The organism is Nonomuraea candida (assembly GCF_000725485.1).
In the GTDB taxonomy this organism is placed as follows: Bacteria; Actinomycetota; Actinomycetes; order Streptosporangiales; family Streptosporangiaceae; genus Nonomuraea; species Nonomuraea candida.
In genome coordinates this window covers 55,667-280,160 of record NZ_KL647031.1, presented here as the reverse complement: position 1 = coordinate 280,160, position 224,494 = coordinate 55,667, and the positions used below count along the sequence as shown (strand labels likewise).

Below are 224,494 nucleotides of genomic sequence, written 5' to 3'. Positions count from 1 at the left end.
CGCGGCGACGGGCTCGCGCTCGACCACCTGGATCTTGAGCGTGCCCGGCCAGACCCGGTCGACCTTGGCGGAGGCGAGCTGTCTGATGCCCAGCACGCGGGTCTCGACGTCGGCGAGGTTGACGGTGGCCAGGGGGTGCAGGTCGGCCACGCCGGCCTGCTGCTTGATGCGCTCGCTCGGCACTGTGAGATTTCCCACGATCTCGATCGAACGCACCCCCAGCACGGGCGAGAAGAACACCAGCCACGCGGCCGAGCCCACCACCCCCGCGGTCAGCAGCACCAGGAACGCCCTGCGCGCTTTCATCGCCCTCCCACCACTGGCTCACGGGGATCACGCCGGCCCCGTGTCGGCACCGAACCTACGCCGCCGCAGGGCGCGACGCCGCGCGCCACGCCCATACGGCGGTCCTCCCCCGACGGGGGTCTCAGGACAGCCTGGCGACGATCTGCGGCCCCAGCTCGGTGATGTCGCCCGCGCCCATCGTGAGCACGATGTCGCCGGGCCGGGCGCGCTCGGCGACCAGCGCCGGCACCGCCGCGCGGTCGGGCGCGTAGGCCACCCGCTCCGGCGGCAGCGGCACCCGCCCGGCCACCATGGCCCCGGACACGCCGGGCTCGGGGTCCTCGCGGGCGCCGTAGACGTCGAGCACGATCGCCTCGTCGGCGAGCCCGAGCGCCGCGCCGAACTCGTCGGCGAAGAAGCGGGTGCGCGAGTAGAGGTGCGGCTGGAAGACGGCGATGACCCGCCCGGTGCCGGAGTAGGAGGCCACGACGTCGCGGGCGGCCCGCAGGTCGGCGGCCAGCTCGGTCGGATGGTGGGCGTAGCTGTCGAACACCGCGATGCCGCCGGCCTCGCCCTTGGCCTCGAAGCGCCGCTTGGCCCCGGTGAAGGCCCCCAGGCCCTCTCTGATCTCCTCGAACGGAAGCCCCAGCTCGTCGGCCACGGCGATCACCGCGGTGGCGTTGAGCGCGTTGTGGGCCCCGGGAACGGCCAGCCGCACCTCGCCCCTGCCCTCGATGGAGAACACCGTGCCGAACCCGTCGGGCCTGACGCCGGTCACGCGGTAGTCGGCGCCCTCCAGGCCGTAGGTCCTGACCCGCAGCCCGCGCTCCGCGGCGCGCCGCGCCAGCTCCGCCGAGCCGGGGTCGTCGGCGCAGGCGATGAGCAGCGAGCCGACGCGGTCGGCGAACCTGGCGAAGCTGTCGTGCACCGCCCGCGGGTCGCCGTAGTTGTCGAGGTGGTCGGCCTCGACGTTGGTCACCACGGCGATGTCGGGGGCGAGCATGAGGAAGGAGCCGTCGCTCTCGTCGGCCTCGGCCACGAACACGCCGCCCTGCCCGTCGTCGGCGCCGAGCCCGGTGGTGACGAGCTGCCCGCCGACGCAGTAGGACGGGTCGGCGCCGCACTTCTGCAGCGCCACGGTGAGCATGGAGGTCGTGGTGGTCTTGCCGTGGGTGCCGGCGATGGCGACCGCGGTGCGCCCGGCCATGACGGAGGCCAGCGCGGCGGCCCGCGGGATGATCCGCAGGCCCCGCTTGAGCGCCTCGCCCAGCTCGGGGTTGGAGTCGCGGATGGCGGTGGAGACGACCACGGTGTCGACGTCTCTGATGTGGGAGGCGGCGTGGCCGATGTGCACGGTGGCGCCCAGCTCGCGCAGCTCGGTGATCTGCTCGGAGCTGCGCGCGTCGCTGCCCGTCACCCGCACGCCGCGCTTGAGCAGGATGCGGGCGATGCCCGACATCCCGGCGCCGCCTATGCCGATGAAGTGCACCCGCCCCAGCTCTTCTACGGTGACGGGATCGACCAGCTTGACGAGACTCATCGGGCTATCTCCAACACTTTCCTGGCAAGCATGATATCGGCGTCCTTCCTCCCCAGCCGCGAGGCGGCCTCCGACATGACGGCGACCCGTTCGGGGTCGTGGAGGATGGGCAGCACGTTGTGAATGATCCACTCGGCGGTCAGCTCGGCGTCGTCGGCCAGCAGGCCGCCGCCGCCGCGCACGATGCGCTCGGCGTTGAGCCGCTGCTCGCCGTTGCCGTGCGGCAGCGGCACGTAGGCCGCGGGCAGGCCGACCGCGGTCAGCTCGGCGCAGGTCAGCGCGCCGCTCCGGCACAGGGCCACGTCGGCGGCGGCGTAGGCGAGGTCCATGCGGTCGACGTAGGGCAGCAGGACGTATTGCGGGTCGCCGGGCGGGGGCTCGTGCTCGACGGTGTTGGTGGGGCCCAGCACGTGCAGCACCTGCACGCCGGCCCGGCGCAGCACCGGGGCGGCGGCCAGCGCGGCCTCGTTGATCGACCTGGCGCCCTGCGAGCCGCCGAACACCAGCAGGGTCGGCCGGTCGTTCTCCAGCCCGAACCACGAGCGCGCCTTGTCGCCCGTGGACAGCCGGTCGAGCGTGACGATCTCGCGGCGCAGCGGGGTGCCGATGAACTCGGCCTTGGGCAGCGCGGCGTCGGGGAAGCCGCTGAAGACGTGGTCGGTCAGCCGCGCGCCCAGCCGGTTGGCCAGGCCGGGGCGGGGGTTGGCCTCGTGCACCACGATGGGCACGCCGCGCCGCTTGGCCGCCAGGTAGGCGGGCGTGGCGACGTAGCCGCCGAAGCCGACCAGGATGTCGGCCTTGACCCGGTCGAGGATGGCCACGGTGGCGTTGATCGCCCCGGCCAGCCTGCCGGGCACGGTCAGCAGGCTCGGAGTGATCGACCTGGGCAGCGGCACGGCCGGCACCAGCTCCAGCTCGTAGCCCCTGGCGGGCACGAGCCGCGACTCCAAGCCGCGCTCCGTGCCCACGCAGGTGATGCCGACGCCCGCGTCAAGACGGCGCAGCGCGTCCGCGAGGGCCAGCGCGGGCTCGATGTGCCCGGCTGTCCCCCCACCGGCGAGGACCACCCTCATCTCGGTCACTCCCTAACGTGTCACTCGGCCTTTGGTCCTACCCCCCAGGCCAAGCCAGCTTAGGGCCCGGGCGGCCGGTCCGGGGCCACGAGCGGCCAAGGCCTCACGCGCGCCCGGCTCGCGCTTGGCGAACGACAGCAGCATGCCGAGCGCGGCGAGGGTGGGCAGCAGGGCGGATCCGCCGTACGAGACCAGCGGCAGCGGGATGCCCGTGATCGGCAGCACGCTGAGCACGGCGCCCATGTTGACGGTCGCCTGCCCCACGATCCAGGCCACCATGGCGGCGGCCGAGAGCCTGATGAAGGGGTCGTTGACCCGGACGGCGACGCGCAGCCCGGCATAGCCGAGCAGCCCGAACAGCGCCACCACCATCAGCGTGCCCATCAGCCCCAGCTCCTCGCCCACGATGGCGAAGATGAAGTCGCTCTCGCCGTGCGGCAGCCAGCTCCACTTCTGCCGGCTGCTGCCCAGCCCGAGCCCGAACCAGCCGCCCGAGCCCATCGCGATCTGCCCCTGGACGGCCTGGTAGCCGGCGCCCTGCGCGTCGGCCCACGGGTCGAGGAAGGCGCCGATGCGCGCCATCCGGTACGGCTCCACCCTGATCATGATGATCGCCGCCAGCACGGCCAGCGCCAGGATGCCGCCGAACAGCTTGATCGGCGCGCCCACCACCCACAGCAGCGACAGGAAGATCATGAAGAGCACCAGCGTGGTGCCCAGGTCGCGGCCGAGCATGACCATGACGGCCAGGATCGCCGTGCCGGGCATGAGCGGGATGAGCAGCTGCCGCCACTCGATGCGGCCCTGCCGCGCCCGCCTGGCCAGCAGGTCGGCCCCCCACAGCACGAGCCCGAGCTTGGCCGGCTCTGACGGCTGCACGGTCAGCGGGCCGATGTAGATCCACCGCTGCGCGCCCAGCTCGGAGGAGCCGATGAACAGCACCATGACCAGCGCGATGATCGACAACGCCATCAGCGGGTAGCCGGCCCAGCGGAAGAACTTGACCGGCAGCCGCGAGCACGCGTACATCACGGGCACGCCGAGCGCCGCCGACAGCGACTGCTTGATGAACCACGAGAACGGGCTGCCGGTCTTCTGCAGCGCCTCGATGCTGGAGGCCGACAGCACCATCATCAGTCCGAGCGCGAGCAGCAGCGCGCTGCACATGATGATCAGGTAGTAGGTGGTCAGCGGCCTGTCGAGCAGCTCCTTGAGCGTGCCGAGCTGCTCGCGGGCCCAGCTCGCCGGCCCCTCCTGACGCGCCGCGGCCCGCGGCGGCACCCGCTCGCGCTCCCGCTCCTCAGCGCTCGTGCTCACGTCGCGCTTCCGCCCGTGCCCGCAGCCCGCGCACGGCGCGCGCGAAGGCCTCCCCCCGCGCCGGGTAGTTGGCGAACATGTCCAGCGAGGCCCCCGCCGGGGAGAGCAGCACGGTGTCCCCGGGCGAGGCCAGCCGGGCGGCTTCGGTGACGACTCTTTCCATCGCACCAGTGTCCCGATCCGGGATGTCCACGAGCGGGACATTCGGCGCGTGTCGCGCGATGGCTTCGGCGATCCTGGCCCGATCGGCGCCGAGCAGCACCGCCGCACGCAGCCGGGGCGCGGCCTGACGCACCAGCTCGTCGACGTCGGCGCCCTTGAGCTGCCCGCCCGCCACCCACACCACCGACGGGTACGACATCAGCGCCGCGGCGGCGGCGTGCGGGTTGGTGGCCTTGGAGTCGTCGACGTAGTCGACCTCGCCGATCCGGTCGACGTGGGCCAGCCGGTGCGGGTCGGGCACGAAGTCGCGCAGCCCCTGGCGCACGGCCTCGGACGGCACGCCGAGCGAGCGGGCCAGCGCGGCGGCGGCCAGCGCGTTGGCCACGTTGTGCGGGGCGAAGGGGCGCACGTCGGCCAGCGTTGCCAGCTCCTCGGCCGCCTCGACCGGGTCGGCCACGAACGCCCGGTCGACCAGCAGGTCCTCCACCAGGCCGAGCTGCCCGCTCCTGGGCACGCGCAGGGTGAACCCGACGGCGCCGGGGTAGGGCTCGGCCAGCCTGGTGGCCTCGGGGTCGTCGGCGTTGAAGATCACGGTGCCGGCGCGCTCGTAGATGCGGCCCTTGGCGGCGGCGTACTCCTCCATGGAGCCGTGCCAGTCGAGGTGGTCGGGCGCCACGTTGAGGATGGCCGCGGCGTGCGGGGCCAGCGTGCCCGACCAGTGGAGCTGGAAGCTGGACAGCTCGACCGCCAGCGCGTCGTACGGCTCCGCGACGGCCCGCACCACGGGCACCCCCACGTTGCCCACGGCCAGGGCCTTGCGCCCGGCCGCGGTCAGCATCGAGGTGAGCATGCGCACGGCGGTGGTCTTGCCGTTGGTGCCGGTCAGCGCCAGCCAGGGGGCGGCCTGCGGCGGCCGCAGCCGCCAGGCCAGCTCCACCTCGCCGACGACCTCGACGCCGGCCCGCAGCGCGGCGGCGATCAGCGGGTGGTGCGGCGGCCACCCGGTGGTGACCACGCGCGCCACCCCCTCGGGCAGGACCATCTCGCCGAAGCGGGTCTCCACGCCGAGCCGGGCCAGCTCGGCCGCGGCGGCGAGCTGGCGCTCGCCCTCCACGGCCTCGACGACCACGACTCGCTCGCCGCGCCCGGCCAGCACCTTGGCCACGGCGGTGCCGGACACGCCGAGCCCGGCCACACAGGTGTACGTCATTACTTGGGCATCCACTCCACGTAGAACAGCCCCAGCCCGAGCGCCGCGCACAGGATCGCGATCAGCCAGAAACGGACCACGATCGTGGTCTCGGCCCAGCCCTTGAGCTCGAAGTGATGCTGCAGGGGGGCCATTCTGAACACACGTTTGCCGGTCATCTTGAACGAGCCGACCTGGATGATGACCGACAGCGTGATGACCACGCACAGGCCGGCGAGGATGATCAGCAGCAGCTGGGTGCGGGTGGCGATGGCCAGCCCGGCCAGCACGCCGCCCAGGGCCAGCGAGCCGGTGTCACCCATGAAGATCTTGGCGGGCGGCGCGTTCCACCACAGGAACCCGATCAGCGCCCCCAGCACCGCCGAGGCCACCACGGCCAGGTCGAGCGGATCTCGCACCCAGTAGCAGTTGGGGCCGAGCTGGTCGATGCAGTTGTTGCGCAGCTGCCAGTTGCCGATCAGCACGTACGCGGCCAGCACCGCGCCCGTGGCGCCGCTGGCCAGGCCGTCGAGACCGTCGGTGAGGTTCACCGCGTTGGAGAACCCGACGATCATGATGAGCACCCAGATCGTGAACCCGACGATGCCGATCGAGGGGCCGATGTCGCGCAGGAACGACACGCGGGTCTCGGCGGGGGTGATGCCGTAGACGTTGGGCTGGCGCGTCACCAGGACCGCGAAGACCGCGCCGACGACGAGCTGGCCGAGCGCCTTGGCGCCGCTGCGCAGGCCGAGGCTGCGCTGCTTGTAGATCTTGATGAAGTCGTCGAGGAAGCCGACCGCGCCCAGCCCCGTCATGAGGAACAGCACCAGCATGCCCGACACGGTCGGGGGCTCCAGCATGGCCAGGTGGGAGGCGCCGTAGGCGAGCAGGGCGGCGAGCACGAACACGATGCCGCCCATCGTGGGGGTGCCCTTCTTGCCGAGATGGGCCTGCACACCCTCCTCCCGGACGTTCTGGCCGATGCCGCGCCGTGAGAACAGCCTGATCGCCAGGGGGGTGCCGAGCATCGACAGGATCAGTCCCACCGCGCCGGCAATGACGATGTTGATCACTGGGTGGCACCCCCGAGCACGAGCTCGGCCGTCCGCTCCAGGCCCATGGCCCTCGGTCCCTTGATCAGCACGGCGTCGCCCGGCCGCAGCCACGCGGCCAGCTCGGCCGCCGCGGCCTCGGCGTCGGGCACGTGCACGATGCGCGTCGGCTCTCCGTACCCGGGCGGCCCGCCCTGAGCCTGCCCGCCCTGAGCCTGCCCGCCCTGAGCCTGCCCGCCCTGAGCCTGCCCGCCCTGAGCCTGCCCGCCCGGCCGCGGCGCGCCCTGTGCTGCGTGCTGGGCGGCCTGCTGGGCGGCCTGCTGGGCCGCCTGCTGGGCGGCCTCGTGGGCGCCCCGCAGCACCGGCTCCGCGTTGGGCCCGGCCACGATCAGCCCGGCCAGCCCGGACCCGCCCGCCAGCCGGCCCAGCTCGGCGTTGAGCGCGGGCGAGTCGTCGCCCAGCTCGCGCAGCGCCGCGATGACCGCGAAGCGCCGCCGCCCCTTGCCCAGCACGCCGAACGTCCCGAAGGCGGCCCGCATGGAGTCGGGGTTGGCGTTGTAGGCGTCGTTGACCACGGTCACTCCGTCGGCCCGCTCGGTGACCTCCATCCGCCAGCGGCTGCGGGGCGTGGCCTCCGACAGTTCCTCGGCGATGGTGGCGACCGGCAGGCCCAGCTCGTATCCGGCGGCGGCGGCGGCCAGCGCGTTCTCGACCGCGTGCTCGCCGTACAGCTTCAGGGACACGTGCGCGGCCCCCGAGGGGGTGCGCAGCGTGAAGGAGGCGCGCCCGGTGGCGTCCATCACGACGCCCTCGGCCCTGATGGCCGCGGACTCGGCGCGCCCGTAGAAGGTGACGCGCGCGTCGGTGCGCGTGGCCATCCCGCGCACCAGCGGGTCGTCGGCGTTGAGCACGGCCACGCCCGAGCGCGGCAGCGACTCCACCAGCTCGCCCTTGGCCTTGGCGATGGCCTCCTTGCCGCCGAACACGCCGAGGTGCGCGGTGCCGACGTTGAGCACCACGCCGATCTGCGGCGGCGCGATGCGGGTCAGCTCCTTGATGTGGCCGATGTTGCGGGCGGCCAGCTCCAGCACCATGTAGCGGGTGTCGAGGTCGGCGCGCAGCACGGTCAGCGGGTGGCCGAGCTCGTTGTTGAAGCTGCCCACGGGCGCGATGGTGGCGCCGATCCGCCCGGTGAGCCGGGCCAGCAGGTCTTTGGTGGTGGTCTTGCCCGCCGAGCCGGTCACGCCGATGACGGTGGCCTTGGGCAGGGCGCGGACCTGGGCCGCGGCCAGCTCGGCGAGCGCGGCGGCGGTGTCGGGCACGATCACCGCGGGCCCCTCGACCGGCCTGGTGGCCAGCACGGCGACGGCTCCGGCCCGGATGGCCTGCGCGGCGTAGTCGTGACCGTCGACCCGCGCGCCCTTGATGGCGACGAACAGGGATCCCGGTTCTACGGCCCGCGAGTCGATCACGACGGGCCCGCGCACCACCGCGCGGGGATCGGCCATGCCCGACAGGGCGCCCGAGGTTATCTCGGCGATCCTGGCCAGAGGCAACGGGATCATTAGTGCTTCCTGCTTTCCTTGCGTGCGTCGATCGCTTCGGCGACCACTTCGCGGTCGTCGAAGGGGATCACCTCGCCTGAAACGTACTGGCCCTGCTCGTGACCCTTGCCCGCGACGACGATCACGTCGCCGCGCCCGGCACGGGCGATCGCCAGGCCGATGGCGGCAGCGCGGTCGGGCTCAATGATCACATGAGCGCGGTCGTGCTGGGGAACGCGGAGCGCTCCCTCCATCATCGCCGCGAGGATGGCCAGCGGATCCTCCGAGCGGGGATTGTCGCTCGTGAAAATGGCCACATCGGCGAGCTGGGCGGAGATTTCCCCCATGATGGGCCGTTTGCCCTTGTCGCGGTCGCCGCCGCAGCCGAGCACGATCGTCAGCGTGCCGTCCGTGACCGTGCGCAGCGAGCGCAGCACCGACTCCACGGCGCCCGGCTTGTGGGAGTAGTCCACGACGGCCTGGAAGTCGTCCTGGGCGCCCGTGACCCGCTGCATCCGCCCCGGGACCCCGGCCAGGGAGCCCACGCCGTGCACGGCCGTGTGCAGCGGCACCCCGGCCTCGACGAGCGTGACGATGGCGCCGAGCGCGTTGGCCACGTTGAACGGGCCGGGCAGCGCGACCTGCGCGTCGGCCTCGACGCCGCCGGGGCCCACCACGCGGAAGACGCTGCCGTCGGACCCGAGCCTGGCGTCCACCGCCCGCCACTCGGCCTCCGGGTCGCCCAGCGCCGAGAACGTGGTCATCGGCACCTTCGCCAGGCCGAGCAGCTCGCGCCCGTGGCGGTCGTCGATGTTGGTCACGCCCAGGCGGCTCAGCTCCGGCTGGAACAGCTTCGCCTTGGTGGCGAAGTAGTCCTCGAAGTCCTTGTGGAAGTCGAGGTGGTCCTGCGACAGGTTGGTGAACAGGGCGACGTCGTAGTAGATGCCGTCGACCCTGCCGAGCGCGAGCGCGTGGCTGGAGACCTCCATGGCCGCCGCCGTCACGCCCTCCTCGCGCATCAGGGCGAACAGCCCGTGCAGGTCGGACGCCTCGGGCGTGGTCAGCGTGGGCTGGAAGGCCAGCTCGCCCACGTGGATCTCGACCCCGCCCACCAGGCCGGCCCGGTGCCCGGCGGCCCGCAGGCCCGCCTCCAGCATGAACGTGGTCGTGGACTTGCCGCTGGTGCCCGTGACGCCGAGGATCTGCAGGTCGTGGGCCGGCTGCCCGTAGACCCAGGAGGCGATCTGCCCCAGCAGGGCGCGCGGATCGGACACGATGAGCACGGGCAGCCCGGTGGCCACCGCCGCGTCGCGCCCGGCGCGGTCGGTGAGCACGGCCACCGCCCCCCGGGCCATCGCGTCGGCGGCGAACGTGGCGCCGTGGACCCGGCTGCCGGGCAGGGCCACGTAGAGATCGCCGCGTCTGACGCTGCGGGAGTCGATGGTGACGCCGGTCAGGGCGGCATGGGGCGACCGCGACGTGCCGGAATCGGCGTCGAGCATGGTCGCGAGCCCGGTCAGCGGGCGAGGCGGGCTGGTCCTGGGACGCATAGACGACGGGGGACGCACGGCGAGAGCGTACCTTCCCTGGTCACTGTCCGGCGCGCGTACGCACCGTCGGCGCGGCGGAGCCTGTGGGAGGAATCTTCTTGCTCTTGATGGCGAACGTCATCACATCCTTGAAGACGGGGGCCGCCAACTGCCCGCCGAAATGGCCCTTCTTCGGGTTCTGCAGCACCGAGAGCACCACCAGCCGCGGCCGGTCGGCCGGCGCGAACCCGACGAACGAGGCCGTGTAGCCCTCGTAACGGCCGAGCTCGGCATCGTAGCGGTTGGCCGTGCCCGTCTTGCCCGCCACCCGGTAACCGTCGATGGCGGCGAGCTGGCCCGTGCCCTCGGCACCCACCGCGCTCTCCAGCATCGTCGTGATCTCCTTGGCCGTCGTTTCGCTCACCACTCTGCTCTGCTTACCTGCGGGAGCCGGAACGAACCTGCCCGTCGCGTCCGTCGTGCCCGCCACGATCTGCGGCTCGATCTTGACGCCCCCGTTGGCGATCGTCTGGTAGACGCTGGCCATCTGCAGCGCGGTCACCGACACGCCCTGCCCGTAGGCGACCGTGCACTGCTGGCTGCCCGACCACTTGCGGTAGTCGGGCAGCAGCCCCGCCTCGGCGCTGGGGATCCCGCCGCCCGGCCTGCTGCCGAACCCGAACGCCCTGAGCATCTCATACAGCTTCTGGCTGCCGACCTCGCGCGCCGCCATGATGGTGGCCACGTTGCTCGACTGCGCCATGGCCTGCCGGAAGGTCATCGCCTCCGTCTTGTGCGCGTGCGCGTCGCGCAGCACCTGGTCGGCGCACCTGATCCGGTCGGGCACCTGGTAGACCGTGTCGGGCGTGACGGCCTTGGCCTCCAGCGCGGCGGCGGCGGTGATCACCTTGTTCGTGCTGCCCGGCTCGAACACGTCGGCGGCGGCCTTGTTGATGTAGCTCGTCGCCGGGGCCTTGCGCCAGTTGTTCAGGTCGAGCTCGGGCGCGTTGGCCATGGCGACGATCTGCGCCGTCTGCACGTCCATGACGATCACGGTGCCGCTGTCGGCCCCCGACTTCTCCACCTGCTCGCCGATCGACTTCTGCGCGGCCCACTGGATGTCGCGGTCGATGGTCAGCCGCACGTCCTTGCCGTCCACGGGCGCGGTGCGCTGGTGGCTGGTCATCGGGATGCGCTGGCCGTCGCGGCCCGTCTCGACCCGCTGCTCGCCGTCGCGGCCGGCCAGCAGCGAGTTCTTCGCCTGCTCCATGCCGCCCAGGCCGCTGCCCTCGTCGCCGACGAACCCGATGAGGCTGCCCGCGAGGTCGCCCGCCGGGTAGAGCCGGCGGTAGGTCTCCTTGGCCGACAGCGCGGGCACGCGGGCCTGCAGCAGGCGCGTGGCCACGACGGGATCGACGTCTCTGGCCAGGAGCTGGTAGTGGGTGCCCGTTCTGGCCAGCTTCGTGGCGATCTCCTGCTCGTCCTTGCCGAGCTGCTGGGCCAGGATCCTGGCCACCTTCGGGCGCACGTCGGCCGGCACCTTGGTCGGGTCGATCGACACCTCGCGGGCCTCGACGGTGACGGCCAGGTCGTGGCCGTTGACGTCGGTGATGGAGCCGCGCTTGGCCGGGATGACCTCGGTGTGCTGGCGCTGGTCGGCGGCGGCCTCCTCGTAGACCTTGGAGTCGAGCCCCTGCATCTGGATGAGCCGCCCGGCGAAGATCGACAGCACGAACGTCATGCCGATCAGGCCGAAGTTGATGCGCCTGCGCGGGCTGCCCAGCCGCAGCACCAGCGGCGGCCTGGGCGGGCGCGGTGGCGGCCGTCTCGGGCCCCGGGGCGGCGGCACGTCGCCGCCGCGCCGCGCCGGCCGCTCGGTCTCCTGCGGGCGGGCGGCGCCGCCCGGCGGGCGCCGCGAGGGGCCGTCCTGGGCGCGGCGGGCCGGCGGGTCCTCCTGGCGGCTCCGCCTGCGGGCGTCCTCGCCCCCCGGCCGCCCGGCGTCGCCGCGCGGGCCCGTGCCCCGCGCCGCGTCGCCCCGGCCGCCGGCGGCCCGCTCGTCACGCCCTTGTACGCGCGCCCTGAGCCGCTCGGCCTCCTCACGCCCCTGGGCGCCCCGGCTCCTCGACCGCCCGGCGTCGTCGCGGGACCGCCCGCGCCCGTCGTCGCCGGCCTCGGCGCGCGACCGGGCGCCGGTCCGCTCGTCCCTGGGCCGCGCGCGCGGGCCCTCCTCGCGGGAACGCCCGCGAGGGGCGTCGTCACGCGACCTGCCCCGGTCACCGTCACCCCGGGCGCCGTCCCCCCGGGCCGGGCGCGACCGGCCCCGGGCCTCGTCGCCCTGCTCCTGGCGGGAGCGGCCGCGTCCCTCGCCGTCGCGGCCCGGACGGGGGCGGCCCCGCCCCTCGTCGTCACGATCCTGGCGGGAACGACCACGCCCGTCGGCGTCACGATCCTGGCGGGAGCGGCCCCGGGCCTCGTCCCCCCGGTCCTGGCGCGAGCGGCCGTCGGCGGCGCGGTCCTGGCGCGGGCGGCCGCGCTGCTCGTCCCCCGCCTCCTGCCCGGGGCGCGCGCGGTCGTCGTCGCGGCCGAAGGTCTCGCGGCCGAAGGGCAGGTCGAGGGGGTCGTTCCGGTCACGGGGCCGCCGGGGCGGGTTCTCCGGCGAGGCCGGACGGCCCGTCCCGTCGGAACGGGCAGGGCCCCCTTGCCGCCCCGCCCGCCCGGGTCCGCCCGGCGTACGACGAGCGGCGCCTGGCCCTCCCTGAGAGCCGGCGCCGCCAGCGCCGCGGCCGGGACCCTGTCCCCTGCCGCCTGATTCCCTCACCGTTCCGTGTCCACCCGGCTCGCCTGGTCGCCCGCGCTGCTCCAGCTGTTGACCTTGTCCCAGTCGGACCCGTAGCCCTGCTTCTCGGCCAGCTCGGCGATGTTCTCCGGCTGCGTCTTGAGCAGGTAGCGCTGGTCGAGCTGCTCGTTCTCGAGCTGCGCCTCGGCGATCTGCTTGCGCAGCGTGGCGTCGGTGCTGGCGTCCTGGGCGAGCATGACGTTGAGCAGCAGCAGGCTCACCAGGCCGCCGCAGAGCAGCCCGACGACGAGCAGCACGAACGGCGCCCGCTGCCGGCGCGCGGGACCGCGCCGCGGCGTGGCCCGGCCCGGACCGGCCCCGGCTCGCGTGCGCCCGCCCACCGGCCGCTTGCCCGTGGCCGTCCCGCGCGCCCGCTCGGCGGCCGGCGTCCCGCGGCCGCGCACGCGCTCGACGGCCGGCGCCTCCTGCCCGCCGGCCGCGCCGCGCGCCCGTGTGCCCGCACCACGCTCGCCGGAACCACGCACCTCGGCGCCGCGCACGCCGGAGCCGCGCACGCGTTCGCCGGCGGACTCGGCGCGCGCCCGCTCGGCGGCCGCACGCTTGGCCTCGGCCTCGCGCCGCGCCTCCGGACGGGGACGCGGCTTGGACTGGGGCTGGGCCGCCGACCGGCGCGTGCCCGTCTTGGGCACGGCACGGCGGCCGGGCGCGCCCCCGCCGGTCTCCTGCTCAGTCGTCAACACGGATCCTCTCTGCCGCCCGTAGCCGGGCCGAGGCCGCCCGCGGGTTGCGGGCGAGCTCTTCGTCGCTTGGGAGCTCCGCTCCCCTCGTCAGCAGGCGGAACCTCGGCTGGTGAGCCGGTAGCGGGACGGGCAGCCCCGGGGGGCTGGTGTCCCTGGTTCGCGCCGTGAGGGCCTGCTTGGTGAGCCGGTCCTCCAGTGAGTGGTAGGAGAGCACGACGACTCGCCCACCGAGCGTCAACGCGTCGAGCGCCGCGGGCAGCGCCGCCTCCAGGGCGGACAGCTCCGCGTTCACCTCGATGCGCAACGCCTGAAAAGTCCGTTTTGCAGGGTTTCCCCCGGTACGCCGGGTCGCGGCGGGGATGGCCGCGCGTACGATGTCGGCCAGCCGCTTGGTCGACGTGATGGGGTCCTTGGCACGCTCCTTGACGATCAGCCCCGCCACCCGGGCGGCGAAGCGCTCCTCGCCGTAGTCACGCAGGATGCGGGTCAGCTCCGCGGCCGGGTAGTCGTTGACGACGCGTTCGGCGGTCAGCTCCTGCGAGGTGTCCATGCGCATGTCGAGCGGCGCGTCATAGGAATAGGCGAACCCGCGCTCGGCCTCGTCGAGCTGCGGTGAGGAGACCCCGAGGTCGAACAGCGCTCCGTCGACCGAGGCGCGGCCCGTACGGGCGAGCACGCCGGCCAGGTCGGCGGAGGAGGCGTGGACCAGGGTGATCCTTTCCGCGTAGGGGGCGAGCCTGCGGGTGGAGAAGTCGACGGCGAAAGGGTCGCGGTCGATGCCGATCAGGTGCAGCCCGGGGTGGGCGGCGAGCAGGGCCTCCGAGTGGCCGCCGAGGCCGAGGTTGGCGTCGACGACGACCGGGGCCGGCCGGGCCAGCGCGGGGCCGAGCAGCTCCAGAACGCGCTCGAGCATCACCGGTACGTGACCGCCCATGCCGGCGTCGTCGTCCATCTCCAACCCCCCTCTTCGCGCCCTTGCTCGCGGATGACGCGTTGTCCGATCGATCGCCGGTCATTCTGCTGGGTCCCCACCCGGTGCCGCCCGGCCAGGTCCCCATCCGCACCCTCTTCGTGGACGCCCGCCATCTGACACCGGGGAAGGTGCATCAGCTGGCGGACAGTGGTTGCGGGTGGAGACCTCGCCGAACGACATCACCGACGGATCGACCGTGGTCACTACAAGATCCCTGGCAGCACCTCCTCCGACAGCTCGGCGAACGCCTGCTCCTGCGCGCTGAGATAGGTGTCCCAGGCCTGTGCGTCCCAGATCTCCAGCCGGGTGTTGGCCCCGATGACGACGCAGTCACGTTCCAGACCCGCGTATTGCCGCAGGGCCTGTGGGATCGTGATGCGCCCTTGCTTGTCTGGTTTCTCGTCGGACGCGCTGGCGAAGAAGACGCGGCTGTAGTCACGCACCGCCTTGGCGGTGACCGGGGCGGTGCTGAGAGCCTCGGTAATGCGCTGGAACTCCTCCACGGGAAAGACGTAGAGGCATCGCTCCTGGCCTTTGGTGATCACAAGACCCTCCGCCAGCTCCTCACGGTACTTAGCCGGCAGGAACAGCCGTCCCTTGTCGTCCAGACGCGGTTGATGGGTGCCGAGGAACACCGGCCCCACCTCCCGTGCCTCAGTGAAGCGCTCAGCGCTGGTGCACCGGGCCCTCCACTGCGCACCACCATACTCCACTTCTCCCCACCGTCAACTGATTCGAACCGTCTTCATCATCGGTTTCCGTTGCGTTACCGCAGGTCAGAGCGATGGGGCGGCGTGGAGGGGGGTGGGCGGGCGGCCAACCCTCATGGGCGTGTCGAGGGTTTGAAAGTCCGTGGAAATAGGGGGCGCGGGGGTTCGGGGGGCTCCGGGTGGAGGAAAGTGGGGCGCCCCACGGGCCCCGCGTGTCACCGGATTCGCACCCCTATGGGACAAGAACCGGAAGTTCAGCGGTGTTCGCTGGAATATCCACAAATGTCGCTCAAGAACCCACAGCGTCGTAGGGTCGTACAGACAATGGAAAAGGAATGGCATGGCTCCCGCAAAGGCACCGTACCGGGACGGCCGTCGCACTTCTCATGGAGGCCTGGTGGCAGTAACCCATGACGTCCCTCCCCAGCTCGACGAGCTGGTCTCCACAGCCCACCGGATTCGGCAGGCCATCGAATCGGTGATCGAGGGCAAGGGGGACGCCGTCCGCCTCACGCTGACCGTCCTGCTCGCGGAGGGCCACCTCCTGATCGAGGACGTGCCGGGCGTCGGCAAGACCATGCTGGCCAAGGCGCTCGCCCGCTCCATCGACTGCCCCGTCCGGCGGGTGCAGTTCACCCCGGACCTGCTGCCCAGCGACATCACCGGGGTCAGCGCCTACAACCAGCAGACGCGGGAGTTCGAGTTCAAGCCCGGGCCCGTGTTCGCCAACATCGTGGTGGGCGACGAGATCAACCGTGCCTCCCCCAAGACGCAGTCCGCGCTGCTGGAGTGCATGGAGGAGCACCAGGTGACGGTGGACGGGCGGACGTACCCGCTCGAGACGCCGTTCATGGTGATCGCGACCCAGAACCCGATCGAGATGGAGGGCACCTATCCCCTGCCCGAGGCGCAGCGCGACCGCTTCACCGCGCGCGTGGCGATGGGCTACCCCGAGCCGACCGCCGAGCTGGAGATGCTCGACGTGCACGGGGGCACCTCGCCGCTCGACAAGCTGGAGCCGGTGGCGACCACGGCGGAGGTGCGCGCCCTCATCGAGGCCGTACGCGGCATCTACGTCTCGCAGGCGGTCAAGAAATACGCCATCGACCTCGTGGTGGCCACCCGCCACTCCCCCGACCTGCGGCTGGGCGCCTCCCCGAGGTCCACGCTGCAGCTCGTACGGGCGGCCAGGGCGCACGCGGCGCTGGCCGGACGCGACTACGTCATCCCCGACGACCTCCAGGACCTGGCCATCCCCGTGCTGGCGCACCGGCTGCTGCCCAGCGTCGAGGCGCAGGGGCAGCGCCGCCTGCCCGAGCAGGTGGTGACGGATCTGGTCAGGCGCGTGCCGGTGCCGGAGACGCGGGGCAACTGATGGGCCGGCGAGGTCACGCGTTGAGTGGGACACGGTGAGGGCCGGACTGCGGGCGCTGACGTCCAGGGGCAGGTCGTTCCTCGCCTCCGGGATCGCGGCGCTGGTCATGGCCGTGCTCCTCGGGGAGAACGACCTGTTCAGGATCGGCGTCCTGGTGACGGCGCTGCCGTTGCTGGCCGCGATGGTGGTGGCGCGCACACGCTACCGGCTGAGCTGCGCCCGGCGGCTCGACCCGCCCAGGGCCGAGGTGGGGGGCGAGGCCACCGTGACCCTGCGGCTGGAGAACGTCACCAGGCTGCCCACCGGCCTGCTGCTCATCGAGGACACGGTCCCGTACGCGCTGGGGGTGCGCCCCCGGTTCGTGCTGGACCGGGTCGAGCCGCGCGGCGTGCGGGAGATCGACTACCGGGTGCGCTCGGACCTGCGCGGCCGCTACACGATCGGGCCGCTGTCGATCCGCATCGCCGACCCGTTCGGGCTGGTCGAGCTGACCCGCTCGTTCACGATCAGCGACACGCTCGTGGTGACGCCGCAGGTGGTGGCGCTGCCGCACGTACGGCTGTCGGGCGAGTGGACGGGCGGCGGCGACAGCCGCACGCGGAGCGTGGCGGCGGCCGGCGACGACGACGTGGCGCCGCGCGAGTACCGCCAGGGCGACGACCTGCGGCGGGTGCACTGGCGCTCGACGGCCCGCTACGGCGAGCTGATGGTGCGCCGTGAGGAGCAGCAGTGGCAGAGCCGCGGCGCGCTGCTGCTGGACACCCGCCGGCACGCCCACCGCGGCGAGGGGCCACGCTCGTCGTTCGAGGTCGCGGTCTCGGCCGCGGCCTCGATCGGCGTGCACCTCGCCCACGAGGGGCTGGGCCTGCGGCTGGTGACCGACCAGGGGGCCGAGCACCTGACCGACACCGGACTGAGCTACTCCCTGCTCGACACGCTGGCCGTGGTGCGCCACAGCCCGGCCCGCTCCCTGGAGATGGGCATCTCGGCCCTGCGCCAGGGCGGCGGCGACGGCCTGATCGTGGCGGTGCTCGGCGCGCTGGACGCCGAGGAGGCCAGGGAGCTGGCCAGGCTGCGGCACAGCGGCATCACGGGCGTGGCCGTCCTGCTGGACGTGGGCTCGTGGGAGGGCGGCGACCGGGCCGCCGAGGAGAACTATCAGGCCGTGCAGACCGTGCTGGCCGGGTACGGCTGGCGCATCGTACGGCTGCCCGCGGGCACCTCGATCGCCTCCGTCTGGCAGGGCGCGGCCAACCGCGGCAGGTACACGGTCAGCGGCCCCGCGGGAGGAGCGGCATGAGACTGACGATCGCCTCGGGCGTGGCCACGTTCAGCGCGGCCGTCCTGCTCCATCCGCTCTTCCAGACCGGGACCTGGTTCTGGAGCGCGCTCGGCGCCGTGCTGGCCGTGGTGGCGGCCGGGCTGCTGAGCAGCCGGCTGTCCCTGCCGGCGTGGGCGGCGCCGCTGGTCGGCCTGGTCGCGACGTGGATCTATCTGACCCTGTCCTTCGCCGCCGACGAGGCGTGGGCGCTGGTGGTGCCGACCAAGGACTCGGTGCTGGAGCTGGCCAGGCTGCTGGGCGTCGGCTGGGCCGACATCCAGCGCTTCGCCGCGCCGGTGCCGGAGACGGACGGCATCGTGCTGCTGACCTCCGGCGGCGTGGCGCTCATCGCGATCGCGGTGGACCTGCTCGCCGCGCGGGCGCGGCGGGCGGCGCTGGCCGGGCTGCCGCTGCTGGCGCTGGCCACGGTGCCGGCCACGATCCTGGCCGACCCGATCAGCTGGTGGGCGTTCATCCTGGCCGCGCTCGGGTTCGTCGGCCTGCTCATCGCCGACGGGCGCGAGCGGGTGGGCCACTGGGGCAGGGCGGTGCTGGTGCGCCGCACCCGCATGGCGGCCACGGTCCGGGCGGGCGGGCAGCGGAGCGCTCCGGGCGGCTCCGCCGACACGAGCGGGCTGCGGTTGTCGGGCAAGCGCATCGGGTTCGCCGCGATCGCGCTGGCCGTGCTGGTGCCGGCGGCGCTGCCGGCGATGGAGCCGGTGTCGTTCTTCACCTTCGGGGTGGGCGGGCGCGGCTCCGGGCCGGGCAACTCGATCAGCATCCCGAACCCGATCGCCAACCTGAAGGGCCAGCTCGAACTGCCGGAGCGGCGGGTCGTCCTCACCTACACCAACAACGACGACAGCCCCCGCTACCTGCGCATCTACGCGCTGGACACCTTCGACGGCCAGCAGTTCGGCATGACGCAGCCCAAGGGCGCGCCGCAGAACAGGACGGAGAACGGGCCGCTGCCCGGCCCGCCCGGCCTCGGCCCGCAGCCGAAGGTCACCAACGTCCTGACGAACGTGCAGATCAGCGACGAGATCGCCAAGCTGCAGTTCCTGCCGCTGCCGTACCCGCCCAGGGAGATCCGGGTGGACGGCGACTGGCGGGCGGACGTGGACACGCTGATGGTCTTCTCCACCCGGGAGGAGGCCGCGGGCATCGAGTACGAGGTGTCCTCCAGCGAGCCGCAGCCGACCCACGACCTGCTCGACTCCCTCGACGGCATCCGCCCCGAGGTGGACGAGCGCTTCCTGGCCCTGCCGGAGAGCCTGCCCCCCGACATCAGGGAGCTGGCCGACACCGTCACCAGCGGCGCGCGGACCAGCTTCGAGGCGGCGATGAAGCTGCAGCAGTTCTTCACCAAGGACGGCGGCTTCACCTACAACCTGCGCACCCAGGGGCACGGCAACTCCGCGCTGCGGGACTTCCTGCTGCGCGACCGGGCCGGCTACTGCGAGCAGTTCGCCGCCTCGATGGCGGTGCTGGCCAGGCTGGTGGGCATCCCGTCGCGGGTGGCGATCGGCTACACGGGCGGCACGCGCACCGCCGACGGCTGGCAGGTGGGCACGAACGACTCCCACTCCTGGCCGGAGCTGTACTTCGAGGGCGTGGGCTGGCTGCCGTTCGAGCCGACCCCCTCGGGCGCGGCCGGGCAGGGCACCGCGCGGGTGCCCGAGTACGCGCAGCCGCGGCCGACCCCGACGGCGACGTCCTCGACGCCGACGCCGGGCGCGAGCAGCTCGGCCGCCGACGAGCCGCAGGACCCGTCGACCCGGCGCAACCCGCGCGAGCTGGACCGTGAGGGCACGGTCGCGACCGGCGCGCTGCCGCCGGACGACTCGATGCCGCTGATCGGCCAGATCGGCATCGGGCTGGGGGCGCTGCTCCTCGTCCTGCTGGTCCCGGCCGCCGTCCGGCTGATCACCAGGAACCGGCGCGTGCGCACGCTGGGCTGGAAGGTGTCGCAGCCCTCCGACGAGCTGACGGCCAGGATGGTGTCGGGCAAGGACCGGGCGACGGCCGCGAGCACCGCGGCGGCCGCGTGGGCGGAGCTCGACGACCTGCTGTACGACTACGGCATGGCCCGCCTGCCCAGCGAGACCCCGCGGGCGCTGGCCCGGCGGCTGAGCCAGCAGTACGAGTTCGACGCCGGCTCCGCGGCGGCCGTCACGGCCATCGCCTCGTCGGTCGAGCGGGTGCTGTTCGCCAGGGACCCCGGGCGGATCGAGCCGATGCGCAGGCAACTGCGCCAGGTGCGGCAGGCCCTGGCCGCCACGGTCTCACGCGGGCGGCGGGTGCGGGCGGTGCTGCTGCCTCCCTCGACGCTGCGCCGGCTGCGGCTGCTGGGCGAGCGCCTGCTGGACGGGTTCGACCTGCTGGAGACCGTCAGGCTGCGGCGGACGGCGGCCCAGAAGGGCGGCTGAAAAGACCGAGTCGCCCGCGCCGGCACACCCTGGGTGCGCCGGCGCGGGCGACTCGCGTCGATCTGATCTGATCTGATCCGATCCGTGCGTGCGGCACACCCCTGAATCGACCGCGCGTGCGACTCGGCTCTGACGTCGGTCCGGACGGCCGGCGCGCTCACGCGCCGACCGGGCACCGGGCTCGCTGTGGTGCGAACCGTACGTGCGGCCGGCCCTCAGAGGGCGGCCGCACGCCGTTCGGTCTTCGGCTCAGCGCTCGTCGTGACGACGGCGCCAGCGCTCTTCCATGCGCTCCATGAAACTGCCCCGGTTGCTCCGGCGGGCCTGCTTGCCCGGAGGAACGGCCGTGCCCGAGGCTGGGGCGGAGTCACCGAACCCATTCATCTTCTTCCAGCTTGACAGGCCCCACAGACACGCGGCGAGCATGACCACGAAACCGCCGACGCCGAGCGGGATCAGCGCACTGCCACTCAACACCACGCCGACCATCATGATGACGACGCCGAGGGCAAAGCCGATGGAGGCCTTGACCAGGCGACGCTTGTAATGGCTGCGTGGGTCGCTGATCCTTACGGTGTTGGCCCACTTCGGGTCCTCGGCGTAGAGGGCCTGCTCGATCTGGTCGAGCAAGCGCTGCTCGTGCTCAGAGAGCGGCACGGCGCCTCCCAAGGACAGCCCCAGGACGGGGAAGACGGCAACGGACGACACGGGGTGTCCGAACCTCGCGGTCGGTTATCCCCAGAATACGAGGCTGTAGACGTAGGCGAAAGCAAACGTCCAACGCAGACCAAACCGGAGGTGACGTCATGGCTCTATTGTGGCCCATCTCGCCCCCCTTACCCCAAAATCCCGACACGGATGCCCCCAGCATGTCCGGACATCGACGTCATGTCTCTATTTCATCAAGCTTGCCACGTACTAGCGACGCCGGGAGCACCGCATCGGGCCCGAATCTTCGGATCGCCTTGTCCATGGCCTGCTCCGCCTCGCGCCACCCGGTCTCCTTCTCGCCGAGGCTGAGCTGACGGGTGGCCTCGCCGGCCGGCCGCAGGTTCTCCATCCTGACCCCCACCAGGCGCAACCGCACCCGCTGGAGGCCGGCCGCCTCGAACAGCTCGCAGGCGGTGGCGTAGATCACCTGGGCCACGTCGGTCGGCTCACGCAGCGTGCGCGAGCGGTTGATCGTGGTGAAATCGGCTCGGCGTAGCTTCACACTTACAGTTCTTCCCACGTGACCGGCCTTACGCATCCGGGCCGCCACCCGCTCCGACAGGCGCAGCAGCTCCCGCCTGATGGTGTCGGGGTCGTCGACGTCGGTCGCGAAGGTCTCCTCGTTGCCGATGCTCTTGTCGGGCACGTGAGCGCTCACGGGCCGCTCGTCGCGCCCCCAGGCCAGCGCCGCCAGGTGGCCGCCCACGGCCTGCCCCAGCTCGCGCTGGAGCGTGCTGGGCGGCACTCTGGCCAGGTCTCCGACCGTGCGGATGCCCAGGCGCACCAGCGCCTGCTCGGTGCGCTCACCGACGCCCCACAGGGCCGACACGGGCAGCGGGTGGAGGAAGTCGACGACCTGGTCGGCGGGCACCACCAGCAGCCCGTCCGGCTTGCACTGCTTGGAGGCCAGTTTTGCGACGAATTTGCTGCTGGCCACGCCCACGGAGCACGTGATGCCGTAGCGCTCGAGGACCTGCTCCCTGACCATGGCGGCCACCGTGGCGGGCGGCCCGAGCCGGCGCCTGGCCCCGCCGACGTCGAGGAACGCCTCGTCGGAGGCGATGGGCTCCACCAGCGGGGTGATCGAGTGGAAGATCTCCATCACGCCCTTGGAGACCTCGGAGTATTTGCCGTGGGAAGGCGGGATGATGACGGCCTGCGGGCAGAGCCTGCGCGCCCTGCTCATGGGCATCGCCGAGTGCACGCCGTAGGCCCGGGCCTCGTAGGTGGCGCTGAGCACGACGCCGCGCCCGGCGGGCGAGCCCACGATCACCGGGCGCCCCCGCAGCTCGGGCCGTTCGAGCAGCTCGACGCTGGCGAAGAACGCGTCCATGTCGACGTGGAGGATCGGGCAGCCGCTGTCATCGACCCCGGTCCGCGGAGCGGGGCCGATGCCGGTGATCTGCTTACGGGACACGCCTTCGAGTCTATCCGAACAGGCGTTCTACACCGAGGTGGACGGCCATGCGATTCGATTCCTTCCCGGGCGGCTCAGTTGCGGTGCCCGAGCACGTGGAGCTGCGTCGCGATGTCGCGCAGCACGGGATGGGTCGCCGCGGCCTGCTCCAGCGCCGCCAGCGCCTCCACCGCGCCGGGCTCGCCGTCCACGAGCCTGCTGGGCACCAGGTCGGCGAAGACCCGCACGCCGTGGATCGCACCCACCGCGAACCCGGTGGCGGTCAGCAGCTCGACGAGCGTGCCCGCGGCGAAGCGCCTGGGCGTGGGGTCGCGGTCGCCCCAGGTGCCGCGCGGGTCGTCCAGCACCGCCCGGGCCTCGTCGAACTGCCCGGCCAGCGCCCGGTGGATCGCGCCGGCGACGGGGTTGGCGGCCAGGACGCTGACCGCGCCGCCCCTGCGCAGCAGGCCCGCGACCGCGGTCAGCGCGCTGATCGGGTCTTCGACGTATTCGAGCACGCTGTGGCACAGGACCAGGTCGGCGGCGTCGCGGCTGAGCAGCTCGCCCAGGTCGGCCGCGTCGCCCTGCAGGCCGCGCACCCCCACGCCCTGCTCCTTGGCGCGCCGCTCCAGCGCGGCCAGCGAGTCGGGGCTGGGGTCGACGACGGTGACGGAGTGGCCGAGCGCGGCCAGCGGCACGGCGAACCCGCCGGTGCCGCCGCCGGCGTCGACGATGTCGAGCGACTCCCTGCCGGTGGCCGCCGTGCGCTCGGCCAGCATGGAGCGCAACGCGTCCCAGACGACGGCGGTCCGCACCGCCGGGGTCCTCGTGGTGACGCCTTCAGCACGCAACGTCGGCTCGCCTCCCTCTCCGCCGCGACGGGGGTCCGCGCGCGACCTCGCCGCGCGAACGTGCACGTCGCGAACGGCCCTTTCGTGAACGGGCCCAGCCTACGCGCTACCCGGCGGCTCCCGCTCCCCACCGGCCGGACCCGCCCGCCCGATCGCCCAAGGCGCAAACCCGCGGCACGGTGACGGCAGGGGACCGGCGGGCGCAGGGCATGGAAAAGGGCGCGTCGCGGCTGGTGACGCGCCCTTTGTCCGTACGGTCGCCGCCCCGGATCACAACGGCCGGGCCCACACGCCCCGGGCGGACGCCTGACCGCGCGGCGGGACGGGCATCCCTCGCCTCGCGTGCCGTGCGGACCGGCGTGGTTGGAACGTACCCCGAACACGCGCTCCCGGCCCGCCGGAAAGGGTGTCTAAAGGGTGAGGCTTGGCTTGAGTTGCTTGAAGCGGGCCAGCAGGCCGTTGACGAACTGCGGGGACTCGTCGGTGGACAGCTCCCCCGCCAGGTGCACCCACTCGCTGATGACCACGCCCTCGGGCACCCCGGGCATCCACAACAGCTCGTACGTGCCGCCGCGCAGCAGATTGCGGTCCACCGCCGGCATCCGGTCGAGCGTCCAGCCCTCGGCGTAGGTGGTGATCAGCTCGTCGATGCGCGAGTGGTGCCTGGCCACGCCCTCGACGATCGCCGAGGTGTATTCGTTGACCGGCGGCTCCTGCCGCTCCACGCGCTCAGCGAGGATCTTCAGCGGATCCTCGCTGCGCAGCTCCGCCTCGAAGAGGATGTCGAGCGCCCGCCGGCGAGCTTTGCCTCGTGCCGACACCTCAGGCCCGGCCGAGGTATTCGCCGCTGCGGGTGTCGACCTTGACCTTCTCGCCGGTGGTGATGAACAGCGGGACCTTGATCTCGGCCCCGGTCTCCAGCGTGGCGGGCTTGGTGCCGCCGGTGGAGCGGTCGCCCTGCAGGCCCGGCTCGGTGTTGGCGATGGTCAGCTCGACGGCGGCCGGCAGGTCGACGTAGAGCGCGGAGCCCTCGTTGAAGGCCACGGTGGCCGTGGTGTTCTCCAGCATGTAGTTGGCGGCGGTGCCGACCGTGGCGCTGGGCACGTTGACCATGTCGTAGGTCTCGGTGTCCATGAACACGAAGTCGTCGCCGTCCTTGTAGGAGAACTGCATCTCGCGCTTGTCGACGTTGGCCACCTCGACCTTGACGCCGGCGTTGAAGGTCTTGTCGACGACCTTGCCCGAGAGCACGTTCTTGAGCTTGGTGCGCACGAACGCGCCGCCCTTGCCCGGCTTGACGTGCTGGAACTCCACAACGGCCCACAGCTCACCGCCGTCGAGCTTCAGCACCATGCCGTTCTTGAGGTCGTTGGTCGTCGCCACTCGTTCTTCTCCCGCGTGTGGCCGCTCTAAAGGACGAGCAGCTCCTTGGTCGTCTTGGTGAAAAGTTCCGGCCCGCCCTCACGTGTCACCAGGGTGTCCTCGATGCGAACGCCGCCCCGGCCCGGGAGGTAGACCCCGGGCTCGACGGTGATCGGAACTCGATCCTCTAGTCTACCGGTCCGAGAGGGGCCCAGGAACGGCTCCTCGTGGATCTCCAGTCCCACTCCGTGACCGAGGCCGTGTCTGAAGTGCCCGGCGTGGCCCGCCTCGGCGATGACGGACCGGGCGGCGGCGTCCACGTCCCCTGCCCCGGCCCCGGGGGTCACGGCGTGCCTGCCCGCCCGCTGGGCGGCGGCGACCAGGTCGTACAGCTCGCGCTGCCAGGCGGCGGGCGGGCCGAGGCTGACCGTCCGGGTCATGTCGGCGTGGTAGCCCTGGTAGCGGGCGCCGAAGTCCATCGTGATCAGGTCTCCCACGCGCAGTTCCCGCTCGGTGGGCGCGTGGTGCGGGACCGCGCCGTTCTCGCCGGCGGCCACGATCGTGTCGAACGCGGGCTTGTCGGCGCCCAGCTCGCCCATGCGCCGGTCGAGCAGGCCGGCCAGCTCGCGCTCGGTCATCCCCGGCGCGATCGTGGCGGAGACGTCGGCGAAGGCCTGGTCGGTGATGGCGCAGGCGGTGCGGACCCGGTCCAGCTCGTCCTCGTCCTTCACGGCGCGCAGCAGCTCGACCACCGGGTCCAGCGGCACGAGCCCGGCCCCGAGCCGCTGGTAGGCGGCCACGCTCATGCTCGCCGCCTCGATCCCGACGCCCGGCTCGGCCAGCCGGCCCGCCACGTCGGACGCCTCGACCGAGGGCACGTCCAGGGTGCGGGCCACCTCGATGTAGCGGTTGTCCGTGGCCAGCAGCGCCGTCCCGTCGGCCCTGACCAGCACGGCGGCGTTCGAGCTGGCCAGGCCCGTGAGGTAGCGGACGTTGACGGGAGAGGTGACCAGCAGGGCGTGCACCTCACGGGCGGGCAGCAGCTCGGCCAGCCGCGCCCGGCGCGCCGGATAGTCGAACATCATCGGCCCAATGTACGGCTCACACCTATTGCGCCACTACCGCCCATCTGGTCCCCGCCCAAGACCACCGCGCTCCCCGACCGAACCCCCGCCCCGGCACCTCCCGCATCGAACGGAACCGCCCGAAACCCGGCACTCCCCCGTCGCGGCTGGGTCGCCTGACCGGAACTGCCGCTCCCCGTCGGGAGCCGAACCGCCTCCGAGGCCCGCCACTCACCGTCGCGGACGGGCTATCCGTTCGGAACCTGCCATTCCCTCATGAACTGCGAGGCCGGTCCCTGGGGTTCCATCTCGCCCTTCTGCTGGGCTCTCAACAGGTCCCGGTAGACGCCCGCGATGTGGTTGAGGGTGGGGTCGATCTGTCCCTTGGAGTACTTGTCCGCCGCCTTCCCGAGCTTCTCGCGGGCCTTGTCGGCGACCCGGGGATCGATGCCGCCCATGGACTGCTGGGCCTTCAGCGACTCGTCGAACTCCCGCAGCCACTTGGCGTACCCGCCGGGCGGGATCGCCTCGCCCAGCGTGGCCCTGGGGGGCGGCTCCGTGCCCACCAGGGAGGTCGGATCCGCGTCGGGGCCGAGGGTGCTCACGAGGCCGGGGGTGGAGTCGTCGGTCGGGGAGGGCGGCAGGCTGGGGAAGCTGTAGGTCTCGCTCGGGATGACGGAGGGCGTGGCGACCGGGGTCGGCGCCGCGACCGGCTCCTCCTCCCGCGCCCCCGCCCACATCACCATGGCGACCGTCACGGCCGCGATGACGGCGACGGCGATGCCGAGCTGGAGGATCAGCTTGCGGCTCGGCGGCTGGTCCCGTCCGGGCTCCAGGTCGGCGGCCTGGAAGACCGCGGTGTCACCGGCCCTGGGCGCGGCGCCCGGACCCGCGCCCGGCGCCGTCCCCGCGCCCACGGGGAAGACCTCGGTGGCCCCCGAGCCCGGCCGCACGCCGAAGCCCGGCTGAGCACCGGAACCCGGCTGCGGACCCGGACCCGGCTGCGCGCCGAAGCCCGGCTGCGGGCCGGAACCCGGCTGCGCCGCGAAGCCCTGCGAGCCGGAGCCGGGCTGCCCGCCGGGACCCGGCTGGGCGCCGGGGTCGCGCAGGGAGGCGCCGGTCACCGGGATGGCGCCGGGGGCGGGCTTCGGCCTGGCGATGGCCGCCAGCGCGCGCCTGATCGACTCGCCGCTGGCGGGCCGCTGCGCGGGGTCCTCCGCGATCATGGCCAGCACCAGCCGGTCCAGCTCGGGGGACACCTCGGCCCTGATCGCGCTCGGCGGCACGGGCCCGCCAGCGGCCCCGCCCTGTCCCTGCGCGGCCCCGCCCTGTCCCTGCGCGGCCCCGCCCTGTCCCTGCGCGGCCCCGCCCTGTCCCTGCGCGGCCCCGCCCTGGTCCGGTGTGGCCCCGCCCAGTCCCGGCGCGGCCTCGGCGCCGCCGGGCGGGCGTCCGCACAGCAGCTCGTACGCGACGCAACCGAGCGCGTACACGTCCCCGGGGGCCGACGCCGCCTGCCCGCCGGTCCGCTCGGGCGCCACGTACGGGCCGCCCTCCCGCGCCGGCGCCCGCTCGTCCACCCCGAACCCGACCACCTTGAGCACCCCGCTGGCGGCCAGGCGGAAGCTGTCGGGGTCGACCCGCCCGTGCACCACCCCGGCCCGGTGCGCGGCGTCGAGGCCGGCCGCCGCCTGCCCGACCAGGTCGCACGCCTCGACGATCGGCAGGGGCCCGCGCGCGGCCAGCTCCTCGCCCAGGCTGAGCCCGGTGAGGAACTCCATCACCAGGAACGGGGCCCCCTGGTGGTCGCCGACGTCCAGCACCATGGCCACGTTCGGGTGGATCACCCTGGCCGCCGCCTGGGCGTGCTGCCTGAACACCTCCCGCGTGGCGGCCCCCGCCGCCCTGGCGCCGAGCACCTTCACGGCCACGACCCAGTCGGCCCGCGTGTCGTACCCCCGCCACACCTCACCCATCGGCCCGCTGCCGATGCGCTCGTCAAGCCGGTACCGGTCAGCGACCAAAGACGGCGTCGCGTCGGACATATCTCCGCCAAATACTCGAAAAATCAGGATTTCCGACCCACCATAGGGCCCCACAACCCCCCTCCGCCCCACGCACGCGCAACCCGCCCCTCGACATAACGAATTTCGTTATTTACGATTATCGTTATGCCAACGCGATGGATCACCCGGCTGGAGACCCTCCTGAGCATCGGCCTGGCCCTCGGCTGCCTGGGCGTCCTGGCCGGGCTCGCCACGAACGTCCTGATCGCGTTCTTCGGCGCGCCGGCCGGGACGGGCGTCCCGCTGCGCGTGCCCGCCGTGCCGGTCCCCGGCGCGGTGGCCCCGGGCGCCTCCGCGGGCGCCGTCACGGCCGAGGTGATGGTGCGCCCCGAGGGCGCCGCGCCGCTGGAGAGCCTGCTCTACCTGCTGATGTGGCTGCCGGCGACGGTGACGGGCCTGCTGGCGCTGTTCACGCTGGTGCGCGCGCTGCGCCGGGCGCGCTCCGGCGACCGGGCGCTGTTCTCCGCGGTCACGGCCGGGCACCTGCGCCGGCTCGGCTGGATCCTGATCTGCGGTTCGATCGGGTCGGCCGTGCTGGGCTGGGCGGCGGAGGCCATACTCTCCTCCATGCTGCTGACCGATGACCGTCTGTTCTTCCCGCCGCCGGCCGCGCTGCCCGGGGCGATCGTGGCGGGGGTCGCCGCGCTGGGCGTGTCGGAGATCGTACGCCGCGGCCTGGCCCTGCTCGAAGAGGTCGAGGCCACGATCTGATGACCGGACCCGTCATCAGGGTGCGGCTCGACGAGCTGCTCAAGGAGCGCGGCATGACGCTCACCGAGCTGTCGCGGCGCGTGGAGATCACCGTCGTCAACCTGTCGATCCTGAAGAACGGCCACGCCAAGGCCATCCGCTTCTCCACCCTGGAGCGCCTGTGCGCGGCACTCGGCTGCCAGCCCGGCGACCTGCTGACCTACGACTGAGAGCGCGCCACCCGCACGACCCCCGTACACGAAGAAAGGGCGGCCCGAAGGCCGCCCTTCCCGCTTCAGCTCACGCCGCCGCCGGCTCCGGCACCCGCGGCGCGGGCGATCCGGCGTCCAGCGGCTGCGGCGGCGCGTTGAAGACCGCCGTGTCCAGGCGCCCCTCCGACCGCGCCACCAGCACCGGCACGACCATCTGCCCGGTCACGTTGGTGGCGGTACGGATCATGTCCAGGATCGGGTCGATGGCCAGCAGCAGGCCGACGCCCTCCAGCGGCAGCCCCAGCGTGCTGAGGGTCAGCGTCAGCATCACGGTGGCGCCGGTCAGGCCCGCCGTGGCGGCCGAGCCGACCACCGAGACGAACACGATCAGCAGGTAGTCGCCCAGCCCGAGCGGCACGCCGAACACCTGGGCCACGAAGATCGCGGCCAGCGCCGGATACACCGAGGCGCAGCCGTCCATCTTGGTGGTGGCGCCGAACGGCACCGCGAAGGAGGCGTAGTCGCGGTCCACGCCGTTGCGCTCGATCGTGACCCGCTGCGTCAGCGGCAGCGTGCCGACCGAGGAGCGCGAGACGAAGGCCAGCTCGATCGCGGGCCAGGCGTTGCGGAAGAACCGCACGGGGCTGACCTTGCCCCACACGGCCAGCAGCGTCGGGTACACGGCCAGCAGCACCAGCAGCGAGCCCACGTAGACCCCGGCGCTGAACTTGGCCAGCGGCGCCAGCAGGTCCCAGCCGTACGTGGCCACGGCCTTGCCGATCAGCCCGGCGGTGCCGATGGGCGCCAGCCGGATGACCCACCACAGCGCCTTCTGCACCAGCTCAAGCACCGAGCGGGCGAGGCCGAGGAAGGGCTCGGCCCGCTCGCCCACGGCCATCGCCGCCGCCCCGAGCACGACGCCCAGGAAGACGATCTGCAGCACGTTGACCTCGGTGAAGGCGGTCACGACGTTGGTCGGCACGATGCCGGTGACGAAGTCCAGCCAGCTGCCCCTGGTCTCCGACGGCTTGGCCGCGGCGGTGTCGAGGGTGACGCCCTGGCCGGGGTTGATGAGCAGGCCCAGCCCGATCGCGAGGGCCACGGAGACGAACGCGGTGATGAGGAACCACATCAGCGTCTTGGTGGCCAGCCGGGCCGCGCCGTTGACGTTGCGCAGGTTGGCCACGCTCACCAGCACGGCGGTGAAGACCAGCGGCGGCACGGCGAGCTTGAGGAGCTGGACGAAGATCTTGCCGACCTGCGTGAGCGTCTCGGCCAGCCAGGTCACATCCCAGACCTTGGCGGCGAACCCGAGCGCCACGCCGACGGCGAGGCCCAGCAGCAACTGCAGGGAGAAGGAGAATCTCTTCACGAGAACAGAACTTTCGAAGCGCGGGCATGCCGAGGGCACACCACGTGAGGGGTAGGGATGGCGAAGGCTCGGTCGTCAGCGACACGACGATCCGTGCACCCGGCACAGATCGATGTGCAGCCGCTCGACGAGCCACACGACCACCACGGAAAACCTCACGAGATGCGACAACACCCGGGACGAGCGCCGCATTCCACCCGGAAGAGTGATTCAGCTCACTACTGGGCGATCTCCTTGATCTTTTCGATGAGCCGCATCCGCTCCTCGTGCGTCCTGCCGAGCGGCGTGACGTTCAGGGTGGTCACGCCCGACTCCTTCATCGCCTGCACGCGGTCGCGCACGAAGCCCTCGCTGCCGACCAGCGACATGCGCTCCAGCAGCTCGCCCGGCACCAGCGCGGCGGCCTCGTCCTTCTTGCCCTCCAGATAGAGGTCCTGGATCCTCTCGGCCTCCTTCTCGTAGCCGTAGCGCCTGGCCAGGTCGTTGTAGAAGTTTCTGCCCTTGGCTCCCATGCCGCCGATGTAGAGGGCCGCCATCGGCCGGCCGAACTCCAGCAGCCCGGCCACGTCGTCGCCGATCGCCAGCGTGGCCTGGGCGATCACGTCGAGCTCGCCCAGCTCGGGGTCGCGCCTGGCCTTCCCGGCGGCCAGCGCGGGGCCCCAGACGTCGGCGGCCTTCTCGGGCACGTAGAAGATCGGCTCCCAGCCCTCGGCCAGCTCGGCGGTCAGCTCGACGTTCTTGGGGCCGATGGCGGCCACCACGATGGGGATGCGGGGGCGTACCGGGCGGTTGATGATCTTCAGGGGCTTGCCCAGGCCGGTGCCCTCGCCGGGCGGGAGCGGCACGGTGTAGTGGCGGCCGTCGTACTGCACGCGCTCGCGCCGCCACACCTGGCGGCAGATCTCGATGACCTCCCGCGTACGCCCCAGCGGCGCGGTGTACGGCACCCCGTGGAAGCCCTCGATCACCTGCGGCCCCGAGGCGCCGATCCCGAGCGTGAAGCGCCCGTCGGAGACGTAATCGAGGCCCGCGGCCGTCATGGCGGTCAGCGTCGGCGTGCGCGAGTAGATGGGCAGGATGCCCGAGGCGATCTGCAGCCGCTCGGTCTTCGCCGCGATGTAGCCCATCTGGCTGACGGCGTCGAACGAGTACGCCTCCGCCACGAACACGATGTCGAGGCCGGCTTTCTCGTAGTCGGCCAGCTCGGCCACCGTCTCCTTGAAGCCACCCGAATAGTTGAGTGCCATACCGATGCGCATGCGGGCTCCCACCGACCGAATGATGTTCTGTTAGTTCGCGACCATCGTATCGCGCCGGTACGAGGGCCGTGAGCCGCTAGCCTGGTTCGGGTGCTGAGCCGGCTCGTCATCGTCTTGTCCGCCGTGGTGGCCCTGGCCCTGGCGGGGCATGGGTTGATCCCGGCGCTCGGCGGGTTCACGCCCGTGTTCGAGAGCCTGTTGCCCTGGATGGGCCTGATCGTGCCCGTCCTGCTCGCCGCCGCCGCGGTGGCACGTTCCACCCCGGCCGTCGCGGCCGCGCTGGCGCCGGGGCTGGTGTGGGGCGTCATGTTCGGCTCCACGCTGTTCCGCACCCCGCCGGGCGGCCCCAGCGACCTGGCCGTCGGCACCGTCAACGTGGGGGTGCGCAACAGCGCCTCGGGCGAGGCCGTGCGCGCGATCGCCAAAGACCTCGACGTGCTGGCCGCCCAGGAGCTCACCAAGGGCGGGCCCGCGGCCAAGCAGCTCAACAAGATGTTCAAATACCACTACCCGGTCAGCACGGTCGGCCTGTGGAGCCGCTACCCGATCAGCCAGACCCAGCCGCTCGACGTCGGCATGGGCTGGCCCCGCGCCCTGCGCGCGGTGATCACCACCCCCAAGGGCAAGGTGACCGTCTACGTGATGCACCTGGCCTCGGCCAGGCCCGGCGAGACCACCTCGCGCGACGCGTCGCTGGCGCAGGCGCGCAAGCTCATCGACGCCGACCCCAGCAAGCGCATCCTGCTGCTCGGCGACCTCAACACCGCCACCACCGACCGCGGCATGCGCGGCCTGACCCCGCCGCTGATCGACGCCCAGACGGCCGCCGGCGACGGGTTCGGCTTCACCTGGCCGGCCGAGTTCCCGATCACCCGGCCCGACCACATCCTCTACAAGGGCATGACGGCGACCAAGGCGGGCGTCGCCCCGGCGACCGGCAGCGACCACCGGGCCGCGATCGCCTCACTGCGCCTGTAGCCGGGCCAGCTCCTCGGGGGTGTCGATGTCGGCGGGGTCGCCGTGCTCGTCGCACGGCACCTCCACGACCAGCTCGGGATGCGCCTTCAGGTAGGGTCGCGCCCCCACGTCGCCCACGGCCAGCTCGGCCACCCCGGCGAAGTGCGCCCGGGAGATCAGCACCGGGTTCCTGCGCCGCCCGCCGTAGGTCGCCACCGCCAGCCCGGCGCGCGCGGCGATCAGCGCCCGCACCGCGCCCGGCCCGATCAGCGGCTGGTCGGCCAGCGCCACCACCACCGACTCGGCCTCCTCGGGCAGCGCGGCCAGCCCGGCCCGCAGGGAGGAGCCCATGCCGGCGGCCCAGTCGGGGTTGCGCACGGTCACCGCCCCGCGCACCTGCACGGTGGCCGCGCCGAGCACCACCACGACCGGGTGGCAGCCGCCCTCGGCCAGCAGCCGCACGCCGCGGTCCACCAGCCGCTCACCGGCGTACTCGACCAGCGCCTTGGGCCGGCCCAGCCGCGATCCCGCGCCCGCCGCCAGCAGCAGGCCCGCCACCTTCGGGCCGCCTCTCATGGCGCCTCGTGCGGGGTCTGGTGCGGGGTCTGGTGCGGGGTCTCGTGCGGGGTCTCGTGGTGGATGCGGCCCTCGGTCGTCGTCAGCGGGCGCCCCGAGCCGCCCCAGCGCAGCTGGATCAGCTCCGCGGCGATCGACACGGCCGTCTCCTCGGGGGTGCGCGCGCCCAGGTCGAGGCCGATGGGCGACCTCAGCCGGGCCAGCTCCTCCTCCGTCAGGCCCGCCTCGCGCAGCCGGGCCAGGCGGTCGTCGTGGGTGCGCCGCGAGCCCATGGCGCCCACGTAGCCGGCGTCGGTGCGCAGCGCCACCTCCAGCAGCGGCACGTCGAACTTCGGGTCGTGGGTCAGCACGCAGATCACCGTGCGCTCGTCCACCTGCACGGTGGACAGGTAGTCGTGGGGCCACTTGACCACGACCTCGTCGGCCTCGGGGAACCGCTTGGCGGTGGCGAAGATCGGCCGCGCGTCGCACACCGTGACGTGGTAGCCGAGGAACTTGCCCACCCGGGCCACCGCGGCGGCGAAGTCGATCGCCCCGAACACCAGCATCCGCGGCGGCGGCGCGAACGAGTGCACGAACACCGCCAGGTCGTCCAGCCGCCGCTCCCCCTGCCCGCCGTAGTGCCGGATGCCGGTCAGGCCCTGGGCGAGCATGCCGCGGGCGTCGTCGTCCACGGCGTCGTCGAGGCGCTCCAGGCCCAGCGTGCCCGAGGCGCGGTCCGGCCAGATGACCCGGCGGGCGCCGATCGTGCCGGGGCCGGAGAGGATCGTGGCCACGGCGACCGGCTCGTGCGCCTCCACCGAGGCGGCGATCTCGCCCAGCTCGGGGAAGGTCTCGATGGAGATCGGCTCCACCAGGATGTCGATGATGCCGCCGCAGGTCAGGCCGACGGAGAAGGCGTCGTCGTCGCTCACGCCGTAGCGCTGCAGGACGGGCCGGTCGATCTCGGCGGCCAGCTCGAACACCGCGCCCTCGACGCATCCGCCGGAGACGCTGCCGACCACCTCGTCACCGCGCACGGCCATGGCCGCGCCCGGCGGCCTGGGCGCGCTGCTCCACGTGCCGACCACCGTGGCCAGCCCGAACCTGAGCCCCGACCGCCACCACTTCATGATCTCCGGCAGCACGTCACGCATGGGCCAGCCTTTCGCTGAGTCGTTCGAAGGCGGCCAGGCTGTGCCCGGCCACCAGGTCGTCGAGGTAGGGCAGGGCGGCCCGCATGCCGCCCGTCAGCGGCCGGTAGTCCTCGTATCCCTTGTGCGGATTGACCCAGATCACCCGGTGCGCCTGGCGTGCCAGCCTGGCCATCTGCGTGCCCAGCAGCTCTGGATCACCTCGCTCCCACCCGTCGGAGGCGATCAGCACGATCGCGCCTCTGGCGCTGTAACGCGCGAGGAACTCCCGCAGTTCCTCACCCAGGCGGGTGCCCCCGCTCCAGTCGGGGATGGTCCTGGACACCTCGTCCAGCGCGGTGCCCGGGTCGCGGTGGCGCAGCTCGGCGGTGACCGGGGTGAGCCGGGTGCCGACGGAGTACACCCTGGTGGCCCTGGGCTCGCTCCTGACCAGGGCGTGGGCGAAGCGCAGCAGGGTCTCGGCGTACGGGGCCATCGAGCCGCTGACGTCCACGAACATCACCACCGTGCGCGGCCTGGTGGTGTGCCTGCGGTGGCGCAGCACGGCCACCTCGCCCTTCCTGAGCGCGTCGCGGACCGTGCGCCGCCGGTCCAGCCGCCCCCGGTGGGCGCGCTCGAACCTGCGGGAGCGCCGCCTGGCCCGCACGCCCTTCAGCAGGGCCAGCATGCGGTGCACCTCGGCCCGCTCGGCCTCGGTGAGGCCGGCGACGTCGCGGTGCCGCAGCACCTCGATCCGGCTGGCGGTGGCGGGCGCCGCCGTCCCGTCGTCGTCGCCGCTCTCCCCGCCGTCGCCGTCGTGCCCGGCCAGGTGGCGGGTGACGCTCGTGACCGCCGTACGCGTGCGCGCCGCCCTCAGGCCGCCGAAGTAGGCGGCGAAGCACCGGTCGTAGCGGGGCAGGTCGTCGGGCGTGGCGCAGAGCGTCAGCCGGCCGGCCCAGTACACCTCGCCCGGGTCGGTCACGTCGAGGTGGGCCAGGGCCTCCAGCAGGTTGCCCGTGCGCTCGTGGTCGGCGGCGACGCCCGCCGCGCGCAGCGTCCTGGCGAACCCCGTCATGGTCGCCGCCAGCTCGCCCGCCGATCCACCCGGCACGCCCTGCCCCTCATCCGCACAGCGGCCCTGCCCCTCATCCGCACAGCGGCCCTGCCGCTCATCCGGGCGGCCGCCCCGCCGGTCATCCACCAGGCCACCTCCGCCGGTCATCCGTGCGCCAGCAGGCCGTTGCCGAGGACCGCCGCGACGTCCTCCCGGTACTTCAGGGCCGCGCCCAGCGTGGCGGCGGCCCGGTCCGGGTCGAGCTCCTTGGCGCCCAGCGTCAGCAGCGCCTCGGTCCAGTCCAGCGTCTCCGCCACGCCCGGCGGCTTGACCAGGTCCGCCCGGCGCAGCCGCCCGGCCGCCCGGGCCACCTGCGTGGCCAGCGCCTCGGTGCAGCCGGGCAGGCGCCGCAGCAGGATCGCCACCTCCCGGTCGAAGCCGGGGTGCTCCAGCCAGTGGTACAGGCAGCGCCGCTTGAGCGCGTCGTGCACCTCCCGCGTCCTGTTGGAGGTCACCACGACCACCGGCGGCGTCCTGGCCCGGATCGTGCCCAGCTCGGGGATGGAGATCGTGAAGTCCGACAGCACCTCCAGCAGGAACGCCTCGAACTCGTCGTCGGCCCGGTCGATCTCGTCCACCAGCAGCACGCTGGGCTGCGTCTCGATCGCCTTCAGCAGCGGCCTGGCGATCAGGAAGCGCCGGTCGTAGATCTCCCCCTCCAGCCGGCCCACGTCGGTGACCCCGGCGGCCTCGGCGGCCTTGAGATGGAGGAGCTGGCGGGCGAAGTCCCAGTCGTACAGGGCCTGGGCCGCGTCCAGCCCCTCGTAGCACTGGAGCCTGATGAGGGGGGCCTTCAGCAGCGTGGCCAGCGTCTTGGCCAGCTCCGTCTTCCCGACCCCCGCCTCGCCTTCGAGAAAGAGGGGCCGCCCCATCCGCAGCGCCAGGAAGGCTGCCGTGGCGAGCCCTTCGTCGGCCAGGTAGGCGTGCCGGTCGAGCAGCTCGATGAGCTGGTCCGGCGACTCGATGTCCATTGCCCTGATTGTCCGCCGCAGCACCCCTTCAGGCTACGTCGACACCCGCTTCGGCGATATTCACGCGGCGCGGCCGTCACACCATGTAAGCTCTTGCTCACCGAGCGAAAGGACGTCACGGTGCCCCCGAGCCTTTCACACGGTCCGGCCCTCACCCGGGGCCGACGTGCCGTCACCGCCGCCACCGCGGCCGAGATCTCCGTCGAGGACTGATGGCCCTTCCCCCAGGCATGGCGCATTCCTGGGACGACCACCGCTCGTCCCCCGAGGCCAGACACCAGTGCAAGCTCACCGCCGCCCGCCGGGCGATCGACGTCGCCCTGCAGTCGCGTTTCCTGTGGATCAGCCGCGAGAAACGCGAGGCCCTCTCCACCTGCGACGACCTTGAGACCCTGCAGAAATGGCTGCTGCGCATCCTCACGGTCGACACCGTGGACGAGCTCTTCATCGAGCAGGTCTGACCTCGCCCGCCCGTCCGCGGATCGGGCCCGCCACGTCGAGCGGGCCCGGCGCCCGCGTGATCGAGCGGGCCCGGTGCCCGCGCGTGATCGAGCGGGCCTGGTGCTCGCGTGAGCGCGACTCGCCGGCCCCGCCTAGCCTTCGCGCGCCTCCCCGCGCTCGCGGATCAGCGCCTCCAGCTCGGCCGTGGCCCGGCGGGCGCGCTCCTTCTCCGAGCCCTGGATGCCCATGGCCCCGACCGTACGCCCGTCGGACAGGTCGATCTTCGGCCACGGATCGCCCACCAGCAGCGTCACGTCGAGGACCTCGGGCCAGGTGGCCCGGTGGGTGCGCACGGCGTTGACGATCGTGATGCCCTGCTCGTCGGCCTCCACGCGCACCCGGCCGAGCAGGTGCAGCACCCAGGCCACGGCGCCGCCGAACGCCACGATCGCCACCCGGTCGGGCAGCTTGAAGGGCTGGGCGATGAAGACCGCCATCAGCACCGCCCCCAGCACGATCACCACGGCGGACCCGTAGGCGACGTATCTGCCCCGGCGCGGACGCCAGGTGACGGGCAGGGGCGGTGCGGACGGCGAAGACGGCGGAGGGGTCACGGGCTCTGGCACGAGGGAAACCTACCGCAGGTCAGTGGAGGTCCCTCAGGAGGAGTGCGGTCTCGAGCGCGGCGATGGTCGATTCGTAACCCTTGTCCTCCTTGCTGCCCGGCAGCCCGGAACGATCAACGGCCTGGTCCATCGTCTCGCAGGTCAGCACGCCGTTGCCGACGGGGGTGCTCTCGTCCAGCGAGATCCGGGTCAGGCCCGCGGTCACCGAGTCGCAGACATAGTCGAAATGGGCGGTCTCGCCGCGGATGACCGCGCCCAGGGCCACCACGGCGTCGCAGCGGCGGGCCAGGGCCTGGGCGACCACGGGGATCTCCAGCGAGCCCGGCACGCGGACGACGGTCGCGGTGGCGCCGCTGTCGTCGCAGGCCTGCACCGCGCGTGACACGAGCTGGTCGGTGATCTTGGCGTGCCAGCTCGCCGCCACCACGCCCACCGTCAGCCCCGAGGCGTCCGGCGCCACGGCGCCCGGCCGTCCTTCCCCGCTCATGCGGCCCCCCTCTCCGGCCGCGCCTCCGGCGGCCCGTCGTGTCCGATCGCCGGCCTGTGCCCGATCGATCGCCTATGTCCGGCCGATGGCCTATGCCCGGCCGGTCGTCCGTGCCCGGCCGGTCGTCGCTTGTTCACGAAGCCTCCGAGATGTCATGGCCCAGGCGCTCGCGCTTGGCCGCGAGGTAGCGCTCGTTGTACGGGTTGACGGCCACGGGCATGGGCTCGCGGCCGAGGACCTTGATGCCGTAGCCGTCCATGCCCTTGAGCTTGGCCGGGTTGTTGGTGAGCAGCCGGATCGACCTGACTCCCAGGTCGGCCAGGATCTGGCCGGCGTTGGAGAACTCCCGCGCGTCCACCGGCAGGCCCAGCTCCAGGTTGGCGTCGACGGTGTCGCTGCCGTTGTCCTGGAGGCTGTACGCCTTGAGCTTGGCCAGCAGGCCGATCCCCCTGCCTTCGTGCCCGCGCAGGTAGACGATCACACCGCGGCCCTCCTGCGCGACCGCCGACATGGCGTTGTCGAGCTGCACCCCGCAGTCGCAGCGCAGCGAGCCGAACACGTCGCCGGTCAGGCACTCGGAGTGGGCTCTGACCAGGATGTTCTCGCCGTCGTCGAGGTCGCCGTAGACGAGCGCGACGTGCTCGCCGCCGTCGAGCGCGCTGGCGTAGCCGAAGGCCCGCCACATGCCGTAGACGTTGGGCAGCCGCGTCTCGGCGACCCGGGTCACCATGCTCTCGGCCCGCCGCCGGTAGTCGACGAGCTGCTCGATCGACACCAGCGCCAGGTCGTGCTCGTCGGCGAAGCGGCGCAGCTGGGGCAGCCTGGCCATGGTGCCGTCGTCGTTGACCACCTCGGCCAGCGCGCCGGCCGCCGACAGCCCCGCGATCCTGGCCAGGTCGACGGCCGCCTCGGTGTGGCCGCGCCGGGCCAGCACGCCGCCCTCGTGGTAGCGCAGCGGGAAGATGTGCCCGGGGCGCACCAGCTCGTTGGGCTCGGTGGCGGAGTCGGCGAGCGTGCGGATCGTCTTGGCCCGGTCGGCCGCGGAGATGCCCGTGGTGACGCCGTCGCGGGCGTCCACGGTGATCGTGTACGCCGTGCGCATGCGCTCCTTGTTGTTGAAGACCATGAGCGGCAGGCCGAGCCGGTCGAGCTCCTTGCCCTCCATGGCCACGCAGATCATGCCGCTGGTGTGCCTGATCGTGAACGTGCACAGCTCCGGCGTGGCCTTGGCCGCGGCGAAGATGAGGTCGCCTTCGTTCTCCCTGTTCTCGTCGTCCACGACCACCACGGGCCGGCCGCTGCGGATGTCCTCGATGGCCCGCTCGATCGGGTCCAGCTTGATGTCGTTCACTGTGCCACCGCCACCTTCGGAGCCATCGCGCGGTACTCGCGCAGCCATTTCATGAACCCGATGACGACCAGCACGAAGAACACGCCGTACACGGCGCCGGAGACCACCAGCCCCGAGCTGAACGCCAACGGCACGCCGACCAGGTCGACGGCCACCCACACGATCCAGAAGTCCACCAGCGCCCTGCCCTGCGCCCAGGTGGCCAGCGCGCTGCCGACGAAGATGTAGGCGTCGGCGGCCACCAGGGCCACGCCCTTGACGCCCGGCACCTGCGCGCCCCACGACAGGCCGGTCACGTAGAACAGCACCCCGATCACCACGGTGCCCAGCATCATGAGACCGATCAGCATCAGCCGCTCCCACGGCTGGGCCGGGCGGACGGCCAGCTGCCTGCCGTCCTGGGTGCCGCGCCGCCAGGCCCACCAGCCGTAGATCGCCAGGCCCGCGAACATCGCCTGCTTGAGCGCGTTGCCGGTGATGTGCGCGTTGATCGAGGCGATGAACAGCAGCACCGCGCCGGTGAACTGCACCGGCCACGTCCACATCGACTTGCGCATGGCCAGCAGGACCGTGGCGAGAGCGGCGATGTTGCCCACCAGGTCGGTCCAGAGCACATGCGTGCCGAATATCTCGAATCCGGCGTCAGCCCAGTTCACTTTCTGGCCACCAACCTCTCCACATACTTCGCGATCACGTCGACCTCGATGTTGACCACGTCGCCCACCCGGCGATCGCCCATCGTGGTGAGCTTCAGCGTGGTCGGGATGAGGCTCACGCCGAAGCTTTCGTCGTCAACCGTCGTCACCGTCAGGCTGATTCCGTCGATCGCGATCGAGCCCTTCTCCGCGACGTACGGGGCCAGCGCGCCCGGCAGCGAGAAGCGCAGGTCGTCCCAGCTCTCCCCGGGGTCGCGCGACAGCAGCACGGAGGTGCCGTCGACGTGGCCCTGCACGATGTGCCCGCCAAGGCGCTGGTCGGCGCGTACGGCCCGCTCCAGGTTCACCGCCGACCCCTCGGCCAGGCCGCCCAGCGAGCTGCGGTCCAGCGACTCCTTGATCACGTCGACGGTGAACACGTCGTCCTTGACCTCCACCACCGTCAGGCACACCCCGTTGACCGCGATGGAGTCGCCGTGCTTGGCGTCGGAGGTGACGATCGGGCCGCGCACCGCCAGCAGGGCGCCGCCGCCCGACCGCTCGATGGCCACCACGTCGCCCTTTTCCTCAATGATTCCGGTGAACATCACTTCTCCCTGCCTGATGGGGTGGCGGGCCGGGCGATCAGCCGGACATCCGGCCCGATTGGGGAAATCTCGTCAAAAGTCAGGTGATGGAGCTCGCCGATCGTGCGCACCCCGGCCGCGCCGAGCGCGGCGGGCCCGGAGCCGAGCAGCGCCGGGGCCAGGTACGCCACCACGCGATCGACCAGGCCCTGCCGGACGAACGCGCCGGCCAGCGTGGGCCCGCCCTCCAGGAACACGCTGACGATCTCGCGCGCGGCCAGCTCGCGGAGCAGGGCGTGCAGGTCGAGGCCGCCGCCGTGGCGGGGCAGACCGCCGTGGCCGGGCAGACCGCCGTGGCCGGGCAGACCGCCGTGGCCGGGCAGACCGCCGTGGCGGGGCAGACCGCCGTGGCGGGGCAGGCCGCCGTGGCGGGGCAGGCGCAGCAGGTCGGCCTTGAGCGCGGTGTCCGCGTCGTCGGCGACGGCCACGAGGGTGGGGGCCGCGTCGTCGAGGACCCGGGCCTCCTGGGGCGTCCTGCCGCCGGAGTCGACCACGACCCGCACCGGCACCCGTCCGGCCCGCCCCTCAACGTCGGAGGGTCCGCCCTTGGGACGGGCGCCGGGGACGGGGCGGGCGGTGAGGTGGGGGTCGTCGGCCAGCACCGTGCCGATGCCGGCCACGATCGCGTCGGAGGCAGCCCGCAGCCGGTGCACGTCGGCCCTGGCCTCCGGCGAGGTGATCCACTTGCTGGTGCCGTCTTCCGCGGCCGACCTGCCGTCGAGCGTCGCGGCGAACTTCCAGGTCACGTGGGAGCGCCCGAGGCGCGCGTAGGTCAGCCACTCCTCGTTGACCCGCTCCGCCTCGGCGGCGAGCACCCCGGAGACGACCTCGACGCCGTGGGCCCGCAGCCGCCGCGCGCCGCCGGCCGCCTTCGGGCTGGGGTCGGGCACGGCGACGACCACGCGCGCCACCCCCGCCTCCAGCAGGGCGAGGCTGCACGGCCCCGTCCGGCCGGTGTGGTCGCAGGGTTCGAGCGTGACGTAGGCGGTGCCGCCCCTGGCCCGCTCACCCGCCCGGGCCAGCGCGACGACCTCGGCGTGCGGCCCTCCGGCGTACGCGTGGAAGCCCTCGCCGGCCACCTGCCCGGCCGCGTCGAGCACGACGCAGCCCACGACGGGGTTGGGGCTGGTGGTGCCGTGGCCGTGCCCGGCCAGCGCGACGGCGCGCGCCATGTGGGCGGCGTCCAGCGGGGATGTCTCCACCCGGGTCTCCTACTCGCCAGTAGCTCCAAGCCACGGCGGGCCCCGGGGGACTTTCGCCACGGTGCACGGCACAGCCGCACCATGGCAGGCGCCCGGCTGGGACACCGGACACCTCGCGCGCTTCCTCCCATCCGGACTTTAACCGTCGGTCTCGGAATTTCACCGAGTCAACCGGCCGATGGCATCGGCCGGGTCGCGGACTGTCACCGCCGGTTCGGACTTTCACCGACCCCGGAGCACGCTAGCTCTCTTGCCCTATCAGTGTGCCATGCCCGCGGGCGAGGACGCGACCACCCCCCGCGAAGAGAGCAAGCGCTAGGTTATGCGGCCATGAGCCGGTGCGCCCGGCGGGCCGCCGGGCTGTAGCGGACGTGGCCGGGGACCAGCCCGATCCCGGTGTGCAGGGTGCGCAGCGTGGCCGTGGCCCACAGGTCGCCGACGGGCGTGGCGGGCAGGCCGTACAGGCGCCTGGCCCAGCGCGGCAGCGTGGCGAAGGACAGCAGCGTCAGCGCGGGCATCGCCGGCTTGAGCGGCGTCAGCAGGCGCGGGAGCGGCGCGTTCAGCGACAGGCGCAACGGGTGGGCCGCCTCGGGCACGAAGCGCAGGCCGGGACGCTCGGCCTCGATGTAGTCGCGCAGCTCGGCCACCGAGCCGGGCACGTCCTGCGGCGCCAGGCCCACGACCTCGGCGGCGCGCCGCCATTCGGCGACGAAGGCGTCGGCCTCGGCGTCCGTCAGCCGCACCCCGGCGCGCCGGGCGACCGACAGGTAGGAGTCGACCTCGCCCACGTGCACCCAGCGCAGCGCGTCGGGCTCGTCGAGCCGGAAGGTCTCGCCGGTGTCGGGGTCGTGGCCGGTCAGCCTGGCATGGATCTTGCGCACCCGCCGGCCCGCGCGCTCGACCTCGGCGCGGGTGCCGTAGGTGCGCACGCGGACGAACTCGGTGGTGCGTACGAACCGCGACCAGGCCTCCTGCGGATCCATCAGCGCGGAGTTCTGCAGCACGCCGCGCATCGCGCGAGGATGCAGCCCCTGCATCAGCAGCGCCCGGATCCCGCCCACGAGCAGGATCGGCTCGCCCATCACCCGCCACGTCACCGAGCGGGGCCCGAAGATGCCATGGTCGCTCATAAGTGGAGGCTTACCCCGCGGCGGGGCCCTTCATGTCACGAGAGCGCGCGCTCGGCGGCGGCCCGCAGCCCGTCGATCGCGGCCACCGGGTCGGAGGCGCCGTAGACCGCGCTGCCCGCCACGAACACGTCGGCCCCCGCCTCGGCGCAGCGCCCGATCGTGTCGAGGTCCACGCCGCCGTCCACCTGCAGCCAGACGCGCCCGCCGTGCCGCCCGACGAGGTCGCGGGCGCGCCGGACCTTCGGCAGCACGACGTCGAGGAACTTCTGCCCGCCGAACCCCGGCTCGACGGTCATCAGCAGCAGCATGTCGATCTCGCCGAGCAGGTCTTCGTACGGCTCCACGGGCGTGGCCGGGCTGAGCGCGAGGCCCGCCCGGGCGCCGAGCGAGCGGACCTCGCGCAGCGTGCGGATGGGCGCCTTGGCCGCCTCGGCGTGGATGGTCACGCTGCCCGCGCCCGCCTCCGCGTACTGCGGCGCCCAGCGGTCGGGCTCAGCGATCATCAGGTGGCAGTCGAGCGGCGTGTCGGTCGCCTTGCGCAACGCCTCGACCACGGGCAGGCCCAGGGTCAGGTTGGGCACGAAGTGGTAGTCCATGACGTCGACGTGCAGCCAGTCGGCGTTGGGCACGGCGGCGGCCTCGTCGGCGAGCCTGGCGAAGTCGGCGGCGAGGATGCTGGGCGAGATCTGTACGGCCATGATTTCCGAGTCTAGTGAAGCCCTCACGGCCCCTTCACCCCGCACGCCCGGCGACCCTCGTGACGCCGTGCCGCCCGCCCCGGTGAGCGGTCGCCCGCGACGACCCGGCGGGTCAGCGCCCCTGGTGGACGGGCTGTGGCTCACGCGCCCTGTTCATCAGCCCGAGCCTGATGAACAGCATCGGCGCGCCGGCCTGCACCCAGAGCGTGAGCAGCGCGAAACCCGCGTACGTCCCGGCGGGGGTCTGGGGCAGCACTTCGCGCTCGGCGTACCAGATCAGCAGCGCCACCCCCGTGCCGATCACCCAGCGCAGGGCCCGCACCCCGAGCCGGCCGCCCGCGTCGAACCAGCCCAGCCGGTACATGACCGAGGTGCCCGCCAGCGTCCCGAGCAGCATCCCGGCCATGGTGACGACGGTGTCCAGGCTCTCGGGGTCGATCGCCCCGGCCCAGCTCCAGCTCCGCGGCGGCGCCCAGCCGGCGTACGGGGCGTTGGCCAGCGCGGCGGCGCCGATCAGCGCGCCGGAGAGCACGGCGGAGGCGGCGAGCTGCGCCCACAGCGCCTGCCCGCGCCACCAGTCCGTCGCCGGCCGTTCGAACCGGTGCACGACCAGCAGCACCGCCAGCCCGAGCAGCACCCCGGCCACCACGTCGGAGATGAAGTGCACGCCCAGGTACACCCGGCTCAGGCACACCAGCCCGACCACCGTCCCCGCCGCCCACCACGCCCACGGCCGGCCCGCCATCCCGGCGATCCGGCCCACGCCGGCCGTGCCGATCTGGGCGTGCCCGGACGGCAGCCCGAAGGCCGTCTCGACGGACAGCGGCCGGATCCTGGAGTCGATCCAGTACGGCCTGGGCTGGTGCGCGATGAGCTTGCCGATCGCGTTCGTGGCGGCGGCCAGCAGCACGGTCAGGCCGAGCCGCAGCGCGAGCGCCGGGTTGACGCACCAGTAGAGCACGGGCAGGCAGAGCAGGAAGAACGTGTCCGTCCCGAGCACCGACACCAGCTCCAGCACCGGGCGGACGGCATCGGGCCAGCTCTGCAGCCAGATGATCGGCCCAAGTTCCGCTATGTGAAGGTCATCCAGGAAGTCCACGTCGTCGATCGGATCACACGCACCCTCCCGAATGCCACCTCATCCACCCCATAAGCACCACCAAGCCGCGAACCTCAACGGCGAGCCGGCCGAAGCCCGAACCGGCCTGAGGACCCCGGCGGTGCGGGCTCAGGGCAGTTTGCGCAGCAGGGCCAGGAACATGGCGTCGGTGCCGTGGCGGTGGGGCCAGAACTGGGCGTGCGGCCCGTCGCCGAGCCCCTCCACCTCGGGCAGGTAGTCGCGCGCGTCGAGCTGCTCGACGTCCTTCCTGCGGCCCGCGACGTCGCCGATCACCACGCGGGTCTCGGCCAGGTGCGGCGAGCAGGTGACGTAGGCCACGACGCCTCCCGGGCGCACGGCGTCGAGCGCCGTTTCGAGCAGCCGCCGCTGCAACCGGCCCAGCTCGGCGATGCCGGACGGGTCGCGCCGCCAGCGCGCCTCGGGCCGCCGCCGCAACGCGCCCAGCCCGGTGCAGGGGGCGTCGAGCATGGCCCGGTCGAACACGCCGGGCCGCCACACGGGCTCCGTGCCGTCGGCGGTCACCACGGACGCGTCTCTGGTGGTCTCCCAGACCAGCCGCGCCCGGTGGTACTGAACGTCGGCGGCCAGCAGCCGCGCCCCGCCGGGGAAGGCCGCGAAAGCCCGCGCGCCGGGGTCAGCGGCGCGGCGGGTGTCCTCGGCGAGCCCGGCGAGGTCGCCGTGGGTGGCGATGGCGTCCAGCAGGCCGGCCTTGCCGCCGGGCCCCGCGCACATGTCGAGCCACCGCTCCTCCCCGTCGCCGTCGATCGGCACCCGGGTCAGGGCCAGCGCGACGAGCTGGCTGGCCTCGTCCTGGACGGCCGCGCGGGTCTCGGCCACGGCGTCGATCTGGCCGGGATCGCCCTCGCGCAGGTAGGCGGCGTACGGCGAGTAGCGGCCCGGCATCGCGCCCAGCTCTTCGAGCTCATCCGCCGAGCTGCGGCCCGGCCGCGCCACCAGCGTCACCAGGGGCCGGGCGTTGTCGGCCTCGAGCAGGTCGGCCATCTCGCCGGACGAGCCCAGGGCGTCGCGGAAGGCGGAGACGATCCAGCGGGGATGCCCGTAGGCGACGGCGAGGTGCCCGACCGGGTCGTGGGCCGGGTCGGGCGCGACGATGGGCACCCACTCCTCGATGGTCCTGGAGCCGATCTTGCGCAGCACCGCGTTGACGAACTTGGCCGCGCCGGCGCCGATGCGCAGCCGCACCAGGTCGACGGTGGTGCCGACGGCCGCGTGCGGGGGCACGCGCATGCGCAGGAGCTGGTGGGCGCCCAGCCGCAACGCGTCGCGCACGTCGGGGTCGGGCGCGCGGTCGCTGCACGTCTCGATGATGGCGTCGTAGGTGCCGAGCCCGCGCAGCGTCCCGTACGCGAGCTCGGTGGCCAGCGCGGCGTCTCTTCCCTTGATGCCGCGCTCGCGCAGCAGGCGCGGCAGAAGCAGGTTGGCGTACGCGTCGCGCTCGTCCACCGCGCGCACGACGTCGAAGGCCGCGTTGCGGGCCTGGTCGCGCGTGGGTCTGCGTGGCCTGCGGCCGCGGGCGTCGCCGCCCCTGCCGCCGGCCCCCTGGTGCCCCCTGGTCTTCATCCCCTCGAACTCTCACTCACGCCGTGGGCGGCCTGTCGAGCGCGTCGCCGGGCGGCGCCTCGGCTCCGGCCCCGCCGGTCTTGGGGCCCGGTCACTTGAAGACCTCTCCGCCCTCGGGGCGCACTCCCCTGGCCCACTCCACGGCCGCCATCAGCCGCTTGCCCTGCGGCTGCACCTCGCCCAGCTCGACGGCTCCGGTGGCCGTGCCGACCAGCACCGAGGTCTTGCCGGCCGCGATCTCCCCGGGGGCGAGCCGCTCCCCCGGCACCACGCGCACGGGCCCCACCTTGACCCGCTGCCCCCTGAACTCGCTCCACGCCCCCGGGTTGGGGGTGCAGGCGCGGATCAGGCGGTCGACGTGCATGGCGGGCTTGCCCCAGTCGATCCGCGCGTCGGCGACGGTGATCTTGGGGGCGATGGTGATGCCGTCGGCCGACTGCGGGCGGGCCTCCAGGGTGCCGTCCTCGACGCCGTCGAGGGTGGCGGCGAGCAGGCCCGCGCCCGCGACCGACAGCCGCTCCAGCAGCGAGCCGCTCGTGTCGGAGGTGCGGATCTCCTCGGTCACCACGCCGTAGACGGGCCCGGCGTCGAGCTCCTTGACGATCCGGAACGTGCTCGCCCCGCCGATCTCGTCACCGTGCAGGATCGCGTGCTGGACGGGCGCGGCGCCGCGCCAGGCGGGCAGGATCGAGAAGTGGAGGTTGATCCAGCCGTGCCGGGGCACGTCGAGCGCCGACTGCGGCAGCAGCGCGCCGTATGCCACCACCGGGCAGCAGTCGGGCTCCAGCGCCCGCAACTGGTCGAGGAAGGCCGGGTCGCCGGCCTTCTGCGGGCGCAGCACCTCGATGCCCGCCTCCTCGGCGAGCACCGCCACCGGGGAGGGGTGGACCTTGCGGCCGCGCCCCGACTGGGCGTCGGGACGGGTGATGACCGCCACCACCTCGTGCCGGGGCGAGTCGATCAGGGTGCGCAGCGACGGCAGTGCCGTCTCGGGCGTGCCCGCGAAGACCAGACGCATGCTCTCAGAGCGCCTTTCCGCCGGTGGCGTGGGGCGAGACCTTGATCACGGGGGCGGACAGGCCGCTCCACTCCGCCTCGCGCACGGCCTTCATGGCCAGCTTGCGCTGCTTGGGGTCCATCCGGTCGATGAACAGGATGCCGTCGAGGTGGTCGGTCTCGTGCTGGAAGCACCGGGCCATGAGGTCGGTGCCCTCCAGGGTGACGGGCTCGCCGTGCATGTTGAAGCCCTTGGCGACGGCGCGGATCGCGCGCGGCGTCGGGAACGACAGGCCGGGGAAGGACAGGCAGCCCTCCTCGCCCTCCTCGTCGAGCTCGGAGGACAGGTCGAGGTCGGGGTTGATGAGGTGGCCGAGCTGGTCGTCCACGTAGTAGGTGAACACCCGCAGCCCGACGCCGATCTGCGGGGCCGCCAGGCCCGCGCCGGGGGCGTCCATCATCGTGTCGGTGAGGTCTTTGACCAGCTTGCGCAGCTCCTTGTCGAAGTCGACGACCGGGGCCGCCGGGGTGCGCAGCACCGGGTCTCCGAACAGCCGGATCGACTGGATCGCCAAGGGGGTCACTCCGTTTCTCAAGCGTGGATCAGGCCAGTTTAGTGTAGGTGGGGGCCCGCTACCGGGCGTCGCCCGCCGGCCACGGCCTCCGTCACGTCCGGGCGGTCCCAGGCGGCCCACCCGACCGCCGCGCCGCGTTTCGGGCCAGGCGCGTTCCGGGCCAGGCGCGTTCCGGGCCAGGCGCGTTCCGGGCCAGGCGCGTTCCGGGCCAGGCGCGTTCCGGGCCAGGCGCGTTCCGGGCCAGGTCCTGCGCGGCTCGTCCGCCGTCGTGCCCCCGCACCGGGCCCGCGACCAACCGGCCCGGCCCCGTCATGGGCCGGGCGGGTCCGGCGTGGCGCGGGCGGCTACCGGCCGCTGCCCGCCGTGCGGGCGTGCTGCAGCGAACGGGCCTTCATCGCCGCCTTGCGCGCGGCCTTGACCACGGCCTTGTCGTCGTGGGCGGCGGCGAGCATGTCGAGCACGGCGATCGTGTCGGGGTGGCCCACCGCGGGCATCTCGCCGACCAGCTTGATCAGGTCTTCCCCGGGCTCCGGGGGGTCGAGCCGGCCCGCGGCGGGGCCGGACAGGTGCATGAGCGCCGCCAGGTGGTCGACGGCGATCCAGGTGTGGTCCTCGGGGCTGAGCGTGGGCGCCTCGAGGTCGCGGATGTGCAGCCAGGAGGCGGCGTAGCGGCGCATCAGCGGATGGCCGAGCGCCTCACGGACCGGGGCCTCGGCCTCCGGGCCGAGCTCCTCCAGGATCGCCCCGACGGCGCCGCGCTGGCCGGCGGTGCCGGAGGCGGCGATCTCGATCAGGTCGCGGGCGGCCGACTCGGGCGAGCGGCGCTCCAGCCAGCCGGCCACCGCGCTCTGCGTGGCGCTGCCCTTGACCAGCGCCTCCACCAGCTCGGCCGCCGACAGGTCGGCGAACACCTCCACCTCGGCGGTGGTCGGCGCGTCGTGCCCCTCGCGCAGCAGGTCGCGGCGGACGGCCCAGACCCCGAGCGGGGTGAGCGCCGTGCGGCCGGCGGCGGTCTGCTCGACCAGCCCGCAGTAGGCCAGCAGGTCCAGCGCCTCCAGCAGCTCGGCGGGCAGCGCGGCGGCGATCCTGCGCATCTCGGCGGGGCCCGGCGCGCAGGCGACCTCGTGGGACTGCAGGATGCCGCGGGCGAGGTTGGCGGTGGCCACGCCCGAGCGTACGGAGTAGATCGTGGCCAGCATCTCGGCCAGGTGGCCGTCCACCACGGCGGAGCCGGTCAGGCCCTCCTCGGCGCGGTCGAGCACGTCCATCACCACGCCGTCCCAGAACTCCAGCGTGGCCTCGACCGTGAGCCGCATCGACAGCGGCCCGCGCGAGGCCCGGCCGCCCATGATCTGCAGCAGCCCGGTGTTGACCGCGACGATCCAGATGAGCCGCAGCCTCGCCGCGGACACCCCCAGCTCGGCGGCGGCGGCCGCGGCGTCGGCCTCGGCCAGGTGCCCCTCCTGCGTCACCTGGCGGGTGCCCGTCCAGGTGGTGAGCCTGATCGCGTCGGCCACGAGCGGCACCGTGGGCACCGCCCTGGCCAGCTCGGCGTCGGGCGCCGGCAGGACCGGCGGGAACGTCAGCGCCTCATGCTCCACGGGAGTCTCCTCAGGGGGCCGTGGAGGCACGGCGGCCTGCTCATCGATCAGCTTGCGCAGCTCGGCGAGGTCGAAGACATTGTTTGCCACCCACGAAACTTACTGCACAGCGGTCACAGGGGCGTACTCAACGAATGGCCCGGGAGCGGGCTTTGAAGGCCGCCTTGCGCGCCGCCTTGGCCACCGTGCCGTCCTGGATGGAACGTCCCAGCAGTTCGAGCACCTCGACGACGTCGGGGTGGTCGACCCGCCACATCTCCTCGATCAGGTGGGCGGGCGGGCCGGAGGCCGCCATGTTCTCGGCGAAGTTGTCCGGGTCCTCCTCGGCGGCGGGCATGGCGAGGGCGAGCATGTCGACGCTGACCCACAGCAGCTCCTCCTGGGTCAGCGGCGGCGCGGGCAGTCGCCTGGCGGCCAGCCAGTGGATGACGTGCGGCCGCAGCTCCTGGTCGTCGAGGTGGTCGCGCAGCGCGGGCTCGGCCTCGGCGCCGAGCCGGTCGACGATGGTGATCGCGATGCCGCGGGCCACGGCGGGCGCGCCCGAGGCGGCGGCCAGCAGCTCGGCGGCGGCCGCGGCGGGCTCCCGGCCCGACAGCCAGCGGCTGATGTCGTCTTCCGCCAGCTCGGTCGGCACGCCTTCGAGCAGCCCTTCGATGAGCCCGCGCGCGTCGGCCTCGGCCAGGTCGGGGGCCTCGGGGGCGTCGATGCCGAGCGCGAGGTAGTGCTCGCGCAGCGCCCAGACGGCCGGCGGGGTCAGCTCGGCGGTGTCGCCGGTGACGCGGAGCAGGCCGGTGTGCTCCAGCCGGCCGAGCACGGCGTCGAGGTCGAGCCCGCCGTCGCCGGCGATCTCGTCGAGGTAGTCGCCGATCACGCTGACGGGGACGCGGACCTGGAGCCGGTAGAGCATGTCGAACAGGTCGTACAGGCCCTCGTCGAGCTCGGCGGAGCCGGTGACGGCGCCGCCGGTGTCCTGCTCCAGCAGCCGGGAGACGCGCTGCGCCCAGGCGGCCAGCGGGTCGGCCCCGGCGGGCAGCGGCTCCTCGGCCAGCATCGGCACGCTCTCCAGCGCGGCGCGCAGGTCGTCCTCGGCGGCCAGCCGCACGGCGGGCAGCGGGGTGCAGCCCGGGCAGTCGCAGGGCGCCTCGCCCAGGTCGGGCAGCTCGCCGGAGGGGATGGCGATGGACTGCTCGAGCGACTCGGGGCCGATGGAGCTGAACAGGCTCTTGGCCATGCCGAAGTTGGCCGGGTCGGCGAGGGCCTCCGGCATGCGGAGCGCGATGTCGTCGAGCCTTTCGCGCATCCGCGCGGCCGTGCCGGCGCTCACCTGGCCGGCCTGGTCGAGGTAGGCGACGAGCGTGCGGGCGGCGGCGACGGTCTCCGCCGCGCTCTCCGGCGGGGCGATGACCTTGCGGGGATAGATGGACAGCAGCAGCTCGTCGAAGGTCTCCGGAGTGAAATCGCGCAGTTCGTTGACGTTGAGATAGTCGCTGGCGTAGTCGCAGAGCAGGCGGACCTCGTCCGCGTCCACTTCGACTTCCTGCGCGCGCCCCCATGCGCGCAGGTCGTCGATGGCCTGGTTCACCCATTCGATCGACACAGGGGCACGCTAACGGCTGGCCATCGGATGAGCGAATCGGGGAAACAGGCTAAATCAGGTCGAGCGGGTCGACACTCACCCTCACGACATCCGGCGTCTTACGCGCCGCACGCACCCCGCTGGCCCCTTTGAGCGCGGCGGCGAGCGCGGCGCCGCCGCCCCTGCGCACCCGGATCATGGCGCGTTCCTGCCCCGACTCGTCCAGGGGCACGGGGCCGAGCACCTGGGCGTCGGGCGGCAGGCGTACCTCGTCGAGCATCTGCCTGACGGCACTGGCCGCGCCGGTGAGCGTGGCCATCCGGACCGCGGGCGGGAACCCCAGCTCGGCGCGGTCGCCCAGCTCCCGCTCGGCGTGGGTGACGGGATCCCACCTGAGCAGAGCCTGTACGGCGGGCAGCCCGGCGTCCCCGAGCACCACCAGCTCGGCGGCGGGACGCAGGAGGGCGGCGGCGTTCATCCACCGGCGCACCGTCTCCTCGCCCGCCCGCAGGTCGGCCCGGCCCAGCAGCGCCCACCCGTCGAGCAGCACGGCCGCCGCGTAGCCGCCCTCCGCCACGGGCTCGGCCCCCGGCGTGGCGACGACCAGCGCGCGGGTGGCGGGCACGGTGGCCAGCACGCCGTCACGGCCGGAGGTGCGCACCTGCACGGACGGGAAGGCCCGCCCGAGCTCCTCCGCCGTGCGCCTGGCGCCCGTCACCACCGCGCGCAGCCGGGGGCTGCCGCAGGACGGGCACCGCCAGTCCGCGTCCACCCGGCCGCACCAGCGGCAGTACGGGGCCGCGTGGCCGCCCCTGAGCGCGAGGGGGCCGTGGCACAGCGGGCCGCCCCCCTGCGCCTCACCGTCCGGCTCCGGGACCGGCGGCGCGCCGCCTGGCCACGTGGCCTGGGTTTGCGCGGCGCGCTCTTCGGGGATCCGGGTCTGCCCGGTCAGCGGGGCCCGCCCGGCGGCCGGCTGCCTGCCGATCGGCGGCTCGGGGGGCCGCGGCCCCGTCCTGGTGGGCGGCAGGACGCAGCGGGCCGGGGCGCGGCAGTGCCGGCAGGCCAGCGCGGGCAGGTAGCCGCGCCTGGGCACCTGCACCAGCACCGGGCCGCTGTCGAGCCCGTGCCGCAGCGCGCGCCAGGCGATGCTGGGCAGGCGGGCCTGCCGGGCGGCCTGGTCCTTGGCCAGCTCGGCGTCCTCGCCCGCCGGGCGCACCCGCGGGGCCAGGCTCCTGATCGTCGTGCGGGCCGCCACGATGGGCCTGGCCCAGCCGGCGGCGACGAGCTGGGTGGCCTCGGCCGTGCGGGCGTACCCGCCGATGAGCATCCCCGCGCCGCTCCTGTGGGCGCGCAGGCCGAGCACCTCGCGGGCGTGCGGGTACGGCGCCAGCCGCTCGGCGTGCAGGTCGTCACCGTCGTCCCAGATGGCCACCAGGCCGAGATCGGCGACGGGGGCGAACATGGCGGCCCTGGTGCCCACGACGGCCCGCACCTGGCCTCTGAGCACCTTCAGCCACCGCCGGTACCGCTCGGCCGGGCCCAGGTCCGCGGTGAGCGCCACGTGCCTGCCGGGGCCGAGCAGCCGCTCGAACTCGGCGTCGGCCAGCGCCACGTCCTTGCCGTCGGGGACCACGACGACCGCTCCCCTGCCGCCGTCGAGCGTGGCGCGCACGGCCTCGGCCACGGGCCCGGCCCAGCCCCTCGCGCCGGGCAGCGCCGACCAGACGGCGCGGGGCGCGCGGCCGTTGCGCAGGGCGTCGAGGAACGACGGCCCGGCCGGATAGGCGTCCCAGGCGCCCGCGTCCTCTGCGGAGGGGCCGGCCTTCACCGGCTCAGGCTGCGCGGGCCGGGGCTGGGGAGAATCGGGATCGCGGGGCTCGGACTCGGCCTTGGCGTGGCGCGGTGGCACGGCCAGGCGCAGGACGTCGGCCAGGGTGCCCGCGTAGCGGTCGGCCACGGCCCTGGCCAGGCCCGCGATCTCCGGGGTGAGCACCCGTTCGGGCGAGACGACGCGTTCGAGCGGGGTGAGCCTGCCCTCGTGCTCGCTCTCCGGGACCCGCTCCAGCAGGAACCCGTCGACGAGCTTGCCCGCGAACCGCACCCGCACCCGCACCCCGGGCTGGGCGCTCTCGTGCATGGGGGCGGGGACGAGGTAGTCGAAGGAGCGGTCGAGGTGGGGCAGCGGGCTGTCCACGGCCACCCGGGCCACGGGGTTGCCGGGGGCGGGGACCACGGCCCCTTTGGTGTCCTTCGACGAGGCCGCGGGCCGCACGGCGTCGAGCGGCAGGAGGGCGTCGTCGGAGGAGTGGGTCACGCATAACGTCTACCAGACCCCCGCCGCCGCCCACGCCCGCTGCCACGCTGCCGCCACGGCCGGCGGGCCCCCGGCGCACCCGGCGGACACGCCGAGGACCGGCGCCGCCCTCACGTCAGCGGCGGCACCGGTCACCAGGCAGGAGCCGTCAGAGGCCCGCGGCGGTCCTCAGCGAGCCGGCGCGGTCGGTGGACTCCCAGGAGAAGCCCTCACGGCCGAAGTGGCCGTAGGCGGCGGTCTCCGAGTAGATCGGGCGCAGCAGGTCGAGATCGCGGATGATCGCGGCCGGGCGCAGGTCGAACACCTGCAGCACGGCCTCCTGGATCTTCTCGACCGGCAGCTTCTCGGTGCCGAAGCACTCGACGAACAGGCCGACCGGCTGAGCCTTGCCGATCGCGTACGCCACCTGCACCTCGCACCGGTCGGCGAGCCCGGCGGCCACGACGTTCTTGGCGACCCAGCGCATCGCGTAGGCGGCCGAACGGTCGACCTTGGACGGGTCCTTGCCGGAGAAGGCGCCGCCGCCGTGGCGGGCCATGCCGCCGTAGGTGTCGATGATGATCTTGCGACCGGTGAGGCCGGCGTCGCCCATCGGGCCGCCGATCTCGAAGCGGCCGGTCGGGTTGACCAGCAGGCGGTAGCCCTCGGTGTCGATGTCGAGGCCCTCGAGCACGCGGTCGACCACGTGCTCCTTGATGTCGGGCGTCAGCATCTCCTTGAGGTCGATCTCGGCGGCGTGCTGCGTGGAGACCACGACCGTGTCGAGGCGGACCGGCTTGTCACCGTCGTATTCGATGGTGACCTGGGTCTTGCCGTCGGGACGCAGGTAGGGCACCGTGCCGCTCTTGCGGACCTCGGACAGGCGCTGGGCCAGCCGATGGGCGAGCATGATCGGCAGCGGCATCAGCTCGGGGGTCTCCCGGCAGGCGTAGCCGAACATGAGGCCCTGGTCGCCGGCGCCCTGGCGGTCGAGCTCGTCGGCGTCGCCGCCGACGCGGTGCTCGTAGGCGTCGTCGACGCCCTGCGCGATGTCGGGCGACTGCGCGCCGATGGACACCGACACGCCGCACGAGGCGCCGTCGAAGCCCTTGTGGGAGGCGTCGTAGCCGATCTCCAGGATCTTCTCCCGGATGACGCCGGGGATGTCGACGTAGGTCTCGGTCGTGACCTCGCCTGCGACGTGAACCTGGCCGGTAGTGATCATCGTCTCGACGGCGACCCGGCTCTTGGGGTCGTCCTTGAGCATGGTGTCGAGAATCGCGTCACTGATCTGGTCGGCGATCTTGTCCGGGTGGCCCTCGGTGACCGACTCGGATGTGAACAGGCGACGTGACAACTCAGTGGCTCCTCATGCAGCGGCTGCTGACGGATGTAAGGCCCTGACCCCATGGGCATGGGCGGGCCTCGCCGAAGTCTAGCCGTACCGGGCGCCGGGTCGCGAAACTGTCCACCATGTGACTCCCATCAGAGGTCGGGCAGGGGATCGGGTGGCAGGGACTCCGGCGCGAAGATCTCCGCGTCGGCGGCCGACACCACCGCGGCGTACTCCTCATCGAACTCGAACACCATCGAGCCCAGCTCAAGGACGTTTCCCGGAAGGATGGGGCCGAGCCGGGTGTGCCGCGGGAACTCCGCGAACACCGAGACCGGCCTGTCCGTCCTGAGCGTTCTCGTGGCCAGCACCGATATCGCCGTGTCAGTGACCACGATCAAGAAGTTGCCCGTCCCGGCCGGACCTTCGGAGAAGGCGGGGAAGACATAGTGGATCTCCCCCTGGTCGCAGAGCAATGTTCTACAACGGTCTCGGACAGCAGAACCCACCGGCATTCCATCCCCCTTTGCCCCAAGTATCCGTAGACATGGAGGGATGTTGCAACAGGTGAAAGAGTAATGAGATCTGCACGCTTTGTACGGTTCTGCGGGGTGTGTCACATGGCTCAGGAGAGGCGTACGGCCACCAGGTCCCACACCACGTCGGCGAGGTCCTCCTTGGGCCCGAACGGCACCTCGACCGGCTCGCCGCCCGCCACCAGCACGGTCGCGGCGTTGTCGGGCGAGCCGAAGGCCAGCCCCTCCCCCACCTGGTTGACCACCAGCAGGTCGCACTTCTTGCGCGCGAGCTTGGCCTGCCCGTTGGCGAGCACGTCGTGCGTCTCGGCCGCGAAGCCCACGATCACCCGGGGACCCGCGCCGGAATCGTGCCCGCGGCGCTCGCCCAGCTCGGCGAGGATGTCGGGGTTCTTGACCAGCCGGATGGACGCGGGCTCGCCGTCGGTCTTCTTGATCTTGGCGTCGTGGCGCGTCTCGGGCCGGAAGTCGGCCACGGCGGCGGCCATCACGACCGCGTCGGCGCCGGCCGAGGCGGCCAGCACGGCCTCGCGCAGCTCGGCCGTGGACTCGACCCGCACCACCTTGGCCCCCGCGGGGTCGGGGAGCGCGGTGTTGGCCGCCACGAGCGTCACCTCGGCGCCCCGCGCGGCGGCGGTGCGGGCCAGGGCGTAGCCCTGCAGGCCGGAGGAGCGGTTGCCGATGAAGCGGACCGGGTCGATGGCCTCGCGGGTGCCGCCGGCGGAGACGACGACCCTGCGCCCGGCCAGGTCGCGCGGCCTGCCGCGCAGCACGCGCAGGCAGACCTGGAAGATCTCGGCGGGGTCGGGCAGCCGCCCGGGGCCGGTGTCGGCTCCGGTGAGCCGGCCCACCGCCGGGTCGATCACGATCGCCCCCCGCTCGCGCAGCGTCGCGACGTTGGCGCGGGTGGCGGGATGCTGCCACATCTCGGTGTGCATCGCGGGCGCGAACACGACCGGGCACGTGGCCGTCAGCAGCGTGTTGGTGAGCAGGTCGCCCGCCAGGCCGTGCGCGGCCTTGGCCAGCACGTCGGCGGTCGCCGGCGCCACCACGACGAGGTCGGCCCGCTTGCCGATGCGCACGTGGGGCACCTCGTGCACGTCGTCCCACACCTCGGCCGACACGGGGTTGCCCGACAGGGCGGCCCAGGTGGGCGCGCCGACGAAGTTGAGCGCCTCGCGGGTCGGGACGACCCGCACCCCGTGCCCGGACTCGGTGAACAGCCGCAGCAGCTCACACGCCTTGTACGCGGCGATACCGCCGCTGACTCCCAGGACGACCTGCATCGAAGGGGTCAGACCGCGCCTTCGATGGGCTCCGCGTTGAGCAGGCCCTCGGAGACCTCGCGCAGCGCGATGGACAGCGGCTTCTCCTGGGCGTGCGTCTCGACCAGCGGCCCGACGTATTCCAGCAGGCCCTCGCCGAGCTGCGAGTAGTAGGCGTTGATCTGGCGAGCGCGCTTGGCGCCCATGATCACCAGGGAGTATTTGCTGTCGACGATGTCGAGCAGCGCGTCGATCGGCGGGTTGGTGATGCCCTCCGCGGCCGGGGTGGTGCCTGCCACGATGTCAGACCTCTCGGTTGGTGGTTGTCGTGACCCCCTGAGGGTCAGTCATCAAGGCTATCAGCCGGTGGCACACGTCTTGGACACTCGTGTTGACCAGGCTCAGGTCGAACTCCGACTCGGCCGCCATCTCGACCCGCCCGGCCGCCAGCCGGCGCGCGATGACGTCTTCCGGCTCGGTGCCGCGACCGCGCAGCCGCTTCTCCAGCTCCTCCCAGGTGGGCGGGGCCAGGAACACCAGCAGCGCCTCCGGCATGCTCCTGCGGACCTGCCTGGCGCCCTCGAGGTCGATCTCGAGCAGGGTGGGCACGCCCTCGGCCAGCTTCTTCAGCACCGGCTCGCGCGGCGTGCCGTAGCGGTTGCCCGCGAACTCCGCCCATTCGAGCAGCTCCCCGGCCTCGACGAGCCGGTCGAACTCCTCGCCGTCGACGAAGAAGTAGTGGACCCCGTTGACCTCGCCGGGCCGGGGCCTCCTGGTGGTCACCGAGACCGACAGCCACACCTCGGGGTGTGCCCGCCGGAGCTCGGCGACGACCGTGGACTTACCGACGCCCGACGGCCCGGACAGGACCGTCAGCCGCCTTTCACTCAGGGGCGGGAAGTCGACCTCCGCTCCCGGTCCGACCGCCTCGTGGGCATTGACTCCGCCGGACCAGGACCTGTCGGTCACTTCCTACCCCCCGTTGAACCTGCGACTTCGTGTGGAACAGAGATTAGCTCTCGTTGCCACCGAACTCGCGCTCGAGGGATGCCCTCTGGTTCGCGCCGAGACCCCGCACGCGGCGGGACTCGGCGATGGCGAGCCGCTCCATGAGCTGCTTGGCGCGGACCTTGCCCACGCCGGGGAGCGATTCCAACAGAGCCGACACCTTCATCTTGCCGATGACGTCGTCGGTCTGCCCATCCTTGAGCACCTCAGCCAGAGAAACCGCGCCATGCTTGAGCCGGTTCTTGACCTCGGCACGCTCTTTACGGGCCTTGGCAGCCTTCTCCAGGGCTGCGGCGCGCTGCTCAGGGGTCAGGGGAGGAAGAGCCACGCCGGGTCACCTCGAATTTCTGTCGATGTACTCGGACGGGAAGGGAAACTAGCTGGTCATCGCCCCCTAAGCAACGTCAAGAGCGGTTTCTCTCGCCACAAAATCCACTTCATCACTCTCCGTGTTCGTAAAATCACATTGTGCTGATCAAATCGCCCTCACTTCTGCCTTCGCGCGTCGGGTCGCGCCGGTGTCGCGAAACGCAAGGATGATCGCATTCCCATCAGGAGCCGATGTCCGAAACCCCGCCCGCACCTGGGCCGAAACCCTCGGGACGATCATGTGCGCGGCTCCGCGCGGATGCCTTATGATCTTGGGAGCGGGGTCCGGCGGGCGTGTCGCGCACGCCGTCCTCGCGACCGTTCCGCGACCGTTCCGCGACCGTCCGTACGGCCGCCTTCGCGACGGTCCGCGCGCCGGGGTTCGCCGCCCGGCGCCGGCACCCGCCGCGAGGCCGTCCGTCCGCGACGCCCTCGCGCCCGATCGGCCGCCCGCCCGCGACCGGCCGGGACAGAACGAGCCCGCACCGGCTTCGGCGGGCCCGGCGCAGGAAGCCCCCGCGCGGGTTCAGGAGATCCGGTGCGGGAAGCCCCCGCGCGGGTTCAGGAGGATCGGCGCAGGGAGGCGGCGATGGCCGCGGCCGTCGCGCCCGGGTCCGGGGAGCCCGTGATGGGCCGTCCGATGACGAGCAGGTCGGCGCCGTCGGCCAGCGCCCGCTCGGGCGTGGCCACCCGCATCTGGTCCTGCGTGTCGGCCCCCGTGGGCCGCACTCCCGGGGTGATGAGGGTGATCCCCTCCCCCACCTCCGCCCGGACCGCGGAGACCTCGTTGGGCGAGCACACCAGCGCCGTGGCGCCCGCCTCGACCGACAGCGCCGCCAGGCGGCGTACGGCGTCGTCGGCGGGCCCGGCCAGGCCGATGCGCTCCAGGTCCTCCTCCGCCAGCGAGGTCAGGACGGTCACGGCGGCGATCTGGGTGTGCGGGGCGGCCGCCACGGCCGCCCTGATCATGGCGGGCCCGCCGGCCGCGTGCACGGTGAGGATCGAGGGCCGCAGCCGCGCCACGGCCCGCGCGGCGCCCGCGACGGTGTTGGGGATGTCGTGCAGCTTGAGGTCGAGGAAGACGCGCACGCCGCTGGCCCCGCGCACGGAGGCGATCACGTCGGGCCCGTAGCGCAGGTAGAGCTCCAGGCCCACCTTGACCGTGCTGACATGGGGGGTGACCAGGGCGGCCCATCGGGCGGCGGTCTCCAGGTCGGGGGCGTCGAGAGCGACGGCGATCGGTGCGGGGGTCAAGACGTGCTCTCCAGGTGCTCGGAAGTCAAGATGTGCTCTTCAGGTGCTCGAAGGTCAAGATGTGGCGCTCTGAAGTCAGGACGTGCTCTTCAGGCGATCGGGAGCCGAGCGGGCTCCTCAGGCGCCCGGAGCCAGGACGTGCTCCTCAGGTGCCCGGAGCCAGGACGTGCTCCTCAGGTGCTCGGGAGTCAAGGCGTGCTCTCCTCGGTGTCTACCAGCAGGTGCCGGGGCGCGCTCCCCGGCGGTCGGTGCGCCAGCCCGACGGCGTCGGCCAGCCGCTGGAAGCCGCGGGCTCGCAGCAGCTCCTCAAGCTCCCGCTCGATGCGCAGGCAGGCGTAGGGGTCGTGGAACAGCGCCGTGCCCACTCCGACCGCGCAGGCGCCCGCCAGGACGAGCTGGAAGGCGTCCCTGCCGGTCATCACGCCGCCCACGCCGATCAGGGGCACCCCGGGCAGGGCCGCGTGCACCTGCCAGACGCACCGTACGGCCAGCGGCAGGATGGCCGGCCCGGACAGCCCGCCGGTGACGGCGGCGAGCGAGGGGCGCAGCGCCTCGGTGTCGATGGCCATGCCCAGCGGGTTGTTGATCATGGACAGCGCGTCGGCCCCGGCGTCCACGCAGGCGCGGGCGACCGAGACGATGTCGGCCACGTCGGGGGCGAGCTTGGCGACCACGGGCACGTCGTAGCGCATGATGGAGCGCACGGAGGCGATCACCTCGGCGGCGGCGCTGCCCTCGCGGGCGAAGACGCGCCCGCGATCCTCCATGTTGGGGCAGGAGAGGTTGACCTCCAGCGCGGTCACCCCGGGCGCGTCGGCGAGCCTGCGGGCCAGCTCGGAGTATTCGGCGACGGTGCCGCCGCCGATCGAGACGATGGTCTTGATGCCGCGCTGGGCCAGCCAGGGCAGCTCGCGCTCCAGGAACGCCTCGATGCCGGGCCCCTGCAGCCCGACGGCGTTGAGCATGCCGGAGGGCGTCTCGGCCATGCGCGGCGTGGGCCGGCCCGCGCGCGGCGCCATGGTGATCGAGCGGGTGGTCAGCGCGCCGAGCCGGTGCAGGTCGAAGAACTGCGCCAGCTCCCGGCCCGAGGAGGCGCACCCGGCGGCGGTGGTGATGGGGTTGGCCAGCTCCACGTGCGCCAGGAATGTACGCATATCAACTGACATGTCGTGCACCGCCTCCGGGGGCGCCGAGCGCGTCGAACGGGATCGTTCCCACGTCCTCGAACCGCACCCGCTCCCCCCGGAACACCGGCCCCTCGGCGCACGCCCTGACCATCCTGGTCGCCCCGTCGTCGCCGATGACGGGCAGCACGCACGTCATGCACACCCCGATCCCGCACGCCATCGACTCCTCGACGGCGACCTGCACCGGGATGTCGAACTCCATCGCCACCGCCGTCACCGCCCGCAGCGTCTCCATGGGCGCGCAGGCGTAGACGGCGTCGGCCCGGGTGTCGGCGATCACCGACGGCAGCGCGTCGGTGACCTTGCCGCGCAGCCCGAGCGAGCCGTCCTCGGTGGTCAGCGTGGTCGTCTCGGCCATCCTGCGGGCCCGCATGGCGCCGAAGACCCGCTCGGCCCCGGCGCCGCCGAGCACGAAGTCGACCCGGCAGCCGCGCGCCAGCAGCGCGTCGGCCAGCGGGAACAGCACGGCGGAGCCGTACTCGGAGCCGACCAGCACGCAGTGGACGGGGTCGCGCGGCAGCGGGAACGGCCGCCCGAGCGGCCCGACCAGGTCGAGCGTGTCACGGGCGCGCCGCTCCGCCAGCCAGGCGGTGCCGGCGCCGCGCACGGTGAAGACCAGCTCGACCGTGCCGCCGTAGTCGGACTTCACGTCGTGGATGGACAGCGCCCGGCGCGTCACCATCGACGTGTAGGGCCCGCCCACCGCCACGGAGACGAAGTGACCGGGGCGGTAACGCTCGGCGATGCCGGGCGCCACCACCGTCAGCGCATGGTAGGCGTCGACCCGGCGCGTCGTGAGCACCGTGCCCGTCACCTGCACCGGTGTGCCGGCCAGTCGTCTTCACCTCCCGTGCCGGGTCAGCCCCGGAGTGCCTGTGCGTGCTCCTGGAGAGACCGTACGCCGACGTCGCCGCGTACGATCGCCTGGATGCCCGCCGCCGCGGCCGCCAGGCCCGAGACCGTGGTGATGCACGGGATGCCGCGCAGCACGGCGGCCGTGCGGATCTCGTAGCCGTCGAGCCGCGGCCCCGACTGCCCCGGGCTGCCGAAGGGCGTGTTGACGATCAGGTCGACCTCGCCGTCGAGAATGGCCTGCACGCTCGTGGGCTCACCTCCGGGACCCGTCCCCTCGCTGTGCTTTCGCACGATCTTGGCATGGACGCCGTTGCGGCGCAGCACCTCGGCGGTCCCCTCGGTGGCCAGGATCTCGAAGCCGAGATCCGCGAGCGCCTTCACAGGGAAGATCATCGCACGCTTGTCCCTGTTGGCCACGGATACGAACGCGCGTCCCTTGGTCGGAAGCCGGCCGTAGGCGCCCGCCTGGGACTTGGCGTAGGCGATGCCGAAGAACTTGTCGATGCCCATCACCTCGCCGGTGGAGCGCATCTCCGGCCCCAGGACGATGTCCACGCCGCGGAAGCGGTTGAACGGCAGCACCGCCTCCTTGACCGCGATCGAGGCGTCGAGCGGCAGCGTGCCGCCGTCGCCCTCGGCGGGCAGCATGCCCTCCTCGCGCAGCGAGGCGATCGACGCGCCGAGCATCACCCGGGCCGCCGCCTTGGCCAGCGGCGTGCCGGTGGCCTTGGACACGAACGGCACCGTGCGGCTGGCGCGCGGGTTGGCCTCCAGGACGTACAGGATGCCGGCCGACATGGCGTACTGGACGTTCAGCAGGCCGCGCACGCCCACCCCGGCGGCGATCGCCCGCGTGGCGGCGCGGATGGCCTTGATGTCGGCGCTGCCGAGCGTGATCGGCGGCAGCGCGCACGCCGAGTCGCCGGAGTGGATGCCGGCCTCCTCGATGTGCTCCATGACGCCGCCCAGGAACAGCTCCTCGCCGTCGTAGAGGGCGTCCACGTCGATCTCGATGGCCTCGTCGAGGAACTTGTCGATGAGCACCGGGTGGCCGCCCTCCTGGGCCGCCATGTACGTGGTCAGCGTCTGGTCGTCGTACACGATGGCCATGCCGGCCCCGCCCAGCACGTAGGAGGGGCGCACGAGCACCGGGTAGCCGATCTCCCCGGCGATCTCCAGCGCCTCCGACACGCTCAGCGCGGTGCCGTGCTTGGGCGCGGGCAGGCCCGCCTCGGCCAGCACCCGCCCGAACGCGCCGCGCTCCTCGGCCAGGTGGATGGACTCGGGCGAGGTGCCGACCACGGGCACGCCCGCGTCCTTGAGCGCCTGCGCGAGCCCGAGCGGCGTCTGCCCGCCGAGCTGCACGATCACGCCCGCGACCGGGCCCGTCTGCTGCTCGGCGTGCACGACCTCCAGGACGTCCTCCAGGGTGAGCGGCTCGAAGTAGAGCCGGTCGGAGGTGTCGTAGTCGGTCGAGACGGTCTCGGGGTTGCAGTTGACCATGACGGTCTCGAACCCGGCCCGCGACAGCTCGAACGAGGCGTGCACGCACGCGTAGTCGAACTCGATGCCCTGCCCGATGCGGTTGGGGCCGGAGCCGAGGATGATGACCTTCTGCCGCTCCCCGGTGGGGACCTCGGTCTCCTCGTCGTAGGTCGAGTAGAGGTAGGGCGTCTTGGCGGCGAACTCGGCGGCGCAGGTGTCGACCGTGTTGTAGACCGGCCGCAGGCCCAGCGCGTGGCGCAGGTCGCGCACCCTGGCCTCGTCGATGCCGCGCAGCTCGCCAATCTGCACGTCGCTGAAACCGAGGTGCTTGGCCCGCTGCAGGACCTCGGCGGTCAGGTCGTCGGCGGCGGCGACCGCCTCGGCCTCCTCGTGCAGCAGGAAGAGCTGGTCGATGAACCACGGGTCGACGCTGGTGGCCTCGTACAGCTCCGCGGGCGTGGCGCCGGCCCTGATGGCCTGCTGCATCGTGCGCAGCCGACCGTCGTGGGGGGTGCGGCACGCCTCCAGCAGTTCCTCCTTCGCCCGCACGGGGCCCGCCCAGGTGAAGGAGGAGTCCTTCTTCTCCAGCGAGCGCAGCGCCTTCTGCAGCGCCTCGGGGAACGAGCGGCCGATCGCCATGGCCTCGCCCACCGACTTCATGTGGGTGGTGAGGGTCTGGTCGGCGCCCCGGAACTTCTCGAAGGCGAAGCGCGGCACCTTGACCACGATGTAGTCGAGCGTCGGCTCGAAGGAGGCCGGGGTCTCCTTGGTGATGTCGTTGGGGATCTCGTCGAGCGTGTAGCCGATGGCCAGCTTGGCCGCGATCTTGGCGATCGGGAAGCCGGTCGCCTTGGAGGCCAGCGCCGACGAGCGCGACACGCGCGGGTTCATCTCGATGACGATCATGCGGCCGGTGCGCGGGTCGACCGCGAACTGGATGTTGCAGCCGCCGGTGTCGACGCCGACCTCGCGGATGACCGCGATGGCGACGTCGCGCATGTTCTGGTATTCGCGGTCGGTCAGGGTCAGCGCGGGCGCGACGGTGACGCTGTCGCCGGTGTGCACGCCCATCGGGTCGATGTTCTCGATGGAGCAGACGATGACGACGTTGTCGGCCTTGTCGCGCATGACCTCCAGCTCGTACTCCTTCCAGCCGAGGATCGACTCCTCCAGGAGCACCTCGGTGGTCGGGGAGGCGTCGAGGCCGGCGCCGGCGATGCGGCGCAGGTCGTCCTCGGTGTAGGCGAACCCGGAGCCGGCCCCGCCCATGGTGAACGAGGGCCGCACGACGAGCGGGTAGCCCAGCTCGCCGGCGGCGGCCAGGCACTCGTCCATGGTGTGGCAGATGACCGACTTCGCCGACTCGGCGTTGAGGCCGCGCTCGCGCGCCACCTTGGCGACGATCTCCTTGAACCGCTCGCGGTTCTCGCCGGCCTGGATCGCGTCGAAGTCGGCGCCGATCAGCTCGACCTCGTATTTGTCGAGCACGCCCGACTCGTGCAGCGCCACGGCCGTGTTGAGCGCGGTCTGGCCGCCCAGCGTGGGCAGCAGCGCGTCGGGGCGCTCCTTGGCGATGATCTTCTCGACGAACTCGGGGGTGATCGGCTCGACGTAGGTGGCGTCGGCGAACTCCGGGTCCGTCATGATCGTCGCGGGGTTGCTGTTGACGAGGATGACGCGGAACCCCTCGGCCCGCAGCACGCGGCACGCCTGGGTGCCGGAGTAGTCGAACTCGCACGCCTGGCCGATCACGATCGGCCCCGAGCCGATCACCAGGACCGACTGGATGTCCTCACGCTTGGGCACGGGTCATGACCTCGCAGAACTCGTCGAAAAGGTACGCGGCGTCGTGGGGCCCCGCGGCGGCCTCAGGGTGGTACTGGACGCTGAACGCCCGCCCGTCGAGCAGGCGCAGCCCCTCCACGCACCGGTCGTTGAGATTGACGTGGCTGACCTCGGCCTGCCCGTACGGGGTCTCGAACGGCCCGTCGAGCGGCGCCTGGACCGCGAACCCGTGGTTGTGGGCGGAGATCTCGACCTTCCCGGTGCGCACGTCCTGGACCGGCTGGTTGACCCCCCGGTGCCCGTAGCGCAGCTTGTAGGTGGACAGCCCGAGCGCCCGGCCGAAGAGCTGGTTGCCGAAGCAGATGCCGAAGAAGGGCACCTTGGCCTCCAGCACCCCCCGCAGCGCCGACACGTCGGCGGTGGCGGGGTCGCCGGGGCCGTTGGAGAAGAACACGCCGTCGGGCTCGACGGCCATGATCTGCTCGTAGGTGGCGTCGGCGGGCAGCACGTGGACCTCGCAGCCGCGCTCGGCCATCCGCTGCGGGGTCATGCCCTTGATGCCCAGGTCGACGGCCGCGACCGTGAAGCGCTTGGCGCCGACGGCGGGCACGACGTAGGTCTCCCCCGTGGCCACCTCGCGGGCCAGGTCGGCGCCCTCCATCCGGGGCGAGCGCCGCACGCGCCCGACCAGCTCCTCGACCGGCGCCCCGGGCGCGCTGAAGATGCCGGCGCGCATGGCGCCGCGCTCGCGCAGGTGGCGGGTCAGGGCACGGGTGCCGGGGATGGCGATCCCGACGACGCCCTGCTCCTTGAGGTAGTCGTCCAGCGAGCGGTTGGCCCGCCAGTTGGAGACCACCCTGGACGGCTCGCGCACGACGTAGCCGGCCACCCAGACGCGGCCCGACTCGGGGTCCTCGTCGTTGACGCCGGTGTTGCCGATGTGCGGGGCCGTCATGGCGACGATCTGGCGGTGGTAGGAGGGGTCGGTCAGGGTCTCCTGGTATCCGGTCATGCCGGTGTTGAAGACCATCTCCCCGAAGGTCTCGCCTTCGGCGCCGTACGGGGTGCCGTGGAAGACGCGGCCGTCCTCCAGGACGAGCACCGCCCCCTGAGAGGCGAGGCCCCCCGAGGAGCCGCCACGCGGCACGGTCTTGACGACGTCAGCAGAGCTGTCGTTCACACCAGCTTCCCTTCGAGAACGGTCGGCCTGCCCCGCAGGAACGTGGCCACCACCCTGCCGGGCAGCGTCATTCCCTCGTAAGGGGTGTTCCGGCTCTTGGAGGCGAAGGCGGAGGGGTCGACCTTCGTGCGTACGGTCGGGTCGTAGAGGGTGATGTTGGCCGGGGCGCCGGCCTCCAGAGGCCGGCCCTGGCCGGGCAGGCGGCCGATGCGGGCGGGCGTGACGGACATGCGCTGGGCGACGCCGGCCCAGTCGAGCAGCCCCGTCTCGACCATGGCCTCCTGCACCACGCTGAGCGCGGTCTCCAGGCCGACCATGCCCATGGCCGCGGCCGACCACTCGGTCTCCTTGTCCTCGACCGGGTGGGGCGCGTGGTCGGTGGCCACGATGTCGATCGTGCCGTCGGCCAGCGCGGCGCGCAGGGCCTCGACGTCGGCGCGGGTGCGCAGCGGCGGGTTGACCTTGTAGATGGGGTTGTAGGCGCCCACGGGCGACTCCTCGACGAGGTCGTCGGTGAGCAGCAGGTGGTGCGGGGTCACCTCGGCGGTGATGTTCCAGCCCTTGGACTTGGCCCAGCGGATGATCTCGACCGAGCCCGCCGTGGAGACGTGGCAGACGTGCAGCCGGGAGCCGACGTGGGCGGCCAGCAGGCAGTCGCGGGCGATGATGGCCTCTTCGGCGACGGCGGGCCAGCCGGTCAGGCCGAGCCTGCCGGAGATGACGCCTTCGTTCATCTGGGCGCCGGCGGTGAGCCTGGGCTCCTGGGCGTGCTGGGCGACGACGCCGTCGAACGCCTTGACGTATTCCAGGGCGCGGCGCATCAGCACCGCGTCGTCCACGCACTTGCCGTCGTCGGAGAAGACGCGCACGCGGGCGGCCGAGTCGGCCATCGCGCCCAGCTCGGCGAGCTGCTTGCCCTCCAGGCCGACGGTGACGGCGCCGACCGGGTGCACGTCGCAGTGGGCGAACTCGCGGCCGAGCCGCCACACCTGCTCGACCACGCCGGCGGTGTCGGCGACGGGCGAGGTGTTGGCCATGGCGTGCACGGCGGTGTAGCCGCCGCGGGCGGCCGACTGGGTGCCGGTCTGGACGGTCTCGGCGTCCTCGCGGCCGGGCTCGCGCAGGTGGGTGTGCAGGTCGACCAGGCCGGGCAGCGCGATGGCGCCCTCGCCGTCGACGGCGTCGGGACCGGCCACGCCCGGCCCGATCTCGGCGATCACGCCGCCGGCGATCCGGATGTCGACGGGCTCGCCGCCGAGGACCCTGACGTTGCGGATGTTCATGCGATCTCTCCCCCGAGGAGCAGGTACAGGACGGCCATGCGGATGGTCACCCCGTTGGCGACCTGCTCGACGATCGTGGACCGCGCGGAGTCGGCCACCTCGGCGGCGATCTCCATGCCCCGGTTCATCGGCCCGGGGTGCATGACGATGGCCTCGTCGGGCATCTTCGCGAAGCGCTCCCTGTCGAGGCCGTACCGGCGGGAGTATTCGCGCTCGCTGGGGAAGTAGGCGGCGTTCATCCGCTCCTTCTGCACGCGCAGCATCATCACCACGTCGGACTTCGGCAGCACCGAGTCGAGGTCGTAGGAGACCTCGCACGGCCAGGTGCCGACCGAGACGGGCAGCAGCGTGGGCGGGGCGACCAGGGTGACCTCGGCGCCCAGCGTGGCCAGCAGCAGCACGTTGGAGCGGGCGACGCGGCTGTGCAGCACGTCGCCGACGATGGTGACCTTGCGGCCCTCCAGGTTGCCCAGGCGGCGGCGCATGGAGAAGGCGTCGAGCAGCGCCTGGGTGGGGTGCTCGTGGGTGCCGTCGCCGGCGTTGACGACGCTGCCGCGCACCCAGTTGGCCAGGCGGTGCGGCGCGCCGGAGGAGCCGTGGCGGATGACGACCGCGTCGGCGCCCATGGCCTCCAGGGTGAGCGCGGTGTCCTTGAGCGACTCGCCCTTGGAGACGCTCGACCCCTTGGCCGAGAAGTTGATCACGTCGGCGGACAGCCGCTTGGCCGCCGCCTCGAAGGAGATCCTGGTCCGGGTGGAGTCCTCGAAGAACAGGTTGACGACCGTGCGCCCGCGCAGCGTGGGCAGCTTCTTGATGGAACGTTCCGAGACCCTCGCCAGCTCCTCGGCGGTGTCGAGGATGAGCAGCGCGTCGTCCTTGGCCAGGTCTCCGGCCGAGATCAGGTGCCTGTTCACTGGGTGCCCCCCTTCATGAGCAGCACGGCGTCGCGGCCGTCGATCTCGTCGAGGTAGACCTTGACCTTCTCGCTCTTGGCGGTGGGCAGGTTCTTGCCGACGTAGTCGGCGCGGATGGGCAGCTCGCGGTGGCCGCGGTCGACCAGCGTGGCCAGCTGCACCGCGGTGGGGCGGCCGAGGTCGTTGAGCGCGTCGAGGGCGGCGCGCACGGTGCGGCCGGAGTAGAGGACGTCGTCGACGAGCACGACCACCTTGCCGTCGATGCCGTCGGCGGGCAGCTCGGTGGGGCCGAGCGGGCGCACGGGGCCGCGGCGCAGGTCGTCGCGGTACATCGTGATGTCGATCGTCCCGACGGGGATCTTGACGCCTTCGAACCGCTCGATGCGGTCGCCGAGCCGGCGGGCCAGCGTCGCGCCGCGGGTGGGGATGCCGAGGAGGACGACGTCGTCGGCGCCCTTGGTTCGCTCGAGGATCTCGTGTGCGATCCGGGTCAGCGCCCGGTGGATGTCCGGGCCTTCCAGGACGGCCCTGGAGTCGGCCCCCGCAGGTTTGGACATGGCGAAGCTCACCACCTTTCCCGCCTCACGGGACGGGTCTTAAAAGGGTGTTGGTCGGGACACACAGTACCAGGGGCTACCAGGTACAACGGGAGTGCCCTCGCGTGGCGCGCGCACGCGGCGCGACCGGCCGGTCGCGCGTTTCCGCGACCTCCCGGATCAGGTAATTTCCCCCGCCGCCCCGTGTCGGGGCGGCCCCGGCGGGGCAGGTCTACCCGGCGCGCGGGGCGGCGGCCGGGCGTGACTTCCGCACCGGGGAGGGGGATACAGCAAGGATGACCTTTCATGTCGATTCCGAGGTCGGGCGGCTGCGTCAGGTCCTGCTGCACCGGCCGGACCTGGCGCTGAAACGGCTGACCCCGACGAGCAAGGACGCCTTCCTCTTCGACGACGTGCTCTGGGTGCAGCGGGCGATCGAGGAGCACGAGGAGTTCCAGCGGGTGCTGACCGATCGCGGCATCCGCGTCCACCTGCTGGCCGACCTGCTCAGGGAGACGGTCGAGATCCCCGAGGCGCGCAAGCACATCCTCGACGCGGTGGTCGACGAGCGCTGGCTGGGCCCGGTCGCGATCGACGACATCCGCAACACCCTCGACGGGCTGGACTCCGCGACCCTCCAGGTCTACCTGACCGGCGGCATCACCAAGCGCGAGCTGGTCGAGCTGGGCTGCGAGCCCAAGGCGGTGACCTTCCACGCCATCCCCGACGACGGCTTCATCCTGCCGCCGCTGCCCAACCACCTGTTCACCCGCGACACCTCGTGCTGGATCTACGACGGCGTGTCGGTCAACGCGATGCGGAAGAAGGCCCGCATGCGCGAGACGGTCAACATGGAGGCCGTCTACCGCTTCCACCCGACGTTCGCGGGCGGCTTCGGCCGGCCGGAGGAGGGCGGCTACCACTGCTGGATGCCCGGCAGGGCGGCGGCCCCCGCCACGATGGAGGGCGGCGACGTGCTGGTCATCGGCCGGGGCGCGGTGCTGGTCGGGATGAGCGAGCGCACCCAGCCGCAGGCGGTCGAGATGCTGGCGCAGCGGTTGTTCGCGGCCGGGTCCGCCAGCAGGATCGTGGCGCTCGACCTGCCGAAGGCGCGGGCGTTCATGCATCTCGACACGGTGATGACGATGCTGGACGTGGGGGTGTTCACCAAGTACGCGGGCCTGGGCATGCTGCCGTCGTACACGATCGAGCCCGGCGGGACCTCCAAGGAGCTCAAGGTCACCGACCATCCGCCGGAGGACATGCACCGGGCCATCGCCCATGCCCTCGACCTGCCCTCCATCACGGTGCTGACGCCCACCCAGGACGTGTACGCCGCCGAGCGCGAGCAGTGGGACGACGGCTGCAACGGGCTGGCGCTGGAGCCCGGCGTGGTGGTGGCCTACGAGCGCAACGCCACGACCAACAACCACCTGCGCGACAACGGCATCGAGGTGATCACCATCAGGGGCAGCGAGCTGGGCAGGGGGCGCGGCGGGCCGCGCTGCATGAGCTGTCCCCTGGAGCGTGACGCCGTCTAGGAGCCTGTCATGGGCGCTCACGGTGGTGGGTGCCGGCGTACGAGAACGGAGAGGCGGGGGATCAGGATGCGGGTCATCGTGGCGCTGGGCGGCAACGCGGTGCTGCGGCGCGGGCAGCGGCCGGACGCCGACGTGCAGCTCGCCAACGTGCGCACGGCCGCGGTGACGCTGGCCGCGCTCGCGGCCGAGCACGAGCTGGTCATCACCCACGGCAACGGCCCGCAGGTCGGCCTGCTGGCCGCCGAGAGCGCCGCCGACCCCGGCCTGACCAGGCCGTACCCGTTCGACGCGCTCGGCGCGCAGACGCAGGGCCTGATCGGCTACTGGCTCCAGCAGGCCCTGCAGAACGCGCTGCCGGGCCGGCAGGTCCTGGCCGTGGTCACCCAGACGCTGGTGACGGCGGTCGATCCGGCCTTCGAGCGGCCGGCGAAGTTCGTCGGGCAGGTCTACGGGCGCGAGGAGGCCGAGAAGCTGGCCGCCGAGCGCGGCTGGCAGGTGCGGCCCGACGGTCCCCACTGGCGCCGCGTGGTGCCCTCCCCCGCGCCGCAGCGGGTGGTCGAGACGCGGCTGATCCGGCGCATGATGGGCGAGGGCGTGATCGTGGTGTGCGCGGGCGGCGGCGGCGTCCCCGTCATCCGCGACGAGCGCGGCCGGCTCGCCGGCGTGGAGGCCGTGGTGGACAAGGACCTCACCACGGCGATGCTGGCCGAGGCGCTGGAGTGCGACGCGTTCCTGAGCCTGACCGACGTGCCGCACGTCATGCGCGACTTCGGCACTCCCCGGCAGAGCGGCATCGGCCACACCACGCCGCACGAGCTGCGCGCCCTCGACTTCCCCGCCGGGTCGATGGGGCCGAAGGTCGAGGCGGTCTGCCGGTTCGTGGAGACGACCGGCGACATGGCGGCCATCGGCAGGCTGGAGGAGGCCGGGCGCATACTCGCCGGCACCTCGGGAACGATCGTCACGCCCGGCGGCCGGTGGCCGCTGACGAGCACGTTGTAGGGGGCGTCCGATGACACTGGCCCGGCGGCTCCTGCGCACCAAGCCCACCGAGCGCCTCGTGGCCGAGGGCGGCCGGGGCGAGGGCGGCGAGCTGCGGCGCACGATGTCGTTGTGGCAGCTCACGCTCTTCAGCGTGGGCGCGACGCTGGGCACCGGGATCTTCGTCATCCTCGGGCAGGCGGTGCCCAAGGCGGGGCCGGCGGTGGTGCTGGCGTTCGCGCTGGCGGCGGTCACGGCGTTGTTCTCGGCGCTGTCGTACGCCGAGCTGGCCGGGACGATCCCGGTGTCCGGCTCGTCCTACTCCTACGCGTACGCGACGCTGGGCGAGCTGGTCGCCTGGGTCTGCGGCTGGTGCCTGATGCTGGAGTACGCCGTCTCCGTGGCGGCGGTGGCCGTGGGCTGGGGCGAATACCTCAACGCGTTCCTGCGCTCCCTGTTCGGCGTGGCGCTGCCCGAGGCGATCACCCGCTCCCCCGGCCAGGGCGGCGGCGTGGTCAACGTCACCGCGATCGTCATCGTGCTGCTGGCCACCTGGCTGCTGCTGTACGGCGCCTCCGAGAGCGCCAGGGCGAACGCGTTCTTCGTGCTCATCAAGATCGCGGTGCTGGTGTTCTTCTGCGTCGTGACGTTCACCGCGTTCCGGTCGGGGAACCTCGCGCCCTTCGCCCCCATGGGGGTGGCCGGCATCACGGCCGCGGCCTCGCAGGTGTTCTTCTCCTACATCGGCTTCGACGCCGCCTCCACGGCCGGCGAGGAGGCCAGGAACCCCAGGCGCGACCTGCCGCTGGCGATCATCCTGTCCCTGGCCATCGTGACGGCCGTCTACGTGCTCGTGGCCCTCGCGGCGGTCGGGGCGATGCCGTGGACCGAGTTCGACCCCGGCAGCACCGAGGCGAGCCTGTCATATCTCGCCGACCTGGCCGTGGGCGCCACCTGGCCGGGCCTGATCGTCTCGTTCGGGGCCGTGATCGCCATCGCCAGCGTCGTGCTGACCGTCATCTACGGCCAGACCCGCATCCTGTTCGCGATGTCACGCGACGGGCTCATCCCGCGCGTCTTCCAGCGGGTCCATCCGCGCCGCCAGGTGCCCGTGGCCAACACCCTGATCGTGGCCGCGTTCATCTCCGTGCTGGCCGGGCTGGTGCCGCTCGGGCAGCTCGCCGAGGCCACCAGCATCGGCACGCTGTTCGCCTTCGCCATCGTCAACGTCGGCGTGCTCGTGCTGCGCTACCGCAGCCCCGAGCTGCCGCGCGGGTTCCGCACGCCGCTCTTCCCGGTCACGCCGGCGCTCGGCGCGGTCATGTGCGTCGTGGTCATGGCGGGGCTGGCCGGGGTCACCTGGCTGGCGTTCGGGCTGTGGATGCTGGCCGGCCTGATCTGCTACTTCCTGTACGGCTATGGCCATTCGCGGCTGAACTCCGAGGTGCGCTGAATGAAGCTCGACGACGTGCTGGCCGGGTATGTGCCGGGGGCCGGGGGCCGGGACGGGCTGGCTCTGGCCGTGCTGCTGCGGGAGCGGGCGAAGGCGCGCCTGACGGTGGCGACCGTGCAGCCGCCCGCCCGCGCCACGCCCGGGCCCGCCAGGGCCGAGGAGAGCGCCTGGCGCGCCTATCTCGCCGAGCAGGCCGCCGCCACCCTCGCCCAGGCCCGCGAGCTGGCCGGCGACCGGGCCGAGTACATCACGCACACCCACAGGGGCAGCGGGCGCGGGCTGGTGGAGCTGGCGCGCAAGCGGGGCGCCGACGTGGTGGTGATCGGCCCCGCCCCGGGCGGCGGCAGGGGGCGCATCGCGGTGGGCAGCACCGCCGACCAGCTTCTGCACTCCTCCTCCGTCCCCGTCCTGCTCGCGCCGCACGGCTACGGCGACGCGCCGCCGGCGGCCTTCGACCGGCTCACCGTCGCCTACCGCCGCGGCCCCGGCTGCGACGCGGCGGTCAAGGACGCGACCAGCACGGCCGCGCTCCTCGACGTGCCGCTGCGCCTGGTCACGCTGGTGATCAGCAGCGGCAGGCGGGCGAGGATCGAGGAAGAGATGCTCGTACGCCTGCGCGACCAGGCCGCGGCCGACCTGCGCGCGATGGCGCGGGGACGGCGGCGGCACGTGGAGGTCGAGGTGCTGGAGGGCCGCAACGTGGCCCAGGCGCTCGCCACGACCTCGTGGCTGCCCGGCGAGATGATCATATGCGCTTCCAGCGACACCGGGCCACTCAGGCGGGTCTTCCTCGGGGACACCTCGATCAAGATCGTCAAGGCCGCGACCTGCCCGGTCATGATTCTGACGCGTCAGCCCTGAACGGCGAAAATCCCTCGTCAAACTCTGACGAAGTAGTGTTATCAGCGGGACATGAGGGGCGTTTGTGGCGTTCCCTACCGGACCGGATTCGGCATCTTTTTTCCAATCAGCTTGACCTTAGGCTTCCACCCCTTTACCGTCACTGTGCGTAACCACACCGCGCGGCGTTCTGGGGTAAACCCAGGGCCATGGCTACCGATGGTGCCGAGCCTGGCACCAGACCCCCCGGTGGCCCGGGCATACGCCGCAAGGGAGCACAATCTACTGAGAGCGATACATTACGAGAGCCGGGGGGCCACACGATGCCGTCTGAGTACGCAAAGTCGCTGGGTGCACGACTCCGCGCCATCCGCACCCAGCAGGGCCTGTCCCTGCATGGAGTCGAAGAGAAGTCGCGTGGCAGGTGGAAAGCCGTGGTCGTGGGCTCCTATGAGCGCGGCGACCGAGCGGTGACCGTGCAGAAGCTTGCCGAGCTTGCCGACTTCTACGGGGTGCCCGTCTCCGAGCTGCTGCCGGGCGGCGCCGCCCCCAGCCCGCTCGGGCCGACGCCCAAGCTTGTGATCGACCTCGAGCGCCTCGCGACGCTGCCCAAGGAGAAGGCCGGCGCCCTCGCCAGGTACGCCGCCACGATCCAGAGCCAGCGTGGCGACTACAACGGCAAGGTCCTGTCGATCCGCCAGGAGGACCTGCGCTCCCTGGCGGTGATCTACGACAAGTCGCCCAGCGAGCTGACCGAGGAGCTCATCAGCTGGGGCGTCCTCGACGCCGAGGCCCGCAGGGCCGTCGAGTCGTTCTGAGGCCGTCCTGAGGCCGTTCCGGCCGTCCTGAGGTCACATGGACCTCGGGCCGGCGCGCGGCACACGGCTCACGGCCCCCGTGGTCGCCGCCGTTCCGCCGTACCGCCTGCCTGAGGTCGCCGGTTTGAGACCGTCACTATGAGGTCACCCGCTCGTCCCGATGGGCCCGCCGCATACCGGCGGGCCCATCGGCATTTCACATGCCCCTCGCCCTGCGCCCGCGCCGCCGCCCGCTTCCGGGCTCGTGCCGGGGTCGCTAGAGCGGGTCGGCCGGGGCGGCGGCCGGTGAGGCGCGGGCGACGAGCTGCCGCAGCGCCTCCACGTGGCCGTCGAACGCCCTGCGGCCCTGCGGGGTCAGCATGACCAGGGTGCGGCGCCGGCGGCCGGCGCCTTCCTTGCGGACCTCCGCGTACCCCGCCTCGGCCAGCGTCGAGACCTGCTTGGAGAGCGCGGAGTCGGAGAGCCCGAGGCTCTCCTTGAGAAAGCCGAACTCGGCCCACTCCGTCGCCGCGAGGAGCGCCACCAGCCCCAGCCGGGTCGGCGGATGGATCAGCTCGTCGAAGCCGGCCGGAGTGCTCACGCCGTCGCCCGGCGCGTCAGCTTCCGGAACAGCGGCCCGCTCACGGCGATGAGGACGACCAGCACCACGCCGATGGCGGTGTGCCGCAGCGGCAGGTCGGTCCTGGTCGCCAGCCACATCCCGGCGTAGGCGAGCACGGCGGCGGCCAGCGCGAAGCCGCCGAGCACGGCCCAGAACCGGCCGGTGAGCTGGGACTGGTGCATGACCGCCCGGCCCTGGCGGCCGGCCCTGGTGAAGCAGACCAGGGCGGCGAGCAGGGCGACGCCGAGCATGCCGTTCCGCAGGCCCGCGGACGCGGAGAGGTCCAGCGCCGCGAACCCGGCGATCATCGCGACCGAGCCGGCCGCGTCACAGCCGCGATGCCTGCCGCGCAACGCGCCGTCGATGGCCTGCTCGCGGCGCTTGGCGATCTCGGCGAGCCCTGCCTGAGCGTCATCGGTACGACTCACTTGGTCCCTCCAAAGTTTGACTTGCCTAGTAGGAAAGCTAACACTCGACTTTCCCATTAGGCAAGTCAAAGTCCAGCCATCTCGCCCACCCCCCGATCGCCCACCACCGGCCGCCCACCACCGGCCGCCCACCACCGGCAGGCGGACCAACGCACAGGCACCAGCCACAGCACCTCCGGCACCACCTCACCGACCCCGCGCGCTCAGGGGCCCGCCTCCTGCGCGGAGTGCCAACTCTGGATCTCGCGCCGATCGAGCATTTTCGGCGATGATTCTCGCCATGGGCCCGTCCCGATGGCGGTCATCGGGGAACATCTGGCCCGCCCGGTTGGTTACACCAGTCGTGACCGGTGTGCCCAGTGTCCCCGGGCCTCACCTTTCGCCTTCGCGGACTACCGTTCGGCTGGAGCCGCGTTGTGCCTTTCGCCGAGAGGCGACACGCACACCGGTTCGCATACTTCCACCGTGGGCCCGCCGGACGTGACCGGCGGGCCCACGGTGCTGCCGGCACGATGCCGGGCGAATGCGAATGTGCTTCCGGCGCGATGGCGGCGGAACTTCCGGCGCGATGCCGGCGGATGGGAATTGTCGGTGCGGGCTGACATCGTTTCCGGTGTGGGTGAGCTGGTCGAGCGGGTCGACGATCTGGACCGCGTGGTGGGAGTGGTCGATCGGGGCGAGGCGGTGCGCCGGGGGTGGCTGCATCGCATCGCCACGACGATCTGCCGTGACGAGGCGGGCCGGTTCCTGGTGTCGCGCCGTTCCGACGCCCACTCCCGCTTTCCCGGCCACTACGACGTGCTGGTCGGCGGCGCCACGGACGTGGGCGAGTCGTACGAGGAGGCGGCGGCCCGGGAGCTGGCCGAGGAGCTGGGCGTCGGGGCCCCGGTGCGTTTCCTGTTCACGTTCATGTGCAGGCGGGGGATCAGCCCCATCTGGGTCGGCGTGCACGAGGCCGTCGTCACCGAGCCACTGTCCCCGGACCCGTCCGAGATCGCCTGGTGGAGCTGGATGACCGAGACCGAGCTGGCCAAGGCCATCGACCGGTGGCCTTTCGTCCCAGCCGGCCAGGAGGCCCTGCGCCGCTACCGGTACCCCGGACCCCACGCCGCCGGTCCCCAGCCGCCGCCGTAGATGAGCCGCCGCCCTGCGGCATCCGTGTGCCCATGTAGCGCTTGTGCGCCGCGAACCGCCGTCCTGGTGCCCGTGACAGTGCCCGGACGCCTGGAACGGCGCCCATGTGCCGTACAGCGCCTGTGTGCCCATGTGGAGCGCCGTCGGCCGAGGCGGCGCCAGCCGGGGCAGCATGCACCCACGCCGCACCCTTGCGCGGCATCACCGGCTGGGGCGGCGTGTGTGGGCAGCGTGTAGCCGCGCCGCGCCCGTGCGGGCGGTGGCGCCCTTGGAGGGCCCGCCAAGGGCGGCCGGGGTGTGATCCCGGCGAGAGTGGCCGGGATATCAGCCGACCAGGTGGCGGGGGTGTCAGCCCGCCGTGAACGGCCCGGGTGTCAGGCCGCCAGGGGTGGCCGGGGTGTCAGCCTGCCAGTTGGACGTTCACCGGTAGTTGTGGCTGGGCGGGAAGGCCCAGGAGGTCTTCGATGGTCGAGACGAACGTCTCCGCCTCGGCCAGGATCTCGTCGGCGTCGGCCGCGCTGATCCGGCGCACCACGCCCGCTTCCGCGGCCTTCCGCTTGGCGGCGGTCGTGGCGAAATAGGCGGCCCATTCCGCCAGCTGCGGCTCCGCTTCGGGCAGCAGCTCCCAGGCGCTGCGCAGGCGGCGCCTGCGGCCCTCCATGGGACGGGGACGAGCGGCCAGGAGCGCCGCCGCCGCCCGTAGAGCCGCCAGGTGGGCGGCCACATATCGGGATGCCGGGGTGCGAGCGCCGGTCGCATCCGCCAGGCAGGAACGTGAATCGGTCAGGTGTGCCCGAACCGCAGGCGACAGCCGGGGCCCGGGCGTTTCTCTAGGCCGTGGTGCCATCTTGCGCGCCTCCTTTGGAGTCGTGGGCGGCGGCCGGCGTCGTTGCCAGTGGTGCCAACGATTGCAGACGCCACCGACATTTCCGCCGGGCCGGCCGGACGAGGAGCTTCCCCTCTCCCCGTCCGGCCAGAGCGCGCCCACTCGTCTCCGCCGACGACGAGGACGCACCCTTCGCCCGAGGAGCCTGGTCGCGGGTATCGCTTGGGGAAGCGAACGGCCCGCGACCAGGTCCTGGTGACGCTGAGCCGCGAGCCTCACCGTCACTAGGTCGAACATAATTTCGATCACGCCCCGTTGTCAACCGATCCACGAACACAGGTTCGATGACCATGAAGTGAACGGACCGGCACACGGCCGAAGCAACGAGGTTCGGAGCCCCACGGACACAAAGGGCATCCTCCCCGGATCGGGATACGGTGCCGGTGGAAGGCCCTGTCAGGAGACTGTCAAGACCCCGCCGACGCCCGGCGGCGGCCATGACCCCTTGAAGCGTGGCGCACCGCCAAGCGACCTCGGCGTGCGCGATCCACCCGGACGGGACAAGGCCGAGCGGGCCAGACAGGGCCGGACAAGGCCGAGCGAGGCGGACAAGGCCGAGCGAGACAAAGCCGACCGGGCCAGACGGGACCGGAGAGGGCCGAGCGGGCCGGACAGGGCCGGAGGGGGCCGAGCGGGCCGGACAGGGCCGGAGGGGGCCGAGCGGGCCGGACAGGGCCGGAGGGGCGAGTGGGGCGGGAATCGCGCCAGGGGGGACGTCATGTGTGAAGCGCGGGAGCGCCCCCCGCGAGTGTCCCCTACGGTGCGCCGCGTACGGCGATGTCGCCCGGCGGGGCGCCGCGCTCGCCGCACCGCGCCATGGCCGCACACCGGGGAGCCCTTCCCGGGGCAGGTCCCCAAGGGCCAAGCCGGTGGACGGGATCGGGGCGGGCGAGCCGGAAGTGGCCCGCATCGCGTGGATGCGGGCCCCCGTCGTACGCGGCCGCGGGCGGCCGTTCGCCCCCCGGGGTGAGGACCGTGGTCACCCGGGCCGCGGCAGGGTCAGGAGATCGAGATGGCCCCGGACGGGCACAGGGTCACGGCGCGCCGCACGGCCTCCTCCAGCTCCTGCGGCGGCTCGTCCTGGAGGAGCACGACGATGCCTTCGTCCTCGCTCTGGTCGAACACCTTCGGCACCGTCAGGACGCACATGCCCGCCCCGATGCACACCATTGTATCTGCCTTGATTTCCAAGATGACCTACCAAGTGACAGGGAGGCGGTGCACACCGTAGATGCTCATGTCCGAGCGCATCGGCACCTCCTCCGGTGTTACCGCCAAGCGTAGGCCAGGCAGGCGGCGGAGCAGCGCAGCGTAGGCGATGCGCATCTCGGCGCGGGCGAGCTGCTGGCCCAGGCACTGGTGGATGCCGTGCCCGAAGCCCAGGTGGCCGGTGACGGGCCGGGTGACGTCGAGCCGATCGCCGTCGGCGTAACGGGAGGGGTCGCGGTTGGCGGCGGGCAGGTGGAGGGCGACCGTCTCGCCGGCCTTGATCAGGGTGCCCTCGATCTCGACGTCCTCCACCGCCGTACGGACCGGGCCGAGGTGGATGATCGTGAGGTAGCGCATCAGCTCCTCGACCCCGTTGTCCACCACCGACGGGTCGTCGCGCATGGCGGCGAGCTGGTCGGGGTTGGTGAGCAGCGCGTACGTCCCCAGCCCCAGCATGTTGGCCGTCGTCTCGTGCCCGGCCACCAGCAGCAGGAACGCGACCCCGGTGAGCTCATCGTCGCTCAGCTCCCCGCCCTCCAGGAGCCCGCTCAGCAGGTCGTCGCCCGGCTTGGCGCGCTTGCGCTGGATGAGCCCGTACAGGTACGCCGAGATCCGCCCCAGCGCCCCCCACGCCTCTTCGACGCCGCTCTCCAGGCTGGCCAGCACCTTGGTGTCGACCTGGAACTGGTCGCGGTCCTCGTACGGCACCCCGAGCAGCTCGCAGATCACCAGGGACGGGATCGGCAGCGCGAACTCCTGCACGAGGTCCACCGGCGGCCCCGCGGCCTCCATGGCGTCGAGGCGGGCGGCCGTGATCTCCTCGATGCGCGGTTCGAGCATCTTCATCCGCCGCACCGTGAACTGGCCGGTCAGCAGCCGCCGGTACCGCGTGTGCTCGGGCGCGTCCATGCGCAGGAAGAACCCGGGCGGCACCTTGAACTCCTCACGCAGCTCCCGCGACATCAACCGGGACCCGAGCGGCGGGTGGGAGATCTCCGGCCGGTTGCTGAAGTGCGGGTGCGCCAGCACGGCACGGGCCGCCGCGTGACCGGTGACGAGCCAGCCCAGATGGCCGTCGGCGAACGTCATGCGGTGGATCTCCGCCCCCTGCCGCAACCGCGTGACCTCCTCCGGCGGGTCGAGCGGGCGCTGCCTGGTCATGGGCATGGTCAGTTCGGACATGTTCCGGCTCCTTCCGGCGTTTCCTCTCCAGAAAACATCACCGACTGCAAAACTTCAATGAATGATAAAAACTGAGATGTGCACTATAGTTCCGGACATGGTGGTATCTGGAAGCGTGGGGCTGCGGGAGCGCAAGAAGCAGCGCACGCGCCAGGCGCTGATCGAGGGCGCGCTCCGGCTGTTCAGCGAGAAGGGGTTCGAGGAGACGACGCTCGCGGAGATCGCGGCCGAGGCCGACGTGTCGACGCGCACCTTCTTCAGCTACTTCGCCAGCAAGGAGGAGGTGGTCTTCTACGACACCGGGAGCCGCCTCGACCTGGCCGTCGAGACCCTGGCCGGCAGACGGCCCGGAGAGCCGGTGACCGGCCTGCTGATGCGGCTCGTCGAGGAGAGCCTGCGGCAGGCGGCGTCGTACCAGAACCTCACGTTCGAGCACGCCGAGCTGCGGATGCGGCTCGTCCTGACCGAGCCCGCGCTGCAGGCCAGGGCGCTGCTCCTGCTGTTCGACAGCCAGCTCAAGCTGTCCAAGGCGCTGCACGAGGCGTATGCCGGCGAGCTGAGCCCGGTGGAGGCGTCCGCGGCGGTGGGAGCGCTGGTGGGGGCGATCAAGGTGTCGGTGATCGCGAACCTGGAGCGCGACCGGTCGCTGGACGAGATCCTGACCACGGCCCGGCGGGCGGCGGAAGTGGCCATCGCGGGCCTGCGTTCCCTCGACTGATCCTGAATTCCATGCTCCCCGGCCGGCTCGGGGTGGTGTCGCCGTGGCTCGCCCGGATCGGCGGCTTTTGAGAAGCTGTCTCCCGGAAAGTCGTGGCGGAGAGGAGAGCTGATGTCGGGGAGCGGCCGGGGGCGGCCGGTCGAGCTCGTCCTGCTGGCCCTGGGGCCGGTCCTGGTGGCGGCGTACGCGGGCGCCGGCCATCTGGCCGTCCGCGCGGCGGTGCGGGCGCAGATCGCCGGTCCCTCGTGGGAGGGCGGCCGGATCGACGCCTCGCAGATGACCTCGCTGGGCGTGGACACCTGGCGGCTGACCTGGTGGACGGCCCTGCTCGTCGGCGTGGTGGCGCTGGCCTACGCGGTCATCGGGGCGCTGCTGCGCCGGGGCGGCCGGGGGCGCACGTTGCTGCTGGTGGTCTCGGGCGTGCTCGTCGCCCCGTACGCGCTGGGGTTCCTCGTGGCGCTGGTCAACCCCGTCCGGCTGCTGGCGGGCCTGTACGACTCCCCCGACTTCGCCGGCGGGCTGCCCGGGTGGCAGCCGTACACCGCCTTCCTGCTGGCGGCGGCCGGGCTGGTGCAGGCCGTCGGGCTGGCGATGGCCGCCGCCCGGGGCAAGCGCGCCGCCGCGACGGCCGCCCTCCCCCAGAAGGCCGGGCCACCCCAGACCGCCGACCAGCCCTGACCCCGGGCTCCAGTCCCGGCCCCAGGCCCCGACCCCAGCCCCCAGACCGCCGGTGCAGGCCCGGGCCACCGGAAAGCGCGGCTCGGGCTATCCCGGACGGCAGGCCGGGCCGGTCCACGAGGTCCAGCCCTGCCGGTCCCCGCCGTGCCCGGTGGCGGCCCAGCCGGGCGGCGGCGGCGTGCCGGGCGGCACGATCGCGGTGCAGACGCCCGGCGGGGGCGTGCCGCGGAAGCGCTCCAGCTCGGTCCACCACACCCGGTACGCCAGCGGCACCCACACGTTCCACCTGACCCTCTCGTCCACGGCCACCCGCCCGGGCCCCGGCGCGGGCAGCCAGTCGGGACCCGGCGCCGGCGGGGCCGCGGGCGCCAGGTGCGCGGCGAACGCCAGGTGGATCAGCCCCAGCCCGCCCACGACCAGCGCCGGGGTGCGGCGGGTGGCGAGCAGCGCCGTGCCCGCCAGGCAGGCCAGCAGGACCAGGGCGGTCAGGGAGGCGGTGACCAGGTCGAGCGAGTCGCGCACCCCGCTGAGGAAGATCACCTCGGGGAAGTCGAACGCGATGAAGGCGTAGCGGTGCAGCCGGTCCCCCGCGTACCAGGCGGCCGTGCCGCCGCTGACGGCGAGCAGCCCGGCGGCGGCGAGCGCGTGCCACGCCACCGCCCGGCGGCCGCCGCGCAGCAGCACCAGCAGCCCGGCCAGCGTCCAGGCCACCGCGACGCAGGCCAGGTAGCGCCCGTAGGCGTAGTTGCCGACGCGGTGCTCGTCCGGCAGGGCGGCCGAGGAGGCGTACGCGATGCCGAGCGTGGCCGCCAGCAGCGCCCCGGCCAGGACCCGGTGCGGGAGCGGCGCCGAGCGCCGGGCCAGCACGGCCGCCGCGCCGGCCAGCCCGACGCCCGCCAGCCCCCAGGTGCCGGCGATGAGGTACCAGAGCTGCCCGGCCGCCCCCGACAGCGCCCACGCCTGCCCCTCCAGGCTCGTCAGCCGGGTCAGCAGCAGCCCGGACAGGTCACGCGGCCCGCCGGCGTACAGGGCGGCCCGCAGCGCCCCGTTGAGCGCCTCGCCGGCCACCGCGCCCGCCACGGCGCTCGCCGCCGTCGCGATCACGGTCGCACGCGGCAGCCGCCGGAACAGGACCGCCACGACCAGCAGGCACACCGCGACGATCACCGTCCCGCGCAGGTGCGTGGCCATCGCGTACGCCGCCACCCCGCCCGCCACCGCGCCCGCCACCGCGCCTGCCACTCCGCCCGCCGCTCCGCCCGCCACCCCGCCTGCCGCTGTCCCCGCCCGGGCCGAGCCGCGGGCGGCCAGGTCGTGCAGCGCGACCAGCCAGCCCAGGACGAGCACCGGCAGGATCGCGTCGGCCAGCGCGTACCCGGAGAAGACCAGCAGCGAGGGCGACAACCCGGCCGCGAACGCCACCGGCAGCGCCGTGCGGGGCCGCAGGCGCAGCCGCCGCAGCAGCAGGTACGCCATCGGGTACGCCCCGCTCACCGCCACCGCCCCCACCACGACCGCCAGGCGGTAGGCGGTCGCCGGGTCGGAGGTCAGCCAGAAGATCGGCGTGAGCAGCAGCGCGTATCCGGCCTGGTAGAAGGTCGAGCCGGACAGGTCGGCCCCGGCCCCGCCGGCCAGCCACCGGGCGGCGAGGAGGTAGCCGGTCTCGTCCGGGTTCGCCACGGGCCCGAGGTGGTAGCGGTTCAGCCACAGGCGCAGCGCCACCTGCGCCACGAAGCCGGCGGCGAGCAGCCACCACAGCCAGGCCCCGCTCCGGGCCGGCGCATCGGCCGGAGCGGGCCTGCGGACCATCGTTGCCGTCGTCATGAGATTCCCCCAGAAAGATCTGGAGGAAGCCCACCAAAAACCGGATAACCCGCCCGTCACCGCATCCGGTTATGCGCGCGTTATACGTCCAGCCCGGTCAGACGCCGGCGAACCTGCCCTTCACGTGCACGGGCACGCCCTTGCCCAGCTTCCCGGGCAGTTCCTCGGCCACGTTCATGGGCATGCGCACGCACCCGTGCGAGGCCGGGTGGAGCGGCACCGACAGCGCGCCGTGGAAGGCGATGCCGCCGTTGAAGAAGATCGGGTTGTACAGCTCGCCCAGGTATGACTTGTGCCACCCGCTCACCCGCCACGTCGTGCGGTAGTTGCCCGTCGGGGTGGTGGCCGAGCCGCAGAAGCGCTGCTTCTTGCCCTGCCAGGTGGTGGTCTCGCAGTAGGGGACGCCGCTGCCGGAGGAGATGTGGGTGATCAGCTCGGGCCGGCCGCCGACGTACAGGACCATGATCTGCTTGGTGAGGTTGACCTCGGCGCGGGTCGGCCTGCCGCCGGGCGCCAGGATCTTGGGCGCGCGCGGCGTCTCCAGGGCCTGCCAGGTGCGCTTGGCGATGGTGCTGGTCGGCGCGATGCCGTTGACCTTCTGGAAGGCCCAGACCGCGGCCAGCGTGGTGCCGCCGTACTGGCCGTCGATCTTGCCCGGCCGGTAGCCGAGCTCGGTCAGCCGCCGCTGCATCCAGGTGACGTGGCGGCCCTTGGCGCCCAGCCTGAGCGTCTTGCGCGGCGCCGTCACGGGGTCGGGCGCGACGTTCCTGCCCGCGGCGGCGGGGGGCGCGGGCGTGGCGGTGGCCGGAGCGACCGCCTTCGTCGCGGGAGAAGCGGCGGGAGACGCGTCCGTACGCCACTCCGCTCCCGCCCCGCAGCCCGAGACGACGACCGCGCCGGCCGTCAGGAGAGCAGCCACCCCGGGCAGCCGTCGAACCCGCACGCGTACCACCTCTCACCTTCTTCACGAACAGATCAGAGGACCCTATACCACTCACCACGAATGGGTAATCGATGCGTCAATCTGTTTAGAGTGTCCCCATGTCTGAGAAGTTGCCTGCGAACGCCCTCGTCGTGGAGTCCGCGCTGCGTGCGCTCGGAGCCACCGGCGAGATCGTGGTCCTGCCCGAGAAGGCCCCCACGGCCGCGACGGCGGCGGCCCAGCTCGGGTGCGAGGTCGGCGCCATCGCCAACAGCCTGATCTTCGACGCCGACGGCGCCCCGCTGCTGGTGCTGACGAGCGGCGCGCACCGCGTGGACGTCGAGCTGATCGCCCGCACGGCGGGCGTCGAGCGGGTACGCCGGGCCACCCCCGAGTTCGTCAGGCAGGCCACCGGCCAGCCGATCGGCGGCGTGGCCCCGGTCGGCCACCCGGCCCCCGTGCGCACCCTGGTGGACACCTGGCTGAGCAAGCACGAGGTGGTGTGGGCCGCGGGCGGCCATCCGCACACCGTGTTCCCGACGACGTTCGACGAGCTCGTGCGCATCACCGGGGGCACGCCGGTGGACGTCGAGTAATGTGCGACGGGTGATCGAGTTTCGCGGGGCCGGGCCGGCCGAGTTCACCGAACAGCTGGAGACGGTGATCGACATCTACACGGCGGCCATGGACCCCCCTGAGGAGCAGATCACCGGCCGCAAGACCATCATGCGCAATCACGCGACATATCCCTATTTTCAGTGCTATTTCGCGGAATTGCGCGATTCATCCCCAGATTTCGCTGCCCCGGAACCCCGGATCGTCGGCTTCGCGTACGGCTTCCGGGGCGCGCCCGGCCAGTGGTGGCACGACGTCGTCCTGCGCGGGCTGGTGGACGAGCTGGGCCAGGAGGCCGCCCACGCCTGGCTGGGGCACGCGTTCGAGCTGGCCGAGATCCACGTGCACCCCGCCTACCAGGGCAAGGGCATCGGCCGCGCCATGATCAAGACGCTGTGCGCGGGCCGCCGCGAGCGCTCGGCCGTGCTGTCCACCCACGACCGGCCCACGGCCGCGCGCCACCTCTACGCCAGCATGGGCTTCACCGACCTGCTGACGAGGTTCGTCTTCCCCGGCGGCCACGAGGAGTACGCCATCGCGGGCCGCCCGCTCCCCCTGACCTGAAGGGCGCCGGCAGGCCCGCTCCCGGCCGAACGCAAAGTCACCCATGGTAAAGCCGTGACCTGTGGGTTTGCCACGCCTGACGCCGGGCAGGAAACATGACAGAAAGTAACTGACCCTTTACCCGTCGGCTGCTTGCCCCTGCCCGTCACCCGCCCGGTCCCCCTGCGGACGGGTGGCGGGCACCCCATCGGGAAAGCCCGGCACCCCGCACGGCAAGCTTCGCTCTCCTCGGGGCGGCGGGCCCGCACGGCAAGGCCCGCCCTCGCGGGGCGCGGGCCCGCGCGGGATGCCCGCCCGCCGGGTCAGGCCGACAGCGGCACCCGCTCCAGCCGCTGGAACACCTCGCGAGACGCGCTCGACCGGTTGAACGTGATGAAGTGGATGCCCGGCGCGCCCTCGTCGAGCAGCCGCTGGCACAGCTCGGCGCCGTGGTCGATGCCCAGCCGCCGCACCGCCGCCGGGTCGTCCTTGACCGCCTCGAACCTGGCCGCCAGCTCGGGCGGGAACGGCGCCCCCGACAGCTGCTCCGACCTGGCGATCGTGCTCATCTGGGTGACCGGCATGATGCACGGGATGATCGGCGTGTCGCAGCCCTGGGCCGCCACCCGGTCCCGCAGCCGCAGGTAGTCGTCGGCCTGGAAGAACATCTGGGTGATCGCGTAGTCGGCCCCCGCCCGGCACTTCTGCACGAAGTATTCGGTGTCGGACTCGATGGACGGCGAACGCGGATGCTTGAAGGGGAAGGCCGCCACGCCGACGCAGAAGTCGCCGGACTGCCGGATCAGCCGCACCAGCTCCTCGGCGTAGAGGACGCCCTCGGGGTGTCGCACCCACTCGGCCATCGGGTCGCCGGGCGGGTCGCCGCGCACGGCCAGGATGTTGCGCACGCCGGCGTCGGCGAAGCGCCCCACGAGGTGGCGCAGCTCGCGGATCGAGTGGTTGACCGCGGTGAAGTGGGCCACCGGCGTGAGCGTGGTGTCGTGGGCGATCCGCTCGACGATGTCGACCGTGCGGTCGCGGGTGGAGCCGCCGGCGCCGTACGTCACCGACACGAAGGTCGGCCGCAACGACTCCAGCTCCCTGATCGCCCGCCAGAGCTGCCGCTCGCCCTCGTCGGTCTTCGGCGGGAAGAACTCGAACGAGAACGACCGGCCACCGGAGGCGAGCATCTCGCGGACGGTGGGAACACGATCGGGCCGGATGGAGGATCGACCAAGCGCCATGGCCCAAGGGTACCGCCCCGGCCATCGGCGCCTCCCTTCCAGAGAGCCCACCTGGAGATCCGGGCCTCCGGTGGCGGCCACTAGTCTCATGGCATGACCACTCACGCCGCCGCCATGGACACCCTGCGCGCGCAGGTGGAGCGTGCCCTCTCCGAGTTCGTCGAACGACAGCTGCCCGAGGGCGGCGACCCCGAGTTCGCGCCGCTGCGCGCGGCCGCCGACGACCTGCTGTCGGGCGGCAAACGGCTGCGCCCGGCGTTCTGCTACTGGGGCTGGCGCGGCGCCGGCGGCGCCGACGTGCCCGGCATCTTCACCGCCGCGGCCTCGCTGGAGCTGCTGCAGGCCAGCGCGCTGGTGCACGACGACGTGATGGACAAGAGCGACCTGCGCCGCGGCATGCCGTCGGCGCACCGCCGCTTCCAGACGATGCACGAGAAGTCCGGCTGGTACGGCTCGGCGGAGCAGTTCGGCGAGGGCGCGGCGATCCTGCTGGGCAACCTGCTGCTGATCTGGTCGGGCGAGATGTGGCGGGCCAGCGGGCTGCCGGGCGAGGCGATCGAGGCCGCCCAGCCCGTCCACGACCACATGCGCACCGAGCTGATGTGCGGCCAGTACCTCGACCTGCTGGAGCAGGCGCACGGGGAGAACACGTTCGAGTCGGCGCTGCGGGTGGCCCTCTACAAGAGCGGCAAATACTCGGTGGAGCAGCCGCTGCGGCTCGGCCTGGTGCTCGCCGCCCGCGGCCTGGCGCCGTGGATGGACGAGCTGTGCACCGCGTACGGCCGCCGCGTCGGCATCGCCTTCCAGCTCCGTGACGACATCCTGGGCGTGTTCGGCGACCCGGCGCAGACGGGCAAGCCGGCCGGGGACGACCTGCGCGAGGGCAAGCGCACGATGCTGGTGGCCCGCACGCTGGCCGCCGCCTCCCCTTCCGAGGCCGCGACGGTGCGGCGGCTGCTGGGCGATCCCGGGCTGGACGAGCGCGGGATCGAGGCGCTGCGGCAGATCATCGAGGACACGGGCGCGCTGCGGGAGTGCGAGGACCTGATAGGCGACTATCTGGGCGAGGCGCTGGCGGCGCTGGAGTCGGCCCCGCTCACGGCCGACGCCCGCACGGCGCTGGCCGACCTCGCCATCGCCGCCACCTCGCGCAAGACCTGACCGGACGCGGCGGCCGCCGAACGCGGCCCTCCGGGCTCGCCTGCGCGCAAGACCTGACCGGACGCGGGCCGGGCCGCCACCAGGCCGGGCCGGGCCGCCACCAGGCCGGGCCGGGCCGCCACCAGGCCGGGCCGGGCCGCCACCAGGCCGGGCCGGGCCGCCGGCGATGAGGAAGGCGCCCGCCGGTGAGGCGGGCGCCTTCGGGGTCAGCCTGCCGCGAGGCGCTTGGCGAACTCCGCCGCCGCCGCGCCCGGGTCGTCGGCGTCGGTGATCGCGCGGACGACCACCACCCGCCGCACGCCGCAGGACATGACCTCGTCGAGGTTGGCGAGGTCGATGCCGCCGATCCCGAACCACGGCCGCGAGGTCTCCAGCGCCGCCGCGTGCCGCAGCAGCGACGGGCCGGGGGCGTGGCGGCCGGGCTTGGTGGGCGTGGGCCAGACGGGGCCGCAGCAGAAGTAGTCGACGCCCTCCTCCACGGCCGCGGCGGAAGCCTCGGCGGCGGAGTGGGTGGACCGGCCGATGACGATGTCGTCGCCGAGTATCTCTCGCGCGACCGTCACGGGAAGGTCGTCCTGCCCCAGATGGAGCACGTCGGGCCGGGCGGCGTAGGCGATGTCCGCCCGGTCGTTCACGGCCAGGAGCTTGCCGTGCCGGTCGCAGGCGTCGCGGAAGACCTCGAGGAGCGCGAGTTCTTCGCGCGCCTCCAGTCCCTTCTCCCGCAACTGGATGATGTCCACGCCCGCGGCCAGCACCGTATCGAGGAACTCCGCCAGATCGCCGCGGTCGCGGCGGCCGTCTGTGCAGAGATAGAGGCGGGCGTCAGAAAGCAAGGGCTTGGGCACGCCGCTTGACCTCAGTGTGACGCCCGGCCTTGATCGCCTCGATGGGCGACCCCGGCAGGGATTCGTCGGGGGTGAAGAGCCAGCGCAGCGCCTCGACGTCGTCGTATCCGGCGTCCTGCAACACGGTGAGTGTGCCGGGCAGGCCCTTCATCACGTCCTTTCCGTCGAGGAACACCGCGGGCACCTGTGGCCCGCCGCTGCCCCGGCGCACGCCGAGGAGCTTGTGATCCCGCAGGAGCTGCTTGGCCCTCCCGAGTGGAAGGTCGAGGCGCGAGGCCACTTCGGGGAGTGTCAACCACTCGTCGACGAGCTGGTCGGTCTCCCGGTCGATCTGTGCAACAGAAAGCGTCACGAAACCACAACTACCACATGCCGTGCTTGCTCAAACAACACAATCCCGTAGGGGTACTTGTGGATCTACCAGGCGTTCCGCGTCGAGGCGGGCGCCGGAGGCGATAAGCCTGCGGCCCTGGACGTAGTCGCGCGGCCGGTCCACGGCGAGCACCGCGGCGACGACGTCGCCGGGGCCGAGCCAGACGGCCGACCACTTGTCGTCGGGCTCGCCCCGGTAGACGAGCCGCTCGCCGGCGGGGTGATGGCCGGTGTACTGCATCATGTGCCCGAACTGCTCGGACCAGAAGTACGGCACCGGGTCGTAGACCGCCTCCTCCCCCAGCAGCGTCGCGGCGGCGACCTCGGGGGCGTTGAGCGCGGTGTCCCAGTGTTCGACCCTGAGCCTGGTGGCCCAGCGGCGCGACCACCAGGCGGCGCAGTCGCCGACCGCGACGACGCCGGGCAGCGAGGTGCGCAGGTGCTCGTCGGTGACGACGCCGTTGTGCAGGTCGATGTCGGCGTCGGCGAGCCATTCGACCGCCGGGCGCACGCCGATGCCGGTGACGACGACGTGGGCCGGCACGAACTCGCCGCCCACCAGCCGCACGCCGCCCTCGTCGACGGACTCGACCATGGTGTCGAGCCGCAGGTCGATGCCGTCGTACCAGCGCTCGGTGCGGGCGCCGATCTCGGTGCCGACGGCGGTCGCCAGCGGGGTGGCGGCGCTCTCGATGACCGTCACGGAGCAGCCGGCGCGGCGGGCCGCGGTGGCGACCTCCGCGCCGATCCAGCCCGCGCCGATGACCGCGACGTGGGCGCCGGGCACGAGCACGGCGCGCAGCTCGTGGGCGTCGTCGAGGGTGCGCAGCAGGTGCTGGGGGCCGTCGCCCGGCAGCCGGATCGGCTCGGCGCCGGTGGCGATGACCAGGCCGTCGTAGGGGACCTCGCCCTCGGTGGTCTCCACGACGCCGGCGCGCAGCGACTTGGCGGCCACGCCCGGCCAGAAGCCGACCTCCAGGGCATCGAGGTCGGTGTCGACGAAGCTGGTGTCGGCCTCGCCCTTGAGCACCGCCTTCGACAGCGGCGGCCGGTCGTAGGGGCGATGACGCTCCTCGCCGATCAGCGTGATGCGGCCGGTGAAGCCGCGCCCGCGCAGGACCTCGACAGTGCGCACCCCGGCCAGGCCCGCTCCCACCACCACGACATGGTTCACGGTCACGACCATAACGGGGCCGGTGCTCGAACGCCGCATCGAGGCCGTAGGCTGTGGATCGTAAGACGCGCGGGAGTCCGGCCGTATACCGGGCTGAGAGGAAGGCTTTGCCGGGCCTTCGACCGCAAGACACCTGATCCGGATCATGCCGGCGAAGGGAGCGCATGTGGATGTGATCGTGGGCGGCGGAGTCGTCGGGCTGTCGGTGGCGTGGCGGCTGGCGCGCCAGGGGCGGCCGGTCACCGTGGTCGACCCGGCCCCCGGCAGGGGGGCCTCCTACGCGGCGGCGGGCATGCTGGCCCCGGTCAGCGAGGTGACCTACACCGAGACGCCGCTGCTGCGGCTGGGGGTGGCCGCGCTGCGCCGCTGGCCCTCCTTCGCCGCCGAGCTGGCCGCCGACTCCGGGCTCGACCCGGGTGGCGACCCCGGCGGCGGTCCCGCGCGGACGCTCGACCTGCGCTCCGACGGCACGCTCGACGTCGCCTACGGGGCCGACGACCTGGCGGCGCTGGACGAGCTGGCGGCGTACATGGACAAGCTGGGGCTGCCGGTCGAGCGGCTGACCGGGCGCGAGTGCCGGCGGCTGGAGCCGATGCTGGCCCCGTCGGTGCGCGGCGGCCTGCTGGCGGCCGACGACGCGTGGGTGGATCCGCGCCGCGTGACCGCGGCCCTGCTGGCCGCGCTGGAGCGGCGGGGCGTGCCGGTGGTGCGGGCCCGCGTGAGCGAGCTGCTGCGCGAGGGCGGCCGGGTCGCAGGCGTACGCCTCGCGCCCCCGTCCCCCGGCGGCCGTGACGCGTCCCCGTCCCCCGGCGGCCGTGACGCGTCCCCGTCCCCCGGCGGCCGTGCCGGTGGCGCGCCCGGCCCGGGGAGCGGCGCCACCGGCTCCGGCGGCGTCCATGGCTCAGGCGGCGTCGAGAGCTCAGGTGACGTCGAGAGCTCAGGTGGCGTCGAGAGCTCAGGTGGCGTCGGCGGCCTCTCGGAGCTGAGGGCCGAGCGGGTCGTCCTGGCGGCGGGGGCGTGGAGCTCCGGGCTGGCCGAGGTGCCGGTGCGGCCGGTCAAGGGGCAGATCATGCGGCTGCGCTCCCCGCGGCCGCTGCTCACCCGGTGCGTACGCGGCACCGTGCACGGCTCGTCGGTCTACCTCGTCCCCCGGGGCGACGGCGAGCTGGTGGTCGGGGCCACCCAGGAGGAGATGGGGTTCGACACCAAGGTGACCGCGGGCGGGCTCTACGAGCTGCTGCGCGACGCCAGGGAGCTGGTGCCGGGCGTCACCGAGCTGGAGGTGGCCGACGTGGTGGCGGGGCTGCGTCCGGGCACCCCGGACAACCTGCCGCTCATCGGGCCGGCCGCGACCCCGGGGCTGGCGTACGCGACGGGGCATCACCGGGGCGGCGTGCTGCTGGCCCCGGTCACGACGGCGATCCTGCTGGGCGAGCTGCCGGGCGAGGAGAGCGAGCTGGCCGCCCTGTGCGCGCCTGGGAGATTTCAGGAAATTTCATGATTGTTACCATCAACGGGGCCGCTCACGAGGTGGCCGACGGCATGACCGTGGCGCAGGCCGTACGCACGCTGACCACGGCCACCACCGGTGTGGCCGTGGCCGTGAACGACGAGGTGGTCACGCGCGGCACGTGGGAGACCACGGCGCTGAGCGACCGTGACCGCGTGGAGGTTCTGACGGCGGTGCAAGGTGGATGATCTCATCATCGCCGGGGAGAAGTTCTCCTCCCGGCTCATCATGGGCACCGGCGGGGCGCCCTCGCTGGAGGTGCTCGACCAGGCGCTGGTGGCGTCCGGCACGGAGCTGACGACGGTCGCGATGCGCCGGCTCGACCCCGGCGCCCGCGGCTCGGTGCTCGACGTGCTGCGCGAGCGCGGCATCAAGGTGCTGCCGAACACCGCGGGCTGTTTCACCGCGGGCGAGGCCGTGCTGACGGCCCGGCTGGCCAGGGAGGCCCTCGACACGAACTGGGTCAAGCTGGAGGTCATCGCCGACGAGCGCACGCTGCTGCCCGACCCGATCGAGACGTTCGACGCGGCGGAGCGGCTGGTGGCCGACGGGTTCGTGGTGCTGCCGTACATCGGCGACGACCCGGCGCTGGCGCGGCGGCTGGAGCAGGCGGGCTGCGCGGCCGTGATGCCGCTGGGCGCGCCGATCGGCTCCGGGCTGGGCATCCGCAACCCGCACAACATCGAGCTGATCGTGGAGGCCGCCTCCGTGCCGGTGATCCTCGACGCGGGCATCGGCACGGCCAGCGACGCCGCGCTGGCGATGGAGCTGGGCTGTGACGCCGTGCTGCTGGCCACGGCCGTCACCCGCGCGCAGCGGCCCGACCTCATGGCCTCGGCCATGCGGCAGGCCGTGACGGCCGGACGGCTGGCGCGGCAGGCGGGGCGCATCCCGCGCCGCCGCTACGCCGAGGCGTCGTCACCGATGACGCCGTGAGCCGGGGTCACCGATGACGCCGTGAGCCGGGGTCACCGATGACACCGTGACGAGAGTGACCCCTGGTCAGTGCCGCCGGGAGCGGGGACGTTCCGACGAGAACGTCTCCGCATCGGTTTCGGGCGGCGAGGCCATGCCGGGGCCAAAACGCCCGTAAACTCAGCGGGGTGGATACGACGACTGCGGACCCCCTGGTCGGGCGGCTCCTCGATGGGCGCTACCGCATCGAGAGCCGGATCGCCCGGGGCGGTATGGCGACCGTCTACCTCGCGCTGGACATCCGGCTCGACCGGACGGTGGCGCTGAAGGTCATGCACCGCTCGCTCGCCGAGGACCCTGCCTTCGTCAGGAGGTTCATCGGCGAGGCCAAGTCGGTTGCCAGCCTCTCGCACCCCAACGTGGTGCACGTCTTCGACCAGGGCACCGACAACGACGTCGTCTACCTGTCGATGGAATACGTCCCGGGCCGCACCCTGCGCGACATCCTGCGCGAGCGAGGCAGGCTGCCCGCCCGGGAGGCCCTGGAGATCATGATCCCGGTGCTCGCCGCGCTCGGCGCGGCCCACCAGGCCGGCATGGTCCACCGTGACGTGAAGCCCGAGAACGTCCTGATGACCGACGACGGCCGGGTCAAGGTCGTCGACTTCGGCCTGGCCAAGGCCATCGAGGCGACCAACCAGACCCGCACCGGCGTGATGATCGGCACGATCGGCTACATGGCGCCCGAGCAGGTCATCACCGGCGCCGCCGACGTGCGCAGCGACGTCTACGCCGCCGGCATCATGCTGTTCGAGCTGGTGACGGGGCAGCAGCCGTACGACGGCGAGACGCCCATGTCGGTGGCCTACCGGCACGTCCACGACACGGTGCCGGCGCCGTCGTCGCTGGTACCCGAGGTGCCGCCGCTGATCGACACGCTGGTGGCGGGCGCGACCGCGCGCGAGCCGCAGCACCGCCCCGCCGACGCGACCGCGATGCTCGTGGCGGCGGTCGACGCGCACCGCATGCTGCCGCGCACCACCACGCCGCCGGGCACCGGCCCGGTGATGCCGCCGTCACGGCCCCAGACGTTCGGCATGCCGTCGGGCGCGCAGTCGGTGCCGCAGGCCGCCGCCCCCGCCCACACGATGGTCGCCCCCTCCCACACGCTGATCCAGCCGCGGGCCGAGGCGCCGGAGCCGCGGCGCGGGTTCCGGCCCAACTGGTTCCTGGTGACGCTGGCCGCCGTGCTGGCGGTGGCGGTCGGGCTGACGGGGTGGTATTTCGCGCAGCCCGAATACGTCAAGGTGCCCGACCTGGTCGGCAAGAACCTGGTGGTCGCCGAGAAGAACCTCGCCGGGGCCGGCCTGCTGATGCGCAAGGCCGAGGGCCAGTACGACGAGAAGGTGGCCGAGGGCCTGATCCTCAGCACCGACCCGGTGGCCGACTCCGAGCTGGAGAAGGGCTCGACGGTCACGCTGGTGCCCTCGCTGGGGCCCGAGCGCATCGTGGTGCCCGACGTGTCGGGCCTGACCGGCAACAGCGCGCGGGCCGAGATCGCCAAGGCGGGCCTGACGGTCGGCAACGTCAAGCGCCTGCCCAGCCAGGAGATCGAGCGCGACAAGGTGATCCGCACCTCGCCGATGGTGGGCGAGAAGGTCAAGAAGGGCGCCACGGTCCACATCTTCGTCAGCGCCGGGCTCGTCATGCCCGACGTCGCCGGCATGCCGAAGGACCAGGCCGCCGACTTCCTGAGCAAGCAGGGCTTCCAGGTGCAGGTCACCGAGGTCGACGACGACGCCGAGCCGTGCACGGTCATCGCCCAGTCGCCCAAGGCCAAGTCCGAGGTCGACAGGGGCGCGCCGGTCATGGTGACGGTGGCGCGGTGCCAGGCGGACATCTGGGAGTGGTTCCGGGGCGACGATGACGACGAGGACCGCGAGGACCAGCCGTTCGGCATGGTGCCCGGGGTGATTGGGAAGAACGTCAACGACGCCAAGGCGGAGCTGGAGGCGCTGGGCTTCAAGGTGCGGGTGCAGCGGCTGGGCAACGGCGGCGTGGTGCAGTACCAGCGGCCGGTGCCCAACAGCCGGCGGCCGGTCGGCAGCACCGTCTTCCTCTGGCAGTGAGCGGGCCGCCCTCCCGCCACGGGCGGGAGGGCGGTCAGGCGAGGTGGCCGTGGAGGCGGACGCGGGCCAGGCCGCCGTCGGGGTAGATGTCCACGCGCACGTGCGTGACCGGCTCGGCGGGGCCGAGGCGGAAGCGGTGCGGCGTGTCGGGCCGGAGCGGGGTCCTGGGCAGGAGCGGCACCTCGCGCGGCCCGTCCAGCCCGGTCAGCGACACCTCGGCGGGCGCGTTGTACAGCAGGTTGGTGGTGTCGATCTCGGCCAGCCGGATGACGCCGCGCCCGGCCAGCCGGATGACGAGCCAGTCGTTGCCCTCGCCCCGCCGCCTGGCCGTCTCCCAGCCCTCGGCCTGGTGCCGGGCCAGGCCGGGCGCGATGACGTTGCCGGGCGCGGAGTAGAAGTCGTCGGAGCAGGCGGTGACCAGCCCGCCGTTGGCCAGGGCGGCCAGGTCGAGCCCGAGGCCGTCGTAGAGCGACAGGTCGGCCCTGACCTCTCCGTGCACCCGGAGCCGGGCGACGCCGCCGTCGGGGTGGATGCGGAGCCGTACGTGGGTGTGGACCGCCTCGCCGGCGACCGGGAAGTGGTGCTCGGTGTCGCCCTTGAGCTCCGACAGCGGCACGATCGGCGTCCACCGCGCCGCCAGCACCTCCTCGGGTGCGGGATGCCCCGGCACGTACGCCGCCTCCACCGAGGCGTGGGTGGGGTGGTTGCCCCTGAACCAGGCGGTGTCGATCACCACGCCGCGGATCACGCCGGGCATGCCGAGCCGCACCAGGGCCCAGTCGTGGCCGGGCGCGCGGCGGCGGCGGGTCTCCCAGCCGTCGTAGACCTGCCCCTTGCTGCCGAACGTGCCCGGCTGGAAGTCGGGCCGGCCCGGCCTGATCAGGCTCTCCTTCTCGGCGAAGGACTCGTCGCTGGCGGCCACGACGGCGCCGCCCAGAGTGCGCAGGGCGAGGTCGGGCAGGGTGGTGAAACCGGACATCTATCGCGCTCCCATCGTCGGCCGGGCCTTGCGCAGGAGCCGCCCGTGCGGCTCGCCGTCCACCGGGCGGCCGCGCAGCCAGGTGGTCAGGACGGCGCCCTTGAGCGTGTGACCGTGGTAGGGGGTGACGGGGTTGCGGTGGTGGAGGCGGGCGGCGTCCACGAGGGTGCCGGCGGCGGGGTCGAAGGCGACCAGGTCGGCGTCGTTCCCCGCCGCGATCCCGCCTTTGCCGGCCACGCCGGCCAGCGCGGCGGGGTTGGCGGACATCCAGCGCACCACGTCCTCCAGCCGGTGCCCCCGCCGCGCGGCCTCCGTCCAGACCGCGGGCAGGCCGAGCTGGAGCGAGGCTATGCCGCCCCAGGCGGCGGCGAAGTCGGGCACCTTCAGCTCGGCCGGCGAGGGCGAGTGGTCGGAGACGACGCAGCTCAGCACGCCTCGCGCCAGCCCCTCCCACAGCAGGTCGCGGTTGGCCCGCGAGCGGATCGGCGGGCAGCACTTGTACGCCGTCCCGCCCTCGGGCACCTGCTCGGCCGTCAGCGTCAGGTAGTGCGGGCAGGTCGCGGCCGAGACCGGCGCTCCCCTGCCCAGGGCGGCCTCCAGCACCTCCAGGCACTCGGCGCCGGAGACGTGCAGGATGTGCAGCCGGCAGCCGGTCACCTCGGCCAGCCGCACGGCCCGCTCGACGGCGCTGCGCTCGGCGGCCCCCGGCCGGGAGTCCAGGAACTCCCGGTAGGTCGGCCCGCCCGGCTCGGCCAGCAGCGCCGGGTCCTCGGCGTGCACCACCATCATGCCGCCGAACCCGGCGACCTCCTCCAGCGCGCGCCGCAGCTCCCCGGCCGTCAGCGGCGGGAACTCCGGCACCCCCGACGGTGACATGAAGCACTTGAACCCGAAGACCCCGCACTCGTGCAGCGGCGCGAGATCCTTGAGGTTCCCCGGCACCGCCCCGCCCCAGAACCCGACGTCCACGTGGCACCGCCCCTCGGCGGCCCGCCGCTTGGCGTCGAGCGCCCCGGGGTCGATCGTCGGCGGCAGCGAGTTGAGCGGCATGTCCACGATCGTGGTGACGCCGCCGGCGGCGGCCGCCCTGGTCGCGCAGGCGAAGCCCTCCCAGTGGGCCCGGCCCGGCTCGTTGACGTGGACGTGGGTGTCGACCAGGCCGGGCAGGAGCGCCAGGTCGCGCAGATCGACGTCCTCGGCGGCGGGCAGGGGGGCGGCGTAGTCGTGCAGCGCGGCGATCTTCTCGCCGCGCACGGCGACGGCGGCGGGCCGCTCACCCTCCGGCGTGACGGTCCTGCGGGACCTGATCACCAGGTCGAACGGCGGGTCGAACGGCGGGTCGAACGGCGGGTCGAACGGCGCCGTGGGCTCTCCGGGCGGCGACGGGGCCATGCATCAACCTCCAGCTGACGATCCGCCTCCCGGCGGCGACGGGCTCACGCGACAGCCGCCGGGCGACGGGGTCATGCGTCCGCCGCCGGGTGACGGCCTGGCGGTCGGCATCACGCGTCGGCCGCCAGGCGGCGGTCGGCGGCGAGGCGGGCGGCGAGGCGTTCGAGCAGGGGGCCGGCCTGCTCCATGCAGCGGGCCGGGTCGGGCTCCAGGTCCGTCAGGGCGTAGGCGGCCTCGATGCCGGCGGCCTTGAGGTCGTCGTCGGAGAGCGTGCGGCGGCCGCAGACGGCCACCACCGGCACGCCCGCCCCGGCCGCGGCCTGGGCCACGCCGATGGGCGCCTTGCCGCGCAGCGACTGCTCGTCCAGCGAGCCCTCGCCGGTGATCACCAGGCGGGCTCCCTTGACCTGCTCGCCGAACCCGAGCAGGTCGAGCAGGTAGTCGATGCCCGGCCGGATCTCGGCGTGCAGGAACGCCAGCGCCGCGAACCCGACCCCGCCGGCCGCGCCCGCCCCCGGCGCGCCCGCCACGCCCATGGCGCGCACGATGTCGTCGTGCTCGACCGCGCCCATCAGCCCGTGGGTGGTGGTGGCGATGGCGGCCAGGCGGGACAGCGCCGACTCCAGCGTCTTGACGTCGTCGGGGGTGGCGCCCTTCTGGGGGCCGTACACGGCGGCGGCGCCGTGCGGGCCGAGCAGCGGGTTGTCCACGTCGCTGGCCACCACGAACTCCACGCCCGCGATGTCGAGGAAGCCCGACATGTCGATGCGGGCCAGGTTCTTCAGCGCGGCGCCGCCCCTGGGCAGGTCGGCGCCGTCGGCGTCGAGCAGGCGGGCGCCGAGGGCCTGCGCCATGCCCGCTCCCCCGTCGGTGGAGGCGCTGCCGCCCAGCCCGAGCACCACCCGCTTGGCGCCCCGGCGCACGGCGTCGGCGATCAGCTCGCCGGTGCCGTAGCTGGTGGCGGTCAGCGGCTCGTGCCCGCCGGGCAGGCGGCGCAGCCCGGACGCCTCCGACAGCTCGACCACGGCGGTGCCGGTGGGCTGCCAGGCGTACGAGGCGGGGATGCGCTCGCCCGTGGGCCCGGTCACCTCGATCGTGACGCGCCCGAACCCGGCCGCCACGGCGGCGTCCACGGTGCCGTCGCCGCCGTCGGCGATCGGCAGCTCGACGGTGGGCACGCCGAGCCCGGCCGACACCCGGGAGGCCACCTCGGCCGCGGTCAGCGACCCCTTGAACTTGTCCGGGGCGACCAGAACGTGCTGAACCACTACGAACTCCCACCTGATGATGAACAATGTCCTGACACGCCTTCCTGCCCGGTGCGAGCGGGCAGGAAGGCGTGACTCATCATCCTGACATTCGGGCGTTCCCGGGGACCACGCCGGTACCCCGCCCCGGGAGCGGGCGGCGGCCCGTCCCCGGAGACCACGCCGGCACGCGGGCCTCCCCCCGGTGGCGGCGGGCCGGCCGGGGGCCTCAGGACACCGTGCGGATGAACTCCTCCAGGGAGTAGCGTCCGTCCTGGTCGGAGTCGGCCGCCTGGCTCATCGCCCCGAGCGCCTCGGGCGGCAGGTCGGGGAAGTGCCGCTTCAGCTCGCTCTCGCTGATGTAGCCGTCGCCGTCGGTGTCGATCTCGGCGAACGTGCTCTTGAGCCGCGCCGTGCGCTCGTCGGGGAGTTCCTCCGCCACGGGACCGCCTTTCCTCCGCGTTCTTGGACATTCCCACCCTAATGGGCCAGGTTCGGCATCAGCGGTGGACCTCCCTGGCGGCGCCGAAGCCGCGCTCGCGCGCCAGCCGCATCAGCCGCCGGTGCGCCCGCGCGCCCGCCTGCCCGGCCGCGTCCTGCGGGACGGTGCGCAGCTCGCCGCCGGACACCACGGCGCGCCCGCCGACCAGCACGAGGGCCGGCGGCGGCGCGGGGCCGAAGACGAGCGCGCAGACCGGATCGGCGACGGCCGCCGCGAACGACCCGGACAACGGCCACAGGACGATGTCGGCTAATTTGCCGGGTTCGAGGGTGCCCAGTTCGTTCTGCCTGCCGAGGTTGCGGGCGCCGCCCAGCGTGGCCAGTTCCAGGGCCTGCCGGGCGCTGAGGGCGGCGGGGCCGTACCTGGCGCGCTGGAAGAGCAGGGCCTGGCGCATCTCGCCGGCCAGCGGGGTCAGCTCGGAGGAGGCGGCGCCGTCCACGCCGAGCCCGACGTTCGCGCCGCGGCGCAGCATCTCCGACACGCGGGCGATGCCCGCCCCGAGCCGCCCGTTGGAGGAGGGGCAGTGCGCCGTGCCGGTGCCGGTGGCGGCCAGCTTGGCGATGTCGGCGTCGCTGAGGTGCACGGCGTGCGCGAGCCACACGTCGGGCCCAAGCCAGCCCAGCTTCTCCATGTAGTCGACCGGCCGCAGCCCGAACCGCTCGCGGCAGTGCTCCTCCTCGTCGAGGGTCTCGGCGAGGTGCGTGTGCAGGCGTACGCCCTTCTCCCTGGCCAGCGCGGCCGAGGCGGTCATCAGCTCGGCGCTGGCCGAGAACGGCGAGCACGGCGCGACCGCCACGCGCAGCATGGAGGAGGGCGACGGGTCGTGGTGGGCGTCCACGGCGGCGGCCGTGGCGGCGAGGACGTCGTCCAGCTCCTCGACCACGACGTCCGGCGGCAGGCCGCCCTTCGACCTGCCCAGGTCCATCGAGCCGCGCGCCGGGTGGAAGCGCAGGCCGATCGCGCGGGCGGCCTCGATCTCGGCGGCGAGCAGGTCGCCCCGGCCCTTGGGGAAGAGGTAGTGGTGGTCGCTGGTGGTGGTGCAGCCGGACAGCGCCAGCCAGGCCAGCCCGGCCGTGGCCGCGCCGTTGACCACCTCGGCGTCCATGGCGGCCCAGACGTCGTAGAGCGCCGCCAGCCACTCGAACAGCGTGGCGTCCTGGGCCAGGCCCTGCGAGGCCCACTGGTAGAGGTGGTGGTGGGTGTTGACCAGGCCGGGGGTGGCCAGGCAGCCGGCGCCGTCGATGAGGGTGGCGCCGGGGACGTCCGGGGCGGGGCCGGCGCCCAGTTCGGCGATCAGGTCCCCCTCGATCCTGATATATCCGGATTCGACTTCGGGGCCGGAGACGGGCGCGATGAACACGTTCCCGATGACCAGGCTCATCGCGCCGCCTTTCTGGTGGCGGCCAGGCGCACCGCGTCGAGGATCTTCTCGTAGCCGGTGCAGCGGCACAGGTTGCCCGCCAGCGCCTCCCTGATCTCGGCGTCCGACGGCCGCGCCACCCGGGACAGCAGGTCGTGGGCCTGCACGACCAGGCCCGGCGTGCAGAAGCCGCACTGCACGGCCCCGCACTCCACGAACGCCTCCTGCACCGGGTCGAGCCGGTCCCCCTCGGCCAGCCCCTCGACGGTGCGCACCTGCCGCCCCTCCGCCTGCCCGGCGGCCACCAGGCAGGAGCAGACCGGCACGCCGTCCAGGTAGACGGTGCAGGAGCCGCACTCGCCCTGCTCGCAGGCGTTCTTGGAGCCGGGCAGGCCGAGGCGCTCGCGCAGCACGTACAGCAGGCTCTCGCCCTCCCAGACGTTCTGCGCGCTCTCCTCGCGGCCGTTGACGGTGAACGTGACGCGCATCAGGCGGCCCTCTTCTCCAGGTGGTCGTTCCAGGCCCAGGTGAGCGTGCGGCGCGCCATCACGCCGATGGCGTGCACCCGGTAGGCGGCGGTGCCGCGCACGTCGTCGATCGGCGCGGCGGCCCGCGCGCACAGCTCGCCGAAGCGGGCCGGCAGCGCCGGGTCGAGCGGCGCCTCCCAGTCGAGCTCGGCGGCCAGCAGCTCCTCCGCCTCGTACGCGCGGCGCGGCGTGGGGGCGGCCGAGCCGAGGCCGGTGCCGACCCGCCGCTCGCGCGGGTGCAGCGCGATCGCGAACGAGCACACCGCGATCACCATGGCGTTGCGCGTGCCGACCTTGGAGAAGTATTGCGGGCCGGTGGCGGGCGGCACGTGCACGGCCCTGATCAGCTCGTCCGGCTCCAGCGCGCTGCGCTTGGCCCCGAGGTAGAACTCGGCGGCCGGGATCATCCGCACGCCCCGGTCGCGCGACTCCGCCTCGACCACCGCGCCGGCCGCCAGCAGCGGCGGATGGCTGTCGCCCGCGGGCGAGGCCGCGCCCAGGTTCCCGCCGACCGACCCGCGGTTGCGGATCTGCGGCGAGCCGACCGTGCGCGCGGCCTGGGCCAGGCCGGGCAGCGGGCCGCCGAGGTGCTCGATGACCGCCGCGTACGGCACCCCGGCCCCCAGCCGGCAGTGCCCGCCCGCCATCGACCACTCCCGCAGCTCGGCGATCCGGGTGAGGTCGAGCAGCGCGGGCGGCCTGCGCACGTCGAAGTTGATCTCCACCATCACGTCGGTGCCGCCCTGGATCGGCACGGCCTCGGGCCGGTCCGCCTTGGCGGCCAGCGCCTCCTGCCACGTCGTGGGCCGCAAGAAGTCCATCGTCGCTACTCCCAGGCGAATCCGGCGTCGGGCGCGTCGTCTCTCAGCACGCCGCCCTCCATGAGCCCGTAGGGCCGGTCGGCGGCGTGGAAGACCTCGTTGTCGTTGTCGAGGCCGAACGGGGTCAGGTCCACGGCGAAGTGGTGCTTGTTCGGCATGGTCAGCCTGATCTCGCACACCTCGGGGCAGGTGGTCAGGACGCGCTCCCCCATGGCGTACAGGGTCTGCTGGAGCGAGCGGCTGTGGGTGCCGGTGAACGCCTCCAGCAGGCACTGCCGGACCTCCGCGTACGACTTGGCGTAGGAGGAGGCCTCGGGGGCCGTGTGCCGCCAGCGCGCGGTGACGGCGGTGGCCAGGACGCGGTCGGCGGCGGGCGCGAGCGTGGTGTACTCGTCCACGATGTAGCCGCGGAACTCCGAGCCGGTCGAGTTCATCAGCACCAGGTCCCGCAGCCCGGAGACCACGGTCGTGCGGCCGTCGCGGTCGTGGTGGGCCACGCAGGTGCGCACCTCGCCGCCGTCGCGCACGAACGAGTGGGGGCCGGCGCGGTGCCAGCCGTACTCCTCGATCTCCACCCTGGCGTGGTGGACGGTGGGCTGCGCGGTGACGTAGTGCCGGGCCAGCCGGAGCGCGAACTCCTCGATCTGGCCGACGCCGTGGCGGCGGGCGAAGACGTAGGCGGTGTTCTTCTGCGTGTCGGTCGGCAGCACGGCGGAGTTGTCGCCGGTCAGGTGGACCGCCTCCATGTCACCCGACAGGAAGGTGCTGACGTTGACGTCCTTGACGTGGTGCACGGGCCCGTTCCTGACCACGTGGACGAGCCTGGTCTCCGCCTTGCCGTAGCGGTTGGCGCCGAGCCTGACGGTCAATCTAGCTCCCTCGGTAGGTGGCGTAGGCGTACGGGCTGAGCAGCAGCGGCACGTGGTGGTGGGCCGCCGGGTCGGTGACGGTGAAGGTGACGACGACCTCCGGGTAGAACGTGTCGGCCAGGTAGGAGCCGGTGTCGAAGACGATCCGGTGCACCCCGGCGCCGCACTCCCAGCCCGTGATGCGGCCGTCGTCGTCGGTGCGCCCCTCGGCCACGACCCGGCCGTCGTGCTCCAGGCGTACGCGCAGGCCGGCGGCGGGGCGGCCGGTGACCGAGTCGAGCACGTGGGTGGACAGGCTCATGTCCCCTCCTTCACGAGCCTGCCCAGCCGCAGCCGGGTGATCGCGGCCAGCTCGCCGCGTACGACCTCGCGCTCGCGCTCCTCGTCGTTGCCCAGCCGCCGCCGGAGCCGGTCGAGCAGCTCGGCGCCGGTCAGCCCGGTGGCGCAGACGAGGTAGACGTGACCGAAGCGCCGCTCGTAGGCCCGGTTGCCGTCGGCGAGCGCGGCGCGCAGGTCGTCCTCGACCCCCGACTGCTCCTGCCGGGACCAGGACGCCTCCCTGCCGTCGCCGCCGGCCCGCTCCCCGATGCGCGGGTGGGCCCGCAGCGCCTCCAGCACGTCGTCCCAGGCCAGCTCCAGCACGGCCGCGCCGGCGGCGTCGAGGAGCCGGTCGAGGTCGTCGTACGGGCGCAGCGCGGCCACCTTCCCGGCGAAGGCGCGCGAGGCGCAGCAGGCGAGCAGTTCGGCCTCCGCCTCGGCGGCGGGCCTGGCGTTGAAGCCGGCCAGTGTGTCGGGCATGCGAGAAGTACACACATGCGCTTCGTGCCCGGTCCATCCGCGAGAACTCCCAACTCGCGGCCCGGATGCGGGCCACTTTTCGTCTCATGCTCCAACGCGGGTCCCGCCCCGGCCCGGGTCGTGCGCCCGACCGGGGCGTGCGCGGCTTCGCCCCTGTGACGGCGGGCGGCGGAACTGTCCGCCGCTGCGCCTACACTGAGTGCCATCATGACCTCGAAATCCCTGATCGGCGGACACGTGTCCGTGACGGGCGGCCTGGCGACGGGTGGCCTGAAGTCCATGGCCGAGATCGGCGCCGAGATGATCCAGGTGTTCGTCACCAACCCGCGCGGCTGGGCGCTCACCGAGGGCAAGCCCGACCAGGACGCCAAGCTCGCCGAGTCGGGCGTGGAGACGTTCATCCACCTGCCCTATCTCGTCAACTTCGGCTCGCCCAGCCCCGAGACGCTGGCCAACTCCATCGCGATCGTGCGGCACACGCTGCGGCGCGGGGTGGAGACCGGCGCCAAGGGGGTCGTGGTGCACACGGGCTCGGCGGTGACGCAGTCGCGCGACGACGCGTTGCGGCAGGTCAGGGAGAATCTGCTGCCCCTGCTGGAGGAGATCCCCGAGGGCGGTCCCGACCTGCTGCTCGAACCGATGGCGGGCCAGGGCGCGATGTTGTGCGCCACGGTCCAGGACCTGGAGCCCTATCTGGCGGCGCTCGACTGGCATCCGCGGGCCACCGTCTGCCTCGACACCTGCCACGCCTTCGCCGCCGGTCACGACCTGGCCGCCGAGGGCGGGGTGAAGGAGACGTTCGACGCGCTGCACGCGGTCGCGCCCGGGCGGCTCCGGCTGATCCACGCCAACGACTCCAAAGACGTGTGCGGCGCGAAGAAGGACCGCCACGAGAACATCGGGGCCGGCCACATCGGCGTCGAGCCGTTCGCCGAGCTGATGCGGCATCCGGCGGTGGCCGGGGTGCCGATCTGCATCGAGACGCCCGGCAAGGCCCCCAAGCACGCCGAGGACATCGCCCTGCTGAAGAAGCTGCGCGACGGCTGACCCCCGGCCGCGGGCCTCGGTCTCTGAAAGCGCCGCCGGTGCGGTGTGACTCTGTGTACGGGTAATGCGGTCGGCCGATCGGGCACGGACAAAGCTCCCACCCGAGCCGCAACCGTGACAGGGGCGCCCGCTCAGCGCGATCCGGCCGCCCCCGAAGGCCGGATCGCGGGGCCCGGTCTCCCGGCCCGCGCGGGCGCCCCCTCACGATCGGCATGGCGGGCCCCACCCCCCGGTCAAGGGCCCGACAGCCGCGGCGACCTGCGTGTCGCCGGTGAACCCCGCGCACCGGGCCTGTTCGCTGAGCCTTGCGGCCCGTCCCCCCCGATGCGCCGGGATGGGCTTCCGATGCCGAAACACTACGGTCGCGATCATGCGGGCGAAACCCTGTTTACGGACAGCTCGTTGAGCGGTCTGTAGTCAGCGATATACGGAGAGTGGTCTCACGACCAGCGGTCGTCCCGGCGCGACGAACGGTAGGCCGAGGGGCCCACACGATGCTCGGGCACGTGCATCCGCACCATCATCCGGCCCACTCCCCGCGGCAATCGACCCGGTGTGACCAGGGAAGTCACCACCATCACGGCGAAGGAGAGCGGCACGGCCACCGGGGCGGGGCAGGAAGTCAGCGCCCCCATCTTCACGCCCGCCTGCTCGGCCAGCACAAGCGCGCCGGTCACACCCCCTCCGAGCGCGAACCCCGCCGCCACGCCGACGTCCGTCAGCCGCCGCCACCAGATCCCCAGCACCAGCAGCGGGCAGAAGGTGGCGGCCGAGAGGCTGAAGCCCAGCAGCACGAGCGCCACGGACACGCCGGGGATCGTGACGGCCGTCAGGACGAGCGCGGCCACCAGGACCCCGGCCACGGCCGTGCGGAACGGGCGCACCCCGGCCCGCGACACGCACGCCGACACCGCGCCCCCCACGGCCACCAGGACGCCCGCGGTGGTGGCCAGGAAGGCCGCGAACGCCCCCGCCGCCAGCAGGCCCGTCAGCACGTCCCCCAGCACGCCGGGCAGCATCCTGGCGGGCAGCAGCAGCACGATCTCGTCGGCCGCCGCGCCCCGTACGTGGACGCGCCCCAGCACCCCGTACAGCGGCGGCACCACGCAGAACGCCGCCAGCAGCACCTGGGTGGCCACGATCGAGCGCCGGGCGCCGCGGCCGTCCCTGTCGGTGTAGACCCGCACGATCACGTGCGGCAGCCCCATCGTGCCCAGCGCGGAGGCCAGCAGCACGGCCAGCACCCCGGCCAGCGACGGGTCGCCCGCTCCCGCCAGCCCGGCGCTCCCGGCCCGGTAGGCCACCTCCAGCAGCGCGACGGGCCGGGTGCCGACCGTCCACCAGCACGCCACCCCGACCCCGACGAACACCGCCAGCTTCAGCCAGAACTGCGAGGCCTGCACGCTGGTGACGCTCCCCAGCCCGCCGGCGAAGGCCACGCCCAGCGCCGCCACCGCGACGGCCGCCCAGCCCAGCCACGGCGGCAGCCCGGTCAGCAGCCGCACCACGACCCCGGCGGCGTGCAGCTGGGCGACCAGGAACACCAGCCCGATGACGAGCACGAAGCAGGTGGTGAAGCGGCGCAGCCGCACCGAACGCAGCCGCCATTCGGCGAAGTCGGGCAGCGTGTACGTCCCCGACCGCCGCAGCGGCGCGACCACCAGCGCCAGGACGACCACGAACCCGGCGGCGGCCCCCGCCGGGTACCACAACATCGGCGAGCCGTGCATGGCGATCAGCCCGGCCGTGCCCAGGCAGGCGGCGGCCGAGGTGTACTCGGAGGTGATCGCGGCTCCGTTCCACCAGGGAGGGACCGCCCTGGACGCCACGTAGAAGTCGGAGACGCCGCTGGAACGGCGTGGTCGCGCGGCGCCCACCGTCACGCCCAGAACCAGCACGAAGGCGATCCCGGTCAGCACCGCGACGCTCATCTCTCCAGCCGCTCCGCGCACCTGAGCTGCAGCACGGCCAGGCACACCCACGCGCCGTGCACGGCCACCGACAGCGCCACCCAGGCCCACGGCTCGGGCACCCACGCGGCCAGCACGGGGAGGCCGAGCAGCAGCCCGGCGACGGCGGCCACGGTCCGCAGCGCCCGCCGTAACTGCAGGCCGACGATGGCGGGCACGTCGGGCAGGCGCTCACGCGGGCCGGACAGCCCGCTCGAGCGCCCGAGCGCGGGGGGCCGTCGCCGCACGACGACGCGCCGCCCCGCACTCACCGGAGCACACCCCCGCGTCTGCCGGCGGGGGTGCTCATGAGATCACGCCCCGGTGCTGGCGGACGAGCTGCTCGCGGACCTGGCGGCTGTGCCGCCGGCTGACCCGCAGGGTCTCGGTGCCGACGGTGAGCGTCACCCGGCCGCCCTCGAAGCGCAGCTCGCTGACGTGCCGGCCGGAGACCAGCGTGCTGCGGTGGATGCGGATGAACCCGGCGTCGGACCAGCGCCGCTCCAGCGCGGCCAGCGACATGCGCACGAGGTAGCTGCCGTCGACGGTGTGCAGGCGCACGTAGTCGCCCTTGGCCTCGGCGAACAGGACGGCCTGCTGCGGCACGAACCGGGTGCGCCCGCCCAGCTCGACCGGGATCACGTCGTCCTGGCCCGGCTCGGCGGCCGGGCCGGCGGCGGCCTCCAGCCTGCGCACCGCCTCCGACAGCCGCTCGGCCCTGACGGGCTTGAGCAGGTAGTCGACGGCCTCCAGCTCGAACGCCTGCACCGCGCACTCCTCGTGTGCCGTGACGAACACCAGCCTGGGCGGGCTGGGAAAGCCGCCGACGAGCCGGGCCAGGTCGAGCCCGTCGAGGCCGGGCATGCGGATGTCGAGGAACACCCCGTCGAGCCGCTCGCCGCTGCCGATCATCTGGACCATGTCCTGAAGAGCCGTGACGCCGTCGGCCGCGGTCGTGACGTGTTCGATTCTGTCGTCCTGGCGCAACAGGTAGGCGAGCTCCTCCAGAGCGGGCACTTCATCGTCAACGGCCAGAACTCTCAGCATGTCCATCACGCTGCCGTATGAAAGCAGAGGTCACAAGGGACACGCCAGCATAGCGTAAGTATTTGACTACAACGAGCTAAGGGACGTCTTGGGCACGCGTAGCCGTACCTTCGTGCCGGCGCCCAGCGCGGTCTCCACGACGAGCCCGTAGCCGTCACCGTAGATCTGGCGCAGGCGCAGGTCCACGTTGGCCAGCCCGATGCCGTTGCCCTCGCGCGCCGGGTCCTCGTCGAGCAGCCGGCGGGCGCACTCGGGGTCCATGCCGGCGCCGTCGTCCTCGACCGTGATGTGCGCCTCCGGGCCCGCGTCGCGCACCACCACCCGCACCTCGCCGGGGCCGCCGCGCCCGCGCATGCCGTGTTTGATGGCGTTCTCGACCAGGGGCTGCAGGCACAGGAACGGCACCGGCACGGGCAGCACCTCCGGGGCCACCTGCATGCTGAAGCGCAGCTTGTCGCCGAAGCGGGCGCGCTCCAGCAGCAGGTAGCGGTCGACGCAGGTCAGCTCGTCGGCCAGGGTGGTGAAGTCGTCGGCCCTGCGCAGCGCGTACCGGGAGAAGTCGGCGAAGTCGAGCAGCAGCTCGCGGGCGCGCTTGGGGTCGGTGCGGACGAACGAGGCGATCGTCGTCAGCGCGTTGTAGACGAAGTGCGGCGAGATCTGCGCGCGCAGGGCGCGCATCTCGGCCTCCAGCGCGCGCCGCCTGGAGGAGTCGAGCTCGGCCAGTTCGAGCTGCCCGGAGACCCAGCGGCCGACCTCGGTGACGGTGCGCACCAGCGCCGCGCTCACCTGCCCGTCGAAGGCCGCCAGCGCGCCCACCACCGTGCCGTCCACGGTCAGCGGCACCACGACCGCCCCCAGCTCCGCGCCGTGCCGCTCCCCGGGGAACACCTGCGCCCGCCCGGCGGCCAGCGTGGCACGGGCGTAGGTGAGCACGTCGTCGGTGCACGGCCCGTCCCAGGCCAGCGCGGCCTCGGTGGAGGTGATCGCGACGGCGGAGGTGCCCAGCAGGGCGTGCAGGTGACGCACGGCCTTGCGGGCGGAGTCGCGGTCGAGCCCCGCGCGCAGGGCCGGAGCCGCCATCGCGGCGGTGTGCAGCGTGGTGAACGTCGCGTCGTCCGTCCTGCCCGGCTCCGGCAGCGCCTGGCGGCGCCGCGCCATGCGGGCGAGCCCGTAGCCGAGCAGGAAGGTCAGGGAGCACAGCGCCACGCACACGGTGGTCAGCATGCGGAAACGGTAACCAATAACGGAGCGCGTCCGGGGGAAAACCCGGAGTGAAGTCAGGGCGGCCCTTCCCCGGGTTCTTCCTGGTAGGAGTAGCGCTGCTCGCGCCAGGGGTCGGCGACGTTGTGGTAGCCGCGCTCCTCCCAGAAGCCTCTGCGGTCTTCGAGGAGGTATTCGATGCCGCGCACCCATTTGACGCTCTTCCAGGCGTACAGGTGGGGCACCACGATGCGCACCGGGAAGCCCCGCTCGGAGCTGAGCGGCTTCTCGTCGAGCTCCATGGCGAACAGCGTGCCGGGGGCGGTGAAGTCGGACATCCGCAGGTTGGCGCTGTAGCCGTATTCGGCCCAGATCATCACGTGACGCACGCCGGGGTCGGGCGGGGCGGCCTCCATGATCGTGGCCGGGGTGACGCCGCGCCACTCGTTGGCCATCAGGGAGAACTTGGTGACGCAGTGGAAGTCGGCGATGCGCGTGGCCCGGGGCAGCCGCTCGAACTCGCTCCAGTCGAAGCGGTGCTCCTCTCCCGAGGCGGTGGCCCCGAACACCCGGAAGTCCCAGCTCTCCGGTTTGAACGCGGGCACCCTGCCGTAGTGGATCACGGGTCGGCCGCGCGGGACGTACTGGCCTGGAGGCAGGCGCGACTCCTCCACGATCACTCCCCTCACCCTGTCTCGCGTCTTGGGCCATCCTGCCATCGCGCCTCGTGTGCCTCGGCAGCGGGTGTCGTGCGCTACGCTTACGACCTATGCGCACCGCGTTCCTGTTTTGGTATGGCGACGGACCCGAGTCCGTTCGCCATCTGACGCTGCGCTAGCAGACAGGCGAACGAAGGCCCCGGGTCCGGCAGGACCCGGGGCCTTCTGTCGTTTCCAGAGGCTTTCCCAGGAAGAGGAGACAGCAGAGATGGTGATCGTGATGGGGCCGGAGGCCACCGCGGAGGACCTCGCTTCGATCGTGTCCGTCGTGCGGGCGGCCGGGGTCGAGGCGTTCGTCAGCAAGGGGGTGCGGCGCACGATCGTGGGCCTGGTGGGCGACGTGACGCAGCTCGACGCGGCCGCCCTGCGGGGCATGCGCGGGGTGCGGGACGTGATGCGGGTGTCCACGCCGTACAAGCTGGTCAGCCGGGAGAACCATCCGGAACGTTCCACGGTCCACGTGGGCGGCGTGCCGATCGGCCCCGACACCGTGACGCTGATCGCGGGGCCGTGCGCGGTCGAGACGCACCGGCAGACCCTCGACGCGGCCCGGATGGCCCAGGCCGCCGGCGCGGCGCTGCTGCGGGGCGGGGCGTTCAAGCCGCGCACGTCCCCGTACGCCTTCCAGGGGCTGGGCGAGGCGGGCCTGCGCATCCTGGCCGACGTGCGCGAGGAGACGGGCCTGCCGATCGTGACGGAGGTCGTGGACGCTCAGGACGTCGAGCTGGTCGCCTCCTACGCCGACATGCTCCAGGTGGGCACCCGCAACATGCAGAACTTCGCGCTGCTGCAGGCCGTCGGCGCGGCCGGGAAGCCGGTGATGCTCAAGCGCGGCATGACGGCCACCATCGAGGAGTGGCTGATGGCGGCCGAGTACATCGCGCAGCGCGGCAACCTGGACATCGTGCTGTGCGAGCGGGGCGTGCGGACGTTCGAGACGGCCACCCGCAACACGCTCGACGTCTCGGCCGTGCCGGTGGCGCAGCGCCTGTCGCACCTGCCCGTGATCGTCGACCCGTCCCACTCGGGCGGGCGGCGCGAGCTGGTGCTGCCACTGACCCGCGCGGCCGTCGCGGTGGGCGCCGACGGCGTGATCATCGACGTGCACCCGCAGCCCGAGCAGGCGCTCTGCGACGGCCCGCAGGCCCTGGTGGACGCCGACCTGGGCGAGCTGGCGCAGGTCATGACCGACTTCCCGGCGCTGCTCGGCAAGAGGGCCGCGTCGGCCGTGCCCGCCTGACAGTGATGACCGGCCGTGCCCACCCGACCAGCCCACCCGACCAGCCCGCCTGACCGGCCGCCTGACCGTCCCCCGTGACCGGCCCGCCTGGCCGGCCACCGCCCATCTGACCGGCCGCGCCACAAGCCACCGCCGGTTGTACTCAGCGGTAACGTGAGTACGAGACCCCATGTGCCGGGCTTCGTGCCGCCAGCACCATGGCCGTATGACGAAGCCCATTCAACCCACGCAGACCACCGCGTTCTACGTCCAGGCGATCCTGTCGTTCGTCATCTCGCTGACCTCCGTGGTGATCGCCCTGGCCTACCTGCCCACGGCGGGCTGGATCAGGGCCTTCCTCGGGCTCGGCCTGTTGTACGTGGTCACCTCCACCGTCACGCTGTGCAAGGTCGTACGCGACCGGCAGGAGCAGTCGGAGGTCAGCAAGCGCGTCGACCAGGCCAGGCTGGACAAGCTGCTGGCCGAGCACGACCCGTTCAAGGTCGACGCCTGACGCCCCGCGGAAGGGCCGGGAGGCGTGGCGGACGGCGGGGGCCCGCCGCGCCTCCCGGCTCCGCCGGGGACTAGAGGGTGTATTCCTGGATCGAGTCGGCGAGCTGCACGCACAGCTCCTCGGCGTCCAGCCGCCGCTCGATCTGCTTCAGGTCCTCGATCTTGGCGCGGGTCTCGGCGCGCTTGGGCGCCAGCAGCGAGCAGCAGTCCTCGTCGGGCAGCTCGGAGATCTCCAGCGTGCCGATGCGCCGGGCCTCGGCCATGATCTCGGTCTTGTCCCAGCCCACCAGCGGGCGCAGGATCGGCAGGTCGACCGCGTTGTCCTGGGCGGTGATGTTGGCCAGCGTCTGCGAGGAGACCTGGCCGAGGGCGTCGCCGGTGATCAGCGCGGCGGCGCGGATGCGGTGGGCGACCTCCTCGGCCGTCTTGAGCATGAGCCGCCGCTGCGCGATCACCGCCAGCCGGTCCTGGCCGGAGTTGCGGATCGACTGCTGCGCCTTGCCGAACGGCACCACCCACAGGCGCGACTTGCCCTGGAACCGGTCGAGCTTGCGCACCAGCGCGTAAGCCTTGTAGATCGACTCGGACGTGGTGAACGGGATGCCGGAGAAGTGCAGGAAGTCGACGTGCAGGCCGCGCCGCATCATGCGGTAGGCCGCCACCGGCGAGTCGATGCCGCCCGACATGAGCACCAGGGCCCGGCCGCTGCTGCCGACGGGCAGGCCGCCCTGGCCGGGGATGCCGCCGGTGAAGACGAACACCTCGTCCCTGTCGACCTCGATGAACACCGTCAGCTCGGGGTTCTTCAGGTCGACGGGCAGGTTGTACTCGTCGTTGATGGCGCCGCCGACCAGCCGGTCGAGCTCGTTGGAGCGCAGCGGGAAGCGCTTGTCGCGGCGGCGGGAGCGGACCGCGAAACGGGCGCCCCGCTTGGCCTCCTCGCTCTCGCCGACCAGCTCGAGGCCGGCCTTGAGCACGGTGTCGGGGTCCTTGGCCACGCGCCAGGCGCGGTGGATCCAGACCAGGCCGGGCACGTCGGCGACCCGCTGGGCCACCGCGTCGGCCTGCTCGGCTGTGGCCCCCTGGGGCAGGAAGATCGCGATCACGCCGTGCCGCTTGCGCACGTCGACCTGGATGCCGACGGTCTGGAGCGCGTCACGGATGTTGCCGATGAGACGGCGTTCGAACAGCTCGCGGTTCTTGCCCTTGAGGACGATCTCGCCCAGCTTGAGCAGAACGCACGGCTCGCCCAGGGCGGACATCGTCATGGTGGAACCTCCGGAGGATGGGAAAGCGCGGGACCCGCGGCGGTGGCGCAGGCTGTTGATGGCAACGTCGCGACCCGTCGAGTTTAGTCCGCGTCGAGCCCTCGCTCGATCGCATATCGCACCAGCTCCACCCGGTTGTGCAGTTGGAGCTTGCCCAGCGTGTTCTGGACGTGGTTCTGCACGGTGCGGTGGGACAGCACGAGCCGCTCGGCGATCTGCTTGTACGACAGGCCCTTGGCGACCAGCCTGAGCACCTCGGTCTCGCGCCCGGTCAGCCGCGGCCCCTCCTCGGACGCGGGCCGCGCGGCCAGCCGGCGATATTCCCCCAGCACCAGCCCGGCCAGGCCCGGCGTGAACACCGCGTCACCCTCGGCGGTGCGCCTGACGGCGTCGAGGAACTCCTCCCGGCCGGCCGACTTCACCAGGTAGCCGCAGGCTCCCGCCTTGACCGCGGCCAGCACGTCGTCCTGCTCGGCGCTGGCCGACAGCACCAGCACCCTGGGCGCCGGCTCCGAGCCCGCCAGCCGGGCGGCCACCTCGGGCCCCGGCATGTCGGGCAGCCGCAGATCCAGCACGACGACCTCGGGCGAGACCGCCGCGGCCACGCGGACCGCCTGCCGCCCCTCCCCCACGACGGCCACGACCTCGTAGCCGGCCTCGGCGAGGTCTCTGGCGACGGCGTCGCGCCACATGGGATGGTCGTCCACCACCATCACCCGAACCATGCCGCAACTCTAGCCGCGCGGCGCGGGCCGGTCCCGCCGCACCGGGACGGTGATCTCGACCTCGGTGCCCTGGCCGGGGACGCTGACGATCGACACCTCCCCGCCCAGCTCGGCCACCCGGCCCCGGATGGAGCGCGCCACGCCCATGCGCCCGTCCGCGGCCGCCTCCGCCAGCCGCCCTTCGGGGATGCCGGGCCCGTCGTCCCTGACACTGACGATCACCGTCTCGGCCCCTGTCCCGGCCCCCGTCTCCTCTGTCGCCGTCTCCTCTGTCGCCGTCTCCGGGGCGGGCGCGGGGCCGGACTCCGCCAGCACCCAGGCCCTCGCGCCGGGGCCGCAGTGCGCGCGCACGTTGTCCAGGGCCGCGCCGACGGCCGCCGCCACCGCCTCGGCCGTCTCGGCGGGCAGGAGCAGCGGCGTGGCCGGGGTGGAGACGGTCACCTCGGCGCCGGCGTGCCGGGTCAGGAGCGCGCGCAGGTCGGCCGTGCCCTCGGGCTGCGGGGCACCACGGGAGACCAGCGCGCGCAGCGCGGCCTCCTGCTCGCCCGCCAGCCGCCCCAGCTCGGCCGCCTCGCCGCCCAGCTCGCGGCCGCGCCGGTGGACGAGGGCCAGCACCTGCAGCACGGAGTCGTGCAGGTCACGGGCCAGGCGCTCGCGCTCGCGCTGGGCGGCCTCCATCTCGGCGGCCCGTTGCATGCGCGCCTCGGCCCGCCTGGCCAGCCTGGCCACGTCACCGACCACGACGCCGGCCAGCAGGAGCAGCACGGCCGCGCTGATCGAAACGGGCACGTCGGGCCCGCGGGCGCGCAGCCACAGGTCGCCGGCGGCGACCACGGCCGCCGCCGCCACGCCCGCGCGCCTGCCGCCGTACACGGCCCAGGCCAGCACGGGGGCGGCCACCCAGGTCGCGGTGACCGGCACCGTCCCGGCCGCCCCCTGGGCGGCGCCCTGCACGTACGGCCCGGCCAGCAGGCACGCCATCGCCACGAGCAGGTCGGCGGCGGGCAGCGGCCAGCGGCGCAGCGTCTCGACGGAGTAGGCGTAGCTCGCCCCCGCCGTCCACAGCGCCATGACGGCGATCACCAGCCAGCCGAGCAGCGGCTGCTCGTAACCCCGGTGCTGGGCCATGAGCACGGTCGCGTACGCCAGGGAGGCGACGCGGAAGACCGCGACGGCCCGCCAGAACGGCCCTTCGATGGCCATGAGCCCTTCTCATGTTTCCGACACGAAGATTGACAGATAGTCCGGATATCCATGCGAAAGGGATGTCCGGGATGGCACAATCCGGGAACCCCTAATGCAAGGAACCGATAGATGACCTCCGCTGTGAATCATTTCACCTACGGATTGATCACGCCGTTGCTCGCCTATGTCATGTCCTGCATCGGATCGATGCTCGGGCTGCGGCTCACCGCGCAGGCGCACGCCTCGCGCGGCGGCGCCCGCGTGCGCTGGCTCCTGGGCGCGGCCGTCTCCATCGGCGGCACCGGCATCTGGGTCATGCACTTCATCGCCATGATGGGCTTCGAGGTCGAGGGCACCCAGATCAAGTACGACGTCTGGCTCACCGCGGCCTCCGCGGTGGTGGCCATCGTGGTCGTCGGCACCGGCCTGTTCCTCGTCTCCTACGGCGGCGGCCGGCTCCTGGCGCTGCTCGGCGGCGGCCTGCTCACGGGGCTCGGCGTGGCCTCGATGCACTACCTGGGCATGTACGCGATGAACATGTCCGCCCACGTCTCCTACGACCGCCTCACCGTGGCGCTCTCCGTGGGCATCGCCGTGGTCGCCGCGACCGTCGCGCTCTGGTTCACCCTGCGCGTCAAGAAGCCCATCTGGATCACCGGCGCCGCCCTCGTCATGGGCGTGGCCGTGGCGGGCATGCACTACACCGGCATGTACGCCATGCACGTCACCGTGGACCCCGAGCCCGGCGTCGTCCCCGGGGCCGACGCGCTCGACTTCCTCGTGCCCCTGATGACCGTGATCAGCCTGATCACCCTGACCATGCTCCTCATGGTGATCCTGTCGCCCTCGGAGGAGGAGCTGCACGAGGACGCCGAGCTCGTGGCCAAGCTCGAAATGCGCCGCCGCACCGCCCAGCAGGAACAACTTCCGTATCCCGCCCCGATGCCGCGCCAGCAGACCGTGCACGCCAGGCGGAGGTAGTTGCGCGGGCGACGAACCCCTGCTCATACTCCCTTATCGGTGCGGTAGGGGATGGGTGGGGCAATGTCGCCGATCGATCATTTCTCGTTCGGGCTGTTGACGCCCGTGCTCGCGTACGTCATGTCCAGCGTGGGATCCATGCTCGGGTTGCTGCTGACCTCGCGCGCCCGGCTGATCGGCGGCCGCGAGGGCAAGTACTGGCTCGTCGGCGCGGCCTTCGCGATCGGCGGCACCGGCATCTGGACCATGCACTTCATCGCCATGATGGGCTTCCGGGTCGAGGGCACCCCGATCAGATACGACGTGCCGCTCACCGTCGCCTCCGCGCTCATCGCGGTCGTCGTCGTGGGGATGGGGCTGTTCCTCACCTCCCACGGCGGCGAGCGGCTGATCTACCTGCTCGGCGGCGGCACGCTCACCGGCTGCGGCGTGGCGGCCATGCACTACCTCGGCATGGCCGCCATGAACATGTCCGGCCACGTCTCCTACGACCCGGCGGTCGTCGCGCTGTCGGTGCTGATCGCGGTGGCGGCGGCCACGGTCGCGCTCTGGTTCACACTGCGGGTCAGCGGCGCGCTCAAGATCGGCGGGGCGGCGCTGCTCATGGGCGTCGCGGTCTCGGGGATGCACTACACCGGGATGTACTCGATGTCGGTCTCGACGCACTCGGAGATGGTGCCCGTGCCCGGGGCCAAGGCGGTCGACTTCCTGATGCCGCTCATCGTCGGGCTCAGCGTGATCACGATGGGGCTGCTGCTCACCGTCATCCTGTCGCCGTCGGAGAAGGAGCTGCGCGGCGAGGCGGAGTTCAGGCAGCGGCTGCGCGGACGCGACGAGGGCGCGCCGGAGGTGGATCTCTTCGGCACGCCCCGCGGTTGAGCTATGTGGTGGGTACGGCTTGCGACGCGAAGTGGGCCGCCGACTCGCCGCGGCACAAGCCGTACCCCGAGGGGGTTGTAGCGGTAACCCCGCTGACCCGAAAGTACGGCGGCCCGCTTGCAAGCCGCTTACAGCCGGTTAACCGAAGAAGACCTCGGCCTCCGAGTATCGCGACACCGGCACGGTCTTCAGCTCGGCCGTGGCCTCGTCGAGCCCGACCCGCACGATGTCGGTGCCGCGCAGGGCGACCATCTTGCCGTAGTCGCCCTCGTGGGCGGCGTCGATGGCCTGCAGCCCGAACCTGGTCGCCAGCACCCGGTCGTAGGCCGTCGGGGTGCCACCGCGCTGGATGTGGCCGAGCACCGTGGTGCGGGCCTCCTTGCCGGTGCGCTTCTCGATCTCCTTGGCCAGCACCTCGCCGATGCCGCCGAGACGCACGTGGCCGAACGCGTCGAGCGTGCCCGTCTGCAGCTCCATCTGGCCCTCGATGGGGTGCGCGCCCTCGGCCACCACGATGATCGGCGAGTAGCGGGTGCGGAAGCGGGACTCGACGTATTCGCAGACCCGGTCGATGTCGAAGGGCTTCTCCGGGATGAGGATGACGTTGGCGCCGCCGGCCATGCCCGCGTGCAGCGCGATCCAGCCCGCGTGCCGGCCCATGACCTCGCAGATGAGGGCCCGGTGGTGGGACTCGGCGGTGGTGTGCAGCCGGTCGATGGCCTCCATCGCGATGTTGACCGCGGTGTCGAAACCGAAGGTGTAGTCGGTGCCCGACAGGTCGTTGTCAATGGTCTTCGGCACGCCCACCACGTTGACGTCGCGGTCGTAGAGCTGCTTGGCGACGCCCAGCGTGTCCTCGCCGCCGATGGCGATCAGCGCGTCGACACCGGTCGAGGAGAGGTTCTCCTTGATCCGGTCGACCCCGCCCTCGATCTTCATCGGGTTGGTGCGGGAGGAGCCGAGAATGGTTCCGCCGCGCGGCAGGATGCCGCGTACGGCCTGGATGTCGAGGGGCATCGTGTCGCCTTCGAGGGGACCGCGCCAGCCGTCACGGAAGCCGACGAACTCGTGACCATAGACGCTCACCCCCTTACGCACCACTGCCCTGATCACGGCGTTGAGGCCGGGGCAGTCGCCGCCTCCGGTGAGCACTCCGATACGCATGGCGGGTTCCTCCCATAGGGGTCACGAACCAGACCTTGATGTCAGACTCGCATTGTGCCCGGCCTCACACGCAGTGGTCTAGACCAAACGCCAGGGTCGAAAACTAAACCTGCGCCGACCGAAAACTGTGGAGGAAATTTCATGAATGTGCTGGCCATAGACGCCGGGACAACTGGGGTAACAGCCCTTGTTGTCACAGAAAACGGGCAGATCATCTCCAAGGGGTACGAGGAATTCGCCCAGCATTTTCCGGAGCCCGGCCGGGTCGAGCACAACCCCGAGGACATCTGGCAGGCGACCCTGTCGGCCTGCGCGACCGCCCTGCGCGCGGCCCCGGAGCCGCCGTCCTGCGTCGGCATCACCAACCAGCGCGAGACCGCCGTGTTATGGGACCGCCGCACGCTGGCCGCCCCGCGCCGCGCCATCGTCTGGCAGGACCGCCGCACCGCCGGGCTGTGCGCGCGGCTGCGCGAGGCGGGCCACGAGCCGCGCGTGTCGGAGCTGACCGGCCTGCGCCTCGACCCCTACTTCACCGCCACCAAGCTGACGTGGCTGGCCGGGCACGACCCCGCGGTGTGGGCCGGCGTCGAGTCGGGAAGCCTGGCCGTGGGGACGGTCGACTCCTACCTGATCGCCAGGCTGACAGCGGGCGCGCGGCACGTGACCGACGCGTCCAACGCCTCGCGCACCCTGCTGTACGGGCTGGCGTCCGGCACGTGGGAGCCGGAGCTGTGCGAGCTGTTCGGGGTGCCGGAGCGGGCGCTGCCGGAGATCGTCCCCAACTACGGGCCGCTGGGCCGTACGGAGCCGTCGGCCTTCCTCGGGCTGGACCTGCCGATCACCGGGGTGGCCGGCGACCAGCAGGCGGCGCTGTTCGGCCAGACGTGCTTCGGCGTGGGCGACGTGAAGTGCACCTACGGCACAGGCTCGTTCGTGCTGACCAACCTCGGCGGCCAGATCGTGCGTTCGGCCTCGGGGCTGCTGACCACGGTGGCCTGGCAGACGCCGTCGGGCGAGCGCACGTACGCGCTGGAGGGGTCGATCTTCGTCACCGGGGCGGCGGTGCAGTGGCTGCGCGACGGGCTCGGCCTGATCGGCACCGCGCCGGAGTCGGAGGCGCTGGCCCGCACGGTGCCCGACAGCGGCGGGGTGGTGTTCGTGCCCGCGCTGACCGGGCTGGGCGCGCCGCACTGGGAGCCGGAGGCGCGCGGGCTGATCACCGGCCTCACCCGCGGCACGACCCGGGCGCACCTGGTCAGGGCCACGCTGGAGGCGATCGCGTACGAGGTGCGCGACGTGGTGGCCTCGATGACCGGCGGGGTGCCCGGCGGCGTGTCCGTGCTCAAGGCCGACGGCGGGGCCAGCGCGAACGACCTGCTCATGCAGCTCCAGGCCGACCAGCTCGGCACGGCGGTCGAGCGGCCGGCCGTGCGGGAGACGACGGCGCTCGGGGCCGCGTTCCTGGCCGGGCTGGGGTCGGGCGTGTGGGGGTCGCAGGCCGAGCTGCGCGAGACGTGGCGCCTGGACCGGCGCTTCGAGCCGGGCGAGCGCGACGACGCCGCCTACGAGCGCTGGCGCGCGGCCGTCCGGCTGGCCACGGCCGCCGCTCACAACTCCTGACCGGCCGGCGCACCCCGCCGCCCACGGCTCCTGATCCATCGGCGCACCCCGCCGCTCACGACTCCTGACCGGCCGGCGCGTCACCGTCACCGGCGGCGGGAGGGGTGCGGCCGGCGGGGCCCCGGGCGAAGCGGGTGAGGAGGTTGAGCGTGGCGCGGCGGGTGAAGGCGGCGGCGGAGTCGGTGACGCCGTGCCCGCACCGCGCGCCGCGCAGCGCGCACACCCAGCGCATCGTCCCCGAGGCGAACACCCCGGCCCCGCTGGGTGCCGTGTAGTACGTGCTGTGCGTGACGCCGGCCCGCCCGCCGCACGAGAGCGGCGACTCGGCCAGCACCTTCACCTCGGGCGGCGAGCCCCGGGACACCCGGTCGGTCTCCACGCCGACCATCCCGGGGAAGCGCCGCCCCTTCGTCCCGGCGAAGATCCAGTGGCCGGGCCGGCTGACCCGGTAGACGCCCTCGGCGGGGAAGCAGTCGTACATCTGCCCCACCAGCGTGCTCTCCGGCTCCGACGCGCGCCACAGCTCGCAGACGCGCTCCTTGTCGCAGACGACCTGCCTGCCGCGCATGGCGATGCGCCAGTAGACGGCGTTGGCGCCGAGGAAGGCGAGGTTCGCGCCGTCGTCCCTGGCCCGGGTGACGACCCGGCGCATGCCGGGCGACCAGTACTCGTCGTGTCCCAGCGACACCACCGCGCGGGCGCCGTCCAGCGCGCCGGGCCGCAGGTCGAGGTTGGTCAGGTAGGCCAGCGGCACGCCGCTCTCCTCGGCCACGGCCAGCGCCTCCTTCTCGAAGTCGAGGAAGAGGCGGGCGCCGTTGCCGTCGTAGGGGCGGTCGAAGGTGACGGCCCGGGAGCGGCCGGCGAACCCGCCGGGACCCTGGTAGAGGCTGCGCCCGCCCCACAGGTTGTACGCCTGCCAGGTGGTGACCGCGTTGACGATCACCACGCGGCCGGCGGTGGAGGCCGACCGCACGGTGATCGGGACGTAGCGCTGCGCCCCGGTGGAGGCGTCGAGCCTGATGAGGTACGCGCCCTCGGGCCAGCCCTCGGTCTCCACGGCCAGCGACGGGTCCCAGTGGGCGGCGGTGACCGTGCCGTCCACGACCCGCGTCGGTGCCTGGCGCACACCCTCGACCGGGGCGGACTCCCACACCTTGGCCGGGTTCGCGCCCATCCGGAAGGCGCGGGCGGTGAACCGGGGCGCGGTGGTGGAGACGTGCAGCCGGAACCGCTCCCCCGGCAGCACGCTCACCTGGTCGGCGTAGCCCTCGATCTCGTGCCCGGAGGCGTGCCGGGTGATCCGCCACGACTCCTGCACGTCGTCCGCGTCACCCTCATCGGGAGTGACGTGGCCGGAGGTGGCGGACGGCCGCGCGACCGGCGGCGTGAGGGCGGGCGGCTCCCCGCAGCCGGCGACCAGCAGGGCGGCCGGCAGGGCGAGGGCGAGCAGGATCTTGCGCACGCGCCCATGCTCGCCACCGCCCGCCCCGCCGGGCCGCGACTTGGCGAACTCCTTAGGAGATCAGCACGCAGGCCGGGCTTTCCACGCCGTACGCCTCCCCGGCCGGCTCCGGCACGCCGTCGCGCAGCACGAAGCGGGTGACGTCGCCCGAGTGCTGGTTGGCCACGTACAGGTCGTCGCCGTCGATGGCGAAGTGCCTGGGCCACGCGCCGCCGGAGGGCACCTCGGCCACCGGGGAGAGGTCGCCGGCGCGCAGCACCGCGATGGTGTCGGGGCCGCGGTTGGCGACGTAGACCAGGTCGCCCTCCAGGTGCAGGTGGGAGGGGGCGGTCCTGGCGGCGTGCCGGGTGGCGGGGGCGACGGTGCGGCGCTCGCCCTCGATGAGGGTGACGGTGCCGTCCAGCTCGCCCGCGACGTACAGGCGGTCGCCGGAGAAGGCGAAGTGGCGCGGGCCGGTGCCGGGATGCATGGTGATCGGCTCCAGCGGGGTGCCGTCGAGGTGGTAGCGGCGGATCTCGTCGGTGCCGAGGTCGGAGACGTGCAGCAGGCCGTCGTGGAAGACCGCCTGGTGCGCGTGCGGCCCCTCCTGGCGCTCGGGGTCGGGGCCCGAGCCCTGGTGGCGCAGCACGATCGGCTCGCCGGTGAACGCGCCCCGCTCGTCGAGCCGGTAGAGGGTGGCGGTGCCGTCGCCGTAGTTGGCGGCGGCGAGCAGGCCGCCGTCGGGGGACACCGCGACGTGGCAGGGGCTGCTGCCCTCGCTCGGCCGCTCGTCGAGGGGGGCGAGCTCGTCCCGCCCGGCGTCGTACGCGGTGAGCCAGCCGCGTTCGAGCTCGCCCACGGCGTACAGGACCGGCAGCGAGGGGTGGGCGGCCAGGAACGAGGCGGCCGCCAGCCTGGTGAGGACCCGTCCTTCCGGGCCGCCGATGGTGACGATGCCCGGGCCGTATCCGCCTATGCGCACGTGCTTCACAGCGGAGATCCTCCTATGGTTGACTGTGGCAATGAGTTCGTTGACAGAGGCAAGAGTCTCTGAGGTCAGAGCCTTCAACCGGTTCTATACGAAGGTGATCGGCGCGCTCCAGGCGGGCATGCTCGACTCGCCGTACTCGCTGACCGAGGTGCGGGTGCTGTTCGAGCTGGCGCAGACCGGGCTGATGGAGACCGGCGAGCTGCGCGGCCTGCTCGGCCTGGACGCCGGCTACCTCAGCCGCATCCTGGCCCGCTTCGAGGGCGACGGGCTGGTCAGGCGCGAGCGTTCGGCGTCCGACGCGCGCAAGCAGCTCGTCCGGCTCGCCCCCGCCGGGGCCGAGGTCTTCGCGGCGCTCGACCGGCGCTCGGCCGACGAGATCGGCCGCCTGCTGACCGGCCTGACGGAGGAGGAGCAGGGGCGGCTGGTCGCGAGCATGGCCACGATCAGGCGGCTGCTGGACGGATCGCGGGAGCGCGCGCCGTACGTGATCAGGCCCCCGCGCACCGGCGACCTGGGCTGGGTCGTCTACCGGCACGGCGTGCTCTACAGCGCCGAATACGGCTGGGGCACCGAGTTCGAGCAGCTCGTCGCCGGGATCGTGGCCGAGCTCGACTTCACCCGCGACGCCGGCTGGATCGCCGAGGTGGCCGGCGAGCGGGCCGGCTGCGTGTTCTACGTGCGGCAGGACGAGACGACGGCCAAGCTGCGGATGCTGCTGGTCGAGCCGTCCGCCCGGGGCCTGGGCCTCGGGCGGCGGCTGGTGGAGGAGTGCCTGCGGCACGCGCGGGCGGAGGGCTGCAAGCGGATCATGTTGTGGACCCGCGACTGCCTGGTGAGCGCGCGGCGCATCTACCAGGCGGCCGGGTTCGAGCTGGAGTCGGAGGAGAAGGGCATGGAGAACGGCGTCGCGGTCACCGAGCAGGTGTGGTCGCGCGACCTGTAGGCGCGCCCCGGTGGGGCCACCAGTTGAGCGGTCCCGCCAGCCGCATCAGGCTCGGCACCAGCACGGCCCTGATCACGGTGGCGTCCACCAGCACGGCCACCGCCATGCCGACGCCCAGCATCTGCACGAACGTCACCGACGCCGTGGCGTAGGCGGCGAACGTGAGCGCCAGGATGCCGCCCGCGGCGGTGATCAGCGGGGCGCCGCGCTGCAGGCCCGCGGCCACGGCCGCCTCCGTGTCGCCGGTCCTGTCGTACTCCTCCTTGATCCGGGAGAGCAGGAAGACCTCGTAGTCCATCGACAGTCCGTAGGCGACGCAGAGCATCAGGATCGGGATGGACGGGTCGAGCGTGCCCGTCGGGGTGAAGCCGAGCAGGCCCGACAGGTTGCCGTCCTGGAAGATCCAGACGATGGCGCCGAACATCACGCCGAGGCTGAGCACGTTCAGGAGGGTCGCCTTGATCGGGATGACCACGCTCCGCGTCATGAGGAACAGCACGGCGAACGTCACCACCAGCATGAGCGCCAGCAGCAGCGGCAGGCGGTCCACGACGGAGGCCCGGTAGTCCGACAGCTCGGCCGGATAGCCCCCGACCAGCACCTCGAAGGGCGGCGGCACCGTGCGCACGGCCTCGACGAGGCGTACGGGGTCGTCGGCCAGCGCCGCGGCGGACGGCACCACCGACAGCCACGTGCCCTGCCCCTGGAACCTGGCCGGCTCGCCGTCGCCCACGCGCGCGCCCCCGGCGAAGGAGCCGGCGGCCGAGTCCACCTGCGCGACGCCGGGCAGCCGGGACAGGGCCGTGGCGTACGCCGCGACGCCTTCCGGGGAGCCCGTGTCCCTGGAGACGAGCTGGATGGCGTCGGTCTCCTCGGCGGGGAAGGACTGGCGGATGACCTCCTGCGTCTGCCGCGAGGACGCCTCCGGGGGCAGGATGCGATCGTCGGCCACGCCGAAGCGCAGGCCGAGGAAGGGCGAGGCGAGCACCAGCAGCAGCACCGTGGCCAGCCCGCCGGTCAGCAGCGGCCGGCGCATCACGCGGGTGGCCAGGCCGTGCCAGAAGCCGTCGGCCCGCTCGGGCCGCTCCCTCTTGGGCAGCAGGGCGCCGCCGATGGTGGCGAGCACGGCGGGCAGCACGATCACGGCCGCGACCAGGCCGCCCGCGACGACCGCGATGCCGGCGTAGGCGAAGGAGCGCAGGAAGTCGAAGGGCAGCGCGAACAGCACGGCCAGGGAGGAGGCCACGGTCAGGCCGCTGAACAGCACGGTCCTGCCTGCGTGCTCGACGGCCCCGGCGACCGCGGCGGCCCGGTCGGCGCCGCCCCTGACCTCCTCGCGGAAGCGCTGGATGACGAACAGGCAGTAGTCGATGCCCAGGCCCAGGCCCATGGCCAGGGTCAGGTTGAGGGCGAAGGTCGAGATCTCGGTGAACAGCAGGACGCCGCTGAGCAGGGCCAGGCCGACCACCATGGCGTACACGCCGGCCAGGATCGGCACCAGGGCCGCCATCGCGCGCCGCTGGTAGAGCCAGAGCAGCACGAACGCCAGCGGGAAGATCACCAGCTCGGCGCGGACGAAGTCCTGCCTGGCCAGCGGCACGGTCTCCCTGAAGACCTCCTCCCCTCCCCCGGCCCGCACCTGGAGCAGGTCGTCGCCCTTGGTGATCTCGGGGACGAGCCCGGGCAGCACCCGGGCGCGCACGTGGTCGGCGTCGCCCGGGATGCGCACGACGATCAGCGCGTGCCTGCCGTCGTCGCTACGCAGGGTGGCGGGCTTGCCCCGGGTCCAGTAGGAGGCCGACTCCGCGACGCCCTCCGCGCGGGCGACGCGCTCGGTCAGCGCCCGGCCCGCGGCCTCGACGGCCGGGTCGTCCACGGTGCCGGTCCGCGCCGTCACCAGGAAGATCATGTCGGGGCTGCCCGTGCCGAACCGCGCGGCCAGCTCGGCCTGCGCGCGGTCCGACTCCGAGCCCGGCGCCTCGAACCTGGCCAGCGACAGCCCCGACGCCGCCCCCGCCGCCAGCACGCCGGCGGCGACCAGCAGGGCCAGGGCCAGCGAGAGGACGAGCCTGCGGCGGCGTACGAGGAGGAAGCCGAGCCTGCGCAGGGGCGGGCCCGCGGCGGCGCGATCGGGGCGGGGGCGGGGACGGGTCGCCTGGGGAGCCGTCATCGGGCGGGCCCCATGGCGTCGGCCAGGCGTGCGACCTTCGTGCGGCGGAGGTCGCGGACGGTGGCGGGCACAGATCTCATGGGTCTCCCGGAAACTCGGTAAACTGCTCGCGTTTGGTTCCGGAACAGAAATACAAGTAAATGCTCGCATTTGTCAACGAGGAGACCCATGGCTGAACGCACGGTCCGTCGGCAGGCGCGCGGCCTGAAGCGCATGGCCGAGATCCTCGACGCCGCCGAGCTGGTCATCGCCGAGGTCGGCTACCCGGAGATGACCACGAACCAGGTCGCCGCGCGGGCGGGGGTGTCGCCGGGGTCGCTCTACCAGTTCTTCAGGAACAAGGAGGAGATCCTCGACGGGCTGGTGGCCCGCTACACCGTCGACCGGCAGGAGTTCTGGGCCGCGCGGCTGGCCGCCGTCACGCCGGAGATCCCGATCGAGGCGCTGGTGGGGCAGCTCGTGGACGAGAGCGTGCGGTTCAAGAGCACCTCGCCGGCGTACTGGTCGCTGCTGTACGGCACCGCCACCGGCGACCGGCTCGCCGCGGCCTCGCAGCGGCTGCACGAGGACATCGCGGGGCACATCGCGGACCTGCTGCGGCGCCGCTCCCCCGACCTGACGGAGGAGCGCGCCCGGCTCATGGGCACCATGGTGCTGGCCATGGTCAAGGCGGTGATGCCGATGATCACCACGTCGGCGCCCGAGCGGTCGGCCGAGCTGGTGGACGAGCTCAAGCACCTGCTCGTGCGCTACCTGAGCTGACCCGCCCGCCGTCCACGGCGCCGGCGGCTCGGGCGCGGAAGAGCCCGCCCGCCGTCGCGGCGCCGGCGGCTCAGGCGCGCCGGCAGCTCAGGCGCGTCAGGTGCGGAAGGGGCCCGCGACCTCGAACGTGTGGCCCTCGGTGCGGCCGCGCCTGGCCGAGAAGTAGAGCCGCCCGCCGTCGGGCGAGAACGCCAGCCCGGTCAGCTCCGCCCCGTCGTGCCCTTCGAGGCGCAGGAACGGCGTTACCGCCCGGTCGGGCGCGATGACGTCGATCTCCGGGCGCTCCCTGGCGACGTAGAGGTCGCCGGAGGGGGCGGCGGTGATGGCGCGCACGCCCTCGCAGAGCCGGTCGAGGGTGGAGGTCTGCGCGTCGTAGGCCCACAGGCGGGTGTCGCCCTTGGTGGTGAAGTAGCACACCCCGCCGGCGTAGTGGCAGCCGTCGCCGCCGTCGAAGTGGCGCGCGTCCTCGACCTGGTGGCGGGCCTCCTTGAGCAGGGCCGCCGGCGAGGGCACCGCCCGCCAGTCGCCCGACGCGCACAGGACCTCCAGCGTGCCCTCCGTCAGGTCGCCCCAGTCGCCCGGCCGGAACCGGTAGAAGCACCCGTCGGGCTCGTCCTCGGTCATGTAGATCACGCGCCGCTCGGGGTCGCAGGCGGCGGCCTCGTGCTTGAACCGCCCCATGGCCAGGCGGGGACGCGCGGCGCGGGCGCCGTAGGGGTCGCACTCGAAGACGCGCCCCCGGTGGCCGAGCTCGCACGACAGCCACGTGTGCCACGGGGTGGCGCCGCCCGCGCAGTTGAGATCGGTGCCCGACAGGATGCGGTAGGCGTCGGCCACGCTGCCGTCGGCGCGGAAGCGCAGCGCCGAGGCCCCTCCGAGCAGGGGCAGCTCGGAGTTGGACACGTAGATCCAGCCGTCACCGTCGGGAAAGCAGGCGCCGCCGTCGGGCGCGGCGTGCCAGGTCAGCCCGGCCACCTTGTGGCCGGAACGGGCCACGACCCGGCCGGCGAACCCCGGGGGCAACGCCAGGCCGCCGGGATCGGGCAGGCCGAGCGGACCGTACGGGCTGACGCCGCCCGGCACGAGCGGGCCCGTGCGGAGGAGAGTCTTGCGCGACATCGTGGGGCCTCCCTCTAGGTGCCACGCTAGTCGACCGCACCGACATGAATGGCAGGGACTCGCGAGATCAAACTCTGCGCAAACCTCGCGTCCCGGTTCTCCGGCGGGGCGCGTACGTCACGGATCGTGATCCGTCCGGGGCCCGCGTCTCACCGGCCCCGGCGCCGCCGTGACCCTGCGTGACGATCCGACGCGCTCCTCCCCCGCCTCGCCGGCGCGTCGAACTGAGGAGCGGTGACAGCACCGTAGCGGAGACGGACACCTCCCGCCCGGCGCGCGCCCCCGCCGCCGCCCCGGACAGGCGAAAGCCCGGGCCGTCCGCCCGGGCTCTCCGCGTTCGACGCCTCGGCGCCGGCCGCAGTGCGGCCGGTCGGCTCAGCGCTGAGCCTGGAACATCCAGTGCTGCTTGTCGATGTCCTGCGTCACGGCGATCAGCAGGTCCTGGCTGACGGGGTCGGCCTCGTCGGTGGCCTGGATGCGCTCGTACATCCGCTTGCTGATGCCGCTGAGGATGTCGGTGATGGTCGCCACGACCTTGCCGTCCTCCAACCAGCCGCTCTCCGGCTGCTGGAGCTTGGTGGAGCGGGCGACCGTGGTGGAGCGGCCGTCCGGGTTGGCCCCGAGGGCCACGGCGCGCTCGGCGATGGTGTCCATGTGGGTTCTGGCCAGCTCGGTGAGCTCGTCGAGCTGGAGGTGGATGGGGCGGAAGTGGGACCCGACGAGATTCCAGTGCGCCTGCTTGGCGACCAGCGAGAGATCGATGAGATCGACCAGGGTGCCCTGGAGGGCCTCCGCGACGGTGTTCTTGGCATCGCCCGAAAGCGGGCCGGTGATCGTAGCCATGTGTATTTCCTCCCCGTCGGTCGGACTTTACACATTTACCAACACATTTCGGGCGCCGGATCTTCCGAGCTCCACCGTGATCCGGCGGCCGATTCCGCCGTTGTTGACAGTGTAATGATGACAGTGTCACTGTGGGCTTATGAGCGACACCTGGACCATCGGCGAGCTGGCCGAGCACGCGGCGCGGGCCCTGCGCGCCGGCGCGCCCCCGCCTGCCAGCGGGCGGGTCCGCGAGGTGCCGGGAGAGCGCCTGATCAGGTGGTACACGACCATCGGCCTGCTCGACCCGCCCCTGACCAGGCGCGGCAGGGTGGCCCGGTACGGGCGGCGGCACCTGCTCCAGCTCGTCGCCGTGAAACGCCTCCAGGCGGCCGGGCACTCGATCGCCGAGATCCAGGCGGCACTGGCCGGAGCCACGGACCGCACGCTGGAAACGGCGGCCCGCCTGCCCGGCCAGTCCCTCCCGGACGCACTTCATCCGCAGGTTGTCGCGAGCGAGCCTCACCCACGGCCCGCCACGGACGGGCCTCGCCCGCCCGCCGCCGTCCCGCCTCGACCGCCCCTGATGCCCGCTGCCCGCGCCGGCGTGAGCGGTGACGCGATGGCCGGGGGCGGTGACCGTGCCGGGCGGCGGGACGACGGGCGCGGCGGCGAGCCCGGGCGCGGGCGGTTCTGGGCCGAGCGGCCGGGTAGCGGACGCGTGGCGGAGAGCGCCGCGGCAGGAACCGCGGGACCGCCCGGGGTGGCAGAGACCGCCGGGACAGGGACCGCCGAAACAGGGACCGCCGGGACGGACACCGCCGGGACAGGGAACGGCGGGGTGCAGGGAGCCGGGTCCCGGGGTGTGGCCGGGGGTGTGGTCGTGGGGGTCAGGCTGGGTGACGGGGTGCGGGTCGTGCTGGACGCGGGCCGGGTCCCGTCCGAGGAGGACGTGCAGGCGGTGCTGGCGGCGGCGGGGCCGCTGCTCGCGGTGCTCGAAGAGAGGAAGCTGATATGAGGATCACTTCGCTGGAGCCCGCGCGGTGCCTGCCGGTGCCGGACGCCGGGTTCGGCGCGCTGCTGACCGAGCGCGGCAACCTGCCGCTGGAGAGCGTGGACGTGACCGCGGACATCACGGGGCTGATCGCCGGGGTGGAGGTCACGCAGGGGTTCAGGAACCCGTTCGACGTCACGCTGGAGGCCACGTACGTCTTCCCGCTGCCCGACAGGGCGGCCGTGACGGGGTTCCGGATGGAGGCCGACGACCGGGTGGTCGAAGGCGTGCTGAAGGAGCGCGGCCAGGCCAGGGCCGACTACGACCGGGCGCTGCGCGAGGGCAGGCGGGCCGCGATCGCCGAGGAGGACCGGCCCGACGTGTTCACGATCAGGGTGGGCAACCTCCTGCCCGGCGAGCGCGTCGCGGTGCGGCTGACCATGAGCCAGCCGCTGCCGTACGAGGACGGCGCGGCCACGTTCAGGTTCCCGCTGGTCGTGGCGCCGCGCTACATCCCGGGCAGCCCGATCGACGGGCCGCCGGCCGGTGACGGCGCCGCGCCCGACACCGACGCCGTGCCCGACGCCTCCAGGATCAGCCCGCCGGTCCTGCTGCCGGGCTTCCCCAACCCGGTGCGCCTCTCGCTGGCCGCCACCGTGGACGCCGCCGGCCTGGAGCTGCGCGAGCTGGCCTCCAGCCTCCACGTGGTGGAGGAAGAGCCCCCCGCCGAAGACCCCGGGGGGCGTACGGTGCGGTTGCGGCCCGGCGAGCGGCTCGACCGCGACTTCGTGCTGCGGCTGTCGTACGACGCCTCGACGGCGCTGCAGCTCGACGGCCGGGACACGTTCGCGCTGACCGTGCTGCCGCCCGCGCTGGAGGGCGCCCGCACCCCGCGCGACCTGGTGCTGCTGCTCGACCGCTCGGGCAGCATGAGCGGCTGGAAGATGGTCTGCGCCCGCCGGGCCGCCGCGCGCATCGTGGACACGCTGACGGCGCAGGACAGGCTCGCGGTGCTGACGTTCGACTCGGTCGTGGAGGAGGCGTTCGAGGGGCTGGTGGAGGCGTCCGACCGCCACCGTTACCGCGCGGTCGAGCACCTGTCCCGGGTGGACGCCCGCGGCGGCACCGAGCTGCTCGAACCGCTGCGCCGGGCCATCGCCCTGCTCGGCGGCCGGACGGACGGCCGGGAGCGGGTCGTGGTGCTGGTCACCGACGGGCAGGTGGGCAACGAGGACCAGATCCTGGAGCAGGCCGGCGGCGCGCTGTCGGCCATGCGGGTGCACACGGTCGGCATCGACAGGGCCGTGAACGCCGGGTTCCTGGGCCGCCTGGCCGGGCTGGGCGCGGGCCGGTGCGAGCTGGTCGAGTCGGAGGACCGGCTCGACGCCGCGATGGACCACATCCACCGCAGGATCGGCGCTCCCCTCGTGACCGATCTGTCGCTCAAGGGGCTGGAGGTGGAGCCCGGCACGGTGACGCACCTCGGCTCGATCTTCCCGGGGGTGCCGCTGCGCGCGTACGGGCGCTACCGCGCGGGCTCGTCGGTCACCGTGCGCGGGATCTCGGCGGGCGCGCCGTGGGAGGAGCAGGTGCCCGGCGTGACCGTGGACAACCCGGCCATCCGGGCGGTGTGGGCCCGCGCCCACCTGCGGGAGCTGGAGGACCGGTACGCGATGGGCGAGCACGACCTGGAGGAGCGGATCGTGCGCACGTCGCTGGAGTACGGGGTGTTGTGCCGTTTCACCGCGTACGTGGCGGTGGACACCCGGCAGGTCGCGGGCGAGGGGCCGGAGCACCGGGTGATCCAGCCGGTGGAGCCGCCGAGCGGCTGGGAGCTGCCGCAGGCTCCGCCGATGATGGGCGCGTTCGGGGCCAACGTGATGCTGGCCGCCGGCCCTTCGCCCCGGATGCGGATGCCGGCGCCCGGGCTCGCCTCGGCCGACCTGGACCAGGGGTTCCTGGCCGGCGGGCCGGCTGGCGGGGGTCTCGGCGGCCCCGAGTCGGCGGGCGGGGGTGTCGGCGGCCCCGAGCCGGCGGCTCCGCGACCGCCCGCGCCCGGCGGGCCGTCCCTGCCGGGCGCGCCGGGACGCCCGCCCGTGCCCGGCGGGCCGCCGAGGTCCGTCCCCGGCAGGCGCGGCGCGCCGCCCCACCCGGCCCACCGGCTGGACGCGGTACGGCCCCAGCTCCGCGCCGAGCTCGACCGGCTCACCGCCCTGCCGGCGCCGGACCTGCTCTACCTGGCGGACCTGGGCACCCGGCTGGCGGCCCTGGCGGCGTTCCTGGGCGGGAACCCCGAGCTGGAGGCGCTGGCCAGGGAGCTGGAGGGCGCGGAACGCCCGGGAGCGGACGCGCGGGCGCTGCACGACCGCGCCGTCGCGACCCTGACCGCACTCGCCGGCGACACCCCGCCCGCCCACCCGCACCCGTCCTCGCCCGGCGGCGGCCCATCAGCGCCGGAAGCTGCCCCGGGCGCGCGGCCGGGCTCCCCCGGCGGCGACCCGTCGGCCCCGGACGCGCGGCCGGGCTCTCCGAGCGGTGGGCGGCGGCCGTTCTGGAAGCGCGGCTGATCCGTCCCCGCGCCGTGGAGGAGTGGACGCCGGTCACATGATGGGCGTCCACTCCTTCAGCAGCACGATCTCGCAGCCGTCCACCGCCGTGTACGGATCCTCCCGGAGGATCCCGCGCAGCTCGGCCTCGTCGGCCACCTCATAGACGTGCACCGCCCCGCTGTCGTCCGCCCAGGGCCCGGCGGTCACCAGCAGGCCCCGCTCCTTGAGCCGCCGCAGGTGCTCCCGGTGCGCCGGGCGGGCGGCCAGCCGCCGGGGGTCGCCGTCGAAGGCCAGGTGCACCACGTATTTCGCCATGCCCGGCACGCTAGGGCCCGGCTCGCCGGGCGGTCAGCATCGCCGGGCACGGCGATGGTGTATCACGGGATACATGACTCACGAGCTGGCCGAGCTGCCCATGTTCGGCGGGCTCGGCGCGGAGCGGCTGGCCGCTCTGGCGGCGGCGGCCCGGCGGCGGCGGTACGCGGCCGGGCAGGTGCTGTGCACCGAGGGCGACCCGGCCGACCACCTGATCGTGCTGCTGGCCGGGCGGGTCAAGGCGGCCCGGGTGAGCGCGGAGGGCCGGGAGGTGGTGCTGGCCGTGGAGCAGGCGCCGGTCGCGTTCGACAAGACGGCCCTGCTGGTGGACGGGCCGCACCGGGCCACCCGGACGGCCATGACGGCGGTCGAGGTGGCCTACCTGCCGCGCGCCGCCGTGCTGCAGCTCGTCGACGCGGAGCCGTCCGTGGCGGCGCGGCTGCTGTGCACGCTGGCGGCCACCGTGCGCGACCTCGACGAGCGGCTCCTCGACGCGTCGGTCAGGGACGTGCCGACGCGGGTGGCGGCCTGGCTGGTACGCCGCTGCGCCAGCGGCCGGGTGCCGCTGCACGGCGGCCAGGCGGGGCTGGGGGCCGAGATCGGGGCGACCCGGGTGAGCGTCAACCGGGCGCTGCGCGGGTTCGAGCGCCGGGGCATGATCGAGATCGGGGCCGGCGAGGTGATCGTCCTCGACCGGCCGGCCCTGTCCCGCGCCGCCGCCGTCCCCCCACCCCCGGCGCACCCCTGACCCACCGTCCCCCCACCCCGACACACCCCGACCCGCCATCCCCACACCCCGACCCGCCATCCCCCGACCTTCGGCGCGTCCTGACCCGGAGAAGCCCCTGCCGGGCCTCGGCCCTGGCCCCGGGGCGGGCCTGAGCAGGGGCGACCAGGTCAAAGCGGCCTTCCCTGCCCATACCCTGGAGAAGTGACGACACTTGTCCTGGACGGAGGGCTGGCCACCCGGCTCGAGGAGCTGGGCGCCGACCTGAGCGACGAGCTGTGGTCGGCGCGGCTGCTGCTGGAGGAGCCCGGCCTGATCAGGCGCGCGCACGCGGACTACTTCGCGGCGGGAGCCGACGTGGCCACCACGGCCGGCTATCAGGCGACGCTGCCGGGGTTCGCGCGGCGGGGGCTCGACGCGGAGCGGGCCGAGCGGCTGATCCGGCTGTCGGTCGAGCTGGCGGGGCAGGCCCGCGACGAGGCGGGGCGGGGGCTGGTGGCGGCCTCGGTGGGCCCGTACGGCGCCTATCTGGCCAACGGCGCCGAATACACCGGCGACTACGACCTCGACGAGGACGGCCTGTACACCTGGCACCTGCCGCGCTGGGAGATCCTCGCCGACGCCGGGGCCGACCTGCTGGCCTGCGAGACGATCCCGTCCTACCCGGAGGCGCGGGCGCTGGCCAGGCTGCTGGCGCGCACGCCGGAGGTGAAGGCGTGGGTGAGCTTCTCGTGCCGTGACGGCGAGCGGCTCAACGACGGCACGCCGATCAGCGAGGCGGCCGCGCTGTTCGGGGGCAATCCGCAGGTGGTGGCCGTCGGCGCGAACTGCACCGCGCCGCGCCACATCCCCGGGCTGATCTCGTGCCTGTCCGGCGGGCTGCCCGTGGTGGTCTACCCGAACTCGGGCGAGACGTGGGACGCCGCCGGCCGCCGCTGGCTGGGGCTGGCCGATCCGGTGGAGTTCGGGCGGGCCGCGCGGGAGTGGCAGCGGGCGGGGGCGTCGCTGATCGGCGGCTGCTGCCGTACGACGCCGGAGCACATCAAGCAGATCCGCGCCCACCTGACCTGACCACCCCGGCCCGCATCCACGCCGCCGGCCCGGCCGGCAGACGAGCACCCACCCGACCCCAGCGGGCAGGCCCGCGCCCGCCCGCATCCACGCCGGCCCGCGGCACGGCGGGCCCGCGCACGCATGGTCGTGCAGGCGGGTGCGCGGGGTGCCCGGCCGTGCGGGTGACCGTCACTGCCGGGCACCCGCACCCGGTGGTCAGGACGTGCGTCAGGCGGTCGCGGTGGCCGTGCTGCGGCGGCGGGCCACGACGCCGTCGAGGGCGAGCGCGCCGCCGCCGGTGAAGCCGACGGCCAGGCTGGCCGCCGCCAGCGCCAGGACGAACTCGTAGCCGCCCTCGCCGGTCAGCCCGCTCGGGCCGTGCACGAAGACGATCGCGCCGATCATGTTGAGGGCCAGCAGCGTGCCGACGACCGGCAGCGCCGCGCCCAGGATCAGCGCCAGGCCGCCCACCACCTCCAGCGCGGCGACGGCCGGAGCGGCCACGCCGGCCAGCGGGATGCCGGCGGACTCGAAGAACTTCGTCGTGCCCGCGATACCCATCGTCGCGAACTTCTGGTAGCCGTGCACCAGGAAGATCACCCCGACGGCGATCCGGGCGAGCAGCAAGACGACGGGACGCGCCTGATCGGCCATGTGTGGCCTCCTCGGTAGTTGTTCAGATTTTAACGACAACCCTAGCAGTGTCGGTTCAAATTCGAACGACAGTACACTGATGCGGTGACGGAGCCCCGATGGCTGGACGCGACGGAGATGGCGGCCTGGCGCGCCTTCGTGTCCACCTCTCATCTGCTGGAGCGGCGCATCGAGGAGCAGCTCAAGGCGTCCGCCGGCCTCACGCACCCGCAATACGAGATCCTGGTGCGGCTGTCCGACGCCCCCGGCCGCCAGATGCGCATGACGGAGCTGGCCAGGGGTGTGGTGGTGTCGAAGAGCGCGCTGACCTACCAGATCACCCAGCTGGAGAAGGCCGGGCTGGTGAAACGGGCCAACTGCCCGTCCGACGACCGCGGCGTGCTGGCGGTGCTGACGGAGGCGGGCCTGAGCTGCCTGGAGCGGGTGGCGCCGGGCCACCTGGAGGTCGTGCGCGCCTACCTCATCGACCGGCTCAGCCGGGAGGAGCTGCACACGATGACGAGCGCCATGCTGAAGACGGAGGAGGCCTTACGCTCCTCCGTGTGACCGCCGCCTCCGGCGGACGCACGGAGGTCACCCCCCAGGGCCGCCGCGGTGGCTATCCCTTCGACGCGCGCGCCGCGCGCTCCATCTCGACGCGGGCGCTGGCGGCGTATTTGTCGACGTATTCCTGCCCCGACAGCTCCATCAGCGCGTACATGATCTCGTCGGTCACCGCGCGCAGCACCAGCCGGTCGTCCTCCATGCCGTAGTAGCGGGAGAAGTCGAGCGGCTTGCCGAACCTCACGCCCGGCCGGATGCCCAGCTTGGGCAGCACCCGCCCCGGCGGCATCATCTCGTACGTGTTGATCATCGCCCACGGGATCACCGGCACCCGCGACTCCAGCGCGAGCCGGGCCACGCCGGTCTTGCCCTTGTAGAGCCGCCCGTCGGGCGTGCGGGTGCCCTCGGGGTAGATGCCCAGGATGTTGCCCTCGCGCAGCACCCGCAGCCCGGTGCGCAGCGCGGCCTCGCTGGCCTTGCCGCCCGAGCGGTCGATCGGCACGGTGCCGACCCCGCTGAAGAACAGCCGGGTGAAGAAGCCCTTGACGCCGCGGCCGGTGAAGTAGTCGGCCTTGCCCAGCGAGATGACCTTGCGCCGGATCTGCAGCGGGCCGAAGAAGTGGTCGGCGAAGGACAGGTGGTTGCCGGCCAGGATCGCGGGGCCCTGCTTGGGCACGTTTTCCGCGCCCTCGGTCCACGGTCGGAAGACGAGGTGGAGTATCGGCCCCAAGATGGCCTTGACCACCCAGTAGAACACCCTGGCACCTCTTCCTGCGCACTTCGTCTGCGACCGTTTTCGGCCGACATTGTCAGCGGGCAGAGTCATCTTCCCATCTCGGCGGCCATGCTCCTACACCAGCTCTCGCACAAACACCCCGGAACATGCGACGATCGGGCCGTTCCGGCGGAAATTGCCGGAATGAAACGGCACAGAGGAGCTGTTATGCCGCTCATGCCAGGTGCGGAGCCGTATCACCATCGAGCAGGTCAGATCGGTGTGCTGCTCTGCCATGGATTCACCGGCACGCCGCAGTCGCTGCGGCCGTGGGCCGAATATCTGGCCGGGCACGGGATCAGCGTCTCGCTGCCCCGCCAGCCCGGACACGGCACCAGGTGGCAGGAGATGAACAGGACCCGCTGGGAGGACTGGTACGCCGAGGTCGAGAAGGCGTTCGCGGACCTCCAGGGCCGTTGCACGGAGATGTTCGTGGCGGGGCTGTCGCTGGGCGGCTGCCTGGCGCTGCGGCTGGCCGAGGTGCACGGCCCGGCGATCAGGGGCGTCATGGTGGTCAACCCGTCGATCGCCAACGACGTGCCGCTGCTGAAGCTGGCCCCGCTGCTCAAATGGTTCATCGCGTCGGTGCCCGGCGTCGCCAACGACGTCAAGAAGCCCGGCGTCACCGAGCTGGCCTACACCCGCACCCCGGTCAAGGCCGCGGCCTCGCTGCCGGGGCTGTGGTCGCTGGTGCAGGCCGACCTGGCGAAGGTGACGCAGCCGCTGCTGGTCTTCCACAGCACGGAGGACCACGTGGTGAAGCCGACGAGTGTCGCGATCATTCGCGAGAAGGTCCCGCAGGCCACGATCGAGGAGCTTTCCGATAGCTACCATGTTGCGACGCTTGACAACGATGCCGACAGGATCTTTGCCGGGAGCCTCGACTTCATCCGGACACATGCCTCGGTACCCTTGCAGAGGGACTGATCGCACCCAGGGGGAAGTCGCGATCGCTGCGGAGAGGCCCATCTAGGTGACGCCCCAGAGTGACGAGGACGAGGTCTGGCGGCAGATCGTCGCGTCCTTCAACGACACCGCCGAGCGTGACTCGGCCGACCAGCCATGGCCGGACAGCGAGAACGTCGCCCCCGAGCCGACCCGCCGGGTCGTCAAGCCCTCGGAGGAGGACGACCCGGCCGCCCGGGACGACGCGTTCGCCGGCGACCCGACCGAGCCCGGCGACGTGCTCGACCGGCCGGACACGGAGGACGACGAGGACGAGGGCCACTACGAGCCCCCGCCGCCGCCCCCGCTGCCCAAGCTGGACCTGCCGACCAAGCTGGCCTGGGTGGCGCTGTTCGGCGGCCCCGCCTACCTGCTGGTGGCGGCGATGGCGAGCTGGCACATGGAGGGGTGGGCGCTGTTCACGGCGGTGGCGGCGTTCATCGGCGGGTTCGTGGCGCTGGTGGTGCGCATGGGCGACGGCCCGCCCAACGACTCCGGCTGGGACGACGGCGCGGTCCTGTGAGCATCCCGGGAAGAGGGCCTGCTCCTTCGAGGGCCTCGCGACGGCCATGTGAACCCAAGCGCCCGCGCGGCCCTTCGAGGCTCGGCTGACGGATGGCCGGGCGCGGACCCGGCGGGGCGCGCGGCTATGACTTCGAGGTCGTGGCCCTGGGCGCGAACGACTCGACCACGTCGGTGTAGCGGTCGGCGGTGTCCACCGCGTGCCCGACGGCCCAGACCGTGCTCTTGCCCGCGAGATAGGCCACGGCCTGCAGGCGCACGCTGCTGCGGCCCTTCGTGGCCGCGCCCCTGATCGTCTCGCAGGCGCCCTTCTCGCAGCGCACCATGAACGGCTCCGCCGCCCGCGACGGGTCGTAGCCCGTCATCCAGTAGCGGCCCTTGCCGTCGCCGGTCACGCCGTAGAGCCTGGCCTCCGAGGCCGGCAGCGGCACCTCGCGCCAGCGCTTGCCGTTCCACGCCAGCGCCAGCGGCGCGACGTCGCCGGGGCCGTGATAGACGCCGCCCACCGCCAGCGCCCGCTTGGAGTTGTCGACCTGCACGTCGCGCAGGTAGCCGCCGGGGATCGAGGGCAGCGGCATGGACTTCCACGAGCCGCCCGAGTAGTGCACGATCAGCGGCTGGGTGCCGGTGTCGCCGACGGCGAAGCCGCCCGACACCGCGTAGAGGGCGCCCTTCTCCTTGGTCTCCTGCACCGTCCAGGTGCTGCCCTGGCCGGTGAGGATCAGCCCGTTCTTCTCGCGGCTGCCGACCGCCACGACCTTGCCGGACTTGGCGTCGATGCCGCCCAGCCAGTCGCCCGCCCGCAGCCCCTGCGGCCTGACCCGGTCGAAGCCGCCGGTGTCGCCGTGGGCGAGGTAGGGGACGCCGTCGTGCCCGTCGCCGACGGCCCACACGTCGGACGGCGAGGCGGCGGCCAGGCCGCGCAGGTTGCCCGCCGCCGTGGCGTCGCGGATGCCGATCTCGCTCCACTTGCCGCCGTTCCAGTGGCGGATGGTGCCGCGGTTCTTCCAGACGTCCCAGATCTCCTGCTGACCCACCGCCCACACGTCGTCCTGCGAGAGGGCGAGCACGTCGGAGAGCGAGCCGTCGGCCTGCAGGCGCACGCTCGTCGACTGCTGCCACGCCTCGATCGCGGCGGGACGGGGCTCGGCATGCGCGGCGGGCGTGACCTGCGACCAGGCCACGGACGTCGCCAGGATCAAGGTGAGCGCACGCCGCTGAGAGCGACGGGTCATGAGGAAATGCTACGGGGTCGCGTGCCGGGCTCGCCCGTCAGTGCCCAACTCGCAACTCCGCCACGACGGGCAGATGGTCGCTGGCCCCCGCCAGGTCGGCGATGGGCGCGTCCACTCCCCCGCACGACGCGACCGGCGTCCCGCGCGCGGCGAACACGCCGTCGATGCGCCCCGAGGGCCTGGCGGCGGGGAAGGTCAGCCCGTCGCCCTTGGGCGCCGCGGCGTAGCAGTCGGTCAGCCGCCCGGCCAGGTAGCGCCAGGCCGGCTGGTGCGGGCGCTCGTTGACGTCGCCGCCGAGCACGATCGCCGCGTCGTAGCGGGCCGCCACGCCCTCGATCAGCTCCATCGCCTCGGCGGCGTGGTGCATCCTGGCCGGCCCGTTGAGGTCGAGGTGGAACGAGCCGACGGCCAGCCGCGCCCCCTCGGCCTGCACCACGGCGACCGCCAGCGCGCGGCGTTCCAGCCCGAGGAAGGCGCGCAGCGGGTGGGCGGCGGCGTGCAGCACGCGGACGCGCCGCCCGGCGAGGACGGCCAGCCCGCCGGCCCGGCCCGGCGTCGCCACGGTCAGCCCCGAGGCGGCGGCCAGCGCCGCGCGCCTGGCCCGCCAGCGGACGAACCTGGGCGCCTCCTGCACGCACACCACGTCGGCGCGCGCGGCGGCGATCACCCTGGCCAGCGCGGGCACGCTGTCGCGCAGCCCGTGCAGGTTGTACGTCGCGACCCTGATCGTCACGTGCCGGCTCTAGCGCTGCCTGGCCAGGTCGGCCGCGCCCACCACCCCGGCGGAGGCGCCGAGCTCGGCCAGCTTGATCTCGGCCAGCGGGCGGTGCCCCCGGCCGGTGAGCCGCTCGGCGAAGGTCTGCCTGGTCCGGTCGATGAACAGGTCGGCGGCGCGGGAGACGCCACCGCCGACGATGAAGCAGCCGGGGTCGAGGATGGCGGCCAGATCGGCCATGCCCTGCGCGAGCCAGTCGGCCAGGGCGCGGAAGGCCTCCAGCGAGGCGTCGTCGCCCAGCCGCGCGGCCTCGGTCACCTCCTCGCCCTCAATCTTGCCGCCGGCCAGCTCCAGCAGCGTGCGGGCGCGCTCGGGCCGGGCCGTGGCGATCTCCCTGGCCTCGGCGACGAGGGCCTGGCCGCTGGCGTACTTCTCCCAGCAGCCGACGTTGCCGCAGCCGCACAGCCGGCCGCCGGGCAGGACCTGCATGTGCCCCAGCTCGGCGCCCATGCCCCAGCGGCCCCGGTAGAGCTGCCCGTCGATGACCAGGCCGCCGCCGATGCCGGTGCCGAGCGTCAGGCAGACCACGTGGGACTGCCCCCTGCCCGCGCCGAACCGGGTCTCGCCCCAGGCCATGGCGTTGGCGTCGTTCTCGATCACGACCGGCAGGCCGACCAGGTCGCTGATCTTCTTCTGCAGCGGCTCCTCGCGCCAGGCGAGGTTGGGGGCGAAGCGCACCATCGAGCGGGTCTCGTCCACGAAGCCCGCCGCGCCGACGCCGACGGCCTCGATCGCCCTGCCCTCGGACAGCTCGCGTACGATGTCGGCCACCGTCCCGGCCACCACGTCAGGACGGTCGGCGGCGGTGGGCCTGAGCGTGTGTTCGACGATCCTGCCTTCGTCGTCGACCACGCCGGCGGCCACCTTCGTCCCGCCGATGTCGACACCGATCGTGAGCATGCCCCGTGTCCCCCTATCCCAGATCTATGTGTTCCACGTCGTCGCGGCGCTCACCGCGGTCACGGTCGCGATCACCGTCACGGTCACGGTCGCGGTCGCGGTCGTCGCGCGGCCGGGCGGGGGCGGGCCTGCTCAGCGCGTCCAGCGCGCCGCGGAAGGCGGCGAACAGCTCGCCGCCGGCGGCCATCAGGTGCCCGGTCACGTCGGAGCCCGAGGCGCCCGCCTCGCGCTGCGCCGCGATCGCCCGGCAGACCGGGCAGGCGCGGCAGATGTACTCGTCATGGGGTTCGGACACGGCCTCTTCCCACACGTCCCGCTCCTTGCGTCCGCCGCCGCCGGTGAAGGAGTTGAACACGCTCTTGCCGACCTGGCGGGTGGCCCGCCCCTGGATCGACTCGAACAGCTTGCGCGCCTCGTCGGCCACGGTGCCGATGGGGTCTCTGCCGGGGTCTCTGTCGTGGCTCTCGGTCATCTTGGCCCTCCTGGGTTTGGGTCGCTCATCCATGTTCAACTCATTTGGCGGCGGATTCGCTCCCCGAGCCGAACGGTGATGCGGACCCCGCCCCGGACGGCGCCCCGGGCGGCGCGCCGTCGTCGGCCCGCCAGGTCACGCGGAGCACGCCGTCGCGCAGCGCCGCGCCGCTGATCCTCCTGCGGGCCAGCGCCGCGGGCAGCGCCAGGATCCGGCGGTACGGCCCCGCGGTGACGATGAGCTCGTCCCCCTTGCGGGCCAGGTCGACGTCGTCGCGGTCGGCGCCGGGCAGCGCGAGCGTCAGCTCGTCGGCGCTCATCCGCAGCGGCGGCTCGACCGCGTGGGGGGCGAACGGATCGGACTCCCCGTACATCGCCGCGCCCACCCCGGTCAGGGCGTCCTTGCCGACGGGCTCGCCGGGCAGGTAGGGCACGACGTGGATGGGCAGCGGCGCGAACGACTGCTCCGCCTCGGACAGCAGCCGCGACTGCGCCGCCACCCACTGGGCGCGCCACTCGTCGGCGCCCTCGGCCGGGAAGACCCGGTTGGCGATCACGGCGTCGACGCGGTAGCCGTACAGGCTGAGGGAGGTCAGGGTGCGCCTGGCCTCGGCGAGCACCACGGACTCGGGCGTGAGCACCAGCCGCACGGAGGCGTGGTCGCCGGTGAGCAGCTCGCGCACCTCCATGAGGCCGCGGTGGAAGCGCTCGGCGGCGCTCATGACGTCGTCGCCGGGGGCGCTGACGCCGGCCACGCCGCGCACGAACGGCGCGACCAGCCGCACCACCTTGCGCCCGACCGGCATGAGCCGGCTGACGTGCCAGTCGAGCGCCTCGGGCAGGGCCAGCAGGCGCAGCGTCTCGGCGGTCGGCGCGCAGTCCACCACGATCACGTCCCAGCGGCCCTCGCGGGCGTGCTCGCGCAGCTCCAGCAGGGCGATGACCTCCTCGGCGCCCGGCAGGACCGTGATCTCCTCGGAGGTGATCTCGTCGAGGCCCAGCTCGGCCAGCACTCCCCTGGCGTAGCCCTGCAGCTCGCCCCAGTGGCGCTCCAACGTCTTCTGGGTGTCGACCTGGCGCAGGTGCAGGCCCGGCGCGATCTCGCCGGGCTCGCTCGCGAGCGCGTCGGCCAGCGAGTGCGCGGTGTCGGTGGAGACGATGAGCGTCTTCAGGCCCCGGGCGGCGGCGAGCGTGGCGGTCGCGGCGGCCGCCGTGGTCTTGCCGACGCCGCCCTTGCCGGTGAAGAGCAGGACGCGCGGGCTCAACTCAGCGGCCTTCGACGCGCTTCTTGAGGCCCTTGAGCGCGGTGTCCACGATCACCTTCTCCGCCTTGCGCTTGATCAGGCCGATCATCGGCACGCTGAGATCGACCGTCAGCTCGTACGTCACCTCGGTGCCACTGCCCGCGTCGGCCAGCCGGTAACTCCCCCGCAGCTCGGAGACCATCTTCCCCGGCTCGGCCACCTGCCAGCTCACGCCGTCGTCGCCGTGCCAGGTGTAGCCGAGGGTGTAGGTGTCGCTGATCGGGCCGGCGTCCAGCGTGAAGCGCACCTTGTCGGGCCTGCCGTCGGGGGCGGTGGCGAGCACCTCGGCGCTCTTGACCTGCCCGGCCCATTCCGGATAGGAGGGGAAGTCCGCGATGACCGCCATCACGTCGGCCCGGCCGGCGCCGATGGTGGTGCTCGAAGTGGTGCGATCAGGCATGCGACCACCGTAGTGCACAATCCGCTACTTGCGGCGGACCCCTGGACGGGCTCCGCCGCAGTGCGCAAACCACCGCAGGCGGCGGGGTGCCGGGCGGATCACCACTCCAGCACGTACGGCACGCCTCTCCCCCGGAAGTGGCCCACGTTCACGCATTCGGTACGGCCCACCCGCGCCCGCGCGTGCAGCGGGTTGTGCACGTGGCCGAACAGGGCGTAGCGCGGCTGCGTCCGCCGGATCGCCTCCAGCGTGGCCTCGCTGCCGCGCTCGAACCGCCTGGCCACCACGTCGTAGAGCAGTTCGGGCACGGCGGGCGGGATGTGGCAGCACAGGACGTCCACCTCACCGACGGCCTCGATCTTGGCGGCGTACTCCTCGTCGGAGATCTCGTGCGGGGTGCGGTAGGCGGTCTTGAGCCCGCCGCCCACGAACCCGAACCGCAGGCCGCCGATCTCGGCCACCTGCCCGTCGAGGACCTGGTGGCCGGGGCGCAGGTAGTCGCTCCACAGGCGCGGGAGGTCCACGTTGCCGTAGGTGAGGTAGGCGGGGGCGGGCATGGCGGCGAACAGGGCGGCGTACTGGGCGCGGACGTTGCGTTCGATGTGCTCGCGCGGGTCGCCGTCGAGCGTGGCCCACAGCCGCGCCGACATGGCCCTGGCCTCGTCGAACCGCTTGGCCGTGCGCAGCGCGATGAACTCCTCGGCGTTCCGCGCGCCGAACAGGTCGGCGAAGATGCCCTGCGCGTGGTCGTCGTAGTCGACGAACAGGATCAGGTCGCCCAGGCAGATCAGCGCGTCCGCCCCGTCACCCGCCCTGGCCAGCGCATCGGCTCTGCCATGGACATCGCTGACGACATGGACCCTCATAGGAGGATATTAAGCCGCCCGCCGGACGCCCCCGAGCCCGCCTCCGCCCTGCCCGGAGCCCCGAGTCCGCCACGCGCCGAGCCCGGGTTCGCCATGCCCGGAGCGCGCGGCCACCCGGCCCGGAGCCCGCCGCTGGCCGCGCTTCGGTGCGACCGTCCTGCGCCGCGTCCCCCGGCCGTGGCTGCTAGCGTGGGAAATGCCCTTCATAACGCCTCAATGACGGAGCTACCGGAGCGTAACTTAAGGCGGTAACGTCCAGGCGGTTCCCCGAAGAGGAGTTGAGTTCGTGCGCGAGTACAGCGTCCCCGTCCTGGTCGATGTGCCTGCCTCCGCCGGCCTGGCCGACACCGTCTTCCGTCGCGCCGAGCAGGAGCCGGGCGCGATCGTGATGCGCCGCCAGGTGGACGGCGGGTGGCCCGTCGTCACCGCGGCCGAGTTCCGCGACCAGGTGGTCGAGGTGGCCAAGGGCCTGATCGCGGCGGGCGTCGAGCACGGCGACCGGGTCGCGCTCATGTCGCGCACGCGTTACGAGTGGACGCTGGTCGACTACGCCATCTGGGCCATCGGCGCGGTGACCGTGCCGATCTACGAGACCTCCTCCGTGGAGCAGGTCAGGTGGATCCTGCACGACAGCGACACCAAGGCGGCGTTCGTCGAGCTCGACGGGCACGAGGAGACCGTCAAGGAGGCCGCGCCCGAGCTGAAGCCGATCTGGCGGGTGGACGGCAAGCTGGAGACCGGTCAGGTCACCGACGCCGACGTGGACGCGCGCAGGAAGGGCGTCTCCGCCTCCGACCTGGCCACGATCGTCTACACCTCGGGCACCACGGGCCGTCCCAAGGGCTGCCGGATCACCCACGACAACCTGCTGTTCACCGCGCTCAACGTGCTGCGGGGGCCGCTGGAGCCGCTGTTCGCCCGCAAGGACCCGGCGGCGCTGCTGTTCCTGCCGCTGGCGCACATCTTCGCGCGGATGATCCAGGTGGTGCTGCTGGAGGCGGGCGCGATCATGGCGCACACGCCGAACATGAAGAACGTCGCCCCCGACCTCCAGGACTTCAAGCCGACGTTCCTGCTGGGCGTGCCGCGCGTGTTCGAGAAGGTCTACAACGCCGCCGAGCAGAAGGCCATCGCCGGCGGCAAGGGCAAAATCTTCGCCCGCGCGGTCGACGTGGCGGTGGCGTGGAGCAAGGCCGAGAGCTCCGGCGGCGCGCCCCTCGGGCTGCGGCTGCGGCGGGCCGTGTTCGACAGGCTGGTCTACGCCAAGCTGCGCGCGGCCACCGGCGGCCGGCTCTCGGCGGCGGTGTGCGGCGGCTCCGCGCTGGGCGACCGCCTCGGCCACTTCTTCAGGGGCGTCGGCATCGAGGTCTTCGAGGGCTACGGCCTGACCGAGACCTCGGCCCCGTGCTCGGTCAACATGCCCGGCGCGAACAAGATCGGCACCGTCGGCAAGCCGCTGCCCGGCGTCACGCTGCGCATCGGCGACGACGGCGAGATCCTGGCCAAGGGCCGCAACGTCTTCGAGGGCTACTGGAAGAACGACGCCGCCACCGGCGACGTGATCGACTCCGACGGCTGGTTCCACACCGGCGACATCGGCGAGCTCGACGCCGACGGCTACCTGCGCATCACCGGCCGCAAGAAGGAGATCCTGGTCACGGCGGCCGGCAAGAACGTCGCCCCCGGCCCGCTGGAGGACGCCCTGCGCGCCCACCCGCTGATCTCCCAGGCCATGATCGTGGGCGACGGGCGGCCGTTCGTCGCGGCCCTGATCACCCTCGACCCGGAGGCCGTGCCCGCCGGCTCCAGCGTCGCCGGCCTGCGCTCCGACCCCAAGGTGCGGGCCGAGATCCAGGCGGCGGTGGACAAGGCCAACCTGACCGTGTCGAAGGCCGAGCAGATCAAGAAGTTCGTGATCCTCGAGGCGGACATGACCGAGGAGAGCGGGCACCTGACGCCGACGCTCAAGGTCAAGCGCAACCTGGTGATGCGCGACTTCGCCAAGGACATCGAGGAGCTGTACTCCACCCGCGGCGACTAGCCGGGAGGTCCCCTCCCGCCGGATCACATCCGCTGCTCCGGCGGCGGCGCCGGGGTGATGGCGTCACCCCGGGTCCGGCGCCTGAGCGCGGGGGTGTCGGCGATGAGCAGCTCGCCGACGTGGGCCGCCAGGGTGTCCCTGGCGGGCTGGGGCAGGCCGGCGTCCGAGATCAGCACGTCGGCCTCGGTCAGCTCCGCGATGGTGCTGATGCCGACCATGCCCCACTTGCTGTGGTCGGCGGGCACGACGAGCCGGCCGGCCGACTCCACCAGGGCCCGGCCGGTCTCCGCCTCCATCAGGTTGGGGGTGGTGAAACCCGCCCTGACGGTCATGCCGTGCACGCCGAGGAAGAGCAGGTCCACGTTGAGCCGCCGGATCGCGGCCACCGCCACGGGGCCGACCAGGGCGTCGGACGGGGTGCGCACCCCGCCGGTGAGCACGATCGTCTGGTCCGGCCGTCCCGCGAGCCGGAAGACGTCGGCGACCCGCACCGAGTTCGTGACCACGGTCAGGCCGGGCACGCCGGTCAGGTGGCGGGCGAGGGTCCACGTGGTGGTGCCCGCCGACAGGGCCACGGCGGTGCCGGGGCGGACGAGGGCGGCGGCGCGGCGGGCGATGGCCTGCTTCTCGGCGTCCCGGCGCACGGACCTGACGGCGAAGCCGGGCTCGTCGGTGGTGAGGGAGGCGCCGGTGACGGCGGTGGCGCCACCGCGCACCTTGGCCACCAGGCCGCGCCCGGCCAGGTGTGCCAGGTCGCGGCGGATGGTGAGATCGGAGACGCCGAAGGCGCGCACCAGCTCGGTCACCCGGACGCCGCCGCGCCGCCGGACGAGCTCCAGGATCGCCTGCTGACGCTGCGGGGCGAGCATCGCATCACCAGATCCCAACAGGTTCCGACACTTCATCATGACACGACCGGCTCAGCAGGGCTCTCCACGATGCCCGGCGAACGGCCGCGCTGAGGAGGCCGGGAGGGGTGGCCGCGAGGGGTGGCCGGGAGGGGTGGCCGGGAGGGTGGCCGGGAGGGTGGCCGCGAGGGTGCTCGGCGATTTGTCATGCGATCGTGCGTTGACAGTTGGAAATGTCAGCTTTTCGATGAATGAAAGTGAGTGAACTCGGGGGAATCCGAAGGGTCCAGCAAGGAGAAACCCACCATGAGCCAACGGTCGCCGATCTCCCGCCGCAATCTCCTGCTCGGCGCCGCCGCCGCAGTGGGCGTGCCCGCCGTACTCACCGCCTGTGGTTCCGACGCTCCCGCTCCGGGCGGAGGTGGCGGCTCGGGCGGCCTCGGCACGGTGACGATCGGCTCGAACGCCTCCGACGAGATCCCCAAGAAGACCCTCGACACCGTGGTGAAGTCCTTCACCCAGGCCACGACCAGGATCAACACGGTCGATCACAACACGTTCCAGGAGAACATCAACCGCTACCTGAGAGGCACGCCCGAGGACGTGTTCACCTGGTTCGCGGGCTACCGCATGCAGTTCTTCGCCGAGCAGGGGCTGGCCGTCGACATCTCGGACGTGTGGCGGGAGATCGGCGGCGACTACACGCAGGCGTTCAAGGACCAGTCGACCGGCACCGACGGCAAGCAGTACTTCGTGCCGTTCACCTACTATCCCTGGGCCGTCTTCTACCGCAAGAGCCTCTGGCGCGAGAAGGGGTACGAGCCGCCCGCCACGCTGGACGAGCTGACCGCGCTGGCCAGGAAGATGAAGGCCGACGGGCTGATCCCGATCGCGTTCGCCGACAAGGACGGCTGGCCGGCGATGGGCACGTTCGACATCCTCAACATGCGGATCAACGGCTACGACTTCCACATCTCGCTCATGGGCGGCAAGGAGTCGTGGACCGACCCCCGGGTCAGGCAGGTGTTCGAGACCTGGCGGGGGCTGATGGAGTTCCACCAGCCGGCGGCGCTGGGCCGTACGTGGCAGGAGGCCGGGCAGTCGCTGGCGCAGAAGAAGACCGGGATGTACCTGCTCGGGATGTTCGTCGCCCAGCAGTTTCCCGAGGCCGACCGCGACGACCTCGACTTCTTCACCTTCCCCGAGATCAACCCGGCGTACGGGACCGACTCCATCGACGCCCCCATCGACGGTTACATGATCTCCGCCAAGGCCAGGAACGTGGCCGGCGCCAAGGCCCTGCTCAAGCACTTCGCCCAGGCCTCCTCGCAGAACATCGCCACGAAACTGGACCCCGGCATGCTGGCGGCCAGTTCCAAGGCCGACACCTCCGGCTACAGCACCCTGCAGAAGCGCGGCGCGGAGCTGGTGTCGAAGGCCAAGCACATCGCGCAGTTCCTCGACCGCGACACGCGGCCGGACTTCGCCTCGACCGTGATGATCCCGTCGCTGCAGTCGTTCGTGGGCGAGCCCGCCGAGATCGACTCCCTGCTGGCGAGCATCGAGAAGCAGAAGGCCAACATCTTCCGCTGATGGCGACCAAGACCCGTCGCTACTCCGCCCGCGACGTGACCGTGCTGGTCATCGGGCTGGGGGTGGCCGTCATCGTCAACGTGGGCCTCATCTGGGGCCCCACGCTGGCCTCCGTGGGGCTGTCCGGCACCGACTGGGGCGGCATCGGGCCCATCGAGTGGATCGGCGGCCGGAACTACCACGACCTGGCCGCCGAGTACCCGCCGTTCTGGTCGGCGGTCCGCAACAACGTGGTGTGGCTGGGCTTCCTCGGGCTCGTCGCCACGCCGTTCGGGCTGTTCTGCGCGGTGCTGCTGGATCGGCGGCTGCGGCTGTCGCGCGTCTACCAGAGCGCCCTCTACCTGCCGGTCGTGCTGTCGCTGGCCGTGGTCGGCTTCATCGCGCAGCTCGTCTACTCCTCCGACTACGGCGTGCTGAACGCGGTGACCGGGCTGAGCGTGGACTGGCTGGGCGACAGCTCGATCAACATCTGGGTCGTCATGGTGGCGGCGGCCTGGCGGCACGTCGGGTACGTCATGATCATCTATCTGGCCGGGCTCAAGGCGGTCGATCCGGCGCTGAAGGAGGCGGCCGCCATCGACGGGGCCAACGAGCGGCAGGCGTTCTTCCTGGTGGTGTTCCCGACGCTGCGGCCGATCAACGTGATCGTGCTGGTCATCACGGTGATCGAGGCGCTGCGGGCCTTCGACATCGTCTACGCCATCAACAAGGGCAGGAACGGGCTGGAGCTGCTGTCGGTGCTGGTCACCGAGAACATCGTGGGCGAGGCCAGCAGGATCGGGTTCGGCTCGGCGATCGCGGTGATCCTGCTGGTGATCTCGCTGGGGTTCATCGTGACATACCTGTCGCAGCTGTTCAGGGAGGAGAGATGACGCTCACCGCGCCGCCCGCCGCTCCCCCGTCCCAGGCCCGGCGTCCGCCGTCGCGGCGGCGGGCCGGGCCGCTGCGCGTGCTGCTGCACGCCTTCCTGGCGCTGGTGGCGCTGGGGTGGCTGCTGCCGCTGGCCCTGGCGGTGTACGCCTCGCTGCGGCCGTACGACGAGACCGCCCGGCTGGGCTACCTCTCGCTGCCCGAGAACCTCACGCTCGACTACTACGCACAGGCGTGGACGCAGGCCGAGCTGCCCCGCTACTACCTCAACACGCTGATCATCGTGGTGCCCGGCGTGGTGGTGACGCTGCTGCTGGCGTCGTTCACGGCGTTCGCCATCGCGCGGCTGCGCATCCCGGGGCGCAAGACGCTGCTGATCGTGTTCACGGCGGGCAACCTGCTGCCGCCGCAGGTCCTCATCACCCCGCTCTACACCCTCTACACGATGATCCCGCTGCCCGCCTGGCTGTCGGACTCCCAGTCGCTCTACGACTCCTACCTGGGGCTGATCCTCATCCACGTGGCCTTCCAGTTCGGCTTCTGCGTCTTCGTGCTGGCCAACTTCATGCGCACGATCCCCGAGGAGATCAGCGAGGCGGCGCTGGTGGACGGGGCCGGGGTGTGGAAGAGGTACTGGCGGCTGACATTGCCGCTGTGCCGGCCGGCGCTGGCGGCGCTGTCCACGCTGCAGTTCACCTGGATGTACAACGACTTCCTGTGGGCGCTGGTGCTGATGTCGTCGGGCGACAAGCTGCCCGTCACCTCGGCGCTGAACAACCTGCGCGGCCAGTTCTTCACCGACTACAACCTGCTGGCGGCCGGGTCGGTGCTGGTGGCGCTGCCGACGCTGATCGTCTTCCAGCTCCTGCACAAGCAGTTCGTGGCCGGGCTCACGCTCGGCTCCACCAAGGGCTAGGGCCCCGCCGGAGGACAGGGCTTCAGCAAGGACAGGGCTTCAGCAAGGACAGGGCTCCGGTAGGGCCAGGGCTTCAGCAGGGCCAGGACTCCGGCAGGGACAGGGCTCCGGCAAGGGTGAGGCTCCGGTCAGGACGAGAGGGGAGGAACCCGTCAGAGCAGGGCGTGGAAGCGGGCCGCGACCTGCTCCCACGCCCACTCGCGGGCGATCCAGTCGCGACCGGCCGCGCCCATCTTGCGCGCCTTGTCGGGGTCGGTCAGCAGCTCGACGACGGCCCGCGCCACCTCGCCCGCGTCCGTCCCGTCCACGACCAGGCCGGTCTCGCCGGGCCTGACCGCGTCGGGCGCGCCGCCGGAGGCGCCCGCCACCACGGGCAGCCCGGTCGCGGACGCCTCCAGGAACACGATCCCGAGCCCCTCGACGTCCACGCCCTTCAGCCGGGTGCGGCACGGCATCGCGAACACGTCCGCCGCCGCGTAGTAGCCGGGCAGGCCCGCCGCCGGGACCGTACCGGTGAACCTGATCGACTCCCGCCCCGCCGCCAGCCGCTCCAGCCTGCCCCGGTACGGCCCGCCGCCCACCAGCAGCAGCACCGCGTCCGGCACCGAGCGCAGCACCTCGGGCCAGGCCCTGATGAGCTGGTCCTGGCCCTTGCGCGGCACCAGCCGCGACACGCACACCACGACCGGCCGCCCGGCCAGCCCCAGCTCGGCCTTGGCCGCCCCGGGGTGGAACTGGTCGACGTCCACGCCGGGAGCGAGCCGGACGAGCTTGTCCGCCGGCACGGCGGCGGCCAGCCGCGCGCGGGTGTACTCCCCCAGGTACGTCACCACGTCGGCGTGCCCGCCGATCCTGCGCAGCACCGAGCGGAAGCCCGGCGCGCCCGCCCACGACGCCTCGTGGCCGTGGGTGAGCATCACCACCCGCCGCGCGCCCGCCTCCCGCAGGCGCGGGGCGAGCAGGCCGAGCGGCGCCGCCGCGCCGAAGACCACGGTGCCGGCGCGCTGCTCGGCCACCAGCGCGGCGGCCCGGCGCGCGACGGCGGGGGTGGGCAGCATGAGCCGCGTCGGGTGCCGCACGACCCGGTACGGCTGGCGCCGGTCGAACTCCGCGCAGCCCGGCCAGGCGGGGGCGTACACCGCCACGCCGGGCGTGCGCAGGGCGAGGCCGTGCACGAACGACTGGATGCCGCCCGGCCGGGGCGGGAAGTCGTTCGTCACGATGACCACGCTGCGCCCGGCCTCACCGCCGGCGCCCTGCTCGGGGCCGGCGGCGGGCTCGTGCGCGGGGCCATGGGCCGGTTCGCGGGCCGGGCCGGGGGCCGGGTTACGGGCCGGTTCGCCGGCCGGGCCGGGGGCGGGGCTGGTCACGGCTCCGGGACGCCGTTCAGCGCGGCCCACGAGCGGGCCAGGGCGATGCGCTCGGGGCTTGAGGGATGGGAGGCATAGAGCACATATTCCACCGCATCCGGCGACAAGTCAGAAATATTAGTTACGGCCAGGCGTTTCTGCATCGCGACGAACGTGGCCGGATCCCTGGTGAGGTCGAGCGCGTGCACGTCGGCCCTGGCCTCGATGTGCCGGCTGACCAGGTTCTGGGCGGGGCCCAGGAGCAGCGCGCCGCAGGTCGTCAGCCCCATGAGCACGCCGACCGCCCTCGGGTCGGTGATCGAGGTGACGCCGGTGCGCCGCCTCAGCAGGGGGAACACGAGGTAGAGCGCGATCGCGCCGAAGCCCGCGCCGAGAGCGCCGAGGAGCGTGCCGTACAGCACGTCGTCGTGCTCGGCGTGGCCCAGCTCGTGCGCCACGACCAGCTCGACCTCCCGCTCGGGGGCCCGCAGCAGCGTGTCGTAGACGACGATGCGGCGGGTGGCGCCGAAGCCGGACACGTACGCGTTGAGCGCCGTCGTCCGGCGCGAGGCGTCGGCGACCAGCACGTCCTCGACCGGCACGCCGTCGCGCTCGGCGAGGGCCAGCAGGTTCGTCCGCAGCGGGCCCTGCCGCATGGAGGCGAAGTCGTTGAACAGCGGCTCGAACACCACCGGATACCCGAACGACGTCACGACCGTCAGCGCGAACGCTCCCGCCGCCGCCGGGATCCACCAGCGCCTGACCCTGCGGGCCAGCGCCACCAGGGCCAGCAGGGTCAGGCCGAGCAGGAACGTCTCCACGCCCAGGTTCTTCAGCCGGTCGCCGGCCCAGCCCGCCCAGTCCTGGGTGGACAGGCCGTACTCCCGCAGGATCGACTCCGACCACATCCCCAGGGGCCACCTGACGGCCTCGACGATCGCGGTGAGCGCCACGACGCCCAGGATCACCCGCAGCCACCACGGCCCGCCCAGCCGGCCCAGCAGCCTGGCGCCGAGCGGCGTGGCGAGCAGGAGGCCGGCGAAGGCGACCGTGAGCGCGAGCGAGAGGTAGACCGGCAGGCTGGTGGCGGCGTCGAACGCCTGTGCCCTGGCGATCTGGGCGGCGCCGAAGTCGCGGGCCGGGTCGGGCGGCCCGCCGGTCAGCGCCCGCCAGGGGGTGCTGAAACCGGCCACGGCCACGATCCCGAGACCGAGCAGCACCAGCGCCACACCCGCCTGCCGCCGCCCCTTCCCGTCCCCGCCCGCCACGCTCCCGCCGTCCCGGGGCGCGTCATCCCGGGGCGCGTCATCCCTGAGCGCGTCGTCGGCTTCCTCGCGGTCGTCGGCTTCCTCGCGGTCGTCGGCTTCCCCGCGGTCGTCGGTTTCCTCGCGGTCGTCGGTTTTCTCGCGGTCGTCGGTGTCGTCGCGGGCCTCGGTGTCCCTGCGATCGCTCATCTGCCTCCCCTTCATGCGAGCTGATCCCGCACGTACGCACGCCACCGCGCCGTCAGCGTGGCGACGGAGAGCCCCAGTGAGGCGAGCGCCCGATCGACGCCGGCCGCCTGGGCTTCACGGTAGAGCCTCACCAGGGTCCTCTCACCGAACCGGTCCGCGAGGAAGCGACACGCCAGCCAGGCGGCCTGGTACGCCCGGGCGAGCCGGTCCGGGTCACGCCCGTCGGCCGCGAAAGCATCAGGTCCGGGCAAAGCGCTCGGCAGCCGCCCGGCCCGCACCTCGGCCGCCAGCTCGGCGGCGGCCGTCGCCACGGGCAGACCGGCGTCGCGGTAACCGACGTAGTCGGCGAACCCCTCGTAGAGCCAGACGGGCAGGCGGTCGGTGCCGGCGACGACGTGGGTGAGCTCATGGGCCAGGACCACGTTCTTGCCGGTGGGGTTGAGGGAGGCGAAGAGCTCGGGCACGAGGATCACCCGCCCGCCGTCGGCCACGGCCGCCAGCCCGTCGAGCCGTGCCACGCCCGCCAGCCGGGCCGCCTCGGCGGCGGAGTCCGGTACGACGATCAGCGGTCGTACCGGGCGGCCGAGCACGGCCGAGACCCGCAGCCCCGCGACGTCGGCCCGTCGCGCCACGTCGTCCAGCTTCACGCCTCCGGCCCCAGTCTCGCCCCCGGCCCCGCCGTGATCGTGCCCCACGACGGTGGAGCGCCTGCCACGGCTGACGACCGCGTCCCCGGGCCACAGATCGCGCGCTCCCGGGGGAAGGACGGGGGAACCGGGGAGGAGAGTGTCGGCGGCCGGGACGAGGAACAGCAGGGCTGCCACCACGACTCGTCGGCTCACCCCCTGGGACACGATGCCCGATCGTAGTCGGCCCATGCCGGGACCAGACCCAGCCCGAAGATCCGTCGTGCTCACCCTCGGCCCGGACCACCACCGGTCCGGGACATGCGAGAGCCCCGTCCGAATTCAGGAAAGTCTCCAGAAATCCGGACGGGCCTCTTCACGCGCCGGGACGGACCGCGCCCACGAAGGACGACTTGCGCCAACCGCCCAGCTTGTCGATGCGTACCCGTTCACCTGTCCGAGGTGAGTGGATCATCTTGCCTTTGCCGACGTACATGCCGACATGGCCCAGCCCGTTGAAGAACATCAGGTCACCTGGCTGGAGGTTCCGCCAGGAGATCTTGTTCCGGGTGCGGGCGAACTGGCTGCTCGCCACGCGCGGGAGCTTGACGCCGGCCTTCTTCCAGGCGAACTGGACGAGACCGGAGCAGTCAAACGAACCAGGCCCTGTGCCTCCGTACCGGTACGGGTCACCGATCTGGTTCTTGGCCACGGCGACGGCCTTGCGGGCCTTCGCCTTCTGCCGGGCGACCTTGGCTGCCCTTCGCTGGGTGGCCGTGGCCTTCTTCGAGGTCCGGGCGGTGGTCTCCGCCTTCGCCGTCGTCTCGGCCGAGTCGCTCGTCGTCGCCGCCTGAGCCGTGGGGGCATGGAGGATCAGACCTCCGGCCGTCACGGTCATCGTGAGTGCAACGCCACTCAGGGCAAGGCGGGACAGGCGGGGGTTCTGCAGGGGACTAGACAGGATTTCTCCTTGTGTCTTCCACGAACGCCTACCGGGTTAGCTGACGGATTCGGGCGTGGAAGTCGCCCTACGGCGCGATGGCGCGCCGATTCACCCCTGATCCCTGGGGAATGGGATCGCTGGGTCCCCGGCTCCGTGCCTCCTGGCTGCACGGACTCGGCAGGCCGCTGCCCCGATCGAAAGAGTGGGGATCGTCGGGGGCGACCGGCGGATTTTTATCTGTCTCCCATCGGCAGGGAACCGATGCGGGTTCGCGGCGACATGGCTTGTTCACCGCGACGACGCCAGAAGCTACGCCGAAAGGTCAAGGATCGGCAAAGGCTGAGTCAGGTTGTAAAGATCAGACAAGGGTGGGAGTCAGGATCGAAACCCCTGCTGAACCGCCGGGTTCCGTTACCGAAATGTGACCCTACTCACACTTGCCGGAGCCGCCGGTTGTCAGGTCCCAACTGTCACTCCAGTCACAGGCGTCGCGGTAAATGTGAGCATCGCCACTGGGAGCGCTCCCGTCCCTCGGAGCCACAACATCCCCTTTAGCGGGAAATTTCGTGATGCCTACGGTTCCGCCCGTATGCGCAGCCCCTGATCCGGTGGCGAATCCCACCCCGCCGACGGCGCCTTTCTACGATGCCGCATCGTAGAAAGGGCGTACGGACGCGTCCGCACGCCCCTCGGATGACTCAGAGCGGCGAAATCAAGCGCGGCAGAGGCCGCGATCCGGCCCGGGGCCCGCGAAGGGGGCCTTACCGCCAGGACGGCGCCTACGGGCGGACGGCGCCGACCAGCCGGCGGCCGTACTGGGAGAGCTTGACGACCTTGACGACGTCGCCGGTCTGCGGCGCGTGCACGATCTGCCCGTTGCCCGCATAGATGCTGACGTGCCCCAGCCCCTCGCTGAAGATGAGGTCACCGGGCTGCAGCGAGTCGAGCGACACCTTGCGCCCGGCCCCCCAGGCCCACTGCTGCCACGTCGTACGCGGCAGCGACACCCCGGCCGCCCGCCAGGCCGCCTGGGTGAGCCCGGAGCAGTCGTAGCCGCGCGGCCCCGTCCCGCCGTAGATGTACGGCTTGCCCACCTGGGCGAACGCGAACCGCAGCACCGCCGCCGCGTTCCCCGACGCCGGGCCCGTGTACTTGATGCCCGTGCTGTTGGGGTTGCCGGGGTTGTAGGCCCCCAGCTTCTTCAGCAGCTTCTTCTGCTGGGCGATCAGCTTGCGGATCTCGGAGCGCTCCTTCTCGACCGCGTCGCGCTCCTCGTCGGCGTCCTGCAGCGCCTCCTGAGCCTTGTCACGCTCGGCCTTGAGCCCCTTGTTGGCCTCGTTGAAGGCGGCCAGCTTCTCGGCCCGCTCACGCGAGAGCTGACCGGCCACGGCCCAGCCCGACAGCAGCGCGCTGGGGTTGTCGGAGCCGAACAGGCCGGGCCAGGAGGTGACGTCCTCGCCGAGCTTGTAGCTGTCGACGGCCATCCCGACGACCTGCTCGCGCAGCTCGGCGACGGTCTCCAGCTTGCGCTGGTAGCTCTCGTTCAGCTTGGTGTAGGTGCTCTTGGCCTTCTTGTAGCGCTCGTTGGCCGTGTTGTACTGGTCGACGACCTTGTCGGCCTTGTCGTTGAGCTTCTCGAGCTTGGCCTTGGCCTGCCCCAGAGTGGGCCGGGGATCAGAGAGAGCCGGTCCTGTCGGAATCAGCACCAGTCCGAACGCGATTCCCGCGGCCACCGGCACCCGGCCAAACCTCACTGTGTCGCCTCCCAGGGATTACACCTGGGGCGTAATGGTACAGAAGTGGCGGGCGAGGTATGCGCAATCTCAACAATTCGTCATTTTATGCCCGTCCCAGTCTGCGCAGCAGCAAACCAGACGGAACGGGTCTCGCGCCCATCCGCCGCACCGACTCGGCCACCTCGCGGTCGGACGAGACCACGGCGATGGCCCGGCCGGGCGGCTCGGCGCGGACGAGCTGGCGGATGAGGTCGTCGGCGATCTCGCCGGGCTGGCTGAACAGCACCCGCACCCCGCGCGGCGCCACGACCTGCACGGGGGCGTTCAGCTCCGCGCCGTCGAACACCACGGTCACCTCGACCCGGGTCTGCGCCACGAGCCCGCCCAGCGAGGTCATGAGCCGGGTGCGCTGGTCGGCGAGGGTGAGGGTGCCGTAGCCGGTCTTGGTGACGTTGTAGCCGTCGATGATCAGGTGCACCTGCGGCAGCGCCAGAAGCTGGTCGAGCAGTTGCGGGTCGTCGTCGGCCAGGGCGCGCGCGGGCACGCCGCGCACGCCGGGGCGCTCGCCGGTGACGGCGGCGACCGAGTCGGCGGGCCGGCTGATCGTGGTGGGCAGGGCCAGCTCGCGCCGCAGCCCGGCCGAGGCGTCCTGGAGCGCGTCGAGCAGCACCCTGATGCGGGCGTCCTCGATGCTCCTGCCCTCGCGGGCGGCCCGGCGCGAGGCTTCGAGCTGTTTCTCCACGTCGGCCAGCCGCTCGCGCAGCCGCCGCAGCTCGTGCTCGCCGGCGCTGCCCGCGGCCGAGGCGGCCGACCTGGCCTCGTCGGCGGCCTGCTCCATCTCCTCGGCCCGGCGCGTGGCGGCCTTGGCCCGCTCGCGGGCGTCGTGGAGCTTGCGGCGCAGGTCGGAGTTCTCCGCGCGGGCGGCCTTGATCTGCTCGCGCAGCCGGTCGGCCTCCTCCTTGGCGGCGCTCTTCTGCGCGGCGAGCTGCTCGCGCAGCCGCGCCACCACCTCTTCGCGCTCGGAGCCCTCGGCCGCCACCGCGGACTGCTCCAGGTCGGCGCGGGCGGCCTCGATCATCTCCGCCCAGCCCGGCGGGCGGGTGAGGTAGGCCGCCGCCGCCACGAGCACGGGGTCGGCCGCCGGGGGCACGTTGCCCTCGGCCAGCGCGGCGACCAGCTCGGGCCAGCCGGCCGCCACCGACTCGGCGACCAGCTCGCGGAACTTCTTGTCGTTCTCCAGCTGCGCCGCGATGGGCGCCCCGCCCAGCCTGGCCCGCTTGCGCGGGTCGAACTTGGCGATGCCGCGCAGGGGCAGCGGTATGGCGGTGGCGGGCATCGTGGCCAGCACCTGGGAGGCCAGCTCCACCACGTTGAGCCGCACCGGCTCGGGAAGCGGGCGAGCCAGGCCTTCACCCGCTGAACTCATCCCACTTGTCCCTTCGCGACATGCCCTTTCAGACAAGGGTACGGCTGTTGCGTACCTGACCGTAACGGCCGCCCTCTTATGGACAAGCGCTTGCTCGGCGGTATACGACTGTCGAAGGGCACATGTCCACGCGGGAGGCCCACTGTGACGGAACAGCTGCGTACGTCCACCCGTGACCTGGAGGAACTGCGGAAACGCGCCACCGTCTGGCTTCGCGGCCGGGTCGGCGAGAGCGGCGCGGTGTCTGAGATGTCCAGACCGTCGGGAAACGGCCTGTCCAGCGAGACCCTGTTCTTCACCGCGACCTGGGACGGAGGCGCGACGCGCTGCGTGGCCAGGCTCGCACCTGCGCCGGAGGCGGTTCCGGTCTTCCCGGCGTACGACCTGCGGGCCCAGTTCGAGATGATGCGCCTGGCCAGGGAAAAAGCTGGAATCCCAGCGCCCCGGGCCCTGTGGTTCGAGCCGGACCCGGAACCGCTCGGCACGCCGTTCTTCGTCATGGAGCGCGCGGAGGGAGAGGTGCCGCCGGACCTGCCGCCGTACACGTTCGGGGGCTGGCTGCACGACGCCTCCCCCGCGGACCGGCGGCGGCTGCAGGACGCCAGCGTCGGGATCCTCGCGGCGCTGCACCAGACCGCGTTCACGCCGCGGGAGCTGGCGCCGTTCGGCGCGCCCGGGCTGCGCGCGCACGTCGAGGCCCAGCGCGCCTACTACCGGTGGGCGCACGGCGCGCGGCCCATCCCGCTGCTGGAGCGGGCCTTCGCCTGGCTGGAGTCGCACTGGCCGGACGACCCCGGCCCCGACGTGCTCACCTGGGGCGACGCCAGGATCGGCAACGTGATGTACCGCGACTTCACCCCGGTCGCGGTGCTCGACTGGGAGATGGCCGCCGTCGGCCCGCGCGAGCTGGACCTCTCCTGGATGATCTTCCTGCACCGCTTCTTCCAGGACCTCACGACCGGCGCGGGCCTGCCCGGCCTGCCCGGTTTCATGCGCCGCGAGGACGTCTGCCGCACCTATCGCGAGCTGACCGGCCACGAGCCGCGCGACCTGGACTTCTACGAGATGTACGCCGCCCTGCGGCACGGCGTCATCATGGCCAGGGTCTGGCAGCGCCGCATCCACTTCGGAGAGCAACCCGGCCCGGACGACCCCGACGACCTGGTGCTGCACCGGGCCACCATCGAGGAGCTGCTGGCCGGCTACGAGCCCGCGTCGTAGACCAGCAGCGCCACCTGGACCCGGTTGTTCAGGCCCAGCTTGGTGAGGATGCGGGAGACGTGCGCCTTGACCGTGGGCACGCTCATGAACAGCTCGCGGCCGATCTCGGCGTTGGACTTGCCCTGCCCGACGGCCGTGGCCACCTCCCGCTCCCGCTCGCTGAGCCGGCCGAGCAGCTTCCTGGCCCGCTCGCCGCGCTCCCCCGTGGCGCCGTCGGCCACGTGCGTGATGAGCTGCCGCGTCACCGCCGGCGACAGGATCGGCTCCCCCGCGGCCACCTTCCTGATTGCCCGCACCAGGTCGATCGGCGGGATGTCCTTCAGCAGGAACCCGGCCGCCCCCGCGCGCAGCGCCCGCAGCACCTGCGCGTCGGCGTGGAACGTGGTCAGCACCACCACCTCGGGCGGCTCGGACGTGCGGCGCAGCGTCTCGGTGGCGGTCAGGCCGTCGATGCCCGGCATGCGGATGTCCATCAGGACCACGTCGGGCCGGTGCGCGCTCACCAGCGGCGGCACCTCGGCCCCGTCACCGGCCTCCGCGACGATCTCGATGTCGCCCGCGCCGCCGAGGATCATCGACAGCCCGGCCCGCACCATCGCGTCGTCGTCCACGATCAGCACCCTGATCGGCCCCCCGGCCGCTGCGGTCATGCGTCGTCCTCTCCCGTCGTCTTCGCCGGCCACGGCAGCCAGGCGCGTACCACGAAATTCCCCTCGGGCGTGGCGCCGTGCTCCAGCCTGCCGCCGGCGAGCTCCGCCCGCTCCTTGAGCCCGATCAGGCCGGCGCCCGCCCCCGGGATGCGCGACCCGGCGCCCGCCCCCGGCAGGCGCGCGCCGTGGCGCGTGCCCAGGGGGTTGCCCACCTCCACCGACAGGCCGTCGCCGCGCTCGCCCCGCACGGTGACCGTCACCGGCGCCCCGCCGCCGTGCTTGCGCGCGTTGGTGAGGGCCTCCTGGATGATGCGGTACAGGTTACGGCCCAGCCCCTCGGGCGCGTCGGAGGCCCGCAGGTCGAGCCGCACCCGCATGCCCGCATGCCGGCACTCCTCGACCAGCGCGGGCACGTCGGCCATCGTGGGCTGCGGCCGGTCGGGCACCACGTCGTCCTCCGGGGCCGAGTGGCGCAGCACGCCGATCACCTCGCGCAGGTCCTGCAGCGCCAGATGGGCGTTGCTCCTGATGGCCCCGGCCGCCCTGGAGATCTCGCCAGCCGGCGCGTCGGGCCGGAACTCCAGCGCGCCCGCGTGCAGGCTCAGGATCGAGATGCGGTGGGCCAGCACGTCGTGCATCTCGCGGGCGATGCGCTCGCGTTCGAGCCGCTTGGCCTCCTCGGCGGCGCTGTCGGCACGCTGCCGCAGCGACCAGACGAGCTGCCGCCTGGCCCTGATCACCACGCCCCACGCGAACACCGTGAGCAGGATCGCCACGCCGAGCGCCGCCGCCCACGTGCGGTCCAGCTCGGTCTGGGGCCGCAGGATGACGTAGGGGGCCAGGGTGACGAAGTTGAGCACCGCGACCGGCCCGGAGATCCGGAACGGCCGGTGCACCGCCACCGTGAAGAACGCGACCACCGACGTCCCGCCGGGCAGCTCCAGGTAGGACGACAGCAGCGCCGTCACCACCGCGAGCTGAACCGGCCAGCGGCGCCGCAGCCACACCGCGACGCACGACAGCGCCCCCGTCACCTGCTCGACGGCCATCAGCGGCTGGGGCTGGTTCTGCTGCCGCAGCTCGATCAGGGACAGGAACGTCAGGCCGGCGGCGAGCAGGAACATGGCGATGTCGACGATCCAGTCGCGCGTCGAGCGCCGCACCCGCCCGCCCGCGCTGCCGTCGCCGAGCAGCACCGACGGCAGCGCCCACCGGTATTCGTGGCCGGGAGCGCCGTCCCCCCGCAGTTCCGTCACGTTCATCGAGGTTAAGCCCTGCCGAGGGTGCGGCGACAGCGACCAAAGTCGGTGCCCGCCGAGACCTAGGACCGACGCGGGCCGCCCCCCGGGCGGGCGAGGCTGGACGGCATGCAAGCGGTGTTGAAGGTGTTCGGCTGGCTGCTGCTCCTGCAAGGGGCGGCCGGCCTGGTGAACGGTCTGCTCGGCTGGTGGAAGTGGGCGCACGACCTGATCGTGGTCAACCATCTGCCGTTCCTCTCCGGATATGAGGTGTTCGCGGCCATCGTGATCGGGGTGCTCGGGTTCGTGCTGCTGGCCGCCGGCGAGTCGCTGTCGTCCTCGTCCTCGTCGTCCCCGGGGGAGGGCGAATGAGCGTGACCGGGCTGCGGCCGCCGCGCAACCGGGCCGACCGGCGGGCCGTGCCGTGGTGGACGGTGCAGTGGCTGATCCTCATGGTGCCCGTGGCCGGGGCGGCGGTGGCGGCGTACTGGTTCCTCACCGAGCGGCCGGTCTGGCTGGGCGGCGTCGTGGCGGTGTTCGCGCTGGGCTGCCTGACGCTGGCCGTGGTGGCGCCACGGGCGGCCTACCGGGTGGAGCGGTGGGAGGTCACCGACCAGGCGGTCTACACCCGCAAGGGGCTGCTGACGCACACCTGGCAGGTCGCGCCGATGTCGCGCATCCAGCGGGTCGACACCGCGCGGGGGCCGGTGCAGCGGCTGTTCGGGCTGGCCGACGTCACGGTGACCACCGCGTCCTCCGCCGGGGCCGTCAAGATCGAGGCGCTGGACCACGAGGTGGCGGCCGAGCTGGCCGAACGCCTCACCGCGCGCACCCAGGCCACGCCGGGAGACGCGACGTGAACGGTCACCGCGAGCCACACGAGAGCCCCGGGCCGATCACGAGCACGGCCGGCGGCGCGGCGTGGGAGACCTCCGTCCGACCTCACCTCTCCGGAGCCGCGAGGGCGGCGGACGGCCAGAGCCACGACCGGCCCCACCCCTCCGGGCCGGCCGCGGGGCCGGCCGCGGGGACCGTCGTGGAGGAGGAGGCGGCGAGGTGGCGGCGGCTTTCCGGGCGGAGCCCGTGGGCGTCGGGGGTCAAGTCGCTGGTCGTCGCGGCGGGCGCCGGGGCGGGGCTGGTGCGGTTCCTGATGGGGCGCGACTGGACGGCCGGCGGCATCGTGGCGGCGTGCGCGGGGGCGGCGGTGCTGATCGTCGCGGCCCTGGTCGCGTACGACCTGCTGCGGCTGCGCGCCACCCGCTGGCGGCTCACCCCCGACCGCCTGGAGCTGCGCTCGGGCCTCACCACCCGCCAGCACCGCTCGATCCCGCGCGACCGGGTGCGCAGCGTCGATCTCCGCGCCGACCCGGTGCACCGGATGTTCGGCCTGACCGTGGTCAAGGTCGGCACGGGAGAGCACGCCGGCGACGGCGACGAGGTGGCCCTCGACCCGCTGGACCGGCATGAGGCCGAGGCGCTGCGCCGCACCCTGCTGCGCCAGGAGGAGCGGGCCGCCGCCGCGCGCGAGGAGGGGCCGGTGGCGGAGCTGCGCTGGTCCTGGGTCAGGTACGCGCCGCTGTCGGTGTGGACGTTCACGGGCGCGGCGGTGGTGCTCGGCGCGTTGTACAAGGGGCTTGAGACGGTGGGGCTCAAGAGGTTCACCACCCGGATCGCCGCCGGCCTGTGGGAGTGGGTGGTGGCGCAGCCGCTGCTGGCCGTGCCGCTGCTGCTCGCGCTCAACCTGCTCGTCGGCGTGCTCGGCGCGGGCCTGCTGTTCGCCGAGTCGTGGGCGCGTTACCGGCTGGAACGCGAGCCGGGACGGCTGCGGCTGCGGCGCGGCCTGCTGACCGCGCGCTCCCTGACGCTGGAGGAGCGCAGGCTGCGCGGCGTGGAGATCAACGAGCCGCTGCTGCTGCGGCTGGGCGGCGGGGCCCGGATCAGGTCCATCGCCACGGGGCTCGGCAAGAGCTCCGGCGACGAGACCGAGGACGCCGCCGCGCTCACCCCGCCCATGCCCCGCGCCCTGGCGCTCCAGGTGGCCGCCACGATCGCCGGCACACCCCTGCCGGTCACCGGCCCGGCCCCGTCCGACAGCCAGGCGGGCGCACCCCTGCCGGTCACCGGCACGACTCTGCCGTTCGCCGGCCCGGTTCCGTCACACGGCCCGGACGGTCTGCCGGGCGGTGGCGCAGAAGGGCCTGCGTCCCCGGACGGTCTGCCAGGCGGTGGCGCAGGAGGGCCGGCGGCCCCGGCCGGGCTGGCCGGGCATCCGGGGGCGGCGCTGCGCAGGAGGGTCGTGCGGGCGGGGGTGGCGGCGGTCGTGGCGGTGGCGGCGGCGGCCGTCGCGGAGCTGACCGCGCCGTGGGCGTGGGTGGGCGGCTGGGTGTGGACGGCGCCGGTGGCGGTGCTGGTTCTCGGGCTGTGGCACGCCGTGGTGAGCGCCGGCAACCTGGGGCACGCTCTGGGTTCGCGGCACCTGATCGCCAGGAGGGGCGCCGTGGTCCGCCGTACGGTCGCGCTCGACCGCGCGGGCATCGCGGGCTGGACGGTCACCGAGTCGTTCTTCCAGCGGCGGGCGGGCCTGCTGACCGTCTCGGCCACGACGGCGGCGGGCCGGGGACACTACGAGGTGGTGGACGTCGGGCGCGCGGACGGGCTCGAACTGGCCGCGCAGGCCGTCCCCGGCCTCCTCGACCCGTTCCTGACCCGGGAAGCCCCCTCGACCCGTCCCTGACGGGAAACCCCCTCGGCCCGTCCCTGACCGGAAACCTCATCGATCCGATCCTGGCCCGGACAACCCCGTCAATCGGATCCCGGCCAGGGAACCCCGTCGGCGCGGTCCTGGCCAGGGAACCCCGTCGGCGCGGTCCTGGCCCGGGAAAAGCAATGAGCCGCGTGATCCCCCACGGTTTGCCCATGCCCCTGTACTGGACAAACATGATCGCGCGGCTCAGGTGCTTGCAGACATAACGTTATTTGTCCCGCTTGCAACCGGGTTGCAGCTTCTTTAACCGTTCATGAAGCCGCGAAAGTCAGCGGCCGGTGGACATGCGAAGGCGGGGCGGCCCGTCCTGGCGCCGCCCCGCCGAAGAGGCACGTCTCAGCCGCCCGCCGGCTGCCCGCCCAGCGCCGCCAGGTACGCCTTGGCCAGGGTGAGCGCTCCGTCCATCGCTTCCTTCTCCGGTATGAGCACCACCTTGGGCGAGTCGGTCGCCTCGGCCGCCGGCCGCTGGTGGCCGGAGTAGTCGACCTCGACGACCACCGCCCCCGTACGAATGATCACGGAGCCGCTGCCCGCGGAGACCTCGCCGCTCCTGCTCTTGACGTACTGCCGGTACGCCTCGTCGCCCAGCCCCTCGGTCCGGGTCAGCTTGCCCCAGGTGACGCCGCCGATGGAGGATTCGGCCGTGTTCCTGGCCCGGCCGTACCCGGTCGCGTAGAAGGCCTTGGCCGCGGGCTCGTCCACGGCCCCCGCCCGGTTCGTGAACCGGTGCACCGTGATCAGCGCGCTGCGGATCTTCGTGATGCCCTCGCCGCCCGGCAGCTCCCTGTTGAGCCAGCGGCACTCGGTCTGGCTGTCGGCGCCCACGGTGGTGCCGCGCGCCCGGGTGACCGGCTCGGGCACCAGCCGCGTGGCCGTCTCCGTCACGGCCGCGCAGTCGGCGGGGAAGGAGGCCAGCACCGTGGGCGAGGGGGTCGCGCGGGGGCTGGGCGAGACGGTGGCCGCCGCCGATGGCTCCACCTTGGCCAGCACGTCCGGGTGCTGCGCCTGCCAGGCCGCCACGCCCTTGGCGACGTGCCCGATCAGGCCGCTCACCTCGCGGATGGCGTTCTCCTCCGTGATCGCCTGGGCGCTCTCGTTCGTCAGGATCTGGGCGTCCTTGCGCTGCTGGCCCGCCTGGTACCTCACCTCGATGGTCATGTCGCCGACGCGGGCCCGGGCCGTGCCGAAGGCGTACCAGAGGAGCTTGTCGTCGCGACGCCAGGTGTACTGGGCGAACGCGCTGTCACCGACGCCGGGCAGGTCCTTGACCGGGGAGAGATACTCCTTCTCGCCGGGGTCGAGCGACGGCTTGGCGGTCTCGCGGTACTTGCCGTGGCGATAGTCCAGCTCGTACGCGTTCTGGGCCACCGCCCGGCCCGTCTTGGCGCCCTCGCCCCGGTGCTGCGCGACCTTGACGTCGATCTCCCTGCTGCGCCAGAAGTCGCCGTACGAGATGCGCTGGTTGATCCAGTTGCAGCGGAAGTCGATCGTGTAGTCGCCGTTCCTGGCGGACCTGGCGATCGTCGCGTCGGGGACCAGCCGGTCGACCTCGGCCGCGGGCAGCATGCCGCACACGTCGGGGGCCGCCGCGTCGGCCGCGGACCGCTGGGCGGGCGGCGACGACGACGGGCCGGCCACCGGGGTCGTGCCGGTCCCGGCGCCCCTGCCATAGACGAAGTACGCCCCCACGCCGGCCGCGGCCACCAGCACCACGAGCGCCGCGGCCAGCGTGGGCATCAGCCACGCCGGCCGCTTCGGCGACGGGGGCCGCGGCATGGGCGGCATGGTCGAAGGCATCGCCGGCGACGCTCCGGGCCCCCCGGGAGGCCCCTGCTGCCCAGCAGGCCCCGAAGGCCCCTGCGGTCCGGAGTGACCCCAGGGGGCGGGAGGGCCGGAAGGCGGCCGCGGTCCGGACGGGCCCCAAGGGCCGGGTGGCTGCGGTCCTGAGGGGGTCGAGGGGCCTGGGGCCGCGTGCGGCGGGAACGGGCCGGGCGGGCCGTAGGGGCCGGGTGGCGGGGCCGGCGCCCCGGAGGGGGCGGAAGGCATGGGAGGAGGCACGCTCGGTGGCTCGAACCGCCCGTCCGGCACCTGGGGAGGGGTGGTCGGCGGCTCGAACTCGCTACCGGGATTCACGGGGACTCCTGGGGTTGCCTGACTTGCGGGGAGACATGGTAGTCACACCCCTCGCAAGGTGCTTGCGGCACCGCGTGCGACGGCGCCTCGTACCGACGGCCTCATCACGACGGCGCCTCGTACCGACGGCCTCATCACGACGGCGCCCCGCTCCGGCGGCCTCATCGCGACAGCGCCGCGGAGACCAGGCGGGCGGCGGAGACGGCGGTCTTCTCGTCGGCCGGCGTCTCGGCCGGCACCTCCTCACGGTGCCAGACCACCTCGCCCAGCAGGTTGCTCGTACGGAAGAGCAACCGGCTGTTCGAGGTGCCGCTCTCCGTGGAGCTCATGTAGAACCTGAACCCGTTCTGCACGATGGCCGCCTCCCCCACCCCGGGAACCTCGGACACCCCGCCGTACGCCGAGCGCCCGCTCGTGCCCTCGGCCGCGGCGCGCGTGCTCCTCTCGCTGGCGAAGCGGCGCTGCGCCACCTGGGGCCCGTCGAGGCCGCCGGCGGGCCGCTCGATCCAGGCGCGCACGAGCAGGCGGCGGCCGCGTTCGGTCCCGCCCGCCCTGATGAGCCACTGGCACTCGCCCGGCCTGGTGACGGAGCGCTCGGGGGCGCCCTTCATCAGCTCGGCGGCCTGGGCGTCGGTGAGGAGCGTGCACGGGTCGGGCGCCTTGGCGTATGCGCCGGTGCCGGCGTCGTCGCCGGTCAGGGCGGTGACGGCGTACCAGCCGCCCGCGCCCAGCGCCACGACGGCGGCGAGCACGGCCGGCAGCAGCCACCGGCGGCGCCGGCCCGCCCCCGGGTGGCCGGGGACCGCGCCGGAGGCGACGTCGGCGAGCGCACCGGGGGCGGCCAGCCCGCTCAGCGTCCGGCGGACCTGGGCCGCCGTGGGACGGGCCGCGGGGTCCTTGGCGAGCATGGCCATGAGCAGGCCGCCCAGGTCGCGGCCGGCCCGGGCGGGGAAGGGCGGCTCGTGCAGCAGCACCGCGGCGGCGACCGCGGCGGGCAGGTCGCGTTCGAACGGCGCGCGGCCCTGCACGGCGGTGTAGAGGCTCGCGCCGAGGGACCACAGGTCGGAGGCCGGGCCCGAGGGCTGCTCGTTGAGCCGCTCGGGGGCCATGTAGCCGGGCGAGCCGGCGCTGCCGTACATGTCGCCCCGCCCGCCGATCGGCGCGGCGATGCCGAAGTCGGTGAGCATCGCCGAGCCGTCGGCCTCCAGCAGGATGTTGGCGGGTTTGACGTCCTGGTGCAGGATGCCGTGCGCGTGGGCGACCTCCAGCGCGGTCAGCACGCGCAGCCCGACCGCGGCGACGAAGCCCGGTGGCAGCGGCCCCTGCTCCTTGATCACCTTGTCCAGCGAGCGGCCGGTGGTCAGGTCCATCACGATCCACGGCTGGTCGCCTTCGAGGACGACGTCGTGCACGAGGACGATGGCCGGGTCGCGCAGCCGGCCGGCGGACCTGGCCTCGTGGATGGCCCGGTCGGTGAACGCCGCCCGCTCGGCCGGGCCCAGCCCCTCGGGGACGCGTACTTGCTTGACCGCGACCTGCCGGTCGAGCATCTCGTCGATGGCCCGCCACACCGTGCCCGCGCCGCCCTGTCCGAGCCGCTCGATCAGCCGGTAGCGGCCGGCCAGCAGGTAGAGGTCATGCGGCATCGCGCAACGCCCGTTCGCTCGCCTGCGCGGCCGTCAGGGCCGAGCGCTTGATGTCCTCGTCGGTCGGCCGGTCGGTGAGCGTGGTGTATTCGACGCTCACCACCAGGTTGGCCAGCCGGTAGTAGATGTGGGCGGAGTGCACGCGCCCCGTCGGCCCCTTCAGCTCGAAGCCGAACGCCTCCTCGCCGACGCCGGTGATCCGGTGGACGGGGGTGCGCGTGGCGCGGGTGGCGTCCTTGGCGCCGATCTCGGGCCAGGTCCAGTCCACGGTGTCGTACTTGGCCCAGTAGCGCTGCTGGTTGTCGAAGAGCCTGCGGGCGGTGGTCTCGGTCATCGACCACGGGTCGACGGTGTCGGAGTCCTTCTGCACCTGAAGGCCCACGCCCGTCTTGGGGACGGGCCAGCCGCACTTCGGGCCGACGTCGTCGGAGCCCGGCTGCCCCTTCGGCGGGCTCTGGGTGCGCAGCAGCCCGCCCACCTCCTCCTGCCCGAGCAGCGTGCACACGTCCATCGGCACGGTGAACGCCTGCGGGGTCCCGCCCCAGCCGCCCAGCAGCACGAACCCGGTCGTGCCCATCCCGAGCAGCGCCACCGCCCCGGCGGCGATCCACCGCGCGGCCCGGCTGCGCCGCCCGGTCCTGCGCGGCGCGGTCAGGTCGGCGCCGACCGGCAGTTGCGGGGCCGGGTTGCCCGCGGCGACCTGCCGCAGCACCTCCGCGGCCACGCGCGGGTCGGGACGGGCGGCGGGGTGGCGGGCCATCAGGGCGGCCAGCAGCGGCCCGAGCGGGGGCGGCGCCACGGGCACGGGCCGCGTCAGCGTGTCGCGCACGCGCTGGGCCGCCGGCCCGTCGTAGGCCGGCGCGCCGGTCAGCGCGACGTAGAGGGTGGCGCCGAGGGACCACAGGTCGCTGGCGGGGCCGCCGGGCTCGCCCTCCAGCCGCTCGGGGGCGATGAACCCGGGGGAGCCGATCATCAGGCCCTGCTCGGTGAGCGTGGCCTGGCCCTCCTGCCTGGCGATGCCGAAGTCGGTCAGCACCACCCGCCCGGTCTCGGTGAGGAACACGTTGCCCGGCTTGACGTCGCGGTGCTGCAGGCCCTGGGAGTGGGCGACGGTCAGCGCGTCGAGCACGTCGGCGCCGATCCTGGCGGCGTGCTCGGGCGGCATGGGGCCGTGGTCGCGTACGGTCTCGGCCAGTGTGCGGCCCCGCAGCAGCTCCATGACCAGCCACGGCCGCTCCTGCTCGACCACGACGTCGTGGAGCGCCACGATGCCGGGGTGGCGCAGCCGCGCGGTGGCCTGCGCCTCGCGCACGGCCCTGGTCACCGAGTCGGCCCGCTCCTTGGGCGACATGCCTTCGGGCAGCGTGAGCTCCTTGACCGCGACGTCGCGGTCAAGCATCTCGTCCCTGGCCAGCCACACTTTCCCCATGCCGCCCGCGCCCAGAGGGCGCAGCAGGGAGTAGCGGCCGGCAAGTCTTCCCGCGGACATAAAGGGAAGGGTAACTAAGGATCAAGAGGGGTGCTCACCCAAGGACGTCAGAAAAGCCGCGAATGCGGACCATAGGGTGCCGCGATGCCGGTCCGGGACGAATCACACCCGGCCCTCGCGAGCCACGGGAAAATCATTCCTGTCGGTCCGGTTCTCTATGGTCTTGGAACGTGGACCCGGTTCAAGGCACTCTCGACGAGCTCGGCACCCCGCTGAGCGACGTCACGTTCGTCGTGTTCGACCTCGAGACGACCGGCGGCTCGCCCGCCGAGGACTCCATCACCGAGATCGGCGCGGTCAAGGTGCGGGCGGGCGAGGTGCTCGGCGAGTTCTCCACGCTGGTCGATCCCGGGGGGCCGATACCGCCGTTCATCTCGGTGCTGACCGGCATCACCGACGCCATGGTCATGGCGGCCCCGAAGATCGAGGCGGTGCTGCCGAGCTTCCTGGAGTTCATCCGCGGCGCCACGCTGGTGGCCCACAACGCCGGTTTCGACACCCGTTTCGTCAAGGCCGCCTGCGCCGCGCTCGGCTATCCCCCGCCGGCCAACCCGGTGGTCGACACCGTCGACCTGGCCAGGCGGGTGCTGACCCGCGACGAGATCCCCAACGCCAAGCTGGGCACGCTGGCCAGGTTCTTCCGCAGCCCCGTCGAGCCGTGCCACCGCGCGCTGCAGGACGCCAGGGCGACGGTCGACGTGCTGCACGGGCTGATCGAGCGGGCCGGCTCCTTCCAGGTCCACACGCTGGAGGAGCTCAAGTCGTTCGTCCGGGCCCCCACGCCCGAGCAGCAGCGCAAGCGCCACCTCGCCGAGTCCGTGCCGCACGCGCCGGGCGTCTACTTCTTCGAGGACGAGCGCGGCGAGGTCCTCTACATCGGCAAGAGCACCAATCTGCGCAACCGCGTGCGCTCCTACTTCACCGCCGGCGAGACCCGCCCGCGCATCCGCGAGATGATCGGCATCGCCGAGCGGGTGCGCCACATCGTCTGCTCGACCGCGCTGGAGGCCGAGGTGAGGGAGCTGCGGCTGATCGGCGGGGCCAAGCCGCGCTACAACCGCCGCTCCCGCTTCCCCGAGAAGGTCGTGTGGCTCAAGCTCACGACCGAGGTGTTCCCGCGGCTGTCGATCGTGCGCGACCTCAAGGACGACGGCGCCACCTACCTCGGCCCCTTCACCAGCGCCCGCGCGGCCGACGACGCCCGCATCGCGCTCCACGAGGCGATCCCGCTGCGCCAGTGCACCCAGCCGGTGACGCTGCGCACCCGGCGGGCGGCCTGCGCGCTGCACGAGATGGGCCGCTGCGGCGCGCCGTGCGAGGGCCGGGAGAGCCCCGAGGAATACGCCGTCCACGTCGAGAACGCGCGCCGCGCCATGACCCTCGACGCCTCCACCGTCTTCACCGCCGTCTCGGCCCACATGGAGCGGCTCTCGGTCGAGCAGCGCTACGAGGAGGCCTCGGTCGACCGTGACCGGCTGGCCGCGTTCGTCCGGGCGGCGGCCCGCATGCAGCGCCTGTCGGCCATCACCCGCATCCCGCAGCTCGTGGCCGCCAGCCCGGCGTTCGGGGGCGGCTGGGACATCCACGTCGTCCGCTACGGCCGGCTGGCCGCCGCCGGGGTCATGGAGAAGGGCACCCATCCCTCCCCTTTCGTCGCCTCCCTGACGGCCACGGCCGAGGTCGTGCTGCCCGGTCCCGGGCCGGTGCACGCCGCCAGCGCCGAGGAGACCGAGTGCATCCTGCGGTGGCTGGAGTCGCCCGGGGTGCGGCTGGTGGAGGTGGACGGCGAGTGGAGCCTGCCGGCGCACGGCGCGGCCCGTCACAAGGCGCGCATCGACCTCGCTTACCGGCATCTCGACCAACGGCGCAATCGGGAGGGGCGACCTTTGAGGTGAAACGATAGAGTTGATACATGGTCACGGCTATCGTCCACATCAATGCAGAGGTAGACCGGATCCCGGAGGTCGCCCAGACGATCGCCGAGATCGAGGGGGTCAGCGAGGTCTACTCCATCACCGGCGAATACGACCTGCTGGCCATGGTCCGGGTGGCCGCCTACGAGGAGATCGCCGAGGTGGTGCCGGGGCGGATCAACAAGGTCGCCGGCGTGCTGCACACGGAGACCCACATCGCCTTCCGCGCCTACTCCAAGCACGACCTCGACGCGGCCTTCTCCATCGGCTTCCCCGAGGCCGACTGACCTCTTCACGCACGAAGGGCCGGCGGGCACGACGCCCCGACCGGCCCACAGCCATGCCCGCGCGCCCGCAGGCGTCCGGCGCCCGGCCGCCCACCGGCGGCCACCGGCGGCCCACCGGCGGCCCAGCGGCGGCCCAGCGGCGGCCCAGCGGCGGCCACGCACCCCGCCGACGCCCCGGAGCGGAGCGGGCACCGCGCCTCACCCGCGCCTCCGGCGGGCGGGACGGCCGGGACGCCGACGGGCCCGGACGAGGGGTGCTCGTCCGGGCCCGTACGGTCTGTGGCGTCAGGGTCAGTGAGTGATGCTGCGGTCGTCGTCGCCGGAACCGGAACCGGTGCCGATGGCGGCGTGCTCCTCCTCGTGCCCGTGCCCATGCCCGTCGTCCAGCGGGATCTTCTCCCCGCCGTACGCCTTCGACATGCGCCCGCGCAGCTTGCCGACCGGCCCGCGCATGCCCTTCGGCGGGATGCCCGAGGGGTCCTCGGCCACCGGCAGCATGGGCACCGCTTCCTTGCCGCGCATGTGGGCCTCGATGTCCTCCGACGGCGGCGTGTGGACCTCGATGAACTCACCGTGCGGCAGCCGCTTGATCACGCCGGACTCCACACCGTGCGAGATGATCGCCTGGTCGGAGCGCTGCAGGCCGAGGCAGACGCGGTAGGTGATCAGGTAGGCCAGCGCCGGCGCCACGAAGATCAGCACCCGGCCGGCGTAGGTCGTCCAGTTGAGGCTGATGTGGAAGTTCGCCGCGATCTCGTCGTTGGCGCCCAGCAGCCACAGCACGCCGTAGAACGTGATGGCTGACATGCCGATCGAGGTGCGGTGCGGGTTGTTGCGCGGACGGTCCGCGACGTGGTGCTCGCGGTTGTCGCCCGTCACCCAGCGTTCGAGGAACGGATAGAGCGCCAGGCCCGTCATGATGATGCCGAGCGGCAGCAACGCCGGGATGATGACGCTCAGCGGCAGGGTGCCCGCCTGGGCGGTGCCGAAGAGGTTGATCTCCCATGGCGGCATCAGGCGCAGCGAGCCTTCGAGGAAGCCCATGTACCAGTCGGGCTGCGAACCGGCCGAGATGTCGGCCGGCGTGTAGGGACCGAACAGCCAGATCGGGTTGATCTGCGCGAAGGTCGCCAGACCCGCGACCACGGCCAGCGTGAACAGGAAGTACGCGCCCGCCTTGGCCATGAAGGCCGGGTAGAACGGCGCGCCCACCACGTTCTTGTTGGTGCGGCCCTTGCCCGGCATCTGCGTGTGCTTCTGCACCCACATGAGCACCATGTGCGCCGTCACCAGCGCCAGGAGGATGCCCGGGATGAGCAGGATGTGCAGCGAGTAGAACCGGGAGATGACATCCTCACCCGGATATTCCCCGCCGAACAGGAAGAACGTGATGTACGTCCCCACGATGGGCAGCGAGATCGCCACGCCCTCGGTGATCCGCAGACCGGCGCCGGACAGCAGGTCGTCGGGGAGCGAGTAGCCGGTCAGACCCTCGGCCAGGGCCAGCGTCAGCAGCAGGATGCCGATGATCCAGTTGATCTCGCGCGGCTTGCGGTAGGCGCCCGTGAAGAACACCCGCAGCATGTGGACCATCATGCCGGCCACGAAGAGCAGGGCCGCCCAGTGGTGCATCTGCCGGATGAGCAGACCACCCCGGACGTCGAAGCTGATCTCCAGCGACGACGCGTAGGCCTCGGACATCATGACGCCCTTGAGCGGCGCGTAGGAGCCGTCGTAGGCGATCTCCATCATGCTGGGCTTGAACCAGAGCGTCAGGAACGTCCCGGTCAGCAGCAGGATGACGAACGAGTAGAGCGCGATCTCACCCAGCAGGAACGACCAGTGGTCCGGGAAGATCTTGCGCAGGTTGCGCTTGAGCGCGTTGGCGCCGCCGAGTCGCTCGTCGAGGAAGTTCGACGGCCCGGCGATGGCCTTCGGCACGGCCTTCAGGTCGCTCATGCCTGGCCTCCCTTCATCCCGGCCTCGGCCTCGGCGTCGCCGCGCTCCCAGTAACTCGGGCCGACGGGCACCTTGAAGTCGCCCTGGGCGACGAGGTAGCCCTCGGCGTCGACGGTGATCGGCAGCTGCGGCAGCGGCCGCGCGGCCGGGCCGAAGATGACCTTGGCGCCGTCGGCGGCGTCGAACGTCGACTGGTGGCACGGGCAGAGGATGTGGTGGGTGTTCTGCTCGTACAGGGCCGCGGGGCAGCCCACGTGGGTGCAGATCTTGGAGTACGCGACGATGCCGTCGTGCGTCCAGTTCCTGTTGGTGCCGTCCTTGATCTCCTCAGGACGGAACTTGATCAGGATCAGCGTGGCCTTGGCCAGGGCGGTCAGGTCGTGCTCGTACCCCTCGGGGACGACCGACAGGATGCCGCCGGGCGAGTTGAAGTCGGCCGCCCTGATCGGCTGGCCGGTGCCCTCGACGACGAGCCTGAGCGGCTTGCCCTCCTTGTTCTTCTGGCCCCAGACGGTGTGGCGCAGCTCCTTGTGGAAGTCGGCGCCCGGCATCTTGTTGTTGTCGAGGTCGCGCAGCAGCACCACGGGGATCAGGCCGAGCGGCGCGGCCGCCAGCAGCAGCGTGCGGCGCAGCAGCTTGCGCTTGACGAAGCCGCTCTCGTTGGCGCCACGCAGGAAGGTGTCGGCGACGACCTCGCGGTCCTCCTCGTCGGAGGTCATGGTGTGGCGCTCTTGGACGAGGGCGTACTTCGGCATGATCTGGCGGGTCCAGACCACGATGCCGATCGCGAGCGCCAGGATCGCCACGGTGAGCGAGCTGCCCAGCGCCAGGTTGGACGTGCCGGTCGCGTCGGGGCTGCCGACCTGGAAGTACACGTAGGAGATGATGAACGCGATGCCCGCCAGGAAGGTGATCGCGAAGCAGAGCGCCACGATCTTCTCGGCCTTGCGCGCCTTGGCCTCGTCCTGCAGCGTCACGCCGGGGACATCCTGGTCGGCGGCCTCCGGCTCGGCGGCGCCGAGCATCGAGGTGCCCGGCGCGGGGGTGCCGATCACGCGCTTGGGTTTGCGCTCGTCCGGCTGCTCGATCTCGTGCTCGTTGTCAGTCATGACTTCTGTCGCTTCTTCGCGGTGATCCAGATGGCGGCGAGGCAGAGGGCCGCGATGCCCACCACCCACGCCACGAGGCCTTCGGTGACCGGGCCGATGCGGCCCAGGCCGAAACCACCCGGGTCCCTCTGCTCGCGCACCTGGGTGATGTAGGCGATCATGCTGCGCTTCTCTTCGGGCGTGATCGTCGTGTCGTTGAAGACCGGCATGGCCTGCGGGCCGGTGACCATCGCCTCGTAGATCTGAGTCGGGGTCGACTCGTTGAGGTTGGGCGCGTACTTGCCCTGCGTCAGCGCGCCGCCGGCACCCGCCCAGTTGTGGCACTGGATGCAGTTGGCGCGGAAGAGCTCACCGCCCTTGGCCGCGTCACCGAGCTTGGGGTCGACCTGCTCGTGCCCCGGCACCTGCGGGCCGCCGCCGAGCGACTGCACGTAGGCCGAGATCTGGCGGATCTTCTCCTCGTTGACCCATTCGGGCAGCGGCTTGCGCGGCGCCTGCGGGCCGGGCGCGCCGGCCGGCATGCGCCCGGTGCTCATCTGGAAGTCGACGGCCGCGGCGCCGACGCCGATGAGCGTGGGCGCCGTCGTGGTGCCCTGGGCGTTGGTGCCGTGGCAGCTCATGCAGTGCTTCTCGAACAGGCTCCTGCCCGCGGCCACGTCATCGACCTTGCCTGCCGCCAATGCCGCGTCGGCAGGCTTACCCGCCTGGACAAAGGCGGCGTATACCATCCCGACCAGCGCCAACGCCAAAATCAGGACGGCGTATCTCGCGAGGGGATGCCGCCGCCAAGCGGTGATCCTAGTCACAGAGATCCCGTTCCTTAACGAATGATGTAAATGGTCGCGAAAAGACCGATCCAGACGACGTCTACGAAGTGCCAGTAGTAGGACACGACGATCGCGCTGGTGGCCTGCTCATGCGTGAAGCGCTTCGCGGCGTACGTGCGTCCCAGCATGAACAGGAACGCGATCAGCCCACCGGTCACGTGCAGGCCATGGAAGCCCGTCGTCAGGTAGAACACCGAGGTGTAGGCGTTAGCGGACAAGGTCGCGCCCTCTGACGCCAGCTCCATGTACTCGTACAGCTGGCCGGCGATGAAGACCGCGCCCATGAGGAAGCTGACGAAGTACCAGAAGCGGAGCTTTCCGACCTGCCCCTTCTCTGCGGCCCACACGCCGAGCTGGCACGTCACACTCGACAGAACCAGAATGATCGTGTTGACCGTCGCGAACGGGATGTTCAGGTGAGCGGCGTGCTCTGCTGTCGTGCCAACAGGAAGCATGGCCGGGGCCCACTCGAGGCCCTTGCCGACGCTCACCGACCGGATGGTGAAGTACATCGCGAACAGCGCCGCGAAGAACATGAGCTCAGAGGACAGCCAGACGATCGTCCCGACACTGACCAGGTTCGGTCTGCGGTACGACTGTGCTGTCGTCGTCGAAGTTATTGCGGATGCTGTCGCCACGGGCAGCATTATTGCGGCTCCGGTGGCCGGTCCCGCGCACGACCCCCCGTTAGCAGGTACAAACCGCCGACCAACCTGGGATAATTGGTGCAAATCACCCACCAGGCATGGTGGCCTGGGCCTTCGCCCCGACACACCGGTACGATCCAGGTGACCATACCGCTTCGACTGATAGTGAGCGCGACCGATGTCCACTGGGAGCACCGACGAGAAGATGAAGGTCCTCGTCTACAGCGACGACGCCGCCACCCGGGCCGAGGTGAGCCAGGCCATCGGCAGGCGCCCCGCGGCCGACGTACCCCTCGTGGAGATCGTGGAGTGCGCCACCGAGCCCAAGGTCCACCAGTGGCTGGGGTCGGGTGAGATCGACGTCGCGATCCTCGACGGCGAGACGCAGCCCGCCGGCGGCATGGGCGTCGCGCGCCAGGCCAAGGACGAGGTCTACGACTGCCCGCCCATCTGCCTGATCATCGCCAGGCGCGACGACCGCTGGCTGGCCGAGTGGTCCAAGGCCGACGCGGTCGTGTCGCAGCCGCTGGAGCCCATGGTCGTGGCCGACACCGTGGCCGACCTGATGCGCCGCCGTTCCGCCGCCCGCCTCAACGCCAAGTAGGTGCCCATGGACTCCCGGACGACCTGGCCCACCCTGCTTTCCGCTCTCCTGTCGGGAGAGCACCTCACCTCTGACGAGTCGGCCTGGGCGATGCGGGAGATCATGTCCGGCACCGCGACGCCGTCCCAGATCGCCGGCTTCGTGATCGCGCTGCGCGCCAAGGGCGAGACCGTGGCCGAGGTGGTCGGGCTGGCGCGCACCATGCTCGAACTGGCCACGCCGCTGACCGTCGAGGGCCCCGTGGTCGACATCGTCGGCACCGGCGGCGACCGGGCGCACACCGTCAACGTCTCCACGATGGCCGCGATCGTGGCCGCCGCCGCGGGCGCCCGCGTGGTCAAGCACGGCAACCGCGCCGCGTCGTCCTCGTGCGGCGCCGCCGACGTGCTGGAGCACCTGGGCATCCGGCTCGACCTGACGCCCGCGCAGACGGCGCAGGTGGCGCGCGACGCGGGCATCGCCTTCTGCTTCGCCCCGGTCTACCACCCCGCGCTGCGCCACGCCGGCCCGACGCGCAAGGAGATCGGCGTGCCCACGATCTTCAACTTCCTCGGCCCGCTGACCAACCCGGCCCGCCCGACGGCCCAGGCGATCGGCGTCTACGACGCCCGCATGCTGCCGGTGCTGGCGGGCGTCTTCGCCGAGCGCGGGGTCTCGGCGCTGGTCTTCCGCGGCGACGACGGCCTCGACGAGCTCACCATCGCCGCCACCTCGACGGTCTGGGTGGTCAAAGACGGCACCGCGACGCAGACCACGTTCGACCCGGCGGTGCTCGGCATCCCGCGCGCCGACGTGGGCGCGCTGCGCGGCGGCGACGTGGCGTTCAACGCCCAGGCCGTGCACGACCTGGTCCGCGGCAAGACCGGCCCCGTGCGCGACGCGGTGCTGCTCAACGCGGCGGCCGCGCTCGTGGCGCTCGACGGGCCCGGCGACGACCTCGACTCCTCCATGATCGACGGCTACGCGCGCGCGGTCCAGGCGGTCGACTCGGGGGCCGCCGCGGCCACCCTCGACCGCTGGATCGAGGCCAGCGGCTCCTTCCGCCGCTCCTGAGCGCCCGCACACGTCCAAGGGGCCGCCACCAGCCGGTGACGGCCCCTCGGGCGCGAGAGGGGCTCCGCGGGCCGCTCAGGGCAGCGTGATGGTGGGGCCGGCCTTGAGCGAGCTCCACTTGAGCCACTGCCTCCAGTTCTGCTGCCAGTGCCCCCACCCGTTGGTCGGCTCCAGCTTGCGCGGCGACCCCGTGATGATGATCGGGTCGCCGATCAGGGTGTTCTTGATGAACCAGGCCGCGTTGGCCGGGCTGATGTTCACGCAGCCGTGGCTGACGTTCGCGTGGCCCTGGGAGCCCACCGACCAGGGCGCGCTGTGCACGTACTCGCCGCTGTTGGAGATGCGCACCGTGTTGTAGACGGTGAGCCGGTAGTAGCCGGGCGAGCCCGGCCCGATCCCCGGCGAGGTCATGATGGTGACCGGCTCGCGCGACATGGCCAGGTGGATGCCGGAGGTGGTGTAGTACTTCCACTGCCCGCCCTGCCCGGCGCTCATGGGCATGGTGCGGATCTTCTTGCCGTTCCGGCGGACGACGAGCAGGTGCTCGTCGGTGCTGCCCTTGGTGATCTGCTCACGGCCGATCCTGAAGTCGACGCGCACGTCGCGCTTGCCGTACATGCCGGGCCCGCCGCGCACCCCGGCCAGCTTGGCCTCCACGCGCACCTTGGTGTGCGCCGGCCAGTACTTCTGCGGCCGGAAGTCCACGTGCTGGTCGTCGAACCAGTGCCAGGCGCCCTCCACCGGCTTGGAGCTGCGGATGATCAGGTTGCGCTCCACGGCGATCCGGTCGGTGACGGGCTGGTCGAAGGCGATCATCACGGGCATGCCGACCCCGACCGTCAGCCCCGTGTCGTCCTTGTTCGGGGTGATGGTCGTGATGTCGAACGTCTTGCCGCCCTTGACCGTGCTGAACGTGCTGGTGGTCTCGTTCCGCTTGCCCGCGCCGTCCACCGAGACCACGGTGACCGTGTACGAGGTGCCGGGCCTGGCGGTGCCCAGGCTGCGCCAGCGGCTCCCGTCGGCGCTCAGCAACCCCTTCAGCGGGCCCGCCTTGCCGCTGCCCTGCACCCGCACGCTCTTCAGCGTGCCGCCGTGGGCCGACACGACCACGGGCTGGTCCGTGGGCACGTTGGCCGTCTTGTCCGCCGGAGAGACCCCCACGGGGACGCCGTGCGCCCCTCCGGCCATGGCGACCCCCTTGTGGTCTTCGACCGGACCCGCCGAGCACGCCGTCAGCAGCGCCAACGCCAGCAGGCCGGCCGGTCCATACGCTCCGCGCCCCACGAGTACTCCCTCGTCCAAGATCCCACTTCTGCCTCCTTTATTACCCTGAGTGATCGAATCACCACATCCGCGCCCTGGTAAAGAACACCAAAAAGCGGGCGCCCTCCCCCGGAGGGAAGGGCGCCCGCCTCGGACGTCGGGGCTCAGTGCGAGAAGTGGCCCCGGTAGTACTGGAAGACGAACCCGATCATGGCCATGATCACGAGGAAGACCCCGATCAGGAACATCCAGAAGCCGATCACGAACCCGGCGAAGGCGAAGGCCGCCGCCAGGCACAGGAACAGCGGCCACCAGCTGCTCGGGCTGAAGAAGCCCAGCTCGCCCGCGCCGTCGCTGATCTCGGCCTGCTTGTTGTCCTCCGGCTGCGCGCCGATGCGCCGCGCGGTGAACATCAGGTAGTAGCCCACCATGAACGCGAAGCCCACCGAGATGGCCATGGCGGTGGTGCCGACCGGCTCACCCTGACCCGTCGCGGCCTTGGTCCAGAACCAGTAGGCGATGTCCACGCCGGCGAAGAAGACGCCGCACAGCAGGAACAGCCAACCCTGCACCTTCATTAGGACTCGACCTCCGGAGCGGGCTTGCTGGAAGTGTGCGGGTACTTCAGGTCGAACGCGGGGCGCTCGGACCGGATGCGCGGCAGCGAGGTGAAGTTGTGCCGCGGCGGCGGGCAGGAGGTGGCCCACTCGAGCGAGCCGCCGTAGCCCCACGGGTCGTCCACGGTGACCTTGGGCGCGCTGCGCCAGGTCTTCCAGACGTTGTAGAAGAACGGCAGCGTCGAGGCGCCCAGCACGAACGCGCCCACCGACGAGATCATGTTGAGGTCGGTGAAGCCGTCGGCCGCGCTGTAGTCGGCGTACCGGCGCGGGAAGCCCGCCACGCCCAGCCAGTGCTGGACGAGGAAGGTCGTGTGGAAGCCGACGAACAGCAGCCAGAAGTGCAGCTTGCCGAGCTTGTCGTCGAGCATCTTGCCGGTGAACTTGGGCCACCAGAAGTAGAAGCCGGCGAACATCGCGAACACGACGGTGCCGAAGACCACGTAGTGGAAGTGGGCGTTGAAGAACTTCACCCCGGTCGGCACCGCGATCAGGAACGTCATGAACGAGAAGAACGGCAGCAGCACCTGCCCGGTCGGGAACATGTGGTGCGCCCAGACCGTGATCGACAGACCGGCGATCGAGACCGTGGCGGCCACGAGGCTTCCGTAGCCGAAGATCGGCTTACGGCTGAAGACCGGCAGGATCTCGGTGACGATGCCGAAGAACGGCAGCGCGATGATGTAGACCTCTGGGTGCCCGAAGAACCAGAACAGGTGCTGCCACAGCAGCGCGCCGCCGTTCTCGGAGTCGAAGATGTGGGTGCCGAGCTTGCGGTCCGACTCCAGCGCGAGCAGCGCGGCGGCCAGCACCGGGAAGGCCATCAGCACGAGCATGCTGGTCAGCAGCACGTTCCAGGTGAACAACGGCATGCGGAACATGGTCATGCCGGGCGCGCGCATGCAGATGATCGTGGTGATGAAGTTGACCGCGCCGAGGATGGTGCCCAGACCCGACAGGGCCAGGCCCATGATCCACAGGTCGCCGCCGATGCCCGGCGAGTTGATCGCGTTGGACAGCGGCGTGTAGGCGAACCAGCCGAACGAGGCGGCGCCGCCCGGGGTGAAGAAGCCGGAGACGGCGATGATGCTGCCGAACAGGTAGAGCCAGTAGCTGACCATGTTCAGGCGCGGGAACGCCACGTCGGGGGCGCCGATCTGCAGCGGCATCAGCTCGTTGGCGAAGCCGGCGAACAGCGGCGTCGCGAACATCAGCAGCATGATCGTGCCGTGCATGGTGAACAGCTGGTTGAACTGCTCGTTGCTGGTGAACTGCAGGCCCGGCTGTGCCAGCTCGGCCCGCATGACCAGGGCCATCACGCCGCCGATGAGGAAGAAGGCGAACGACGTGATGAGGTACATGTGCCCGATGATCTTGTGATCAGTCGAGGACATCCACTTGGCGATGATCTGGCCCTTGGTGCTGGTGGGCCTGATCGGCGCGGTGGTCAGGGGTTCGTGGACGGCGGTCACTGGGCACTCCCCGCCTGGGTCGTGAGGTACTGGTTCCACTCGTTCTGGTCGACGAGCTTGACGGAGAAGAGCATCCGGCTGTGGTCGACGCCGCACAGCTCGGCGCAGCGGCCGGCGTAGACGCCCTTCTTGTCGAGCGTGGTGATCTGGAACTTGCGGCCGGGGTTGTCCTCGGGGATGCCGGGGATGATGTCGCGCTTGAACAGGAACTCCGGCACCCAGAACGAGTGGATGACGTCGTCGGTCTCGAGGTCGAACTCGATCTTGGTCTTGGTGGGCAGGACGAGCTGCGGGCCCTGGTGGTAGTCGCTCACCGGCACGCCCGCGACGGGCTTGAGCGTCTTGCCGTTGACGGTCGTGGTGAAGCGCCAGCTCCACTGGAACGCCTCGACCTTGACCTTGACGGTGGCGTCGCCATCGACTCGCGAGAGCGTCTCGCTGTCACGGGCGGTGAAGAAGAAGAACACCGAGACCATGACCAGCGGGATCAGGGTGTAGAGCATCTCGATCGGGAGGTTGTAACGAACCTGCGGCGGAAGCTCGGCCTTGGCCCTGCGCTTGCGGTGGAAGATGGTCGCCCACAGGATCAGCCCGATGACGACGGCACCCGTGGCGAGTGCGGCGATCCAGGCCCCGTTCCACAGGCTCTGGACCACGCCGCCCTGCTCGGTGACGTGGTCAGGAAGAAGGCCGCGAGACCAGTCGGCCTCGGGGACGTCATTAGCACACGCCGTAGCAGTGGCCAGCAGCAACGCCAAAGCGGCGGCGCGTGGCACCCTGCGCCGGGCCAACGAACGCCGCGTCGTACGGCGAGTCGGACTCACGGATCGCCTACCCCACAGATGAAGCCCCAAGAGTCTTTCCCTTGGGTTTTGCTCGTATTGCTGATCTGCATCATGCGCAGACTGACAAGCAGACACATTAGCGTGCACGTGCCTCGCCCTACCGCGCGACCCCTCGATGGGCCGGCAAGTGGGACGATGAGTCTCGTGGCGTATTTCGACGCGGCTTCGAGCGAGCCGCTCCACCCCCGGGCGCGCGAGGCGCTGCTGGCGGCCGTCGACGTCGGCTGGGCCGACCCCGCGAGACTCTACGGCCAGGCCCGCCGCGCGCACCTGCTGCTGGAACAGGCCCGCACGGAGGTGGCCGAGGCGCTCGGCGCGCGCCCGGACGAGGTGTCGTTCACCTCCTCGGGGACGCAGGCCGTGCATCTCGGCGTCCTCGGCACCCTACACGGAAGGCGCAGGGCCGGGCGTCATCTCGTGACCGGAGCGGTGGAGCACTCCAGCGTGCTGCACGCCGGCCAGGTGCACGAGCGCGAGGGCGGCACGGTCGAGACGGTGGGCGTGGACCTCCTGGGCCGCGTCGACCTCGGCCGGTTCGCCGCGGCGGTGGCGCGGCCCGGCGTGGCGCTGGCGTGCCTGCAGAGCGCCAACCACGAGGTCGGCACCGCGCAGCCGGTGGCGGCGGCCGCCGCCGCGTGCGCCGAGCACGGCGTGCCGCTGCTGGTGGACGCGGCGCAGACGGCCGGCCGCATGCCGGTGCCGCCCGGCTGGTCGGTGCTGACGGCCAGCGCGCACAAGTGGGGCGGGCCCGCCGGGGTGGGCGTGCTGGTGGTGCGCAAGGGCACCCGGTTCCGCTCCTACCTGCCGGAGGACGAGCGGGAGCGGCGGCGGGTGCCGGGCTTCGAGAACGTGCCGGCCATCGTGGCCGCGGCGGCGGCGCTGCGCGCGAGCCTGGCCGAGGCCGCGGCGGAGCAGGCGAGGCTTTCCGCGCTCGTCGACAGGATCAGGGAGACCGTCCCGAAGATCGTGCCCGACGTGGAGGTCATCGGCGACCCCGTTGACCGGGCGCCGCACATCGTGACCTTTTCGTGCCTGTACGTTGACGGCGAGGCGCTGCTGACCGAGCTCGACAAGGCCGGATTCGCCGTATCGTCCGGAAGTTCGTGCACCGCTAGTACGCTTCGTCCATCGCACGTCCTCGAAGCGATGGGCGTGCTGACGCATGGCAACGTCCGGGTGTCACTGCCCAGGGGCGCCGCCGCGGAGGAGGTCGACAGGTTCCTCGCCGTGCTGCCCGATCTGGTGCGCCGCATCCGGCAGGACGCGGGAGTCGCATGACCGAGGTCACCCAGCCGGCTTTGACGATCGACGCGCTCGGGAAGAAGTGCCCGATCCCGATCATCATGCTCGCCGAGCAGATCAACTACGTCCCCCTGAACGCCGTGGTGGCCGTGCTGGCCGACGATCCGGCGGCCTACACGGACGTGCCGGCGTGGTGCAGGCTGAAGTCGCATCGCCACGTGGGGTCGTACGAGCTGCCCGAGGGCGGCTGGGCGATCCACGTCAGACGCAACTACTAGGGTTTCCGGCCGTTCCCGAATCCCCGATTCAGCTCCGTACGGTGGGTAGGGGCCTCCCGTACGAGTTCATCGACATCAGGGGAAAGCCATGATCAGCGGACAACCGAACGAGACCGCCCGCGACGTCATGAGCACGGGGGCGGAGTGCATCGGCGCGCACGAGACCCTCGACCGGGCGGCTCAGATGATGCGCAACATCGACGTGGGCGCGCTGCCCGTGTGCGGTCCCGACGACCGGGTGACCGGCATCATCACCGACCGCGACATCGTCGTCAAATGCGTCGCGGCCGGGCACGACCCCGCGCAGGTGACGGCGGGCGAGCTGGCCACCGGGCTGGTCTGGGTGCCGTCGGACGCCACCGTGGAGGACGCGCTGGCGCGCATGGAGGAGCACCAGATCAAGCGGCTGCCGGTGATGGAGGAGGGCCGCATCGTGGGCATGATCAGCGAGGCGGACCTGGCCAGGCACCTGCCCGACGACCAGCTCGCCGAGTTCGTGCACCGCGTGTACGCGCTGCGCTGACGGTCCGGGCGCCCTGCCGCACGAGCGCCGCGCCAGGGCATACGAAGGAAGGCCGTCTCGCCGCGGGAAGCGGCGGGACGGCCTTGCGCCGTTCGAGAGCCGGTCCGGGGGCCCGCTCAGGGCCCGGTCACGGCCTGCTCAGGGGTGGTAGCAGCGGACGTGCCCGGCGATCTCCGCCAGGGCCTCGGCCCCGTACGCCGCGCCGAAGCGCTCCAGGAAGTCCTTCTGCCCGAGCTCGTACTCCTGCCCGCCCACGCGCTCCAGCACGTGCGTGGCGGTGAGGTTGCCGAGCTGCCCGCACCGCTCCAGCGAGAGGCCCCAGGCCAGGCCGGCCAAGAAGCCGGCGCGGAAGGCGTCGCCGACGCCGGTGGGGTCGGCCTTGCCGCGCTCGGGGGCGGGGGCGACCTGGATGGACGGCTCGCCCTTGCGGTCGATGACCGCGCCCTTGGGGCCGAGCGTGGTGATCCGGACGCCTACCCGGCCGAGGATCTCCTCGTCGGACCAGCCGGTCTTCTGCTCGATGAGCCCCTTCTCGTAGTCGTTGGAGAACAGGTAGGCCGCGCCGTCGACGAGCTGGCGGATCTCCTCGTCCTGCATGCGGGCGAGCTGCTGGGAGATGTCGGCGGCGAACGGGATGCCGCGCTGGCGGCACTCGTCGGCGTGGCGCAGCATCGCGTCGGGGTCGTTGGGGCTGAGCAGCACCAGGTCCAGGCCGCCCACCCGGTCGGCGACGGGCTGCAGCTCGATGAGCCGCGCCTCGGCCATGGCGCCGGTGTAGAAGGAGGCGATCTGGTTGTGGTTCTGGTCGGTGGTGCACAGGAAGCGGGCGGTGTGCTGGGTCTCCGAGATGTGCACGGAGCCGCAGTCGACGCCGTGGCGCTCCAGCCACGAGCGGTAGTCGGCGAAGTCGTTGCCGACCGCGCCGACGAGGATCGGCTTGAGACCGAGGCAGCCCATTCCGAAGGCGATGTTCGCGGCGCAGCCACCGCGCCGGATCTGGAGGTCGTCGACCAGGAACGAGAGGGACACCCGGTCGAGCTGCTCGGCGATGAGCTGATCGCCGAAACTGCCCGGGAATGTCATCAGGTGGTCTGTCGCGATGGAGCCGGTTACGGCGATGCGCACGGGATTCTTCTTCCTCGCTGTCAGCAGGCCAATGGGCCCCACGAGAATACGCGAAGGTCCCGCGCGCACAAAGGCGAGCGGGACCTGTCGGCCGTCGACGGCTCGTCCGGCCCGAAGCGGTCGGGCTAGTTGAACGAGTCACCACAGGCGCACGAGCCCGTGGCGTTGGGGTTGTCGATGGTGAAGCCCTGCTTCTCGATGGTGTCGACGAAGTCGATGGAGGCACCCATCAGGTAGGGGGCGCTCATCCGGTCGGTGACCACGCTGACGCCGCCGAAGTCCGACACGACGTCACCGTCCATCGAACGGTCGTCGAAGAAGAGCTGGTAGCGAAGGCCGGAGCAACCTCCAGGCTGCACGGCGACCCGCAGCTGCAGACCTTCCTCGCCCTGCTGCTCGAGCAGGCTCTTGACCTTGGCGGCGGCCGCGTCAGTCAGGATCAGGCCCTGTGCCGTGGTCTCGCTGCTCTCAACCGTCATCTGCTGACTCCCTAACCCGGCTGTCTGTTTCGGACGTCCTACTAATGACGCTACCAACACCGGGGCGATGCCACACATTCCCCGGGGGCCATCTCGCCGCAATCTGTCAGCCGATGCCCGGAATAACCACGGGGAGCCATGTGTCATCATGAGTATCGTCAAATCGACGATAAGGGGGTATGGCCATGGCTGCCCAGACCGGACTGCCGCTCTTCGTCCTCGGCCGCGACGCCGATCCGCACAGCGAGAAGGGGGTCGACTGTCCCGGCGAGCTGCCGCCCGCCTCCGACCCGGACCTGGTGGAGCGCGCCCGCAAGGCCAAGGAGACGCTCGGCGACCGCCTGTTCGTGCTCGGCCACCACTACCAGCGCGACGAGGTCATCCAGTTCGCCGACGTGACGGGCGACTCCTTCAAGCTGGCGCAGCAGGCCGCCGCCCGGCCCGGGGCCGAGTTCATCGTCTTCTGCGGCGTGCACTTCATGGCCGAGTCGGCCGACATCCTCACCAACGACGCCCAGAAGGTGATCCTGCCCGACCTGGCGGCCGGTTGCTCGATGGCGGACATGGCCACGTTCGACCAGGTCGAGGAGTGCTGGGAGGCGCTGGAGGACGCCGGGCTCACCGATCGGGTGGTCCCGGTCACGTACATGAACTCCAGCGCCGACATCAAGGCGTTCTGCGGCAGGAACGGCGGCGCGGTCTGCACCTCCTCCAACGCCCGCCGCGCCCTCGACTGGGCCTTCCAGCAGGGGGAGAAGGTGCTGTTCCTGCCCGACCAGCACCTGGGCCGCAACACGGCGGTGCTGGAGATGGGCATGTCGCTGGAGGACTGCGTGGTGTGGAACCCGCACCGTCCCAACGGCGGCCTGACCCGCGAGGAGCTGGAGCGCGCCAAGATGATCCTCTGGCGCGGCCACTGCTCGGTGCACGGTCGCTTCACGGCGGAGTCGGTGGACGACGTGCGCGCGCGCATCCCGGGCGTGAACGTGCTCGTGCACCCCGAGTGCCGTCACGAGGTGGTGCTCAAGGCCGACCACGTCGGCTCCACCGAGCACATCATCAAGACGCTGCGGGCGGCCCCGGCCGGGTCGAGCTGGGCCATCGGCACGGAGCTGAACCTGGTCAAGCGCCTGGCCCAGACCTTCCCCGACAAGAACATCTCCTTCCTCGACCGTACGGTCTGCTACTGCTCGACCATGAACCGGATCGACCTGCCGCACCTGGTGTGGGCGCTGGAGTCGCTGGTGCTGGGCGAGGTCGTCAACCAGATCACCGTGGACGCGGACACCACCCACTGGGCCAAGGTCGCCCTCGACCGCATGCTGTCCCTGCCCTAGCTAGCGCGCCCCGGCCGGGGCCCCGGCCCCGGCCGCTCCGTTGGCGGTGAGGAAGGCGGTGACGGCCCGGGTGAAGCCGGCCGGGTCCTCGGTCCAGGGCAGGTGGCCGCCGCGCTCCAGGACCACCCGGGTCACCCGGGGCAGGGCCCGCTCCAGCGAGTCCACCGCCCGGCGGGGCCGGATGTCCAGCGCCCCGTCCACGATCAGCACGGGCGTCTCCAGCTCCGCGCAGCGCGCGGCCAGGTCGAGCCTGTCCCACGCGCGCCGGTCGCCGGCCAGGATCTCGGCGTTGCACCGGTAGTTGACGCCGTACCAGGGGTGGCCATGCGCTCGGCCTCCGCCAACGGCCGGGGGCCGGTGAAGTCCGCCGACCACTGCAGCACCGCCAGCTCCCTGTCCTCCTCCGGCGTGCGCTCGCGGTCGCGCAGCTCCTCCCAGCGCGCCAGGTGCCCGCCGAGCCGCGCGCGCTGGTTGCGGCTGTAGTCCTCCTTCCACGTCGCCTCCGGGTCGATGCCGGTGCCCGCGACGTAGATCAGGCCCCGTACGCGGCCCGGATGGCCGAGCGCGTACCGCAGGGCGAGCAGCGCGCCCCAGGAGTGGCCGAGCAGCACCATGTCCGCCAGCCCGCAATGGCGGCGCACGGCGTCGAGGTCGGCCATGGTGCGCTCGGACGAGTACGGCCCGCGCCGCTCGGACCGGCCGCATCCCCGCTGGTCCCACCGGTGCACGCGGGCGACCCCCGACAGCAGGCCCGCCACGTCGCCCAGGGTGTCCCACATGCCGGGGCCGCCGTGGCAGAAGACGACGGGCACCCCCTCACCGCTCCGGGCGGCCCACAGCCGCACGCCGTCGTCGGTCGTGACGATCTCGTCCGTGATCTCCATGACGCCCAGTCTGCGTCACGCGACCCTGACGCCCGGCCGGCGTCACGCGCAGATGACGGCGCAGGGCGGGCGCCGTCGCCCCCGGCGAGGCGGCGGGCCTGGCCAGCGGGTTCGCGTCCGCGTCAGGCGAAGTCGTAGCCGACCCGCACGACCACCATGAGCGTCTGGCGGCCGGGGCTGACCGAGGGCGGGGCCTGCTCCGCCGCCATCATCGGCATGCGCCGCGTCATCGGCACGGGCAGGCCCGGCCTGTGCTCCTCGCTCACCGACACCACCGGGCCGAGCGGCCGCCCGGCCAGCCCGGCGTACTGGGCGGCCTTGGCCGCGGCGTCGGCGAACGCCCTGGAGCGGGCCTCGCCCAGCGCCGCGCCCTGGTCGGACAGCTCGAAGGTCACGCCGTGCAGCCGGGCCTCCTCGCCGGTGCCCGCCACGGTGTCGATGACCTGGTCGGCGTGGGTGACGTCGCGTACGACGACCTCGAAGCCCTGCGCCGCCCGGTAGGCGGACACCTTCGGGTACGCCTCGTATTCGGGCCCCAGGGACAGGTCGGCCGTGGTCAGGTCTTCGGGGGCGATGCCCTCGGCCCGCAACGCCTGGGAGAGCCGGGCCGCGGCGGCCCGCACGGCGGCGAACGCCTCCGCGGCCGACGCCCGGCGCACCTCGACGCCGGCGTGCAGCCGCAGCATGTCGGGCGCGGCCGAGACGCCGCCCTCGCCGAGCACGGTGATGTCCACAGCCGACCCCCTCGAAGTGGGTTCCGCCCCGATCCTAACCCCCAGGGGCCGGGGGCGGTCAGGGTCGCACGGCGGCGTCGGCGACGGCGGCCGGGGTTCTGAGCTGGGGCCGGCCGCCGGCCTCCGGGACCTGGACGTGCTCGGCCCCCAGCTCGCAGGCCAGCAGCTCCCCGCAGCCGTCCCGGTCGCGCGAGCTGATCACCGTGACCGGCACGTCGGGGAACGGCTTCATCGTCCTGAGACGGCGCAGGTCGGCGGCCATGTCGCGACGGGCCAGCCACTCCCCCGCCACGGCCACGGGCACCTTGCCCATGCTGTAGACCCCGTACGGGTCCGGCAGCCCCGTGAGCAGCCGGTGCGCGGCGGGGCCGGTCAGCCGCGCCAGGGCGGTCGCGCCCCAGGTGCCGCCCAGCGCGGGCAACCAGCGTCCGGCGGCGGTGGCCACGCCCAGCGGGCGGCGCGTGCTCACGCAGGCGGGCTCCACGAGGACGAGCTTGGCCAGGCACAGGGGATGCAGCCGGGCGAAGGCCTCGGCGTGCCAGCAGGCCACGCCGTGGGCGATGACGGTGACCTGCTCGGGGTGGGCGGGGGACAGCGCGGCCAGGCGGGCGGCCTCGGCGTACAGGGTGGGCGGGTCCGGCGAGCGGGGGCTGAGCCCGAGGCCGGGCCGGTCGAAGCGGATGACCCGGTGGGCTCCGGCCAGGCGGGCGGCGACGGCGTCCCAGTGGAACCAGGCGCCCGCCGTACCGGCCGTGATCAGCACCGCGGGCCCTTCGCCCTGGACGACGACGTGCGGCGGCCCGTACCCGGCGCCGGGGTCCCCGGCGCCGGGGTCCCCGGCGGCCGGGTACGGGACGGCACCGCCGCTCGCGCCGGGCCCCACATCCGCCCCACCGCCGTCCGCCGCACCGGGCACGCCGTCGGACGCGCCGCCCGCCACGCCGAACCCGGCACCGATGCCGATGCCGGGGACGTCGTCCGCGCGGACGCGGGCGCCTCCGACGCCGCCCAGGCGGCCGGGTGCGATGCGCGGGGCCGCCACGTCGTACGGGTCGTCGCCGTCCAGGATGAGCAGGCGCAGCGCCACGTACACCAGCCAGACGGCGATCATCGTGAGCTGCGCGCGATGGGCCAGCCCCACGCCGTACCCGGCGGCCAGCGCGCACACGGTGAGCAGCGTGGCGGCCAGCGTCAGCCAGGTGAACAGCCACGACACCCGCGAGCGCCACCGCTCGCTGAGCAGCGCCATGGCGGCCAGCACGGCGATCGTGCCCAGCACGCGCGCCAGCGTGTGCGCCACGTGCCCGGCCGAGGTGCCGCCGCGCCCGCACAGCGGGTCGCTGAGCGCGGCGCAGTCCAGCGGGAACAGCCCGGCGGCGAAGGCGAGCAGCCCGAACGCGGCCAGCGCCAGCCAGCCCGGCCACTCGCGCGCGACCCTCGGCACGAGCGCCACGCCGAACAGGCACGCCAGCCCCGACAACCCGTCGCTGACCCGGAACAACCGGGTCCACGGCTGGTCGCGGGCGGCCAGTTCGCTGACGTAGCCGTTGGTCCTGTCGACTGTGGGCGTGGTGAACTGTCCGGTGATCCAGGCGCTGCCGAGCACCGCTGCCACGATCAGCGCGCCCGCGGCCAGCACGAACAACCTTCGCTCCACGTGACAATTAGATCACCCAGTGCGATGGCGCCCCCAGAGCGCCCCGGTCACACCCCCTGCACCAACCGGTCAGAATCCTGATTCATCCCCCATACCGGACTCCCACCGCTCCCATACCGGACTCCCACCGCTCCCATACCGGGCTCCCGCCGCTCTCGCCGGCAGCCCGGCGAGACCACCGGCACGCGCCATCCGCCACCCCGGCCGAAGTCCGCCGGGCGCCATCCCCCGCCCGGCGGCCGGCGTCCGGCGCGGCCTCCGTCAGAGCCCCGGCGCGCCCCAGACGGGGAACCAGCGGGCGAGGTCCTTCTCCAGCGGCAGCTCGCCCTCCAGGGCTCCCCTGGCCTGGATCTCCAGCGGGTTGTCGCGCTTCTGCCCCGGTCTCGGCGCGAAGGGATAGAAGGTGCCGCGTTTGTACAGGTAGACCACGGCCAGCCGCCGCCCGTCCGGGCCGGCGAACGACACCAGCGAGCACAACAACGACGGCCCGAACCCGGCGCCCTCCAGCGTGGAGTTGACCGCGTGCAGCTCGGTGACCAGGTCGCCGAGCGCGTCGGGCGATCGGCGCACCTGCAGCCAGGTGTAGCCGTAGCCGTCGTCGGACTCCTCGACACGCGCGCCGAGCAGCGCCTTGGCGTCGCTCTCCGCCGCGGCGAACGCCCCGCCCTCCGCGGCCCGGAACGCCACGGAGCCGAGCCCCGTGGGCACCAGCCCGGTGGCCGCCTGCAGCGTCACGGCCGCCGACGGCAGCGCGAACAGCGCGTCGAGATCTGGTCTGACCGGTTTCGAGCGGCCCAGCAGGGCGTCGAGCCAGCCCATGTGCGCCTCAGCCCCTTCCCAGTTGCCGCGAGATGTCCGCGAGCTGGTCGAGCCGGCGTTCGAGCGGCGGATGCGTGGCGAACAGGTTGGCCACCGTCGCGCCCTTGGCCAGCGCCGGGGCGAAGTAGAAGGCGTTGAACGGCTCCGCCTCGCGCAGGTCTCTGGTCGGGATGCGCGCCATGTCGCCGCTCACCTTGGTCAGCGCGCTGGCCAGGGCCGAGGGCCGCTGCGTGAGCAGGGCGCCGGCGCGGTCGGCGGCCAGCTCCCGGTAGCGCGACAGGGCGCGGGTGAGCAGGAAGCTGACGGCGTACACGAGGACGGAGACCAGCAGGATGATCGCGCCGACCGGCAGGCCGCCCTGACCGCCGTTGCGGCGGCCGGCGAGCCCGGAGTAGAGCGCGAACCGGGTCATGAGCCCCGCCACGATCCCGAGGAACGAGGCGATCGTCATGACGGCGACGTCGCGGTGGGCGACGTGGGACAGCTCGTGGGCGATGACGCCCTCCAGCTCCTGCGGCTCGAGGCGGCGCAGGATGCCGGTCGTCACGCAGACGACCGCCTTCTTCTGGTTGCGGCCGGTGGCGAAGGCGTTGGGGACGTCGGAATCGGCGATCGCCACCCGCGGCTTGGGCATGTCGGCCAGCGCGCACAGGCGGTCGATCAGGCCGTGCAGCTCAGGGGCCTCCTGCGGAGAGACCTCCCGTCCGTGCATCGCGAACAGCGCGATGCGGTCGGACAGGAAGTACTGCACCAGCAGCAGGCCGCCCGCCAGCACCAGGACGGTCAGCGCCCGCACGCCGAGGGCGATCAGGACGCCGACGAACACCACGTAGAGCAGGCCGAGCAGGAACATCGTCACGACCATGCGGCTGGTCAGGCCGCGGTCGGACGCGAACCGCGTGCGCACGCGGTCAGCCTGGGATCAGGCCCTGGTCGCCCAGCATCTCCCGGACTTCCTCGATCGAGGCGTCCGCGGGGGGAAGGATCAGCTCTGACGGCTCAAGGCTGTCGTCGGGAAGCGCCTTGCCCACGTGGCGCACCTTGTCGAGCAACGCGTGCAGCTTGACGCGGAAGGCCTTCTCGTCGCTGGCGTCGATGGCGGCCTCGAGCTCGGCGTCGAGCTCGTTGAGCACCGCGATGTCGTCGGCGGAGATCTCCACCTGGCCCTCGCCCATGATCCTGACAATCATGCGCCCTCCCCAGGCTGGCGGTACTGCTGGGTCTGCCCCTGCTGCTGCGGCTGCGCCTGCGGCTGAGGCTGAGGCTGGGCCTGCTGCTGCGGCCTGCCCTGCTCGATCGCCGACTGCGGCGCCGGGCCCTGGCCCAGCTCGGCCTTCATCCTGGCCAGCTCGAGCTCGACGTCCATGCCGCCGCCCATGCGGTCGAGCTCGGCCTGGATGTCGTCGCCGCGGGTGCCGCTGTAGTCGTCGAGCGCGCCACTGGCCAGCAGCTCGTCGATGGCGCCGGCGCGGGCCTGCATCTGCGCCGTCTTGTCCTCGGCGCGCTGGATCGCCAGGCCGACGTCGCCCATCTCCTCGGAGATGCCGGAGAACGCCTCGTTGATGCGCGTCTGCGCCTCGGCGGCGGTGTAGGTGGCCTTGATCGTCTCCTTCTTCGTGCGGAAGGAGTCGACCTTGGCCTGCAGCCGCTGGGAAGCCGTGGTGAGCTTCTCCTCCTCGGCCTGCAGGTTGTCGTGCTGGACCTTGAGGTCGCTCATCTGGGCCTGGAGGTTGGAGCGCCGCTGCAGCGCCTCACGGGCCAGGTCTTCACGCCCCACCGACAGAGCCTTGCGGCCCTGCTCCTCCAGCCGCTTGGCCTGATTCTCAAGGCCGTTTATCTGCAGCTCCACCCTCTTGCGAGAGGTGGCCACGTCGGCGACACCCCTGCGCACCTTCTGCAACAGCTCCAGCTGCCGCTGATAGGAGTAGTCAAGGGTCTCGCGCGGATCCTCCATCTTGTCCAGGGCCTTGTTGGCCTTGGACTTGAAGATCATCGAGAGTCTCTTCATCACGCTCATGCGCGTCGGCCGTCCCCTTCTAGGTCGTGCTGGTGTCAATCCCAATGCAGCGCAGCCGCCTTGGGATTACCCTACGCATAACGCACGGGGGCGTCACTAAGTTGCACTCCAGGTAGGGTTGACGTCGTGTTGCGACGCCGTTCCCAAACCTCCGTGGACGACACCCCCGTCCCCGTTGACGATCCTAAGCCCCAGGGTAAAGGTCGTCCCACACCCAAGCGCCGGGATGCCGAAGGCAAGCGGCGCCAATATGTCTCCGCGCCGAAAGACCGCAAAGAGGCATATCGGCAGATGCGGGCCAAGCAGGCCGCCGAGCGCGAGAAGGCCCGGCAGGGCATGCTCGCAGGTGACGAGCGGTATTTTCCCGTTCGTGACAAGGGCCCCGCGCGCAAGTTCGCGCGTGACTGGGTCGACTCGCGGCGCCTGCCCAGCCAGTATTTCCTGCCGTTCTCGCTACTGATCCTGCTGGCCACCTGGGTTCCGTGGCCGATGGCGATCCGCGCCCAGGTGCTCGGCTACGTCGTCACGATCGGCTGGCCGATCATGATGATCGGGGTGCTGTTCACCTCGGTCTACGTGGCCTGGAAGGTGAAGAAGCTGGTCGCGGAGAAGCTGCCGGGCGAGAGCGTCAAGGGCGTGGGCTTCTACGCGGCGATGCGCGCGCTGCAGATCCGCAAGCTGCGCTTCCCGCCGCCCATGGTGCTGCCGGGCGGCAAGCCGGTGCCGCCCAAGAGGGGACGGTGACGGCGGGGCGCTCGGCCCGCGCCGCCCGGGGAGACGACGGCGGCGCTCAACCGGCGCTCAGCCGGCGGCCTGCCAGCGCAGCACGCCGCGCTCGGCCACGGGCCGCCGGCCTTCGACCGGCGTGCCCCGTTCCAGGGCGTCGGCCACGGCCCGCAGCAGGGCGTGATACGACCTGGCGCCGTGGCTCACGTAACCCGGCTCCTCCCAGCGCACGCTCCCGTCCGCCGTGTCGACGACGGCGTAGGAGAGCACGTCCGCGTTGCGCCCGGGGAAATACGCGAACGGGATCATCCGGCCGTCCCACGGTTCGAGGGCCGGCTCGGCCGCGCGGTCGGTGCCGTCCCAGGCGCACATCTGGCGCCAGGAGTCCCGCATGCCCCGCGTGCTGAGGCTGAGTGCCCCGCCCAGGCCGGGCGCGAACGCGGCCGCTCCGCGGGAGCCGTTGTGGCGCAGCAGGGAGGCGCGCAGGTCGTCCGGGAAGTCCACGCCCATCTGGGACTCGGCGATCGCGATCGTGCGCGCCCTGCCCGGCGCGCCCAGGGACCGGTACGTCCGCGGCGCGTTCGCCCTCAGCCACCGCTCGATCCGCCGCCACTGCCGGTCCACGGCCCGCTTGACCCTCGGGTCCAGCGGTCGCACGGTCACCGGGCGCGGGGCGGGCGAGCAGTCGGGGTCGGCGGGCTCGGCCGCCACCGGGCTCGGGGACGGGAACGGTGACGGTGACGGCTGCTGAGTCGGGCGCTGCGCGGCGATGAGCGCCTCCCGCAGGGTCTCCTGGTAGCGCTGGTGCTCGGCCGTGGCCTGCCGCCTGTCCCCCGGCACCAGCGCGGCCACCAGGGTGAGCGCCACGACCGCCGCGATCGCGGCCCACACCAGGCCCATGCGGCCGCCCGTGCGCCCGTGGCCAACGGGCGCGGAAGGCGCGGGAGGGGGCGCGGGCCGGTGGGCGAGCAGGCGGGCGCGGCGGCGCAGCCGTACCACGATCGCGGTCACGATGGCCGCCGTCAGCGCGAGCCGGACGAGCTTCAGCACGTCGCGCACCCTATCCCGAAACAGATCACCACACGTTCCGCCATTAAGGTCAGACACATGGAATTCCGACACCTCGGTCGTAGCGGTCTCATGGTCAGCGAGATCAGCTACGGCAACTGGCTCACCCACGGCTCCCAGGTCGAGGAGGACGCCGCCAAGCAGTGCGTGCAGGCGGCGCTCGACGAGGGGATCACCACGTTCGACACCGCCGACGTCTACGCGGGGACGAAGGCCGAGGAGGTGCTCGGCCGGGCGCTCGAGGGCGTGCGCAGGGAGTCCGTGGAGATCTTCACCAAGGTCTACTGGCCCACCGGCCCCGGCAAGAACGACCGCGGCCTGTCACGCAAGCACATCACCGAGTCGATCCACGCCTCGCTGCGCCGGCTGAAGACCGACTACGTCGACCTCTACCAGGCGCACCGCTTCGACCACGAGACCCCGCTCGAAGAGACCCTCAAGACCTTCGACGACCTCGTACGCCAGGGCAAGGTCCTCTACGTCGGCGTCAGCGAGTGGACCGCCGACCAGATCGCCCGCGCGCTGAAGATCGCCGACGAGATGGGCTTCGACCGGATCGTCTCCAACCAGCCGCAGTACTCCATGCTGTGGCGGGTCATCGAGTCCGAGGTCGTGCCGCTGTCCGAGAAGGAGGGCGTGGGCCAGATCGTCTGGTCGCCGATCGGACAGGGGGTGCTGACCGGCAAGTACCTGCCCGGCCAGCAGCCGCCGGAGGGCTCGCGGGCGACCGACAAGAGCGGCAGCGCCATGATCGCGCGCTTCATGCGGGACGACGTGCTCACGCGCGTGCAGGAGCTCAAGCCGATCGCCTCCGACCTGGGGCTCAGCATGGCGCAGCTGGCCATCGCCTGGGTCCTGCAGAACCCGAACGTCTCCAGCGCCATCGTCGGCGCCACTCGGCCCGAGCAGGTGCGTGACAACGTGAAGGCGGCCGGCGTGAAGCTGGAGGCCGACGTGCTCAAGCGGATCGACGACGTGCTCGGCGACGTGGTCGAGCGCGACCCGGCCAAGACGGTGAGCCCGGCCACCCGCCCGTAACCCGGCCAAGACGGTGAGCCCGGCCACCCGCCCGTAACCCGCTCACGCCGGTGGGCCCGGCCACCAGCCCGTAACGCCGTCACGCCGGTGGGCTCGGCCGCGTCCGGTGTCCACGACAAAACCCCTTGAGCCCGCGAAAGCGCTCAAGGGGTTTTCGTTCTTCCGGAGCTCACTCCCGCAAGGACAGACCCGTGTATTCGACGCGGTCCTCCTCCAGCAACGCAACCTGCTCGACACCCGAATCAAGCAGCTCACGCCAGTGTTCGCCGAGCCAGGACTCCGCGTCGGCCTGGCTGGGAAAAACCTCTCGCGGCAAAGGGCGATCCGTCACCTCAGCACCGTTCGCGTTCTCATAACGCCACCGCCATGTCATGCCATACGCTCCTTCTCCGCGGGTCCGCCGGCGCACCCTCCGCAGGCATTGGAACCCTACTCCCGAGCTTGGAGGTCGATCGATGCCGCGCGCGCGTCGCGTCACGGCCGGGGCCGCCCTCCAGGCCGCCGACTTCCTCTGTCTCCCCGCAACGGCCGCCTCCCTCACCCCGTGCGGGGGGCGCGTACGCGCTGGGTGAGCCGCCTTTGTACGCTCTGCGCGGTGAAAGTCCTTCTCACCGGTACGGCGAGCGCGGCCGGCTGGCCGGAGCCCGGCTGCCGATGCGCCTCGTGCGCCGCCCTCCCACCCGGCCACCGCCGCCCCTTCGGCCTCGTCGTGGACGGCTTCTCCCTCACCCCGAACGGCAGCCCGATCGCGGAGGGCGCGGCGCTGTTCTCCTCCGCCGGGCTGCCCGCCGGTTACCGGGCCTGCGCGGGCGGCCTGGGGCTGGCCGGGCCCGACGGCGCCCGGCTCCTCTGCCTGCCCCGGGGCCGGGCCGTGCCCGCCGGCGAGCGGTACGACCTGGTGCTGATGGACCTGCTCGACCGCCCCGAGCGCCTCGGGGAGCTGCGGCGGGCGGGAGCGGCGGACGGGGACACCACGGTGGTCGCCGTGGGGCTCGACCATCGGGTCCGCTCGGAGGAGGAGCTGGCCAGGCGGCTGCGGCTGTGGGACGCCCACGCCGTCCCGGACGGCACGGATCTGACCGTCACACCGGCGGCACCCGCCCGGACGGCGGGCCCCGGGAGCGGGCGGCCGTGGCGGGCGTTGTTGCTGGGCGGGTCCAGGTCGGGGAAGTCCGCCGAGGCGGAGCTGCGGCTGGCCGCCGAGCCGTACGTCACGTACGTCGCGACGGGCCCCGGCGGGGCGGGCGACGGCGAGTGGGCGGCGCGGGTGCGCGCGCACCGGGAGCGGCGGCCCGCGCACTGGGAGACCGTGGAGACCACCGACCTGGTCACCGCCATCCGCACGGCGACCGGGCCGCTGCTGATCGACGGGATGGGCACGTGGCTGGCGGCGGTGTTCGACGAGCACGGGGCCTGGGAGGGCGACCGCGCGCCGGTCGCCGCCCGGTGCGACGAGCTGGTGGCCGCGTGGCGGCAGGCGCCCCAGCCGATCGTGGCGGTGTCGGACGAGGTGGGGATGGGCGTGGTGCCCGCGACGGCCAGCGGCCGGGCGTTCAGGGACGCGCTCGGACGGCTCAACGAGCGCCTGGCGGCCGAGTCGGAGTATGTGGCCCTGGTGGTCGCCGGACGCCTGCTCCCCCTCTGACCCGCCCCGGGCGGTCAGGGGCGGTCAGGGGCGGGCGGCGCGGGCGTACCAGCGGCCGTCGAGGCGGTCCACGTGCAGCGGACGGCCGAAGCACTCGCTGAGGCGGGCGGGGGTGAGCACGTCGGACACCGGCCCGGCGGCCAGCACGCGGGCGTCGCGCATGAGCATGGCGTGCGTGGTCGTCGCGGGCACCTCCTCCAGGTGGTGCGTCACCGTCACGGTGGTCAGCACGGGCCTGGTCATGGCGAGGTCTTCGACGGCGCTGATGAGGTCTTCGCGCGCGGGCAGGTCGAGCCCGGCGAACGGCTCGTCGAGCAGCAGCACCGCCGGCTCGGCCATGAGCGCCCTGGCCACCCTGATCCTGGCCCGCTCCCCCTGCGAGCAGACCCGGAACTTGCGCTCCGCCAGGTCCTTGCAGCCCAGGTCGGCCAGGAGCCGGTGGGCGCGGTCGTGCTCGGCGTCGCCGTACCGGTCCCACAGCGGGACGCTCGTCCCGGTGTGCCCCGTGAGCACCACGGTGTGCGCGGTGGCCCCCTCCTCCTCCATCAGCTCCTCGTCGATGAGGTGCTGGCTGGAGGCGACCAGGCCGAGATGGCGGCGCAGCTCCCGCAGATCGACCCGGCCGAGGCGGTGGCCGAGCACCTTGACCGTGCCCTCGCTGGGATGACGCACGGCGCCCGCCAGTGACAGCAGCGTCGTCTTGCCCGCGCCGTTGGGGCCGAGGATCACCCAGTGGTCGCCGTAGTTCACCTGCCAATCGACGGCGTCGAGGAGCGTTTTGCCGACAACCCGGACACCTACGCCTTCCAGTTCAACTACGTGCATCCCGCCACACTAGTGGGCCCTAGGATCTCGTGTTATGCGGCTGATGGACGGGCTGAGGTTCGCCCTGGGCACGTTGAGCGTGCTGCCCGTGCGCGTCGAGCGGGTGGACCGGCAGGTCGCGGGGCGGGCGATGGCGCTGGCCCCGGCGGTGGGGCTGCTGCTCGGCCTGATCGCCGCGGCGCCGCTGCTCCTGCTGCCCGCGCCGCCGCTGCTGGGCGCCGCGCTGGCGGTGGGGCTGCTGGCCCTGCTCACCCGCGGCCTGCACCTCGATGGGCTGGCCGACCTGGCCGACGGGCTGGGCAGCGGCAAGCCGTCCGGCCAGGCGCTCGACATCATGAAGAAGTCCGACATCGGGCCGTTCGGCGTGATGACGCTGGTGCTCACGCTGCTCGTCCAGGTCGTCGCGCTCGCCGACGCCGGGGCCTGGGCGCTGGTGACGGCGTGCGTGGCGGGGCGGCTGGCGGTGACGTGGGCCTGCCGGGCGGGCGTGCCCGCCGCGCGGCCCGACGGGCTGGGCGCGATGGTCGCGGGCACCGTACGCCGCCCGGCCGTCTGGCTCGCCACCGTGGCCGCCCTGGTGGCCGTCGCCGTGATCGGCCTGCTCACCGCCCCCGGCGCGGGTCTGCGGGCCTGGGGCGGCGGCGACGGCGAGCCGGGGCGCGACCTGACGGTCACTTCCTTCGGGCCGCCCTGCCTCGCGGACCGGTGCCCGCAGGAGCCCGGCCTGAGTCATTACCTCGGCGACGCGTTCTTGTCCGTCCAGCCGGCCGAGGCGGTCTTCGACGCGGGCGGCGCGGCGGGGTTCTCCGGGATCGTCGTCGCGCCGGTCGCGCTGCTGGCCGGGGTGGGGGCGGCGCTGCTGCTGCTCGGCCACGCCCGGCGCCGCCTCGGCGGCGTCACCGGCGACGTGCTCGGCGCGCTGGTCGAGACGGCCGGCGCCACCACGCTGGCGGTGTACGCGATCCTCGGCTGAGGCCCGCCCGCGTGGCGGCGACGGTCAGGCTTGCTCCGGGGCGGGCTCGGCGGGCTGCCCGGCCGCCGGCCGGGGCGGTTGCGGGGCGCGTACCGGGAGGAAGCGCAGCAGCGCCGCGCCGAGGACGGCGAGCAGGAGCCAGCCGACCACGCCGGTGATCCCGGCCAGCAGCTCGTTCGGCGGGACGGCGGCGTCGCCGACCGACACCAGCGCGACGGTGGCGACGGCGTTCAGCGAGGCGTGCGCCACCACCGCGGGCCACACGCTGCCGGTGCGCAGCCGCAGCCACCCCATCAGCACCCCGGCGGGCACGCAGAAGCCGATGAAGGCCAGCGCCGCCCACGAGCCCAGCCTCGGGTAGTTGTAGCCGAGCAGGGTGAGCGGGGCGTGCCACAGGGCCCAGACGAAGCCGGACATCAGCAGCCCGGGCAGCACCCCGTTGGTGGTGACGAGCCGGGGCACCAGCCAGCCGCGCCAGCCCCACTCCTCCCCCAGCGACGGGATCGCGTTCAGCACGGGCCCGGTCACGGCGGCGACCACGATCTGCACGACGACCATCGTGCCCAGGTCGCCCGGCACGCCCCCGCCCTGCGCCCGCAGCACCGCCCGGAACAGGCTGAACTCCGCGAGATCCAGCGTGACCAGCCCCGTCGCGGCGCTGATCGCCATGGCGAGCGCCGCCAGCAGCGGCACGCCGAGCCAGGCGGTCAGCACGAGCAGGCCGGTGCGGCCCTTGCGCTCGCCGAGCGTGAGACCGGTCTCCCTGGCCCACTGCCGGAACGGCGTGCGCGTGAGGGCCCACACGCCGAGCACGCCCACCGACGGGGTGAACATCATCAGCGTGCCCAGCAGCTGCGTCAGCGGCGTGCCGAGCCCGCCGCCGAACCACAGGGGCAGGGCGACGGCCCAGGCGAGCCCGAAGGACAGGGCGATGAAGACGAGCAGGGGTCTTTTCATGTCCGCACACGCTCCGCGATGAGGGCGTTGACAAGGGATGCGCCGCGCTCGGCGTCGTCGATGCTGATCGCCAGGCGCCCGCCGGAACGGTAGCGGAGCACCAGGCATTCGCCGCCGCGCAGCATGATGGTGGCGTTGCCGGGCAGCCCGCGGAAGCCCCAGCCGCCGGAGTCGGCCGGGTGGCGCTCCTCCGCCCAGGCCGACTCGACCGCCGACAGCGCGATCTTGCGGGCGGGCCAGCCGAACGGGCCGAAGCCGATCCTGATGCCGGTGTCGCTGACGGTGACGGAGACGGCCATGGAGGCGAGCCCGGCGAGCAGGAGGATGACGGCGCCGGGCAGGATGCCCGGCAGGGGGATCTCCGGCGCGATCCCGCCGAGTTGCAGCGTGGCCGCCACGACGGTGCCGGCCCCGATCAGGACGACGGCCGCCAGCAGCCACCGGTTGACCACCCGGCTGACCCACACCGCCCGCTGGCCCCGCCTGAGCTTCAGCCGCGGCGGCGCCTGGACGGGCGCGGACGGCTCGTCGGCGGGGCCCCGGCCCGCGTAGCCGGCCACGGCCATGGCCACGACCGTGGCGCCGAGCGCCGCCGGGACGTGCCAGCCGGGCAGCAGGGCGTCGTGCCAGGTGGCGGCGTCGAGGTTGACTGCCAGCGTGGAGGCGTTCACGCCCAGCAGCAGCACGCCCAGCCCGATCAGGCACGACCAGGACGTCACCCGCGCCGCGCGCAGGTGCCGGCCGCGCCGCCCGAGCACGAACATCACCAGCCACAACGCCGTCCAGAGGATCTCGACCGTGATCAGGTGACCCGTGAACGAGCTCGACCCGTCGGGCGCGCTGCCCGCCGCCCCCCAGTGGGTGGCCAGGGGGTCGGGCAGCCGGTCGCGCAGTGCCAGGGGCGCCAGGAGCAGCGCGGCGGCGACCAGGAGCCACCAGGCGACGGCGATGACACGGGCTTTCACGTCAGGTCCTCCAGGATGGTGATGAGGTCGTCACGGCTGTAGCCGTACTTCTTGGCCTCCTCCAGCAGCTCACGGGCCCGCTGGGCGAGCAGGGCGCGCCCGTCGGCGCGGCCCGCCACGCTGACGCCGCGGCCCCTCCTGAACTCCAGCAGCCCCTCGTCGCGCAGCTCGCGCAGGGCCCGCAGCACGGTGTTGGGGTTGATGCCCAGGGCGGCGGCCAGGTCGCGGGCCGGAGGGAGGCGGTCGCCCGGCCGGTAGGAGCCCTCGCCGATGGCACGCCGGATCGCGCCTGCCACCTGCTCGTGGAGGGGGCGGGCGTCGTTGAGATCGAGCGTCAGCAGCATGATGCTAATGACACTAGCACCATTCAGCAGGAGACCACGGCCCGCGATTGGTAGGATGAACCCCTGTTTGTGAGCCGTAGAAACCGTGGATAGCATCGGTTTACGTGACCACTGTGCGGCTGAACTCAGCAGATCCCGTCTCCCTTGACACCGACGCTCTGATCGTCGGTTTCCGGTCAGGTCAGGACGGCCCCGTCCCCGCCGTGGGCGCCGAAGCGCTCGACTCCGCCTTCGGCGGCAGGCTCGCCGCGTCGCTCGCCTCCGTGGCCTTCACCGGCAAGGCGGGTGAGCTGGCCAAGCTGCCCACGTTCGGCGCCATCGCCAGCCCGCTGCTGGTCGCCGTCGGCCTGGGTGACTCCCCCGGCCTGGAGGGCCTGCGCCGCGCCGCGGGCGCCGCCGTGCGCTCCCTGGCCGGCACCGCCCGCGCCGCGCTCGCGCTGCCCGCCGACACGGCCGAGGAGGCGGAGGCGGTCGCGCTCGGCGCGCTGCTCGGCGCCTACACCTTCTCCCGTTACCGCACGAACGGCGAGCAGAAGGCGCCGGTCTCCGAGCTCACGGTGGTCTCCGGGCAGGACGAGAGCGTGGCCGAGCGCGCGGGCGTGCTGGCCGAGTCCGTCTCCCTCGTCCGCGACCTGGTCAACACGCCGCCCTCCGACCTGTGGCCGGCCAAGTTCGCCGAGCTGGCCGAGCAGGCGGGGGCCAAGGCCGGGCTGAGCGTCGAGGTCCTCGACGACCAGCAGCTCAGGGAGGGCGGCTACGGCGGCCTCGTCGGCGTCGGCCAGGGCTCGTCCAACCCGCCGCGCCTGGTCCGCCTGGCCTACAGTCACCCGGAGGCCGCCAAGACGCTCGCCTTCGTGGGCAAGGGCATCACGTTCGACTCGGGCGGCCTGTCGCTCAAGCCGTCGGCCTCCATGGACTGGATGAAGTCCGACATGGGCGGCGCGGGCGCCGTGCTCGGCGCGATGATCGGCATCGCCCGGCTGGGCCTGCCGGTCAACGCCGTCGGCTACCTGTGCCTGGCCGAGAACCTGCCCAGCGGCACCGCGCAGCGTCCCTCCGACGTGCTGCACAGCTACAGCGGCAAGACCGTCGAGGTGCTCGACACCGACGCCGAGGGCCGCCTGGTGCTCATGGACGGCATCGCCCGCGCCGCCGAGGACTCCCCCGACCTGATCGTCGACGTGGCCACCCTGACCGGCGCCCAGATCGTGGCGCTGGGCTGGCGCACCGCCGGCGTCATGTCCAACGACGACGCCGTCAGGGAGCTCGTGGTCGAGGCCGCGGGCGCCGCCGGCGAGGGCGCCTGGGGCATGCCGCTGCCGGAGGAGCTGCGCAAGGGCCTCGACTCGCCGGTCGCCGACCTGGCCAACCTCCACCCCGAGCGCTGGGGCGGCATGCTGACCGCGGGCATCTTCCTGAAGGAGTTCGTGCCCGAGGGCGTGCGCTGGGCCCACATCGACATGGCGGGCCCCGCCTTCAACAAGGGCGAGCCGTACGGCTACACCCCGAAGGGCGGCACGGGCGCCATCACCCGCACCCTCATCGGACTCGCCGAGCGGCACGCGAGCATCTGAAACAAATGAAAAGATGACGGCATCACGAACACCCCGACAAGGAGCCTTCCTGTGGCCTATGACATCGTCGTCCTAGGAGGCGGCAGCGGCGGTTACGCCTGCGCCCTGCGGGCGGCTGAGCTGGGCAAGTCGGTCGCCCTGATCGAGAAGGACAAGATCGGCGGCACCTGCCTCCACAGGGGATGCATCCCCACGAAGGCCCTGCTGCACTCCGCCGAGGTCGCCGACGAGACCCGCGAGAGCGAGTCGTTCGGCGTCAAGGCGCGTTTCGAGGGCATCGACGTCCAGGGCGTCCACGCCTTCAAGGACAAGATCGTCACTCGGGCCTGGAAGGGCGTGCAGGGCCTGCTGAAGGCCGCGGGCGTGACGATCGTCGAGGGCGAGGGCCGCCTGGTCGGCGCCAACCGCGTCCAGGTGGGCTCCGAGGTCTACGAGGGCCGCAACGTCGTCCTGGCCACCGGCTCGGCCCCCCGGTCGCTGCCGGGCCTGGAGATTGACGGCGAGCGCGTCATCACCAGCGAGCACACCCTCAGGATGGAGCGCGTGCCCTCCTCGGTGATCGTGCTGGGCGGCGGCGTCATCGGCGTCGAGCTGGCCAGCGTCTACCGCTCCTTCGGCGCGGAGGTGACGATCGTCGAGGCGCTGCCGCACCTGCTGCCGGCCGAGGAGGAGTCCAGCTCCAAGCTGCTGGAGCGGGCCTTCCGCCGCCGGGGCATCAAATACGAGCTCGGCGTCTTCTTCGACAGCGCCAAGACCACCGAGACGGGCGTGGTCGTCACCCTCGCCAACGGCAAGACCCTCGACGCCGAGCTGCTGCTGGTCGCGGTGGGCCGCGGCGCGGTCTCGGCGGGCATGGGCTTCGAGGAGCAGGGCATCGCCATCGAGCGCGGCGCCGTCGTGGTCGACGAGCACTGCCGCACGTCGGTGCCCGGGATCTACGCCATCGGCGACCTGATCCCGACCCTGCAGCTCGCCCACGCCGGCTTCGCCGAGGGCATCATGGTGGCCGAGCACATCGCCGGCCTCAACCCGCCGCCCATCGACTACGCGGGCGTGCCGCGCATCACCTACTCCGACCCCGAGGTGGCCTCGGTCGGGCTCACCTCGGCGCAGGCGGCCGAGCGCGGCATCGAGATCGTCGAGCAGGTCTACGACCTCGCGGGCAACCCCAAGAGCCAGATCCTCGGCACTGCGGGCGCCGTGAAGGTCATCGCGCAGAAGGACGGCCCCGTCGTCGGCGTCCACATGGTGGGCCGGCGCATCGGCGAGCTCGTCACCGAAGGCCAGCTCATCTACAACTGGGAGGCCCTGCCCGCAGAGGTCGCCCAGCTCATCCACGCACACCCGACCCAGTCCGAGGCCATGGGTGAGGCGATGCTGGCCCTGGCCGGCAAGCCGCTGCACGTACACAACTAAGTCCAGCCCTCGAGATCAGAACGCGAGAGAAGATAACGATGCCGGTCTCCGTACAGATGCCCCAGCTCGGCGAGAGCGTGACCGAGGGCACCGTAACCCGTTGGCTGAAGAAGGAGGGCGAGCGCGTCGAGGCCGACGAGCCGCTCCTCGAAGTCTCGACCGACAAGGTCGACACCGAGATCCCGTCGCCGTCCGCGGGTGTCATCACCAAGATCGTTGTGGCCGAGGACGAGACCGTCGAGGTCGGCGCCGAGCTTGCGATCATCGACGAGAACGGGCAGCCGGGCGCCGCCGCCCCGGCCCCCGAGGCGGCTCCCGAGCCCGCCCCGCAGCCCGAGCCGGAGCCCGAGCCCGCCCCGGCTCCCCCGGCCTCCTCGATCCCGCAGCCCGCTCCGGAGCAGCCGGCCCCGACCCCCGCTCCGGCTCCGGCTCCGGCTCCGGCGCCCGCCCCGGCCCCCGCGCCGCAGGCCGCTCCCCCGGCGCAGCCCGCCGCCCCCGCCCCGGCGACCTCGGGTGACAGCCCCTACGTGACCCCGCTGGTGCGCAAGCTCGCCAACGAGCACGGTGTCGACCTCGACTCCATCAACGGCACCGGCGTGGGCGGCCGCATCCGCAAGCAGGACGTCCTGGAGGCCGCCAAGGCCCAGCGCGAGCAGGCCACCGCCCAGCCCGCGGCCGCGCCGGCCGCCCAGGCTCCCGCCGCCCCGGCCGCCGCCCCGGCCGCCGCCCCGGCGGCGCAGGCTCCGGCCGCCGCGCCCGAGCCCGTGCAGGTCGACACGACGCTGCGCGGCCGTACGGAGAAGATGACGCGCCTGCGTCAGACCATCGCCAAGCGCATGGTCGAGTCGCTCCAGACGGCGGCCCAGCTCACGTCGGTCGTCGAGGTCGACGTGACGAAGATCGCGCGGCTGCGCGCGAAGGCGAAGGACGACTTCTTCCGTCGCGAGGGCGTGAAGCTGACCTTCACCCCGTTCTTCGCGATGGCCACGGTCGAGGCGCTCAAGCAGCACCCGAAGCTCAACGCCACGATCAACAACGAGACCAACGAGGTCACCTACTTCGACGTCGAGAACCTCGGCATCGCGGTGGACACCGAGCGCGGCCTGCTCGCCGCCGTGGTCAAGAACGCCGGTGACCTCAACCTCGCCGGCATCGCCCGCAAGATCACCGACCTCGCCGAGCGCACCCGCAACAACCAGGTGACGCCCGACGAGATCACCGGCGGCACGTTCACGCTGACCAACACGGGCAGCCGCGGCGCGCTGTTCGACACGCCGATCCTCAACCAGCCGCAGGTCGGCATGCTCGGCACGGGCGCCGTCGTGAAGCGGCCCGTGGTGGTCGACACGCCGGAGGGCGAGGTCATCGCGGTGCGCTCGATGGTCTACCTGGCGCTGACCTACGACCACCGCCTGGTCGACGGCGCCGACGCGGCCCGCTTCCTGACGACGATCAAGCGTCGCCTGGAGGAGGGGCGCTTCGAGGCGCAGCTCGGGCTCGCCTGAGCCCGCGACGGTGATGCGCTGATCGGCCGGGCGGCTCCCTTGGCGGGGCCGCCCGGCCTTTCGTTTCGCCGCCCGGCCTTTCGTTTCGCTGCCCGGCCTTTCGTTTCGCCGCCCGGCGGCCCGGGTCCCCGCGGCGTACTGTGGGGGCATGGCGATCATCGTGACGGGAGCGTCGGGGCTGATCGGGACGGCGCTGGTCGAGGCGCTGCGGGCCGAGGGGCGGCAGGTCGTCCGGCTCGTACGCCACCGCCCGCGACACGACGACGAGGCGTTCTGGGACCCGGCGGGTCAGGTCGTCGACCGGGCCGCGCTCGAAGGCTCCGAGGCCGTGGTGCACCTGGCCGGGGCGCCGATCGGGGGCAGGCGCTGGACCCCGGCGTACAAACGCGAGCTGGTCGACAGCCGGGTGCGGGGCACCCGGCTGCTGGTGGACGCCCTGCGCGAGCTGTCCGGGCCGCCCGGGGTGCTGCTGTCGGCCTCCGGCATGGACTTCTACGGCGACACCGGCGACCGCGTCGTCGACGAGGGCCAGGGCAAGGGCGCCGGCTTCCTGGCCGACCTGTGCGAGCGCTGGGAGGGCGAGGCCCTGCGGGCGGCGGAGGCGGGCATCAGGACCGTGCTCGCGCGTACCTCGCTGGTGCTGAGCGGGCGCGGTGGGGCGCTGGGGCGCATCCTGCCGATCTTCCGGCTGGGGCTGGGGGCGCCGCTCGGGTCCGGCAGGCAGTACTGGTCGTGGATCAGCCTGGACGACTGGGTGGGGGCCGCGCGGCACGTGCTGGCGCACCGGGAGATCGACGGCCCGGTCAACTTCAGCTCCCCCTCGCCCGTCACCAACGCCGAGTTCACCAGGACCCTCGGCAAGGCGCTGCGCAGGGGCACGATGCCGATCCCCGTGCCGGCGTTCGCGCTGGCAGCGGGGCTGGGCGAGTTCGCGCGCGGCGGGTTGCTGCCCAGTCACCGGCTCACGCCGGCCAAGCTGACGGCCGGGGGTTACCGCTTCGCTCATACGAACCTCGACGAGGCTCTGCGCGCCGTACTCTAGGGTGCCGTTCCTTTTCAGAAGCTGGGAGAATTTGACATGAGCCGGTCAGGGCAGTCGCACATCCTCGCCATCGGAGGCGGATCGTTCCGCCCGAGCAGGCGCCACAACCAGATCGAGGCGAGCGCGCTGCTGCGTTACGGCCTCGACCTGACCGGGCAGGACCGGCCGAAGCTGGGCCTGGTGGCGACGGCGATGGGCGACGCGGCCGACTGGGTGTTGAAGATGTACGGCGCCTTCTCCGGGTGGGACGTCGAGGTGAGCCATCTGACGGTGTTCCCCATGCCGAACGTGCCTGATCCGCGGGCGTGGATCCTCGAACAGGACATGATCTATGTCAGTGGTGGCAGTGTGGCCAACCTGATGGCGTTGTGGCGGTTGCACGGGCTCGACGAGGCCTTCGAGGAGGCGTGGCGGTCCGGGGTGGTGCTGTCGGGGCAGAGCGCGGGCGCGTTGTGCTGGCACGTCGGCGGCAACACCGACTCCTTCGGCCCCGAGCTGCGGGTGTGGGCCGAGGGCATGGCGCTGCTGCCCTATTCGTGCGGGGTGCACTACAACGCCGAGCCGCAGCGCAGACCGCTGTTGCAGGAGTCGGTGGCCTCCGGGGAGCTGCCCGGCGGCTACGCCGCCGACGAGGGCGTGGGCCTGCACTACGTGGGCACCGACTTCATCCAGGCGGTGAGCGTGGAGGCGGGCGCCTACGCGTACCGGGTGGAGAACGAAGGTGCGGGAAGGGTAAAGGAGTTCAGGATCGAGCCTCGTTTGCTGACCCCCTGATTACCCTTCAAGGGTGAGGGAACGGCACAATAGGCTCATGCGCCCCATCCACGGGGACGATCCCCACGCACTCGCCATCGTCCGACTCGGCGTCGACGTCCCCTACGAGCAGGCCTGGTCGCTGCAGCGCTGGGTGCACGGCAAGCGGGCCGCCGGTGAGCTGACCGACACCGTGCTGTTCCTGGAGCACGCGCCCGTCTACACGGCGGGCAAGCGCACCGCCCCGCACGAGCGGCCCTCCGACGGCACCCCGGTCGTCGACGTCGACCGGGGCGGCCGGCTGACCTGGCACGGTCCGGGGCAGCTCGTGGTCTACCCGATCGTGGCCATCACCGACGTGGTCTCCTACGCCTGCCGGCTCGAGGACACGATGATCCAGGTGTGCGCCGACTTCGGCGTCACGGCGCGGCGGGTGCGGGGCCGGGCCGGGGTGTGGGCGATCGGCGACCCGGCGCTGGGCCTGCCCGACCGCCAGCTCGGCGCGGTCGGGCTGCGCCTCTCGCGCGGGGTGACCATGCACGGGTTCGCGCTCAACTGCGCCAACGACCCGCGCTGGTTCAACCGCATCACCCCGTGCGGCCTGCCCGACGTGGGCGTCTCCTCGCTGTCGGCCGAGACGGGCCGGCGCATCGTGGTCGAGGAGGTCCTGCCGATCGCGGAGAAGCGGCTGGCCGAGGCGCTCGGCAAGGAGCCGTTCGAGCTGCACGAGGAGGATCTCCTGCGCCGCTGAGCCCGGCCGGGAAAATCCCCGTGGCCCGGCAGGTGGGCGGCGGCTTACCATCGCCGATGTGACGCGTATCTTGGCCCTGCTGCTCGCGCTCGTGGTGCACCTGCTGACGCTGGGGTTCGTCGTGCTCGGCGCGTGGCTGATCCTGTCGGCGCCGGGCTCGATCCTGTCGTGGATCTTCGGTGGCGTGAGCCTGGCCTTCGGCTGGGCGCTGCGGCCCGACCTGGGCCGCCTGCCCGCCGACGCCGAGGTGCCCGGCCGCGACGAGGCCCGGGAGCTGTACGCGGTGGCGGACCGCGTGGCCGACCGGGTCGGCGTCAAGCGCCCCAGGAAGATCGCGATCAGCGACCTGTCGACGCGGACGGTCTACGCCCGCGTGGGGCTGCTCAGGACGCCCGTGCTGGACCTCGGCCTGCCGCTGTGGCTGGCGCTGTCGCCGAGGGGGCGGGTGGCCCTGCTGGCCACGGCGTACGCGCGGCTGCCCAGGGGCGACGAGCGGGTGGTGAGCGAGGCGCTGGCCACGCTGGAGTCCTGGCGGGACGCGCTGCTCGGGGAGGGCTCCGGGCCGCTGAACGCCAGGCAGGAGGCCCAGGACAAGATCGCCGCGGCGTCGCCGCTGGCGCTCGACCACATGGACAAGTCCTACGGCGCGGCGGGCATCCTCGGCCGCCTGCTCGGCCGGGTGCTCGGCGGCCCGGTGCTGCTGGCGGACTACGTGCTGACCCGGCTGGCCCGCGCGGGCGACGGCCGGACCCTGGCCAGGCAGCGGGCGCTGGCGCTGCGGGCGGCCTCCGAGGAGGACCTGGCGGAGCTGGAGGAGCTGGCGGGGGGCGGCGGCTACCTGGCGCCGATGCAGGCGGCGGCGCTGCGCGGCGAGAGCGTCTCGGCGATCCGCGGCATCGCGCTGGCCAGGTCCCGGCTCACCGAGGACGGCGTGCTGCCCGGCGCCCCCGACTGCGAGCTGCTCGACGCCGCCCGGTCCGAGGCCATCGACCAGGAGCTGGGCGGCCATTACGCGCGCGCGATCCGCGGCTTCGGCCTCATCTCCTGACCCCCTGCTGGGCGGCTTCCGGGGAGACGTAAGCTGAGAAGGTGACCGTTGCTCCTGAAGGCAGAAAGCTCCTCCGCCTGGAGGTGCGCAATGCCGAAACCCCTATCGAGCGCAAGCCCCCGTGGATCAAGACCAAGCTGAAGACGGGCCCCGAATACACCGAGCTGAAATCGCTCACGCGCCGGGAGGGCCTGCACACGGTCTGCGAAGAGGCGGGCTGTCCGAATATCTATGAGTGCTGGGAGGATCGCGAGGCGACCTTCCTCATCGGCGGCGACCAGTGCACGCGCCGCTGCGACTTCTGCCTGATCGACACCGGCAAGCCGCAGGGTTACGACCGCGACGAGCCGCGCCGGGTGGCCGAGTCCGTCCGGCAGATGGGCCTGCGCTACGCGACCGTGACCGGCGTCGCCCGCGACGACCTGCCCGACGGCGCCTCCTGGCTCTACGCCGAGACCGCGCGGCAGATCCACACGCTGCTGCCCGGCTGCGGCGTCGAGCTGCTGGTGCCCGACTTCAACGGCAGGCGCGAGCTGCTGGAGGAGGTCTTCTCCAGCAAGCCCGAGGTGTTCGCGCACAACATCGAGACCGTGCCGCGCATCTTCAAGCGGATCCGGCCCGGCTTCCGCTACGAGCGGTCGCTGGACGTGATCACGATGGCCCGCGAGGCCGGCCTGGTCACCAAGTCCAACCTGATCCTGGGCATGGGCGAGACCCGCGAAGAGATCACCGAGGCCATGCGCGACCTCCACGAGGCCGGCACCGACCTGCTGACCATCACGCAATACCTGCGGCCGACGCCGCGCCACCACCCGGTGGAGCGGTGGGTCAAGCCGGAGGAGTTCGTGGAGCTGCAGGCCGAGGCCGAGGCCATCGGGTTCGCCGGAGTGCTGTCGGGGCCGCTGGTGCGCTCGTCCTACCGGGCGGGCCGGCTCTACCAGCAGGCCATCGAGGCCCGCCAGACGGCCTGACCCGCCGTTCCACCAGCAGGCCATCGAGCCCACCGGACGGCCTGACCCGCCGTCCACCACACGAGGCCCCGGGCGTCCGCCCGGGGCTTTCTCGTTGCCGCCGGGGCTTTGCATAACGCAAAGGTCACAAACCTATCGAGTGCTCGGTTTTGTGATGAACACTGTGCTCGTGGACTTCGACGAACTGATCTCCCGGCTCGACCTGCCCGCCAAGATCCGGCTGCTCACGGGGGCCGACATGTGGTCGCTGCCGCCGCTGCCCGAGATCGGGCTCGACCGGCTCGTGATGAGCGACGGGCCCATCGGCGTACGCGGTGAGCACTGGAGCGCCGCCGACCCGTCGATCGCGCTGCCGAGCCCGACGGCGCTGGCCGCGACCTGGGACGTGGAGCTGGTCGGGCGGGCGGGCCTGCTGCTGGCGCAGGAGGCGCGGCGCAAGGGGGTGCACGTCCTGCTCGCGCCCACGCTCAACCTGCACCGCTCCCCGCTGGGCGGGCGGCACTTCGAGTGCTTCTCCGAGGACCCGTACCTGACGGGCGAGATCGGCGCCGCGTACGTCGAGGGGGTGCAGGAGGGCGGGGTCGCCACCACGCCCAAGCACTTCGTGGCCAACGACTTCGAGACCGACCGCTACACCGTGGACGTGCGGGTCGGGGAGCGGGCGCTGCGCGAGGTGTACCTGCGGCCGTTCGAGCGGGTGGTGCGCGCCGGGGCCTGGGGGCTCATGACGGCCTACAACGGCGTGAACGGCACCACCATGACCGAGCACGCGGAGCTGGTCAACGGGGTGCTGAAGGGCGAGTGGGGGTTCGACGGGTGCGTGGTGTCGGACTGGACGGCGGTGCGCTCGACCGAGGCGGCCGCGCTGGGCGGCACCGACGTGGCGATGCCGGGGCCGTCGGGGCCGTGGGGGAGGCGGCTGGAGGCGGCCGTGCGGGAGGGCCGGGTGCCGGAGTCGGCCGTGGACGACCGCGTCCGCCGCATCCTGCGCCTGGCCGAACGCGCCGGCGCCCTGCACCCGGCGGGTGAACGCCCGGCGGGTCCCGCCGGCGCTCCTCAAGCCGCGCCAGGAGGCCCGGCGGAGGTGGCCGGGGCCGGGGGTATCGACCGGGTGGCCGGAGGCGGGGAGATCGACGGGGTGGCGCTGGCGCGGGAGGTGGCGGCGCGGGCGTTCACGCTGCTCACCAACGACGGCGTGCTGCCGCTCGCGCCCGGCACGCGGATCGCGCTCATCGGCGCCGCCGCCCGCGAGGCGCGCGTGATGGGCGGCGGCAGCGCGCAGGTCTTCCCCGAGCACGTCGTCTCCCCGCTGGCGGGCCTGACCGGCCGGGCCGAGGTCACCTACGCCCTCGGCACCGACCCCCGCGTCCGTCTGTCCCCGCTGCCCGGCCCCGTCACCGCCCAGTTCCTCGACCGGGACGGCGCGCTGCTGGCGGAGCAGCCGCTGGCCACCGGCGAGGCCCGCTGGATCGGCCACCTGCCGCCCGGCGTGGACGGCGCCCGGCTGGCGGAGGTGCGGCTGCTGGCGGCGTACCGGGCGGAGGTGTCGGGCGAGCACGAGCTGTCGGTGATCGGGGCGGGCGCGTTCCGGCTCACCGTGAACGGCGAGAGCGTGCTCGACGCGGAGATCGTCCCGGAGGCGGGCGATCCGGCCGCGGCCTTCCTGTCGCCGCCCGAGCGGCGGGTCGCCGTGCCGATGACGGCGGGACAGACCTACGAGCTGACGCTGGCGCACCCGTCGGGCCGCCTCGGCGGCCTGGCGATCGTCTCCTTCACGCTGGGGCACGCCGACCCCTCCCCCGGCGAGGACGAGCTGCTGGCCGAGGCCATGCGCGCGGCGACCGCGTGCGACGTGGCGATCGTCGTGGCCGCGACCACGCCGGAGGTGGAGAGCGAGGGCTTCGACCGGGCGGACCTGCGGCTGCCCGGCCGGCAGGACGAGCTGATCAGCGCGGTGGCCGCGGCCAACCCCCGCACGGTGGTCGTGGTCAACGCGGGCTCGCCGGTCGAGCTGCCCTGGCGGGACGAGGTGGCGGCCGTCCTGCTGACCTGGTTCCCCGGGCAGGAGGCGGGGTCGGCGCTGGCCGACGTGCTGCTCGGGGCGGCCGAGCCGGGCGGGCGGCTGCCCACCACCTGGCCCGCGCGGCTGGCGGACGCGCCGGTGACGGCGGTGACGCCGGTGGACGGGCGGGTCGTCTACGACGAGGGCGTGGACATCGGCTATCCGGCCTGGCGGCGCTCGGGCGCGGAGCCGGCGTTCTGGTTCGGGCACGGCCTGGGGTACACGACCTGGTCCTACGACTCGATCGCGGCCGAGGGCACCACCGTGACCGTGGCCGTCACCAACACCGGCGACCGGCCGGGCCGGGAGGTCGTGCAGGTCTACGCCGGGCCGCGCCGGACGCTGGCCGGGTTCGACGTCGTGACGGCCGAGCCGGGGCAGACCGTGCTCACCACCGTGTTCCTGTCGGAGCGGGCCTTCCAGGTGTGGGAGGACGGCTGGCGCACGGTCGAGGGCGAGCACACGGTGGCGGCGGGCCGCAGCGCGGCCGATCTGAGGCTGTCGGCGACGGTGAAGATCTAGTCACAGGCCGGGAACGGCCGGGGGCGCGTTTTCCCTCCCGCACCAGTTGGTTTGTATCCTTCTGAGCATGGCAAAGTCCGAGGACCAAGAGAAGCCGGGGCGCATCAAGCAGCTCCGCATGATCGCGCAGATCATCAAGCAGGCCAACCCCAAGGGGATGCCCATCGTCTTCCTTTCGGCGGTGGGCACGCTGGCTGTGGTCGTCGTGATCGGGCTGGTCACGGGCTACCTGTGGTATTCCGTGTTCATCGGCATCCTGGCCGCGTTCACGGTGGGTCTGGTGGTGTTCGGGCAGCTCGCCCAGAAGGCCCAATACTCGATCCTGGACGGGCAGACCGGGGCGGCGGCGGCCGTGCTGCAGGGCATGCGCGGCAACTGGCAGGTGACCCCGGCCATCGCGGTCAACCGCGACCAGGACCTCGTCCACCTCGTGGTCGGCTACCCGGGCGTCGTGCTGGTGTCCGAGGGGCCGGGCAACCGGGTGGCGAAGATGCTGACGGCCGAGAAGAAGCGCATCGCGCGGGTGGTGCTGGGCGTCGAGATCTACGACATCCAGTGCGGTGACGGCGAGGGGCAGGTGCCGCTGGGCAAGCTGCAGCGCCACCTGATGAAGCTGCCGCGCAACCTGAAGAAGCCCTCGGTCAACGAGGTGAAGGACCGCCTGCGTTCGCTGCCGCGGAACATGCCGATGCCCAAGGGCCCGATGCCCAAGGGCGCCCGCATGCCGCGCGGCCCCAAGATGCGCTAGTGCTGTCGCCTTCGTCGCGGGCCAACCGCGGCTGGTGGGACGGCAACGCCGACGACTACCAGGTCGAGCACGGCGACTTCCTGCGCGACGACGGCTTCGTGTGGGGCCCCGAGGGCCTCGACGAGGCCGGGGCGCGCCTGCTCGGCGAGGTGCGCGGGCGGCGGGTGCTGGAGATCGGCTGCGGGGCCGCGCAGTGCGGGCGGTGGCTGGTGCGGCAGGGCGCGCGGGTGGCGGCGTTCGACATCTCGCACCGCCAGCTCCGCCACTCCCAGCGCATCGACCTCGACAGCGGCGTGCGGGTGCCGGTGGTGCAGGCCGACGCCGAGCTGCTGCCGTTCGCCGGCGCGTCGTTCGACGTGGCCTGCTCCGCCTACGGCGCGCTGCCGTTCGTGGCCGACCCGGCGGCCGTCCTGCGCGAGGTGCGCCGGGTGCTGCGGCCGGGCGGGCGGTTCGTGTTCTCGGTGAGCCATCCCATCCGGTGGGCCTTTCCCGACGACCCGGGGCCCAGGGGGCTGACGTCCGACCGGTCCTACTTCGACCGGACGCCGTACGAGGAGCGCGACGAGCGCGGCGCGCTCACCTACGTCGAGCACCACCGCACGATGGCCGACTGGGTGAGCCTGCTGGTGGCCGCCGGCCTGACGATCACCGGGCTGGTGGAGCCGGAGTGGCCAGAGGGGCACGAGCGGGTGTGGGGCGGCTGGAGCCCCCTGCGCGGCCGTCACCTCCCCGGCACGGCCATCTTCAGCTGCGTGAACGACCGGCGCGCGTAGCGGGCGGGCAGGGCGGCGAGCGGCGTCTGCCTCTCGGCCCGGCCCGCCACGATGGCGGTCGTGTCCTCCTTGACCGCCTCGAGGACCAGGCAGTTCTTGCTCGGGAAGTAAGTGCGGGCAGCCTGAACCGCACCGGGTGCACATGTGAACCCGGTACGGTTCCGTCGTCGCCGCATGTAGCGTCGCCGGCGCTACCTGCGGCGACGCTACATGCGGACGACCATCGTGTTGGAGACCCGGTCGTGAACGCCCCGGTGGTCGCGGTCCCAGATCGCCGCGGGCACGACCAGGGCCAGCAGCACCGTACGCACCAGGACGGGCAGCAGGCGCGGGTCACCGCCGTCCATCGCGGCGACCCTGATGCCCATCAGCCGGTGCCCGAACGTCTGGCCCAGCCAGGCGACCAGCAGCAGGTACTGCAGCGCGAAGACCAGCACCGGCGCCCACGGGGCCTCGGCCGGGTCGGTGCGCAGCAGCATCTGCACGACCACCCACGTGCAGATCATCCAGTCGATGACGAGCGCGCCGATCCGGCGCCCCCAGCCGCTGATCGACCCCTTGCCCTCCTCGGGCAGCCCGAGGCGCTCCCCCGGGTAACCGAGATCGACCCCGGCGGATCGCACCCCGCCCAGCCATGTCTGCGTCCACCGAGGTTCCTTGCTGCTCATACCCTCCAGGTTAGGCGGCCCCGGTGCCGGTCCCGATTGTGACCCAACCGCGTCACGAACCGGTCATCATGGACGCCATGCCACACGGGGACGACCTCGACCAGCGGTTCAACGACCTGGTCGCGCAGATAGACGACGAGGAGCGACGCAGGATGCGGGCCGCGGCCAAGAAGGGCGCCAAGGAGCGCCCCGAGCCGCGCCGGGAGGCCGTGCGCACCGCGTGGGAGCCTCCCGCGCCCCGGCGCGGCGGCGGGCGCAGCCGGCTCGCGCTGATCGGCGGCATCACGGCGGTGGTCGCGGCGGCGGGCCTCGTCCTCACGGTCCGCCCCAGCCTGCTGACCCCCTCCGGGGCGGTGCCGGAGGAGACGATGCCGGTCCAGGATGCCCACGCCGGGGAGGGCGGGGACGCGGCGGAGGAGGAGACCGCTCCGGCCCGGCCGACGCCGGAGCGGCCGTTCGCGGGCTCCAAGGCCGAGCACTGGGCCGAGGGCGCGGCCGGCTTCGTCATGCCCGAGGCCAGGGCGATCGGCGGGCTGTCGAAGCGGGACGTGGCCAAGGGCCTGGAGCGCACGCGCGAGCTGCTGGCCGCGGCCCACCTCGACCGCAAGACGCTGCTGGGCGGCAGGCCGACGCCGTTCATCAAGCTGCTGCACCCCCGCGAGCGCGCCCAGTTCCTCGACCGGCTCGGCGACAAGGGCTCCGGCAACACCCGCCCGTGGGTGACGAGCTTCGCCCCCAAGACGGCCGAGCCGGTCACCGACGTGACGAAGGTGCGCGGCAGGACGAAGCTGTCGTCGTTCCGGCGGAACGGGCTCAGGGGGGCGGAGCTGGACGTCCGCTACATCGTCGTGCACGCCATCCAGCGGCCCGGGCAGCCGGACACGGTGACGCGGCTGGTGACCCATCGGCGGGGCAAGGTGCAGGTGTACCGCGCGGGGGGAGAGCTGGTCGTCTGGATCACCCGGTGGAACCGCAGCGCGACGCCGGCCCGGTGTGACGTGAACGACGGCTACATCCATCCCGCCTACCGCGACTCGGTCCCCGACAGGGAGCGCCGGGACGGCCCTGTCGTGGACCCGTACGACCTGGACAGGCCCGACCTCAGCGGCAAATGCGGCACCTCCAAGGGCACGTGAGCACCGCCCGACACACCCTCGTGGCACCGTCACCTTGCGTAACACGTGCGAAACAATCGAGACACCATACGGAAACGGCCAAGCCCTAGCGTCGCCATGATGGCCAGTCCCCAGGGAGGTTCGAGAGTGTTCAACTCCGCCGACGACGTCCTGAAGTACATCAGTGACGAAGGGGTGCAGTTCGTCGATGTCAGGTTCACCGACCTGCCGGGGACGACGCACCACTTCACCTTCCCGGTAGAGAACTTCAGCGCGAGCGTCTTCACCGACGGGCTCATGTTCGACGGCTCGTCGATCCGCGGCTTCCAGCAGATCCACGAGTCCGACATGCTGCTGCTGCCCGATCCCTCCAGCGCCGTGCTGGATCCGTTCCGCCAGCACAAGACGCTCAACCTGAACTTCTTCGTGCACGACCCGCTGACGGGCGAGGCCTACAGCCGCGACCCGCGCAACGTGGCGCGCAAGGCGGAGGAATACCTCAAGGGCACGGGCATCGCCGACACGGTCTACTTCGGGCCCGAGGCCGAGTTCTACATCTTCGACGACGTGCGGTTCGAGACGAAGCAGAACGCCGGCTACTACTACATCGACTCCATCGAGGGCGCCTGGAACACCGGCAAGGCGACCGAGGGCGGCAACCTGGGCTACAAGCCGCGCTACAAGGGCGGCTACTTCCCCGTCCCGCCGATGGACCACTTCACCGACCTGCGCTCGGAGATGGTGCGCAACCTCATCGAGGTCGGCATCGACGTCGAGATGCAGCACCACGAGGTCGGCACGGCCGGGCAGGCGGAGATCGACTTCAAGTTCGGCACCCTGCTCAAGACGGCCGACAACCTGATGCTCTACAAGTACGTCATCAAGAGCACGGCCCTCGAATACGGCCACACGGTCACGTTCATGCCCAAGCCGATCTTCGGCGACAACGGCTCCGGCATGCACTGCCACCAGTCGCTGTGGAAGGACGGCTCGCCGCTCTTCTACGACGAGGTCGGCTACGCGGGCCTGTCCGACACCGCCCGCTACTACATCGGCGGCCTGCTCAAGCACGCGCCCTCGCTGCTGGCCTTCACCAACCCGACGGTCAACTCCTACCACCGCCTGGTGCCCGGCTACGAGGCCCCGGTCAACCTGGTCTACTCCCAGCGCAACCGCTCGGCCTGCGTGCGCATCCCGATCACGGGCTCCAACCCGAAGGCCAAGCGCATCGAGTTCCGCGTGCCCGACCCGTCGTGCAACCCCTACTTCGCGTTCTCGGCGATGCTGATGGCCGGCATCGACGGCATCCGCAACAAGATCGAGCCGCCGGAGCCGGTGGACAAGGACCTCTACGAGCTGCCGCCGGAGGAGGCCCGCAACATCCCGCAGGTGCCGGGCTCGCTCACCGACGTGCTCAACGCGCTGGAGGCCGACCACGACTACCTGCTCGAAGGCGGCGTCTTCACGCCCGACCTGATCGAGACGTGGATCTCGTACAAGCGGGAGAACGAAGTCGACCCGATCCGGCTGCGCCCGCACCCGCACGAGTTCGAGCTCTACTACGACGTGTGACGGCGGGGCCTTCCGGCCGCGGCGGCCTTCCTTGAGCCGGCCGCTGAGCTGGGGAAATCTGCTCGTCCATGCTCGCTGGTTCCCGTCCGTTCTCGCCCTCTGGCCGAACAGGACCGGAACAGAACGGCTCGGCATCACCTCACGATGCCGAGCCGTTCGTGCACGTGGAGACTCTTTCTTCGAGATCGGGCCGAGGGCGGCCCTCGTCGTCCGGTGTGCGGCGGCTTTCGGGTGTGATCGGTTTCACTCCAAGAGGGGGAACGTGGGTGGGATGTCCGGGAACTGATGGTCCGTGAACAGACTCATGCGCGGCGTTCTCGCGGTCGGGTCAGCCGTGGCGGTGATGGTGTCATCCGGCGTGGCCTGCGGCTCCGGCGCCACATCGGCGACCGTGTGCGGAAAGCTCGACTACACGGAAGGCTCGAAGACCTCGCAGGCGGCGATCGCGGTGCAGCAGGGCCGGATCGACTGCTCCGAGGCGGTGCGCATCATCCACGCCTACTACGCGCCACAGACCCGCACGGAGGGCAGCGGCCGCTTCGCCACCGTCGAGGGCTGGGAGTGCGCGAGCAACAGCTCCGCCGGGATCAAGGAAACCGGCGAGCACAGCTCGTGCCACAAGGACGGCACCACGATCGTCGTCAAGGACCTCCCGTGAACCCCGCCACCCGGGGCCCGGCGTCGAATCACGATGCCGGGCCGTTTGCGCCTCTGCGGCAGCAATCCGGTGCGCCGGGGCAAGCCGACAGTTCGCCCGGGCGAGCGGTGCCTAGGAGCGCTTCAGGACATTGATGTGCTGCATCGATGTCTCGATCCGCACGCGGGGAGGATCACCGGCACCAAGGTCCTTGAGGATGGGCGGAGAATCCGCCGCCGCAGGCGCGGACGCGGTGGCTCCGATGACGACGGCGGACAGAAGGGCGCCCGCGATTGCGGCGAACCTGCGCTGTCTGGTGTGCATGGGGTTCTCCCGATGTCGGCAGAGGTTTCTGTACTGGATCACTGCCCTCAACGCTCCCTTGCTCAACGTAAGCAACAGACGACTCACGGTGACATATGGATATCGTCCAGGAGCGCCGCGATACCCGTTCACGGCCGCGGCCACTAGGGTGTGTGATCACCTCCGACCCCTAGCCGAACAGGACGCGCCATGACCTCTCCGCTCCCGGTCACCCGCAGAGGGCTGCTCAAGCTGGGCGCCTTCGGCACCCTCGGAGCCCTCGGGGCGGGGGCCACCGCCGCCCCCGCGGCCGCGGCGGAGGGCCGCTTCCAGCTCACCGCCCCCGCCACGTCGCTGATCTGGAAGAAGGCCCTGTACGACGAGACGGTCCTGCAGTCGTTCGCCATCGACAACGCGCACGGCCACATCTACACCGTGCAGCTCAAGAACGGCGCCGGCTCGGACGCCGCCGGGCACCTGTGCCTGACCAGGCTGAGCCTGTCGGGCGCGGTCCTCGGCCACATGTACCTCATGGGGTTCGGCCACGGCGTACAAATCGGCGTCGAGCCGTCGGGCTCCTCCGCCTACCTGTGGACGGAGACGGACGGCGTCCCGAACGAGGAGGGCAGCTCGCGGGGCAGCAGGCTGTGCCGCTTCGCGTTCGTCGACGGCCGGACGCTGACCACGTCGTCGTCGGCACTGACCAAGTACGCGCCGGTGCCGGGCGCGACCAACACGACGTGCACGATCGACCCGTCGGCCAACCGGCTGGTCATGCGCTACTGGGGCGGCGGCTCGTTCAGGTTCGCGGTGTTCACGCTGTCGTCGGTCAAGGCGGGCGCGCCCAGGAAGGTGCACGACATCGCCCAGCCCGGCGGCCTGGGCACCTTCCAGGGGTACGCGGCCTACGGCAACTTCGTCTACCTCCTGACCGGCAACGCCTACGGCGAGGCGAACCCCGAGCCGGGGAACACGTACCTCACCTGCCTGGACCTGCGGACCGGCGAGCAGGTGCAGCGGGCGCGCAGCGTGGCGGGCAAGTCGCTGGACTATCGGGAGCCGGAGGGCATGGGCGTCCAGATCGTCGCGGGGGCGCCGCGGTTGTGCCTGGGGCTGGCGTCGGGGTCGCCGGGAGCGCGCCTGGCCAGCATCTTCTACAAGAGCGAGCTGATCTGACGGGGGCGCCCCCGGGAACGGTCAGTCGCCGGTGAACTCGAAGCGGGGGGCGGCGGCGGTCAGGAGCGCGGACTTCGGGGTGACCGGCCACAGGGCGTTGAGCTCGCCGGTGAGCGTGGCCAGCAGGGACTCGACGTCCCCGGCCGCCGTCTCGTGCAGGGCCTCCGCGACGATCAGGACGCGCTCCGTCGTCTCGCGCACCGCCGACAGGCCGCTCTGGCGGTTGGTCCAGCGGCGGGCGTGCGCGCGGCCCTCGGCGTCGGCGAAGACGACCTCCCCGGCGGGCGGGCGCTCCGTCTCGCCGGAGAAGGTCAGGTACGTCTCCTCGCCCGTGGCGTGCCGGACCTCCACGTAGGAGGCGATCCGGGACACGTCGAACACGGCGATCGGGATGGCGTACGCGATGGACACCGCGTTGCACAGGTCGATCAGCGGGTGCAGCCGCGGCAGCGAGCCGTCCTTCCTGAAGCGGCGCAGCAGGGCCTCCGAGGCGCATCGGTACTGTGTCGGCTTCAGGCCCATCCGGGTGAAGGCCCGCCGCCATGCCTGGATCTCGGGCAGCTCGCCCTCCGAGGCGGTGGCGAGCCTGGCGGCGGCCCGCTCGCCGTAGGCCGCGACGGCGGCGTCGGGGGCGGCGTCCGGGGTGATGCCCTCGGCGTAGAGGGCTCCGGGGACCAGCTCGGGGAAGTCTCGCCAGATGGTGCCGGAATGCTGGAAACGCATGGTCAACTCACTCCGCGATCGGCCGCCGGATGCTTGCGCAGGAAGCCTACAGCCCCGTAGGCCAGGCAGGCGGCAGCGGTGAGGACGGCGGCGGCCAGCAGGGCGTCGCGGCCGGCCAGGCCGCCGAGCACGGCCACGCCCAGGGTGGCGCCGACCTGGCGGGCGGCGTTCAGCACGCCTCCCGCCGTGCCGGCCGTGCCGGTGGGCGCGCCGGCGATCATGCCCGCCATCAGGGCGGGCAGGCAGAACGACAGGCCGCAGCCCATCACGAACAGCCACACCGGCAGGCCGCCGGCGAGCGCGGCCCCCGTCAGGCCCGCGGCGAGGAGCGCCAGGCCGGCCACGATCGGCGGGCGGGCGTCGTGGCGGGCGACGACGCGGCCGGTCAGCACGGGGTTGACCACCATGGGGAGGGTGAGCGGGAGGAAGGCCAGGCCGGTCGCCATCGGGGTGAGGTGACGGGTGTCCTGGAGCAGGAGGGTCAGGACGAACAGGGCGCCGGAGAAGGCGAAGTTCGCGACGGCGCCGGCGAGCAGCTCGGGCCAGGTCGCGGCGAGGAGCCCCCGGGGTATGGCCGGGGCGGTCACCTGGCCGGTGGTCGGGGTGGTGGTGCGGCGGGCGGTGATGATCATGGCGGTGAGGGCGATCAGGGACAGGGCGCCGGACAGCGTGGACGAGTCCGTCAGCGCCTCGGCGAGCAGGCCCAGGAACGCGCACATCAGGCCCTGGGCGTACCAGTCGATGCGGCGGGCCCCGCGCGGGGAGCGGAGGCCGCGCACGGCCAGCAGGCTGATGAGGGCGATGGGCGGGTTGACGAGGAAGACGGCGCGCCAGCCGTACAGGTCCACCAGGAGGCCGCCGAGCAGCGGGCCCGCGGCGAGGGCGGTGCCGGTGATGGCGGCCCACACGCCCATGGCGCGGGCCCGGCCGGCGGCGGCCGGGTAGAGCTCGGCGATCAGGCCGAGCGAGCCTCCGAGGCACAGCGCGCCCGCCACGCCCAGCAGGGCGCGCAGCGCGACCAGTGCCCCGAGGTGCGGGGACGCGGCGCTCAGCAGCGACAGCACGCCGAACGACGCCACGCCGATCTTGAAGACCCGGGCGGCGCCGTACCGGTCGGCGACCGCTCCCCCGGTCAGCAGGGCGGCGGCGAAGGCGACGGTGTAGGCGTTGACGGCCCACTGCTGGCCCGCGACGGAGCCGCCGAGCGAGGCCCGCAGGTCCGGCAGGGCGATGGTGAGCACGGTCGTGTCCAGGAGGACGAGGAAATAGGCGAGGGAGAGCCCGGCCAGCTTGTTCATGCGGTCCAGCCTGCGTAAACGCACCCTCCCCGCTCAACCGCCCGGCCCGTGAGGGGCGTTCGGGAAAACCGTATGCTGGTGGGCGTGGAGTTGCGTCACATACGGGTGTTCGTCGCGGTCGCGCGGGCCGGGACGGTGGTGGGGGCCGCCGGCGAGCTGGGGCTGGCCCCGGCGTCGGTCTCGGAGCAGGTGCGGCGGCTGGAGGGCGGTCTCGGTGTCACGCTGTTCGAGCGGACCCCGCAGGGCATGCGGCCGACCGAGGCGGGGCGGGCGCTGCTGGAGCGCGCGCACGGGCTGCTGGACCACGCGGAGGACGTGCGCAGGGCCGTCACGGGGCAGCGCCGCCGGGTCACGATCGGCGCGCTGGAGACGCTGGCCGCGACCCGGCTGCCGGGCGTGGTGCGGCGGCTGGCCGAGCGCCGCCCCGACCTCGACGTGGACGTGCGCACGCTGAACAGGAAGGAGCTGCTGGCCGGGGTGGCGGGCGGCGGGCTGGACGCGGCGCTGCTGCTCGACGCCGGGATGCGGATCGGCACGCTCGGCTTCGCGCCGCCGCCGGGGCTCGACTTCATCGACGTGGGCGAGGTGGCGCTGCGCCTGGTGGCCGCGCCGGGCGGCGACGCGGGCACGCTGCTGGTGTCGCCGCCGGAGTGCTCGATCCGGATGGCGGTGGAGCGCATGTTCCCGGCACGGACGCCGCGCCGGGAGCTGACCAGCATCGCGACCGCCAGGGAGTGGGCCAGGCAGGGGCTCGGCCGGACGCTGCTGCCGGACTTCGCGGTGGACGCCGACCTGGCCTCCGGCGCCCTGGTCCCCCTCGACCCGCCCCCGCCCGCGCCGGTGCTGGCGTTGCGGCTGGTGTGGCTGCGCGGCAGGGAGCCCGCCCTGCGGGACGTGCTGTACGCGATGAGCGCCTGACGAGCCCCGCAAGCCCCCGGTTACGGGCGCCTGAGCCGGTAGAGGACGTGGGCGGACGCCGGGCTGTCCGCCGGGATGCGCGGATGGGCGAAGTCCTCGGCCGGCTCCCTGCCCAGACCGGCCCCGACCCTGGCGCGGGCTCAGCGCCGGGACTTGATGCCGGTGATGCGGCGGAACACGTCCCACCAGAACGGCGCCCCGAACAGCAGCGCCACGTACGTCAGCAGGAACCCCGGCCAGTGGCTCGGCGTGCTGACCCGCTCCCACCACGCGGCGAGGTTGGCGTGCACGCCCGGCTCGCCCTCCGCCGGGATCGACACGCTGACCAAGGCCTGCCCCATCATCTTGACCAGGGCGGGCTCGCTGAGCAGCTCGGTCACGCACGGCACCGGGTCGCCGCCCGTGCACTGCTGCCTGAGCTCCCTGTACGCGTCCGGCCCCGCCTCGGCCACCGCCGTCACCGAGGCCCGGTAGGCGTTGTCCCGCAGCAGCGTCTTGGCGTACTCGAACCCGTCCATCGAGAACAGCAGCGTCACCACGAGGCCCAGCACGGCCACGACCCACTTGACGTAGCGCCGGTAGAGCATGGACAGCCGCTGCATCTCCCCGTCGAACCAGCTCTCCACGCCCTTCCTGAACCGGTCGAGGTCGCCCTGCGCGCTGTCCCAGACACCCTGGAGGTGGCCGTACAGCGGGCTGTCGATCTTGCGCAGTTTCTTCAGGAACTCCCCGATGTCGCCGTTCTCCATCGCGGCCAGCTCCATCACGGCCACCGCGAACCGTTCCGGCGGGATGTCGGCGATGCTCGTCCTGCCCCTCTTGGCGTGGTCGATCTCGCGTACCCGCTCGTAGAGCAGGTTCATCATGGAGTCGCCGGTCCTGGCCTCGGGCATCTCGCCGAGCCGGGCGGGCGCGGGCTCGTCGCGGTGCGCGGGGCGGGGGTCGCGCACGAACGGCAGCACCCGGAACACGTCGAGCACCCTGGCGGGCAGCCAGGCCCCCGACTCCTTGTCGGCGCCGTCCAGAGTGTCCCTGAGGTAGGCCCACAGGAACTTGCTGCGGATGGACAGCACGCGTACGAACGCCTCGTTGAGCCCGCTCACCAGCAGCGACAGCAGCAGGAACGCCACGACCAGGCCGAGGGCCAGATCCACGTATATGGATAACACCGCGCTTTGATACACCCACGGGCCGTGGCGGCGCAATGACGGCGGGCACCGTCAGGCGCCGTAGAAGACCCGGTCCATCACCTTGCGGGCCCTGCGCGTCACCCGGCGGTAGTCGTCGAGGAAGTCCTCCGAGCCGTCGGGCGGGTAGCCGAGCGTCTGGGCGATCAGCCCGCGCTCGCCCGAGTCGGCCGGCACGCTGTCGCCGGGGCGCCCCTTCACCAGCATGATCGCGTCTCGGATGCGCGAGGCGAAGCGCCACGCCTCGGCCAGCGCCGCCTCGTCGGCCGGGGACAGCAGCTCCTCGGCCACGGCCGCGCGCAGCGCCTCCAGGGTGCGGGTGGTGCGCAGGGACGGCCGCGCGCCCGCGTGGCGCAGCTGCAGGAGCTGGGCCACCCACTCCACATCGGACAGCCCGCCGGGGCCGAGCTTGGTGTGCAGGGCGGGGTCGGCGCCGCGCGGCAGGCGCTCGGCCTCCATGCGGGCCTTGAGCCGGCGGATCTCCCTGACCGCGTCGTCGGGCAGCCCGCCCTGCGGATAGCGCAGCTCGTCGATCATGGCGGTGAACGCCGCCCCCAGCCCGGCGTGCCCGGCCGAGAAGCGGGCCCGCAGCAGCGCCTGCGCCTCCCAGGGGGACGACCAGCGCGCGTAGTAGGCGCGGTAGGAGGCCAGCGTGCGCACCAGCGGCCCCTGCCGGCCCTCGGGGCGCAGGTCGGGGTCGATGAGCAGGGGCGGGTCGGGGGCGGGCAGCGACAGCAGCCGGCGCAGCTCGTTGGCGACGGCGAAGGCGGCGTCGGTGGCCTCGCGCTCCTCGACGCCCGGCAGCGGCGAGTGCACGAACATGACGTCGGCGTCGCTGGCGTAGGAGCACTCCATGCCGCCGAGCCGGCCCATCGCGATGATCGCGAAGGAGGTGACCTCGGGGGCCTTGGCCAGGGCCGCGTCGAGCGCCGCCTGGAGGGTCACGTCGTTGAGCCGGGACAGCGCGGCCCCGACGGTCTCGATGTCGATGAGGCCGGAGATGTCGGCCACGGCCGTGCGGAACAGCTCCTTGCGCCGCAGCGCCCGCACCGCCGTGACGGCGGTCTCCGGGTCGCCGGCGTGCCGCGACACCGCGGCCGACGCCTCGCCGAGCAGCGACTCCACCGGGCGTACGGCCAGCTCGGCGTCGGAGCCCAGCATGGCCACGGCGTCGGGGGCGTGCATGAGCAGGCCGGTGGCGTAGCGGCTGGTGCCGAGCACGCGCGCCATCCTGGCGGCCACGGCGGTCTCGTCGCGCAGCAGCCGCAGATACCACGGCGTGCTGCCCAGCTTGTCGCTGACCTGGCGGAACCCGAGCAGCGCCGCGTCGGGGTCGGGCGTGTCGGCGAACCAGCCGAGCATGACGGGCAGCAGCGTGCGCTGGATGGCGGCCCGCCTGGACACCCCGGTGGACAGGTTGGCGATGTGGTGCAGCGCGCCCCGCGGGTCGGCGTAGCCGAGGGCCTCCAGCCGGTCCGCGGCGGCCGTCGTGGACAGGCGCGCCTCAGACTCCGGCAGCCGGGCCACGGCCTGCAGCAGCGGCCGGTAGAACAGCTTCTCGTGCAACCGCCGCGCCTCCATGGCGTGCCGCCGCCACCGGGTCGTGAACTCCCCCACCGGGTCGGCCTGCATGCCCAGCGCCCGGCCCAGCCTGCGCAGGTCGGCCTCGTCGGTGGGCACGACGTGGGTGCGCCGCAGCCGGTGCAGCTGCAGCAGGTGCTCGACCTGGCGCAGGAACGCGTAGGCCTCCGCCAGCCCGCGTGAGTCGTCACGCCCGACGTATCCGCCCCGCGACAGCGCGGCCAGCGCCGGCAGCGTGGCCCTGCGGCGCAGCAGCGGGTCGAGCCGGCCGTGCACGAGCTGCAGCAGCTGCACCGCGAACTCGATGTCGCGCAGCCCGCCCGGCCCCAGCTTGAGCTGCCGCTCGCCCTCGGCGCGCACGTGGGCCTCGACCCGGCGGCGCATGGCCTGGACGTCCTCGACGAAGTGCTCGCGGGTGGCGGCCGACCACACCATCTCGTTGACGGCCTCGACGTAGGCCTCGCCCAGCTCCAGGTCGCCCGCCACGGGCCTGGCCTTGAGCAGCGCCTGGAACTCCCAGGTCTTGGCCCAGCGGCGGTAGTAGGCGAGGTGGCTGGCCAGCGTGCGCACCAGCGGGCCCGCCCGGCCCTCGGGCCGCAGCCCGGCGTCCACCTCCCACAACGAGCCCTCGGAGGTGGTCGTGGTGCAGGCCCGCATCATGGCCTGCGCCAGCCGGGTGGCCGCGCGCAGCGCCTTGGCCTCGTCGGCGCCCTCGCGCGGCTCGGCCACGAAGATCACATCGACGTCGCTGATGTAGTTGAGCTCCCTGGCCCCGCACTTGCCCATGCCGACGACGGCCAGGCGCACCTCGTCGGCCTCGACCTCCGAGCGCGCCACGGCCAGCGCCGCCTCCAGCGCGGCGCCGGCCAGGTCGGACAGCTCGGCGGTGACCTCCTGCAGCGTGGCCAGGCCGGTGAGGTCACGCGCGGCCAGATGGGCCAGCCTGCCCCGGTACGCCACTCGCAGGGCCACCAGCGCGTCGTTGCCGCCGGAGGCGCGCGGCTCACGCTCCTCCGGGTCGGCGCCGACGGCGCGCAGCAGCTCGGCCCTGGGCTCGCCCAGGCGTGGCTCGGCCAGCAGCGCCACGTGGGAGGGGTGGCGGATGAGGTGCTCGCCGAGCGCGGCGCTGACGCCGAGCACGGCCAGGAGCCTGCCTCTGAGCCGTTCGTCGTGGCGGATGGTGGCGAGCACGGCCGGCTCGCGCTCGATCAGGCGGGTCAGCGAGGTCAGCGCCAGGTCCGGGTCGGCCACGTCCACCAGCGACTCCAGGACGTCCTCCACGTCGGGGCCCGACTGGCGGACGAGCTGCGCGGCCCTGGCGCCGTCGGCGAAGCCGAGCTTGGCGAGTCTCGCCGCGGTGGATTCGATCCTGGGCACCCCTCCATCTTGACAGCTCTCCCGCATTTCGCCGTAACCTAAAACGCAACGTTGCGTTGCGTTTTGGTCTCACGGTTCCGGAGGGAGTGGCGAAGCGGGTGGCGGCACGGGTTTCAGGAGAAGTGGCGGGGCGGGTTCCGTCCGGGGTGGCGTGGGGATTGCTGGCCGCGTGGGCGGTGCACGACGCCGAGGAGCTGGCCACCATGGCGCGGTGGACGCGGGAGGCGCGGCCCTGGCTGGAGGAGCGCTTCCCGGGGGTGCCGTGGGAGCGGGTGGAGGTGTCGCAGGCGCACGTGAACACGGCCATCGGGCTGGTGGGCGGCGTCGTGGCGGGCGCGGCGGCGCTGGGGGCCCGTACGGGCGGGCGCAGCGGGGTGTTCCAGGCGGCGCTGGCCGGGTTCGGGGTGCACGGGATGGTGCATCTGGCCCAGGCGGCGCTGGTCCGGGGGTACACGCCGGGGGTGGTGACCGCGCCGGTGGTCGTGATCCCGTACGCGGTATGGGCGTGGCGGCGGCTGCGCGACGCCGGCGTGCCGATCCGGCCGGCGGGAGCGGGCGTGGCGGCGTTCCCGCTGGTCCTGGCGGGCGTGCACGCACTGGCCCACGCCCTCGTCACCCACCGCCGCCGGCGCCGGGCGGCCGTCACCCCGCACGAACACCCGTAGAGACCCCGGCCAGGCGTGCGGGGTCAGGGCGCGCGGGGTCAGGGCGCGCAGGGTCAGGGCGCGGGTCAGGGCGCGCGCGGGTCAGGGGGTGGTGGCGCGGATCACGGTGGCGAAGGCCCGGGCCAGCGGGCGCCAGGTGGCCATGAGAGTGGGTTCGGCGGCCTTGACCTCGGCGTTCAGGTCCTCGGCCGCGTCCAGGTCCGAGCCCGAGGTCCACGAGGCGAAG

At 72.7% G+C, this 224,494-nt stretch carries 216 protein-coding genes and 3 riboswitches (2 of these 219 cut by a window edge); of the genes, 74 read left to right on the top strand and 142 right to left on the bottom strand.

Annotated elements, in window-relative coordinates; all coding sequences use genetic code 11:
• The 12 genes from IO39_RS45245 to mraZ form a co-directional block, all read right to left on the bottom strand.
• Positions 1–306, bottom strand: partial view of a cell division protein FtsQ/DivIB gene (locus IO39_RS45245; RefSeq protein WP_043638700.1) — the 5' portion only. The gene continues 363 nt to the left of window position 1, outside the view; 306 of the gene's 669 nt are visible here — the first part of the coding sequence; the start codon lies at positions 304–306; its stop codon lies beyond the left edge, outside the window.
• A 121-nt stretch (positions 307–427) separates the two neighbouring features.
• Positions 428–1,825 carry a UDP-N-acetylmuramate--L-alanine ligase gene (gene murC / locus IO39_RS45240; RefSeq protein ID WP_043638697.1) on the bottom strand — a complete coding sequence of 466 codons (1,398 nt, stop codon included), beginning with the start codon at positions 1,823–1,825 and terminating at the stop codon, positions 428–430.
• Complete coding sequence (gene murG, locus IO39_RS45235; protein WP_043639708.1) at positions 1,822–2,898, bottom strand: undecaprenyldiphospho-muramoylpentapeptide beta-N-acetylglucosaminyltransferase; 1,077 nt, start codon at positions 2,896–2,898, stop codon at positions 1,822–1,824. Before murG ends, murC begins: the two co-directional genes overlap by 4 nt.
• Positions 2,899–2,910: 12 nt before the next feature.
• The gene (gene ftsW / locus IO39_RS45230) at positions 2,911–4,215 is read right to left on the bottom strand and encodes a putative lipid II flippase FtsW (RefSeq protein ID WP_439331507.1); all 1,305 of its coding nucleotides are present in this window, start codon (positions 4,213–4,215) and stop codon (positions 2,911–2,913) included.
• The gene (gene murD / locus IO39_RS55660; protein WP_043638695.1) at positions 4,199–5,587 is read right to left on the bottom strand and encodes a UDP-N-acetylmuramoyl-L-alanine--D-glutamate ligase; all 1,389 of its coding nucleotides are present in this window, start codon (positions 5,585–5,587) and stop codon (positions 4,199–4,201) included. Before murD ends, ftsW begins: the two co-directional genes overlap by 17 nt.
• On the bottom strand, positions 5,587–6,642 hold the full coding sequence (gene mraY, locus IO39_RS45220; protein WP_043638693.1) for a phospho-N-acetylmuramoyl-pentapeptide-transferase: 1,056 nt from the start codon (positions 6,640–6,642) through the stop codon (positions 5,587–5,589). The genes murD and mraY overlap by 1 nt, the downstream gene beginning before the upstream one ends.
• Complete coding sequence (locus IO39_RS45215) at positions 6,639–8,186, bottom strand: UDP-N-acetylmuramoyl-tripeptide--D-alanyl-D-alanine ligase (RefSeq protein ID WP_043638689.1); 1,548 nt, start codon at positions 8,184–8,186, stop codon at positions 6,639–6,641. The genes mraY and IO39_RS45215 overlap by 4 nt, the downstream gene beginning before the upstream one ends.
• Positions 8,186–9,715: a UDP-N-acetylmuramoyl-L-alanyl-D-glutamate--2,6-diaminopimelate ligase gene (locus IO39_RS45210; RefSeq protein WP_043638686.1), complete on the bottom strand. Its 1,530-nt coding sequence runs from the start codon at positions 9,713–9,715 to the stop codon at positions 8,186–8,188. The genes IO39_RS45215 and IO39_RS45210 overlap by 1 nt, the downstream gene beginning before the upstream one ends.
• A 40-nt stretch (positions 9,716–9,755) precedes the next feature.
• On the bottom strand, positions 9,756–11,486 hold the full coding sequence (locus IO39_RS60010; protein WP_500690344.1) for a peptidoglycan D,D-transpeptidase FtsI family protein: 1,731 nt from the start codon (positions 11,484–11,486) through the stop codon (positions 9,756–9,758).
• A 1,022-nt stretch (positions 11,487–12,508) separates the two neighbouring features.
• Positions 12,509–13,228 (bottom strand): hypothetical protein, encoded by a 720-nt coding sequence (locus tag IO39_RS51645; protein WP_052424193.1) that lies wholly within the window; start codon positions 13,226–13,228, stop codon positions 12,509–12,511.
• Complete coding sequence (gene rsmH, locus IO39_RS45185) at positions 13,218–14,183, bottom strand: 16S rRNA (cytosine(1402)-N(4))-methyltransferase RsmH (protein WP_043639696.1); 966 nt, start codon at positions 14,181–14,183, stop codon at positions 13,218–13,220. Before rsmH ends, IO39_RS51645 begins: the two co-directional genes overlap by 11 nt.
• Before the next feature lie 224 nt (positions 14,184–14,407).
• The gene (gene mraZ, locus IO39_RS45180) at positions 14,408–14,839 is read right to left on the bottom strand and encodes a division/cell wall cluster transcriptional repressor MraZ (protein ID WP_043639693.1); all 432 of its coding nucleotides are present in this window, start codon (positions 14,837–14,839) and stop codon (positions 14,408–14,410) included.
• 415 nt (positions 14,840–15,254) lie between these two features.
• Between mraZ and IO39_RS45175 the strand changes: the two genes are divergently transcribed.
• The 3 genes from IO39_RS45175 to IO39_RS45165 are packed head-to-tail and all read left to right on the top strand — an operon-like array spanning position 15,255 to position 20,039.
• The gene (locus IO39_RS45175; protein WP_439331506.1) at positions 15,255–16,289 is read left to right on the top strand and encodes an AAA family ATPase; all 1,035 of its coding nucleotides are present in this window, start codon (positions 15,255–15,257) and stop codon (positions 16,287–16,289) included.
• A 34-nt stretch (positions 16,290–16,323) separates the two neighbouring features.
• Positions 16,324–17,589, top strand: coding sequence for a DUF58 domain-containing protein (locus IO39_RS45170; protein ID WP_043638678.1), 1,266 nt, complete (start codon positions 16,324–16,326; stop codon positions 17,587–17,589).
• Positions 17,586–20,039, top strand: a complete 2,454-nt coding sequence (locus IO39_RS45165; RefSeq protein WP_043638676.1) for a transglutaminase TgpA family protein — start codon at positions 17,586–17,588, stop codon at positions 20,037–20,039. The genes IO39_RS45170 and IO39_RS45165 overlap by 4 nt, the downstream gene beginning before the upstream one ends.
• A gap of 249 nt (positions 20,040–20,288) precedes the next feature.
• Here IO39_RS45165 and IO39_RS45160 read toward each other — a convergent pair whose 3' ends face one another.
• The 7 genes from IO39_RS45160 to IO39_RS51640 form a co-directional block, all read right to left on the bottom strand.
• The gene (locus IO39_RS45160) at positions 20,289–20,696 is read right to left on the bottom strand and encodes an SCO2097 family morphological protein (RefSeq protein WP_043639691.1); all 408 of its coding nucleotides are present in this window, start codon (positions 20,694–20,696) and stop codon (positions 20,289–20,291) included.
• A 229-nt stretch (positions 20,697–20,925) separates the two neighbouring features.
• Positions 20,926–22,167, bottom strand: a complete 1,242-nt coding sequence (locus IO39_RS45155) for a DNA polymerase IV (RefSeq protein ID WP_043638674.1) — start codon at positions 22,165–22,167, stop codon at positions 20,926–20,928.
• A 74-nt stretch (positions 22,168–22,241) separates the two neighbouring features.
• On the bottom strand, positions 22,242–22,925 hold the full coding sequence (locus tag IO39_RS45150; protein WP_169789245.1) for a class I SAM-dependent methyltransferase: 684 nt from the start codon (positions 22,923–22,925) through the stop codon (positions 22,242–22,244).
• A gap of 482 nt (positions 22,926–23,407) precedes the next feature.
• Positions 23,408–23,818, bottom strand: a complete 411-nt coding sequence (gene nusB, locus IO39_RS45145; protein ID WP_043638669.1) for a transcription antitermination factor NusB — start codon at positions 23,816–23,818, stop codon at positions 23,408–23,410.
• Position 23,819: 1 nt separating this feature from the next.
• Complete coding sequence (gene efp / locus IO39_RS45140; protein WP_043638666.1) at positions 23,820–24,380, bottom strand: elongation factor P; 561 nt, start codon at positions 24,378–24,380, stop codon at positions 23,820–23,822.
• A 26-nt stretch (positions 24,381–24,406) separates the two neighbouring features.
• Positions 24,407–25,444: a M24 family metallopeptidase gene (locus IO39_RS45135; protein WP_043638663.1), complete on the bottom strand. Its 1,038-nt coding sequence runs from the start codon at positions 25,442–25,444 to the stop codon at positions 24,407–24,409.
• Between the two features lie 227 nt (positions 25,445–25,671).
• On the bottom strand, positions 25,672–27,444 hold the full coding sequence (locus tag IO39_RS51640) for a serine/threonine-protein kinase (RefSeq protein WP_169789238.1): 1,773 nt from the start codon (positions 27,442–27,444) through the stop codon (positions 25,672–25,674).
• A 147-nt stretch (positions 27,445–27,591) separates the two neighbouring features.
• On the opposite strand from IO39_RS51640, the gene IO39_RS45125 reads away from it, so the two are divergent.
• Both IO39_RS45125 and IO39_RS45120 read left to right on the top strand, forming a co-directional pair.
• Entirely contained in the window at positions 27,592–28,197 is a 606-nt protein-coding gene (locus IO39_RS45125) for a DUF2975 domain-containing protein (protein WP_043638660.1), read from the top strand.
• Positions 28,197–28,406, top strand: coding sequence for a helix-turn-helix domain-containing protein (locus IO39_RS45120; protein WP_043638657.1), 210 nt, complete (start codon positions 28,197–28,199; stop codon positions 28,404–28,406). Before IO39_RS45125 ends, IO39_RS45120 begins: the two co-directional genes overlap by 1 nt.
• A 70-nt stretch (positions 28,407–28,476) precedes the next feature.
• Here the strand turns inward: IO39_RS45120 and IO39_RS45115 are convergent, their stop codons facing one another.
• A complete protein-coding gene (locus tag IO39_RS45115; RefSeq protein ID WP_043638654.1) occupies positions 28,477–29,760 on the bottom strand; it encodes a dicarboxylate/amino acid:cation symporter in 1,284 nt (427 codons plus the stop codon).
• Between the two features lie 218 nt (positions 29,761–29,978).
• Positions 29,979–31,019 carry an LLM class F420-dependent oxidoreductase gene (locus tag IO39_RS45110; protein WP_043638651.1) on the bottom strand — a complete coding sequence of 347 codons (1,041 nt, stop codon included), beginning with the start codon at positions 31,017–31,019 and terminating at the stop codon, positions 29,979–29,981.
• A gap of 90 nt (positions 31,020–31,109) precedes the next feature.
• Between IO39_RS45110 and IO39_RS45105 the strand changes: the two genes are divergently transcribed.
• Positions 31,110–31,997, top strand: a complete 888-nt coding sequence (locus tag IO39_RS45105) for an endonuclease/exonuclease/phosphatase family protein (RefSeq protein ID WP_063765471.1) — start codon at positions 31,110–31,112, stop codon at positions 31,995–31,997.
• Here the strand turns inward: IO39_RS45105 and IO39_RS45100 are convergent.
• The 4 genes from IO39_RS45100 to IO39_RS45085 all read right to left on the bottom strand — a co-directional run bounded on the left by IO39_RS45100 (position 31,983) and on the right by IO39_RS45085 (position 35,749).
• Positions 31,983–32,552 (bottom strand): nucleotidyltransferase family protein, encoded by a 570-nt coding sequence (locus IO39_RS45100; protein ID WP_211267406.1) that lies wholly within the window; start codon positions 32,550–32,552, stop codon positions 31,983–31,985. The two genes, IO39_RS45105 and IO39_RS45100, sit on opposite strands and share 15 nt — an antisense overlap.
• On the bottom strand, positions 32,549–33,688 hold the full coding sequence (locus IO39_RS45095) for an XdhC family protein (RefSeq protein ID WP_043638644.1): 1,140 nt from the start codon (positions 33,686–33,688) through the stop codon (positions 32,549–32,551). The genes IO39_RS45100 and IO39_RS45095 overlap by 4 nt, the downstream gene beginning before the upstream one ends.
• Positions 33,681–34,775, bottom strand: coding sequence for a vWA domain-containing protein (locus IO39_RS45090; protein ID WP_043638641.1), 1,095 nt, complete (start codon positions 34,773–34,775; stop codon positions 33,681–33,683). The genes IO39_RS45095 and IO39_RS45090 overlap by 8 nt, the downstream gene beginning before the upstream one ends.
• Before the next feature lie 107 nt (positions 34,776–34,882).
• Complete coding sequence (locus IO39_RS45085) at positions 34,883–35,749, bottom strand: AAA family ATPase (RefSeq protein WP_043638638.1); 867 nt, start codon at positions 35,747–35,749, stop codon at positions 34,883–34,885.
• Between the two features lie 212 nt (positions 35,750–35,961).
• Here IO39_RS45085 and IO39_RS45080 point away from each other — a divergent pair, with 212 nt between their 5' ends.
• Positions 35,962–36,210, top strand: coding sequence for a hypothetical protein (locus IO39_RS45080; protein WP_157549857.1), 249 nt, complete (start codon positions 35,962–35,964; stop codon positions 36,208–36,210).
• Positions 36,211–36,342: 132 nt separating this feature from the next.
• Here the strand turns inward: IO39_RS45080 and IO39_RS45075 are convergent, their stop codons facing one another.
• The 29 genes from IO39_RS45075 to pyrR form a co-directional block, all read right to left on the bottom strand.
• Entirely contained in the window at positions 36,343–36,816 is a 474-nt protein-coding gene (locus tag IO39_RS45075; RefSeq protein ID WP_245642629.1) for a PH domain-containing protein, read from the bottom strand.
• A gap of 19 nt (positions 36,817–36,835) precedes the next feature.
• A complete protein-coding gene (ribH, locus tag IO39_RS45070) occupies positions 36,836–37,303 on the bottom strand; it encodes a 6,7-dimethyl-8-ribityllumazine synthase (protein ID WP_043638632.1) in 468 nt (155 codons plus the stop codon).
• A 133-nt stretch (positions 37,304–37,436) separates the two neighbouring features.
• Positions 37,437–38,702 (bottom strand): bifunctional 3,4-dihydroxy-2-butanone-4-phosphate synthase/GTP cyclohydrolase II, encoded by a 1,266-nt coding sequence (locus IO39_RS45065; RefSeq protein WP_052424191.1) that lies wholly within the window; start codon positions 38,700–38,702, stop codon positions 37,437–37,439.
• Complete coding sequence (locus IO39_RS45060; protein ID WP_043638628.1) at positions 38,651–39,310, bottom strand: nicotinamide mononucleotide transporter family protein; 660 nt, start codon at positions 39,308–39,310, stop codon at positions 38,651–38,653. Before IO39_RS45060 ends, IO39_RS45065 begins: the two co-directional genes overlap by 52 nt.
• Complete coding sequence (locus IO39_RS45055; protein WP_043638625.1) at positions 39,307–39,897, bottom strand: riboflavin synthase; 591 nt, start codon at positions 39,895–39,897, stop codon at positions 39,307–39,309. Before IO39_RS45055 ends, IO39_RS45060 begins: the two co-directional genes overlap by 4 nt.
• A complete protein-coding gene (ribD, locus tag IO39_RS45050; protein WP_245642628.1) occupies positions 39,897–41,138 on the bottom strand; it encodes a bifunctional diaminohydroxyphosphoribosylaminopyrimidine deaminase/5-amino-6-(5-phosphoribosylamino)uracil reductase RibD in 1,242 nt (413 codons plus the stop codon). The genes IO39_RS45055 and ribD overlap by 1 nt, the downstream gene beginning before the upstream one ends.
• A 113-nt stretch (positions 41,139–41,251) precedes the next feature.
• Positions 41,252–41,382, bottom strand: a riboswitch (FMN riboswitch).
• 76 nt (positions 41,383–41,458) lie between these two features.
• Positions 41,459–42,268 (bottom strand): oxygenase MpaB family protein, encoded by an 810-nt coding sequence (locus IO39_RS45045; RefSeq protein ID WP_043638622.1) that lies wholly within the window; start codon positions 42,266–42,268, stop codon positions 41,459–41,461.
• Between the two features lie 35 nt (positions 42,269–42,303).
• A complete protein-coding gene (gene rpe / locus IO39_RS45040; protein WP_043638619.1) occupies positions 42,304–42,966 on the bottom strand; it encodes a ribulose-phosphate 3-epimerase in 663 nt (220 codons plus the stop codon).
• Between the two features lie 112 nt (positions 42,967–43,078).
• Positions 43,079–44,065, bottom strand: coding sequence for a phosphatase PAP2 family protein (locus IO39_RS45035; protein ID WP_052424190.1), 987 nt, complete (start codon positions 44,063–44,065; stop codon positions 43,079–43,081).
• Between the two features lie 129 nt (positions 44,066–44,194).
• Positions 44,195–45,667, bottom strand: coding sequence for an RsmB/NOP family class I SAM-dependent RNA methyltransferase (locus IO39_RS45030; RefSeq protein ID WP_043638614.1), 1,473 nt, complete (start codon positions 45,665–45,667; stop codon positions 44,195–44,197).
• A 91-nt stretch (positions 45,668–45,758) separates the two neighbouring features.
• A complete protein-coding gene (fmt, locus tag IO39_RS45025; RefSeq protein ID WP_043638611.1) occupies positions 45,759–46,685 on the bottom strand; it encodes a methionyl-tRNA formyltransferase in 927 nt (308 codons plus the stop codon).
• A gap of 4 nt (positions 46,686–46,689) precedes the next feature.
• Positions 46,690–47,238 (bottom strand): peptide deformylase, encoded by a 549-nt coding sequence (gene def, locus IO39_RS45020; protein WP_043638609.1) that lies wholly within the window; start codon positions 47,236–47,238, stop codon positions 46,690–46,692.
• Positions 47,239–47,582: 344 nt separating this feature from the next.
• Complete coding sequence (locus IO39_RS45015; RefSeq protein WP_043638607.1) at positions 47,583–48,929, bottom strand: hypothetical protein; 1,347 nt, start codon at positions 48,927–48,929, stop codon at positions 47,583–47,585.
• 37 nt (positions 48,930–48,966) lie between these two features.
• A complete protein-coding gene (locus tag IO39_RS45010; RefSeq protein ID WP_043638605.1) occupies positions 48,967–50,436 on the bottom strand; it encodes a hypothetical protein in 1,470 nt (489 codons plus the stop codon).
• 49 nt (positions 50,437–50,485) lie between these two features.
• Positions 50,486–52,729 carry a primosomal protein N' gene (locus IO39_RS45005; protein ID WP_043638602.1) on the bottom strand — a complete coding sequence of 748 codons (2,244 nt, stop codon included), beginning with the start codon at positions 52,727–52,729 and terminating at the stop codon, positions 50,486–50,488.
• Positions 52,730–52,877: 148 nt separating this feature from the next.
• Complete coding sequence (metK, locus tag IO39_RS45000; RefSeq protein ID WP_043638599.1) at positions 52,878–54,065, bottom strand: methionine adenosyltransferase; 1,188 nt, start codon at positions 54,063–54,065, stop codon at positions 52,878–52,880.
• Positions 54,066–54,193: 128 nt separating this feature from the next.
• On the bottom strand, positions 54,194–54,436 hold the full coding sequence (locus IO39_RS44995; RefSeq protein WP_245642627.1) for a hypothetical protein: 243 nt from the start codon (positions 54,434–54,436) through the stop codon (positions 54,194–54,196).
• A gap of 230 nt (positions 54,437–54,666) precedes the next feature.
• Positions 54,667–55,863, bottom strand: a complete 1,197-nt coding sequence (gene coaBC, locus IO39_RS44990) for a bifunctional phosphopantothenoylcysteine decarboxylase/phosphopantothenate--cysteine ligase CoaBC (RefSeq protein ID WP_043638593.1) — start codon at positions 55,861–55,863, stop codon at positions 54,667–54,669.
• 8 nt (positions 55,864–55,871) lie between these two features.
• Positions 55,872–56,141 carry a DNA-directed RNA polymerase subunit omega gene (gene rpoZ / locus IO39_RS44985; protein WP_043638590.1) on the bottom strand — a complete coding sequence of 90 codons (270 nt, stop codon included), beginning with the start codon at positions 56,139–56,141 and terminating at the stop codon, positions 55,872–55,874.
• 4 nt (positions 56,142–56,145) lie between these two features.
• Positions 56,146–56,733 carry a guanylate kinase gene (gmk, locus tag IO39_RS44980; RefSeq protein ID WP_052424272.1) on the bottom strand — a complete coding sequence of 196 codons (588 nt, stop codon included), beginning with the start codon at positions 56,731–56,733 and terminating at the stop codon, positions 56,146–56,148.
• 121 nt (positions 56,734–56,854) lie between these two features.
• Positions 56,855–57,178, bottom strand: coding sequence for an integration host factor, actinobacterial type (mihF, locus tag IO39_RS44975; RefSeq protein ID WP_020541698.1), 324 nt, complete (start codon positions 57,176–57,178; stop codon positions 56,855–56,857).
• Positions 57,179–57,780: 602 nt separating this feature from the next.
• On the bottom strand, positions 57,781–58,473 hold the full coding sequence (gene pyrF, locus IO39_RS44970) for an orotidine-5'-phosphate decarboxylase (RefSeq protein WP_043638580.1): 693 nt from the start codon (positions 58,471–58,473) through the stop codon (positions 57,781–57,783).
• 188 nt (positions 58,474–58,661) lie between these two features.
• Positions 58,662–59,639 carry a dihydroorotate dehydrogenase gene (locus IO39_RS44965; RefSeq protein WP_052424271.1) on the bottom strand — a complete coding sequence of 326 codons (978 nt, stop codon included), beginning with the start codon at positions 59,637–59,639 and terminating at the stop codon, positions 58,662–58,664.
• On the bottom strand, positions 59,629–60,495 hold the full coding sequence (locus tag IO39_RS44960; protein WP_043638576.1) for a dihydroorotate dehydrogenase electron transfer subunit: 867 nt from the start codon (positions 60,493–60,495) through the stop codon (positions 59,629–59,631). The genes IO39_RS44965 and IO39_RS44960 overlap by 11 nt, the downstream gene beginning before the upstream one ends.
• Before the next feature lie 23 nt (positions 60,496–60,518).
• Positions 60,519–63,806: a carbamoyl-phosphate synthase large subunit gene (carB, locus tag IO39_RS44955; RefSeq protein WP_043638573.1), complete on the bottom strand. Its 3,288-nt coding sequence runs from the start codon at positions 63,804–63,806 to the stop codon at positions 60,519–60,521.
• A complete protein-coding gene (gene carA / locus IO39_RS44950; RefSeq protein WP_043639671.1) occupies positions 63,793–64,932 on the bottom strand; it encodes a glutamine-hydrolyzing carbamoyl-phosphate synthase small subunit in 1,140 nt (379 codons plus the stop codon). The genes carB and carA overlap by 14 nt, the downstream gene beginning before the upstream one ends.
• Before the next feature lie 29 nt (positions 64,933–64,961).
• On the bottom strand, positions 64,962–66,248 hold the full coding sequence (locus tag IO39_RS44945; protein WP_043638570.1) for a dihydroorotase: 1,287 nt from the start codon (positions 66,246–66,248) through the stop codon (positions 64,962–64,964).
• Positions 66,245–67,162 carry an aspartate carbamoyltransferase catalytic subunit gene (locus IO39_RS44940; RefSeq protein ID WP_043638567.1) on the bottom strand — a complete coding sequence of 306 codons (918 nt, stop codon included), beginning with the start codon at positions 67,160–67,162 and terminating at the stop codon, positions 66,245–66,247. The genes IO39_RS44945 and IO39_RS44940 overlap by 4 nt, the downstream gene beginning before the upstream one ends.
• Positions 67,159–67,719, bottom strand: a complete 561-nt coding sequence (gene pyrR, locus IO39_RS44935) for a bifunctional pyr operon transcriptional regulator/uracil phosphoribosyltransferase PyrR (protein ID WP_043639669.1) — start codon at positions 67,717–67,719, stop codon at positions 67,159–67,161. The genes IO39_RS44940 and pyrR overlap by 4 nt, the downstream gene beginning before the upstream one ends.
• A gap of 275 nt (positions 67,720–67,994) precedes the next feature.
• Here pyrR and IO39_RS44930 point away from each other — a divergent pair, with 275 nt between their 5' ends.
• The 5 genes from IO39_RS44930 to bldD all read left to right on the top strand — a co-directional run bounded on the left by IO39_RS44930 (position 67,995) and on the right by bldD (position 73,331).
• The gene (locus IO39_RS44930; RefSeq protein ID WP_043638564.1) at positions 67,995–69,239 is read left to right on the top strand and encodes an arginine deiminase; all 1,245 of its coding nucleotides are present in this window, start codon (positions 67,995–67,997) and stop codon (positions 69,237–69,239) included.
• Positions 69,240–69,305: 66 nt separating this feature from the next.
• A complete protein-coding gene (locus IO39_RS44925; RefSeq protein ID WP_043638561.1) occupies positions 69,306–70,241 on the top strand; it encodes a carbamate kinase in 936 nt (311 codons plus the stop codon).
• Positions 70,242–70,251: 10 nt separating this feature from the next.
• Entirely contained in the window at positions 70,252–71,673 is a 1,422-nt protein-coding gene (locus tag IO39_RS44920; RefSeq protein ID WP_043638558.1) for an amino acid permease, read from the top strand.
• On the top strand, positions 71,674–72,534 hold the full coding sequence (locus IO39_RS44915; protein ID WP_043638555.1) for a universal stress protein: 861 nt from the start codon (positions 71,674–71,676) through the stop codon (positions 72,532–72,534).
• Between the two features lie 302 nt (positions 72,535–72,836).
• Positions 72,837–73,331: a transcriptional regulator BldD gene (gene bldD, locus IO39_RS44910; protein WP_026214021.1), complete on the top strand. Its 495-nt coding sequence runs from the start codon at positions 72,837–72,839 to the stop codon at positions 73,329–73,331.
• A gap of 256 nt (positions 73,332–73,587) precedes the next feature.
• On the opposite strand, the gene IO39_RS44905 is transcribed toward bldD, so the two are convergent.
• Together IO39_RS44905 and IO39_RS44900 are read right to left on the bottom strand one after the other, a co-directional pair.
• Positions 73,588–73,911 carry a winged helix-turn-helix domain-containing protein gene (locus IO39_RS44905; RefSeq protein ID WP_043638551.1) on the bottom strand — a complete coding sequence of 108 codons (324 nt, stop codon included), beginning with the start codon at positions 73,909–73,911 and terminating at the stop codon, positions 73,588–73,590.
• On the bottom strand, positions 73,908–74,360 hold the full coding sequence (locus IO39_RS44900) for a hypothetical protein (RefSeq protein WP_043638548.1): 453 nt from the start codon (positions 74,358–74,360) through the stop codon (positions 73,908–73,910). Before IO39_RS44900 ends, IO39_RS44905 begins: the two co-directional genes overlap by 4 nt.
• 615 nt (positions 74,361–74,975) lie before the next feature.
• Between IO39_RS44900 and IO39_RS44895 the strand changes: the two genes are divergently transcribed.
• A complete protein-coding gene (locus IO39_RS44895) occupies positions 74,976–75,494 on the top strand; it encodes an NUDIX hydrolase (protein WP_043638546.1) in 519 nt (172 codons plus the stop codon).
• A gap of 400 nt (positions 75,495–75,894) precedes the next feature.
• Here IO39_RS44895 and IO39_RS44890 read toward each other — a convergent pair whose 3' ends face one another.
• From IO39_RS44890 to IO39_RS44880, 3 genes are all read right to left on the bottom strand, one after another.
• Entirely contained in the window at positions 75,895–76,341 is a 447-nt protein-coding gene (locus IO39_RS44890) for an SAV_6107 family HEPN domain-containing protein (protein ID WP_043638544.1), read from the bottom strand.
• 1,038 nt (positions 76,342–77,379) lie between these two features.
• The gene (locus IO39_RS44885) at positions 77,380–77,571 is read right to left on the bottom strand and encodes a (4Fe-4S)-binding protein (protein ID WP_043638541.1); all 192 of its coding nucleotides are present in this window, start codon (positions 77,569–77,571) and stop codon (positions 77,380–77,382) included.
• A 6-nt stretch (positions 77,572–77,577) separates the two neighbouring features.
• The gene (locus tag IO39_RS44880; protein WP_043638539.1) at positions 77,578–78,771 is read right to left on the bottom strand and encodes a cytochrome P450; all 1,194 of its coding nucleotides are present in this window, start codon (positions 78,769–78,771) and stop codon (positions 77,578–77,580) included.
• Between the two features lie 97 nt (positions 78,772–78,868).
• Here IO39_RS44880 and IO39_RS44875 point away from each other — a divergent pair, with 97 nt between their 5' ends.
• Both IO39_RS44875 and IO39_RS44870 read left to right on the top strand, forming a co-directional pair.
• A complete protein-coding gene (locus IO39_RS44875) occupies positions 78,869–79,489 on the top strand; it encodes a TetR/AcrR family transcriptional regulator (RefSeq protein WP_043638536.1) in 621 nt (206 codons plus the stop codon).
• 111 nt (positions 79,490–79,600) lie between these two features.
• The gene (locus tag IO39_RS44870; protein ID WP_043638533.1) at positions 79,601–80,167 is read left to right on the top strand and encodes a hypothetical protein; all 567 of its coding nucleotides are present in this window, start codon (positions 79,601–79,603) and stop codon (positions 80,165–80,167) included.
• Between the two features lie 87 nt (positions 80,168–80,254).
• Here the strand turns inward: IO39_RS44870 and IO39_RS44865 are convergent, their stop codons facing one another.
• Complete coding sequence (locus IO39_RS44865; protein ID WP_157549855.1) at positions 80,255–81,991, bottom strand: hypothetical protein; 1,737 nt, start codon at positions 81,989–81,991, stop codon at positions 80,255–80,257.
• Positions 81,992–82,088: 97 nt separating this feature from the next.
• Entirely contained in the window at positions 82,089–82,934 is an 846-nt protein-coding gene (locus tag IO39_RS44860; RefSeq protein WP_043639662.1) for a L,D-transpeptidase family protein, read from the bottom strand.
• Positions 82,935–83,032: 98 nt separating this feature from the next.
• Here IO39_RS44860 and IO39_RS44855 point away from each other — a divergent pair, with 98 nt between their 5' ends.
• Positions 83,033–83,509 (top strand): YbaK/EbsC family protein, encoded by a 477-nt coding sequence (locus tag IO39_RS44855; protein ID WP_043638531.1) that lies wholly within the window; start codon positions 83,033–83,035, stop codon positions 83,507–83,509.
• Between the two features lie 10 nt (positions 83,510–83,519).
• On the top strand, positions 83,520–84,092 hold the full coding sequence (locus tag IO39_RS44850) for a GNAT family N-acetyltransferase (protein ID WP_043639659.1): 573 nt from the start codon (positions 83,520–83,522) through the stop codon (positions 84,090–84,092).
• Positions 84,093–84,394: 302 nt separating this feature from the next.
• Here IO39_RS44850 and metF read toward each other — a convergent pair whose 3' ends face one another.
• Positions 84,395–85,315 carry a methylenetetrahydrofolate reductase [NAD(P)H] gene (gene metF, locus IO39_RS44845; RefSeq protein WP_043638529.1) on the bottom strand — a complete coding sequence of 307 codons (921 nt, stop codon included), beginning with the start codon at positions 85,313–85,315 and terminating at the stop codon, positions 84,395–84,397.
• Between the two features lie 93 nt (positions 85,316–85,408).
• Between metF and IO39_RS44840 the strand changes: the two genes are divergently transcribed.
• On the top strand, positions 85,409–86,476 hold the full coding sequence (locus tag IO39_RS44840) for a polyprenyl synthetase family protein (protein ID WP_043638526.1): 1,068 nt from the start codon (positions 85,409–85,411) through the stop codon (positions 86,474–86,476).
• 206 nt (positions 86,477–86,682) lie between these two features.
• Here the strand turns inward: IO39_RS44840 and thiE are convergent, their stop codons facing one another.
• From thiE to IO39_RS44825, 3 genes are read right to left on the bottom strand one after another with little or no spacing between them, the layout of a single operon-like run.
• Complete coding sequence (gene thiE, locus IO39_RS44835; protein ID WP_043638524.1) at positions 86,683–87,321, bottom strand: thiamine phosphate synthase; 639 nt, start codon at positions 87,319–87,321, stop codon at positions 86,683–86,685.
• Positions 87,299–87,673: an Rv2175c family DNA-binding protein gene (locus IO39_RS44830; RefSeq protein ID WP_043638521.1), complete on the bottom strand. Its 375-nt coding sequence runs from the start codon at positions 87,671–87,673 to the stop codon at positions 87,299–87,301. The genes thiE and IO39_RS44830 overlap by 23 nt, the downstream gene beginning before the upstream one ends.
• Before the next feature lie 30 nt (positions 87,674–87,703).
• A complete protein-coding gene (locus IO39_RS44825) occupies positions 87,704–88,867 on the bottom strand; it encodes an NAD(P)/FAD-dependent oxidoreductase (RefSeq protein WP_245642625.1) in 1,164 nt (387 codons plus the stop codon).
• Positions 88,868–88,926: 59 nt separating this feature from the next.
• A riboswitch (TPP riboswitch) is annotated at positions 88,927–89,044 on the top strand.
• Between IO39_RS44825 and IO39_RS53825 the strand changes: the two genes are divergently transcribed.
• The 4 genes from IO39_RS53825 (at position 89,034) to pknB (ending at position 93,421) form a co-directional block, all read left to right on the top strand.
• Complete coding sequence (locus tag IO39_RS53825; protein WP_084774589.1) at positions 89,034–90,368, top strand: FAD-dependent oxidoreductase; 1,335 nt, start codon at positions 89,034–89,036, stop codon at positions 90,366–90,368. It overlaps the preceding riboswitch by 11 nt.
• Positions 90,365–90,565 carry a sulfur carrier protein ThiS gene (gene thiS / locus IO39_RS44815; RefSeq protein WP_084774588.1) on the top strand — a complete coding sequence of 67 codons (201 nt, stop codon included), beginning with the start codon at positions 90,365–90,367 and terminating at the stop codon, positions 90,563–90,565. The genes IO39_RS53825 and thiS overlap by 4 nt, the downstream gene beginning before the upstream one ends.
• Complete coding sequence (locus IO39_RS44810) at positions 90,558–91,313, top strand: thiazole synthase (RefSeq protein WP_043638516.1); 756 nt, start codon at positions 90,558–90,560, stop codon at positions 91,311–91,313. Before thiS ends, IO39_RS44810 begins: the two co-directional genes overlap by 8 nt.
• A 167-nt stretch (positions 91,314–91,480) precedes the next feature.
• Positions 91,481–93,421 (top strand): Stk1 family PASTA domain-containing Ser/Thr kinase, encoded by a 1,941-nt coding sequence (gene pknB, locus IO39_RS44805; RefSeq protein WP_043638513.1) that lies wholly within the window; start codon positions 91,481–91,483, stop codon positions 93,419–93,421.
• 34 nt (positions 93,422–93,455) lie between these two features.
• Here the strand turns inward: pknB and alc are convergent, their stop codons facing one another.
• The 10 genes from alc to uraD form a co-directional block, all read right to left on the bottom strand.
• Entirely contained in the window at positions 93,456–94,400 is a 945-nt protein-coding gene (gene alc / locus IO39_RS44800; RefSeq protein WP_043638510.1) for an allantoicase, read from the bottom strand.
• Positions 94,401–95,792, bottom strand: a complete 1,392-nt coding sequence (allB, locus tag IO39_RS44795) for an allantoinase AllB (protein ID WP_052424187.1) — start codon at positions 95,790–95,792, stop codon at positions 94,401–94,403.
• Positions 95,793–95,902: 110 nt separating this feature from the next.
• Positions 95,903–97,060 carry a glycerate kinase gene (locus IO39_RS44790; RefSeq protein ID WP_043639651.1) on the bottom strand — a complete coding sequence of 386 codons (1,158 nt, stop codon included), beginning with the start codon at positions 97,058–97,060 and terminating at the stop codon, positions 95,903–95,905.
• A gap of 208 nt (positions 97,061–97,268) precedes the next feature.
• On the bottom strand, positions 97,269–97,481 hold the full coding sequence (locus tag IO39_RS44785; RefSeq protein WP_043638507.1) for an EF-hand domain-containing protein: 213 nt from the start codon (positions 97,479–97,481) through the stop codon (positions 97,269–97,271).
• A 58-nt stretch (positions 97,482–97,539) separates the two neighbouring features.
• Positions 97,540–98,922 carry an 8-oxoguanine deaminase gene (locus IO39_RS44780; RefSeq protein WP_043638504.1) on the bottom strand — a complete coding sequence of 461 codons (1,383 nt, stop codon included), beginning with the start codon at positions 98,920–98,922 and terminating at the stop codon, positions 97,540–97,542.
• The gene (locus IO39_RS44775) at positions 98,919–99,389 is read right to left on the bottom strand and encodes a (2Fe-2S)-binding protein (RefSeq protein ID WP_043638502.1); all 471 of its coding nucleotides are present in this window, start codon (positions 99,387–99,389) and stop codon (positions 98,919–98,921) included. Before IO39_RS44775 ends, IO39_RS44780 begins: the two co-directional genes overlap by 4 nt.
• Entirely contained in the window at positions 99,389–100,249 is an 861-nt protein-coding gene (locus tag IO39_RS44770) for an FAD binding domain-containing protein (protein WP_043638499.1), read from the bottom strand. The genes IO39_RS44775 and IO39_RS44770 overlap by 1 nt, the downstream gene beginning before the upstream one ends.
• Before the next feature lie 5 nt (positions 100,250–100,254).
• Entirely contained in the window at positions 100,255–101,118 is an 864-nt protein-coding gene (gene pucL / locus IO39_RS44765) for a factor-independent urate hydroxylase (RefSeq protein WP_043638496.1), read from the bottom strand.
• 1 nt (position 101,119) lies between these two features.
• The gene (gene uraH, locus IO39_RS44760; RefSeq protein WP_043638493.1) at positions 101,120–101,419 is read right to left on the bottom strand and encodes a hydroxyisourate hydrolase; all 300 of its coding nucleotides are present in this window, start codon (positions 101,417–101,419) and stop codon (positions 101,120–101,122) included.
• The gene (gene uraD, locus IO39_RS44755) at positions 101,416–101,916 is read right to left on the bottom strand and encodes a 2-oxo-4-hydroxy-4-carboxy-5-ureidoimidazoline decarboxylase (protein ID WP_043638491.1); all 501 of its coding nucleotides are present in this window, start codon (positions 101,914–101,916) and stop codon (positions 101,416–101,418) included. Before uraD ends, uraH begins: the two co-directional genes overlap by 4 nt.
• Positions 101,917–102,123: 207 nt before the next feature.
• Here uraD and IO39_RS44750 point away from each other — a divergent pair, with 207 nt between their 5' ends.
• Positions 102,124–102,963: a deoxyribonuclease IV gene (locus IO39_RS44750; RefSeq protein ID WP_043638488.1), complete on the top strand. Its 840-nt coding sequence runs from the start codon at positions 102,124–102,126 to the stop codon at positions 102,961–102,963.
• A gap of 440 nt (positions 102,964–103,403) precedes the next feature.
• On the opposite strand, the gene IO39_RS44745 is transcribed toward IO39_RS44750, so the two are convergent.
• From IO39_RS44745 to IO39_RS44725, 5 genes are all read right to left on the bottom strand, one after another.
• Positions 103,404–104,894 carry a sodium:solute symporter family transporter gene (locus tag IO39_RS44745; RefSeq protein ID WP_043638485.1) on the bottom strand — a complete coding sequence of 497 codons (1,491 nt, stop codon included), beginning with the start codon at positions 104,892–104,894 and terminating at the stop codon, positions 103,404–103,406.
• Complete coding sequence (locus IO39_RS44740; protein ID WP_043638482.1) at positions 104,891–105,184, bottom strand: hypothetical protein; 294 nt, start codon at positions 105,182–105,184, stop codon at positions 104,891–104,893. Before IO39_RS44740 ends, IO39_RS44745 begins: the two co-directional genes overlap by 4 nt.
• 34 nt (positions 105,185–105,218) lie before the next feature.
• On the bottom strand, positions 105,219–105,959 hold the full coding sequence (locus IO39_RS44735) for a LytR/AlgR family response regulator transcription factor (protein WP_043638480.1): 741 nt from the start codon (positions 105,957–105,959) through the stop codon (positions 105,219–105,221).
• A gap of 66 nt (positions 105,960–106,025) precedes the next feature.
• Complete coding sequence (locus IO39_RS44730) at positions 106,026–107,183, bottom strand: sensor histidine kinase (RefSeq protein WP_043638477.1); 1,158 nt, start codon at positions 107,181–107,183, stop codon at positions 106,026–106,028.
• Positions 107,184–107,236: 53 nt separating this feature from the next.
• Positions 107,237–107,833: a molybdopterin-dependent oxidoreductase gene (locus IO39_RS44725; protein ID WP_245642624.1), complete on the bottom strand. Its 597-nt coding sequence runs from the start codon at positions 107,831–107,833 to the stop codon at positions 107,237–107,239.
• A 253-nt stretch (positions 107,834–108,086) separates the two neighbouring features.
• Here IO39_RS44725 and aroF point away from each other — a divergent pair, with 253 nt between their 5' ends.
• Both aroF and IO39_RS44715 read left to right on the top strand, forming a co-directional pair.
• Complete coding sequence (aroF, locus tag IO39_RS44720; RefSeq protein ID WP_043638472.1) at positions 108,087–109,118, top strand: 3-deoxy-7-phosphoheptulonate synthase; 1,032 nt, start codon at positions 108,087–108,089, stop codon at positions 109,116–109,118.
• A gap of 205 nt (positions 109,119–109,323) precedes the next feature.
• On the top strand, positions 109,324–109,611 hold the full coding sequence (locus IO39_RS44715; RefSeq protein ID WP_043638469.1) for a YiaA/YiaB family inner membrane protein: 288 nt from the start codon (positions 109,324–109,326) through the stop codon (positions 109,609–109,611).
• Positions 109,612–109,681: 70 nt separating this feature from the next.
• Here the strand turns inward: IO39_RS44715 and thiI are convergent, their stop codons facing one another.
• From thiI to macS, 3 genes are all read right to left on the bottom strand, one after another.
• The gene (gene thiI, locus IO39_RS44710; protein ID WP_043638466.1) at positions 109,682–110,878 is read right to left on the bottom strand and encodes a tRNA uracil 4-sulfurtransferase ThiI; all 1,197 of its coding nucleotides are present in this window, start codon (positions 110,876–110,878) and stop codon (positions 109,682–109,684) included.
• 83 nt (positions 110,879–110,961) lie between these two features.
• On the bottom strand, positions 110,962–111,603 hold the full coding sequence (locus IO39_RS44705) for a response regulator (protein WP_043638462.1): 642 nt from the start codon (positions 111,601–111,603) through the stop codon (positions 110,962–110,964).
• A 9-nt stretch (positions 111,604–111,612) separates the two neighbouring features.
• On the bottom strand, positions 111,613–112,806 hold the full coding sequence (gene macS / locus IO39_RS44700; protein WP_043638459.1) for a MacS family sensor histidine kinase: 1,194 nt from the start codon (positions 112,804–112,806) through the stop codon (positions 111,613–111,615).
• 111 nt (positions 112,807–112,917) lie between these two features.
• On the opposite strand from macS, the gene IO39_RS44695 reads away from it, so the two are divergent.
• Both IO39_RS44695 and IO39_RS44690 read left to right on the top strand, forming a co-directional pair.
• Positions 112,918–113,769, top strand: coding sequence for an MHYT domain-containing protein (locus tag IO39_RS44695; protein WP_043638456.1), 852 nt, complete (start codon positions 112,918–112,920; stop codon positions 113,767–113,769).
• Positions 113,770–113,832: 63 nt separating this feature from the next.
• A complete protein-coding gene (locus IO39_RS44690) occupies positions 113,833–114,648 on the top strand; it encodes an MHYT domain-containing protein (RefSeq protein WP_043638454.1) in 816 nt (271 codons plus the stop codon).
• Positions 114,649–114,786: 138 nt separating this feature from the next.
• Here IO39_RS44690 and IO39_RS44685 read toward each other — a convergent pair whose 3' ends face one another.
• Positions 114,787–115,812, bottom strand: coding sequence for a 6-phosphofructokinase (locus IO39_RS44685; RefSeq protein ID WP_043638452.1), 1,026 nt, complete (start codon positions 115,810–115,812; stop codon positions 114,787–114,789).
• A 141-nt stretch (positions 115,813–115,953) separates the two neighbouring features.
• Between IO39_RS44685 and glpK the strand changes: the two genes are divergently transcribed.
• The gene (glpK, locus tag IO39_RS44680; protein ID WP_043638450.1) at positions 115,954–117,432 is read left to right on the top strand and encodes a glycerol kinase GlpK; all 1,479 of its coding nucleotides are present in this window, start codon (positions 115,954–115,956) and stop codon (positions 117,430–117,432) included.
• A 55-nt stretch (positions 117,433–117,487) separates the two neighbouring features.
• On the opposite strand, the gene IO39_RS44675 is transcribed toward glpK, so the two are convergent.
• Positions 117,488–118,894 carry a N,N-dimethylformamidase beta subunit family domain-containing protein gene (locus tag IO39_RS44675; RefSeq protein WP_052424186.1) on the bottom strand — a complete coding sequence of 469 codons (1,407 nt, stop codon included), beginning with the start codon at positions 118,892–118,894 and terminating at the stop codon, positions 117,488–117,490.
• Positions 118,895–118,946: 52 nt separating this feature from the next.
• Positions 118,947–119,864: a lactonase family protein gene (locus IO39_RS44670; protein WP_052424185.1), complete on the bottom strand. Its 918-nt coding sequence runs from the start codon at positions 119,862–119,864 to the stop codon at positions 118,947–118,949.
• A 94-nt stretch (positions 119,865–119,958) separates the two neighbouring features.
• Here IO39_RS44670 and IO39_RS44665 point away from each other — a divergent pair, with 94 nt between their 5' ends.
• Positions 119,959–120,807 (top strand): bifunctional helix-turn-helix transcriptional regulator/GNAT family N-acetyltransferase, encoded by an 849-nt coding sequence (locus tag IO39_RS44665; RefSeq protein ID WP_245642623.1) that lies wholly within the window; start codon positions 119,959–119,961, stop codon positions 120,805–120,807.
• On the opposite strand, the gene IO39_RS44660 is transcribed toward IO39_RS44665, so the two are convergent.
• Positions 120,776–122,977 (bottom strand): MMPL family transporter, encoded by a 2,202-nt coding sequence (locus tag IO39_RS44660; protein ID WP_052424183.1) that lies wholly within the window; start codon positions 122,975–122,977, stop codon positions 120,776–120,778. The two genes, IO39_RS44665 and IO39_RS44660, sit on opposite strands and share 32 nt — an antisense overlap.
• A gap of 168 nt (positions 122,978–123,145) precedes the next feature.
• Here IO39_RS44660 and IO39_RS44655 point away from each other — a divergent pair, with 168 nt between their 5' ends.
• Entirely contained in the window at positions 123,146–123,739 is a 594-nt protein-coding gene (locus IO39_RS44655) for a TetR/AcrR family transcriptional regulator (RefSeq protein ID WP_043638447.1), read from the top strand.
• Positions 123,740–123,835: 96 nt separating this feature from the next.
• Here IO39_RS44655 and IO39_RS44650 read toward each other — a convergent pair whose 3' ends face one another.
• Positions 123,836–124,858, bottom strand: coding sequence for an alkaline phosphatase PhoX (locus IO39_RS44650; RefSeq protein WP_043638446.1), 1,023 nt, complete (start codon positions 124,856–124,858; stop codon positions 123,836–123,838).
• Between the two features lie 375 nt (positions 124,859–125,233).
• On the bottom strand, positions 125,234–125,701 hold the full coding sequence (locus tag IO39_RS44645) for a Dps family protein (protein ID WP_043638443.1): 468 nt from the start codon (positions 125,699–125,701) through the stop codon (positions 125,234–125,236).
• Between the two features lie 139 nt (positions 125,702–125,840).
• On the opposite strand from IO39_RS44645, the gene IO39_RS58545 reads away from it, so the two are divergent.
• Positions 125,841–126,698 (top strand): helix-turn-helix domain-containing protein, encoded by an 858-nt coding sequence (locus IO39_RS58545; protein ID WP_245642622.1) that lies wholly within the window; start codon positions 125,841–125,843, stop codon positions 126,696–126,698.
• Positions 126,695–129,241, top strand: a complete 2,547-nt coding sequence (locus IO39_RS44635) for a VIT domain-containing protein (RefSeq protein WP_084774586.1) — start codon at positions 126,695–126,697, stop codon at positions 129,239–129,241. The genes IO39_RS58545 and IO39_RS44635 overlap by 4 nt, the downstream gene beginning before the upstream one ends.
• A gap of 33 nt (positions 129,242–129,274) precedes the next feature.
• On the opposite strand, the gene IO39_RS44630 is transcribed toward IO39_RS44635, so the two are convergent.
• Complete coding sequence (locus IO39_RS44630) at positions 129,275–129,538, bottom strand: YciI family protein (RefSeq protein ID WP_043638440.1); 264 nt, start codon at positions 129,536–129,538, stop codon at positions 129,275–129,277.
• Between the two features lie 73 nt (positions 129,539–129,611).
• Here IO39_RS44630 and IO39_RS44625 point away from each other — a divergent pair, with 73 nt between their 5' ends.
• Both IO39_RS44625 and mmuM read left to right on the top strand, forming a co-directional pair.
• The gene (locus IO39_RS44625) at positions 129,612–130,286 is read left to right on the top strand and encodes a Crp/Fnr family transcriptional regulator (RefSeq protein WP_052424182.1); all 675 of its coding nucleotides are present in this window, start codon (positions 129,612–129,614) and stop codon (positions 130,284–130,286) included.
• Between the two features lie 183 nt (positions 130,287–130,469).
• Positions 130,470–131,336, top strand: coding sequence for a homocysteine S-methyltransferase (gene mmuM, locus IO39_RS44620; protein ID WP_043638439.1), 867 nt, complete (start codon positions 130,470–130,472; stop codon positions 131,334–131,336).
• 210 nt (positions 131,337–131,546) lie between these two features.
• On the opposite strand, the gene IO39_RS44615 is transcribed toward mmuM, so the two are convergent.
• Complete coding sequence (locus tag IO39_RS44615; protein ID WP_043638434.1) at positions 131,547–131,972, bottom strand: DoxX family protein; 426 nt, start codon at positions 131,970–131,972, stop codon at positions 131,547–131,549.
• Between the two features lie 84 nt (positions 131,973–132,056).
• Between IO39_RS44615 and IO39_RS44610 the strand changes: the two genes are divergently transcribed.
• Positions 132,057–132,518, top strand: coding sequence for a MarR family winged helix-turn-helix transcriptional regulator (locus IO39_RS44610; RefSeq protein ID WP_043638432.1), 462 nt, complete (start codon positions 132,057–132,059; stop codon positions 132,516–132,518).
• Positions 132,519–132,570: 52 nt separating this feature from the next.
• Here the strand turns inward: IO39_RS44610 and IO39_RS44605 are convergent, their stop codons facing one another.
• Positions 132,571–133,272, bottom strand: coding sequence for a lysophospholipid acyltransferase family protein (locus IO39_RS44605; protein WP_043638431.1), 702 nt, complete (start codon positions 133,270–133,272; stop codon positions 132,571–132,573).
• Between the two features lie 186 nt (positions 133,273–133,458).
• Here IO39_RS44605 and IO39_RS44600 point away from each other — a divergent pair, with 186 nt between their 5' ends.
• Positions 133,459–134,217: an alpha/beta hydrolase gene (locus IO39_RS44600; RefSeq protein WP_043638428.1), complete on the top strand. Its 759-nt coding sequence runs from the start codon at positions 133,459–133,461 to the stop codon at positions 134,215–134,217.
• A 46-nt stretch (positions 134,218–134,263) separates the two neighbouring features.
• Positions 134,264–134,758 (top strand): hypothetical protein, encoded by a 495-nt coding sequence (locus tag IO39_RS44595; protein ID WP_043638426.1) that lies wholly within the window; start codon positions 134,264–134,266, stop codon positions 134,756–134,758.
• Between the two features lie 124 nt (positions 134,759–134,882).
• Here IO39_RS44595 and IO39_RS44590 read toward each other — a convergent pair whose 3' ends face one another.
• The 7 genes from IO39_RS44590 to IO39_RS44560 form a co-directional block, all read right to left on the bottom strand.
• Positions 134,883–135,992, bottom strand: coding sequence for a hypothetical protein (locus IO39_RS44590; RefSeq protein ID WP_052424181.1), 1,110 nt, complete (start codon positions 135,990–135,992; stop codon positions 134,883–134,885).
• Between the two features lie 37 nt (positions 135,993–136,029).
• Positions 136,030–136,725 (bottom strand): endonuclease/exonuclease/phosphatase family protein, encoded by a 696-nt coding sequence (locus IO39_RS44585; protein ID WP_043638424.1) that lies wholly within the window; start codon positions 136,723–136,725, stop codon positions 136,030–136,032.
• A gap of 9 nt (positions 136,726–136,734) precedes the next feature.
• On the bottom strand, positions 136,735–137,667 hold the full coding sequence (locus IO39_RS44580) for an ROK family glucokinase (RefSeq protein ID WP_043638422.1): 933 nt from the start codon (positions 137,665–137,667) through the stop codon (positions 136,735–136,737).
• Between the two features lie 13 nt (positions 137,668–137,680).
• Positions 137,681–138,139, bottom strand: coding sequence for a DUF5304 family protein (locus IO39_RS44575; RefSeq protein WP_043638419.1), 459 nt, complete (start codon positions 138,137–138,139; stop codon positions 137,681–137,683).
• Between the two features lie 40 nt (positions 138,140–138,179).
• Complete coding sequence (locus IO39_RS44570) at positions 138,180–139,403, bottom strand: ArsA family ATPase (protein ID WP_043638416.1); 1,224 nt, start codon at positions 139,401–139,403, stop codon at positions 138,180–138,182.
• Between the two features lies 1 nt (position 139,404).
• Entirely contained in the window at positions 139,405–139,842 is a 438-nt protein-coding gene (locus tag IO39_RS44565; protein WP_043638414.1) for an SRPBCC family protein, read from the bottom strand.
• A gap of 98 nt (positions 139,843–139,940) precedes the next feature.
• Entirely contained in the window at positions 139,941–140,708 is a 768-nt protein-coding gene (locus IO39_RS44560; protein ID WP_043638412.1) for a metallophosphoesterase family protein, read from the bottom strand.
• A 286-nt stretch (positions 140,709–140,994) separates the two neighbouring features.
• Here IO39_RS44560 and IO39_RS44555 point away from each other — a divergent pair, with 286 nt between their 5' ends.
• On the top strand, positions 140,995–142,749 hold the full coding sequence (locus IO39_RS44555; protein ID WP_043638410.1) for an AMP-dependent synthetase/ligase: 1,755 nt from the start codon (positions 140,995–140,997) through the stop codon (positions 142,747–142,749).
• Positions 142,750–142,772: 23 nt separating this feature from the next.
• Here IO39_RS44555 and IO39_RS44550 read toward each other — a convergent pair whose 3' ends face one another.
• Positions 142,773–143,618: a DeoR/GlpR family DNA-binding transcription regulator gene (locus tag IO39_RS44550; RefSeq protein WP_084774583.1), complete on the bottom strand. Its 846-nt coding sequence runs from the start codon at positions 143,616–143,618 to the stop codon at positions 142,773–142,775.
• 285 nt (positions 143,619–143,903) lie between these two features.
• Here IO39_RS44550 and IO39_RS44545 point away from each other — a divergent pair, with 285 nt between their 5' ends.
• The 3 genes from IO39_RS44545 to IO39_RS44535 are packed head-to-tail and all read left to right on the top strand — an operon-like array spanning position 143,904 to position 146,976.
• Positions 143,904–145,190 carry an ABC transporter substrate-binding protein gene (locus tag IO39_RS44545; protein ID WP_052424180.1) on the top strand — a complete coding sequence of 429 codons (1,287 nt, stop codon included), beginning with the start codon at positions 143,904–143,906 and terminating at the stop codon, positions 145,188–145,190.
• The gene (locus IO39_RS44540) at positions 145,190–146,062 is read left to right on the top strand and encodes a carbohydrate ABC transporter permease (protein ID WP_043638408.1); all 873 of its coding nucleotides are present in this window, start codon (positions 145,190–145,192) and stop codon (positions 146,060–146,062) included. Before IO39_RS44545 ends, IO39_RS44540 begins: the two co-directional genes overlap by 1 nt.
• Positions 146,059–146,976 (top strand): carbohydrate ABC transporter permease, encoded by a 918-nt coding sequence (locus tag IO39_RS44535; protein WP_043638406.1) that lies wholly within the window; start codon positions 146,059–146,061, stop codon positions 146,974–146,976. Before IO39_RS44540 ends, IO39_RS44535 begins: the two co-directional genes overlap by 4 nt.
• 152 nt (positions 146,977–147,128) lie before the next feature.
• Here the strand turns inward: IO39_RS44535 and IO39_RS44530 are convergent, their stop codons facing one another.
• The 6 genes from IO39_RS44530 to IO39_RS44505 all read right to left on the bottom strand — a co-directional run bounded on the left by IO39_RS44530 (position 147,129) and on the right by IO39_RS44505 (position 154,510).
• Positions 147,129–148,199, bottom strand: coding sequence for a glycosyltransferase family 4 protein (locus IO39_RS44530; protein WP_439331511.1), 1,071 nt, complete (start codon positions 148,197–148,199; stop codon positions 147,129–147,131).
• Between the two features lie 143 nt (positions 148,200–148,342).
• Positions 148,343–149,779: a M48 family metallopeptidase gene (locus tag IO39_RS44525; RefSeq protein WP_169789237.1), complete on the bottom strand. Its 1,437-nt coding sequence runs from the start codon at positions 149,777–149,779 to the stop codon at positions 148,343–148,345.
• 11 nt (positions 149,780–149,790) lie between these two features.
• Positions 149,791–150,621, bottom strand: coding sequence for a gluzincin family metallopeptidase (locus IO39_RS44520; protein WP_157549853.1), 831 nt, complete (start codon positions 150,619–150,621; stop codon positions 149,791–149,793).
• Between the two features lie 160 nt (positions 150,622–150,781).
• Positions 150,782–151,303 carry a C40 family peptidase gene (locus tag IO39_RS44515; protein ID WP_043638403.1) on the bottom strand — a complete coding sequence of 174 codons (522 nt, stop codon included), beginning with the start codon at positions 151,301–151,303 and terminating at the stop codon, positions 150,782–150,784.
• A gap of 73 nt (positions 151,304–151,376) precedes the next feature.
• A riboswitch (cyclic di-AMP (ydaO/yuaA leader) is annotated at positions 151,377–151,538 on the bottom strand.
• 589 nt (positions 151,539–152,127) lie between these two features.
• On the bottom strand, positions 152,128–153,054 hold the full coding sequence (locus IO39_RS44510; protein WP_245642621.1) for a C40 family peptidase: 927 nt from the start codon (positions 153,052–153,054) through the stop codon (positions 152,128–152,130).
• Between the two features lie 133 nt (positions 153,055–153,187).
• Positions 153,188–154,510 carry an NYN domain-containing protein gene (locus IO39_RS44505; protein ID WP_043638397.1) on the bottom strand — a complete coding sequence of 441 codons (1,323 nt, stop codon included), beginning with the start codon at positions 154,508–154,510 and terminating at the stop codon, positions 153,188–153,190.
• Between the two features lie 144 nt (positions 154,511–154,654).
• On the opposite strand from IO39_RS44505, the gene IO39_RS44500 reads away from it, so the two are divergent.
• Positions 154,655–155,731 (top strand): phosphotransferase family protein, encoded by a 1,077-nt coding sequence (locus IO39_RS44500; protein WP_043638395.1) that lies wholly within the window; start codon positions 154,655–154,657, stop codon positions 155,729–155,731.
• On the opposite strand, the gene IO39_RS44495 is transcribed toward IO39_RS44500, so the two are convergent.
• Both IO39_RS44495 and IO39_RS44490 read right to left on the bottom strand, forming a co-directional pair.
• Positions 155,713–156,381, bottom strand: a complete 669-nt coding sequence (locus tag IO39_RS44495) for a response regulator (RefSeq protein ID WP_043638391.1) — start codon at positions 156,379–156,381, stop codon at positions 155,713–155,715. The genes IO39_RS44500 and IO39_RS44495 overlap by 19 nt on opposite strands.
• Positions 156,378–157,637 (bottom strand): sensor histidine kinase, encoded by a 1,260-nt coding sequence (locus IO39_RS44490; protein WP_245642620.1) that lies wholly within the window; start codon positions 157,635–157,637, stop codon positions 156,378–156,380. Before IO39_RS44490 ends, IO39_RS44495 begins: the two co-directional genes overlap by 4 nt.
• Before the next feature lie 111 nt (positions 157,638–157,748).
• Here IO39_RS44490 and IO39_RS44485 point away from each other — a divergent pair, with 111 nt between their 5' ends.
• Genes IO39_RS44485 through IO39_RS44475 form a run of 3 tightly spaced genes read left to right on the top strand, consistent with a single transcriptional unit; the run spans position 157,749 to position 160,353 of the window.
• Positions 157,749–157,991 (top strand): hypothetical protein, encoded by a 243-nt coding sequence (locus IO39_RS44485; RefSeq protein ID WP_052424176.1) that lies wholly within the window; start codon positions 157,749–157,751, stop codon positions 157,989–157,991.
• A complete protein-coding gene (locus IO39_RS44480; RefSeq protein WP_043638390.1) occupies positions 157,988–158,479 on the top strand; it encodes a PH domain-containing protein in 492 nt (163 codons plus the stop codon). Before IO39_RS44485 ends, IO39_RS44480 begins: the two co-directional genes overlap by 4 nt.
• Positions 158,476–160,353 (top strand): PH domain-containing protein, encoded by a 1,878-nt coding sequence (locus tag IO39_RS44475; RefSeq protein ID WP_052424175.1) that lies wholly within the window; start codon positions 158,476–158,478, stop codon positions 160,351–160,353. The genes IO39_RS44480 and IO39_RS44475 overlap by 4 nt, the downstream gene beginning before the upstream one ends.
• 366 nt (positions 160,354–160,719) lie before the next feature.
• Here the strand turns inward: IO39_RS44475 and IO39_RS44470 are convergent, their stop codons facing one another.
• From IO39_RS44470 to IO39_RS51630, 3 genes are all read right to left on the bottom strand, one after another.
• Positions 160,720–162,159, bottom strand: coding sequence for a hypothetical protein (locus IO39_RS44470; protein WP_043638389.1), 1,440 nt, complete (start codon positions 162,157–162,159; stop codon positions 160,720–160,722).
• Positions 162,160–162,677: 518 nt separating this feature from the next.
• Positions 162,678–164,162 (bottom strand): serine/threonine-protein kinase, encoded by a 1,485-nt coding sequence (locus tag IO39_RS51635; RefSeq protein ID WP_052424174.1) that lies wholly within the window; start codon positions 164,160–164,162, stop codon positions 162,678–162,680.
• Positions 164,152–165,651 carry a serine/threonine-protein kinase gene (locus IO39_RS51630; protein ID WP_084774579.1) on the bottom strand — a complete coding sequence of 500 codons (1,500 nt, stop codon included), beginning with the start codon at positions 165,649–165,651 and terminating at the stop codon, positions 164,152–164,154. Before IO39_RS51630 ends, IO39_RS51635 begins: the two co-directional genes overlap by 11 nt.
• A gap of 170 nt (positions 165,652–165,821) precedes the next feature.
• Between IO39_RS51630 and IO39_RS44455 the strand changes: the two genes are divergently transcribed.
• Together IO39_RS44455 and IO39_RS44450 are read left to right on the top strand one after the other, a co-directional pair.
• Positions 165,822–167,546 carry a DEDD exonuclease domain-containing protein gene (locus IO39_RS44455; RefSeq protein WP_043638387.1) on the top strand — a complete coding sequence of 575 codons (1,725 nt, stop codon included), beginning with the start codon at positions 165,822–165,824 and terminating at the stop codon, positions 167,544–167,546.
• A 17-nt stretch (positions 167,547–167,563) separates the two neighbouring features.
• On the top strand, positions 167,564–167,851 hold the full coding sequence (locus IO39_RS44450; protein WP_043638385.1) for an Lrp/AsnC family transcriptional regulator: 288 nt from the start codon (positions 167,564–167,566) through the stop codon (positions 167,849–167,851).
• Positions 167,852–168,142: 291 nt separating this feature from the next.
• Here IO39_RS44450 and qcrB read toward each other — a convergent pair whose 3' ends face one another.
• Genes qcrB through ctaE form a run of 4 tightly spaced genes read right to left on the bottom strand, consistent with a single transcriptional unit; the run spans position 168,143 to position 172,393 of the window.
• Positions 168,143–169,810 (bottom strand): cytochrome bc1 complex cytochrome b subunit, encoded by a 1,668-nt coding sequence (gene qcrB / locus IO39_RS44445; RefSeq protein WP_043638383.1) that lies wholly within the window; start codon positions 169,808–169,810, stop codon positions 168,143–168,145.
• A complete protein-coding gene (qcrA, locus tag IO39_RS44440) occupies positions 169,807–170,919 on the bottom strand; it encodes a cytochrome bc1 complex Rieske iron-sulfur subunit (RefSeq protein ID WP_043638381.1) in 1,113 nt (370 codons plus the stop codon). Before qcrA ends, qcrB begins: the two co-directional genes overlap by 4 nt.
• Complete coding sequence (gene qcrC, locus IO39_RS44435) at positions 170,916–171,725, bottom strand: cytochrome bc1 complex diheme cytochrome c subunit (RefSeq protein WP_052424172.1); 810 nt, start codon at positions 171,723–171,725, stop codon at positions 170,916–170,918. Before qcrC ends, qcrA begins: the two co-directional genes overlap by 4 nt.
• A gap of 14 nt (positions 171,726–171,739) precedes the next feature.
• A complete protein-coding gene (gene ctaE / locus IO39_RS44430) occupies positions 171,740–172,393 on the bottom strand; it encodes an aa3-type cytochrome oxidase subunit III (protein WP_043638378.1) in 654 nt (217 codons plus the stop codon).
• A gap of 178 nt (positions 172,394–172,571) precedes the next feature.
• Here ctaE and IO39_RS44425 point away from each other — a divergent pair, with 178 nt between their 5' ends.
• Both IO39_RS44425 and trpD read left to right on the top strand, forming a co-directional pair.
• Positions 172,572–172,997 carry a response regulator gene (locus IO39_RS44425; protein WP_043638376.1) on the top strand — a complete coding sequence of 142 codons (426 nt, stop codon included), beginning with the start codon at positions 172,572–172,574 and terminating at the stop codon, positions 172,995–172,997.
• A gap of 6 nt (positions 172,998–173,003) precedes the next feature.
• Complete coding sequence (trpD, locus tag IO39_RS44420) at positions 173,004–174,050, top strand: anthranilate phosphoribosyltransferase (protein ID WP_043638372.1); 1,047 nt, start codon at positions 173,004–173,006, stop codon at positions 174,048–174,050.
• Positions 174,051–174,125: 75 nt separating this feature from the next.
• Here trpD and IO39_RS44415 read toward each other — a convergent pair whose 3' ends face one another.
• The 4 genes from IO39_RS44415 to ctaC all read right to left on the bottom strand — a co-directional run bounded on the left by IO39_RS44415 (position 174,126) and on the right by ctaC (position 178,178).
• Positions 174,126–175,334, bottom strand: a complete 1,209-nt coding sequence (locus tag IO39_RS44415) for a L,D-transpeptidase (RefSeq protein ID WP_043638368.1) — start codon at positions 175,332–175,334, stop codon at positions 174,126–174,128.
• A gap of 143 nt (positions 175,335–175,477) precedes the next feature.
• On the bottom strand, positions 175,478–175,891 hold the full coding sequence (locus tag IO39_RS44410; RefSeq protein WP_043638365.1) for a cytochrome c oxidase subunit 4: 414 nt from the start codon (positions 175,889–175,891) through the stop codon (positions 175,478–175,480).
• Positions 175,891–177,324 (bottom strand): cytochrome c oxidase subunit I, encoded by a 1,434-nt coding sequence (locus IO39_RS44405; protein ID WP_245642659.1) that lies wholly within the window; start codon positions 177,322–177,324, stop codon positions 175,891–175,893. The genes IO39_RS44410 and IO39_RS44405 overlap by 1 nt, the downstream gene beginning before the upstream one ends.
• 74 nt (positions 177,325–177,398) lie before the next feature.
• Positions 177,399–178,178, bottom strand: a complete 780-nt coding sequence (gene ctaC / locus IO39_RS44400; protein WP_439331505.1) for an aa3-type cytochrome oxidase subunit II — start codon at positions 178,176–178,178, stop codon at positions 177,399–177,401.
• 204 nt (positions 178,179–178,382) lie between these two features.
• On the opposite strand from ctaC, the gene IO39_RS44395 reads away from it, so the two are divergent.
• The 3 genes from IO39_RS44395 (at position 178,383) to IO39_RS44385 (ending at position 180,290) form a co-directional block, all read left to right on the top strand.
• On the top strand, positions 178,383–179,525 hold the full coding sequence (locus IO39_RS44395; RefSeq protein WP_043638355.1) for a cysteine desulfurase family protein: 1,143 nt from the start codon (positions 178,383–178,385) through the stop codon (positions 179,523–179,525).
• Entirely contained in the window at positions 179,522–179,767 is a 246-nt protein-coding gene (locus IO39_RS44390) for a sulfurtransferase TusA family protein (protein ID WP_043638353.1), read from the top strand. The genes IO39_RS44395 and IO39_RS44390 overlap by 4 nt, the downstream gene beginning before the upstream one ends.
• A gap of 88 nt (positions 179,768–179,855) precedes the next feature.
• Positions 179,856–180,290, top strand: coding sequence for a CBS domain-containing protein (locus IO39_RS44385; RefSeq protein WP_043638350.1), 435 nt, complete (start codon positions 179,856–179,858; stop codon positions 180,288–180,290).
• 138 nt (positions 180,291–180,428) lie between these two features.
• Here the strand turns inward: IO39_RS44385 and IO39_RS44380 are convergent, their stop codons facing one another.
• Both IO39_RS44380 and erpA read right to left on the bottom strand, forming a co-directional pair.
• Complete coding sequence (locus IO39_RS44380) at positions 180,429–181,415, bottom strand: carbohydrate kinase family protein (protein WP_043638348.1); 987 nt, start codon at positions 181,413–181,415, stop codon at positions 180,429–180,431.
• 125 nt (positions 181,416–181,540) lie between these two features.
• Entirely contained in the window at positions 181,541–181,894 is a 354-nt protein-coding gene (erpA, locus tag IO39_RS44375; protein ID WP_043638338.1) for an iron-sulfur cluster insertion protein ErpA, read from the bottom strand.
• Between the two features lie 179 nt (positions 181,895–182,073).
• On the opposite strand from erpA, the gene nadA reads away from it, so the two are divergent.
• Positions 182,074–183,231, top strand: a complete 1,158-nt coding sequence (gene nadA, locus IO39_RS44370; RefSeq protein ID WP_043638331.1) for a quinolinate synthase NadA — start codon at positions 182,074–182,076, stop codon at positions 183,229–183,231.
• On the opposite strand, the gene IO39_RS57255 is transcribed toward nadA, so the two are convergent.
• From IO39_RS57255 to IO39_RS44335, 8 genes are all read right to left on the bottom strand, one after another.
• Positions 183,232–183,441 carry an alpha/beta fold hydrolase gene (locus IO39_RS57255; RefSeq protein ID WP_211267405.1) on the bottom strand — a complete coding sequence of 70 codons (210 nt, stop codon included), beginning with the start codon at positions 183,439–183,441 and terminating at the stop codon, positions 183,232–183,234. It abuts the gene before it with no gap.
• Positions 183,435–184,115 (bottom strand): alpha/beta fold hydrolase, encoded by a 681-nt coding sequence (locus tag IO39_RS44365; RefSeq protein ID WP_211267404.1) that lies wholly within the window; start codon positions 184,113–184,115, stop codon positions 183,435–183,437. The genes IO39_RS57255 and IO39_RS44365 overlap by 7 nt, the downstream gene beginning before the upstream one ends.
• Before the next feature lie 122 nt (positions 184,116–184,237).
• Positions 184,238–184,849, bottom strand: coding sequence for an SIMPL domain-containing protein (locus IO39_RS44360; protein ID WP_043638329.1), 612 nt, complete (start codon positions 184,847–184,849; stop codon positions 184,238–184,240).
• Between the two features lie 58 nt (positions 184,850–184,907).
• Entirely contained in the window at positions 184,908–186,506 is a 1,599-nt protein-coding gene (locus tag IO39_RS51625) for an alpha/beta fold hydrolase (RefSeq protein ID WP_084774575.1), read from the bottom strand.
• A gap of 261 nt (positions 186,507–186,767) precedes the next feature.
• On the bottom strand, positions 186,768–187,325 hold the full coding sequence (pspAB, locus tag IO39_RS44350) for a PspA-associated protein PspAB (protein ID WP_043638326.1): 558 nt from the start codon (positions 187,323–187,325) through the stop codon (positions 186,768–186,770).
• Between the two features lie 7 nt (positions 187,326–187,332).
• Positions 187,333–188,190, bottom strand: a complete 858-nt coding sequence (gene htpX, locus IO39_RS44345) for a zinc metalloprotease HtpX (protein ID WP_052424268.1) — start codon at positions 188,188–188,190, stop codon at positions 187,333–187,335.
• 46 nt (positions 188,191–188,236) lie between these two features.
• Entirely contained in the window at positions 188,237–188,515 is a 279-nt protein-coding gene (gene pspAA, locus IO39_RS44340; protein WP_043638321.1) for a PspA-associated protein PspAA, read from the bottom strand.
• Entirely contained in the window at positions 188,512–189,318 is an 807-nt protein-coding gene (locus IO39_RS44335; RefSeq protein WP_043638318.1) for a PspA/IM30 family protein, read from the bottom strand. The genes pspAA and IO39_RS44335 overlap by 4 nt, the downstream gene beginning before the upstream one ends.
• A gap of 150 nt (positions 189,319–189,468) precedes the next feature.
• Between IO39_RS44335 and IO39_RS44330 the strand changes: the two genes are divergently transcribed.
• A complete protein-coding gene (locus tag IO39_RS44330; RefSeq protein ID WP_043638317.1) occupies positions 189,469–190,086 on the top strand; it encodes a DUF3043 domain-containing protein in 618 nt (205 codons plus the stop codon).
• A gap of 57 nt (positions 190,087–190,143) precedes the next feature.
• On the opposite strand, the gene IO39_RS44325 is transcribed toward IO39_RS44330, so the two are convergent.
• Positions 190,144–191,118, bottom strand: coding sequence for an SMI1/KNR4 family protein (locus tag IO39_RS44325; RefSeq protein WP_157549851.1), 975 nt, complete (start codon positions 191,116–191,118; stop codon positions 190,144–190,146).
• Between the two features lie 57 nt (positions 191,119–191,175).
• On the opposite strand from IO39_RS44325, the gene IO39_RS44320 reads away from it, so the two are divergent.
• Positions 191,176–192,174, top strand: a complete 999-nt coding sequence (locus IO39_RS44320) for an aldo/keto reductase family protein (RefSeq protein WP_043638309.1) — start codon at positions 191,176–191,178, stop codon at positions 192,172–192,174.
• 169 nt (positions 192,175–192,343) lie between these two features.
• Here IO39_RS44320 and IO39_RS44315 read toward each other — a convergent pair whose 3' ends face one another.
• Complete coding sequence (locus IO39_RS44315) at positions 192,344–192,547, bottom strand: hypothetical protein (RefSeq protein WP_043638308.1); 204 nt, start codon at positions 192,545–192,547, stop codon at positions 192,344–192,346.
• A 222-nt stretch (positions 192,548–192,769) separates the two neighbouring features.
• On the opposite strand from IO39_RS44315, the gene IO39_RS44310 reads away from it, so the two are divergent.
• Positions 192,770–193,819 carry a bifunctional adenosylcobinamide kinase/adenosylcobinamide-phosphate guanylyltransferase gene (locus tag IO39_RS44310; protein ID WP_043638307.1) on the top strand — a complete coding sequence of 350 codons (1,050 nt, stop codon included), beginning with the start codon at positions 192,770–192,772 and terminating at the stop codon, positions 193,817–193,819.
• A 24-nt stretch (positions 193,820–193,843) separates the two neighbouring features.
• On the opposite strand, the gene IO39_RS44305 is transcribed toward IO39_RS44310, so the two are convergent.
• Entirely contained in the window at positions 193,844–194,644 is an 801-nt protein-coding gene (locus IO39_RS44305) for an ABC transporter ATP-binding protein (protein WP_043638306.1), read from the bottom strand.
• Positions 194,645–194,678: 34 nt separating this feature from the next.
• Between IO39_RS44305 and IO39_RS59975 the strand changes: the two genes are divergently transcribed.
• Positions 194,679–195,617, top strand: coding sequence for an adenosylcobinamide-GDP ribazoletransferase (locus IO39_RS59975; protein ID WP_043638305.1), 939 nt, complete (start codon positions 194,679–194,681; stop codon positions 195,615–195,617).
• A gap of 24 nt (positions 195,618–195,641) precedes the next feature.
• On the opposite strand, the gene IO39_RS44295 is transcribed toward IO39_RS59975, so the two are convergent.
• Genes IO39_RS44295 through IO39_RS44285 form a run of 3 tightly spaced genes read right to left on the bottom strand, consistent with a single transcriptional unit; the run spans position 195,642 to position 197,883 of the window.
• Positions 195,642–196,574, bottom strand: a complete 933-nt coding sequence (locus tag IO39_RS44295; RefSeq protein WP_043638303.1) for a CPBP family intramembrane glutamic endopeptidase — start codon at positions 196,572–196,574, stop codon at positions 195,642–195,644.
• Entirely contained in the window at positions 196,571–197,539 is a 969-nt protein-coding gene (locus IO39_RS44290) for a hypothetical protein (protein WP_052424169.1), read from the bottom strand. The genes IO39_RS44295 and IO39_RS44290 overlap by 4 nt, the downstream gene beginning before the upstream one ends.
• Positions 197,536–197,883 carry a GntR family transcriptional regulator gene (locus IO39_RS44285; RefSeq protein ID WP_043638300.1) on the bottom strand — a complete coding sequence of 116 codons (348 nt, stop codon included), beginning with the start codon at positions 197,881–197,883 and terminating at the stop codon, positions 197,536–197,538. Before IO39_RS44285 ends, IO39_RS44290 begins: the two co-directional genes overlap by 4 nt.
• 104 nt (positions 197,884–197,987) lie before the next feature.
• Between IO39_RS44285 and IO39_RS44280 the strand changes: the two genes are divergently transcribed.
• The 11 genes from IO39_RS44280 to IO39_RS44230 all read left to right on the top strand — a co-directional run bounded on the left by IO39_RS44280 (position 197,988) and on the right by IO39_RS44230 (position 211,048).
• Positions 197,988–199,457, top strand: coding sequence for a leucyl aminopeptidase (locus tag IO39_RS44280; protein WP_043638296.1), 1,470 nt, complete (start codon positions 197,988–197,990; stop codon positions 199,455–199,457).
• A gap of 51 nt (positions 199,458–199,508) precedes the next feature.
• A complete protein-coding gene (gene lpdA / locus IO39_RS44275) occupies positions 199,509–200,873 on the top strand; it encodes a dihydrolipoyl dehydrogenase (protein ID WP_043638295.1) in 1,365 nt (454 codons plus the stop codon).
• Positions 200,874–200,911: 38 nt separating this feature from the next.
• On the top strand, positions 200,912–202,378 hold the full coding sequence (gene sucB / locus IO39_RS44270) for a 2-oxoglutarate dehydrogenase, E2 component, dihydrolipoamide succinyltransferase (protein ID WP_043638291.1): 1,467 nt from the start codon (positions 200,912–200,914) through the stop codon (positions 202,376–202,378).
• A 148-nt stretch (positions 202,379–202,526) separates the two neighbouring features.
• The gene (locus IO39_RS44265; RefSeq protein ID WP_043638288.1) at positions 202,527–203,420 is read left to right on the top strand and encodes a TIGR01777 family oxidoreductase; all 894 of its coding nucleotides are present in this window, start codon (positions 202,527–202,529) and stop codon (positions 203,418–203,420) included.
• A 36-nt stretch (positions 203,421–203,456) separates the two neighbouring features.
• Positions 203,457–204,194, top strand: coding sequence for a Type 1 glutamine amidotransferase-like domain-containing protein (locus tag IO39_RS44260; protein WP_043638285.1), 738 nt, complete (start codon positions 203,457–203,459; stop codon positions 204,192–204,194).
• A 37-nt stretch (positions 204,195–204,231) separates the two neighbouring features.
• Positions 204,232–204,924: a lipoyl(octanoyl) transferase LipB gene (gene lipB / locus IO39_RS44255; RefSeq protein WP_052424168.1), complete on the top strand. Its 693-nt coding sequence runs from the start codon at positions 204,232–204,234 to the stop codon at positions 204,922–204,924.
• Between the two features lie 58 nt (positions 204,925–204,982).
• Positions 204,983–205,972 carry a M48 family metalloprotease gene (locus IO39_RS51620; RefSeq protein WP_157549849.1) on the top strand — a complete coding sequence of 330 codons (990 nt, stop codon included), beginning with the start codon at positions 204,983–204,985 and terminating at the stop codon, positions 205,970–205,972.
• Positions 205,973–206,013: 41 nt separating this feature from the next.
• Entirely contained in the window at positions 206,014–206,943 is a 930-nt protein-coding gene (gene lipA, locus IO39_RS44245) for a lipoyl synthase (RefSeq protein ID WP_043638282.1), read from the top strand.
• Between the two features lie 154 nt (positions 206,944–207,097).
• A complete protein-coding gene (locus IO39_RS44240; protein ID WP_043638280.1) occupies positions 207,098–209,527 on the top strand; it encodes a beta-glucosidase family protein in 2,430 nt (809 codons plus the stop codon).
• A gap of 67 nt (positions 209,528–209,594) precedes the next feature.
• Positions 209,595–210,275, top strand: a complete 681-nt coding sequence (locus IO39_RS44235; protein WP_052424166.1) for a DUF4191 domain-containing protein — start codon at positions 209,595–209,597, stop codon at positions 210,273–210,275.
• Entirely contained in the window at positions 210,275–211,048 is a 774-nt protein-coding gene (locus tag IO39_RS44230) for a class I SAM-dependent methyltransferase (protein ID WP_043638274.1), read from the top strand. The genes IO39_RS44235 and IO39_RS44230 overlap by 1 nt, the downstream gene beginning before the upstream one ends.
• A gap of 206 nt (positions 211,049–211,254) precedes the next feature.
• On the opposite strand, the gene IO39_RS44225 is transcribed toward IO39_RS44230, so the two are convergent.
• Positions 211,255–211,716, bottom strand: coding sequence for an RDD family protein (locus tag IO39_RS44225; protein WP_043638271.1), 462 nt, complete (start codon positions 211,714–211,716; stop codon positions 211,255–211,257).
• A 77-nt stretch (positions 211,717–211,793) separates the two neighbouring features.
• Between IO39_RS44225 and IO39_RS44220 the strand changes: the two genes are divergently transcribed.
• From IO39_RS44220 to IO39_RS44210, 3 genes are all read left to right on the top strand, one after another.
• Positions 211,794–212,852, top strand: a complete 1,059-nt coding sequence (locus IO39_RS44220) for a hypothetical protein (RefSeq protein ID WP_157549847.1) — start codon at positions 211,794–211,796, stop codon at positions 212,850–212,852.
• A gap of 126 nt (positions 212,853–212,978) precedes the next feature.
• Entirely contained in the window at positions 212,979–214,403 is a 1,425-nt protein-coding gene (gene glnA, locus IO39_RS44215) for a type I glutamate--ammonia ligase (protein WP_043638267.1), read from the top strand.
• A gap of 304 nt (positions 214,404–214,707) precedes the next feature.
• The gene (locus IO39_RS44210) at positions 214,708–215,061 is read left to right on the top strand and encodes a hypothetical protein (RefSeq protein ID WP_043638265.1); all 354 of its coding nucleotides are present in this window, start codon (positions 214,708–214,710) and stop codon (positions 215,059–215,061) included.
• A gap of 111 nt (positions 215,062–215,172) precedes the next feature.
• Here IO39_RS44210 and IO39_RS44205 read toward each other — a convergent pair whose 3' ends face one another.
• The gene (locus IO39_RS44205; RefSeq protein WP_043638262.1) at positions 215,173–215,364 is read right to left on the bottom strand and encodes a hypothetical protein; all 192 of its coding nucleotides are present in this window, start codon (positions 215,362–215,364) and stop codon (positions 215,173–215,175) included.
• Between the two features lie 189 nt (positions 215,365–215,553).
• Between IO39_RS44205 and IO39_RS44200 the strand changes: the two genes are divergently transcribed.
• Positions 215,554–216,519: a phage baseplate protein gene (locus IO39_RS44200; protein WP_043638259.1), complete on the top strand. Its 966-nt coding sequence runs from the start codon at positions 215,554–215,556 to the stop codon at positions 216,517–216,519.
• A 21-nt stretch (positions 216,520–216,540) separates the two neighbouring features.
• Here IO39_RS44200 and IO39_RS44195 read toward each other — a convergent pair whose 3' ends face one another.
• Both IO39_RS44195 and IO39_RS44190 read right to left on the bottom strand, forming a co-directional pair.
• The gene (locus tag IO39_RS44195; protein ID WP_043638258.1) at positions 216,541–217,242 is read right to left on the bottom strand and encodes a B3/B4 domain-containing protein; all 702 of its coding nucleotides are present in this window, start codon (positions 217,240–217,242) and stop codon (positions 216,541–216,543) included.
• Positions 217,243–217,244: 2 nt separating this feature from the next.
• Complete coding sequence (locus IO39_RS44190) at positions 217,245–218,540, bottom strand: MFS transporter (RefSeq protein WP_043638257.1); 1,296 nt, start codon at positions 218,538–218,540, stop codon at positions 217,245–217,247.
• A gap of 84 nt (positions 218,541–218,624) precedes the next feature.
• On the opposite strand from IO39_RS44190, the gene IO39_RS44185 reads away from it, so the two are divergent.
• Positions 218,625–219,458 (top strand): LysR family transcriptional regulator, encoded by an 834-nt coding sequence (locus IO39_RS44185; RefSeq protein WP_043639584.1) that lies wholly within the window; start codon positions 218,625–218,627, stop codon positions 219,456–219,458.
• A 140-nt stretch (positions 219,459–219,598) separates the two neighbouring features.
• Here the strand turns inward: IO39_RS44185 and IO39_RS44180 are convergent, their stop codons facing one another.
• Both IO39_RS44180 and IO39_RS44175 read right to left on the bottom strand, forming a co-directional pair.
• Positions 219,599–220,612 (bottom strand): hypothetical protein, encoded by a 1,014-nt coding sequence (locus IO39_RS44180; RefSeq protein WP_245642615.1) that lies wholly within the window; start codon positions 220,610–220,612, stop codon positions 219,599–219,601.
• A gap of 66 nt (positions 220,613–220,678) precedes the next feature.
• Entirely contained in the window at positions 220,679–223,603 is a 2,925-nt protein-coding gene (locus IO39_RS44175) for a bifunctional [glutamine synthetase] adenylyltransferase/[glutamine synthetase]-adenylyl-L-tyrosine phosphorylase (protein WP_245642614.1), read from the bottom strand.
• Between the two features lie 122 nt (positions 223,604–223,725).
• Between IO39_RS44175 and IO39_RS44170 the strand changes: the two genes are divergently transcribed.
• Entirely contained in the window at positions 223,726–224,268 is a 543-nt protein-coding gene (locus tag IO39_RS44170; RefSeq protein WP_063765470.1) for an HXXEE domain-containing protein, read from the top strand.
• An 81-nt stretch (positions 224,269–224,349) separates the two neighbouring features.
• Here IO39_RS44170 and IO39_RS44165 read toward each other — a convergent pair whose 3' ends face one another.
• On the bottom strand, positions 224,350–224,494 hold the 3' end of the coding sequence (locus IO39_RS44165) for a type 1 glutamine amidotransferase (RefSeq protein ID WP_043638251.1). The gene runs 536 nt beyond the window's last position; the window shows 145 of its 681 coding nt (coding positions 537–681); its start codon lies off the right edge, out of view; the stop codon is at positions 224,350–224,352.

What these genes read in the sequence shown, in the direction of transcription:
- IO39_RS44730 (WP_043638477.1), bottom strand. Translation starts at nt 107,183, where the DNA reads ATGCTGACCACCGTGTGCGTGGCGCTGTGCTCCCTGACCTTCCTGCTC.
- IO39_RS44920 (WP_043638558.1), top strand. Translation starts at nt 70,252, where the DNA reads ATGACACTGGCCCGGCGGCTCCTGCGCACCAAGCCCACCGAGCGCCTC.
- IO39_RS45080 (WP_157549857.1), top strand. Translation starts at nt 35,962, where the DNA reads ATGGCCCTTCCCCCAGGCATGGCGCATTCCTGGGACGACCACCGCTCG.
- IO39_RS44385 (WP_043638350.1), top strand. Translation starts at nt 179,856, where the DNA reads ATGATCAGCGGACAACCGAACGAGACCGCCCGCGACGTCATGAGCACG.
- IO39_RS44220 (WP_157549847.1), top strand. Translation starts at nt 211,794, where the DNA reads ATGCCACACGGGGACGACCTCGACCAGCGGTTCAACGACCTGGTCGCG.
- murD (WP_043638695.1), bottom strand. Translation starts at nt 5,587, where the DNA reads ATGACGTACACCTGTGTGGCCGGGCTCGGCGTGTCCGGCACCGCCGTG.
- pspAA (WP_043638321.1), bottom strand. Translation starts at nt 188,515, where the DNA reads ATGATTGTCAGGATCATGGGCGAGGGCCAGGTGGAGATCTCCGCCGAC.
- IO39_RS44840 (WP_043638526.1), top strand. Translation starts at nt 85,409, where the DNA reads ATGACCACTCACGCCGCCGCCATGGACACCCTGCGCGCGCAGGTGGAG.
- uraD (WP_043638491.1), bottom strand. Translation starts at nt 101,916, where the DNA reads ATGCCCGACACACTGGCCGGCTTCAACGCCAGGCCCGCCGCCGAGGCG.
- IO39_RS44235 (WP_052424166.1), top strand. Translation starts at nt 209,595, where the DNA reads ATGGCAAAGTCCGAGGACCAAGAGAAGCCGGGGCGCATCAAGCAGCTC.
- IO39_RS45030 (WP_043638614.1), bottom strand. Translation starts at nt 45,667, where the DNA reads ATGAAGACCAGGGGGCACCAGGGGGCCGGCGGCAGGGGCGGCGACGCC.
- IO39_RS44635 (WP_084774586.1), top strand. Translation starts at nt 126,695, where the DNA reads ATGAGGATCACTTCGCTGGAGCCCGCGCGGTGCCTGCCGGTGCCGGAC.
- IO39_RS44205 (WP_043638262.1), bottom strand. Translation starts at nt 215,364, where the DNA reads ATGCACACCAGACAGCGCAGGTTCGCCGCAATCGCGGGCGCCCTTCTG.
- aroF (WP_043638472.1), top strand. Translation starts at nt 108,087, where the DNA reads ATGGTGATCGTGATGGGGCCGGAGGCCACCGCGGAGGACCTCGCTTCG.
- thiS (WP_084774588.1), top strand. Translation starts at nt 90,365, where the DNA reads ATGATTGTTACCATCAACGGGGCCGCTCACGAGGTGGCCGACGGCATG.
- IO39_RS44865 (WP_157549855.1), bottom strand. Translation starts at nt 81,991, where the DNA reads ATGACGACGGCAACGATGGTCCGCAGGCCCGCTCCGGCCGATGCGCCG.
- IO39_RS44190 (WP_043638257.1), bottom strand. Translation starts at nt 218,540, where the DNA reads ATGAACAAGCTGGCCGGGCTCTCCCTCGCCTATTTCCTCGTCCTCCTG.
- IO39_RS44870 (WP_043638533.1), top strand. Translation starts at nt 79,601, where the DNA reads ATGTCGGGGAGCGGCCGGGGGCGGCCGGTCGAGCTCGTCCTGCTGGCC.
- murG (WP_043639708.1), bottom strand. Translation starts at nt 2,898, where the DNA reads ATGAGGGTGGTCCTCGCCGGTGGGGGGACAGCCGGGCACATCGAGCCC.
- IO39_RS44565 (WP_043638414.1), bottom strand. Translation starts at nt 139,842, where the DNA reads ATGCCTGATCGCACCACTTCGAGCACCACCATCGGCGCCGGCCGGGCC.
- IO39_RS59975 (WP_043638305.1), top strand. Translation starts at nt 194,679, where the DNA reads ATGCGGCTGATGGACGGGCTGAGGTTCGCCCTGGGCACGTTGAGCGTG.
- IO39_RS44875 (WP_043638536.1), top strand. Translation starts at nt 78,869, where the DNA reads ATGGTGGTATCTGGAAGCGTGGGGCTGCGGGAGCGCAAGAAGCAGCGC.
- IO39_RS44425 (WP_043638376.1), top strand. Translation starts at nt 172,572, where the DNA reads ATGTCCACTGGGAGCACCGACGAGAAGATGAAGGTCCTCGTCTACAGC.
- IO39_RS44590 (WP_052424181.1), bottom strand. Translation starts at nt 135,992, where the DNA reads ATGACCCGTCGCTCTCAGCGGCGTGCGCTCACCTTGATCCTGGCGACG.
- IO39_RS44305 (WP_043638306.1), bottom strand. Translation starts at nt 194,644, where the DNA reads ATGCACGTAGTTGAACTGGAAGGCGTAGGTGTCCGGGTTGTCGGCAAA.
- IO39_RS45095 (WP_043638644.1), bottom strand. Translation starts at nt 33,688, where the DNA reads ATGCGTGACGTGCTGCCGGAGATCATGAAGTGGTGGCGGTCGGGGCTC.
- IO39_RS44915 (WP_043638555.1), top strand. Translation starts at nt 71,674, where the DNA reads ATGAAGCTCGACGACGTGCTGGCCGGGTATGTGCCGGGGGCCGGGGGC.
- sucB (WP_043638291.1), top strand. Translation starts at nt 200,912, where the DNA reads ATGCCGGTCTCCGTACAGATGCCCCAGCTCGGCGAGAGCGTGACCGAG.
- IO39_RS44410 (WP_043638365.1), bottom strand. Translation starts at nt 175,891, where the DNA reads ATGAAGGTGCAGGGTTGGCTGTTCCTGCTGTGCGGCGTCTTCTTCGCC.
- IO39_RS44365 (WP_211267404.1), bottom strand. Translation starts at nt 184,115, where the DNA reads ATGGAGATCACGGACGAGATCGTCACGACCGACGACGGCGTGCGGCTG.
- IO39_RS44295 (WP_043638303.1), bottom strand. Translation starts at nt 196,574, where the DNA reads ATGAAAAGACCCCTGCTCGTCTTCATCGCCCTGTCCTTCGGGCTCGCC.
- IO39_RS44335 (WP_043638318.1), bottom strand. Translation starts at nt 189,318, where the DNA reads ATGATCTTCAAGTCCAAGGCCAACAAGGCCCTGGACAAGATGGAGGAT.
- IO39_RS44580 (WP_043638422.1), bottom strand. Translation starts at nt 137,667, where the DNA reads ATGCTCACGATCGGTGTCGACATCGGCGGGACGAAGGTGGCCGCCGGC.
- murC (WP_043638697.1), bottom strand. Translation starts at nt 1,825, where the DNA reads ATGAGTCTCGTCAAGCTGGTCGATCCCGTCACCGTAGAAGAGCTGGGG.
- IO39_RS44695 (WP_043638456.1), top strand. Translation starts at nt 112,918, where the DNA reads ATGACCTCCGCTGTGAATCATTTCACCTACGGATTGATCACGCCGTTG.
- IO39_RS44560 (WP_043638412.1), bottom strand. Translation starts at nt 140,708, where the DNA reads ATGAGGGTCCATGTCGTCAGCGATGTCCATGGCAGAGCCGATGCGCTG.
- IO39_RS45125 (WP_043638660.1), top strand. Translation starts at nt 27,592, where the DNA reads ATGCCAACGCGATGGATCACCCGGCTGGAGACCCTCCTGAGCATCGGC.
- IO39_RS44265 (WP_043638288.1), top strand. Translation starts at nt 202,527, where the DNA reads ATGGCGATCATCGTGACGGGAGCGTCGGGGCTGATCGGGACGGCGCTG.
- IO39_RS44650 (WP_043638446.1), bottom strand. Translation starts at nt 124,858, where the DNA reads ATGTCGCGCAAGACTCTCCTCCGCACGGGCCCGCTCGTGCCGGGCGGC.
- IO39_RS44690 (WP_043638454.1), top strand. Translation starts at nt 113,833, where the DNA reads ATGTCGCCGATCGATCATTTCTCGTTCGGGCTGTTGACGCCCGTGCTC.
- IO39_RS44535 (WP_043638406.1), top strand. Translation starts at nt 146,059, where the DNA reads ATGACGCTCACCGCGCCGCCCGCCGCTCCCCCGTCCCAGGCCCGGCGT.
- IO39_RS44210 (WP_043638265.1), top strand. Translation starts at nt 214,708, where the DNA reads ATGCGCGGCGTTCTCGCGGTCGGGTCAGCCGTGGCGGTGATGGTGTCA.
- IO39_RS45165 (WP_043638676.1), top strand. Translation starts at nt 17,586, where the DNA reads ATGAGACTGACGATCGCCTCGGGCGTGGCCACGTTCAGCGCGGCCGTC.
- IO39_RS44930 (WP_043638564.1), top strand. Translation starts at nt 67,995, where the DNA reads ATGACCTTTCATGTCGATTCCGAGGTCGGGCGGCTGCGTCAGGTCCTG.
- IO39_RS58545 (WP_245642622.1), top strand. Translation starts at nt 125,841, where the DNA reads ATGAGCGACACCTGGACCATCGGCGAGCTGGCCGAGCACGCGGCGCGG.
- fmt (WP_043638611.1), bottom strand. Translation starts at nt 46,685, where the DNA reads ATGCGTCTGGTCTTCGCGGGCACGCCCGAGACGGCACTGCCGTCGCTG.
- IO39_RS44925 (WP_043638561.1), top strand. Translation starts at nt 69,306, where the DNA reads ATGCGGGTCATCGTGGCGCTGGGCGGCAACGCGGTGCTGCGGCGCGGG.
- nadA (WP_043638331.1), top strand. Translation starts at nt 182,074, where the DNA reads ATGGCCATGGCTGCCCAGACCGGACTGCCGCTCTTCGTCCTCGGCCGC.
- IO39_RS44880 (WP_043638539.1), bottom strand. Translation starts at nt 78,771, where the DNA reads ATGTCCGAACTGACCATGCCCATGACCAGGCAGCGCCCGCTCGACCCG.
- coaBC (WP_043638593.1), bottom strand. Translation starts at nt 55,863, where the DNA reads ATGCAGGTCGTCCTGGGAGTCAGCGGCGGTATCGCCGCGTACAAGGCG.
- IO39_RS45055 (WP_043638625.1), bottom strand. Translation starts at nt 39,897, where the DNA reads ATGTTCACCGGAATCATTGAGGAAAAGGGCGACGTGGTGGCCATCGAG.
- IO39_RS44260 (WP_043638285.1), top strand. Translation starts at nt 203,457, where the DNA reads ATGAGCCGGTCAGGGCAGTCGCACATCCTCGCCATCGGAGGCGGATCG.
- IO39_RS45150 (WP_169789245.1), bottom strand. Translation starts at nt 22,925, where the DNA reads ATGCTGGCCGAGCGCACGGCGGCCACCGGCAGGGAGTCGCTCGACATC.
- IO39_RS44855 (WP_043638531.1), top strand. Translation starts at nt 83,033, where the DNA reads ATGTCTGAGAAGTTGCCTGCGAACGCCCTCGTCGTGGAGTCCGCGCTG.
- IO39_RS45135 (WP_043638663.1), bottom strand. Translation starts at nt 25,444, where the DNA reads ATGATGTTCGACTATCCGGCGCGCCGGGCGCGGCTGGCCGAGCTGCTG.
- IO39_RS44615 (WP_043638434.1), bottom strand. Translation starts at nt 131,972, where the DNA reads ATGGCCGATCAGGCGCGTCCCGTCGTCTTGCTGCTCGCCCGGATCGCC.
- metF (WP_043638529.1), bottom strand. Translation starts at nt 85,315, where the DNA reads ATGGCGCTTGGTCGATCCTCCATCCGGCCCGATCGTGTTCCCACCGTC.
- IO39_RS44735 (WP_043638480.1), bottom strand. Translation starts at nt 105,959, where the DNA reads ATGCTGAGAGTTCTGGCCGTTGACGATGAAGTGCCCGCTCTGGAGGAG.
- IO39_RS44200 (WP_043638259.1), top strand. Translation starts at nt 215,554, where the DNA reads ATGACCTCTCCGCTCCCGGTCACCCGCAGAGGGCTGCTCAAGCTGGGC.
- IO39_RS44320 (WP_043638309.1), top strand. Translation starts at nt 191,176, where the DNA reads ATGGAATTCCGACACCTCGGTCGTAGCGGTCTCATGGTCAGCGAGATC.
- thiI (WP_043638466.1), bottom strand. Translation starts at nt 110,878, where the DNA reads ATGACGATGTCCGCCCTGGGCGAGCCGTGCGTTCTGCTCAAGCTGGGC.
- IO39_RS44470 (WP_043638389.1), bottom strand. Translation starts at nt 162,159, where the DNA reads ATGCCGCGGCCCCCGTCGCCGAAGCGGCCGGCGTGGCTGATGCCCACG.
- IO39_RS45175 (WP_439331506.1), top strand. Translation starts at nt 15,255, where the DNA reads ATGGCTCCCGCAAAGGCACCGTACCGGGACGGCCGTCGCACTTCTCAT.
- glpK (WP_043638450.1), top strand. Translation starts at nt 115,954, where the DNA reads ATGAATGTGCTGGCCATAGACGCCGGGACAACTGGGGTAACAGCCCTT.
- IO39_RS51635 (WP_052424174.1), bottom strand. Translation starts at nt 164,162, where the DNA reads ATGCCGCATGACCTCTACCTGCTGGCCGGCCGCTACCGGCTGATCGAG.
- IO39_RS44390 (WP_043638353.1), top strand. Translation starts at nt 179,522, where the DNA reads ATGACCGAGGTCACCCAGCCGGCTTTGACGATCGACGCGCTCGGGAAG.
- lipB (WP_052424168.1), top strand. Translation starts at nt 204,232, where the DNA reads ATGCGCCCCATCCACGGGGACGATCCCCACGCACTCGCCATCGTCCGA.
- IO39_RS51630 (WP_084774579.1), bottom strand. Translation starts at nt 165,651, where the DNA reads ATGTCCGCGGGAAGACTTGCCGGCCGCTACTCCCTGCTGCGCCCTCTG.
- IO39_RS44495 (WP_043638391.1), bottom strand. Translation starts at nt 156,381, where the DNA reads ATGACCGCAGCGGCCGGGGGGCCGATCAGGGTGCTGATCGTGGACGAC.
- IO39_RS44945 (WP_043638570.1), bottom strand. Translation starts at nt 66,248, where the DNA reads ATGAACATCCGCAACGTCAGGGTCCTCGGCGGCGAGCCCGTCGACATC.
- qcrA (WP_043638381.1), bottom strand. Translation starts at nt 170,919, where the DNA reads ATGACTGACAACGAGCACGAGATCGAGCAGCCGGACGAGCGCAAACCC.
- IO39_RS45100 (WP_211267406.1), bottom strand. Translation starts at nt 32,552, where the DNA reads ATGAGAGGCGGCCCGAAGGTGGCGGGCCTGCTGCTGGCGGCGGGCGCG.
- IO39_RS44965 (WP_052424271.1), bottom strand. Translation starts at nt 59,639, where the DNA reads ATGTCAGTTGATATGCGTACATTCCTGGCGCACGTGGAGCTGGCCAAC.
- IO39_RS45045 (WP_043638622.1), bottom strand. Translation starts at nt 42,268, where the DNA reads ATGAGCGACCATGGCATCTTCGGGCCCCGCTCGGTGACGTGGCGGGTG.
- uraH (WP_043638493.1), bottom strand. Translation starts at nt 101,419, where the DNA reads ATGAGCCTGTCCACCCACGTGCTCGACTCGGTCACCGGCCGCCCCGCC.
- IO39_RS45215 (WP_043638689.1), bottom strand. Translation starts at nt 8,186, where the DNA reads ATGATCCCGTTGCCTCTGGCCAGGATCGCCGAGATAACCTCGGGCGCC.
- IO39_RS44505 (WP_043638397.1), bottom strand. Translation starts at nt 154,510, where the DNA reads ATGAGTTCAGCGGGTGAAGGCCTGGCTCGCCCGCTTCCCGAGCCGGTG.
- IO39_RS44315 (WP_043638308.1), bottom strand. Translation starts at nt 192,547, where the DNA reads ATGACATGGCGGTGGCGTTATGAGAACGCGAACGGTGCTGAGGTGACG.
- bldD (WP_026214021.1), top strand. Translation starts at nt 72,837, where the DNA reads ATGCCGTCTGAGTACGCAAAGTCGCTGGGTGCACGACTCCGCGCCATC.
- IO39_RS44550 (WP_084774583.1), bottom strand. Translation starts at nt 143,618, where the DNA reads ATGCTCGCCCCGCAGCGTCAGCAGGCGATCCTGGAGCTCGTCCGGCGG.
- IO39_RS44705 (WP_043638462.1), bottom strand. Translation starts at nt 111,603, where the DNA reads ATGGTTCGGGTGATGGTGGTGGACGACCATCCCATGTGGCGCGACGCC.
- IO39_RS44685 (WP_043638452.1), bottom strand. Translation starts at nt 115,812, where the DNA reads ATGCGTATCGGAGTGCTCACCGGAGGCGGCGACTGCCCCGGCCTCAAC.
- macS (WP_043638459.1), bottom strand. Translation starts at nt 112,806, where the DNA reads ATGGCCATCGAAGGGCCGTTCTGGCGGGCCGTCGCGGTCTTCCGCGTC.
- IO39_RS44645 (WP_043638443.1), bottom strand. Translation starts at nt 125,701, where the DNA reads ATGGCTACGATCACCGGCCCGCTTTCGGGCGATGCCAAGAACACCGTC.
- htpX (WP_052424268.1), bottom strand. Translation starts at nt 188,190, where the DNA reads ATGGTCGTGACGATGTTCCTGCTCGGCCTGCTCTACGTGGTGTTCGTC.
- IO39_RS44600 (WP_043638428.1), top strand. Translation starts at nt 133,459, where the DNA reads ATGCCGCTCATGCCAGGTGCGGAGCCGTATCACCATCGAGCAGGTCAG.
- IO39_RS44745 (WP_043638485.1), bottom strand. Translation starts at nt 104,894, where the DNA reads ATGAGCGTCGCGGTGCTGACCGGGATCGCCTTCGTGCTGGTTCTGGGC.
- IO39_RS45085 (WP_043638638.1), bottom strand. Translation starts at nt 35,749, where the DNA reads ATGGACATCGAGTCGCCGGACCAGCTCATCGAGCTGCTCGACCGGCAC.
- IO39_RS44525 (WP_169789237.1), bottom strand. Translation starts at nt 149,779, where the DNA reads ATGAGCGATCGCAGGGACACCGAGGCCCGCGACGACACCGACGACCGC.
- IO39_RS45120 (WP_043638657.1), top strand. Translation starts at nt 28,197, where the DNA reads ATGACCGGACCCGTCATCAGGGTGCGGCTCGACGAGCTGCTCAAGGAG.
- rsmH (WP_043639696.1), bottom strand. Translation starts at nt 14,183, where the DNA reads ATGGACGACGACGCCGGCATGGGCGGTCACGTACCGGTGATGCTCGAG.
- IO39_RS44750 (WP_043638488.1), top strand. Translation starts at nt 102,124, where the DNA reads ATGACCTCGAAATCCCTGATCGGCGGACACGTGTCCGTGACGGGCGGC.
- trpD (WP_043638372.1), top strand. Translation starts at nt 173,004, where the DNA reads ATGGACTCCCGGACGACCTGGCCCACCCTGCTTTCCGCTCTCCTGTCG.
- IO39_RS44625 (WP_052424182.1), top strand. Translation starts at nt 129,612, where the DNA reads ATGACTCACGAGCTGGCCGAGCTGCCCATGTTCGGCGGGCTCGGCGCG.
- pyrR (WP_043639669.1), bottom strand. Translation starts at nt 67,719, where the DNA reads ATGTCCAAACCTGCGGGGGCCGACTCCAGGGCCGTCCTGGAAGGCCCG.
- ribH (WP_043638632.1), bottom strand. Translation starts at nt 37,303, where the DNA reads ATGAGCGGGGAAGGACGGCCGGGCGCCGTGGCGCCGGACGCCTCGGGG.
- IO39_RS44660 (WP_052424183.1), bottom strand. Translation starts at nt 122,977, where the DNA reads ATGACGGCTCCCCAGGCGACCCGTCCCCGCCCCCGCCCCGATCGCGCC.
- IO39_RS44655 (WP_043638447.1), top strand. Translation starts at nt 123,146, where the DNA reads ATGGCTGAACGCACGGTCCGTCGGCAGGCGCGCGGCCTGAAGCGCATG.
- IO39_RS44195 (WP_043638258.1), bottom strand. Translation starts at nt 217,242, where the DNA reads ATGCGTTTCCAGCATTCCGGCACCATCTGGCGAGACTTCCCCGAGCTG.
- erpA (WP_043638338.1), bottom strand. Translation starts at nt 181,894, where the DNA reads ATGACGGTTGAGAGCAGCGAGACCACGGCACAGGGCCTGATCCTGACT.
- IO39_RS44575 (WP_043638419.1), bottom strand. Translation starts at nt 138,139, where the DNA reads ATGACCGAGAGCCACGACAGAGACCCCGGCAGAGACCCCATCGGCACC.
- IO39_RS44545 (WP_052424180.1), top strand. Translation starts at nt 143,904, where the DNA reads ATGAGCCAACGGTCGCCGATCTCCCGCCGCAATCTCCTGCTCGGCGCC.
- qcrB (WP_043638383.1), bottom strand. Translation starts at nt 169,810, where the DNA reads ATGAGCGACCTGAAGGCCGTGCCGAAGGCCATCGCCGGGCCGTCGAAC.
- IO39_RS44515 (WP_043638403.1), bottom strand. Translation starts at nt 151,303, where the DNA reads ATGACCGTGACGGCCGGAGGTCTGATCCTCCATGCCCCCACGGCTCAG.
- IO39_RS45210 (WP_043638686.1), bottom strand. Translation starts at nt 9,715, where the DNA reads ATGCGTCCCAGGACCAGCCCGCCTCGCCCGCTGACCGGGCTCGCGACC.
- alc (WP_043638510.1), bottom strand. Translation starts at nt 94,400, where the DNA reads ATGTCCGGTTTCACCACCCTGCCCGACCTCGCCCTGCGCACTCTGGGC.
- IO39_RS44485 (WP_052424176.1), top strand. Translation starts at nt 157,749, where the DNA reads ATGCAAGCGGTGTTGAAGGTGTTCGGCTGGCTGCTGCTCCTGCAAGGG.
- allB (WP_052424187.1), bottom strand. Translation starts at nt 95,792, where the DNA reads ATGGCCCCGTCGCCGCCCGGAGAGCCCACGGCGCCGTTCGACCCGCCG.
- IO39_RS44225 (WP_043638271.1), bottom strand. Translation starts at nt 211,716, where the DNA reads ATGAGCAGCAAGGAACCTCGGTGGACGCAGACATGGCTGGGCGGGGTG.
- IO39_RS44240 (WP_043638280.1), top strand. Translation starts at nt 207,098, where the DNA reads ATGAACACTGTGCTCGTGGACTTCGACGAACTGATCTCCCGGCTCGAC.
- IO39_RS44780 (WP_043638504.1), bottom strand. Translation starts at nt 98,922, where the DNA reads ATGAGCCTGGTCATCGGGAACGTGTTCATCGCGCCCGTCTCCGGCCCC.
- rpe (WP_043638619.1), bottom strand. Translation starts at nt 42,966, where the DNA reads ATGGCCGTACAGATCTCGCCCAGCATCCTCGCCGCCGACTTCGCCAGG.
- IO39_RS44770 (WP_043638499.1), bottom strand. Translation starts at nt 100,249, where the DNA reads ATGGACTTCTTGCGGCCCACGACGTGGCAGGAGGCGCTGGCCGCCAAG.
- IO39_RS45065 (WP_052424191.1), bottom strand. Translation starts at nt 38,702, where the DNA reads ATGGCTGCGCGAGTACCGCGCGATGGCTCCGAAGGTGGCGGTGGCACA.
- IO39_RS45110 (WP_043638651.1), bottom strand. Translation starts at nt 31,019, where the DNA reads ATGCGCATCGGTATGGCACTCAACTATTCGGGTGGCTTCAAGGAGACG.
- IO39_RS44285 (WP_043638300.1), bottom strand. Translation starts at nt 197,883, where the DNA reads ATGCTGCTGACGCTCGATCTCAACGACGCCCGCCCCCTCCACGAGCAG.
- IO39_RS44395 (WP_043638355.1), top strand. Translation starts at nt 178,383, where the DNA reads ATGAGTCTCGTGGCGTATTTCGACGCGGCTTCGAGCGAGCCGCTCCAC.
- IO39_RS44715 (WP_043638469.1), top strand. Translation starts at nt 109,324, where the DNA reads ATGACGAAGCCCATTCAACCCACGCAGACCACCGCGTTCTACGTCCAG.
- IO39_RS44630 (WP_043638440.1), bottom strand. Translation starts at nt 129,538, where the DNA reads ATGGCGAAATACGTGGTGCACCTGGCCTTCGACGGCGACCCCCGGCGG.
- pspAB (WP_043638326.1), bottom strand. Translation starts at nt 187,325, where the DNA reads ATGGGCTGGCTCGACGCCCTGCTGGGCCGCTCGAAACCGGTCAGACCA.
- IO39_RS44480 (WP_043638390.1), top strand. Translation starts at nt 157,988, where the DNA reads ATGAGCGTGACCGGGCTGCGGCCGCCGCGCAACCGGGCCGACCGGCGG.
- IO39_RS44890 (WP_043638544.1), bottom strand. Translation starts at nt 76,341, where the DNA reads ATGGCACCACGGCCTAGAGAAACGCCCGGGCCCCGGCTGTCGCCTGCG.
- IO39_RS44540 (WP_043638408.1), top strand. Translation starts at nt 145,190, where the DNA reads ATGGCGACCAAGACCCGTCGCTACTCCGCCCGCGACGTGACCGTGCTG.
- IO39_RS44450 (WP_043638385.1), top strand. Translation starts at nt 167,564, where the DNA reads ATGGTCACGGCTATCGTCCACATCAATGCAGAGGTAGACCGGATCCCG.
- ctaE (WP_043638378.1), bottom strand. Translation starts at nt 172,393, where the DNA reads ATGCTGCCCGTGGCGACAGCATCCGCAATAACTTCGACGACGACAGCA.
- IO39_RS44405 (WP_245642659.1), bottom strand. Translation starts at nt 177,324, where the DNA reads ATGTCCTCGACTGATCACAAGATCATCGGGCACATGTACCTCATCACG.
- IO39_RS44775 (WP_043638502.1), bottom strand. Translation starts at nt 99,389, where the DNA reads ATGCGCGTCACGTTCACCGTCAACGGCCGCGAGGAGAGCGCGCAGAAC.